The sequence below is a fragment of the Leclercia adecarboxylata genome, from assembly GCF_023639785.1.
Taxonomy (GTDB): Bacteria; Pseudomonadota; Gammaproteobacteria; order Enterobacterales; family Enterobacteriaceae; genus Enterobacter; species Enterobacter adecarboxylatus_D.
Window position 1 is genome coordinate 1,549,106 of the sequence record NZ_CP098325.1, and the last position, 228,683, is coordinate 1,777,788.

A 228,683-nucleotide genomic window follows, 5' to 3' on the forward strand; every position below is an offset into this window, starting at 1 on the left:
AATCGGCAAAGAAATAGTTGGTGGACAGACGCTCAAAATACTCACCCAGCGCAGAGGCCAGCGCCGCTTTTTTGGTCGCGCCTTTGCCGTTGGTAAAGCACAGCGCACACTCTTTATCGCGAATATGCACAGACCAGACGTGGGGAACCGGATTAAGCCAGGAGGCCTCTTCGATGTTAAAGCCCAAATCGGTCAGTTTTTGCTGGAAGCGAGCGATGGAATCTTCCAGAGCGGCGTCTTTGCCGGGGATAAACGTTTGAGTCATGGCGATCACTTATATCGTACGGAAAGCGCGCAATGATACGGGTTTTGCATGGCAGGCGCTATCTTCCGGGCGCTTTCGGCGAAAATAAATGGCTGAGCTATGCTTGTACTCAGTAACTCACTGTAAAGGAATATAAAAATGAAAGCATTCGATCTTCAACGAATGGCCTTCGATAAAGTACCCGTTGAGTTTTTAGGCGAGGTCGCGCTGCGAAGTCTCTACACCTTTATACTGGTTTTTCTGTTTCTTAAACTTACCGGGCGGCGCGGTGTGCGCCAGATGTCGCTCTTTGAAGTGTTAATCATTCTGACGCTGGGGTCGGCGGCCGGGGACGTGGCGTTTTATGACGATGTGCCGATGGTACCGGTGTTCGTCGTTTTTATTTCGCTGGCCGTGCTCTACCGGCTGGTCATGTGGCTCATGTCCAAAAGCGAAAAGCTGGAGGATTTGCTGGAAGGTAAGCCTGTCGTCATCATCGAAGAGGGCAAACTGGCCTGGGATAAGGTCAAAGGCGCCAATATGACCGAATTTGAGTTTTTTATGGAGCTTCGCAACAGCAGCGTTGAACATCTCGGGCAGATTCGGCTGGCCATTATGGAAACGAATGGCCAGATCAGTATTTATTACTATGCCAATGAAGACGTAAAGCCTGGATTATGTATCCTGCCGGCTGAATACGTTGAGCGGTACACCCATGTTCCTTCGTCACAGGAATACGCCTGCGTACGCTGTGGTCACATTGAGGCCATGGCCGCCGGAGATCATAAATTGTGCCCACGCTGCGCGAATCCAGAATGGTCGAAGGTTAGCCGGGCCAAACGCATTGCCTGACAGCCATTTTGTCGGTTTTGTGACAGCTCGCTGGCAGAATCTATTGTGTGACGGCGGGCACATTTCCTGGGTCATAAGTTTTAGACATTGCGGCGCGTGTCACTGAATGATAAAACCGATATCCACAGTTATAACTTATGGCTTTTAGCGTGGTGAGGGGAAATGGCTCAGGTCTATAATTTTAGTTCAGGTCCGGCAATGTTACCGGCGGATGTGCTCAAACAGGCTCAACAGGAGCTGTGTGACTGGAACGGTCTTGGCACGTCAGTGATGGAAGTCAGCCATCGTGGTAAAGAGTTTATTCAGGTAGCGGAAGAGGCTGAAGCAGATTTTCGTTTCCTGCTGAACATCCCCTCAAACTACAAAGTATTATTCTGCCATGGCGGTGGCCGCGGTCAGTTTGCGGGCATCCCGCTGAACCTGCTGGGCGACAAAACTACGGCGGACTATGTTGATGCCGGTTACTGGGCGGCGAGCGCGGTAAAAGAAGCGCATAAATACTGCACCCCGAACGTCATCGATGCCAAAGTCACCGTTGACGGTTTGCGTGCCGTGAAACCGATGAGCGAATGGCAGCTCTCCGGGGATGCGGCCTACCTGCACTACTGCCCGAATGAAACCATCGACGGTATTGCCATCCACGAAGAGCCAGCCTTTGGCGATGAAGTGGTTGTGACCGCGGACTTCTCCTCTACCATTCTCTCTTCCCCGCTGGATGTCAGCCGTTACGGCGTGATCTACGCAGGTGCACAGAAAAATATCGGCCCGGCCGGCCTGACGATTGTTATCGTACGTGAAGATTTACTGGGTAAAGCCCACAAAGCCTGTCCGTCGATTCTGGATTACAGCGTGCTGAACGATAACGACTCAATGTTCAACACCCCGCCAACCTTCGCATGGTATCTCTCTGGCCTGGTCTTCAAGTGGCTCAGAAACAACGGCGGTGTGGCGCAAATGGACAAGATCAACCAGCAGAAGTCTGAGCTACTCTACAGCGTGATCGACGGCAGCGACTTCTACCGCAATGACGTCGCCAAAGCGAACCGTTCCCGCATGAACGTGCCGTTCCAGCTGGCCGACAGCAATCTCGATAAGCTGTTCCTGGAAGAGTCTTTCGCTGCGGGTCTGCATGCCCTGAAGGGCCACCGTGTGGTCGGCGGAATGCGTGCGTCTATCTATAATGCCATGCCGTTCGAAGGCGTTAAGGCTCTGACCGACTTCATGACCGACTTCGAACGTCGTCACGGTTAATCGCGCCCGTGTTCACCCCCGCGGCCTGGCTGCGGGGTTTTTATTATGTTGAATTGAGAATTAAATTTCATGGAATCCCTGACGTTACAACCTATTGCGCGGGTGGATGGCACCATTAATCTGCCTGGTTCAAAAAGTGTCTCGAACCGCGCCTTGCTGCTGGCAGCGCTGGCAAACGGCACCACTGTTCTCACTAACCTGCTGGACAGCGATGACGTTCGCCATATGCTCAATGCGCTGAAAGCGTTGGGAGTCCACTATACCTTGTCCGCCGATCGTACCCGTTGCGAAGTCACCGGCAACGCCGGTGCGCTGCACTCCGCTGACGCGCTGGAGCTGTTCCTTGGCAATGCCGGTACGGCGATGCGCCCGCTGGCAGCGGCCCTGTGTCTGGGCAGCAATGACATCGTGCTGACCGGCGAACCGCGCATGAAAGAGCGCCCGATTGGCCATCTGGTGGATGCGCTGCGTCAGGGCGGCGCGCAGATCGATTATCTGGAACAGGAAAACTATCCGCCGCTGCGTCTGCGCGGTGGCTTTAGCGGCGGCGAAGTGGCGGTAGACGGCAGCGTATCCAGCCAGTTTCTGACCGCACTGCTGATGACCGCGCCGCTGGCACCTCAGGATACCATTATCACCATTAAGGGTGACCTGGTTTCCAGACCGTACATTGATATCACGCTGCACCTGATGAAAACCTTCGGCGTTGAGGTCGACAACCAGAACTACCAGCGTTTTGTGGTGCACGGGGGCCAGCAGTACCAGACGCCGGGTAATTACCTGGTAGAAGGTGATGCCTCATCGGCCTCCTACTTCCTGGCGGCGGGTGCCATTAAAGGCGGCACGGTAAAAGTGACCGGTATTGGCCGTAACAGCGTGCAGGGGGATATCCGCTTTGCCGATGTGCTCGAGAAAATGGGGGCCATCGTGACCTGGGGTGATGACTTTATCTCCTGTACTCACGGCGAGCTGAATGCCATTGATATGGACATGAACCATATCCCCGATGCGGCGATGACCATTGCCACCGCGGCGCTGTTTGCCAAAGGCACCACCACGCTGCGTAATATCTACAACTGGCGCGTGAAAGAGACCGATCGCCTGTTCGCTATGGCGACCGAGCTGCGTAAAGTCGGCGCCGAAGTGGAAGAGGGCGAAGATTACATTCGCGTAACCCCTCCGGCGAAACTGCAGGTTGCGGAGATTGGCACCTATAACGATCACCGCATGGCAATGTGCTTCTCGCTGGTGGCGCTGTCGGATACGCCGGTCACCATTCTGGATCCGAAATGTACCGCGAAAACCTTCCCGGACTATTTCGACCAGCTGGCGCGCATCAGTACCCTGGCCTGATAAACCCATGCCGCACCGCCCGGTGCGGCATTTACTTACGCTTCCTGACGTTGCCGTCGTCCATTTCTTCTACACTCAGCTTCAATCATTCCGTAATTTGCACGCAAAGGTAACAGTTGTGCACGTTGGCGCGTATAATGCGCGGCGTTCACACAACGGTATGCCTAATTTAAGGAGAAAAAGATGACGGCAATTGCCCCGGTTATCACCATTGACGGGCCAAGTGGCGCAGGTAAAGGCACGCTGTGCAAAGCGATGGCGGAAGCACTGCAATGGCATCTTTTAGATTCGGGCGCAATCTATCGTGTGCTGGCGCTGGCTGCATTGCACCATCATGTTGATGTCGCCTCTGAAGAGGCGCTGGTACCGCTGGCCGCCCATCTGGATGTGCGTTTTGTCTCCACCAACGGCAATCTGGAAGTGATCCTCGAAGGGGAAGATGTGAGCGGTGAGATCCGCACCCAGGAAGTGGCGAACGCCGCCTCTCAGGTTGCCGCTTTTCCGCGCGTTCGCGAGGCGCTTTTACGCCGCCAGCGCGCTTTCCGCGATGCACCCGGCCTGATCGCCGACGGACGCGACATGGGAACCGTAGTTTTCCCTGATGCGCCGGTGAAAATTTTCCTTGACGCTTCCTCGGAAGAGCGCGCGCAGCGCCGCATGCTACAGTTGCAGGAAAAGGGCTTTAGTGTTAACTTTGAACGTCTTTTGTCTGAGATAAAAGAGCGCGACGATCGCGACCGTAATCGCGCCGTTGCACCGCTTGTTCCCGCAGATGATGCATTAGTTCTGGATTCTACCAGTTTAACTATTGAGCAAGTGATTGAAAAAGCGCTACAATATGCGCGCCAAAAACTGGCAATCGCGTAACCGCGACAGATTTAGCAGTACCCCCGCTGCAATGGATTGACGGCGGGTATGTGAAACAACCCCATCCGGCACGGAGCCAGGTGGACGTTAATATTAACCTGAAGATTAAACATGACTGAATCTTTTGCTCAACTGTTTGAAGAATCCTTAAAAGAAATCGAAACCCGTCCGGGTTCCATCGTTCGTGGTGTTGTTGTTGCTATCGACAAAGATATTGTACTGGTTGACGCCGGTCTGAAATCTGAGTCTGCCATTCCGGCAGAGCAGTTCAAAAACGCCCAGGGCGAGCTGGAAATCCAGGTTGGTGACGAAGTTGACGTTGCTCTGGATGCAGTAGAAGACGGCTTCGGTGAAACCCTGCTGTCCCGTGAGAAAGCTAAACGTCACGAAGCTTGGATCACGCTGGAAAAAGCTTACGAAGAAGCTGAAACTGTGGTCGGTGTTATCAACGGCAAAGTTAAAGGCGGCTTCACTGTTGAGCTGAATGGTATTCGTGCGTTCCTGCCAGGTTCACTGGTAGACGTTCGTCCAGTTCGTGACACCCTGCACCTGGAAGGCAAAGAGCTTGAGTTCAAAGTAATCAAGCTGGACCAGAAGCGTAACAACGTTGTTGTTTCCCGTCGTGCCGTTATCGAATCCGAAAACAGCGCAGAACGCGATCAGCTGCTGGAAAACCTGCAGGAAGGCATGGAAGTCAAAGGTATCGTTAAAAACCTCACTGACTACGGCGCATTCGTTGACCTGGGCGGCGTTGATGGCCTGCTGCATATCACCGACATGGCGTGGAAACGCGTTAAGCACCCAAGCGAAATCGTGAACGTGGGCGACGAAATCACTGTTAAAGTGCTGAAGTTCGACCGCGAGCGTACTCGTGTATCCCTCGGCCTGAAACAGCTGGGCGAAGATCCATGGGTTGCTATCGCTAAACGTTACCCAGAAGGTACTAAACTGACTGGTCGCGTTACCAACCTGACCGACTACGGCTGCTTCGTTGAAATCGAAGAAGGCGTTGAAGGCCTGGTTCACGTTTCCGAAATGGACTGGACCAACAAAAACATCCACCCATCCAAAGTTGTTAACGTTGGTGATGTAGTGGAAGTTATGGTTCTGGATATCGACGAAGAACGTCGTCGTATCTCCCTGGGCCTGAAGCAGTGCAAAAACAACCCATGGCAGCAGTTCGCGGAAACCCACAACAAGGGCGACCGTGTTGAAGGTAAAATCAAGTCTATCACTGACTTCGGTATCTTCATCGGCCTGGACGGCGGCATCGACGGCCTGGTTCACCTGTCTGACATCTCCTGGAACGTTGCAGGCGAAGAAGCAGTACGTGAATACAAAAAAGGCGACGAAATCGCAGCAGTTGTTCTGCAGGTTGACGCAGAGCGTGAGCGTATCTCCCTGGGCGTTAAACAGCTCGCAGAAGATCCGTTCAACAACTGGGTTGCACTGAACAAGAAAGGCGCAATCGTAAACGGTAAAGTGACTGCAGTTGACGCGAAAGGCGCAACCGTAGAACTGGCTGACGGCGTTGAAGGTTACCTGCGCGCTTCTGAAGCTTCACGTGACCGCGTTGAAGATGCAACTCTGGTTCTGAGCGTAGGCGACGACGTTGAAGCTAAATTCACCGGCGTTGATCGTAAGAACCGTGCAATCAGCCTGTCTGTTCGTGCTAAAGACGAAGCTGATGAGAAAGATGCAATCGCAACTGTTAACAAACAGGAAGATGCAAACTTCTCTAACAACGCAATGGCTGAAGCTTTCAAAGCAGCTAAAGGCGAATAAGTTACTCGTAGAGTGACTTGACAGATTGCAGGATTCGTCCTGTAATCAATAACAAAGGGCGGCTACGGCCGCCCTTGTTTAAGCTGTTTAGCTAATTGGTTTGAAGGAACCGGAGGAATCATGACCAAGTCAGAATTGATTGAAAGACTTGCCAGCCAGCAATCGCATATACCTGCGAAAGCAGTGGAAGACGCTGTAAAAGAGATGCTGGAGCATATGGCTACCACTCTTGCACAGGGCGAGCGCATTGAAATCCGCGGTTTCGGTAGTTTTTCTCTGCACTATCGTGCACCACGCACCGGGCGTAACCCGAAGACTGGCGACAAAGTAGAGCTGGAAGGTAAATACGTTCCGCACTTCAAGCCAGGTAAAGAACTGCGCGATCGCGCCAATATTTACGGCAACTGAGTTTGGCCTGCGGGCGAAACTGAGTGACCATCAGAAAAGCACCTGCGGGTGCTTTTTTTGTTTCTCCACTTCTGCTCCGGAATCCGCGCCGCAAATTTCACGGCCTTTTGCTGCACGCCGTCGATTTATGCCAGCCTGCGTCGCAACCGCCTGATTTCACACCTGACAGACGTAACGTCTGACCGCACACTGCCCTGACACAGGGAGGTGTAAATGCGTTTAACGTCGTTAGCGACATGTCTGATCCTGGCTATCCTGCCGCTGCTCTGGCTACCCGCGCTGCCTGCACTGCCGGTTATCCAGGCCATAGTGGGTGCCGGATTTCTCCTCGCCTTCATTCGCCATAATATTGCCCGCTACAGCGGCTTCTGGCTGCTTTTCTTCGCCTGGGGAACGTTGGCTGCCCAAAGTGCGGTCTGGCCAATGCAGAATCTGACCCGAGGTCCGCAGAAAGCCGGGGTCGAAATCGTCGCGGTTGAGAACGATACGACGTATAGGGCCCGCATTATCGAGCTTGATGGGAGAGCGGTGGTGCCTGCTGTGGGCGTCGCGCTGTATGGCAACACGTTGCCGCAACCGGGTTGCGCCGGGCAGCGCTGGTCGATGACCTTATCGCTAAGGGCCGTTCACGGACAACTCAACGATGGCGGATTTGATTCCCAGCGCTATGCCCTGGCGCAGCATCAACCTCTGACCGGGCGGTTTACCCACGCCGAGGTGACGGATGCCCGCTGTAGCCTGCGCGCCCGCTATCTCGCCTCGCTGACAAGCACGCTCTCTGGTTATTCCTGGGGGCCGGTTCTGCTGGGACTGGGCATGGGGGAGCGGCTGGCAGTCACGGCAGACGTCAAAGATCTGATGCGGGAAACCGGTACCGCGCATCTCATGGCGATTTCGGGTCTGCACATTGCGCTGGCGGCGTCGGTTATCTGGCTCCTGGTGCGGGGCATACAATTTTTTATCCCGGGGCGTTGGGTGAGCTGGCGAGCCCCGCTGGTTGCGGGGTTCTGCTTCGCCGCCTTTTATGCCTGGCTTACCGGCATGCAGCCCCCCGCGTTGCGCACCGTCTTATCGCTGGGAGCCTGTCTGGCATTGCAACTGAGCGGCCGCCTCTGGTCCCCCTGGCAGATATGGCGAGTCTGCATCGCCGCCATTTTGCTGGCCGATCCGCTGGCCGTACTGTCGCACAGCCTGTTGCTGTCTGCCTTTGCGGTAGCGGCGCTGATTTTCTGGTATCAGTGGGTGCCCGCACCACGTTTGTCCGCTCCCCGGGCATTCAGAGCCGTGGTTAACCTGCTGCACCTGCAGCTCGGCATGCTTTTACTGTTGCTGCCGGTGCAGATTATTGTCTTTCATGGTTTTAGCCTGTCGTCGCTGGTCGCGAACCTGGTGGCGGTGCCGCTGGTGACCTTCATCTCTGTGCCGCTTATTTTGCTGGGGATGGGGCTGCATCTGCTGGCGTGGTCACTGGCAGAAAACAGGGTCTGGGCTCTGGCGGATGGCTCACTGTCGCTGCTATTTGGATTTTTAACCACGCTGCCCGACGGCTGGATCACGGTCGATAAACGCTGGATGTGGCTGACCCTGTTGCCCTGGGGAGCAATCATTGCCTGGCGGCTGCGCGGCGCGCGTGCCTGGCCGGTGGTCTGTGTAGTGATACTGGTGCTGGCAACCAGTCCGCTGTGGCGAGAAAACAAAACAGAGGGCTGGGCGGTGCATATGCTGGATGTCGGGCAGGGATTGGCAATGGCAATCGAGCGTCAGGGGAGGGTGATTCTCTATGACACCGGTCCGGCATGGCCAGGCGGAGACAGCGCGCAACAGCTGATTATTCCCTGGCTACGGTGGCACCATTTACGCCCGGAAGGGGTCATAGTCAGCCATGAGCACCTCGACCACATCGGAGGCCTGGTCTCGCTACGCAAGGCGTGGCCTGAAATGTGGATAAGAAGCCCGCTGGGCTGGGCCGGGCATGACCCCTGCGTGCGCGGGGAGCGCTGGCATTGGCGGGGCCTGACCTTCAGCGCGCATTGGCCTCTTGCCATTCCATCGCAACAGGGCAATAACGGTTCCTGCGTGGTTAAAATTGAGGACGGCAGCCATAGCGTGTTGTTAACAGGAGATATTGAGGCGCAGGGAGAAAAAGCGATGCTCAGTCGTCACTGGCAATATCTTGCGTCTACACTTATCCAGGTGCCGCACCATGGCAGTAATACTTCATCGTCACTTCCGCTGGTGCAGCGCGTGGGTGGGCGTATCGCCCTGGTGTCTGCATCCCGCTATAACGCGTGGCGACTGCCCTCGGTCAAAGTGGCTCGACGTTACACAAAGGAGGGGTATCTCTGGTTAACAACCCCCCGTTCTGGACAACTTACCGTCTCGTTTTCACAACATGGCTGGCAAATCCATAGCTTACGGGATCAAATTTTGCCCCGTTGGTATCATCAGTGGTTTGGCGCGCCCGTAGATAACGGGTAGAATATGCGGCTATTTCAACAAATGCTGGTTTTTTGAATGCATAACGACAAAGATCTCTCCACGTGGCAGACCTTCCGCCGACTCTGGCCGGTGATTGCACCCTTCAGAACGGGCCTTATCGTGGCGGGCGTAGCGTTAATCCTCAACGCAGCCAGCGATACCTTCATGTTATCGCTCCTCAAACCGTTACTGGACGACGGTTTTGGTAAAACGGATCGCTCAGTGTTGCTATGGATGCCGCTGGTGGTTATCGGCCTGATGATTTTACGCGGCATCACCAGCTATATTTCCAGCTACTGCCTCTCCTGGGTATCGGGCAAAGTGGTGATGACCATGCGTCGCCGCCTGTTCAGCCATATGATGGGCATGCCGGTCGCATTCTTTGACAAGCAGTCTACCGGTACCCTGCTGTCGCGTATCACCTACGACTCCGAGCAGGTGGCTTCCTCCTCCTCCAGCGCCCTGATTACCGTGGTGCGTGAAGGGGCGTCGATCATTGGCCTGTTCGCCCTGATGTTCTGGTACAGCTGGCAGCTGTCGCTGATCCTTATCGTGCTGGCGCCCATTGTGTCGATTGCCATCCGCGTCGTCTCGAAGCGTTTTCGCAGCATCAGTAAGAACATGCAAAACACGATGGGGCAGGTGACCACCAGCGCAGAGCAGATGCTGAAAGGTCATAAAGAAGTACTGATTTTTGGTGGCCAGGAAGTTGAAACCAAACGCTTTGATAAGGTCAGCAATAAGATGCGTCTGCAGGGGATGAAGATGGTGTCCGCCTCTTCCATTTCCGATCCGATCATTCAGCTGATTGCCTCCCTGGCGCTGGCGTTCGTACTGTATGCCGCCAGCTTCCCGAGCGTAATGGAAACCCTGACCGCCGGTACCATTACCGTGGTCTTCTCGTCGATGATTGCCCTGATGCGCCCGCTGAAATCGTTAACTAACGTTAACGCCCAGTTCCAGCGCGGGATGGCAGCCTGTCAGACGCTGTTCGCCATCCTCGATTCCGAACAGGAAAAAGACGAAGGCAAACGCGTGATCGAACGTTCAACCGGCGATGTGGAATTCCGCAACGTGACCTTTACCTATCCGGGTCGCGACACGCCTGCGCTGCGCAACATCAACCTGAAAATTCCGGCGGGCAAGACCGTGGCGCTGGTAGGCCGCTCTGGCTCGGGTAAATCAACCATCGCCAGCCTGATCACCCGTTTCTACGATATTGATGAAGGTGAGATCCTGATTGACGGCCACGATCTGCGCGAATACACCCTGCGGTCGCTACGTAATCAGGTGGCCCTGGTCTCGCAGAATGTGCATCTGTTCAACGACACCGTAGCCAATAACATCGCCTATGCCCGCAATGAAGAGTACAGCCGTGAGCAGATTGAAGCGGCAGCGCGGATGGCCTATGCCATGGACTTTATCAATAAGATGGATAACGGTCTGGATACCATTATCGGGGAAAACGGGGTGCTGCTCTCCGGCGGTCAGCGCCAGCGTATCGCCATTGCGCGCGCGCTGCTGCGTGACAGCCCGATCCTGATCCTTGATGAAGCCACCTCGGCGCTGGATACCGAGTCCGAACGCGCCATCCAGTCTGCGCTTGATGAGTTGCAGAAGAACCGTACCTCGCTGGTGATCGCCCATCGCCTGTCGACCATCGAAAAAGCCGATGAAATCGTGGTAGTGGAAGATGGCTACATCGTCGAGCGGGGCAGCCATGCCGACCTGCTGGCCCATCAGGGTGTGTATGCTCAGCTTCATAAGATGCAGTTTGGCGCATGATTGCCCGCATCTGGTCCGGTGAGTCCCGGCTCTGGCTGCTGTTGCTGCCGCTCTCCTGGCTGTATGGCCTGGTCAGCGGCCTCATCCGCCTGAGTTATAAAGTCGGGCTTAAACGGGCCTGGCGTGCGCCGGTGCCGGTAGTGGTGGTCGGTAATCTCACCGCCGGTGGCAACGGTAAAACGCCGGTAGTCATCTGGCTGGTGGAGCAGCTGTCAAAACGGGGTATTCGCGCGGGGGTTGTCTCCCGGGGATACGGCGGCAAGGCGGAGCGTTATCCGCTACTGCTTACTGCGCAAACCACCACGGCGCAAGCGGGCGATGAGCCGGTGCTGATCTTTCAGCGCACCGGCGCACCCGTGGCGGTCTCGCCGGTGCGCAGCGAAGCGGTGCAGGCGTTGCTTACCCATGAAAATATCCAGATTGTTATCACCGATGATGGTCTGCAGCACTACGCGCTGGCCCGGGATAAAGAGATTGTGGTGATCGATGGTGTTCGCCGCTTCGGTAACGGCTGGTGGTTGCCTGCCGGGCCGATGCGCGAGCGCGCGTCGCGTTTACACTCTGTGGATGCGGTTATCGTTAACGGCGGCTCGGCGCAGACGGGTGAGATACCCATGCAGCTGCGCCCTGGACTTGCCGTAAACCTGCTAACCGGCGAGCGGCGTGACGTCGCTGAGCTTATTAATCTGGTGGCAATGGCCGGTATCGGTCACCCCCCACGGTTTTTCTCAACCCTGGAAGCCTGTGGTGCAAAGCTTCAGAATACTGTGCCGCTGGCAGACCATCAGGCGCTGAGTCTGGAGCAGGTTGCGGCCTTTACCGCGCCCGGCCAGACGCTGATCATGACCGAAAAAGATGCGGTGAAATGCCGCGCTTTTGCCCGGGATAACTGGTGGTATCTACCGGTTGACGCGGAACTGCAGGGTGAACAGCCTGAACGACTGCTTCAGGAACTGATTGCCCTCGCAGGGCAGACAAATGAGGTTTCGTCCGCGCACTAACTGACAGGAAAAAGCATGACTTTACCGCAACTCACGCTTTCAGCCGCACGTCATCTCCACCTTGCCGCCCAGGGGCTTTTGAAAAAGCCCCGTCGCCGTGCCCGGCCCGCCGATATTCTTACTACCATTCAGCGCATGTCGCTGCTGCAAATTGACACGATCAATATCGTCGCCCGCAGCCCTTATCTGGTGCTGTTCAGCCGTCTCGGCCCTTATCAGCCAGACTGGCTGGATAACGCCCTGCGCCAGGGAGAGCTGATGGAGTACTGGGCGCATGAGGCGTGCTTTATGCCGCGCAGCGATTTTGCGCTGGTGCGTCACAGAATGCTCGCCCCCGATAAAATGGGCTGGAAATACCGCCAGGCCTGGATGCAGGAACATGCGGAAGAGATAGAGGACCTGATCGCGCATATTCAGGAGAAGGGCCCGGTCCGTTCTGCCGATTTTGAACATCCCCGCAAAGGAGCGAGTGGATGGTGGGAGTGGAAACCGCACAAGCGCCACCTGGAAGGGCTGTTTACTGCCGGAAAGGTGATGGTGGTCGAAAGGCGCAACTTCCAGCGCGTTTACGATCTCACGCACCGGGTGATGCCGCAGTGGGAGGACAGCCGGGATATGCTGACCCAGGCAGCGGCGGAAGCCGTGATGCTGGAAAACAGCGCCCGCAGCCTGGGTATCTTCCGCGCTCAGTGGTTAGCCGACTACTACCGCCTGCGCCAGCCGTTGCTGGCGCCGCTGCTTGAGCGCTGGCAGGCGCAGGAGCAGGCCGTTCGCGTCGAGGTTGAGACGCTGGGCGAGATGTGGCTGCATGCCGATCTGCTGCCGCTGCTTCCCCTCGCCCTGGAGGGGAAGCTCACCGCGACCCGCAGCGCTGTCCTGTCGCCTTTTGATCCGGTGGTCTGGGATCGCAAGCGCGCGGAGCAGCTCTTTAATTTCAGCTATCGGCTGGAGTGTTACACCCCGGCACCGAAACGTCAGTACGGCTATTTCGTCCTGCCGCTGCTGCATAAAGGGCAACTGGTGGGGCGGATGGATGCCAAAATGCACCGCAAAACCGGCGAGCTTGAGGTAATCGCGCTTTATCTGGAAGAGGGCGTCCGGATTAGCCCTGGGCTGGAAAAGGGACTCGCCACGGCAATCAGTGATTTTGCGGGCTGGCAGGGGGCGACACGCATCGTGACAGGCCATCTCCCTGACGGCCTCTTTCAGGCCTGTCGAAGTGGCTGGGAAATAGACAGGGTCTGAAAAAGGAATATGGTAAGCTTTACCGATTATTGATACGGAGGAACTATGGATCACCGTTTACTGGAAATTATTGCCTGCCCGGTGTGCAACGGCAAACTCTACTACAGCCAGGATAAGCAGGAGTTAATCTGCAAGCTGGATAGCCTGGCCTTCCCTCTGCGCGACGGCATTCCCGTCCTGCTGGAAACCGAAGCCCGTTCGCTGGCGGCGGAAGAGAGCAAACCATGAGTTTTGTTGTCATTATCCCGGCGCGTTTTGCCTCCACGCGTCTGCCGGGTAAACCGCTGGTCGATATCAACGGCAAGCCGATGATCGTGCATGTCCTGGAGCGTGCGCGAGAGTCCGGCGCTGAGCGGATCATCGTTGCCACCGATCATGAAGACGTAGCCCGTGCGGTTGAAGCCGCGGGCGGGGAAGTGTGTATGACCCGTGCCGATCACCAGTCCGGTACCGAGCGTCTGGCTGAAGTGGTTGAAAAATGCGGTTTCAGCGACGACACGGTGATTGTTAACGTGCAGGGCGATGAGCCGATGATCCCGGCGGTCATTATTCGTCAGGTGGCTGAAAACCTGGCCCAGCGTCAGGTGGGTATGGCGACGCTGGCCGTGCCGGTACACACCGCGGAAGAAGCATTTAACCCGAACGCCGTGAAGGTGGTGCTGGACGCCGAAGGCTATGCGCTCTATTTCTCCCGCGCGACCATTCCCTGGGATCGCGATCGCTTTGCTGAATCACGGGATAACATTGGCGACACTATCCTGCGTCATCTGGGCATTTATGGCTACCGCGCAGGCTTTATCCGCCGTTACGTGACCTGGCAACCGAGCCCGCTGGAAAACATCGAAATGCTCGAGCAGCTGCGTGTGCTGTGGTACGGCGAGAAGATCCATGTCGCTGTCGCGCATGAGGTTCCGGGCACTGGCGTTGATACGCCCGAGGATCTGGCCCGCGTTCGCGCTGAACTTCGTTAATTCCCGCCATCCCCTCTCCGGAGGGGATTTTTATGCCTCTTTTTTTTGATTATCTGCTACAGAATCATTCCATAAGGGTGACATCCGCCCGTCAGGCGCTCATTATAAAAGCAGTAGTCTTAATGGGGGTAATCTCAAATGGAACAGCTGCGAGCCGAACTCAGCCATCTGCTGGGTGAAAAACTGAGCCGTGTGGAATGCGTGCATGAAAAGGCGGATACCACGTTGTGGGCGTTGTACGACAGCCAGGGAAACCCCATGCCGCTTCTGGCGCGAAGCTTCTCTTCTCCGGACGTTGCCCGCCAGCTGGCATGGAAAATCTCCATGCTGGCCCGCAGCGGCACGGTAAGAATGCCTACCGTATATGGTGTGATGACCCATGATGAACATCCCGGTCCTGATGTCCTGCTGATTGAACGCCTGCGCGGCGTTCCGGTAGAAGCACCCGCGCGCACGCCGCAGCGCTGGGAACAGCTTAAAGATCAGATTGTCGAAGCGCTGCTTGCCTGGCACCGGATGGACAGCGGTGGGCTGGTGGGCGCGGTGGACAGTACCCAGGAAAACCTCTGGCCGCTCTGGTATCGCCAGCGGGTTGAGGTGCTGTGGGGAACGTTAAACCAGTACCCTAACACCGGCCTGACCATGCAGGATAAACGGATCCTGTTTCGCACCCGGGAGTGCCTGCCCGCCCTGTTTAAAGGGTTTAACGACAACGGCGTGCTGATTCACGGCAACTTTACCCTGCGCAGCATGCTCAAGGATCCGCGCAGCGATCAGCTGCTGGCGATGGTCGGCCCCGGCGTGATGCTGTGGGCGCCCCGGGAGTATGAGCTGTTTCGCCTGAGCGAGAGCGGGCAGGCGGAAGATTTACTCTGGCACTACCTGCAGCGCGCGCCGGTTTCCGAGGCGTTTGTCTGGCGGCGCTGGCTGTATATGCTGTGGGACGAAGTGGCGCAGCTGGTGAACACCGGACGCTTCAGCCGCGCCAACTTCGACCTGGCCTCCAAATCACTGCTCCCCTGGCTCGCCTGACGCGCCTTTCAGCCACTGCCAGACGCGTCCGAGAGTCTCATAGCCCACGCGATCGCTGTGCATCAACCATACCGGGGACGGAATAATCCGTTCCCACGGGTTAAGCGGGGCGCTAATGGCCAGCTGATTCGCGGGCGCGGGCAGCGGATGCAATCCCTGACGCTCAAAGAAGATCATCGCCCGCGGCAGATGGGAGGCCGACGTCACCAGCAGGAACGGGGCATCGCCTATCGCTTGCTTCACCGCCGCGGCCTCCTCTTCGGTATCTTTCGGGCTGTCGAGGGTGATAATCGCCTCGCGCGGCACGCCCAGCGACTGCGCCACGCGCGCTCCTGCTTCGGCGGTACTCACCGGGTTGCTCTGCGCCGCTGCCCCGGTGAAGATCATCTTCGACCCTGGATTAGCCAGCCACAGCCGCATCCCCTCGTTGAGGCGCGGCAGGCTGTTGTTGATAAGATTTGAGCTAGGGGCCCAGTCAGGATCCCAGGTATAGCCCCCGCCGAGCACCACAATGTACTCAACCTTTTGATTTCCCTGCCATGTAGGATACTTGTCTTCCACCGGGCGTAACAGCCCGTCAGCCACCGGCTGCAGGCTCAGCAGCGTCAGCACCAGCCAGCCTGCCGTAATCAAAATCTTGCCGGTTTTCTGAAAGCGGCTGAACCACAGCAACCCCAGGCCCAGCGCGATGCACAGCAGAAGAAGAGGGAGGGGAAGCATCATCCCGCCAATATATTTTTTTAGGGTAAAAAGCATCCTTTCTGGCTCCTTTTTTGACCATACAGCCGATGATTGTCAGCGATATTACACCAGAGAGGTTCATTCTCCGCCCGGCTGTGACAAAATAGCGGTTTTGCAGTTAGCGGGTGGAGCTCTCCCAATGCGGGATCGCAATTTTGATGACATCGCGGAAAAGTTTGCCCGCAATATTTACGGCACAACCAAAGGCCGGCTGCGGCAGACGATCCTCTGGCAGGATCTGGACATTCTGCTGGCCGGTTTCGGCGATAAAAAACTGCGTGTCCTCGACGCTGGCGGCGGTGAAGGCCAGACGGCAATCAAGATGGCTGAACGTGGACATCACGTCATCCTGTGCGATCTGTCGGCAGAGATGATCGCCCGCGCTGAAAGTGCCGCGGTGGAAAAAGGTGTGAGCGATAACATGCAATTTATACATTGCGCCGCTCAGGACATCGCACAACATTTGGAAAGCCCGGTTGATCTGATATTGTCTCATGCGGTGCTGGAATGGGTCGCCGATCCCCAGGCACTGCTGAAGACGCTGTGGTCGATACTGCGTCCCGGCGGCGCGCTGTCGCTGATGTTCTACAACGCTAACGGCCTGTTGATGCGTAACGTGCTGGTGGGTAATTTCGGTTATGTGCAGCAGGGCATGTACAAAAAGAAACGCCGCACGCTGTCACCGGACTTTCCGCGCGACCCGCAGCAGGTTTATAGCTGGCTGGAAACCGCCGGCTGGCAGATAACCGGCAAAACCGGCATAAGGGTGTTTCATGACTATCTTCGCGATAAACAGAAGCAGCATGACTGTTTTGACGCCCTGACAGAATTAGAGACGCGGTACTGTCGCCAGGAGCCATACATTAGCCTTGGCCGTTATATACATGTCACCGCGCACAAGCCGCAGAGCAAGGATAACTTATGAGTGAATTTTCCCAGACAGTCCCCGAACTGGTTGCCTGGGCCCGAAAAAACGATTTCTCCCTCTCGCTGCCGGTAGACAGACTCTCTTTTCTGCTGGCGGTCGCCACGCTGAACAGCGAACGGCTGGATGGAGAAATGAGCGAGGGCGAACTGGTGGATGCGTTCCGCCATGTCAGTGATGCGTTTGAGCAAACCAGCGAAACCATTAATGTGCGTGCCAATAACGCGATTAACGATATGGTGCGTCAACGTCTGCTGAACCGCTTTACCAGCGAACTGGCGGAAGGAAATGCCATCTATCGCCTGACGCCTCTGGGCATCGGCATTACCGACTACTACATTCGCCAGCGCGAATTCTCGACCCTGCGCCTCTCGATGCAGCTCTCCATTGTGGCGGGCGAGCTGAAGCGTGCGGCCGATGCCGCAGACGAAGATGGCGACGAGTTCCACTGGCACCGCAACGTCTACGCGCCGCTGAAATATTCGGTGGCCGAGATTTTCGACAGCATCGATCTGACCCAGCGCATCATGGACGAGCAGCAGCAGCTGGTGAAGGACGATATCGCCCAGTTGCTGAACAAAGACTGGCGCGCGGCGATCTCCAGCTGTGAAATGCTGCTGTCAGAAACCTCCGGCACCCTGCGTGAACTGCAGGATACGCTGGAGGCGGCAGGCGACAAGCTGCAGGCGAACCTGCTGCGTATCCAGGATGCCACCCTGGCCCATGACAACCTGCACTTTGTCGACCGCCTGGTCTTCGACCTGCAAAGTAAACTGGACCGCATCATCAGCTGGGGCCAGCAGGCGATTGACCTGTGGATCGGCTATGACCGTCACGTGCATAAATTTATCCGTACCGCTATCGATATGGATAAAAACCGCGTGTTCGCCCAGCGTCTGCGTCAGTCGGTTCAGACTTATTTCGATGCGCCGTGGGCATTGACCTACGCCAGCGCTGACCGTCTGCTCGATATGCGTGACGAAGAGATGAACCTGCGCGACGAAGAGGTCACCGGCGAGCTGCCAGCGGATCTGGAATATGAAGAGTTCAACGAAATTCGCGAACAGCTTGCATTGATGATCGAGGAGCAGCTGGCGATCTTTAAAGCCAAAAACACACCGCTGGATCTCGGTCTTGTCGTGCGTGATTACCTCGCACAATACCCGCGTGCGCGGCATTTCGATATTGCCCGCATCGTGGTCGATCAGGCGGTACGCCTGGGCGTCGCGCAAGCAGATTTCACCGGCCTGCCGCCGAAGTGGCAGCCGATTAACGATTACGGAGCCAAGGTACAGGCGCATGTCATTGACAAATATTGAACACGTGATGCCAGTTAAGCTGGCCCAGGCGCTGGCAAATCCGATCTTTCCGGCGCTGGACAGCCAGCTGCGTGCCGGTCGTCACATTGGTCTCGACGAGCTGGATAATCACGCTTTTTTAATGGATTTTCAGGAATACCTGGAAGAGTTTTATGCCCGCTATAACGTGGAGCTGATCCGCGCGCCGGAAGGGTTCTTCTATCTGCGCCCGCGCTCCACTACGCTCATCCCGCGCTCGGTGCTTTCCGAGCTGGACATGATGGTCGGGAAGATCCTCTGCTACCTCTATCTCAGCCCGGAGCGTCTGGCTAACGAAGGCATCTTCACCCAGCAGGAGCTCTATGACGAGCTGTTGACCCTGGCTGACGAAGGCAAGCTGCTGAAGCTGGTCAACAACCGTTCCACCGGCTCTGACGTCGACCGTCAGAAATTACAGGAAAAAGTACGCTCTTCCCTCAACCGTCTGCGCCGTCTGGGGATGGTGTGGTTTATGGGCCATGACAGCAGCAAATTCCGCATCACCGAATCGGTGTTCCGCTTCGGTGCTGACGTACGTGCAGGCGATGACGCCCGCGAAGCCCAGCTGCGCATGATCCGTGATGGCGAAGCGATGCCGGTGGAAAACCATCTGCAGCTCAATGACGAGCATGAAGACACTCAGCCGGATAGCGGGGAGGAAGAGTAATGATTGAACGCGGTAAATTTCGCTCACTGACGCTGGTTAACTGGAACGGTTTCTTTGCCCGCACTTTTGACCTTGATGAGCTAGTGACCACGCTCTCGGGCGGTAACGGCGCAGGGAAATCCACCACCATGGCGGCGTTCGTCACGGCGCTGATCCCGGACTTAACCCTGCTGCACTTCCGTAACACCACCGAAGCCGGCGCGACCAGCGGTTCCCGTGATAAAGGTCTGCACGGTAAGCTGAAGGCAGGGGTCTGTTATTCCGTGCTGGACGTGATCAACTCCCGTCATCAGCGCGTAGTCGTTGGCGTCCGCTTACAGCAGGTCGCCGGTCGCGACCGTAAGGTGGATATCAAACCCTTCGCCATTCAGGGGCTGCCAACCTCCGTCCAGCCAACCGCGCTGCTGACGGAAACGCTCAATGAGCGTCAGGCACGCGTGCTGACGCTCCAGGAGCTGAAAGACAAGCTGGAAGCCATCGAGGGCGTGCAGTTCAAGCAGTTCAACTCCATTACCGAATACCACTCCCTGATGTTCGATCTGGGCGTGGTCGCGCGTCGTCTGCGCTCCGCATCGGACCGCAGCAAGTATTATCGTCTGATTGAAGCCTCGCTGTACGGCGGGATCTCCAGCGCCATTACCCGCTCCCTGCGTGACTACCTGTTACCGGAAAACAGCGGCGTGCGTAAAGCGTTCCAGGACATGGAAGCGGCGCTGCGTGAGAACCGCATGACGCTGGAAGCGATCCGCGTGACCCAGTCGGACCGCGATCTCTTCAAGCACCTGATCAGCGAAGCCACCAACTATGTGGCCGCCGACTATATGCGTCACGCCAACGAACGCCGTATTCATCTCGATCAGGCCCTTGAGTATCGTCGTGAGCTGTTTACCTCACGTCAGCAGCTGGCGTCCGAGCAGTATAAACACGTCGAGATGGCCCGTGAGCTTTCCGAGCATAACGGCGCGGAAGGGGATCTGGAGGCGGATTACCAGGCCGCCAGCGATCACCTGAACCTGGTCCAGACCGCGCTGCGTCAGCAGGAAAAAATCGAGCGCTATGAAGCGGATCTCGATGAACTGCAGATTCGTCTCGAAGAGCAGAACGAAGTGGTGGCGGAAGCTGCCGACAAGCAGGAAGAGAACGAAGGCCGGGCTGAAGCCGCCGAGCTGGAAGTGGATGAGCTGAAAAGCCAGCTCGCCGACTATCAGCAGGCGCTGGACGTCCAGCAAACCCGCGCCATTCAGTACAATCAGGCGCTGCAGGCGCTGGAACGTGCGAAAGCGCTCTGTCATCTGCCGGATCTGACGCCTGAGAGCGCGGATCAGTGGCTCGAAACTTTCCAGGCCAAAGAGCAGGAAGCCACTGAAAAGCTGCTGAATCTCGAACAGAAAATGAGCGTGGCGCAAACCGCGCACAGCCAGTTTGAACAGGCATACCAGCTGGTGGCGGCGATTAACGGCCCGCTGGCGCGCGCTGAGGCATGGGAAGTGGCACGCGAGCTGCTGCGTGATGGCGTGAACCAGCGTCACCTGGCTGAGCAGGTTCAGCCGCTGCGTATGCGTCTGAATGAGCTGGAACAACGCCTGCGTGAACAGCAGGAGGCGGAACGCCTGCTGGCCGAGTTCTGCAAGCGTCATGGCAAACGGGTCGATATTGACGATCTGGAAAGCCTGCATCAGGAGCTGGAAGCCCGCATCGCGTCGCTGTCCGACAGCGTTTCCAGCGCCAGCGAACAACGCATGACCCTGCGTCAGGAGCTGGAGCAGCTGCAGTCGCGTATTCAGACGTTGATGCAGCGCGCCCCAGTCTGGCTGGCGGCCCAGAGCAGCCTCAGCCAGCTGAGCGAGCAGTGCGGCGAGGAGTTCGAGTCCAGCCAGGACGTGACGGAATATCTTCAGCAGCTGCTGGAGCGCGAGCGTGAAGCCATTGTTGAACGAGATGAAGTGGGCGCGCGTAAACGCGCAGTCGACGAAGAGATCGAACGTTTAAGCCAGCCGGGGGGGGCAGAAGACGCCCGCCTGAACACCCTGGCGGAACGCTTTGGCGGCGTGCTGCTGTCAGAAATTTATGACGACGTCAGCCTGGAAGATGCGCCGTATTACTCCGCGCTCTACGGTCCGTCCCGCCACGCTATTGTGGTGCCGGATCTGTCGCTGATCGCCGACCAGCTCGAAGGGCTGGAGGATTGCCCGGAAGATCTCTATCTGATCGAAGGGGATCCACAGTCGTTCGATGACAGCGTCTTTAGCGTCGATGAGCTGGAAAAAGCGGTGGTGGTGAAGGTTGCCGATCGCCAGTGGCGTTATTCGCGCTTCCCGTCGCTGCCGCTGTTTGGCCGCGCCGCGCGTGAAAGCCGCATTGAGAGCCTGCATACCGAGCGCGAAGCGCTGTCTGAACGCTTTGCGACGCTCTCCTTTGACGTGCAGAAAACCCAGCGTCTGCACCAGGCGTTCAGCCGCTTTATCGGCAGCCATCTGGCCGTGGCCTTTGAGGCCGATCCTGAGGCGGAGATCCGCAAGTTCACTGCGCGTCGTAGCGAGCTTGAACGCGCGATTTCAGCCCACGAAAACGACAACCAGCAGAGCCGCATCCAGTTCGAGCAGGCCAAAGAGGGCGTTGCTGCCCTGAACCGTATTCTGCCGCGCCTTAATCTGCTGGCAGACGACACCCTTGCCGATCGCGTGGATGAGATCCAGGAGCGCCTTGACGAAGCTCAGGAAGCCGCACGCTTTGTGCAGCAGTACGGCAATCAGCTGGCGAAGCTCGAGCCGATGGTCTCCGTTCTGCAGAGCGACCCGGAACAGTTCGAACAGCTCAAAGAAGATTATGCCTGGTCACAGCAGGTTCAGCGCGAAGCCCGTCAGCAGGCGTTTGCCCTGACCGAAGTTTCCCAGCGCCGGGCGCACTTCAGCTACTCCGACTCGGCTGAGATGCTCAACGGCAACAGCGATCTGAACGAGAAGCTGCGCCAGCGTCTGGAGCAGGCCGAAACAGAACGTACACGCGCCCGTGAGGCGATGCGTAGCCATGCGGCCCAGTTGAGCCAGTACAATCAGGTGCTGGCGTCGTTGAAAAGCTCTTATGACACCAAGAAAGAGCTGCTGACCGACCTGCATAAAGAGCTGCAGGATATCGGCGTGCGTGCCGACAGCGGGGCAGAGGAGCGGGCGCGCATTCGTCGCGATGAACTGCATGCCCAGCTCAGCAACAACCGGGCGCGCCGCAATCAGCTGGAAAAAGCGCTCACCTTCTGCGAAGCGGAGATGGACAACCTGACCCGTCGTCTGCGTAAGCTGGAACGTGATTACCACGAGAAGCGCGAGCAGGTGGTGACCGCCAAAGCGGGCTGGTGCGCCGTGATGCGCATGGTGAAAGACAACGGAGTTGAACGGCGTCTGCACCGCCGCGAGCTGGCTTATCTCTCGGGCGATGAGCTGCGCTCCATGTCGGATAAAGCGCTCGGTGCGCTGCGTCTGGCGGTAGCGGACAACGAGCACCTGCGCGACGTGCTGCGCATGTCTGAAGATCCGAAACGCCCTGAACGTAAAATCCAGTTCTTCGTGGCGGTATATCAGCATCTGCGCGAGCGTATTCGCCAGGATATCATCCGCACCGACGATCCGGTTGAAGCCATTGAACAGATGGAGATCGAGCTGGGCCGTCTGACGGAAGAGCTGACCTCCCGCGAGCAGAAGCTGGCCATCAGCTCCCGCAGCGTGGCCAACATCATCCGTAAGACGATCCAGCGCGAACAGAACCGTATTCGCCAGCTCAACCAGGGCCTGCAGAGCGTATCGTTTGGCCAGGTCAACAGCGTGCGGCTGAACGTGAACGTGCGTGAAGCCCACGCCACGCTGCTGGATGTGCTTGCCGAGCAGCACGAGCAGCATCAGGATCTGTTCAACAGCAACCGCCTGACCTTCTCCGAAGCACTGGCGAAGCTGTACCAGCGTCTGAATCCGCAGATCGACATGGGCCAGCGCACGCCGCAAACCATCGGTGAAGAGCTGCTGGACTACCGCAACTATCTTGAGATGGAAGTGGAAGTTAACCGTGGCTCCGACGGCTGGCTGCGCGCGGAATCCGGTGCCCTGTCCACCGGTGAAGCGATCGGGACCGGGATGTCGATTCTGGTGATGGTGGTGCAGAGCTGGGAAGATGAATCCCGTCGTCTGCGCGGCAAGGATATTTCGCCATGCCGCCTGCTGTTCCTGGATGAGGCGGCGCGTCTGGATGCCCGCTCTATCGCCACGCTGTTTGAGCTGTGCGATCGTCTGGATATGCAGCTGATTATCGCGGCGCCGGAAAACATTAGCCCGGAAAAAGGGACCACCTATAAACTGGTGCGTAAGGTCTATCAGAACAGCGAACACGTGCACGTTGTGGGTCTGCGCGGTTTTGCTCCTCAGCCGCCGGAATCCCTTCCCGGCACGGCTGACGCCGTTTGAGGATTCTGAAAGTTAACCATGGCGGCCTCCGGGCCGCCTTTTTTTATTCCTTGAGCTTGTACTGGCGGCTGCGTTAACTTTAAACTTCTTTACATAAGGTAAGGCTGGTACCGGTCTGCCTTCCTATAATGAAGCAAAGCCCCGGTGTTGAGGGCGTGACGTACAGCAAACAGGGGGCAAGGGATGTTGCTGAATAAAATGTATGGTCGTCAGCTGTCGGCGCTGAGTTTGTGCCTGACGGTTTTAATGGCTCCACTGTTTAATGCCCGGGCCGATGAGCCCGAACTGGTTCCTGTGGACAGTTCCGCAACCATGGGCGCACAACCTACGTCGCTGTCGCAGCCGCTGGAACAGTCGCCTGCAACGGCCATAATGGCCGGTATCCAGCCGTTACCTGCGGATATCAATGCCGAACAGCGCCGTCAGGAGCTTCTCGCGGCGCTGCCTGCCGGGTACACCCCGGCGTATCTTAATCAACTTACGCTGCTGTATGCAGCACGCGACATGAAGCCCATGTGGGACGACCGTGATGCCGTGCGGGCGTTCCAGCAGCAGCTTGCCGAAGTCGCCATCGCCGGTTTTCAGCCGCAGTTTACCGCCTGGGTTGAGTTGCTGACACAGCCTGCCGTCACCGGGATGGCGCGTGACGTGGTGCTCTCCGATGCGATGATGGGCTACCTGCAGTTTGTGGCGGGGATCCCGGTCAACGGCAACCGCTGGCTCTACAGCAATAAACCTTACAAGCTGGCGACGCCGCCGCTGTCGGTGATTAACCAGTGGCAGCTGGCGCTGGATAACGGCACGGTGCCGCATTTCATTGCCGGGCTTGCGCCGTCGCACCCGCAGTATGCGGTGATGCACCAGTCGCTGCTGCAGCTGGTGGCGGACACTCAGCCCTGGCCGCAGATACAGAGCACTGCCAAACTGAGCCCCGGGCAGTGGAGCAGCGACGTGCCCGCGTTGCGTGAAATCCTTAAACGCTCCGGCGTGATTGACGGCGGGCCAAAAATTGCCCTGCCGGGTGACGATCCCCAGAGCGTGGTCGTCAGTCCGTCTGCCCCGGCGGTGGAAAAGAAAAAGAAACCCGTCTCCAGCAAGCCAGCCTCCTATGACCGGAGTCTGGTTGAGGCGGTAAAAGCCTTCCAGACCAGCCAGGGGCTGGCTGCCGATGGCGTGATTGGCCAGGGAACGCGTGATGCGCTGAATATGACTCCTGCACAGCGTGCCGGGGTGCTGGCGCTGAATATCCAGCGCCTGCGTCTGCTGCCGGGAACCTTGTCTACCGGCATCATGGTCAATATTCCGGCTTTTTCGCTGGTCTATTATCAGAACGGCAGCGAGGTGCTGGCCTCACGGGTAATTGTGGGTCGCCCGGATCGTAAAACGCCGATGATGAGCAGCGCCCTGAACAACGTGGTGGTCAACCCGCCGTGGAACGTGCCGCCTACGCTGGCGCGCAAAGACATTCTGCCGAAGGTGTGGAACGACCCGGGTTATCTGGAACGCCACAACTATACGGTGCTGCGCGGCTGGAACAGTAAAGAGGCGATTGATCCCTGGCGCGTAGACTGGGCGACCATCACCCCTGCTAATTTACCCTTCCGCTTCCAGCAGGCGCCGGGAGCGCATAACTCCCTGGGCCGGTATAAGTTCAACATGCCCAGCTCGGATGCAATCTATCTGCACGATACGCCTAACCACAACCTGTTCCAGAGGGATGTTCGCGCGCTGAGTTCCGGTTGCGTACGCGTCAATAAGGCGTCAGAGCTGGCAAATATGTTGTTACAGGATGCGGGCTGGAACGACACACGTATTTCCGACGCTCTGAAGCAGGGCGACACGCGATATGTGAATATCCGCCAAAATATTCCGGTTAATCTGTACTATCTGACCGCCTTCGTCGGCAAGGATGGTCGGACCCAGTATCGTACAGATATTTACAATTATGATGAGACTGCCCGGTCTAACACCCAGATTCTGGCCAAAGCCGAGCAATTAATTAGGTAAATGAAGAAGTTCGGAAAATTCTGGTAGTCCGGATGAGAAAATAAACGGGGCATTGCGGCTGCAAGCCCCGTATTTCCTGGATTGTGGTGCCTTGACGATGACAGGTTTGCCCGGTAATGTGCCCTTCGTGCGCTGTAAAGCATCTATACGATAACATTGACCTGTAGACCTGATTACCATGGACAAATTCGACGCAAATCGCCGTAAGTTATTGGCGTTAGGTGGCCTTGCGCTGGGCGCTGCCATCTTACCCACGCCATCATTTGCCACACTCTCTACTCCTCGACCACGTATTTTGACGCTTAATAACCTGCACACAGGTGAGTCAATCAAAGCTGAATTTTTTGATGGTCGGGGCTATATTCAGGATGAACTGGCCAAGCTGAATCATTTCTTCCGTGATTTCCGCGCTAATAAAGTCAAAGCCATCGATCCGGGGTTATTCGATCAGCTTTACCGCCTGCAGGGTTTGCTGGGCACCCGCAAACCGGTTCAGCTCATTTCCGGTTATCGCTCTCTTGATACCAATAATGAATTACGCGCCCATAGCCGCGGTGTAGCGAAAAAAAGCTATCACACCAAAGGTCAGGCGATGGATTTTCATATTGAAGGCGTTTCGTTAGCCAATGTTCGCAAAGCTGCGTTATCTATGCGCGCAGGTGGTGTAGGATATTACCCACGTAGCAACTTTGTGCATATTGATACCGGGCCATTGCGGCACTGGTAATAACAAATCAGGAGCAGTATGAACTATCGTATTATTCCGGTCACCGCGTTCTCCCAGAACTGTTCGCTTATCTGGTGTGAACAAACCAAACTGGCAGCCCTGGTCGATCCCGGTGGCGATGCAGAGAAGATCAAACAGGAAGTCGCTGCCGCTGGCGTGACCTTAATGCAGATCCTGCTGACCCATGGCCATCTCGATCACGTGGGGGCCGCGGCTGAGCTGGCGCAGCATTATGGCGTGCCGGTGATTGGCCCGGAAAAAGAAGATGAGTTCTGGCTGCAGGGGTTACCGGCCCAAAGCCGCATGTTTGGTCTTGATGAATGTCTGCCGCTCACCCCGGATCGCTGGCTGAATGAAGGTGAGAGCGTCAGCGTGGGTAATGTGACGCTACAGGTCTTACATTGCCCGGGGCATACGCCAGGCCATATCGTCTTCTTTGATAATCAGTCGCGTCTGCTGATTTCCGGCGACGTGATCTTCAAAGGCGGCGTAGGGCGCAGTGACTTCCCGCGTGGGGATCATGGTCAGCTGATTCGCTCGATCAAAGAGAAATTATTACCGCTGGGCGATGATGTGACCTTTATTTCCGGTCACGGTCCGATGTCGACGCTGGGATACGAACGGCTGCACAACCCGTTCCTGCAGGATGAAATGCCTGTCTGGTAAATAAGAATTGAAAAAGCCTGCTCAAGCAGGCTTTTTTTTGCCCGGTGGCGTTAACGCTTGCCCGGGTCTGCGGTGATAATTTTGTCGGCCGGGCAAACGCAGTGCCGCCCGGCTCAGGGCTTACAGCACAGCCACAATCGCTTCGCACAGTGGTGCCATGTTATCTGGCGTCATACCCGCCACGTTCACACGACCCGATGCTACTGCATACACGCCAAACTCTTCGCGCAGACGCAGAACCTGCTCTTTAGTCAGGCCGCTGAATGAGAACATGCCGTTCTGCTTGATGATAAAGCTGAAGTCGCGATCCGCGCCTTTTTCCGCCAGGGTGTTCACGAACAGCTGACGCATGCGCTGGATGCGCTGACGCATATCGTTCAATTCCTGTTCCCAGATGGCGCGCAGGGCGTCATTGCTGAGAATGGTGGCAACCACAGACGCACCGTGAGCCGGTGGGTTAGAGTAGTTTGCACGAATAACGGATTTCATCTGGCTGAACGCACGTTCAACGGTCTGCTCATCGGAAGCCACCAGCGTACAGGCGCCTACGCGCTCATTGTACAGACCGAAGTTCTTGGAATAGGAACTGGCAACAATCAGCTCTTTATGCACTGCTGCGAAAGCGCGCAGACCCTCCGCATCCTCTTCCAGACCACGGGCAAAGCCCTGGTAAGCGAAGTCGAACAGCGGCAGCCAGCCTTTTTCAACGGAGAGTTTCGCCAGTTGTTCCCACTGTTCCAGCGTCGGATCGATGCCGGTTGGGTTATGGCAGCAGCCGTGGAACAGAACCACATCGCCCGCCTGGGCTTGGCTCAGGCTGGACAGCAGGCCGTCGAAGTCCAGGGTGTGGTTCGCCGCGTCGTAATAAGCATATTCACGCACTTCCAGACCCGCAGAGTTGAAAACGCTCTTGTGGTTCGGCCAGCTCGGGTTGCTCACCCACACGGTTTTAACGCGGGTATTTTTAGCGAGGAAATCCGCCGCCACGCGCAGCGCGCCAGTACCGCCAGGGGTCTGCGCCGTACGGGCACGTTTATCGCTGACAATCGCGCTGCCTTTGCCGAACAGCAGTTCCTGCGTGCAACGGCCAAATTCCGGAATACCGTCGATGCCGAGGTAGTTTTTAGTATTTTCATTTTCCAGCAGATACTGCTCAGCTTTTTTAACGCTGGTCAGCACCGGGGTCTTGCCGGTCTCATCTTTATAGACACCAATACCCAGGTTAATTTTTCCAGGGCGGTCATCGGCACGAAACAGATCGGCCAGGCCCAGAATAGGGTCGGCAGGGGCGGCGGTAATGTTCTCAAACATGACGAAGTTCCATTGTGGTTACGGAAGTGAAATCCGCTATCAGGTTAACGATAGTTCTACAAAATGCCAACCGTTTGCTACAAAAAGCGTGCGGCTTTTCAAAAGTCGCCATTTTTTGCTTTAAGGCATAAAAAAACAGGGCCGAAGCCCTGTTTTTCAGACATATAACAAAGTGGTGTACTGATTAGAACTGGTAAACGATACCAACAGCTGCCTGGTCGTCGGTCGCCTGACCGGTTGCCGCAGCGTAGTTGTTGTCGTCCAGCAGGTTAAATTTGTACGCAGCGTAGACGTTCATGTTCTTGTTGAAGTAGTACCATGAACCCACTTCTACGTATTTAACCAGGTCAGCATCGCCGCCCGAGAAGCCAGGACGTGCCAGCAGGTCTTTACCTTTAGACTGGACGTAGCCCACGGATGGACGCAGACCGAAGTCGAACTGGTACTGAACTACAGCTTCGAAGTTCTGAGTTTTGTTCGCGAAGTTGCTGTCTGGTTCGCGAGTCATGTTGTAAGTCTGAGCATAAGAAACTGCTGCATAGATGTTGTTCGCATCGTATTTAGCCGCAGTAGCCCATGCTTCAGCGTGGTCACCGCCAGCACTCGCGCTGCCGCCAACGATAGTCTGTGGGTTAGTCTGAGCATCGGTACGGTCAGCAGATTCATAACCTGCAGAAATTGCGAAGCCTTCGCCGAAATCATACTGGACAGCGGTGCTGAAGCCGTCGCCGTTTGCTTTAGCGCCGTTACCGGTCAGGTTAACGGATACTGGCTGGCCGTTGTCAGTAGTTTCAACGGTCAGTGGGCTGTTACGATCGTTTTTGCCCTGATACTGCAGCGCGAAGCTCAGGCCATCAACCAGGCCGAAGAAGTTGCTGTTACGGTAGGTCAGCAGGCCAGTAGAACGACCGTTCATGAAGTTGTCGGTAGCAACCCAGGAGTCGCCGCCCCACTCAACGAACATATCGGTGTAAGCGCCGACGTCATAGATTGCGCCGTAGTTACGACCGTAGTCGATAGAACCCGCATCACCGAAGTTCAGACCAGCGAACGCCAGACGTGTTCTGGTGCCCTGAGAACCTTCAGTGCTGGATGCATCCATGTTGTATTCCCAGTGACCGTAACCAGTGATCTGGTCGTTGATCTGGGTTTCACCTTTAAAGCCGATACGGGCATAGGTGGTGTCTTCGTTACCGGTGTCACCGTTGGTGGTCCAGATGTGCTCACCTACAGCCTTACCATAGAAGTCCAGCTTGTTAGCGTTTTTGTTATAGATTTCTGCTGCGTTAGCTGCACCGGCTGCCAGCAGGGCAGGGATAACCACTGCCAGGATATTGCGCTTCATCATTATTTATTACCCTCATTGGTTTTTTTATGACACTCGCCACTGCCGTCAATAAATTCTGTCAATAAATATTTCCGGAACTATTGATGAGAGTTTGGTGTCTTTATGTATCTGACAGGCATCTTTCCATTCAAATAACCGTTTCGCTACTCTGAAAGTGCTACAAACCTCAAGAATCGGTTACAATAAGAAAATATGTGTAACTAAATGTGAATTTTAAGGAACTTTGTGAGGTACCTCAAAGTTCAGAGTTGAATGGCGAAAATTAATGCTTCCCTAATTCTATCTATATGAATTGCTTATCTTAATTGTAGATAATGACTTTTTTTATGACCCGAAGCATTAGCGCACTATTTTTCTTATCTTTGGAAATAGACATCTGGATAGCCGGGAATTTGCACAGAAAATGTGCTAATGCTTGAGATTTGTATTAGGCGCAATAAGAATAGGGTTTATTTTGTGTTCAGAGATGTTTCGTGGAAATAAAGCGTAACACTGGAGAGGATCTGACGGGGTTGCACTTTAATAATGCTGACTTTCAACTGACGTAAGTTGACACTGCAGGATAAAATAATGGCCAGCATAAGCTGGCCATTGAGTAGGAAGGGATTAGAACGTTGCGCTGCGTGGAGTACGCGGGAATGGAATTACATCACGCACGTTCTGAACGCCGGTAACATAGGCAATCAGACGCTCAAAGCCGAGCCCGAAACCGGAGTGTGGCACAGTGCCATAACGACGTAAGTCGCGATACCACCAGTAGTCCTCTTTATTGAGGCCCATTTCAGCCATGCGTGCATCCAGTACGTCCAGACGCTCTTCACGCTGAGAACCACCGATGATTTCACCGATGCCCGGGGCAAGCACGTCCATTGCAGCAACGGTTTTGCCGTCTTCATTAAGGCGCATGTAGAAGGCCTTAATGTCTTTCGGATAGTTTTTCACAACCACCGGTGCCTTGAAGTGCTTCTCGGCCAGGTAGCGTTCGTGCTCGGAGGAGAGGTCAACGCCCCAGTAAACCGGGTTCTCAAATTGCTGACCGCAGTTTTCGAGGATCGTCACCGCATCGGTGTAATCCACCTGAGCAAAATCAGCAGAGACGAAACGCTCCAGACGGGCGATGGCATCACTGTCGACGCGCTCGGCGAAGAATTTCATGTCGTCAGCGCGTTCGGTCAGTACGGCGTTAAAGACGTACTTCAGCATCGCTTCTGCCAGGCCAGCAACGTCATCAAGGTTGGCAAAGGCGACTTCCGGCTCCAGCATCCAGAATTCCGCCAGGTGGCGGCTGGTGTTGGAGTTTTCGGCGCGGAATGTCGGGCCAAAGGTGTAGATTTTGGACAGTGCACAGGCGTAAGTTTCGCCGTTCAGCTGGCCAGATACGGTCAGGAAGGACTCTTTACCAAAGAAATCTTTGTCGTAGTCCACTTTGCCTTCCGGCGTGCGCGGCAGGTTTTCCAGGTCCAGGGTAGAGACGCGGAACATCTCGCCAGCGCCTTCAGTATCGGAGGCGGTGATCAGCGGCGTGGAAACCCAGAAGTAACCCTGCTCGTTAAAGAAACGGTGCAGCGCCTGCGCAAGCGTGTGGCGGACACGGGCCACGGCACCAATCATGTTGGTACGCGGGCGCAGGTGAGCCACTTCACGCAGATACTCGATACTGTGGCGTTTTGCCGCCATCGGGTAGGTGTCCGGATCTTCAACCCAGCCGGTCACTTCAATTGAGGTGGCCTGCAGTTCATAGCTCTGACCCTGGCCCTGGGAGGCCACGATTTTACCGGTGACGACAACGGAGCAACCCGTGGTCAGACGCAGCACTTCCTGATTGTAATTGGGCAGAGAATTATTAATAACGGCCTGTACAGGATCAAAGCAGGAACCGTCATAGACGGCGAGGAATGAAAAGCCAGCTTTTGAATCTCGGCGGGTACGCACCCATCCACGCACGGTGACTTCGCTGTCAACGGTAACGCGGCCCTGGAGTACGTCGGCTACAGGCACAACGCTCATAATAGTCTCTCTATGTTGTCCAAAAATAAAATCTGTATCCCCTTCAATGGGGGGATATCTATGTTACCTGGCATCCGCCATCAGACAAGCAGATTTCGCAATGATAAGAGAAGAAATAGGAAATAAATGAGGGAAGGGAGCACGGCGGGCTCCCTGATGAGATTAACTGGCGATTTTAACCTGCGGCAGGTCGAACGCTTTGCGCAGCGCCCGGACGAAGGCTTTGTCATGGCAGATGGTTTTGCCCGGGCTGTCGGAGAGTTTTGCCACCGGCTTGCCGTTACATTCCACCAGTTTAATGACGATATTCAGCGGTTTTACCTGAGGAATGTCGCAGGTCAGACGGGTGCCGATCCCAAAGGCCAGGTTTACGCGCGAGGAGAAGTGCCGGTACAAGCCTACCGCTTTTGGCAGGTCGAGATTATCGGAGAAAACCAGCACTTTGCTCATGGGGTCGATGCCCAGCTTTTGATAATGGGCGATAGCTTTCTCACCCCACTCCAGCGGATCCCCGGAGTCATGGCGCAGCCCCTGATAGACGGATGCGAACTCCGGCCCGAAATCGCGCAGGAAAGCGTCCATGGTAATACAGTCGGTTAAGGCAATGCCAAGCTGGGTAGGGTACTCCGTGAGCCAGGCCGCCAGCGCCGCACGTTGGCTGGTCGCCAGCTCCGGGCTGATCTGCTGATGCGCCTGGAACCACTCGTGCGCCTGGGTTCCCATTGGCGTCAGGTTCAGGCGGCGGGCCAAATCGTAATTGCTGGTGCCGACAAACCACGGCTCCTGACGCAGACGCTCAACGATAGCCTGCTGTACTTCCCGGGAGAAACGACGACGGGTGCCGAAATCCATCAAACGAAAACGTGACATATCCAGCGAGTCGGTGAGTTCAGAGAACCCAACCAGCTTCTGCTCCAGCGTTGCCAGAGCCTGCTCAACGCTGGCCTCTGGTGAGCGATAGCGATGCACCAGCTCGCTGATCACGGCCAGCAGCGGCACTTCCCACATGATCACTTCCCGCCATGGACCTTCAAGGCGAATATGCAGCTTGCCGTTATCGTTACGGATGTTGACCTGTTTCGGATCGTAGCGGAAATTGCGCAGCCACTGGAGATAATCGTCTTTAAAGAAGGGCAGGCCGGAAAGCCACTGGAATTCATCATCCTGCAGACGAAGATGCTGCATGGCGTCGACTTGCTCACGGATGGCGTCAGCATAGATCCCCAGCAAATCGTCACCGCGGCAGCGGAATTCAGCCGCGACCTGTACGTCGTAGTATTGGTGGAAAACGGCTTGCTGCATATGCAGTTTGTACGCGTCGGTATCCAGCAGCGTATGCAGAACAGGTGAAGCGAATTGAGTCATAGGTGCGCAGTAGCATCCTCTCACGGGAGCGTTTAGTACAATAAACGACGAATGAAACCGCTGGAGTATACCTTGTTTAGCGATTTATTGAACCCCGATCACACCATAAGCCTGGTTCGGGGTCGAGTGCATTTCGTGCCGCATGTTATATAAATGTAGCAAATAGAGTGTTTGTGACTGAAAAGATGAACATTCTGCATAGCGCGATTTCCACAACAGGAATAGACTGACTCGTTATTCGACAAACGATGCAAAAGGTTTTCTATGACACAACAGCCTCAAGCCAAATACCGCCACGACTACCGTGCGCCGGATTACCTGATTAGCGATATCGATCTGACTTTTGACCTGGATGCCACAAAAACCGTTGTAACGGCGGTAAGCCAGGTCACGCGCCATAACGCCACGGCGGTGCCGCTGCGTCTTGATGGCGAAGACCTGACCTTAGTCTCGGTGCATGTGAACGACACCCCCTGGACCGACTATAAAGAAGAAGAAAGCCAGCTGGTGCTGGATAACCTGCCGGAGCGTTTTACCTTACGCATCGTGAATGAGATCAGCCCGGCGTCCAATACCGCGCTGGAAGGGCTATACCAGTCGGGCGTGGCCCTCTGTACCCAGTGCGAAGCAGAAGGTTTCCGTCACATCACCTGGTATCTCGACCGCCCGGACGTGCTGGCCCGCTTCACCACTAAAATCATCGCCGATAAGGCTACCTATCCGTTCCTGCTCTCCAACGGCAACCGCGTGGGCGGGGGCGATCTGGAGAATGGCCGTCACTGGGTGCAGTGGCAGGATCCGTTCCCGAAACCTTGCTACCTGTTTGCGCTGGTGGCGGGTGATTTTGACGTTCTGCGCGACACCTTCACGACCCGTTCAGGCCGCGAAGTGGCGCTGGAACTGTTTGTCGACCGCGGCAACCTCGACCGTGCCCCGTGGGCGATGACTTCGCTTATCAACTCCATGAAGTGGGATGAAGAGCGTTTTGGTCTCGAGTACGACCTCGACATCTATATGATCGTCGCCGTCGACTTCTTTAATATGGGCGCGATGGAGAACAAAGGCCTCAACGTCTTTAACTCCAAATACGTGCTGGCGCGTACCGATACCGCCACCGATAAAGACTACCTCGATATCGAGCGCGTCATCGGTCACGAATATTTCCATAACTGGACCGGTAACCGCGTGACCTGCCGCGACTGGTTCCAGTTAAGCCTGAAAGAGGGCCTGACCGTGTTCCGCGATCAGGAGTTCAGCTCCGACCTCGGCTCACGGGCGGTTAACCGCATCAACAACGTGCGCACCATGCGCGGCCTGCAGTTTGCCGAAGACGCCAGCCCGATGGCGCACCCGATCCGTCCGGACAAAGTGATCGAGATGAACAACTTCTACACCCTGACGGTGTATGAGAAGGGTTCCGAAATCATCCGTATGATCCACACCCTGCTGGGCGAAGTGAATTTCCAGAAAGGGATGCAGCTCTATTTCGAACGTCATGACGGCAGCGCCGCCACCTGTGACGATTTTGTCCAGGCGATGGAAGATGCCTCGAATGTCGATCTGTCCCATTTCCGCCGCTGGTACAGCCAGGCCGGTACGCCGGTTGTTACCGTCAAAGACGACTACAACCCGGAAACCGAGCAGTACACCCTGACCATCAGCCAGCGCACGCCGCCGACGGCGGAGCAGGAAGAGAAGCACCCGCTGCATATTCCGTTCGCCATTGAGCTGTATGACAACGAAGGCAAGGTGATCCCGCTGAAGAAAGGCGGCCATCCGGTGCACAACGTGCTCAACGTGACGCAGGCCGAGCAGACGTTTGTTTTCGATAACGTCTACTTCCAGCCGGTACCGGCGCTGCTGTGCGAGTTCTCCGCGCCGGTCAAACTCGAGTACAAATGGAGCGATCAGCAGCTGACCTTCCTGATGCGTCACGCGCGCAATGATTTCTCCCGCTGGGATGCGGCCCAGAGCCTGCTGGCCACCTACATCAAGCTGAACGTGAACCGTCATCAGCAGGGGCAGCCGCTGTCGTTGCCTGCGCATGTTGCCGACGCCTTCCGCGCGATCCTGCTGGATGAGAAGATCGACCCGGCCCTGGCGGCTGAAATCCTGACCCTGCCGTCGTTAACCGAAATTGCCGAGCTGTTCGAGATCATCGATCCAGTCGCTATCGCAACGGTGCGTGAAGCGCTGACCCGTACTCTGGCAGCAGAACTGGCGGATGAGTTCCTGGCGGTTTACCACTACCACAAACTGGATGCGTACCGCGTTGAGCATGCCGATATCGGTAAGCGTTCGCTGCGTAATACCTGCCTGCGCTACCTGGCGTTTGGGGAGACGACTCTCGCCGACGAGCTGGTGAGCAAGCAGTATCACACTGCGGACAACATGACCGACGCGCTGGCTGCGCTGGCCGCCAGCGTGGCCGCTGAACTGCCTTGCCGTGATGCCCTGATGCAGGAGTACGACGACAAGTGGCATCAGGACGGTCTGGTGATGGACAAGTGGTTTATCCTGCAGGCTACCAGCCCGGCAGCCGATGTGGTGAACAAGGTGCGTAGCCTGCTCAACCACCGTTCATTCACCATGAGCAACCCGAACCGCGTCCGGTCCCTGATTGGCGCCTTTGCCAGCAGCAACCCGGCCGCCTTCCATGCGGAAGATGGCAGCGGCTACCAGTTTATGGTGGAGATGCTGACCGAGCTTAACAGCCGTAACCCGCAGGTGGCGTCGCGTCTGATTGAGCCGCTGATCCGTCTGAAACGCTATGACGCTGCGCGCCAGGCGAAGATGCGTGCCGCGCTGGAGCAACTGAAAGGGCTGGAGAACCTGTCCGGGGATCTGTACGAGAAAATCAGTAAGGCGCTGGCCTGATAGTAAACGCCGGGTGGCAAGGTAAAAGCGAAAAGGCAACGTAAGTTGCCTTTTTTAATGTTTGTACCCTCTCCCTGTGGGAGAGGGCCAGGGTGAGGGCATCAGGCATTAGCCATCGCTAAATGCCGCTCTGCGACACCACGCCTCATCACCCGATCCAGCACCTCTGCTTCCAGCTCTGCCAGTCGCGCCGAGCCTACCCGGCGAGGACGAGGCAGATCCACCGTCAGATCCAGCCCAATCTTGCCATCCTCGATCAGCAGTACCCGGTCGGCCATGGCGACAGCTTCGCTTACATCATGGGTCACCAGCAGTACCGTAAAGCCATGTTCCTGCCATAAGGAGACAATCAGATCCTGCATCTCAATCCGCGTCAGCGCATCCAGCGCCCCCAGCGGCTCATCCAGCAGCAACAGTCCCGGACGGTGGATCAACGCTCTGGCCAGCGCCACGCGCTGTTTCTGTCCGCCGGACAGGGCGGCAGGCCACTCGTCGGCGCGATTGTCCAGCCCGACGGCGGCCAGCGCCTGCTGGGCTGACCCTTTCCAGCTGCCTTTCAGCCCCAGCCCGACATTATCTAACACCGTCTTCCACGGCAGCAGTCGCGCGTCCTGGAACATCATTCGCGTGTCATCCTGAATCTCAGCCAGAGGGGTATTTCCGGCCAACAGCTTGCCGCCGTTCGGGGCTTCCAGCCCGGCCAGCAGGCGCAGCAGGGTGCTTTTCCCGCCTCCGCTGCGGCCCACCACCGCCACGAATTGCCCGGCAGGGATATGCAGTTCCAGTTCCTTCAGAATGGTGTTATTGCCGTAGCGTTTGGTGACGCCAGTTAGCAGCAGCGGTGTCCCCTGATTTAAGCGAGCCGTGTTCATGCGTGTGCCTCCTTTTTAACGTAGGCCGGATTCCAGCGCAGCCAGCTTCGTTCGAGCCACTGGGCGCTGACATCTGCAAGTTTACCGAGCAGGGCATAGAGAATAATGGCCACCACAACAACGTCGGTTTGCAGGAATTCGCGGGCGTTCATCGCCAGATAACCGATGCCGGAGTTGGCGGAGATGGTTTCCGCCACGATCAGCGTCAGCCACATCAAACCCAGGGCAAAGCGCACGCCTACCATGATTGAGGGCAGGGCACCCGGCAGGATGACGTGGATAAACAGCGCCAAGCCGGACAAGCCGTAGCTGCGCGCCATCTCCACCAGCCCGCGGTCGATATTACGGATCCCGTGCCAGGTATTGATATAGATTGGGAACAGGGTGCCGAGGGCGACGAGAAATATCTTCGCCGTCTCATCGATGCCAAACCACAGGATCACCAGCGGGATCAGCGCCAGATGCGGCACGTTACGCAGCATCTGAATCGAAGTGTCCAGCAGACGCTCGCCCCAGCGGGAGAGGCCGCTTACCAGGCCGAGTGTCAGGCCAATCGTCCCGCCGATGGAAAAGCCAATCACCGCGCGCCAGGAGCTGATCGCCAGATGTTGCCACAGCTCACCGCTTGAACTCAGCGACCAGAAAGCCTCCACAACGCCCTCGGGTGAGGGCAGTATGCGGCTCGAGAGCCAGCCCATGGAGGACGCCAGCTGCCAGACAAGCACAATACCGACAGGGAGCAGCCAGGGGGCAATGCGCAGCAACCATTTTTGGGAAGGATTAGCCATAAATTCTCCTTAACTCTGGGCGACTTTACGCGGGATAAATTCGTTAGCAACCGCCTCGCCCTGCTGCAACAGCTGCTGCGGCTGCGGGATTTGCGGAATGGTCACATCCAGATGCGGGAACAGCAGCTCGCCTACCCTCCAGGCCTCTTCCAGATGCGGATAGCCGGAAAGAATAAAGCTGTCGATACCGAGGTCTGCATATTCATTAATACGTGCCGCTACCGTCGGGCCATCCCCCACCAGCGCGGTCCCCGCGCCGCCGCGCACCAGCCCCACGCCCGCCCACAGGTTCGGGCTGATCTCCAGATTCTCGCGTTTACCGTTATGCAGGGAGGCCATCCGGTGCTGCCCGACGGAATCGGTGCGGGCAAAGGCGGCCTGCGCTTTGGCAATGGTCGCGTCGTCCAGATGGGAGATCAGACGATCTGCGGCCTGCCACGCCTCTTCATTGGTTTCGCGGACAATCACGTGCAGACGGATCCCGAAGCGGACCTTGCGACCGTGGGCTGCGGCTTTGGCGCGCACCTGCTCAATCTTCTCTTTGACCAGCGCTGGCGGCTCCCCCCAGGTGAGGTAGAGATCCACCTGTTCGGCAGCCAGGTCCTGGGCAACGTCGGATGAACCACCAAAATAGAGCGGTGGGCGCGGCTGCTGAACGGGCGGAAAGAAGAGTTGGGCATCACGCACATGGATATGCTTGCCCTCGAAGGTGACGTTCTCGCCCTCCAGCAGACGACGCCAGACGTGGGTGAACTCAGAAGAGGCTTCATACCGCTCGGTGTGATCCAGGAAAACGCCGTCTCCTGCCAGCTCCTGCGGATCGCTGCCGGTTACCAGGTTAAACAGGGCTCGCCCGTTCGACAGACGATCCAGGGTCGCGGCCTGACGTGCGGCCACCGTCGGGGAGGTCACGCTCGGACGCAGGGCCACCAGAAACTTCAGGCGCTGGGTCACCGGGATCATCGACGCCGCCACCAGCCACGCATCCTCGCAGGAGCGCCCGGTGGGGATCAGCACTCCGGTAAAGCCAATCCTGTCTGCAGCCTGGGCGATCTGCTGAAGATAAGCATGATCCACCGGACGGGCGCCCTCTTCGGTGCCAAGATAATGACCATCGCCGTGGGTAGGTAAAAACCAGAACAGATTCAGACTCATGACTTGTCTCCTTTAGATGCGGTGGGGTGCCAGATGCGGTCGCGAATATCGATTTTTTTCGGTACCAGGCGGTTGTCGTAGAAAAGATCGGCGGTTTGCTGCTGTAAGACGGTGGTACTGGCATCCACCGGTTTAATGGAGGTTGGCGGGCGGTGGTCAAGGTAGGTAGCAATAACCGGCTCCGGGAGCCCCATGGTTTTGGCCAGCAGGGTGATACTGGCCTGACGCTGGCTCCGGGTGAGGGCATCCGCCTCGCTAAAGGTATTCAGCACGCCCTGAATAAATTCACCGTTTTTCTCCGCATAAGGGCGAGCGGCAAGGTAGAAAGAGCCGGTCTGTTTCAGGGTTTCACCGTCCTTCAACACCTTCACGCCTCCCTGCAGCAGGGCGGCAGAGTAGTAGGGATCCCAGATAGCCCAGGCATCGACGTTGTTTTGCTGGAAGGCGGCGCGGGCATCCGCCGGTGAAAGATAAACCGGCTGAATATCTTTAAAGGTCAGTCCCGCCTGCTGCAGAGCGCGCAATAAAAGATTGTGCGAGCTGGAACCCTTCTGGAAAGCCACTTTATGACCTTTAAGGTCCGCCACGGTTTTGATCGGGCTGTTTTCAGGGACCAGGATCACTTCGGCTTTGGGTTTTGGTGGCTCGACGCCGACGTAGACCAGATCCGCGCCGGCAGCCTGGGCGAAGATAGGCGGAATATCGCCGGTACTGCCGAGATCGATACTGCCCACGTTCAGCGCCTCGAGCATCTGCGGGCCTGCCGGGAATTCCACCCATGAGAATTTGGTGTCCGGGTAGCGTTTTTCCAGCAGCTGATGGCTTTTCGCCAGCACCATGCTGATGCTGCCTTTCTGGTAACCGATGCGCAGACTTTCAGGCGCGGGCTCTGCGGCGTGCGCCAGACCGGATAGAGCCACCAGGCCTGCAAGGCTGACACGGACAAGAGATTTAAACATGGGCGACTCCTTTCTGAAGGCCAAAGCCAGGCACCGCTACGTCGCGGCGATGCAGCGCCTGCCAGAAGGTCTCCAGCGCGCTGTCGAGGCGGGTTTGCAGGTTCGGGGTAAAGTGCGGCTTGTGCTGGTAGTCGATCACCTGAGAATCATCGGCAAACACGCCGTGGAGGATCTCCTGCGCTTTCAGGGCGTTGAGCACCGGTTTCAGGGCGTAATCCACCGCCAGCAGGTGGGCCAGGGTACCGCCCGTTGCCAGCGGCAGCACGATTTTGCCTGCCAGCGCGCGCTCCGGGAGCAGGTCCAGCAGGGTTTTCAGCGCCCCGGAAAACGAGGCTTTATAAACCGGGGTGGCAACGATTAGCCCATCGGCATCGGCCAACTGTTCATTGAGGGTCTTCAGCGCCGGGCTGTCGAAGCGGGCATAGAGCAGATCTTCCGGGGCAAAGTTATGCAGATTCCAGTGGAACACCTCCACATCCAGAGAGGTAAGCTGCTCCCGGGCGTACTCCAGCAGGGCGCTGGAGCGGGAAGGGAATCGCGGACTGCCAGCTAACGTAATGACGCGCATAAAGGCTCCTTATAACCAACTGTTTGCTTTTATCTAACATTGATAACATTTGTTGGCAGTGTGGCACCGCTGGCTTATTCCACTAAATGATTTATCCGCAAGTGAAATGCCAAAAAATGAATAAAGGAGGGATGAAAAGTAAACGATTGCGCGGCAGGCGGCTTTTTTTGCCTCAGGTCAATTCCCTTTCCCGCTGCGATCGCAGATAATACGCCCCCGGTTTGCACACCGGGAATCCAGGAGAGTTCATGTACTACCCCTTCGTTCGTAAAGCCCTTTTCCAGCTCGATCCTGAGCGCGCTCATGAATTTACATTCCAGCAATTACGCCGTATTACGGGAACCCCGCTCGAAGCGCTGGTGCGCCAGAAAGTGATGGATAAGCCAGTCACCTGCATGGGGTTAACCTTTAAAAACCCTCTGGGTCTGGCGGCAGGTCTGGACAAAAATGGCGAGTGCATTGATGCACTGGGTGCGATGGGCTTCGGCTCCATTGAAATTGGCACCGTTACGCCGCGTCCACAGCCGGGCAACGACAAGCCGCGCCTGTTCCGACTGGTCGAGGCCGAAGGGCTGATCAACCGCATGGGGTTCAATAATCTCGGCGTCGATCACCTGGTCGAAAATGTGAAGAAAGCCCATTTCGACGGCGTATTAGGCATTAATATCGGCAAAAATAAAGACACGCCGGTAGAGCAGGGCAAAGATGACTATCTGATCTGCATGGAGAAAGTCTACGCTTACGCCGGGTATATTGCGGTTAACATCTCCTCGCCTAACACCCCTGGCCTGCGCACCCTGCAATACGGTGAAGCGCTGGATGATTTATTGGTTGCCATCAAAAATAAGCAAAATGAACTCCAGGCGAAGCACCATAAATATGTGCCGGTGGCCGTTAAAATTGCGCCCGATCTGACAGAAGAAGAGCTGATTCAGGTCGCCGACAGTTTGGTTCGCCATAATATTGATGGCGTTATTGCCACCAATACCACTCTCGATCGATCCCTGGTTCAGGGAATGAAACACTGCGACGAAATGGGTGGGTTGAGCGGTCGGCCGGTGCAGTTAAAAAGCACCGAAATTATCCGCCGTCTGTCGCAGGAATTACAGGGCCGCCTGCCGATTATTGGCGTGGGCGGGATTGATTCAGTGATGGCTGCCCGCGAAAAAATGGCGGCTGGCGCTTCGCTTGTTCAGATATATTCAGGCTTTATTTTTAAAGGCCCGCCGCTGATTAAAGAAATCGTTAATCATATCTAATCTTTTATCTCTACTGGCAACCAGGGCTTTATTTCCAGCTCTGGTTGTTTTATATTCCCGGACTGTTGCTTTATTAGACATTGTGGTCTTTCATTATTGAAGTTAAAAAAACGAAGCGGCAATAAGGACTTTCTTACAACAGGACGTTTCGGGAACGGGAGAGACAGATGCGAATTAAACCTGACGATAACTGGCGCTGGTATTTCTGCGATGAGCACGATCGTATGATGCTCGATCTGGCTAATGGTATGCTGTTCCGCTCGCGTTTTGCCCGCCGGATGTTAACCCCGGATGCCTTTGCCGATACCGGTTTTTGCGTTGACGATGCTGCACTCTATTTCTCCTTTGAAGAGAAATGTCGGGATCTGGACCTGTCTAAAGAACAACGCGCCGAACTGGTGCTTAATGCGCTGGTGGCAATCCGCTTTCTTAAACCTCAGATGCCGAAAAGCTGGCACTTTCTGGCCCACGGCGGGCGCTGGACGCCGGTCACCGGTGATGCCGCGTGCGTCAGCCTGAGCGAGAATGGCGAGCAGGTGAATTTGCTGGTGGTGGAGCCGGGCGAAAACGCCGCACTCTGTTTACTGGCACAGCCGGCAGTAACTATCGCGGGGCGCACCATGCAGCTGGGGGATCCGATTAAAGTGATGAACGACAGGCTGAAACCGCAACCGGTCAGCTTCAGCCTCGAGCAGGCCGTTTAAGCTTCGAGCTGTAACGACGTTTTGGGTACGCAGCTGCAGCACAGAATGGTGCCGTCGTTGCCAATGGCCGATTTCTTCAGCGCACTCACTTCACCTTCTACCAGCGTGATGCGACAGCACCCGCAAATCCCCGCACGACAGGAATAGGGCACGCGAATACCGGCCTGTTCAAGCTGCTCCAGTAAAACCTGCTGATTGTTGCCGCGAATGGTCTGCCCTTGCCACTGGATAGTCACCGCCGTTGCAGGCTGGGTCTCCACTTCAGTTGTCTCTTCCTCGGAACCCGCCCCATAGATGCGGCCCGGCCCGGTGGAGAGGATCTCCACCTCATCACCCACGCGGATCACCCCGCTGGAGCGTGGGATCAGGTTCTGACCAAAATCGACATCGCCGTTGTGCTGCGCGGTGCGGAAGGATTGCAGGGTTTTAAGCGGCTCACCGGCCGGGTGCTTCTGCCCCTTTTCCGGGCTGACGGTGGTAAAGATGCAGCGGCTGCAGGGTTTGACCACATCGAAAATCACGTCGCCGATGCGGATCGTTTTCCAGGTATCTTCTTCCCACGCGGCCGCGCCGGTCACTACCAGGTTCGGGCGAAACTGCTCCATCTGCACGCTGGCCGGGCAGCGCTGCTGCAGATCGCGCAGCGAGGCCTCGTTGGTCAGCAGGAAGGGGAACCCGTCGGCGAACGACAGCGGCACTGCGGCAAACTTCTCCACGCGGCGCGTCAGCTCAGGCCCCACCCAGCGGAGCTGAACCGGGCGGGAAAAGAATTCGCTCAGCCAGCGGTTAACCGCATCCGGGGCGATGCGTGCGGTAAAGTGGTTGCCCCAGACTTCGGTGGGGGCGTCTGCTGGCGCAAAGTCGCTGAAGCGGACGATACTACTGGAACCATCCGGCGCGGTGAGGTGCAGACCATCATGAACCGGCACCGGGGTGAAGCGAACCATTTGCGGGAACTGGCGTGCGGTAATGAACGTGCCATCCGGTTCGGTAACCATAAATATGCGGTCAAAGGCAAAACCGCTCATGTCTGCAAGGGCGTGAGTGAGCCCAATACCCCGCATGGATTTAACCGGATGAATGAAAAGCCTGGATAACGTGGCCACGGCACCGTCCCCTTAAATGAAAATAAGCCCTCAACTTTATGACATAGAGCCCAGATTGGCTATAATGCGCAGCAATTTTCTTAGAGTAAAAGTGACGATATGAATTCTCTGTTTGCCAGTACGGCCCGTGGGCTGGAAGAGCTGTTAAAAACTGAACTGGAAAGCCTGGGGGCGCAAGAGTGCCAGGTGGTTCAGGGTGGTGTCCATTTTCAGGGCGACACGCGGCTTATTTACCAGAGCCTGATGTGGAGTCGCCTGGCCTCACGCATCATGTTGCCGATGAGAGAGTGCAAGGTTTACAGCGATCTCGATCTTTACCTGGGCGTGCAGACGATCGACTGGACAGAGATTTTTGCCCCGGGCGCCACTTTTGCCGTCCACTTCAGCGGCCTGAATGACGAGATCCGCAACAGCCAGTACGGTGCGTTGAAGGTTAAAGATGCCATCGTCGACTGCTTCACCCGCAAAAATCTGGAACGTCCGAACGTCGATCGTGAAAACCCGGATCTGCGTATCAACGTCCGCCTCAATAAAGAGATCGCCAGCATTGCGCTGGATCTCTGTGGCGAAGGTCTGCACCAGCGCGGCTACCGCGATCGTGCCGGTATCGCGCCAATAAAAGAGAACCTCGCGGCGGCCATCGTGATGCGTTCCGGATGGCAGCCGGGCACGCCGCTGCTGGATCCCATGTGCGGTTCCGGTACGCTGCTGATCGAAGCGGCGATGCTGGCGACTGACCGTGCGCCGGGTCTGCACCGCGGCGCGTGGGGCTTCAAAGGCTGGGCACAGCACGACGAAGCTGTCTGGCAGGAGGTAAAAGCCGAAGCCCAGACTCGCGCCCGTGCCGGGCTGGCGGCCTATGAATCCCGTTTCTACGGCTCTGACAGCGACGCCCGCGTGATTGAACGCGCGCGCAGCAACGCCCGTCGCGCCGGGATCGGCGAGCTGATCGCCTTCGAGGTAAAAGACGTTTCTCAGCTCACCAACCCGCTGCCAAAAGGCCCCTACGGCACGGTGATCAGCAACCCGCCTTACGGCGAACGTCTGGACAGCGAGCCGGCGCTGATTGCCCTGCACAGCCTGCTGGGGCGCACCATGAAGGATCTGTTTGGCGGCTGGAACCTCTCCCTGTTCAGCGCCTCGCCAGAGTTGCTGAGCTGCCTGCAACTGCGCGCCGAGCGTCAGTTCAAAGCCAAAAACGGCCCCCTGGACTGCGTGCAGAAAAACTACCACCTGGCCGAGAAAGAGGCAGACAGCAAGCCATCCAGCATCGCGGAAGATTACGCTAACCGTCTGCGTAAAAACCTGAAGAAATTCGAAAAATGGGCGAAGCAGGAAGGCATTGAGTGCTATCGCCTCTATGATGCCGACCTGCCGGAGTACAACGTGGCGGTCGACCGTTACGGCGACTGGGTGGTGGTGCAGGAGTATGCGCCGCCAAAAACCGTCGATCCGCAGAAAGCCCGTCAGCGTATGCTGGATATTATCGCTGCGACCATCAGCGTGCTGAATATTGCTCCGAACAAGCTGATCCTCAAAACCCGTGAGCGTCAGAAAGGCAAAAACCAGTACGAGAAGATGAACAGCAAGGGCGAGTTTATCGAAGTGGGCGAATACAACGCCCGCCTGTGGGTGAACCTCACTGACTATCTCGATACCGGCCTGTTCCTCGACCACCGCATTGCCCGTCGTATGCTGGGCCAGATGAGCAAAGGTAAGGACTTCCTGAACCTCTTCTCCTATACCGGCAGCGCCAGCGTCCATGCCGGGCTGGGCGGCGCGCGTACCACCACCACCGTGGACATGTCCCGCACCTATCTGGAGTGGGCAGAGCGCAACCTGCGCCTGAACGGCCTGACCGGCCGCGCGCACCGTCTGCTGCAGGCCGACGTGCTGGGCTGGCTGCGTGAATCGGAGGAGCAGTTCGATCTGATCTTTATCGATCCGCCAACCTTCTCCAACTCCAAACGCATGGAAGAGTCTTTTGATGTTCAGCGCGACCACCTAGCGTTGATGAAAGATCTGAAACGTATGCTGCGTAAAGGCGGCACCATCATGTTCTCGAACAACAAACGCGGCTTCCGCATGGATCACGAAGGGCTGGAGAAACTGGGGCTGAAAGCACAAGAGATCAGTCAAAAAACCCTGTCCCAGGATTTTGCCCGTAACCGTCAGATCCACAACTGCTGGCTGATTACCGCGGCCTGAAAGGAAAAGTAAATGTCATTAATTAGTATGCATGGGGCGTGGCTGTCGTTCAGCGACGCGCCGCTTCTCGATAATGCCGAGCTGCATATCGAAGATAACGAACGTGTCTGTCTGGTCGGCCGTAACGGCGCCGGTAAATCGACGCTGATGAAGATCCTGAACCGCGAGCAGGGGCTGGATGACGGACGCATTATCTACGAACAGGATCTGATTGTGGCGCGTCTGCAACAGGATCCGCCGCGTAACGTCCAGGGCAGCGTCTACGATTTTGTTGCCGAAGGGATTGAAGAGCAGGCGGAGTACCTGAAGAGCTATCACGAGATCTCGCATCTGGTAATGACCGACCCGAGCACCAAAAACCTCAATGAGATGGCGCGCCTGCAGGAGCTGCTGGATCATCATGGCCTGTGGCAGCTGGAAAACCGCATCAATGAAGTGCTGGCCCAGTTAGGTCTGGAAGCGGACATGCCGCTGGCTTCATTGTCTGGCGGCTGGCTGCGTAAAGCCGCGCTGGGCCGGGCGCTGGTCAGCGGGCCGAAAGTGCTGCTGCTCGATGAGCCGACGAACCACCTGGATATCGAAACCATCGACTGGCTGGAAGGCTTCCTGAAAACCTTCAACGGCACCATCATCTTTATCTCCCACGACCGTTCGTTCATTCGCAACATGGCGACCCGCATTGTCGATCTCGATCGCGGCAAGCTGGTGACCTATCCCGGCGACTACGACACCTATCTGCTGGAGAAAGAGGAAAATCTGCGCGTTGAGGAGCTGCAAAACGCAGAGTTCGACCGCAAACTCGCCCAGGAGGAGGTGTGGATCCGCCAGGGCATTAAAGCGCGTCGTACCCGTAACGAAGGTCGCGTTCGCGCCCTGAAAGCGATGCGCCGCGAGCGTAGCGAACGCCGCGAGGTGATGGGCAGCGCGAAGATGCAGGTCGAGGAGGCGAGCCGTTCAGGCAAAATCGTCTTTGAGATGGAAAACGTCAACTACCAGGTCAATGGCAAAGTGCTGGTGAAGGACTTCTCCGCCCAGGTGCAGCGCGGGGACAAAATCGCCCTGATCGGACCGAACGGCTGCGGTAAAACCACGCTGCTGAAGCTGATGCTGGATCAGCTTAAGGCCGACAGCGGTCGTATACATTGCGGTACCAAGCTGGAAGTGGCCTACTTCGACCAGCACCGTGCGGAACTGGACCCGGATAAAACGGTGATGGACAACCTCGCCGAAGGTAAGCAGGAAGTGATGGTGAACGGCAAGCCGCGCCATGTACTGGGCTATCTGCAGGACTTCCTGTTCCATCCTAAACGCGCGATGACCCCGGTGCGCGCACTCTCCGGTGGGGAGCGTAACCGCCTGTTACTGGCGCGTTTATTCCTGAAACCCAGCAATCTTCTTATTCTTGATGAACCCACCAACGATCTTGATGTTGAAACGCTGGAACTTCTTGAAGAACTGATTGATAGTTATCAGGGTACCGTAATGCTGGTCAGCCACGATCGTCAGTTCGTGGATAACACCGTTACCGAATGCTGGATCTTTGAAGGTCAGGGCCGGATTGGTCAGTATGTGGGCGGCTACCATGATGCCCGCGGACAGCAGGCGCAATCGCTGGCGACAAAACAGTCAAAAGCAAAGGTTGAAGCGGAAGTTCCTGTTACAAAAGCAGAAAACATCAAACGCGGCAGCAATAAATTAAGCTATAACCTTCAGCGCGAACTGGAGGGCTTGCCGCAGCGTCTTGAAGAGCTCGAAGCCAGTCTGGAAAGTTTGCAGGCTCAGGTGGCCGACGCGTCATTCTTCAGCCAGCCGCATGACTATACTCAAAAAGTCCTGGCCGATATGGCCCAGGCTGAGCAGGCGCTGGAAGAAGCATTTGAACGCTGGGAATATCTTGAGGCTCTGAAAAACGGCGCATAAGTTAACCCTGGAGCCAGTATGTGTGAACATCACCATGCCGATCGGCATATTTTATGCTCACAGTGCGATATGCTCGTGGCGCTTCCGGTGCTCGAGCATGGACACAAAGCGGCATGCCCGCGCTGCGGGACAACGCTGACAACAGAGTGGGACGCGCCCCGGCAGCGTCCCACCGCGTATGCTTTTGCTGCGCTGTTCATGCTTTTACTCTCCAATCTCTTCCCCTTCATTTATATGAAGGTGGGGGGCATCACCAGCCAGGTCCATTTACTGGAAATACCTGGCGTCATGTTCTCAGAAAATTACGTCAGTCTGGGCACGTTCTTTATGCTTTTCGTCCAGATTGTGCCGGCGTTTTGTCTGGTGGTGATCCTGCTGCTTGTGAACCGCGTAATGATGCCCCTGGCGCTGAAAATCAGGCTGGCGCGGATCCTCTTTCAGTTAAAAAGCTGGGGCATGGCGGAGATCTTCCTCGCCGGTATCCTGGTGAGCTTTGTGAAGCTAATGGCCTACGGGGATGTGGGCATTGGCCTTAGCTTTATTCCCTGGTGCCTGTATTGCATCCTTCAGCTTCGTGCGTTTCAGTGTGTGGATCGCCGCTGGGCATGGGACGACATCGCCCCTGCACCCGCGCTGCCCCAGACGCTGAAAGCGGGCGTGCCGGGCATTAATCAAAATTTGCGCCTGTGTCCCTGCTGCACGGCTATTCTGCCCGCCGATCGGGAAATCTGCCCGCGTTGCGAAACCAAAGGTCACGTGCGGCGTAAAAACAGCCTGCAGTGGACAATGGCGCTGCTTATTACGTCAATCATTCTTTATCTTCCGGCCAACATACTGCCCATCATGATCACCGATCTGCTGGGGGACAAGATGCCCTCGACCATCATGGCCGGGGTGGTGTTGCTGTGGGGGGAAGGCTCCTACCCGGTGGCGCTGGTGATTTTCATCGCCAGTATTATGGTGCCGACGCTCAAAATGATTGCCATTGCCTGGCTCTGCTGGGATGCCAAAGGGCACGGCAAGCGTGACAGCGAGCGCATGCATCTGATTTACGAGGTGGTGGAGTTTGTCGGACGCTGGTCAATGATTGACGTGTTTGTGATTGCCGTACTCTCTGCGCTGGTGCGTATGGGAGGTTTAATGAGCATCTATCCCGCCATCGGAGCGGTGATGTTTGCATTGGTCGTTATTATGACCATGTTTGCGGCCATGACCTTCGATCCGCGTTTGTCGTGGGATCGTGAGTCAGAGTCGAGCCATGAGGATGAGTAAAAGCATGGAAAATAAGAGTGGAGAGGCGAAAGTGCAGAAGGTCAGAAACTGGTCGCCGGTGTGGATCTTCCCCATCGTGACCGCGCTGATTGGTGCATGGATCCTGTTTTATCATTACAGCCATCAGGGCCCGGAAGTCACGCTGATCACCACCAACGCCGAGGGCATTGAGGGCGGTAAAACGACCATCAAGAGCCGCAGCGTGGACGTGGGTGTGGTAGAGAGCGCGACCCTGACCGACGACCTGACGCACGTGGAAATTAAAGCCCGTCTCAACGCTGGCATGGAGAAGCTGCTCCATGGCGATTCGGTATTTTGGGTGGTTAAACCCCAGGTAGGCCGTGAAGGCATCAGTGGTCTGGGTACCCTGTTATCCGGGGCTTATATCGAACTGCAGCCGGGGAATAAGGGCTCGCAGCCGGCGCAGTACCAGCTGCTGGACTCTCCACCGCTGGCACCGCCGGATGCGAAGGGTATCCGGGTCATCCTCGACAGTAAAAAAGCGGGTCAGCTTAGCCCGGGCGACCCGGTGCTGTTCCGTGGCTACCGCGTCGGCTCGGTTGAAACCAGCACCTTTGACGCGCAAAAACGCACCATCAGCTATCAGCTGTTTATCAATGCGCCAAACGATCGCCTGGTTACCGGCAATGTGCGTTTCTGGAAAGACAGCGGCATTGCCGTCGACTTAACCTCGGCCGGTATGCGCGTCGAGATGGGCTCTCTTTCCACGCTGTTCGGCGGTGGGGTGAGCTTTGACGTGCCGGAAGGCATGGATCAGGGGCAGCCGGTGGCGCAGCATACGGCGTTCAGACTCTACAACGACCAGAAAAGCATTCAGGATTCACTCTATACCGACCATATCGACTACCTGATGTTCTTCAAGGATTCGGTTCGCGGCCTGCAGCCGGGCGCGCCGGTTGAATTCCGTGGCATCCGTCTCGGAACCGTTGGCAAAGTCCCGTTCTTTGCGCCGGGCATGCGTCAGGTGCTGGATGACGATTACCGTATTCCGGTGCTGATCCGTATTGAGCCAGAGCGACTGATAAATCAGGTGGGCGATACGCCGGATATCGCTGAGCATATCGACGGGTTGATGAAGCGTGGCCTGCGCGGCTCGCTCAAAACCGGTAACCTGGTGACCGGGGCGCTGTACGTGGATATGGACTTCTTCCCGAAAGAGCCACCGGTGAAAGAGATCCGCGAATTTGGCGGGTATAAAATTATCCCGACCGTCAGCGGGGGCCTGGCGCAGATCCAACAGCGCCTGATGGAAACTCTGGATAAGATCAACAACCTGCCGCTTACACCTATGGTTCAACAGGCGACGAACACGCTTCATGAGAGCCAGGCGACGATGCGCCGTCTGCAGACCACGCTGGATAACCTGAACAAGCTGACCGCCAGTCAGTCGGTGCAGCAGCTGCCGCAGGACATGCAGAAAACCCTGCGTGAGCTGAACCGCAGCATGCAGGGCTTCCAGCCGGGATCCGCAGCCTATAACAAGATGGTGGCGGATATGCAGCGCCTCGATCAGGTTCTGCGTGAACTCCAGCCGGTACTGAAAACGCTGAATACGAAGAGCAATGCACTGGTATTCGAAGCTAAAGACAAAAAGGACCCTGAGCCGAAGGGGGCTAAATAATGAAAAAATGGCTAATTATCACCGCCGTGGCGCTACTCTCTGCCTGTAGCTCGACCGAGAACAAGAGCTACTATCAGCTGCCGGTGGCAGCGCAGGGGGGCGGGCAGAGTACCGCCAGCCAGGGTAACCGCCTGCTGTGGGTAGAGCAGGTGGCCGTGCCTGACTACCTGGCCGGCAATGGCGTGGTCTATCAAACCAGCGATGTGCAGTATGTCATCGCCAACAACAACCTGTGGGCCAGTCCGCTGGATCAGCAGCTGCGCAACACCCTGGTCGCCAATCTGGGTAGCCAGTTACCGGGATGGGTGGTAGCGTCGCAGCCGCTGGGCAGCGACCAGGATACGCTCAACGTCAACGTGACCAATTTCCACGGCCGTTATGATGGCAGAGTTATCATCAGCGGGGAGTGGCTGCTGAATCATCAGGGGCAGCTGATCAAACGCCCTTTCCACCTGGAACTGGTACAGCAGAAAGATGGATATGATGAGATGGTGAAAGTTCTGGCACAGGGCTGGGCGCAGGAGTCCGCCAGTATTGCCAGGGAGATTTCCCGTCAGCCATAAGTAAAATTCATCGCAACGGGCCGCATTTAGCTTCCGCTAATTGCGGCTTTTTTTTCGTTTGAAGGTCAGGCGGTTACTTGTGCCGTATCACAAATTTTGTACAAATGAACTTTTGTGTAGCTCACATTTATGACACTGGCGTGAATTTTGCGCATTGACGCTAAGCGGGATTCGCGGTATTCGTTAGTCGTGATTGCATGTTTTGTAATCACTGTTTTCTTTTCCACCAGATCAAATAATGAGGGAAACGAGGCATGAAGAGACAGAAACGAGATCGCCTTGAAAGGGCTCATCAACGTGGTTATCAGGCTGGCATCGCCGGACGTTCAAAAGAAATGTGTCCCTATCAGACCATCAATCAAAGGTCGCAATGGTTAGGGGGCTGGCGAGAAGCCATCGGAGACAGGGCAGTACTTGCTTGATAGCGTCTCTTTAAAAAAGAAACCTCCGCAGTGCGGAGGTTTCGCCTTTTTATGCTTTGCTAAAAGCAAAAATCAGAATGCGGAAGTATCCTGGAACAGACCCACTTTCAGGTCAGTTGCGGAGTAGATGAGACGACCGTCAACCAGCACTTCGCCATCCGCCAGGCCCATGATCAGGCGACGGTTAACAATACGTTTGAAGTGAATGCGGTAGGTGACTTTCTTCGCGGTCGGCAGAACCTGACCGGTAAATTTCACTTCGCCCACGCCCAGCGCGCGGCCTTTGCCTTCGCCACCGAGCCAGCCGAGGTAGAAACCAACCAGCTGCCACATCGCGTCCAGACCCAGACATCCTGGCATCACGGGATCGCCAATAAAGTGGCAACCAAAGAACCACAGGTCCGGATTGATATCGAGCTCTGCTTCTACGTAACCCTTATCGAAGTTGCCGCCGGTTTCCGTCATCTTCACGACACGGTCCATCATCAGCATGTTCGGGGCCGGTAACTGTGGGCCTTTAGCGCCAAACAGTTCACCGCGACCAGAGGCAAGAAGATCTTCTTTTGTATAGGATTCGCGTTTATCTACCATGTTCTCAGTATGCCTTATTTTAGTGAAGGACGCAGGATAGCTAACACGTGTACGCTGAACAAGTCCGATCAGTTAGGGGTGAACCAGTTCAACCAGCGTAACGGCCAGGGATAACGATGGCGTGCTTCCTGTTGCGTGGCCTGCGCAATGCGTTCCTGGATAGTCTGCATCAGCGATGTCTGCCCTTCCGCATCCCACACCAGGTTTGTCAGTAAGGGTAGCGCATCCGCAATATCTTCGATGGCCCAGAGGCTGAATTGTTCCTCTTCTACCGCTTTCAGCAGCGCCTGACTCAGACTAAGGTGACGCACGTTCGCCAGTGGAATGATCACGCCCTGTTTTCCGCTCAGCCCACGCTGCTGGCAAATGTTAAAGAAGCCTTCGATCTTCTCATTCAGGCCGCCGACAGGCTGCGCGCGGCCAAACTGGTCTACAGAGCCGGTAATAGCAATACTCTGATTCACCGGTACATCAGCCAGCGCGCTGATGAGCGCGCACAGTTCCGCCATCGAGGCACTGTCGCCATCCACTTCGCTGTAAGACTGTTCAAAGGTCAGCGAGGCGGTGAAGGGGATCTGCTGCTCGAGCTGCAGCTCCGACATTAAGAAAGCCTGCATGATCATCATGCCCTTGGCGTGAATGTTTCCGCCCAGCTCCGCTTTACGTTCGACATCGATAAATTCACCGTCACCGATATGCACCACGCAGCTGATACGCGATGGCTCGCCAAAGGCACGCGGATGGCCAGGGAATTCAATCACCGAAAGGGCGTTAATCTGTCCGACACATTCGCCTTCGGTTTCGACCAGGATCTGCTCAAGCAGGATCTCATCCTGCATACGATCCGCGAGATAGCCTTCGCGCCACTCACGCTGCAGCAGCATCTGAGAGAGCTGCTCGCCGGTCACCGTATCGTCTTCTGTCATGGCTGCGGCTTCGCGCAGCTGCTTGCCAAGCCAGAGAGGGCAAAGCGGCAGTGTTTCCTGATCGCCGGTATAGCGGACCGCTTCGCGAATCAGTACAGGCCATGCATCAGCAGCAGGTGTTGGCAACTGAGCGCGTTGACAGACGGTGTAAACCCATTGCAGCCATTGCTGCATATCTTCGGCATCCGCAATCTGGGTGCTGTCTTCAAACTCGCTGTAGACCACCTGGCCGGCCAGCTCGGGTTCCATTTCCTGGAAATCGGCCAGGGCTTCGCGATCGCCCGTCAGGATGACTTTCAGGGAGAGTGGCATGGAGGGTACGGCGACCGGAAGCGGGCGCGACTCATCCCAGCCAACCCAGTCAAAGCGCTGCTGGCTAACGATATTTTTCAGGCGCATCCACAGCAAAGGCTGTGCCAGCAGCGTACGCAGGGAGACAATCAGCACGCCGCCGTTGGCCTGATGGACCAGACCCGGATGCAGGGTCAACTCCCCATTAAACTGGCGCAGGCAGCCAAAAAGCTGCTCTGCTTCAGTCCAGCCCGCCGGGATGACGTTGCCGGTGACCGCAAAACGGCCATCGGGTACGGTGGCGGATGCAAAGGTAACGGTGCGCCCGTTGATGCTGTATTCACCCCCAAAGACCGTTCCGGCTTCTGGTTGCAGCTGCCGTACGGCGTCCGTCAGAAGACTCAGATACTCCGCTTCGTCTGGCGCTTTCAACAACATGAATGGCGAGGTAGTCCATGGGCTTAGCACCTGCTCCAGCGCGTAATGCAAACGGGGCTGGGTGTCGCTGAGGATGTATTCGTGTTCTTTCGCGAGATCTGGCTGTGCAAAGAGTTCCTGATAGCTGTTTGTATCCGGAACAAGGTCACGCCATGCAAGTTTCGTAATGGTCAAAGTTGATGTTTTTTAGTCAGATGTAAAAGGATGGAGTATACCGTAAGGCGCAGGCTCTGCACATGAGGGAATGGGTGTTTCCGGGCATGAATGCGTTACCGCGCGTCACAGGATATGATTTCTTTTCAGCAGATTGCCAAAAAACTGATATTCTGAACAGAGTTACACGGTCACACTGAGATCGCAATGAAATACCAACAACTGGAAAATCTCGAAAGCGGCTGGAAATGGAAGTATCTGGTCAAAAAACACCGTGAAGGGGAGTTGATCACGTGCTACCTCGAAGCCAGTGCTGCAAAAGAAGCTGTAGATTTATTGCTGACCCTCGAAAATGAACCCATCCTGGTCAACGGCTGGATAGATAAACACATCAATCCGTCGCTGCTGAACCGCATGAAGCAGACCATTCGCGCGCGGCGAAAGCGGCATTTTAACGCCGAGCACCAGCATACCCGGAAGAAGTCCATCGATCTGGAGTTTATGGTCTGGCAACGTCTGGCTGGTCTTGCCCAGCGCCGCGGCAAAACGTTGTCAGAAACTATCGTGCAGCTGATAGAAGATGCCGAGCATAAAGAGAAGTACGCCAGTCAGATGTCGACCCTGAAAACCGATCTCCAGGCGCTGCTGGCCGGGAAGAAGTAGCGTTCTGTCTTTTTTCAGGCAATAAAAAACCCCGCAACATGGCGGGGTTTTTTGTCAGACGATAACTTATGCCGCTGGCTGAGTTACAACGTCTTTGATGCCTTTAACTTCGATCTCTACGCGACGATCTGGAGCCAGGCAGTCGATCAGTGCAGCGCGAGCTTTCACGTTGTCACAGGTAGAACCGGTAACTGGGTTAGATTCGCCCATACCACGTGGGGAGATCTTGTTAGCCGGGATACCTTTAGAGATCAGGTAATCAACAACGGACTGAGCACGTTTCTCAGACAGACCCTGGTTGTAAGCGTCAGAACCGATACGGTCGGTGAAGCCCAGAACCACTACGGAACCGTCTTTCGGATCCAGGTTGCTCAGCTGGGTGTACAGCTGATCCAGTGCCTGCTGGCCTTCTGGTTTCAGGGTTGCTTTGTTGAAGTTGAACAGAACGTCAGACTTCAGAGTGAAGTGCTTGGTCTGTACTTCTGGAGCCGGTGCTGGAGCTGGAGCAACTACTGGAGCTGGCTCTGCCTGACCGAAGCGGTAGGAAACACCTACGCTCAGCATGCCGTTGTCTGGACGAACACCAACGGTGTTGCCGTCGCCGATGTTGTTAACCCACTGGTATTCCAGACGAGTAGCGATGTCACGGGTCATAGCCCACTCAACACCACCTGCGAATACTGGGGATACGCCAGTGTCGTGGTCGTCGCCAGCGATGCTGTTGCTGGAGTCTGCACGCCATACCATGCCGCCCAGACGGGTGTAGATGTCTACAGCGTCATTTACTGGGTAGCCCAGTTTAGCAGTCAGCTGTACGCCTTGAGCTTTGAATGCGCCGTTAACGTTGTCGCCTTTGTAAGGCATACGGCCCAGCCAGTCGTAACCCATTTCGAAACCAACGTACGGGTTAACCTGATAACCACCGAACGCACCTGCGCCCAGCTGGCTTTCGTGAGTTGGACCGTCGTTGTTCAGGGTGTCGTTATACCAGCCGGTGTCGTGGAACTGAGACCAGCCCAGTTTACCACCTGCGTACCAGGTATTATCTTTTGGAGCGGCCTGCGCTACGGTAGCGAAACCTGCCAGTGCCACTGCAATCGCGATAGCTGTCTTTTTCATTTTTTGCGCCTCGTTATCATCCAAAAATCGCCATGAGAATCTCAATGAGAGTCACGGTTAAATCCTTCACCGGGGGGCGGGGACAAAGATTAAAACTTACCGATATCTTCGGTTTAGGCCGAGCACCCCTGGCGATGTAAAGTCTACAACGTACCTGAAAACTTACAAGTGTGAACTCCGTCAGGCATATGAAAAAAAAAGTTTTGTATACACAATATTTAACATTTATTGCGCAATTTGAGGCGTGCTAAAATGAAGAAAGCCGCGGCACACAAGACTTGTCGCGGCTTTTACAAGTGGAACCAACGGCGTACAGAACCGGCAAAAAAAATTCCAGGAAAACTCTTATTTTGACTTAATGATACAAATTTGAGTGAATTTTTAGCCCAGAAAGGTGTCCGTTGCCCAGAGCGTTCATGCGAATGGGACGCATAATGAAGCCGAGTGCATTCCCTTCTTCGGCAGCTTCAGCCAGACGGTGTTGTTCAGATTCCGTCAACTCGTGCGTAAACCAGCCAATCACTACGCTGTAATTTCCGGTACGCAGCGCCCTCGCCATTGAATCTACAGTATGGCAGGGATCCATCTGACTAATCTGCATCACTTTCGTCAGCGGCAAGCCTGCGGATTGCACCCATTCCCGACTTAATTTCTGCTGTGGCGTGAGCCACAACTGCCAGCGAGACTGCTGACCAAGCTGTTGTAACAGTGGCAGCAATAACAGCTGTGTCATCATGGGCTGGTCTTCACGGTAGAGCACTTCACTAATCAGCCCGGTGGACATATGCGCAGCGGAACTCATCGCGCTTTTGCCGGCGGAAGAAGAGAAAGTTGTTGAACGGTTTGCATAGCCTGAAGAGTACATAATCAATCCAGCCCTGTAGTTACTGTATGGATATACAGTAACCCCTGTGCGACTAAAGATCAACCTCATTTTCTGAAAGCGCCTCGCAAATTTGGTTGGTAATTCAGGCGTATTGAAAAATCATCTTGCCGTTAAATCATAAGTTACCTATTTTTTGGCTAACGGATCCGTTAACAAACAACGTCACCATTACCGCATGATTTAAAAGGGAAATATCATGAAAAAGCTATCCTACGAACGGATCTATCAATCAGCAAAATATCTTTCACCCCTCGGGGAAGTTCACTATCGCGCCCTGTTCGGCGGATACACCCTGGCGGTTGATGACACGGTGTTTGCCATGGTGTCGGAGGGGGAGCTGTATCTGCGCGCCTGCGAAGAGAGTGCGCCTTACTGTGTAAAGCATGCCTCTTCTTTCCTGTCGCTGGTCAAGCGGGGGCGGCCCGTGTTGTTGAATTACTATCGCGTCGATGAGGGGCTCTGGCAGGATCGCGAGAAACTGCTGCAACTCTCTTCGTTTGCGCTGGAAGCTGCGCGGCGGGAACGCTGTGAACGCTACAAGCGCGAGAGGCTAAAGGATTTACCTAATCTCACCTTTCAGCTCGAAATCCTGCTGTTTGAGGCGGGTATCACCACCGAGGAGGCATTACGCACGCTGGGGGCTGAGCAGTGCTGGCTGAAGATCAGGGCGCTGAACAAGCACCTTAGTTACAAGGTGCTGTTTGCACTGGAGGGGGCAATCACCGGGCTACACGTCGCGGCGCTCCCGGAGATCAGGCGCCGGGAGCTGGTGGAGTGGTACAAAAAGCTATCGGTGGAGAACAGCACTCACTCAGGAAGCTGATTAACGTGCTGCTGTAATCGACAAATTTCTGGCAGCAACGCGATAAGCAGACCAATTTGCTGCAGAACCAGAGGCGCTTTGCTCTCGGCTCCCGGCTCAATATGCGAAATGCGTTGCGCCAGTTCGGTTAATGCCTGCTGAACGCGAGGCTCATCCGCCGGACGTTGATGAAGCGCATCATCAACGTAACACACCGCATCGTCGAGCAATCCGAGGATTGCGGGGCTGGTGAGCCGCTCGCGGTGTGCACCCAGTGCCGCGATATAGCTGGTAAAAGTATGATTCAGGCACAGCAGACGGAACGCGACTTCACGGGTTTCCGCGGTTGCCCCCGGCTCCGTAGACATATTCGACACCACAGACGCCAGCTCCGCGTCGCGGTTATAGGCATCACGTCGGGCAATACGGTACGCCAGGCGGTTATCGCGCCCCTGATGATACTGCTCCAGGATGGCGTCAAGATAACGGCAGTTGGCGTTCATGGCCTGATCCAGCACACGGGGCAGGTTACGGAACCGCCAGTCCGGCCAGATGAAGCTCACCGCCGCCCAGGCGATAGCGCAGCCAATCAGGGTATCAATGATGCGCGGCAGGGCCACTTCAAAGCCTTCCCCGAGCAGATTGAAACAGAGCAGCACCAGCAGGGTAATAAACATCGTGGCGTGCGCATACTGAACGTTGCGAAAGGCAAAGAACAGCACGCCGGTGATCACAATCAGAATCAGCTGCCCTTCCAGCGAGGGGACGAAGTAAAGGATGGGTAACCCGATGGCGACCCCAACCAGAGTGCCAAGAATACGCAGCGCCAGACGGTGGCGAGTGGCGTTGTAGTTGGGCTGACAAACAAACAAGCTGGTAAGTAAGATCCAGTAGCCATGGTTAAGGCCGGTTATCTGAATAAAGGCGTAGCCAATACAGAGCACCACCGACATCCTCACCGCATGGCGAAACAGCGCCGATTCCGGTGAAAAGTTGCGGCTTAAACGCAGCCACATATCGCTGAAACCATGCAGGCTGTCGTCCGCAAGCTGGTTTTCCACATCATTGCCCGGCGTTGCCAGCGCCTGTTCGGATTCGATGGTGGCAAGCTGGGCATCAATAGCGCGTAAATTGCTTAATAAAAACCCCAGCGCTTTCATCTGATCGGCGGAGGTACCGCTGGCCTGAACGCGATCGAGGGCCGCATCAAGATGGGTAAATGCCCGTTCAAATCGCGGATCGTGCTGATAGGGGGTGCGCAGCAGGATCGATCGCGAGAGCTGCTGGCAGGCCTGCGACTGCATGGATAACAGGCGCTGGAAGCGGAACATCACGTCGCTGTAGCGAAACTTCTCGCGAAGAGCGGCGTACTGAATATGCGATGAGCTGGCGCGCTCATGGATATCCTGCGCCACAAAGTAATAGTGCAGGGTCCGACGGGTGCCGCGTTGACCGCGATCGCCGCGTAAACGGGTAAGCAACGAGGCCTTCGTCTGGTTTAATGTTGCTACCAGTTGCCCGTTCGCCAGCGCCAGTTCGTACAGCGGCGCCTGGCCATCATCTTCGATATCCGGGTCGAACAGCCGGGACTTTAACTCCAGATAGTGGGCCAGTTGCTCATAGCTGCGGGCCAGATTGTCCTGCAGCGGGCGAATAGGAAAAATAAGATGTCCGGCCAGCGTCAGCAGGTTATACCAGACCGCGCCCAGTAACAGCAGCACCGGCTGTTGATACCACTGATCGTACAGCGATACCCCCAGCATGGTGTAGATGGCAATTAGCAGCGCGCCAAAAGCGATGGTGGCGTAGCGCTGGCCCAGCCCGCCGAGCAGGATAAACACGCTGGTGGAGAGCGTCAGTCCAGCCGCAAAAAGCCATGGCCATGGGAAGAGGAGCTCCACCGACGCCGAGGCGATAAAAAAGCAGATCAGGGTGATGACCAGATTGCGCAGCCGACCGGTGAGACGATCGTCCAGGTCGGCCAGCGCTCCGGCAACCACCCCCAGCGTCAGCGGGATGGTCAGCTTCACGTCGCCCAACCACCAGGGCAGGGCGGTACTGCCACACAGGGCTATAAAAATCCTGGCATTGTAGAGCCAGGCGCTGTTAAGGGTGTAGCGGCGAAGCAGTGGACTTAGCATGTGCGCGCGAGGTCCTTGTTACGGAAAACGACGGCGGGCGTTAGCTTCCCGCGCGGCGCGGGCCACTTCCACCGGGACAACCCGGCGTCCGACAGGCCACAGAGCGATGGCGGCAATTTTAAAATTGGCGATCCCGACGGGGATGCCGATAAGGGTCAGGCACTGGGCGATCCCCGCCGCAATGTGCATCAGACACAGCCACCAGCCGAAAAAGATCAGCCACAGAATATTGAGCAGCGTGCCGCCGGTGTTCATCAGCGTGCTTTTACTGCCTGGCTCCAGTTCGTCGACGTGAACCGCTTCGTTGCCGTAGGGCACCAGCGAGAGTTTGGTGATTTCCCAGCAGGAGCGCGTCAGTGGAAGGGTGAAGATCAGGACCACGCTGATCAGTGTTGCCAGCAGCCAGGAGAGGGTTGTGGCAAAACCACCCAGCACAAAATTCAAAATATTCAGAACGGTACGCATAAAACCTCAATTCTTTCCGTAATGTTGAAGCCCTGGTGATTGTAACGTTTTTTTGCGCTGGAGCACCTGAAAACTGGCAGTTAAACTGTTATGCAATTATTCACGTCGTGGATCAGGCTGGACATGGAACTGAAAGCAACATCGTTAGGCAAACGCCTGGCACAACATCCGTACGACAAAGTCGTTCTGCTTAACGCCGGGGTTAAAGTCTCAGGCGAACGTCACGAATACCTTATTCCCTTCAACCAGTTGCTGGCGATTCACTGTAAGCGCGGCCTGGTCTGGGGCGAGCTGGAGTTTGTTCTGCCCGACGATAAAGTGGTGCGGCTGCACGGCACCGAGTGGGCAGAAACCCAGCGTTTTCATCGCCATCTGAACACGCTCTGGCAGCAATGGAGTGCTGAAATGAGTGAGGTTGCGGCGCAGGTGCTGCAAAACGCGCTGAATGAGATTGCCGCCACCAATGAGCAAAACAGCTGGCTGACGCGGGAAAAAACGCAGGGCCTTCAGCAAAAAATCCGCCAGGCGTTACAGGCCTTGCCCTTGTCCGTCTCGCGGCTCGACGAATTTGATAACTGCCGTGAAGCCTGGCGTCAGTGTCAGGCCTGGCTACAGGATATTGACCAGAGCAGGCTGGCGCACAATCAGGCATGGACTGACACCATGCTCAGCCAGTATGCCGATTTTTTTGCCGGAATTGAGTCATCCCCACTGAACCCGGCCCAGGCCCGGGCGGTGGTCAACGGCGAACAGTCGCTGCTGGTACTGGCGGGGGCCGGTAGCGGTAAAACCTCCGTGCTGGTGGCGCGGGCGGGCTGGCTGCTGACCCGCAATGAGGCCGCGGCCGATCAAATCTTGCTCCTGGCATTTGGGCGTAAGGCGGCGCAGGAGATGGATGAGCGAATCGAGACGCGACTGCACACCCGGGATATTACCGCCAGGACCTTCCACTCCCTGGCCCTGCATATTATCCAGCAGGGGAGCAAAAAAGTGCCGGTGGTGAGCGAGCTCGAAAACGACACCCTGGCGCGGCAGAAGATTTTCATTGAAGCCTGGCAGCAGCAGTGCAGCGAGAAAAAAGCCCAGGCCAAAGGCTGGCGGCAGTGGCTCGAAGAGGAGCTTAACTGGAGCGTGCCGGAGGGGAGTTTCTGGCAAAACGAGAAACTGACGCGCCGACTGGCGCCCCGGCTCGACCGCTGGGTAAGCCTGATGCGCATGCACGGCGGCGCTCAGGCCGAGATGATTGCCGGTGCGCCGGAAGAGGTGCGGGCGCTGTTCTCAAAGCGGGTGAAGTTAATGGCACCGCTGCTTAAGGCGTGGAAAGCCGCCCTCAAGGCGGAGAACGCCGTCGATTTTTCCGGGTTGATCCATCAGGCGATCGTGATCCTCGAGAAAGGTCGCTTTATCAGCCCGTGGAAACACATTCTGGTGGATGAGTTCCAGGATATCTCCCCCCAGCGCGCGGCGTTACTGGCGGCGCTGCGGGCGCAAAACAAATATACCGCTCTGTTTGCCGTAGGTGACGACTGGCAGGCGATCTACCGCTTCAGCGGGGCGCAGCTGTCGCTGACGACGGCCTTCCACCATTACTTTGGTGAAGGGGATCGCTGCGATCTGGACACCACCTACCGTTTCAATAACCGGATCGGCGAGAGCGCCAACCGGTTTATCCAGCAGAACCCGCATCAGCTGGCAAAACCGCTCAACAGCCTGTCGGCAGGGGACAAGAAAGCCGTCACGCTGCTGGCGGACGACCAGCTCGATGCCCTGCTGGATAAGCTGAGCGGTTACGTCCGGGCGGATGAACGCATTCTGGTGCTGGCGCGTTATCACCACCTCAAGCCCGCCAGCCTGGAGAAAGCCGCGACCCGCTGGCCGAAACTGCAGCTGGATTTTATGACCATCCACGCCAGTAAAGGCCAGCAGGCGGACTATGTCATCGTGGTGGGGTTGCAGGAAGGGAGCGATGGTTTCCCGGCGCCTGCGCGGGAATCGGTGATGGAACAGGCCCTGTTGCCTGTGGTGGAAGATTTTCCCGATGCCGAGGAGCGGCGTTTACTCTATGTGGCGATCACCCGCGCCCGCCACCGCGTCTGGTTGCTGTTCAACAAAGAGCAGCCGTCACGTTTTGTCGATATCCTCAAAGAGACAGGTGTGCCGGTAGCGCGCAAACCCTAGCGATGTTGTATCCGGCGGGCGCGGTTTCGGGTTTTGAAGGCCGGGCATGGCGAAGCCGCCACCCGGCGATACTCACCTTTACTTCAGGCGTTCAGCCAGATAGCGCTGATAATCCGGGATCAGGATCTCGACCGGGGAGTTGAACTGCGGGGATGCGATAATAAAGTCCGCCGTCGACAGGTTAGTCGCGACCGGAATATTCCACACCGTTGCCAGACGCAGCAGGGCTTTTACGTCCGGATCGTGCGGGACCGCATTCAGCGGATCCCAGAAGAAGATCAGCACATCAATCTTACCTTCCGAAATCTGCGCGCCCACCTGCTGATCGCCGCCCATCGGGCCGCTCAGCATGGCATTCACGTCAAGCCCGGTCTCGCGATGGATCAGGTTGCCGGTTGTGCCGGTGGCCGACAGCTGATGTTTTTCCAGCAGGGATTTATGACGCTGAACCCAGTTGAGCAGCATCTGTTTACAGTGATCGTGCGCCACCAGCGCGATATGTTTGCGTTCCGGCAGGGTGCGGGTTGTGAGTTCCATAATCTCTATCCGTTAGTTAACTGGTTACAGATTACTGGAAGCACCTGACGCTGCAAGAGAAAGGGATAAAAATTGCGGCTCAGGACGAGGGTTGCTGCTTCGCCCATTGCAGAAAACGGTTTCGGGTTTCGGGATCGGCCTGGGCAAACCAGTATTTGAGGCGCTGCTCCGTCATGCTCTGGGATTGCGGCGGCATATCCAGTTCAGACACGCCGGATAGCAGCGTACTGTCATCCGCCATAGTGGTGGAGAACTGCGGTAGCGAGGCGCTCTGTCCGGCTTTGTTATAGCGCTCGGTATCATATTCGTAATTCACGCCGTTCGGCGTATCGGTGATCGCCAGAATATCAAGCCTCACCGGAATAGGGGTCGCATCGCCATCCAGTAATTCGATTTGCGGTGATTTATCAAAAAGCTGTGACTCTTTTTCTGTTTCCAGCCGTGGAAGGCTAAAATTAACCTGACTGATCCGTTGGGTGTTAAAGCTGGCGACCAGGGGAGGGGAGATATAGACCCGTTCCTCGTGATTGCCAAGACGAATGGTTTTTTCTACCCGAAAGACGATTTGATGCGGGCCGTTGTCCAGTTCGATACTGTCCGCACCGCGCAGCAGGGAGCTGGAGACTTTTTTACCATCGAGCACCAGCAGGTCGATGTCTGTAGAGAGCCGCAGCGTTGTGGCAAAAACGCAAACCGGCATGAGCAGCGCAAACAGACTCCAGGCAATGCCGGTTTTCATAGAAGGCCCTCTTAAAAGACATGCGTCATGAAGAATGTATCAAAATTTTTCGACAATCATATTTACTAACATATAGACATATTATGGCAATTTGCCCTCATACAGACGTATGGGATGGCAGTTGCTGACACGGCCTTGATGCCCGGATTGAACGAGCCAGGAGAACACGAATGAAAGAGAACGATATCGCCGACATCCTTACCACCACCCGCACCATTGCCCTGGTCGGCGCAAGCGACAAGCCCGATCGCCCGAGCTACAGGGTGATGAAGTACCTGCTCGATCAGGGCTACCATGTGATCCCGGTTTCGCCAAAAGTGGCAGGTAAAACATTGCTGGGCCAGCAGGGATACGGCACCCTGGCGGAAGTGCCAGAAAAAATCGATATGGTGGACGTGTTCCGCAATTCCGAAGCGGCCTGGGGCGTGGCTCAGGAGGCGATTGCGGTCGGGGCGAAAACCCTGTGGTTACAGCTTGGGGTGATCAATGAACAGGCGGCGGTGCTGGCGCGCGATGCGGGCATGAATGTGGTGATGGATCGTTGTCCGGCAATTGAGATCCCCCGTCTGGGAATGGCCAGGTAATAAAAAACCCGGTCAGCCATGGGCTACCGGGTTTTCATTAGTTCCGCAGGCGCGGGGCCTGCAGCTGTTTGCGGATCGTTTGCGCCAGTTCATCCATCGATGGCTGTTCAGGATGTTCATCCTGCTGTTCGCTACTTAACTGGGCTTCGGCAAGATAGGTATGCACAGCCTGTCCATCGTCGTCTTCCATAACCACGTGGTACCAGGGCGCGGCGCGGAGTTCTGCGTTCACCGCCAGCTCATCCGCTGACGGTTCGTCGAGGGAATATTCCGGGTCGATATCCACGACCACGCCCAGATAACCTAACAGGGAGTGGCGGACCTGCTGGCCGATACCGAATTTGCTGGCAATCATAGTCACCTCCCGGGAAACGTTACTTACACTATAGGTGTGGGCAACCTTCCACTTTTCAAGTTACATGATGCGACAGGCAAATCCTTTCAGATACAGCCCTTCCGGATAGGTAGCGATCACCGGATGATCGGCCGCCTGACGGAACTGCTCTATAAATTGTACATCACGACCAGCATCTACAGCGGCATCTGCGATAATTTTCTGGAATAATTCGGTGGTCATCAGGCCGGAGCAGGAGAAGGTCAGCAGCACGCCACCTGGATTAAGCAGCTGGATCGCCAGCATATTAATGTCTTTATACCCACGGCAGGCACCCATCAGCTGGTTCTTGTTTTCCACGAACTTCGGCGGATCCATCACAATCACGTCAAACTTTTCGCCCTGGTCGCGGTATTTGCGCAGCAGCTTGAAGACGTCATCGCGAACAAATTCCGCTTTGCTCAGGTCCAGCTTGTTCAGCTCAACGTTCTGCTTCGCCACATCCAGTGCTTCCTGTGAGGTATCGACGCTCACCACCTGGCTGCAGCCGCCCATCAGGGCCGAAACCGCAAAGCCGCCGGTGTAGGAGAAGCAGTTCAGCACGCGTTTACCGGCAACGTACTGGCGGGTTGCCAGACGGCTGTCGCGCTGATCGAGGTAGTAACCGGTTTTATGGCCACCCTGAATATCCACCAGCAGCTTCATGCCGTGCTCTTCAATAGGCAGCAGGGCTGGCGGCAATTCGCCCGTTACCGGGCCCTGGGTCAGTTCCATACCCTCTTTTTTACGCACCGCAACGTCGCTGCGATCGTATATGGCGCATTCAGGGAACAGCGTCTGCAGGGCGCTGATCAATGCCGCACGCTGATATTCAGCGCCCGCGCTTAACAGCTGCAGCACCAGGAAGTTGCCGAAACGGTCGATAGTCACGCCCGGCAGGCCGTCGGATTCACCGGCGATCAGACGATAGCTGTCCAGCCCGTCGCGTTTTGCCAGCCAGTCGCGCCACTGCTGCGCCTGCTGCAGGCGGCGGACAAAGAAGTCGATATCGATGGATTCATCTTTATCAAACGTCCAGACGCGCGCCCGGATCTGCGAGGCAGGTGAGTACGCGCCGCGCGCTAACCATTTCCCCTGGTGGTCCACGATATCGATGGTTTCACCGAGGCTGGCTTTGCCTTCCATGCGGGCAACCGCACCAGAGAAGACCCAGGGATGGCGGCGCAGCAACGACTTCTCGCGCCCTTTGGCTAACACTAAACGTACACTCATAATTTTCTGTTCTGTCGATTCCAGGGAAATGGCGCGTAGAGTAGCACAGATGCCCAGGGGCAATCATCTGCGGACACTATTGAGCGTTTCGGCACATTTTAAAATCGATCGGGCACATTATGATTTCCCCGCGGGCTTTACAGTGTGGTTTCCGGTTCAGCAAAAGGAAACAACAATGAAAAATCATATTGCCATCCTCGTCAGCATCCTGGCGACAAGCCCTTTTACGGTTTCTGCGGCCCTGCCGTTTAGCCTCAGCAGCCAGGATATCGCCGACGGTCATCCCTTAACGCAACAGCAGGTCTTTGCCGGGTTCGGCTGCCAGGGGGGCAATACTTCGCCACAGTTGGCCTGGCAGCATCCGCCCGCAGGGACAAAAAGCTTCGCCATTACGGCGTACGATCCCGCCGCCCCCACCGGCAGCGGCTGGTGGCACTGGACGCTGGTCAATATTCCCGCTAAGACGCTGAGCCTGCCCGCCGGTGTCGGGAAAACCAACAGCGATAAATTACCGGCAGGCGCGGTGCAGGGGCGGAATGATTTCGGGTATGCTGGCTTTGGCGGGGCATGTCCGCCTGAAGGGGATAAACCGCACCCATATCAGTTCACCGTCTGGGCGCTGAATGTGGATAAACTGCCGCTCGACAGCAACGCCAGCGGCGCACTGGTTGGCTTTATGCTCAACAGCCACGTGCTGGCGAAAGCACAATTAACCGCAACATACTCACGATAAAGGTGGCCCGGTGCAGGAGTTTCATTTTCAACATAACCATCTGACAGCGGCTGAGGTCAATGCCAGTAAAATGCATCGCCTGCACCACGTTAAGCTCTTCTATCCGGCCATCTGCCACATTACGCGCGGCAGCAAGGTGATTATCCAGGATGAGAGGCGCTTAGTGGCAACGCCGGATGAGCTCATTATCATTCCGGCGAACACCCCGATGGAGATCATCAATCAGCCTGCGCAGGACGTGTTCCATTCGGATCTGCTGCTGTTATCGCCCGACCTCATCGCCGAGTTTAAAACGCGTTATCTCCAGTCCTGGCCGCGTTCAAAAACGGACTCACTGTGTGCCCCGCTCAGCGAAGGGCTCGCCTTTATGTGGGGCAACCTGCTGCACGCGGTGCGGCATAATTTTTCCGATGAGCTGCAAAAGCATCAGGCCTTCGGGCTCCTGCTGGCGTTGCTGCATGATGGAGTGGCCGGTCCGCTGCTGATTGAACGAAATATCCACCTTACCGAGCAGGTACGGCATTTCATTATGCAGGCGCCCGCGCGGGCATGGACGGCGCAGGACGTTGCCAGCCGTCTGGCTTTGAGCGTGCCGACCTTACGCCGACGCCTACGGGAAGAGTCGCAAAGCTTTCGCCAGATTGTGGAGGAGGTGCGTATGGCGGTGGCACTCTCACAGCTGCAGTCGACCCGCCTGCCCATTGGCGAGATCGCCATGCAGTGCGGGTATCTTTCCAGCTCCCGTTTTACGGCCCGTTTCCGTCAGCATTACGGCTGTTTACCCAAAACGCTGCGCTAATTCTCCGGCCATAATTTGCTATTCTTTGGGTTCAGAACCAGGCATGGATAAGGGGAGGGAGTATGGCACAGGTCTGCATTATCGCGTGGGTTCACGGCACGGTTCAGGGGGTCGGTTTTCGTTACAGCACGCAGCGTGAGGCCACAGAGCTGGGGCTGACGGGCTACGCACGCAATATGGATGACGGCAGCGTCGAGGTGGTGGCGTGCGGCGAGGCGGAGCAGGTTGATAAACTGCTCGACTGGCTTAAGGCGGGCGGGCCACGCATCGCGCGGGTTGAAAAGGTTCTGTCAGAACCGCATCAACCCGGCCGGGAATACGTGAATTTCGGTATTCGCTATTAAATGCACTTTACGGGCTTAGGCAGACCGGCGATTTTGGTCGCCTGTTTTGCCGGGCCTTTCGGGAACAGGCGGTACAGATAGCGGCTGTTGCCTTTCTCCTCGCCGTACTTATTAGCCATCGCTTTCACCAGCATGCGGATGGCGGGGGAGGTGTTGAATTCCAGATAGAAATCACGCACGAAGCGCACCACTTCCCAGTGCTCTGGCGTCAGGGCGATAGACTCTTTTTCGGCAATAACAGCCGCCAGCCCTTCGCTCCACTGGCCGGTCTCTTTCAGATAGCCTTCGCTATCGGTCTCAATCTCTTTACCTTCAAAGTTCAGCATAATCATCACGGGTATATCGAAAACCGCGGCAGTTTACCAAAAAAGAAAGCCCCGCATAAGCGGGGCTCGTTATACAGCACTGTCGGTTAATCGCGGCTGGCGAAGCCCAGGATGCTCAGCAGGCTGACGAAGATGTTGTACAGCGACACATACAGGCTCACGGTGGCGCGGATGTAATTGGTCTCGCCGCCATGAATGATGTTGCTGGTTTCCATCAGAATCGCCCCGGAGGAGATCAGGATGAACACTGCGCTGATAGCCAGATGCAGGGCCGGCAGCTGCAGGAAGATATTTGCAACCATACCGATCAGCACCACGACGATGCCTGCCATCAGCATACCGCCGAGGAAAGACATGTCTTTGCGGGTGGTCAGCACGTAGGCGGAACAGCAGAAGAACACCGCAGCCGTACCCCCCAGCGCCAGGCCGATCAGGTCACCCATACCGGCAGACAGATAGGTGTTAAGCATTGGCCCCAGAATGTAGCCCAGGAAACCGGTGAAAGCGAAGGCGGACAGAATACCGACCGGCTTATCAGCGGTTTTGTAGGTCAGGAACATCAGACCATACATGCCGACCAGAGTCAGGATAAGCCCCGGTGATGGCAGCATCAGCACGGTGCTGGCAGTTGCCGTCAGCGCGGAGAAGGCCAGCGTCAGGCTGAGCATAAAATACGTATTGCGCAGCACCTTGTGGGTGCTGAGTAGCGATGTGCGGTCGCGTGAAGAACTAATAATACGATCCATGAGTCACTCTCTTATGACAGATGTAATTAACGGCAAGAATAGAAAACGACGCGCCGGTTACAAAGTGGTTTTACCCATCTTTACTCAGCGTCTTAGGCCCCGGAATAGCATGATATGTTCCATAACGTCATGAACGCAGAACGAACCCCGGTTTGTCAGGATTAATCAGATCAAGCTCTTATAGGTCACTGAAATATATTGCCTTATTCCAGCCGCAGCGCTAAGAGTTATTTTGCATCGTCAAAACAACACTATAAGGCGAAGGAAATGAAACCCTCATCACAAGCAACATTTACCCTCTCTTTGCTGACAGCAGGCATCCTGTGCGCAAGCGCAACGGCGTTTGCGGCCAGCGTGCCGGCAGGAACGGAGCTGGCAGAGAAGCAGGAACTGGTCAGGAATAATGGCAATGAGCCGGCATCGCTCGATCCGCATAAAGTCGAAAGCGATGTCGAATTCAATATTATCAGCGATTTGTTCGATGGGCTGGTCAGCGTCTCGCCGCAAGGGGAGATCCAGCCGCGGCTGGCCGGGAAGTGGGACAACAAAGACAACACCGTCTGGACCTTCCATTTGCGTCCGGGCATTACCTGGAGTGACGGCACGGCCATTACCGCCCAGGACGTGGTCTGGAGCTGGCAGCGGCTGGTGGATCCGAAAACCGCCTCGCCGTACGCCAGCTATCCTGGCAACATGCACATCGTCAATGCCGCCGATATTGCCCAGGGCAAAAAAGCCCCCGATACCATGGGCGTAAAGGCGCTGAACGACACCACTCTCGAAGTGACGCTCAACCAGCCTAACGCGGCGTTCCTTGCCATGCTGGCGCACCCGTCGCTGGTGCCGGTGGATAAGGTGCTGATTGGCCGCTATGGCGATAAGTGGACCAAACCGGAGCACTTCGTCAGCAGCGGGGCTTACAGGCTCAGCCAGTGGGTGGTCAATGAGCGGATTATCGCCGAGCGCAACCCGCGCTACTGGGATAACGCCCATACCGTCATCAATAAAGTGACTTATCTGCCCATCACCTCGGAAGCCGCCGATGTGAACCGCTACAAGGCGGGCGAGATTGATATTGCCTACACTCTGCCAATCAACCAGTTCGCTCAGTTGCAAAAGACCCTGGGGAAAGAGGTGGATGTCTCTCCGCAGCTGGCGACCTACTACTACGAATTCAACACCACCCGTCCGCCGTTTAACGATCCGCGCGTGCGTAAGGCGCTGAACCTGGCGCTGGATAAGGACATTATCGCCGGGAAGGTGCTGGGGCAGGGGCAGCGTCCGGCGTGGGTCATCAGCCAGCCGGACATCGGCGGGGTCAAACTGAACAACCCGGATTACGCCAGCTGGCCAATGGATAAACGCATCGCTGAGGCGAAAAAGCTGCTGAACGAAGCAGGCTTCAACGAGGGACATCCGCTGAGCTTTAATCTGCTGTATAACACCTCGGAATCACACCAGCGTATTGCCATCGCCGTCAGCTCAATGTGGAAGAAAAACCTCGGGGTAGAGGCGAAGCTGCAAAACCAGGAGTGGAAGACGATGCTGGATACTATGCACACCCACAACTTTGATGCGGTGCGCTACGCCTGGATTGCCGATTACGACGATGCGGCGACCTTCCTGAACAACTTCCGTACCGGCGACAGCGAGAACACCAGCCAGTACAGTAATCCGGCCTATGACGAGGCGCTGGTCAACGCCGCGAAAGCCAAAACCACCGCCGAGCGTGGGGCATTCTACCAGCAGGCGGAAGATCTGCTGGCGCGGGATGTCCCGGCGATCCCGGTTTACCACTACGTGCGTACCCACCTGGTTAAGCCCTGGGTGGGCGGGTTTACGCCGGATAAGCTCGGGTACTATTTCACAAAGGATATGTACATCAAAAAGCACTGAAGGCCCTTGCTGAGAAAATAGCCAATACGTTGCCTATTCAACCGATTAAACCCGTTTTGGCTATTTTTAAGGCGAACGATTGTGTTCATACTTTACAGCGCACACGGAGGTGTTTATAGTTCGCCTCACTTAGGAAGCGTGGCCGAGCGGTTGAAGGCACCGGTCTTGAAAACCGGCGACCCGAAAGGGTTCTAGAGTTCGAATCTCTACGCTTCCGCCAAATCTGGAAAGCCCTGCGATAGCAATATCGCGGGGCTTTTTCTTTTATTGTTTTACCAAAAAATGACCTGACGTCAGTCAGATTCAGTCCCGCACTGAATAAATTAACCCCAGAAAACTCAGGAGCATAAAAACGTAACATTGCCATCATGAACTGCAAAAGCAGACTAATTTTGCTAACCTGAAAGAGATGATTCCTCTCATCCGGAGCGGTTTCAGTTTTAACGGAATAAATTACCTATGAGTGAAAATAATCCCATCCCAAAGCAGTCCAAAAGCAAGATTAACAAAGCGGTCTTCTATACATCTGCTTTGTTAATTTTCCTTCTCGTTGCATTTGCAGCGATTTTCCCCGACGTTGCCGACAAAAATTTTAAACTGCTGCAGCAGCAGATCTTCACCAACGCCAGCTGGTTCTATATCCTGGCGGTCGCGCTGATATTACTGAGCGTGACGTTTCTGGGTTTGTCTCGCTACGGCGATATCAAACTGGGCCCCGACCATGCCCAGCCCGATTTCAGTTACCACTCCTGGTTTGCCATGCTGTTTTCGGCAGGGATGGGGATCGGCCTGATGTTCTTCGGCGTAGCCGAGCCGGTCATGCACTATCTCTCTCCGCCGGTAGGCACCCCCGAGACCGTTGCCGCCGCCAAAGAAGCAATGCGGTTAACCTTCTTCCACTGGGGGCTTCACGCCTGGGCAATCTATGCCATTGTTGCGTTGATCCTTGCCTTTTTCAGCTACCGTCACGGTCTGCCGCTGACGTTGCGCTCGGCGCTCTATCCTATCATCGGTGACAAAATTTATGGGCCAATAGGACACGCCGTCGATATTTTTGCCGTTATCGGCACCGTGTTTGGGGTGGCGACCTCGCTGGGCTACGGCGTATTGCAGGTGAATGCCGGGCTTAATCATCTCTTCGGTGTGCCTATCAATGAAACGGTGCAGGTCATCCTGATAGTGGTGATCACCGGCCTGGCGACCATTTCCGTCGTCTCCGGCCTGGATAAAGGCATCCGCATTCTGTCCGAGCTTAATCTGGGGCTGGCCTTGCTGCTGCTGGTGCTGGTGCTGTGTCTGGGGCCTACCGTCCTGCTGCTGAAGTCTTTCGTTGAAAACACTGGCGGCTATCTCTCTGAACTGGTGAGTAAGACGTTCAACCTTTACGCCTACGAGCCAAAATCCAGCAACTGGCTGGGGGGCTGGACGCTGCTGTACTGGGGCTGGTGGCTCTCCTGGTCGCCTTTTGTCGGGATGTTCATCGCCCGCGTCTCACGCGGCAGAACCATTCGTGAATTCGTAACCGGTGTGCTCTTTGTCCCGGCCGGTTTCACCCTGATGTGGATGACCGTTTTCGGCAATAGCGCGATTTATCTCATTATGACCCAGGGGGCAACCGATCTGGCGAACACGGTACAGCAGGATGTGGCGCTGGCGCTGTTCAATTTCCTCGAGCATTTCCCGTTCTCATCCATACTGTCGTTTATTGCCATGGCGATGGTCATTGTCTTCTTTGTCACCTCAGCCGACTCGGGTGCCATGGTGGTGGACACGCTGGCATCCGGCGGCGAACCGAATACGCCGGTCTGGCAGCGCATTTTCTGGGCCGCGCTGATGGGGGTGGTAGCCATTGCGCTGCTTCTTGCCGGTGGGCTAAGCGCGCTGCAAACGGTCACTATTGCCAGCGCATTACCGTTTTCCGTCATCCTGCTTATCTCGATCTACGGCCTGCTGAAGGCGCTGCGTCGCGATTTAACCAAGCGCGAGAGCCTGAGCATGGCGACTATCGCCCCTACCGCGGCCCGCAATCCTATTCCGTGGCAGCGGCGTTTACGTAACATCGCCTATCTGCCGAAGCGCTCACTGGTGAAGCGCTTTATGGATGAGGTGATCCAGCCGGCGATGACGCTGGTTCAGGAGGAGCTGAGCAAACAGGGCACGGTGAGCCGAATCAGCGATGCGTCAGACGATCGACTTCGCTTTGAAGTTGACTTAGGCAATGAGCTGAACTTTCTCTATGAAGTCAGGCTGCGTGGCTATAACTCGCCGACTTTCGCCCTGGCGGCTATCGATAACGACGAACAGCAGGCGGAGCAGCACCGGTACTATCGTGCGGAAGTCTACCTCAAAGAGGGGGGACAGGATTACGACGTGATGAGCTGGACTCAGGAACAGCTTATCAACGACATTCTTGACCAGTACGAAAAGCATCTGCACTTCCTGCATCTGGTTCGTTAATCTCTCAATGCCGCCCTCTCTGGCGGCATTTTTTTATCCTGCAACTGACGAAAAGAGGTCCCTGATGATGTCGCGCTGGCGGTGGATACTGGCACAGGTCTTTAAAAAACTCTGGTTCAGGGCAACGCTGTTCGCCATTGCGGCCGTTATCACGGCGCTGATATCCATCTTTTTTAAATCGATGATCCCGGAGACCCTGTCGGTCAAGGTGGGGGCCGAAGCGGTCGACAACATCCTCAATATCCTCGCGTCAAGCATGCTGGCCGTGACCACCTTTTCCCTTAGCATCATGGTCTCCGCCTACGGCTCAGCGACGACGAACGTCACCCCCCGCGCCACGCGGCTGGTTGTGGAGGATGTCACCACCCAAAACGTGCTGGCCACCTTTATTGGCTCGTTTCTCTTTAGCCTGGTGGGGATCATCGCCCTGAATATGGGGGCATACGGGGAACGGGGACGGGTGATTTTATTTATCGTCACCCTGGTCGTCATTGCGCTGATTCTGTTTACGCTGCTGCGCTGGATCCAGCATCTGACCGCGCTCGGACGCGTCGGGGAGACCACCAGAAAAGTGGAGGATGCGGCGTTAGAAACCTTTCTTGAACGGGCTAAAAACCCTTACCTTGGCGGTTACCCCTGGCTTGAGAAGGGTGTTCAGCCAAAGGGAACAGTGGCGATCTATCCCCGCAGCATTGGCTATGTTGAGTATGTTGATATTGACAGGCTTCACGCCCTGCTATCCGGCAGTCCACTGCACGTTTACCTTGTGTCGCAGCCCGGCAGTTTCGTCCATCCTACCCAGCCTGTGATGTACGTAACGACCGGCGAAGCCAGCGCGTTGTATGAAGAGCTGTTGTCGACCATTCGCGTTTCTGACGTGCGTTCTTTTAATCAGGATCCCCGGTTTTGTCTCTGCGTGCTGGCTGAAATCGCCTGTCGCGCACTTTCGCCCGCCGTCAACGATCCCGGCACCGCGATTGATGTGATTGGCAGGGGGGTAAGGGTGTTGTCTGAGTATGCCTCGAAGATGAGCGACAACGCTGAAGTGCGATACCCTACCGTTCACGTGGCGCCTCTTCAGGCCAGCGACCTGATGGAAGATTTTTTTTCACCCATCGCGCGCGACGGTGCCGCGATGCGAGAAATACAGCTAAGAGTGCTGAAAAGCCTCAGCATGTTGAGCCGCGGCTGGCCCGCGGAGTTTGGCTTAGCCGCATCTACCCTGGCGGGTGAGGTTAAAGAGCATATTGAAAGCGCACACTATATCGATTCAGATAAGAGACGACTTCAGGCGGCCTGCACTGCTTTATTTCCGCAAAACGACGTGTCTCACACCGGGAAAGGCTGAAAGCGTGCTGCTTTCAGCCTGAGAGATCGTATAGCCTACAAAGGTTTGCACGCCCCCTTTAAATTCCTTCTTCTATACTCAGTTACGTTTAGTGAACTGTGTCGCTGTTTTACGCCCTGCTTCAGGCTTTATCAGCCGCACAAATCCACTGGTGTCTTGATTAATTTTATTTGATAGGGGACTTCCTGGTATGTTGCATTCTCATCCCTCTCGCACCGGCAGCATGTTGCTGTTGCTGGCTGCGGTCATTGGCTTTGCGGTGGCGTTATACGCCTGGCTGACGCCCCTTACCGGCGTCACCGGCACCATTGGTGCGCTGGGCGTTGCTATAGCCTGCGCCGTGCTGGCGGTACTGACCTTTATGCTACGGGGCGCGTCCGGTCGTGGCGCGCGTATCTTCCTGATTGTTGTCACGCTTGTGGTACTGGCGGGTATTGGTTTTGCGGCCGCCCTGCTGCACCAGTACATCATTACGGCAGCCATGGTGGTCGGCCTGATTGGTCTGATTATGCTGAGCAGCAATTCCGTTCATCACCATCCCCGCGTCAGAGCCTGAGGAGCCACCCGTGCATAACGATAAACACTACCCGTTAATAAAAGTCAGCATGACGGCTCTGGCACTGCTGGTTGCGCCACTCTCACTGCATGCGCAGGATAAAGCCGCTGAGGCCTCTCAGGGGACGCAGGAAGAGCTGAACGTGGATGCGGCCGACCAACAGGCGCCGGGCACCACCAAAACCACTGATGAAGCCTCAACCGGAAAAAGCGAGGGGCAGAAAGTGGCCACGGCAGCCCATCCGGGGACGCCGCTGGTGCCTTCCACCGCCACCTGGGACAGTTTTCACGGGCAACTTAATGCCCAGAAATACAGCCCGCTGACCCAGATCACCGCGGAGAACGTCGGGAAATTAAAAAAAGTCTGGGAGTTTCATACCGGCGATGTCTCGGATGGTAAGGGCGATACCCCGGCGACCGTCTGGTCAGCCACGCCCATCTTCGCCAACGACACGCTCTACATCGGCACCCCCTTCGATCGCCTGATTGCGATCGACCCGGGCACCGGGAAAGAGAAGTGGCACTACGACACCAAATCGCCGCGCAAGGCGCTGACCCAGCCGGTGCTGAAGAACCGCGGTGTCTCCTACTGGCAGGCCAAAAACCCGGTTGCCGGGGAAGCCTGCCAGAAGATCGTCTATATGGGCACGGTTGACGGCAAGCTCTACGCCCTTGACGCCGACTCCGGCAAGCCGTGCAGCAGCTTTGCCGACAACGGCGTGCTGAACGTAAACCAGTGGAACACGGTGAACGCCAAATTCCCGCTCTCCATTCTGCAGCCGCCAACGGTGGTGGGTAACCATCTGCTGATAGGCTGGGCCGGTAAAGACTGGGCCTACGCCGAAGCGCCTCCGGGCACCGTGTTTTCCATCAACGCCCAGACCGGCGAGCGGGAGTGGTCCTTCGAGGCGATTCCAGCCGACATCCGCCAACGCACGGGTACCGCTAACGTCTGGACGCACATGTCCGCCGACGAAGCCAACGGTCTGGTCTATCTCCCGGTCTCCTCCCCGTCGCCTAACTACTGGGGCGGGAACCGTGTCGACGCGATCCCGCTTGGCACCTCGACCACCGCGCTGGACATCAATACCGGTAAAGTGGTCTGGTCCCGCCAGTGGGTGCATCACGACGTGTGGGATTATGATATCAACTCCGCACCAACGCTGATGGATATCACCGTAGACGGCAAGCAGATCCCGGCGCTGATTCAGGCCACCAAGCAGGGCTTCCTGTTTGTGGTAAACCGCCTGACCGGGGAGGACGTCTGGCCTATCGAAGAGCGTCCGGTTCCGCAGGGCGACGGTTCGGTGCAGGGTGAAAAACTTTCCCCCACTCAGCCGTTCCCGACGAAGCCTGCGCCGCTGCTCGATCAGTCGAAAAAGCCGGAGATCTGGAAACTGGCCGATATGGTCGGGGCCGGCCAGTGCTCACGCCTGTGGGATAATCTGACCTATGAAGGCATGTACACGCCGCCAACCGCCAAAGGCGAGGGCGCGCTGACCTATCCGGACAGCGCCGGTGGCGTGCAGTGGGGCGGGGTAGCGTTCGATCCAAACAAGCAGATCGCTATCGTTAACACCTCACATATCGTGCAGTACGTGAAGCTCTACAGCCGCGAAGATTACGATAAAGCCGATAAAGACTCTGGCAACGAAAGCGGTTTTGCGCCGCAGGAAGGCGCGCCATACGGCATGCGTCTGCTGGTGGCCAATAACTGGCTGGGCATGCCGTGCTGGAAGCCACCGTTTGGTGAGATTGTCGCGCTGGATATGCATACCGGTGACGTGAAGTGGCGTCGTCCGGTGGGTGCTTCGCAGCAATACGGTTTCTTTATGCCGGAAAGCTGGGGCTCGCCAACCATTGGCGGCCCGGCCATCACTGCGGGTGGGGTGGTCTTTATCGGTGCCTCTATGGATGCCAAAGTTCGCGCCTACTCGGTGGAGAGCGGCGAAGAGCTGTGGTCCGATCAGGTTGAAGCGCCAGCGGTCGCCAACCCGTCGGTCTATGAATACAAAGGCCGTCAGTATGTGGCGTTTGTCGCGGGCGGGAACACTATCCTGAAGGATCAGGTGGGCGACCAGGTTGTGGTTTACGCGCTGCCTGAGTAATTTCCCGGCGTGCGATGTCAACAAAATGGGGCCCGCGGGCCCCATTTTATTTGCGAAAAACGGGCTTTAATTAAACCGCGACTCGCTTGCCTCCCGGCTATAGACGCCATTTGCAGTTAACCTGTCGCCAAGTTCCTGATAAACGAAATCATAAAAATCTGCGCTGGCATCGTAGCCCGAGTAATCGACAACCGCGAGGCCAACGAACGCGCCGGTAAAGAACCCGCCGTAGCTTTGCAGGACATAATCATCTGACAGGACCGCAGCATCCAGTTTGACAGGGATCTCTGTGAACGCGACACCATCAAAGCTGTATTCGTAGGAATAGGTTTCCTTCCGGACTTTCGTGCGGAACCAGACATACTCTGTTCCCTCCGGTATTTTGATGGCGTTATCTTTCAGGTAAGACGTATATTTCCCGCGGTTATTTTCACCTATTTCGATAACAGAACCCTTAACTTCATTCCAGGTAATGAAGACGAAGCTCCAGTGACGATCGTTGTAATAATTTGTCAGGCCCGCCATCTGTTGATAACTGAATGGATTGAATTTGATTTTAACCTGAGCATCAAAATAAAAGGCCTGCCAGCGGCGGGCAATTAGCGAAAGATCGTGGGTATTCGCTAAAGAACCTTGTCCCGTTAACGTCAACTTGCCGTCACCTGTGGTGCCCATTTTTTCGCTGAAGGGGACCCGAAGCGTATTCCAGTTAATATCGAGCGTCGCACTTTTGAAATCATCGCGCTGGCTGTGATCTTTTGCGCTTTCGGTGTCAATGGCGCCACTGGGGCCCTCGACAAAGGTTTTGCCACCATGGCCGCCTTCAATGCGCGGCCAGCCCTCTGCATCCCAGTACACTTTCTGGATAGCGGTTTCACGCCCCAGGGTTGACCAACCCCGGGGATCGTAGGCGGATTCACCCGGGCGGTTCCACGGACGTGCGCAGAGCGAGGCGTAATACCATTCGCCTTCAGGCGTCGATACTAACGCCCCATGCCCCTGTTTCTGAATATAGCTGTCCGGGGTATCGACGTTGGTCAGGAATACCTCGCCGGGCTGGGTTTCAAAGCTGTCGGCCTCTAAGGTTTTTGAGCGCGCAACAACCTCCTGATGGGTGAAAACTGTCCCGCCCTGGGCGGCGAAAAGATAGTAATAGCCGTTCAGTTTATACAGATGCGGCCCCTCAACAAGGGCGACGGCGGTGCCTCTGTAAATCGTACGCGCCGTCTCTGGTTTTAATTTTAATGTCTTTGTATCCAGCTCGGTTAAGGTAATGCCGTTGAAGGGATGATGGTATTCGCGATGGTCCCAGGTTTGTTGAACCAGATATTTACGCCCGTCTTCATCATGGAAGAGTGAGGCATCGAAACCAACGCCATTAAGCTTAATGGGATCGCTCCAGGGGCCACGAATATCTGTTGCGGTGGTCAGATAGTTTTTCATGTCCTTGAAGGCCCCTTCGGTGATTTTCACATCCGTGTAAACCAGCCAGAATTTGCCATCGGCGTAAGAGAGCGCAGGTGCCCAAATCCCGCCAGAAGAGGGATTTCCTTTCATATCTAAAAGCGCCGTTGTTGATAATGGGCTGGGCAGCAGAGTCCAGTTTTTCAGGTCTTTTGACTCATGCAGACGCACCCCCGGGAACCACTCAAACGTGGAGTTCGCGATGTAGTAGGTGTCGTCTACACGAATAATGCTGGGGTCCGGGTTAAAACCAGGGAGTACAGGGTTCTGGATAAGCCACATAACATTCTACCTTTTAACGTTTTTATGAATTTTTTATAAAGACTGTGGGTTCACATTTCAAATTAGACGCGGATCTCATCAAGCTGACGGTTAATATCGGTGACATGTTTATCGGAGATAGGATAAATATGAATCACGATCATTGAGATGACCGCTAACACTATAGGGATCCAGACTGCGGTGATAAGGATGCCGTCGATAGCACTCGCACTTTGCTGTGCCCCTGTTTCGCTAAATCCATAGGCTGCCAGTAACCACAGTGGGATCGCGCCGCCAATCGTAAAACCAATTTTGAAGAAGAGTCCCATAATGGCATTGATGATTGCAGCATTGCGCTTGCCAGATTTTAATTCCCCATAAGCAATCACTTCCGGCACCAGGGCCCACATAAATCCGGTCGCCGACGTTAATCCCCACTGCTTGATAAAGGTGGCGATATAAGCGAGCCAGAGTGCGTCATGCATCCCCTCGCGCGACCAAACGTATGTCAGTAATTCGCCAACAATAAACATGCCGAGGAAGACGTGGAAGAAGCCCTTTTTACCAAAAATTTTCTTCAGTCTGGGCCAGAAAACAGGGAACAGAATGCCGGGAACAGAGGCTACAAGGCCCACGGCGCCCATCCATTCGGAATGGCCGACAACAAACTGATTGAAAAAGCCGTTCACGGTGTTCATGAAGAACATAAAGGTAAAGGCGAGCATGAAAAATACCCCAAGAATAACCAGCGGGCGGTTATTTTTGAGTTCAAGGAAGAGGTCGGTCGTTTTAACGTTGGCCGTTTGCTCAGCTGAGGCAACAACCCGTTCTTTGGTAAATTTATAGCAAATGAACAGGGCAATCGCCCCGATAACCATATAGATCGAATATACGCCAAACCAGGCATAGTTTGCTGAGGGATCGGTATAGTTGCCCATATTGAGTTCAAGCCCAAAAAAACCGGTATCCTTGAGGCTCCGATCCTTAGGTGAGGCCATCTGGACAAACATAGGGAAGAGGGTATAGACCAGAAGGTTGGCGCTGTTGGCCAGCATCATTCGCGTGCTGGTCAATTTATCGATAGATTCAGGATCGCGGGTCAATGAGGCATTCAGCGAGCCATAGGGAATGTTTACAACGGAATAAACCAGATCAAGAGCCAAATAAACAATAAAGGCAAAGGGCACTGAACCTTTAACGCCAGGAATGGGCGCGAACAGTAACGCGGACAGAATAACCAGCGGGACGCCAGCCCTTAAAATCCACGGGCGATATTTCCCTGCTATTGAACTTCTTTTGTCAACATAGGTGCCTACCATCGGATCCCAAAAAACATTGATGATGCGCACGAACAGAAATATGAATCCCGCCGTGGCGGTACCGATTGTATTTACCGTCAACATGTGCAGCGCCAGAAAACCGCCAATCGTACCAAACACCAGGTTCTGCGCAAAGTCGCCCATCCCGTAGCCAATGCGCTCCCCGCGAGATAATTTATGATATTCATCATGCCGGCTTTGCATTATGTTTTTACTCATTCTAATCCGATCTCCGATTTGTTTTATGAATGTTAAGCTCTTTCTGACACAGGTGACCAGGGGGGATCCATTACGTTTTTAAATTAATTTATTATGTTTTTTTATTTCTGTGATCCTGGCGCGCAGGTTTATAAAGAACGGACAAATAGTTCAGGAAAAGAAGTTACAAGGTGCAGGGGATATAAAGGTTTTTTTGCGACGAGGTTCACGTTTGAGCATTATCTTAACCGGATAGTGAAATAACGTAATTGAGCATCAGGGCAGGAAAATAGAGGGTATGGCTCAGCCGGTTATTTGCCGCTTACTGCCAGCGATCACGTTTTAAAATCCAACGCACATAATAATTTCAGAGAAGGAGAAAGCCTTACGATAATTGTGTCAACCTCTGGCCCCATAAAATTTAAAATCAACTTGTTCTGATGATAGCGACATATTCTGTCAGTCCGGAACGGGGTGGTTATTGTCTGAATAAAATTTAACTATATATTGAGATAACCATGAATATGATTAAAAAGCTGCCATTAACAATGGCGGTTATCGCCGCGCTTTGCCCGATGTCTGTCCTCGCCCAGGAATTTACGCAGGAGCAAATCGACGCCATTGTGGCCAAAGCGGTGGATAAAGCCCTGGCCGAGCGCCAGGCAAAAATGGATGCCGCCGTGGCGAAAAAAGCCGACGTCATCAACGAGCCGCAAAGCGCGGCCCAGTCACCGGATATGGCGATCCCGTTCGGGATTAAGTTTACCGGTTATGCCCGCTACGGAGCGCACTTCCAGGCCGCGGATCAGAAATACGTCGCCGTGGACGGCTCCTACAACGGCGCCTCGGCGATTGGTCGTCTGGGTAACGAAAGCAACGGCGGCGAGTTCCAGCTCTCCAAAGCCTTTAAAGGCGAAAATGGCGCCATCTGGGACGTCAACGTGATGATTGACCACTGGGGCGACGAGGTTAACCTGAAAAAAGCCTACGCCGGAGTGACCAATATTCTGGCCTCCAACCCGAACGCTTATATCTGGGCGGGGCGTGACTTCCACCAGCGTCCGCAGCAGGGCATCAACGACTACTTCTGGATGAACCACGACGGCCAGGGCGCCGGGGTGAAGAACTTCGACATCGGCGGCGTGCAGTTTGACGTGGCCACCGTGGCGGCGGTCGAGTCCTGCAGCCCGGAAGTGATGGACGATGAGGCCAACCCGTCGCGCATCACCTGTACCGGCGGCTCCGGCACCGGCGACAAGGGCAACTACGCGGCCACCTCCAAAATTCACGGCATGAAGCTGGGGCCACTGGATCTGGAGATCTACGCCAACTACGGCTTTGACTCGAAGGCCATCGACACCGAAGAGCGCACCAACGCCTGGCAGGGCGGTGCGGTTATCAGCCACACCAACGACAGCGGCGTGAACAAGGTGATTGCCCGCTACTCTGATAACGCCGACAACAGCGTGTTCAACAAAACCGAGGATCTGACCACGGTGTACGCCAGCTTTGAAGGGCTGTACAAGTTCACCCAGGCGACGCAGGTGGAGTACATTCTGGCCTTCCACGACTATGACAACAGCCGTGACAACACCGACAACCGCAAGAACTACAACGCCATCGTGCGTCCGATGCACTGGTGGAACGACGTGCACTCCACCTGGCTGGAGGCGGGCTGGCAGCATGTTGATTACGACCAGGGCGGGGATAACAAGGGCTGGAAGCTGACCCTGTCGCAGAACATGTCCATCGCCATGGGGCCGGAATTCCGTCCGATGCTGCGCTTCTACGTCACCGGCGGCAAGGTGGATAACGAACGGACCGCCCGCGTGAACAACACGAAAGACGAAACCCTCGACGACTTCAACGTCGGTGCGATGTGGGAGGCGTGGTTCTGAGGTAAAAGCAAAACGGCAACGCGGGTTGCCGTTTTGAGTGCAGGCCCGCGCCGCCGGGCAATTGTATGCGGAACGCGCAAAAACCAGAACATTTTCAAATTCTTCAATTCACCCCCTTTACACAGGGCGCAGAGATGTTTATAGTGCGCCTCACTCTGGAAGCGTGGCCGAGCGGTTGAAGGCACCGGTCTTGAAAACCGGCGACCCGAAAGGGTTCTAGAGTTCGAATCTCTACGCTTCCGCCAAATTCTGCATAAAAGCCCGTGAAAACGGGCTTTTTTGTCTCTAAAATCTGTACCTTTCTCACTCAACATCTTTTCAGCTACTCATCTTTTCAGGTGAGGCCAAATCCCATCCAGGTTCTGCGAAGGAAGACTCTATGAGCAGAAAGCGTTTCACTGAGGAACACATTGCGGATTTTCTTCGGCAGGCTAAAGAAGGCACGCCTGATAACGCGTTGTGTGAGAAATATGGCTTCAGTATCAGCTCGTTCCGTCGCTGGAAAGCGCTGCACGAGGATGCCGTCAGAAACAAATTACGAAAAATGGAGTCGACCGCGGCAGTCGTCTATTTAGCTATCATCGCCGTTAGCGTGCTGCTTGCGCTTGTTTTTGATAAGAGGGTGGGCGTCCTGTTCTTATTCCTCATGCCGGGTTATTGCGTTTATTACATTGTTCAGTTTCGCAACGTCTCCAGGACCTTTATCTCAGACGAGAATATGTTTCTCTCCCGCAGAGGATTGGGGGCGAGTAATGCGTTTTATATGTTTAGCTGGATCGTTGTTATTTTATGTACCCTCTTCATCATTAGCTCGAGGGCAATGGCGGGAATGATGCCGCTCATCTATCCCGGGGGGAAGGCATAAAGAGTACCCGTGTACCACGGGTACTCTTCAGGGTCAGGACTTAAACAAATTCTTCAGCGTATGAGGCTGACAGCGCAGATACTGTTCCGGCGCATGCACCTGGGCCCCCAGTGCGGCAGCAGCATGCCATGGCCAGCGTGGGTTGTAGAGCGCACCCCGGGCGATAGCGATGATATCCGCATCCCCGCTCGCCACGATAGATTCCGCATGCTCGGGCTCGGTGATTAATCCCACCGCGACCACCGGAATGTTTACCGCTGCTTTAACCGCTCTCGCCAGCGGCACCTGATAGCCAGGATAAACATCAATTTTCTGAGCAGGGTGCAGGCCGCCGCTGGAGACGTGAATCACATCAACACCATGGGCTTCCAGCATCTCAGAGAAGGCTACCGCTTCCTCAAGGTTAAATCCGCCTTCCACCCAGTCTGTCGCAGAGATACGCACGCTGATGGCTTTATCCGCCGGGAAAGCTTCGCGCACCGCATCCACAATCTCCAGCGGGAAGCGGGCCCTGTTTTCCAGCGAACCGCCGTAGTTATCCGTACGCTGGTTAGAGAGCGGGGATAAAAATTGATGTAACAGGTAGCCGTGGGCGGCATGGATCTGAATCAGATCGAAATCCAGTCGGGCGGCACGCTTAGCGGACTCGACGAACTGGTTGCGGATTTCGGCTAAGCCATCGCTGTCGAGCGCGTCTGGCGGGACATAGCCCTCATTATAAGGCACTGCGGAAGGGGCTAAGGTTTGCCATCCCTTTGGCTGGTCGGGTGGGATCTGTTGACCTTTATTGTCCCAGGGTTTGTGCGTGGAGGCTTTTCTTCCCGCATGCGCCAGCTGGATCCCAACAGGAATATCTGACCACTTCCGAATAGTGTTAAGCACCTGGCCCATCGCTTCTTCGGTCTTGTCATCATAGAGACCGACGTCCGCGTAAGTAATGCGGCCTTCAGGGGAGACGGCTGCCGCCTCGATGGTCAGCAGGCCCGCGCCGGACAGCGCCAGTTGCCCCAGATGGAGAGTGTGCCAGTCATTCATACAGCCCTCTTCGGCGGAATACTGACACATGGGGGCGATCACGATGCGATTATCGAGTTCAAGATTGCGGATACGTAACGGTGTAAACAGCTTGGGTTGAGACATACATGTCACTCCAGATTGCAGCGTTAGAAACGGGGTGTTTAATGCTGGAATACTTAGCAATATAACGCACGGATACCGGCAGATGAATGTTCATTTTATGCTAAAAACCGGTCGGGTACCGACAACGACTTATCCGATACATACCAGAGTTAATAGGGACTTGATGCCCTGAGGCGTGAGCGACGATAAGGGTTTTCGGCAAATCAGTGAGTATTTACCGGGACAGCATCTGTCATGCAGATTAAGACCTGACGCCGTAGTCTCAGAGGAAAGCACCATCAGCATCACGCTGCTGGTGCTGGTTTTCAGACAGGGGTTATTTTTTTTCGTCAGCATAGCGACGGGCGTTGTCATACAGACCTGTACACATCTTTGACTCCTCATTTTAAATTACCCTCTGCCCGTCATGGGAAGAGGGTGACACAGCGCAAAATAGCCACTCAGCGCATTGGCTCTATCAATATCACATAATAATTTCGTAATCATTATACGGCGGGTGGATATTTTAATGTAAACATTAAAATGCCAGATTTATTTTAAATTGCCGCTTTAAGATTTGTCTTAATATTAATTTGGCTGCTATTTTTACTGTTGAGGATAATTTCTCAGGCAGCCATTTTCAGCACGTTAATGTTATATTTCTGTAGCCATGCCTCCCCATCATGGTGCAATCTGATACAAAAATAATAATACTCATCAATTAGATCAATGTTGACATGTATACATTAATTAGCGCGTGGTTTTAACTCACCGTGCAACGGTTGTAATTTATTGTTACGGGAAATATCATTTTTGCGTGCGTAAGCGTATTAAACGCATTTTATTGATTTCATAAAGGGCGATTAATCAGGGGAATAATGCACTCCGGTTAAGCAAAGAGGCATTTTAATTTAAAGGGAAACGCATAAGGGATGAATGTCACGACCGGAGGGCATCGGTCAACGTCATCATGAATAACAAATAACGTTGAGTGTAATAATGAAAAACCAATTTCGCGTCGCCGCAGCCCTGATGGGCATTCTGGCTTCTGGTGCGGCATTTTCTGGCAATGTAACCTTCAACCCGGGCGCTGCCGCAGGTACGCAAAGCGCCGGTGGGGTGGTTGAGTTCAGCGGGGAAATTGTCGATAACTCCTGCAATGTCACCGCCTCCAGTAAAGATGTGAAGGTGGATCTGGGTAAATGGGCCGCAAGCTATTTCACCGCAGCAAAAACCGAAACAACAAAAACCCCCTTCAAGATTCAGATAGATAGCTGTCCGACGTCGGTTAAGACGGTGGCCGTGCTGTTTGACGGGCAAAAAGATGCCACCGACGCCACGCTGCTGGCGGTAGCAGGCGGAGCGACCGGCGTAGGCATTAAATTGTATAACGGCGATGCATCCAACTCGCAGGTCAGCCTGGGGAGCGTGTCTGCCAGCGTTCCGGTGGCCGCGGGTAAAGCCACGGTGCCGTTTTTCGCTGACTACATCTCTACGGTGGCAACGGTCACCTCCGGGGCGGCCAACGGCGTGGCAAACTTCCTGATGGTTTACAACTGATCCCCGCATGAACAGGCTCCGCGCCTGTTCATCTCTTTGACTTCAATGGTAATTGCACGATGAAACAGCTTCTTGCCGCTGTCATGGCCTCTTTTCTGTTCTGCGCCAGCGCGCAGGCCGGCATCGTTATGGGGGGAACCCGCGTTATTTATCAGGAAGGTAAACGCGAAGCCGCCATTACGGTAACCAATATGGATACCAGCGTCCCGTACCTGGTGCAGTCATGGGTGGAGAACCTGACCGCAAAGGATAAGCGGCCGGTGCCTTTTGTGGTGACACCGCCGCTCTTTCGCCTCGATCCCGAGCAGGAGAACGTCCTGCGAATCGGCTTTACCGGCGGGACTCTGCCCGGTGACAGGGAATCCATCTTCTGGCTGTGCGTGAAAAATATCTCCCCGACGCAAAAAGGGGAGTCCAACAAGCTGCAGATCAACGTCAAATCCAAATTTAAGCTCTTCTGGCGCCCGAAAGGGCTGGGCGACTCAAAAGAGGCCTGGCAGAAGCTGACCTTCACCCGCAGCGGCAACCGGCTGGTGGCCCACAACCCGACACCCTTTTACGTCTCCTTTTACAGCCTGGCGGTGGGCGGAAAAGAGATCTTCGATCCGGGGATGATCGCCCCGATGAGCAGCCAGACGTGGACGGTTAACGGTACCGGGCAGGTGACATGGCGCGCCATTAATGATTCGGGCGGTATCACTGACACCGCGCGGCAGTAAACCGGGGAGCGAGGGTAAAAATGCACTCATCACGCCGTTACGGCGCGAACAGGGGAGCGTCCGGGGGCGCGTTGCTGCTGGCGACGGTTCCCACGGCGCTGTTTATGCTGTGCAAACCGGGAGTTGCCCGGGCTGAGGATTACTTCGATCCGGCGGCGCTGGAGCTGAGCTCTCCCCAGCAAAAAACCGCCGATCTGCACTATTTTGCCTCTGCGGGCGGGCAGCAGCCCGGCACCTGGCCGGTCAGCGTTTGGGTCAACGGCCAGCAGGTGAGCGAGAGCGACATCACCTTTGTGGAAGAGAATGACAAACTGACGCCGGTGCTGACGGTCTCGCAGCTGGCGGAATATGGCGTCAACGTCAGCGCGTTTTCGTCATTTGATCGACTGCATGAAGGTGAGCGCTTTACCCGCATCGGGCAATTCATCCCCGATGCCAGCAGCGAATTTGATTTTTCCACCCAGCGTCTGAATCTGAGCATTCCCCAGGCGGCAATGAACGTGCAGAGCCGCGGCTACGTCGATCCGGCCCGCTGGGATGAGGGGATTCCGGCCGCCTTTGTCGACTACACGCTCAGCGGATCGCAAACCGGGCAGTCCAGCCATGACGGGCGTTCAACCTTCCTGAGCCTGCGCAGCGGCGTGAACCTTGGGCCGTGGCGGTTACGCAATACCTCATCAATGCAGTATGACACCACCCGGCGCTGGCATTCGCTCAGCACCTGGCTGCAACGGGACGTCACGGCGCTGAAAAGCCAGCTGCGGATGGGGGATACCTGGACCAGCGGCGACGTATTCGACAGCGTGCAGTTTCGCGGGGTCCAGCTGATGTCGAATGAGGAGATGCTCCCGGACAGCCAGCGCGGTTTTGCCCCGGTGATCCGCGGCGTGGCCCACAGCAACGCCAAAGTCACCGTCTCCCAGCACGGCTATGTGATCTACGAAACCTATGTTTCACCCGGGGCGTTTGCCATCAAGGATCTCTACCCGACCGCGCAGAGCGGCGACCTCGAGGTCAACGTAAAAGAGAGCGACGGGTCAGAACGCACCTTCACCCAGCCGTTTTCCTCCGTGCCGTTCATGCTGCGCGAGGGCCGGGTTAAATACAGCTTTAGCGCAGGGCGCTTTCACGCCGGACAGGACGAGAGCCGCTCGCCGGTCTTTATCCAGGCCACGCTGTTCTACGGACTACCGGCCGCGTTCACGCTCTACGGCGGCACGCAGATGGCGGAAGATTATCACGCCCTGGCCCTCGGGTCAGGGCATGGCTTAGGCGAACTCGGATCCCTTGGCGCGGACGTGACGCTGGCAGGCGCCACCGCGCCGTCCGGCAAGCGCTACACCGGCCATTCCCTGCGGGCGCAGTATCAGAAAAGTTTCGCCGGGACCGGCACCACCTTCAGCCTTGCCAGCTACCGCTACTCCTCCAGCGGGTTTTATGATTTCAGTGAGGCGATGATGCTCGAACATCGTTACGGGCTGATTGACAACAAACGCAGCCGGGAAGAGATAGCCATCAGCCAGACCCTTGGCAATGTGGGTAATCTGTCGTTTTCCGCTTATTCCCAGGATTACTGGCACAGCCCGAACAGCGACAAAACGCTCCATGCCGGGTTTTACACCGCCTGGAAAGGCATCTCCTGGGGGCTCGGCTACTACTACACCCGGTCCACCGGTCACGATACTCCCGATCGCTCCTGGTCCTTTAACGTCAATATTCCGCTGGGCGGCGCGCTGGCCAACAGCGCCGTCAGCTACACATCCTCGTCGGATAACCGCGGTTACACCTCGCATCAGGTGGCGATGTACGGCTCGGTACCCAGGAACCCGAACCTTTACTACTCCGTGCAGCAGGGCTACGCCAGCCAGGGGCAGGGGAGTAACAGCGGCGCTTCGCTCGATTATCACGGCGGCTACGGCCAGGCGCAGCTCGGCTATCGACGCGACCGCGACAGCAGCCAGCTTACCTGGGGAGCGTCGGGCTCTATCGTTGCGCATCCGCACGGCATCACGCTGGGGCAAAATCTCGGCGACAGCTTTGCCATCGTGCGCGCGCCGGGGGCCGCTAACGTGGCAGTCCAGAACGGCAGCAACGTTCACACCGACTGGCGGGGCTACGCGGTGGTGCCCACCCTGACGGCGTATCACAAGAACGTTATCACCCTCGATACCGAATCGATGACCAGCGACACCGATGTCGATCAGTATGGCGCAACGGTGATCCCCGGCGGCGGGGCGGTGGTCGAGGCAAATTACCAGACCCATATCGGCCATCGCGTACTCTTTACCCTGCATGACAAGCAGGGCCCGGTGCCGTTTGGCGCCAGCGCGCGGCTGGCTGAGGATAACACCGCCGCCACCGGCATGGTCGCCGACGGCGGAGCGGTCTATCTGAGCGGCATGCCGGATAACGGCACCCTGGCGGTGAACTGGGATGACGACGGCGTGGCCCACCGCTGCACGCTGCCGTTCCACATTACCCCAGACCAACAGGAGGCGGTGACGCGTATTGATGCCGCCTGCTTATCACAATGAGGATTCTAATGATGCGCCTGAGACTCTGTTTTCTGCTGGCCATTGTCGGGCTGTTCAGCCCTGGCGCAGGGGCGGCTGCCTGCAATGGCGATACCGGCCAGATGACCATCAACTTCCAGAACATCAAATACCTGCCTTCGCTGCGCAATAACACCCAGATGACGAGCATCATGGCCGACAGCGGCAGCGGGTTTCGCTTTACCTGCGACCCGCAGGCGCAGCAGGCGAGTGCGATAGCCGTCCACTATGCCCAGACGCGCACTGAAAATGAGAGCTTCATCAACGGGCGGATGGTGTTTGAGTCGGCCATTCCCGGCATCGGTTACGCGCTGGGCTTTCAGTGTGACGGCGGGCCCATTCACTACCTGGACGGCTCAGGCGTGCATGACGAGGAAGTCTGTAACAGCAGCGAAAATCATGCCCTGTTGAAGCAGGAACATATCGTAGTGAAAGCGTTCATTACCTTCTATAAAACCGGCGACGTCCACCTGGCCAGCGGCAACCACACCAATGCGCTACCACTGGGGAACGTCGGCAAACTGTACGTTGAGATCCCCGGGGCAGGCACCACCAGCACACCCATTAGTGCCGACCTGACGGCAATGAACGTGGATATCGGCTCGGCGGGCAGCTGCAACGTGACCACCCCGAGCATTTTTGTCGATCTGGGCAAGGTTAACCGTGTCGATTTCAAAGGGGTGGGTCAAACGGCGGGCGCGGTGCAGACCCTGACCATACCGGTCTATTGCTCCCAGCCCGCGAATATCAAAATTGGCTTTTTCGGTAGCCCGGCCGCTACCGGGATGACCGATACCCTGGCCATCACGCAGAGCCCGTCGAGCGCCAGCGGCGTGGGGGTCAAACTGAGCTACGGCAATAATGGATCCAATGCCCCGGCAGCAGGCAGTAGCCTGCACATCAACGAAGCCGGAACCCTGCCGAGCCTCGGGCAGGTGACCGCGACGGATGCGGCCAACGCCCAGCCTTTCCACTTCGTTGCCCAACTGGTGCAAACCGAATCCACCGTGACGGCGGGCTGGGCAAACACCACCGCCACCTTTGCGCTGGAGTATAACTAGCTCTGTGGGCACGGGCGTCGATTCGCCCGCGCCCGTTTTACATCCTCCCGTCATGCCTGCAAAATAGCGCTCTCACTTTTTGCTGAAGATAATAACGATGAAAAAATCCCTGCTCTGTATGCTCCTCGCCTGCCTGTCCGGTTCCGCTCTGGCCGCCACCCCGGAGGAGGCGCAGGTCGCCGGGGCGGTTAAGCCCACCCTGACCGCGCTGATGAACGCCCAGGCGATCCCCGGGATGGCCGTCGCGGTTATCTATAAGGGTCAGACGTATTACTTTACGCAGGGGCTGGCGGATGTCGCCGGGAAAAAGCCCGTCACCCGGCAAACCCTGTTTGAGCTGGGCTCGGTGAGCAAAACCTTCACCGGGGTGCTCGGCGGCGATGCGGTGGCGAGGGGGGAGATTGCGCTGGACGATCCGGCCAGCAAATACTGGCCCGCGCTGTCAGGCAAGCAGTGGCAGGGCATCAGCCTTCTGCATCTGGCAACCTATACCGCAGGGGGGTTACCGCTGCAGGTGCCAGATGAGGTGACCGATGCCGCCTCGCTGCAAAAATACTACCAGACCTGGCAGCCGGAGTGGGCGCCGGGTACAAAACGCCTGTACGCCAACGCCAGCATCGGGCTGTTTGGCGCCCTGGCCGTTAAACCCTCGAAGATGAGCTTTGAGCAGGCGCTGACGAGTCGGGTGCTCAAACCCCTTAATCTTAACCACACCTGGGTAAAGGTTCCCGCCAGCGAGCAGGAGAACTATGCCTGGGGCTACCGGGACGGCAAGGCGGTACATGTTTCACCGGGCATGCTTGATGCCGAGGCCTACGGGGTGAAAACCTCCATCGTGGATATGGCGGGCTGGCTGCAGGCGAATCTGAAGCCGGAGAACATCAAGGACGCTTCGCTGCAAAAAGGGTTGGAAATCGCCCAGTCACGCTACTGGCAGGTAGGGGAGATGTATCAGGGGCTGGGCTGGGAGATGCTCAACTGGCCGGTCTCCTCAGTAACGCTGGAACAGGGCGCGGATAATAAATACGCCCTGGCCGCGCATAAGGCCACGGCAATTACCCCCGCCCGGGCTCCGGTGCAAGCCTCTTGGGTTCATAAAACCGGCTCTACCGGCGGGTTTGGCAGCTATATCGCCTTTATCCCTGAAAAGCAGCTTGGCATTGTGATGCTGGCGAATAAAAGTTATCCCAACCCCGAGCGGGTGAAAGCGGCGTACCGCATTCTGGAAGCGTTGCAGTAGATACGGGGTATTAGCAGGTAAACGCCTGCTCTTTTGCCAGCAGGAACGGACGCAGGTACGCCACGGTGTTTGACAGCGGGATCACCTCCTCCGCCAGCCTGATATTCAGCACCTCACGAATATAGGTCCGGCGGGTGGCGATCCGCGTCCACAGTTCCGGGTACATCGCCTGAATCTTCTCCTGCAACGCCCGGTCTGCCAGGGCAATGCTCTCCTCGGCGCTGACGCCGGTGTAGCCCGGCACTGAGGGGATAATATCGATTTGCAGGATCATCCCGCTTTTCAGCGTTTCGGCAGAACCCGGGTAAAGGGGGGAAGACATCCACTCTTCATCGGCGCTGAGGTGGCCCGGATTCAGATGCCAGCCATACTGCGCTTTATTCAGCACCTGTTCGATATGGGCATACATCTCGCCGCCCGGCATCCCGATGCGGATAGTCTCAAGCCAGCTGGCGACGGCGGCAAAGTAAGGTTTCGCTACCCGCTCGAGATATTCTTCCTGACCGTCCGGCAGCTCGCTCTCGTCGGCAATCACAAACCCGGTCCGGCTGGAAAGCCCGCCCTTAAACCCGGTGGTCATCGACAGCGGCTGACCGCGCTCCAGCTTTTTATACGTAGGGTAAAAGTTCGCTTTTTCAAAGCGCTGCCCGGCGGCGGCAATGGTCACCACCGTCGGATACTGACCCTCTGCCGCCAGCAGCGCTCCCAACTCGGTTTCGCGGATGCCCGGCGTCACCGCATCCATGGCTTTCAGGATGCAGGTCGAGGCCAGGTTGGCGCCATATTCATAGTGCGCAATTTCATTCGCGTTATTGGTGATACGCGCCCCGTTAGCGCCGCCGATAAACAGGTGGGTGGCGTTTTCCAGCGTTGCCGGAGTGCTGTTTTTCAGCGCCTCGACGATAAACCAGGGCAGATCGAAAAGCTGCTTATTGTCTGCCCCGGCGGCGGTAAACATCTTCCAGCCCACCACCCCGATTCGGTCATGCGCGGCCAGGCCTGCTTCGCCAAACAGCGTCTCCAGCGAGGCCTCATTGTCCATCGGCTGGTTTGGCAGCGAGAAAAACGGGCAGTGTTTAAGGCTAACCGGAATGCGCGAATGCCTGGCCATCTTCAGGTTTTCATTGCCCAGAATCACCGTCGCCGCGCCTGTTTTTTGCAGAATCAACAGCCCCTCCTCGAAGCGCGGCACAAACCCGGTCAGGTACTCAAAGTTGCTTCCGTGCTCCTTATCGGCATAAATCACCAGGGCGTCATAGCCCGCATCGTTGATGCGGGTCAGCAGCCTGTTTTTACGCTCAAGCATTGTGGCATCGGAGAGTAATACCGGGGGCACGTCGGGGAAGGTTTGGGGAGCAGGAATAGTCTGGAGCTGGATCATTATTTACCTCGTCGTCAGAGGGCGTGGGTGTCAGGATCGTTTTTGCGTATGTACCCGCACGGTGGAGGCAGGCGAGCTTACCAGCTTTGTCGCCGGGCGCACCGGGCGGCGCACCAGTTCTCCCTGGCAGTTGGGGCAACGGTGATTGAGATGCGTGTTGGCGCAGGCTGCGCAAAACGTGCACTCAAAGGAGCAGATCCGGGCGTCCAGGTCATCAGGAGGCAGGTCGCGGTCACACCGTTCGCAGTTCGGGCGAAGTTCGAGCATGGCTTTCATCCTGTTCAATGGGTATTAAATGGATAAAACACGAAACGTCGTTATTCACTTTTATTCAGCGACTGAAGCCTGCTGAAATCATCCGGCGTATCGATATCAAAAATGATTTCCGGGTGGTCAAGCGACACGCAGTGATGTTTACCCTGCATCAGCGCCTGGCGCATGCTGCGAATATCCGGCCGGGCGATAGCCTGCAGCAGGCTGCTTTTCTTCACCAGAACAGGGTGACCCGGCGTGCCGCGATAGTGCGGCAGGATCGCCCCCTCACTGCGTAACGCCCACAACTCGCGAAAGATACCCTCATGCAGGCAGGGCAGATCGCCCGGGGTAATAAAGCAGTAGTCGGTGTTCACCGCGCGGGCACCGGTAATCACCGAACCCGCCATCCCTTGCTGATAGTCGGCATTGTGTACCAGCGTGACGTTTTCCTGATGGCGATACCGTTCCTGTAACGCGTCTGCGTGATAACCGGTCACAACGATGGTGCGGGCGCAAAATTGCAGGGCGTTGTTAATGCTGGCATCCAGAATTGTCCCCTCTCGCCAGGGTAACATCATTTTCCACTTCCCCATCCGGGAGGAAAGCCCCGCGGCAGTAATAATACAGTCGACCGTCATTATCTGTCCTGTAATGAAAATGAGAGGGGAAGTAAAAATATACCGCAAATTTCAGCGCGTGAGATAGCGCGGCGCCGGCTCGCCGGTTCGGGCGCTGGTAAACAGCGCCAGCCGCGCCTCTTCATAGCGCGTCCACAGCGCCTCATCGTGCATCGGCGGAATGGTAATCAGCTCACCCCGATCGAGCCCCGCCAGGGCTGCATCCACCATGTTGTCAGTGGTCATCACCGACCCGGCGGGCAGATCGTCGGCGGTGATGCCGGACAGCGCCCAGATCTCCGTGGCCGTTGCCGCCGGTAATACCGCCTGAATGCGCACCTTGCTGTCGGCAAACTCCTCCTGCAATCCACGGGTAAAGTTCAGCACCCAGGCTTTGGTGGCGCTGTAGAGCGCGCTGCCCGCCCGGGCATGGATCGACAGCACCGAGGCGATGTTAATCAGCGTGCCGCGGTTATGTTGCGCCAGCCTCGGCAGCAGGGCATAGGTGAGGCGCATCAGGGCGGTGGTGTTGAGCATGTTAATGGCCTGATGCTGCGCCACGTCTCCCGCAAGGAAGGGAGCCATCTGCGCGGTACCGGCATTGTTAATCAGCGTGTCGATAGCGGTGTTGCTGCGCAGGACCTCCTCTACGGCGCGGATCCCGGTTTCATCGGTAAGATCCGCCGTCAGGGGGGCGACCTTCACCCCGTAGCGCTGCCCGAGCTGCTCCGCCAGCGCCAGCAGGCGCGCTTCCCGGCGGGCGACCAGCACCAGATCGTAACCGCGTGCGGCGAGACGATCGGCGTAGACCGCGCCGATCCCGGAAGATGCCCCTGTGATTAAAGCGGTGGAACCTTGCGTAGTCATCGTAATACCTCTGTGTTGAAGGATGATTGGTTTCAAAATGAAACTTAATTAAGGGTGAGGCAATTGGTTTTATAATGCAACCATCGTGCGCAGTTTTTTTGATCTTTGCGCGAGAGGGGGGAGACGAGGAAAAACGATCGGCCCGGTCGGTGCCCTCAGGAAATCGTCAGATAAAAAGTGAAACAGTCATTTGCGTGGTTTTGCATTACAGTAAATACAAAGATTAAACGCCAGTCGGCCAGGCTGGCGATCCTCTTCAGGAAGCGTATGAAAAAGCTGCTGCTGGTGCTTTTTGTATTAACTGCCTTTGCCGCAAACTCCATTCTCTGCCGCATCGCCCTGAAAAACGGCCACGCCGATCCGCAGACCTTCAGCATGCTGAGGCTGCTGGGTGGGGCGGGAGTGCTGTTTGCCTGGCATCTGGCGCGCGGGAAGCTGAAAGAGATACGCTGGAAAATCATCGACGCCGCGTTGCTGTGCGCCTACGTCCTCTTCTTCTCGTTGGCTTACGTTCAGCTCAATACGGCCACAGGTGCGTTGCTGCTGTTTGGCGCAGTCCAGGTCTGCATGATTGGCTGGGGCGTGGTAAAAGGCGAAAAGCTAAGCCGGTATAAGGCCTGCGGAATGCTTATTGCCGTGGGTGGGATCATCACCCTCCTGCTGCCTGGCGCCACTGCGCCTCCCCTGGTTGCGGCCATGACGATGGTGGCCTCAGGCCTGGCGTGGGGGGCGTATTCCGTGCGCGGAAAAAATATCATAGCCCCGGCAGGCACAACGGCGGGGAATTTTATCCTCGGTTTACCGGTCATTCTGGTCATCAGCCTGATAAGACAGGCACCTGTACAAACAGACGCCAGCGGCATTTTGCTTGCACTGCTGTCAGGCGGGCTGGCATCCGGCGTTGCCTATGTGCTGTGGTATGCCCTGGTCGTCACCCTCTCTTCAGCAACCGCCAGCACATTGCAACTGAGCGTGCCCTGTATTGCTGCCGCAGGCGGGGTGTTATTTCTTGGGGAAGTGCCGGATATAAGCATGCTGATGTGCTCGCTGGTGGTGCTGGCAGGAATAGCGATGGTAATTGCCGCCGATCGCAAACAACGGGAAAAATGATTCCGGAAAAGGCCGCCAGCCATCGACTCCCGCCACTACCCGGCAAAAATTAAACCTTTATATCGTTGTGTGTTTAATTGCATTAAATAAGCGGCTGGCTTATTTTTTGTACAGGGAGAATAAGATCTGGCATAACTCAAATAACATTACAGATTTTACTTAACCGTTTTAAAAAATATAAAAATTTAACCTATTGATTTTAATGGGTTATAATGTGAATGTTCTTAGTGCGTCAATAATAGCCAGAGCGCATATATAAATAGCATGTTAACTAAATTATAATTCCGTAAAATCCGGTAGAAAGGGGAGGTCAGTATGCGGTTAATTGTCATGTTGTTGAGCCTGGTGGTCGCCACCCAGGTCTGGGCGGGTGAACTTCCCAAACCTGAAGGTAAAGTCCTTTTAACCCTGTCCGGTAATATTCAGAATACGAATGCAGACGGGAAAGCCGTCTTTGATATCGCCAGCCTTGAGAAACTGGGCCTGGTCAGTTTCCAGACCACCTCTCCCTGGTACAATGGGCGTACAACCTTTACGGGTGTTCCCCTGCGAAAGCTCATGGAGTACGTTGGCGCCAAAGGTTCTATCGTTAAGGTTATTGCGCTCAATGACTACACGACCGTAATCCCTCTCAATGATTTTAATAAATACAATGTTATCCTTGCCTTAAAAGTTAACGGCGAATATATGCGTATTCGTGACAAAGGCCCGTTATTCATTGTGTATCCCTATGACAGCATGCCCGAGCTGAACAGTCAGATTTTTTATTCAAGATCCGCATGGCAGGTCAGCAAAATGAATATTGAGTAGGAGTTCAGACGCGCATCATGAACAGGATACTGGCGGGCATCATATTTTTCCTATTTATCTCTACTGGATACATATCTTTCCTTGTGCATGAAAGGCAGCAAGAGTTACAAAAACTGACTCACTATACGGACTCCTGGTCTGCGGCCCAGCTGGTATCGGAGTATTATCGTTTTGAATCAACGCTGGGCCTTTACGCAAATCAAAGCGAAGCATTGACGCTCGATGATGTGCGCCTGCGTCTCGACATTATGCTCAGCCAGAGCGATTTAATGAAAGAAGGGGATTTGGGGCGTTATATTAACAGCAATAAAGGGCACCACGAACTGGCTTTAAGTGTGGAAAACATACTCAAATATCTTGATGCAAATCTGGAGAGGATGGATCGTTCAGAGCTTATGGTCACTCTGGATAAAATGCATACGCTTGATGCCGCCCTTAGCCACCTGTCATCCAGTGCATTAGATAATGATATTAACTCCATTAACAGAGCTAATCTCAAAATCCAGACGCTGTACTATATATATTCGGCGGCTTCATTATTGCTGATAATATTAAGCGGCATCCTGGGCGTGATGATATTTTTCCAGAACCGGAATATTCTTAAAGCGCATCTTCAGGTCAAAAGCCTTGCTGAAGAGTTGCAGAAATCCAAAGAAAAACTGCAGATCCAGAATGCCCAGCTGGAATATGACGTCTACCATGACTCTCTGACGGGAATGAATAACCGCCAGCTTTTCTGGGAAAACATCAAAAAAGTTATCCAGACTGCCGAGAAAAACGATGAATCTGTGGCGGTGATGTTGTTCGACCTGGATCGCTTTAAAGAGATAAATGACACCTACGGTCATGATGTCGGCGATATGTTACTTCGTCAAATATCCGACCGACTGGTTTCAATGAGTCTGACCGCCGATACGCTCTATCGTTTAGGTGGGGATGAGTTTGCGTTTCTTTCAAGTGGCCTGACGGAGAGCAGTGCCGTTTCGCGGGCCCGACAAATCTGCGCCTCTATCAACCAGCCCTACACGATCTATAACACCATCATTAACATAGCTACCTGCGTGGGCGTTGTTGTCTCAGACACCGAGCGACGCTCCGATTATCTGTATAAATTTGCCGATCTGGCCCTTTATGAAGCCAAAAGTGAAGGCCCCGGTAAGATAAAAGTGTTCCGCCCCTATATGCTGCAAAAGCTGCAGGAAAGCCGAACCCTGGAGCACGATCTGGCTATGGCGTTAGCGAACAAAGAGTTCGTGGTTTACTACCAGCCTATCGTCGATTCGTTCACCCGGGAAATCTACAGCTATGAAGCCCTCATTCGCTGGATTCATCCCCTGAAAGGACTCCTGTCGCCGGATACTTTTGTTCCCGCGGCTGAAAAAACCGGGATGATTAACGAGATGGGGAAATATGTGCTTGAAATCGCCTGCCGGGAAGCGGCCACCTGGGCGGTTCCGGCCAAAATTTCAGTGAATGTCTCACCGATACAGCTCAGCAGTAAAGCCTTTGCCGGGATCGTGCTGTCTATTCTGGAAGAGAGTGGACTCCCGGCCAGTCGTCTTGAGCTGGAAGTGACGGAATCCTCTCTCTTTACCGAGAACGACACGCCGCTGAAGACGCTGAATAAGCTCAGAGCCCGCGGCGTGCAAATATCCATTGATGACTTTGGTACGGGATACTCTTCTCTTTCCCGGTTGAGTAAGCTGGCCTTCGATAAGATCAAAATAGACAAATCCTTCGTGCACTCGATATCGACCCAGGAGGATGCCCTGAATATCATCCGACTCATCACCGGCATGGCGAAGTCGCTCAATATGAAGGCGGTTGCAGAAGGGGTTGAAACGCAGGAGCAGCTGGAAAGGTTACAGGCTCTGGGGTGCGATCTCGCCCAGGGCTATCTGTTCGGTAAACCTCAGCCGGGTATCGCAGGAAGGATCAGAAACGGGTGAGCTTTGTTTTACACCTGAAAACATAAATGCCCTTGCGGGCATTTATGTTCAGGTTGTGGATATTAATGGAAGAACAGCGCAATCAGAATAATGATTGGGATAGGAACGCCTAAAAAGAACAGTAATAATGAGCGCATGTTAAACCTCCTGCTTAATTAAAAATTATAAGTCACGTTGACGGCCACCGAAGGTCGCACACAGGCTGGCGACGAAAGCACCTGCCAGCAGTGAAATGAATGTCCAGAGCATCAGGTAGCTCGTTGTTTTACGTGCAGTATCAGCAGCTTGCTGCGCTTTCTCCTTGGTTTCTTTTAATTTAGCCTGGGCTTTGTCATAGGTGGTCTGTACACGCTGTTCAGCCTCTTGCTGACTGATACCAGTCTTCTGCGCAATCAGTTGAGCGACATACTGACGATCTTCCGCAGGCAGAGCACCGGTGGTAATGCTGTTAGCAAAAATCCCGGTCACTTCGCTTACCTGGGCAGGGGTCAGGTCCTGGCCGGGAGCGGAAGGGGCTGCCGGAGCAGGAGCCGCCGCTGGCGCAGCAGGATCGGCTGTAGCCTCTGCCGGGGCAGCAGGGGCAGGAGCCGCATTCCCCCTGAACATCGAATTCACGAAATAGTCCATTGAGTTGCCGGGCATGCCAGACGATTCATTTGCCATGCCCGCCGCGCCAGCAGCCGTGGCTGTCGCAGCCCCTCCGGCAACGGTCCCCACAACTTTAGCCCCGCCGCCAATAATGGCACCCACGGTGCTGGTAAACAGCGCAGCCGAGACCAGCGCAGCCACAGCCCATGTCAAAAACCCGTGAGCGGTATCGCGGAAATAAACTTCATCGATATGGGTATCCACCCATTTGGTGCGCAGTCGTCCGGCTAAATATCCCCCCATGCCCGACGCCACGATCTGCGTAAACGTCAGCCAGGCGATGGCGGCGATACCCACCGTCCCGGCGTCTAGCCCGCGGCTCTCCCACGGGGAAATGGACGTCAGGCCCAAACCCGCGCCCAGCATAAGCAAAATCAGGGAAAGGGATGCGGCGGCTGCCGCCCCGGCGAAGATGGCACCCCATGATACGGCGCTGGTGCTCGCGGCAGGCACGGGCAGACGCGTATCAGGATACGTAGTGTTAACCGTAGCGTGTTCGTGAATGTGAGTCATAGCTGTTGCCCTTTAATTAATATGCGTTCGGAAACAGAAACGGATTGAAAAACAGGAAACATTATCAACTTCGACATTGAAGCCCTTTAAGAGCCAGATGATGTCTTTTTAACAAATTAGACTTTCATGCTTAAAGAAATAAAAAAACAAGAATCAACAATCTAATAATAGTTGATAATTATGCGCCGGACGGCTTTTGAACTTTTAAAATCCATTACCGCTTCGAATAATGGATTTTATAATAGGTTCTCAGGCCGTCAGGCAGATCATAAATAAGGACAACAGAATTACGCTACGCCGGTACCGCCGTCAGAGCACCAGACCTGGCCGGAGGCATAGGAACACTCTTCAGACGCCAGCAGAACATAAAGCGGCGCGATCTCCACGGGCTGACCGGGTCTGCCCAGCGGTGTGTCCTGACCGAACTGCTGCACCTTCTCCTGTGGCTGGCCACCGCTCGACTGCAGCGGAGTCCAGTAAGGGCCTGGCGCCACGGCGTTAACGCGAATGCCTTTCGGCCCAAGCTGTTTTGCCAGTGCTTTGGTAAAGGCCACGTTACAGGCTTTGGTCTGAGCGTAATCCAGCAGGATTTCGCTCGGCTTAAACGCCTGGACCGAGGAGGTATTGATAATGACAGCGCCTTCCGACAGATGACGCACGGCCGCGCGAGTGATCCAGAACGGCGCATACACATTGGTTTTGAAGGTCGCGTCGAAGGCGGCGGTCGTCAGATCTTCAATGGACTCGCAGAACTGCTGTCTGCCCGCGTTGTTGACTAAAATATCGAGGCCGCCCAGCTCACTGACCGCTCTTTCGACCAGCGTCTCACAGAAGGATTCCACGCGGATATCGCCCGGGATCGCCACGGCTTTGCGTCCTTCCGCCTGAATCAGCGCAATAACGGCTGCGGCGTCCGACTCTTCTTCCGGCAGATAGCCAATGGCTACATCAGCACCCTCGCGGGCATAGGCAATGGCAACAGCGCGGCCAATCCCGGAATCGCCACCGGTAATCAGTGCTTTCTTACCGGCAAGACGTCCCGAGCCGGTATAGCTTGTTTCGCCATGATCGGGAATTGGCTTCATCTCTGAGGCCAGTCCTGGCATTTGCTGGGGTTGTTCCACAAATGGGGGTTGTGGGTAGTTTTTTGAAGTGGTGTTTCCTGATGTCATCCCGACCTCCTTAGTCAATGAATTTAAAGCGTAGCCACTGTGACGCAACGCACCTTTCCACAGGACATAATTCGGAATATTCTTCTTCTGGATATATTTTTGCTTTTTTCTGAATATGTCATACGCACAGGCGCGATGTTATTTCCTCAAGGAGGACGCATAATCTGACCTGTAAAAAATGGTTATCCAATTTTCGGTTGTGGCTATTTCACGGGAGCTTCAGGATGAGCCTGTCCACCACAACAGGAAACCAAAATGAATTTCACTGAACTTCATCAGCAAAAAAGTCCTTTAATTATTGCGAATGTCTGGGATGCTGGTAGTGCGATTGCCGCGCAACAGGCGGGCTTTAAAGCGTTGGGAACGTCGAGCGCCGCGATTGCCGCGATGCTGGGTTATGAAGATGGCGAGGCGATCCCTTTTGATGAAATGTTTTATGTCATCACCCGGATTAAATCCGTCTGTCACGTCCCCTTAAGTGTCGATCTGGAAGCCGGATTTGGTAGCTCGGTAGACGAGGTGGCGACAAATCTCTCCCGCCTGGTGAGGCTGGGCATTAGCGGCATCAATCTGGAGGACAGTCGCGTCGTGAATGGCATCCGGCAGCTTCGTGATGCTGCGGCATTCGCCGACATGATAAAAGCGCTCCGCCAGGCGACGATCAGCGAAAGCCCGCTCTTTTTTAATATTCGTACCGATACCTATCTTCTGGGCCATGAGCAGGCGTTGCAGGAAACGCGCTTACGCGGACAACGGTATGCAGAGGCGGGCGCCGATGGATTTTTTGTTCCCTGCCTGACGCAGGAAAAGGAGATTGAAACCCTTGCCCGGGAGTGCACCTTGCCGCTGAACGTCATGTGCATGCCCGGTTTACCGTCATTCGACAGGCTGGAGGCGCTGGGTGTGAAACGCATTTCCATGGGTAACGTTGTCCATTCGGCAATGCAGGAGAAGCTGAAGGATGTACTCTGTACCATCCGGGCTCAACGGGCCTTTACTGGAGTTTTTACTGATGAACGTTCTTGATAAAACGCAGTGCGATATCTGGTATCAGGCCCTGATTGAGCGGGCTTCGGAGTATACGGGGGTCTTCTTCGTTGGCGTAAAAACGACCGGTGTGTTTTGCATTTCTGTCTGCAGGGCGCGAAAACCAAAGCGTGAAAACGTTGAGTTTTATAACGATTTTAAATCTGCGCTGGATGCAGGCTTCCGCCCCTGTAAAGTGTGCCGTCCCACGGAGAACGCCCACAGCGCACCGCCGTTGGTTGAGCAGGCGCTTGCCCTCGTGCGGGCTAATCCTAAAACGCGAATCAGCGATACGGAGTTGCGTCAACACAACATCAGCCCGGAGCGGGTTCGCCGGTGGTTTTTGCAAAACCATGGCATCACTTTTCAGGCCTTTCAGCGCATGCAACGGGTGAACGTCGCTTTGCAGGAACTGAAAGGGGGACGCAACGCCACCGATGTGGCGTTTGACAGCGGGTATGAATCATTAAGCGGCTTTGGCTATACCTGCAAACGGCTTACGGGCGGCAGTCCGACCGAACAGAGTCAGCTGATTATGATCCACCGCTTTACCACGCCCCTTGGACCTGTGTTTGTCTGCGCCACTGAGCGCGGCGTTTGTCTGCTGGAATTTACCGACCGGCGCATGCTGGAAACCGAATTTCGCGACCTTCAGCGTTTGTTCAGGGCACGCATTGTGGCCGGGGAAAACAGGCATACGCGACAGGCTGAAAAAGAGCTCACGGAGTATTTTTCAGGCACGCGTCAGCAGTTTGATATTGTGCTCGACACGCCCGGAAGTGAATTTCAGCGGAGCGTCTGGGAGGGGTTGCGGGCGGTGCCGTTTGGCGTCACTTCGCACTATCAGGCCGTCGCAGAGGGGATGGGTAAACCCAATGCCGTTCGCGCGGTCGCGGCAGCAAATGGCGCAAACCGCGTGGCTATCGTTATTCCCTGCCACCGAATCATCGGTAAAACGGGGGCGATGACCGGTTATGGCGGCGGCATCGCCCGTAAAGCCTGGCTTATTGCGCATGAACATAAATTTTCCACGAGTTAACCTGTGACCACACAAAAACAATTTAGCTTTGCTACCCGGCCGCTGGTGCCGTTTGCTCATGATTATACTCATGGTGCAACGGAACCGTGGCACAGCCACGACTGCGCGCAGCTTCTGCACACCCTGAGCGGCGTGGTGCGGGTGGAAACCGGGCAGGGGTTCTGGATAGTGCCGCCGGGGCGGGGCGTCTGGCTGCCTGCCGGAACCCGGCACCGTCTGCTTATCACCGGCAACGTGGCGGCGCGGACGCTGTTTATCGACCCCTTTGCCCGGGCAGACCTCCCTTCGGTGTGTCAGGTGGTGCAGATATCCACTCTGCTGCGTGAGCTGATCATCGCCTCGCTGCACCTGCCGGAGCGCTATGGCGCGGGCAGCAGGGCGGAGCGCATTTACGAGCTGATCCTCGATGAAATCAGGGGCATCAGCGTGCTGCCTTTTAACCTTCCGGAACCCCAGACCCCGGCGCTGGTCACGCTCTGCCGCCAGATCCAGGCGGAGCCGGGAACAAAGTGGACCACGATGCTGGCGGCAAAATCGCTTAACGTCAGCGAGCGCACCCTGCTGCGGCACTTTCGCCAGCAGACCGGCCTGGCGTTCAGCGAATGGTTGCGCAGGGCGCGGCTGATGGAGGCGCTGAACCGTCTGGCGCAGGGCCAGTCGGTTCTTCGGGTGGCACTGGACCTCGGTTACGAGAGCCACAGCGCCTTTAGCGCGATGTTCCGCCGCACGCTTGGCGTGGCGCCGAGCGACTACTTCCCGGCCGAGGCGCTCTCCGGTAACGCGTTTAACAGGGCCTGAAGCGACGCCCGGGAAACGTCATTGTCAATGCCCGTCCCCCAGCGGCTCGCCCCCTGCTTAAAGCTGCAGCGGATATAGGCCGCCGAGCGGCTTTCGCTGCACCTGCCGAGGGTGTGTTCGTGATAGTCCTCAATGGCGAAGGCCAGATTGAAACAGGTTTTGATCGCGCTGGCGGCGGCTGAGAGCAGGCCGTTGCCTTTCCCCTCCAGCGTCACAACGCCTTCCGCCGTCTGGACGCGGGCCCACAGCGCCAGCCCGCCGTCAGCCTGGCTCTCGGTGCGGTAATCCAGCAGCTGGCGCGGGGCAAGCTGATGCGGCCCATAAAGCTCGCGATACAGCTGCCACAGCGCGCTCAGCGTCATCTCGCTGCCCTCGCGATCGGTATGGGCCTGGACGTGGCGGCTAAAATCCTGCTGCAGGGCGCGAGGCAGCACCAGGCCATGATTTTGCTCCAGCATCCAGGCTGCACCGCTTTTACCGGACTGGCTGTTAACGCGGATCACCGCCTCATAGCTACAGCCGATATCCTCCGGGTCGACCGGAAGATAAGGCATCTCCCAGCGCGGAGACGTGGACTTTTCTCTGGCGTGAAAGCCCTTTTTGATGGCGTCCTGATGTGAGCCAGAGAAGGCGGTAAAAGCCAGCTTCCCGGCGTAAGGATGGCGGGGGTGCACCGGCAGCTGGTTGCACTGCTCCACCAGCTCCACCACCTGCTTCATGTCGCTGAAATCCAGCGCTGGCGGGACCCCCTGGCTGTAAAGGTTCATCGCCAGCGTCACCAGACAGACGTTCCCGGTGCGCTCGCCGTTGCCGAACAGGCAACCTTCCACCCGGTCAGCGCCTGCCAGCAGGGCCAGCTCGGCGCTGGCGACGCCGCTGCCGCGATCGTTATGGGGATGCACGCTGATGCAGACCTCTTCCCGGCGGGAAAAGTGACGGCAGAAATACTCGATCTGATCGGCATAAACGTTGGGGGTGTTGACCTCCACCGTGGCGGGCAGGTTGACGATCATCGGCCGTTCGGCACAGGGTTCCCAGACGTCCGCCACCGCTTCGCAGATTTGCAGGGCAAACTCCGGCTCGGTGAAGCAGAAGGTTTCCGGTGAGTATTCGTACGTCCAGCGCGTCTGCGGGTTGGCCTCGCACAGGGCGCGTATCTGGCGCGTGGCGCTGACCGCCAGCTGAACAATCTCCGCCTTGCTCTGACGAAAGACCAGCTCGCGGAACAGCGGTGCGGTGGCGTTATAGAGATGCACCGTGGCGCGTTTTACCCCGTCCAGCGAGGCAAAAGTGCGCTCGATCAGATCGCTGCGCGCCTGGGTGAGCACCTGAATGGTGACGTCATCCGGAATGCGTTGCTCCTCAATCAGCTGGCGCACAAACTGAAAATCCGTTTCGGAAGCGGAGGGGAAAGCCACCTCGATCTCCTTAAAGCCGCATATGAGCAGCTGCTCCCAGAAGCGCAGTTTGCGGGGAATATCCATCGGCTCGGCCAGCGCCTGGTTGCCATCGCGGAGATCGGTTGAAAGCCAGCGCGGGGCGTGGGTCAGGGTCTTATCCGGCCACTGGCGGTCGGGCAAGGACATCGGGGCGTACGCCGCATATTTTTGTGAGGGATTGCGCAACATAGGGTTTCTCCAGGTGATGTTGTGCTTTCATCCTGGCGAATAACGGGGGAGGGTACTGGCGCAAAACTGACAACCTGTGGCGAGGAACCGCCATTTACGCTACCCCGAGAAGAGACTGCTCCATCAACTGCGCCAGCAGCGTCTGCGCCCGCTGCGCTGACTCACTCCCGTGTTGCTGCTCAAGGGTAATGCCCAGTCTGCCCGGCGCGGGCAGCACGCTTCCCGCCACCTGCAGCCTGTCAGGCATCCCTATCCGGGTGCGTAGCGTTACGCCGAGCCCGGCCTGCACCGCCGCCCGGATCCCGCTCAGGCTGTGGCTGACAAACGCCACCCGCCAGGGAATGCCCGCCCGGTTCAGGCAGTCAATAGCATGGGAGCGCATCAGGCAGGGGCTGTCGAACATCACCAGCGGCAGAGGCTCGCCCCGGGCCAGCAGCGTACTGATATCCATCTCCGGGGGCTGGATCCACACCATCTGGCTCTGGCCGATGAGTCTGCCTTTGCGCGGTTCGCTCTCGTTCTGCCACAGCAGCACCATATCGAGGGCGTTGTCATCAAAGGCATTGAGCAGCGCCCGGTTACGATCCACCCGGGCGATGAGCCGCACCCCCGGATGGTGGCGTCTGAATTCTCCCAGGATCCCCGGCATCAGCGATTCGCCAAAATCCTCCTGCATGCCGATGCGGATCTCCTCCTGCAACAGTTCGCCCTTCAGCGCGAACTGCACCTCGTCATTCAGCGCCAGCATGCGGCGGGCGTACCCCATCACGATCTCGCCGTTACGGGTCAGTACCAGGCCGCGGCCTTTTTTCATCACCAGCGCTGCACCGCACTGCTGCTCCAGCTTTTTAAGCTGGGCGCTTACCGCCGAGGTGGAGCGGCAGAGGTGGATGGCGGCCAGCGCAAAGCTGCCGCACTCTATGCCAGTAACAAAACTGCGCAGCGCGTCGAGGTCGAGCGTCGGGGGAAGTTTGTCCATTATCGTCCTGAAATGCGGGATGATAGGCCGCATATAATTTGATTTTCAGGATCAAGATATGACGCCAGAATCGCCTTACTGTCAATACGGAGAGAACATGATGGCGAAATCACTCACTTCTGAAACCCTGACCCGCGTCGCGCCGAAACTGGCCGAGCTGAGCCAGACGGTGCTTTTCAATGATATCTGGAAACGTGACGCGCTCTCCCCGCGCGATCGCAGCCTGATAACGCTGGGTGCCCTGACGGCGCTGGGACGGGTGCAGCAGTTGCCCTGGCATATCAGCTTCGCCCAGCAAAATGGCCTGACCCGGGACGAAATCACCGAAGTCTTTACCCATCTGGCGTTCTACGCCGGCTGGCCTGCGGCGGTCTCCGCCCTCGGCTGCCTGGAGGAGGAGTAACCCCGATGCCTTTCACCCGTATTTCCCTGGGACCAGGGTATAGCGACGCGCAGATAGCGCAGATCTCCGATATCCTCCAGCAGAGCCTGGAGGCTGAATTCGCGGTTCCGCCGGGCGATCGCTTCCAGATTTTTGAGACCCTCCCGGCCACGCGCCACCTGTTTGACCGGCACTACAAAAGCGGCGGGCGCAGCGACAAATTTATTCAGTTTCACATACTGGCAGGCAAGCCCCGCTCGTCTGCGCAGAAGCAAAACCTCTGCCGCAGGCTGTGTGAAGAGCTGCGCCGGGCGCTGGATATTCATCCGGATGACGTGATGGTGATGATCCAGTTCAACACCGCCGACGAGTGGAGTTTCAGCCAGGGACGGATGCTGTCGGAGGAGGGGGGATGATTGTCATGCAGTGAAGCCGTTTTCACAGAGCCCGCCTGTTCCACGTCAAACAGCGCTTTAAACCGGTGCTATCTGAGGCACTGCGTTATTTTGACTGGTTCGGTAAGTCATTACACATCTCCTGTAACTCATTAAACAGTCTTGCCACATGGAAGCCGTCGCAGACGGCGTGGTGGATCTGAATGGCGAGGGGCAATAATACTTTTCCATCCTGGTTGTAATATTTTCCAAACGTAAACATGGGCGAGAAAAAGTTCTGCATTTTCGCAATGTTCATATTGAAGTTGGTAAAAGTTACCCAGGGAATAGAGGAGACAAAAAAGATATTTTCCGGAGACTCGCCCTTCGGCCAGTAAGCCAGGTTATCACCATAGCGGGCGACATCTTCTGAATAAGTCTCCTGGAAGTGCTGAAGGTTGCCATCATAGTGACTCCATAATGAGGAAAAGGTCTCCGTTTCATTATGGAAAATGGTATAGCTCGGATGAACCTCATTCCATGTGACCAGCTCGTTATTTTTCATCGCCATACGGAACTCCGCATGCCTGTTCACAATTTTAGCGAGGAGGGAAATAACGGTCGGGTAAAATTTCCAGCCAACCTCTTTGACATGTTTGAGCAGCGCGGTAATGTCCACCAGCACCGTCTGGTTAATTGAACATTCCGCAAACGACTGGAATACCGCAAAATGCTCCCTTCTTGCCCAGGCGGATAAATCAACAGGTGTATACTCTGGCGTTATTTTTTTCATTTTTAACCTTTGATCGGCAGTGATATAGCAGATGTTAGTCTGAGTGTTGTCGTGCTTTGGGCTGGTGTTTTCCGCAATATCTCACCTGCTCAGTGAGATCACTCCTTCAGCGCCGGATACTTCGCCACCACCTCATCTGGCGTCAGCTCCCGCCCGTCGCTCGCGATCATCCTGAGCCTTCGCAGGGGCTGACGATCCCGCGCGTCCACCAGCACGGTTCCCGTATCCCCCTCGGCGAACAGGTGCGCGTTGCCCCACTGGGAGAGCGCCAGCAGCACGGTTTGCAGATCGCGGCCTTTCGCGGTCAGTACATACTCCTGCCAGGCGCTGCCGTCGGAAGCGGGTTGCAGCACCAGGATGCCTTCGTCCACCAGCAGCTTCAGCCGGGTTGCCAGCATGTTCTTCGCAATGCCGAGGCTTTTCTGAAACTCGCCAAAACGCGTAATGCCGCTGAGGGCATCGCGCACAATCAGCAGGGACCACCAGTCGCCGATAATATCCAGCGAGCGGGCAACAGGGCAGGGACTCTCTTCCAGTCGGGTACGTTTCACGGTGTCTCCTTATCAGCGGTAAGTTTAATTATAAAACCAATATGCCCGCGCGTACAAAGCAAGCTGTCACTTTGCGGGCAGGCTCCAGGTAATTCGTCACAAATCTGTCACACTGTTTACAACAACAAACAGGTGAGGAATTAGGGATGAGAAAAGCACTACTCGCTGTCGCCGTGGCGGGCAGCATCGGATTGTCTTGTGGCGTTCAGGCGCAAACCGCGCCGGAAGGGTATCAGCTGGAACAGGTTCTGATCATGAGCCGCCATAACCTGCGTGCGCCGCTGGCGAATAACGGCAGCGTGCTTGAACAGTCGACCCCGGAAAAATGGCCGGAGTGGGATGTGCCTGGCGGGCAGCTCACCACCAAAGGGGGCGTACTGGAGGTCTATATGGGCCACTATATGCGCGAGTGGCTGGCAGAGCAGGGCCTGGTCACCGCCGGGGAGTGTCCGGCGGCGAACAGCGTTTATGCTTATGCCAACAGTCTCCAGCGTACGGTGGCGACCGCGCAGTTCTTCATTACCGGCGCCTTCCCGGGCTGCGATGTGCCGGTACACCATCAGGAACAGATGGGCACCATGGACCCAACCTTCAATCCGGTGATCACCGACAACTCTCCGGAATTCCGCGAGAAAGCCCTGCAGGCAATGAACAAAGAGCGTCAGGGGATGCAGCTGGATGAGAGCTACAAGCTGCTGGAGCAGATGACCGACTACGCTCAGTCCCCATCCTGCAAAGAGAAACAGGTCTGCTCCCTGACCGACGCGAAAGACACCTACAGCGCCGAATACCAGAAAGAGCCCGGCGTGTCCGGTCCACTGAAGGTGGGCAACTCGCTGGTGGATGCCTTCACGTTGCAGTATTACGAAGGCTTCCCGATGGATCAGGTGGCCTGGGGCGAGATCAAAACCGACCAGCAATGGCGGGTGCTCTCCCAGCTGAAAAACGGCTATCAGGATTCGCTGTTTACCTCCGCAGAGGTGGCGCGTAACGTGGCGAAACCGCTGGTGAAATACATCGACAACGCGCTGGTCACCGACCAGGCGAAAGCGCCGAAAATCACCGTGCTCGTCGGGCATGACTCCAACATCGCCTCCCTGCTGAAGGCGCTGGATTTTAAACCCTATCAGCTTCACGGCCAGTACGAGCGTACGCCGATTGGCGGCAAGATCGTCTTCCAGCGCTGGCACGACAAGACCGGCAACCGCGACTTGATGAAAATTGAGTACGTTTACCAGAGTAGCGAGCAGCTGCGAAATGCCCAGGTGCTGACCTTAGAAGCCCCGGCGCAGCGCGTCACGCTGGAGCTGAATGGCTGCCCGGTCGATGGGGATGGGTTCTGCCCGGTGGAGACGTTTAATACGGTGTTGAATACGGCGGCGAAGTAAGGGTATTTCCTCTCCCCCACGGGAGAGGAAACAAAGCGTCGGGTGGCGCGTCGCTTACCCGACCTAAAAGATCCCATCCTGTAGGCCTGATAAGCGTAGCGCCATCAGGCACCGCATGCTGTCAGACGTTTTTACGTTCGATGGTCTGCTCGCCCCAGAACAGCGAGTCTTTGTCGGTTTTTTCGAAGGCTAACATCAGCACCTCATCATTACCTTCTTCCCAGATTTTCTCTGCCAGTTTTTCGTCATATTTTGCGACTTCAAAAATCGCCTCGGCGATCTCCGGTGATGTATTACGTAAGCGCGCAAATTCCCCAACGCGATGTGCTTTAGCTTCTTGAGTTGGCATAGTAATCCTCCTGTTGAGCGTTAAGCTTTCAGTTTAGCAGCCAGACCGGCGACATATTCACCCTGATAGCGGGCGATGTTCAGTTCTGCTTCTGACGGCTGACGTGAGCCGTCGCCACCGGCAATAGTGGTCGCGCCGTAAGGTGTTCCGCCGCGAACCTGTGAAATATCAAACAGCTCCTGAGTACCGTAGCCAATAGGCACAATCACCATCCCATGGTGTGCAAGGGTGGTCCATGTGGAGGTAATGGTCTGCTCCTGTCCACCACCGGTGCCGGTGGAGCTGAACACGCTGGCAATCTTGCCGTGTAACGCATTCTTCGCCCACAGCCCGCCGGTCTGATCGAGGAAGGTACGCATCTGTCCGGCCATGTTGCCGAAGCGCGTCGGGGTGCCAAAGATGATCGCGTCATAATCGCCCAGCTCCTGGGGAGAGGCCTCCGGCGCGTCCTGCGCTTTGCCGCCTGCTCTGGCAAATGCTTCTGCCTGCATGGTTTCCGGCACGCGTTTGATCACCACCTCAACCCCCCCGACTTTCCTGGCGCCGTCCGCCACTGCATGAGCCATGGTTTCGATGTGTCCGTACATGGAATAGTAGAGCACCAGAATTCTCGTCATTTCTCCTCACTCCTCGCATGATTTTTTGGGCCAGCGGCATGCTGTCCTCTTTTAAAGATATGTCGTGACAGCGAGACTGCAAATCTGTAGGCCATTTATTTGATTTTAAACAATAAAGCGGGCGCACCTTTCTTCGTAGCAAAATGACACATTTTCATGATTGTGAATTTTCGGAATGATAAGAACGGCTTATGATTCCGTTTCGCCAGGCTTCATACAAAAGGCTGATATCCTATTGCAGAATATTACGATTGGCTGGCTGAATGCCCATGCTCCACTAAGCTTAGGTTCACGCGGCGCAGATAAAGCCACTTTTTTAGCGTCGTCAGGTGGAAGAAATCCCTTTCACTGAATGCAGAATGAAATCTTATGTGTCTAACTCTGGAGGTCCGACATGGCAAACCATCGTGGTGGGTCAGGTAATTTTGCAGAAGACCGTGAAAGAGCATCAGCAGCAGGACGTAAAGGTGGCCAGCAGAGCGGGGGTAATTTCAAGAATGACCCTCAGCGCGCATCCGAAGCTGGCAAAAAAGGGGGCAAAAATAGCCACGGCGGCAACAAGAGCAGTTAAGTTGCAGCCGCCTGCAGTAAAGGTCTCATGACCACAGGCACCCCCGCCGCCGGGATACCCGGCGGTTTTTTTATGCCTGTTATTGAAGTGTTACCAAATTCCTACCACACTAGCGGATTCATTTTTTACGCTGGTGCCTCATGTCCTCCTCTCGTTATGCCTTTTCGATCAAACCGCAGGAAGCGATCCTGATCCTTATCACCATGTTCTGGGGTGGGACCTTTCTTGCGGTGCAGTATGCCGTAACCCTCAGCGATCCCTTCTTTTTTGTCGGCCTGCGCTTCGCCACGGCGGCGCTGGCGGTGGCGCTTATCTCCCTGAAAACCCTGCGCGGGCTGACCCTGACCGAGCTGAAGGCGGGGCTGGCGATAGGCGTGGCAATTGCGATGGGCTACAGCCTGCAAACCTGGGGATTACAGACCATCCCCAGCAGCAAATCGGCCTTTATTACCGCCATGTATGTTCCGCTGGTGCCGCTGCTGCAGTGGCTCTGCCTGCGCCGCATGCCGGGAATGATGTCCTGCATCGGCATTGTGCTGGCCTTTATCGGGCTGATCCTGCTGGCAGGGCCGGAAGATAACCTCCTGGCGCTGGGGACAGGGGAGATAATCACGCTGGTGGGAGCGGTGGCGATTGCCGCGGAGATTATCCTCATCAGCGCCTGGGCCGGGAAGGTGGACGTCAAGCGCGTCACCGTTGTGCAGCTGGCCACCGCCTCGGTAGTGGCGTTTCTGACCATGATCCCCGCCGGAGAATCTGTTCCGCCGATGTCGACGGGGCTGTGGATCGTGGCGCTCGGGCTTGGGATTTTCAGCGCCATTATTCAGGTGACCATGAACTGGGCCCAGCGAAGCGTCTCTCCGACGCGGGCAACGGTTATCTATACCGGGGAGCCGGTGTGGGCGGGGATTTTTGGCCGTCTGGCCGGGGAGCGTCTGCCGCTACTGGCTCTGCTGGGGGCGGCCTTTATCATTGCGGGCGTGCTGGTGAGTGAGCTTAAGCTCAAAAGAAAGAACAAGGCGCTGGCGGAAGCCGACAGCGCCACGCTGGATCAGTCCTGAGGAACCACATCCCCCTGCGTCACCCCCGCCATCCGGCGGCTGAGCAGGGCGTTAAGGGCAATGGCGCCGAAGGTGGCCGTGCCGATCCCGCCCAGGGTGAAGCCGCCGAGCGAAAGGGCAAAATCACCCGCGCCCAGCACCAGGGTCACGGCGACCATAATCAGGTTGCCGTTCTGACTCAGATCGACATGGTTCTGCACCCAGATCCGCGCCCCGGCCACCGCGATTAACCCGAACACCACAATCGATGCCCCGCCAATCACCGGCGCGGGAATGGTGTGGATCAGCGCCCCAAACTTCGGTGAGAAGCCGAGCAGCACGGCAATCGCCGCCGCCGCCACGAACACCAGCGTCGAGTAGACTTTGGTCACCGCCATCACGCCGATATTCTCGGCATAGGTGGTAACCCCGCTGCCGCCCACCGAGCCCGACAGCATGGTCGCCAGCCCGTCGCCGACGAAGGCCCGGCCCATATACGGGTCCATATTGCGCCCGGTCATTCCGGCTACCGCCTTCAGGTGGCCAAGGTTTTCCGCCACCAGGATCACCGCTACCGGGGCAATCAGCATTATCGCCTGGCCATTAAAGGTGGGGGAGGTCAGCTGCGGCAGACCAAACCACGCCGCCTGCTGCACAAGAGCAAAATCCACCGGCTTGCCGAGCCCAAAAACGCTGGTCAGCAGGGCGTAGAGCAGGCAGGCGACGATCAGCCCCACCAGGATCAGCAGCCGCTGGACCATTCCCCGGGTAAACACCGCTACCAGACCGATGCACAGCACCGTCATCACCGCCATCCAGCTGTCAAAGGCCGAACCGGAGACGCCTTTCACGGCGATGGGGGCCAGGTTCAGGCCAATTGCCATCACCACCGCCCCGGTCACCACCGGCGGCATCAGCCGTTCGATCCAGCGGGTGCCCATCTTCATCACCACCAGGCCAATCGCGGTGTAGATCGCGCCGCAGGCGATGATCCCGCCCAGCGCCACGCTCAGCTGCGGGTTAACGCCCTGGCCGCTAAAGCCGGTGGCGGCGATCACCACCCCGACAAAGGCGGCGCTGGAGCCGAGGTAGCTCGGCACCCGTCCGCCAGTGATGAAAAAGAACAGCAGAGTGCCAATGCCCGACATCAGAATCGACAGGTTAGGATCCAGCCCCATCAGAATGGGCATCAGCACCGTGGCGCCAAACATCGCCACCGCGTGCTGCACCCCCATCACGGCGGTTTGCGCCAGCGGGAGACGTTCATCCGGCGCGACCACGCCGCTTTCTGAGGTCGATTTCAACTGCCAGTGAGGAAAACCGAATAGTGCCATCAGCTGCTCCTTAAGGAGGGTTAACAGGCGGGTCGCATCAGCGCGTGGTAGCCGCGGTCAAACCACACCAGGCCCTGGGGCACCGGGTGGCGGGTAATAGCAACGATCTCGCAAAACAGAATGTCGTGAGTGCCGACGCTCACCACCTGGCTAATCCGGCAGTCGAACGAGGCCAGCGCCTCGTCCAGCCGCGGGCAACCGGTGGCGCCCGTCTGCCAGCCGGCGGCGGCAAAGCGGTCGGCCATCGGGGTTTTTCCCCCGAACAGATTCGAGAGCGACTCCTGGCCCGCGCTCAGGGTATTGACGCACAGGGTGCGATTGTCGTTAAACACCGGCCACACCGACGCGCCGCGATTCAGGCACACCAGCAGGGTCGGCGGCGAGTCGGTCACGCTGCATACCGCGCTGGCGGTAAAGCCCGCCTGACCGGCCGGGCCGTCGGTGGTGATGATATTGACCGCCGCGCCAAGACAGGCCATGGCATCCCGAAACGTTTGTTTATCGATATTCATGGTGGCTCCTTATGCCAGCCCGCAGGCGTCTTCAAAGCTCAGGCGGGGCAGGCGCCCGTAGAGTTTGCTGGTGTCTCCGTAGCCGATATTGATCAGCAGGTTGCTTTTCAGGCTGCTGCCGGTGAAAAAGGTCGCGTCGACCTTCTCCCGGTCAAAGCCGGACATCGGCCCGGTATCCAGCCCCAGCGCCCGGCAGGCGACGATCAGGTAGGCCGCCTGCATCGTACTGTTGCGAAAGGCGGTCTCCTCGGCGAGCTGCGGGCTGGCGGTAAACCAGCTCCGGGCATCCCCGTGGGGGAACAGCTCCGGCAGACGCTCATAAAACACGCTGTCCCAGGCCACAATCGCTGTCACCGGGGCGGTGAGGGTCTTTTGCAGGTTGCCGCTGGAGAGCGCCGGGCGCAGCTTCTCTTTGCCTTCCGGGGTGCGGATAAACACCATCCGCGCCGGGGAGCAGTTGGCGGAGGTCGGGCCCCACTTCATCAGGTCGTAGATTTCCCGCAGCGTCTCGTCGCTGACCGGGCGATCCAGCCAGCCGTTATGGGTCCGCGCCTCGGTAAACAGCGCGTGCTGCGCCGTCGGGTTGATGGCTTCACTCATGACAACTCCTTCGATAAACGTTCGTGACGGTGCAGCAGGCTGGCAAGCCCGTTTTGCAGCAGGGCGTTAAATGCCTCCGGCTCGGTCACGTTGCAGGCGTGGCCGCCTCTGGGCATCAGGGTGAGGATGCTGTCGGGCAGGGCGGCATGTAGCTGCGACGAACAGACCGACGGCACCAGCAGATCGTCGGCTGAGCAGATAATCTGCACCGGGCAGCGGATATGAAGTACGAGGCGACTGTAGTCGGCCCGCTTCAGGGCGTTGAGCCTGCGCAGCAGAGTGGTTTTGCCCTGGAAGTGGGCGAGGGCCAGCGCCTCTTCGGCCTCCAGGCGCGGCTGGCGGGCTGCCATCCAGTCCGCCGGATAGAGAAACAGCGGCTGAGCTTCCACCCACGCCTGAGCGCCTCCGGCGTGCAGCAGCCGCTCGCGGATCTGAAAACAGCGCCGGGTGTGAGGATGCAGCGCCAGCCAGCCGTTGATGCATACCAGCGCGCTGAGTGCTGCGGGGTGATCCACCGCCAGATGCAGGCCGATCAGCGCCCCCAGGGCATGGCCCACCACGCTGAACTGCGCGATCCCTGCGCGCTCCAGGGCCTGCCACAGCTCGTCGGCCATCTGCGCCAGGCTGTACTCCTCCGGCAGCTCGCCGGGATTGTTGCCGGTGCCGCGCTGGTCATAGCAGACCACCTGATACCCCTGCTCCAGCTCGGCAAGCTGGGGCAGCCAGTAGCTGGCGCTGCCTCCTAATCCGGCAATCAGCACCACAACCGGCGCGCCGGGAAAGGGCGGCGGTGAAATGGACAGATTCATGGCAACCTCACGGCGTGATGTGGGCGATGGTGGCGATCTCCACCAGCGCGTCGGGTTTGACCAGCCCGCACTGAATGCAGAAGCGCGCCGGTTTATCGCCGGGGAAAAACTCGGCGTAGATTTCGTTAATCGCGGCGTAGTTTTTCCAGTCGGTGATAAAGATGCTGTTGAAGGTCACGTCCTCCATGGTGCCACCCGCCGTTTCGATTACGCGCTGGATGGTCTGCAGCACGTGGCGGGTTTGCGCCTTTGGGTCATCGGGGAAGACCACGTTGTTCTGCGCATCGAACGGCAGGGTGCCGGAGACGTAGACCACGCCGTCCGCCAGGGTGCCGGGAACGAAAGGGGCAATCGGGGTGCTGGTGCCCGGGGGAATAATCACAGATTTCGGCATTGGGTGGCTCCTCAGGCTATGCGGGCACAGGTGGCGGGAGAGAGGGCGTCGCAGAAGGTGGCGACATCGCTGACCCAGCCAAAAAAGGTTTCGATGTTGAACAGCGCGGCCTGCTGGGCAAATGCCGGCCCGGCCTGGTGGGTGGCGTCTTCCAGCACCACGCCGAAATACTCGAGGAAGAAGCCGTCGCGCAGGGTGGACTCCACGCAGACGTTGGTGGCAATGCCGGTGAAAATCAGATGGCGGATACCGCGGCTGCGCAGCAGGCTGTCCAGGGGCGTATTAAAGAAGCCGCTGTAGCGCGGTTTGGGCAGCACGATGTCGCCCGGCTCCGGCACCAGCTCGTTCACCAGCTGATAATCCCAGCCGCCTTTCGCCAGCAGCTTGCCCTGCAGCTCCGGGCGCTGGCGCATGGTTTTTAAGGCATTCGACTTATGGAAGTTGGGCGAGCCGGGGCCGCCTGCCTCCACGTACTGTTCATCCCAGCCGTTCTGGAACCAGATAATCAGTATCCCGGCGGCCCGCGCGGCAGCGACGGCGGTTTTGATGTTCTCAATCACCGGACGGGTGGCGGAGACGTCAAACCCGGCGAGATCGAGGTAACCGCCGGGGCTGGCGTAGGCGTTCTGCATATCCACCACGATCAGCGCGCTGTGGGCAGGATCAAAGCTAATGGCTTCCGGACGTGCGGGCAGGGTCGTCATTACGCCACCTCCTTCGTGATGGCTGGAATGTGGGTGCGGCACTGCATCAGCGGCTGGATGCGCTCGCCGAAGGCCTCAATCCCGGTGAGGAAATCATCAAAGGTCAGGAGCACGCCTTCCGCCCCCGGCACGCTGGCCACATCATCGAGCATCCGCGCCACGCTGGCGTAAGAGCCCACCAGCGTGCCCATGTTGATATTCACCGCCGAGGTCGGGTCGGCCATCTGGCGCACGTTGGTGTCCGAACCGGAGCGGGTATCTTTCTGGCTCTGCTCGCTGAGCCAGCTCAGGGCTTCCTCGTCGGCGCCGGCTTTGTAGTGCTCCCACTTCGCCCGCGCCGCCTCGTCGGTTTCGTCGGCGATCACCATAAACAGCACATAGGAGCCGACGTCGCGCCCGGTCTTTTCCGCAGCCGCCTTCATGCGGGCGGCAGTTGGCGCAAAGGCCGCCGGGGTGTTAACCCCTTTGCCGAAGCAGAAGTTGAAGTCGGCGTATTTCGCCGAAAAGTCCATTCCGGCATCGCTCTGCCCGGCGCAGATCACCTTCATCGGCACCGACGGCTGCGGGCTGACGCGGCAGTCGTCCATGGTGAAGAATTCGCCTTTGAAATCGCTCTTGCCGGTGCCCCACAGATCGCGCAGAACCTGGACATACTCGGTGAGGTAGTCGTAGCGCTTAGAGAAGTACTCATCCCCCGGCCAGAGTCCCATCTGCTCATACTCCGGTTTCTGCCAGCCGGTGACGAGGTTCACGCCAAAGCGTCCGCCGGAGATGGTGTCGATGGTCGAGGCCATCCGCGCCACGATGGCCGGAGGCAGGGTGAGGGTGGCGGCGGTCGCGTAGATCTGGATGCGGGAGGTGACCGCCGCCAGCCCCGCCATCAGGGTGAAGGACTCCAGGTTGTGATCCCAGAATTCGGTCTTACCGCCGAAGCCGCGGAGCTTAATCATCGACAGGGCAAAATCGAAGTGGTAGTGCTCTGCCTTTTGCACAATGGCTTTGTTCAGCTCAAAGGTCGGCATGTATTGCGGCGCGTGGGTAGAGATAAGCCAGCCGTTGTTGCCAATGGGAACGAATACGCCAATTTTCATCACGAACCTCTCTTCATCACAGATAAGTTGAAAGTCAGACGTGGCGCTGCATCCTGCATTTCCTGTTCAGCCGCGTATTTACGGTTTTGCAAAGGCGATGCCAGTTTTGAAATTGGTAGTGTTATTATGGTGTTAAAGAAAGGTTGATGATTTGCAGGCGTTAAAACTGGACTGTCTGGTCAAAATAGTTGCACACAAAGCAGGCAGTCGTGCGCGGTAGCGGTGCAGATTGTCGTGGCAGGCCTGGGGTTTTTGCTATGCTGGGGGCATATCAACAAGGAGCGAGCCCATGGCGCAAGGCGCAGTGAAAACAGGCGGTAAACGTTCGCAGGCAGTGAACGCGAAAAAACAGGCGATCCTCTCGGCGGCGCTGGAGACTTTCTCGCAGTTTGGCATTCACGGTACGCGCCTGGAGCAGGTGGCCGAGCTGGCGGGAGTGTCGAAAACCAATCTGCTCTACTACTTCCCCTCGAAAGAGGCGCTCTACATTGCCGTCCTGCAACAGATTCTGGATATCTGGCTGGCGCCGCTGAAGGCGTTTCGCGAGGAGCTCACTCCGCTGCTGGCGATCCAGCAGTACATCCGCCTGAAGCTGGAGGTCTCCCGGGACTATCCTCAGGCCTCAAGGCTGTTCTGTCTGGAGATGCTGCAGGGGGCTCCGCTGCTGAAGGCGGCGCTGAGCGGCGATCTGAAATCACTGGTGGATGAGAAGTCGGCGATCATTGCCGGTTGGGTCGCTACCGGTAAACTGGCACCGGTGGACCCGCACCATCTGATCTTTATGATCTGGGCGGCCACCCAGCACTACGCCGACTTTTCCGCCCAGGTGGAGGCGGTGACGGGCAAGACGCTCAAGGACGATGACTTCTTCCACAGCACGGTAGAAAACGTTGAGCGGATGATCATCGAAGGAGTCCGGGTGCGTTAATTTGCCGGGGGCAGCGGGCAGCTCAGGTCGCCCTCTTCACACTGCATCAGCGTGGCCAGCCAGGCTTCACGTTCGTTGGTTTTATCCGCCAGACACTGGTTCACAATCATCGGCTGAACGAAGCCGCCTTCGGTGCCGGAGCCGATAAAGGCGCAATCGGCATCACGCAGGGCGATCCACGCCTGCTGGGCCTTTTTTAGCAGCTCGCGCTGGGGCGCTTCGGCGCGTTTGATGGCTGCCTGGTAGGTCTGGTTCAGGGTTTTATCCGCGGTCTGATATTGTTGCGCGGTGCAGGTGTTCATCTCTGTCTGGGTGCTGGCGTTGGTGCACTCATCCGCCAGGACGCTGGCGCTCAGCAGTAGCGCGGCACCGGCAATAAAAGCTCGTTTCATGACTCCCTCCGAATAAAAAAGCCGGGTGGCGGCTTCGCCTTACCCGGCCTACAACATCAAAACCGTAGCCCCGGTAAGCGTAGCGCCACCGGGGAGAGATTGCACGCTTAACCGATGGTCATCAGGCTGGCGTTACCCCCTGCGGCGGCGGTGTTGACGCTGAGCGAACGCTCCACGTACAGGCGCTCCAGCTGCAGGTTGGTTTCACCCCGGGCGAAGCCCTGCACCGAGACAATCGCCCCGCTGCGGGCCGCGACCTGCTCGCACAGCTCGCGCAGCTGGTCAGAGTCGCCGTGATAGATCACCGCGTCAAACGGCTGGCTGGTCAGTACATCGGCTTTGGCAAAGCGAATGCGCGCGCTCACCGCCTTCGGCAGCTGTTTTGCCAGGTCGCGGTGCAGGCCATCGTCCGGCCACAGCACTTCGCACCCGGTTGCCAGCGCGGCCGCCAGCTGGATCAGCGCATCCTGCTCGTTATCCGCCACGCACAGTACGCGCTCGCGCGGCATCAGCGTCCAGGTGTTGCGCTCGCCCGTTGGGCCCGGCAGCACGCGCTGGGTACCGGCCTGCGCCAGCTCGCCATACTCCTGGCACAGCTCACGCAGTTCAGGGCGTTTTTCTGCCCAGGTTTTCAACGCTTCCAGCGGCTGGGTCAGCACCGTTTTCACCTGGGTGTCGACCGCGTATTGCGCATCCTGACGCGCCAGCGTCACGCCCAGCGCCTTCGCCGGACGGTTAGCCAGCAGGCGATAGAGGTACATTGGCCCCCCGGCTTTCGGACCGGTGCCCGACAGCCCTTCGCCGCCGAACGGCTGCACGCCCACCACGGCACCCACCATATTACGGTTCACGTACAGGTTGCCGACGTTGGCGCTGCCGGTCACCTGGGCGATGGTCTCGTCGATACGGGTGTGCACCCCCAGGGTCAGACCGTAGCCGGAGGCGTTGATCTGCTCGATAAGCTGGTCAAGATTGTTACGGTTGTAGCGCACCACGTGCAGGACCGGACCAAACACTTCCTTTTTCAGCTCGTCGAAGCTCGCCAGCTCAATCAGGGTTGGCGCCACGAAGGTGCCGCTGGTCCACTCACGGGCATCTTCGCTGTTCTCACGCACCGCCTGGTATACCGGACGGCCTTTGGCGCGCATCGCCTGGATGTGGTTTTCGATGTTGGCTTTCGCTTCTGCATCGATCACCGGGCCGATGTCGGTGGTCAGACGGCCAGGGTTGCCCATCCGGCATTCCGCCATCGCACCGCGCAGCATTTTCAGGGTGTGGTCGGCGACTTCATCCTGCACGCAGAGCACGCGCAGGGCAGAGCAGCGCTGTCCGGCGCTGTCGAAGGCCGAGGCGACCACGTCCACCACCACCTGTTCGGTCAGGGCGGAGGAGTCGACGATCATGGCGTTCATCCCGCCGGTCTCGGCGATCAGCGGCGTTGGACGGCCCTGCGCATCCAGACGGGTGGCGATGTTGCGTTGCAGCAGGGAGGCCACTTCGGTGGAGCCAGTGAACATCACGCCACGCACGCGGTTGTCGGCGGTGAGCTTCGCGCCAACGGTCTCGCCACGGCCCGGCAGCAGCTGCACCACGCCCGCCGGAACGCCCGCTTCCAGCAGGATATTGATCCCCTGGGCAGCAATCAGCGGCGTCTGCTCGGCCGGTTTGGCCAGCACGCTGTTACCGGCGGCAAGCGCGGCAGCAATCTGGCCGGTGAAGATGGCCAGCGGGAAGTTCCACGGGCTGATACAGACCACCGGACCCAGCGGGCGATGGGTTTCGTTGTCGAAATCGTCACGGACCTGGCCGGCATAGTAGTGCAGGAAGTCCACCGCCTCGCGCACTTCGGCGATGGCGTTGCTGAAGGTTTTACCCGCCTCGCGCACCAGAATGCCAATCAGCTGCTGCATCTGATCTTCCATCAGCACCGCGGCGCGTTCCAGAATGGCCGCGCGCTCCTGCGGTGGCGTGGCGAACCAGATCGGGGCGTTGTTCACCGCGCTGTCGAGGGCCAGGTCCACTTCCTGCTCGGTGGCTTCACGGACAAAACCAACGATGTCTTTTGGCTCGGCCGGGTTGACCACCGGCTGCATTTCACCTGCGCTGACCGGCTGCTCCAGAATCGGTTTCGCCTGCCATTTCTGCAGGGCGCTGTTGAGCAGCGACGAGGAGAGGGACGCCAGACGGTGTTCGTTCGCCAGATCGAGGCCTGCAGAGTTGATACGGCCGTTGCCGTACAGCTCGCGCGGCAGGGCAATCTTCGGATGCGGCAGACCGACCTGACCTTCCTGAACGGCCATCTTTTCCACCGCCTGCACCGGGTCTGCTACCAGCTCGTCCAGCGGCAGGGTGGCATCGGCGATGCGATTAACGAAGGAGGTGTTGGCGCCGTTTTCCAGCAGTCGACGCACCAGGTACGCCAGCAGCGTTTCGTGGGTGCCGACCGGGGCGTAAATACGGCACGGACGGTTCAGTTTGCCGTCCGCCACTTTGCCGGTGACCTGCTCGTACAGCGGTTCACCCATGCCGTGCAGGCACTGGAACTCGTACTGGCCCGGATAGTAGTTCTGCCCGGCCAGCTGGTAGATGGCCGCCAGGGTGTGGGCGTTGTGGGTGGCAAACTGCGGGTAGATCAGGTTCGGCACGCCGAGCAGCTTTTTGGCGCAGGCGAGGTAGGAGACGTCGGTGTAGACCTTGCGGGTGTAGACCGGATAGCCTTCCAGGCCGTCCATTTGGGCGCGTTTGATCTCGCTGTCCCAGTAGGCGCCCTTCACCAGACGGATCATCAGGCGGCGGCGGCTGCGGGTGGCGAGGTCAATCAGGTAATCAATCACGAACGGACAGCGCTTCTGGTAGGCCTGGATAACGAAGCCAATCCCGTTCCAGCCCGCCAGCTCTGGCTCGAAGCAGAGTTTTTCCAGCAGATCGAGGGAGATCTCCAGGCGGTCGGCCTCTTCGGCGTCGATGTTGATCCCGATGTCATACTGGCGCGCCAGCAGGGTCAGGGACTTCAGGCGCGGATAGAGCTCTTCCATCACGCGATCGTACTGGGCGCGGCTGTAGCGCGGGTGCAGGGCGGAGAGCTTGATGGAGATCCCCGGGCCTTCATAAATACCGCGACCGTTGGAGGCTTTACCGATGGCGTGGATCGCCTGCTGGTAGGAGACCAGGTAAGCCTGCGCGTCGGCGGCGGTCAGCGCCGCTTCGCCCAGCATGTCATAGGAGTAACGGAAGCCTTTGTCTTCCAGCTTGCGGGCGTTGGCCAGCGCTTCGGCGATGGTTTCCCCGGTCACGAACTGCTCGCCCATCAGGCGCATCGCCATGTCCACGCCTTTGCGGATCAGCGGCTCGCCGCTCTTGCCGATAATGCGGTTCAGGGAGCGGGAGAGGTTGGCTTCGTTATGGGTGGAGACCAACTTGCCGGTAAACAGCAGGCCCCAGGTGGCGGCGTTAACAAACAGCGACGGGCTGCGGCCAATGTGGGAGTGCCAGTTGCCGTTGCTGATCTTGTCGCGGATCAGGGCGTCGCGGGTGGCTTTATCCGGGATACGCAGCAGCGCCTCCGCCAGGCACATCAGGGCCACGCCCTCCTGAGAGGAGAGGGAGAACTCCTGCAGCAGGCTCTGCACCATCCCGGCGCGGCCTGAGGCGGTTTTCTGGTTACGCAGTTTTTCAGCAAGCTGATACGCCAGGCTGTGGGCCTGAGAGGCAACCGGCTCCGGCAGACGGGCCTGCTCCAGCAGCATCGGCACGGCATCGGTCTCTGCACGACGGTAAGCGGCGGTAATGGCCGCGCGGCTCACGGACTGCGGCAAAATCTGCTCGGCAAATTCGAGGAACGGCTGGTGGATCTCTTCGCTCGCCTCGGCGCTGTCGTCGCTCTCGTTGGCGGCACCGGCCAGCAGGGCAGGCAGTTCTGGCAGGGCGTCGTCGCTCTCCAGTTTTTCCAGATAGTTGAAGATTGCCTGCTTAATTAACCAGTGTGGCGTGCGGTCAATTCGGGTTGCGGCCGATTTAATCCGTTCGCGGGTCGCGTCATCCAGCTTAACCCCCATAGTGGTCATGCCCATGCCAAAAACTCCTGTGATTCAGTAGCGCTAGTGTAGTTAACGTGAAATATCCACTATGTTGCAACTTTGTGCAACCACGTTAAATGTGACCCGGTTTGCAAGCTGGAAAATGAATGGAATGTTACTGTGTGGTTAACCGTAAAATAAGTGTGGATTTTAAGGGTGAAGCCTGTTTTCATGCGGCGCTTAACACTTTTTAAAGGTGCAACCGCAAAAAACGTGAGCGAGTGCAACCTCCAGGAATCTGGTGTAAAACCGGGGATGAAATTGATGTAAATGCAGTGTTAAATCGTTTGTGTCATGGAGGCGCATACGGCAGGATACGCGCGGCCAACAGAAACACACATCATCACCCCCTCGTTCCGGGGGTGTAATAAAGACGGTCAGAAAGGCCGTCAAACATCTTTGCGGAGTATTTAAATGGCAATTAGCACACCGATGCTGGTGACATTTCTTATCTATATTTTTGGCATGATCCTGATAGGGTTCCTTGCATGGCGTTCTACCAAGAACTTTGACGACTACATTCTCGGCGGGCGTAGCCTTGGGCCGTTCGTAACCGCGCTCTCTGCGGGGGCATCGGATATGAGCGGCTGGCTGCTGATGGGGCTGCCGGGCGCCATCTTTATCTCCGGTATTTCAGAAAGCTGGATTGCCATCGGCCTGACGCTGGGAGCATGGGTTAACTGGAAGCTGGTGGCCGGGCGTCTGCGCGTTCACACCGAAGCCAACAATAACGCCCTGACCCTGCCGGACTACTTCACCGGCCGTTTCGAAGATAAGAGCCGCATACTGCGTATTATCTCGGCGGCGGTTATTCTGCTCTTCTTCACCATCTACTGTGCCTCCGGCATCGTTGCAGGGGCGCGTCTGTTCGAAAGCACCTTCGGCATGAGCTATGAAACCGCACTGTGGGCGGGCGCGGCAGCGACCATCCTCTACACCTTCGTGGGCGGATTCCTGGCGGTAAGCTGGACCGATACTGTGCAGGCCAGCCTGATGATTTTTGCCCTGATCCTGACCCCGGTCATTGTGATCCTCTCCGTGGGCGGCCTGGGTGATTCGCTGGCGGTTATCCAGCAGAAGAGCATCGAAAACGTCGATATGCTGAAAGGGCTGAACTTTGTTGCCATCGTGTCGCTGATGGGCTGGGGGCTGGGTTACTTCGGTCAGCCGCACATCCTGGCGCGCTTTATGGCGGCAGACTCTCACCACACCATCGTTCATGCCCGCCGTATCAGTATGGCGTGGATGATCCTCTGCCTGGGCGGCGCCTGTGCGGTAGGCTTCTTCGGTATCGCCTACTTCAATAACAATCCGTCGCTGGCGGGTGCGGTTAACCAGAACGCCGAGCGCGTGTTTATCGAGCTGGCGCAGGTGCTGTTTAACCCGTGGATCGCCGGTATTCTGCTCTCTGCCATCCTGGCGGCGGTAATGTCTACCCTGAGCTGCCAGCTGCTGGTCTGCTCCAGTGCTATCACAGAAGATCTCTACAAAGCCTTCCTGCGTAAAAACGCCAGCCAGAAAGAGCTGGTCTGGGTTGGTCGCCTGATGGTGCTGGTGGTGGCGCTGGTGGCTATCGCCCTGGCATCAAACCCGGAAAACCGCGTGCTGGGCCTGGTGAGCTACGCCTGGGCAGGCTTTGGTGCCGCCTTTGGTCCGGTGGTGCTGTTCTCGGTGATGTGGTCCCGCATGACCCGTAACGGTGCCCTGGCGGGGATGATTATCGGTGCGGTTACCGTAATCGTCTGGAAGCAGTTCGCCTGGCTGGGCCTGTACGAAATCATTCCGGGCTTTATCTTCGGCAGCATCGGGATTGTGGTCTTCAGCCTGCTGGGTAAAGCGCCATCTGCCACGATGCAAAAACGCTTTGCCGACGCCGATGCGCAGTACCACACCACAGCGCCGGTGAAGTTACAGGCTGAGTAAGTGACTGACACGCTATAAGCCGGGCTCGCCCGGCTTTTTTTATTGCTAATTTCCGTGATTTACGCTGATATCGCTGGGCAAATTACAATGAGGATAGCGAAGTATGACAATCAAAACAGGGCTGATGGCAGGCGCAATGCTACTGCTGGCAGGCTGCAACGCCCCCACCCACACCACTGCGGATAACCTCTGCCAGGCCGATAACCAGATGCAGCAGACCACGCTCTATTTCGGCCTGAACCGTCCGGCAGGGGAGGCGATTACCGGCCAGGAGTGGCAGCAGTTTGTCGATCAGGACGTCACCCCGCGTTTTCGCGATGGCTTGACGGTGTTTGATGCCCGCGGGCAGTGGCTGGGTAACGACGGGAAAGTAGCCCGCGAGTCGAGCAAGGCGCTGATGCTGATCCACGGTAAAGATGCCCGCAGCGAGAGCAATATCGAGGCGTTGCGTGGGATCTATAAACAGCGTTTCGCCCAGGAGTCGGTGATGCGCGTTGACCAGCCGGTGTGCGTGCAGTTTTAACCGTTTGTTCTGCCGGGTGGCGCTAACGCTTACCCGGCCTACGAAACACGTAGGCCCGTGCAAGCGCTAGCGCCGCCGGGCAACAACTACAACACTAATCCCGCAAAGCTCGCCGATAACAGACTCACCAGCGTTGCGCCATACACCAGACGCAAACCGAAGCGTGACACGACGTTACCCTGCTGCTCGTTCAGCCCCTTGATTGCCCCGGCCACAATGCCAATAGAGGCAAAGTTGGCGAAGGAGACGAGGAATACCGACAGAATACCCAGCCCGCGCGGCGTCATCTGGGCGGCAATTTTTTGCAGCTCAATCATCGCCACAAACTCGTTTGCCACCAGCTTGGTGGCCATAATACCGCCCGCGTGCAGGGCGTCGCTCAGCGGGATGCCTACCAGCCAGGCCAGCGGATAGAAAACATAGCCCAGGATCTGCTGGAAGCTCAGGCCAAACAGGCTGGAGAAGAGGGCATTGACCGCGCTTATCAGGGCGATAAAGCCAATCAGCATCGCCAGAATAATCATCGCCACTTTGAACCCGGCCAGAATATATTCCCCCAGCATCTCAAAGAAGCTCTGGGACTCATGCATCTTCTCCAGCTTAATTTCCGGCTCCGCTTCCGGGCGAGTCGGGTTAATCACCGTCAGGATGATAAAGGTGCTGAACATATTCAGGATCAGCGCCGCCACCACATATTTTGCCTCGAGCATCGTCATATAAGCGCCAACGATAGACAGCGACACGGTGGACATTGCGGTGGCCGCCATGGTGAACAGACGACGGGACGAAAGATCCCCCAGAACCCCTTTGTAAGCAATGAAGTTTTCAGACTGACCGAGCGTCAGGGAGCTGATGGCGTTGAAGGATTCCAGTTTGCCCATGCCGTTCACTTTCGACAGCAGGGTGCCAACTACGCGAATAATCACCGGCAGAATACGCCAGTGCTGCAGAATACCGATCAGCGCGGAAATAAAGATAATCGGGCACAGCACGCCGAGGAAAATAAACGCCAGCCCTTTATCGCCCATCCCGCCAAATACAAAGTTGGTCCCTTCAGCGGCATATTTCAGTAGCGACTCGAAGAAGCCTGAAACGTACTGAATAACAAACAGGCCGCTTTCGGCGTGGAGGAAAAAGAACGCCAGCGCAATCTCAATCACAATAAGTTGAATGACGTAGCGAATGCGGACGTTGCGGCGGTCGAAGCTGACCAGCCAGGCCAGCGCAAGGATGACCACCAGCGCCAGCAGGAAGTGCAGGAATTGATACATAGTTGATTTTCAGCAGATTAATGAGGCGCACATTTAGCCACAGCCTGTCGTAACCGTAAATGAACTTTTACGTCTTAACTTATAAACTTTTTAGTCACTTATGTGATTATTTTCCCGTTATGGTTTTACATCCTGTCATCAAAATGCAGCATATTTCGCTTGTATTTCTTATTGCCGTAATGATAATCACTATCACAAGAATTTACCTTTCTTTGCATCAGTTGACGGCGAAAAACATTCAGGGTGTCGCATGTTCGTTCCATTTCTCATTATGTTACGCGAAGGGCTCGAAGCGGCCTTAATTGTCAGCCTCATTGCCAGCTATCTGAAACGTACCCAGCGGGGCCGCTGGATCGGGGTAATGTGGATTGGCGTCTTCCTTGCCGCCGCGCTGTGCCTGGGGCTGGGCATTGCCATCAACGAAACCACCGGCGAATTCCCGCAAAAAGAGCAGGAGCTGTTCGAAGGGATCGTGGCGGTGATTGCGGTGGTGATCCTCACCTGGATGGTGTTCTGGATGCGTAAGGTGTCCCGTAACGTGAAGGTTCAGCTTGAACAGGCGGTGGACAGCGCCCTGGCGAAAGGCAACCACCACGGCTGGGCGCTGATTATGATGGTCTTTTTCGCCGTGGCGCGGGAAGGGCTGGAGTCGGTCTTCTTCCTGCTCGCCGCCTTCCAGCAGGATGTCGGGATCTGGCCGCCGCTGGGTGCGGTGCTGGGCCTGGCAACCGCGGTGGTGCTCGGCTTCCTGCTCTACTGGGGCGGCATCCGTCTTAACCTGAGCGTCTTCTTCAAATGGACCAGCCTGTTTATTCTGCTGGTGGCCGCCGGGCTGGCCGCTGGCGCGGTCCGCGCCTTCCACGAGGCGGGCCTGTGGAATCACTTCCAGGCGGTGGCGTTCGACCTCAGTAACGTTCTCTCTACCCATTCCCTGACCGGTACCCTGCTCGAAGGCATCTTCGGCTATCAGGAGACGCCGAGCGTCAGCGAAGTGGCGATGTATTTCATCTATCTCATTCCGGCGCTGGCGCTGTTCTTTATACCGTCGCGTGCTGGCACGCAGCCGTCGCAGTCTGCGCCCTGAAGGGCTCAATGTAGTTACAACATACTTTTTAAAGGGAAAGGTTATGGCTATTCAACTTCGTCGCACCGCTTTGCAGGTGGGTATTGCCGCGCTGCTTACCTCCGCGTGTTATGTTCAGGCGGCCGATGTTCCGCAGGTGAAAGTCACCGTCAATGATAAGCAGTGTGAGCCGATGACCATCACGGTCAACAGCGGTAAAACCCAGTTCATCATCCAGAACCACAGCCAGAAAGCGCTGGAGTGGGAGATCCTGAAGGGGGTAATGGTGGTGGAGGAGCGTGAAAACATCGCCCCGGGCTTTAGCCAGAAGATGACCGCCAACCTGCAGCCGGGCGAATATGACATGACCTGCGGTCTGCTCACCAACCCGAAAGGCAAGCTGATTGTTAAAGGTGCCGCCACCGCCGATGCCGCCAAAGGCGCGGGGCTGTTGAGCCTGGGCGACGCCATTACCGCTTATAATGCGTATGTAACCAAAGAGACCGCCGATCTGGTTGCGGGCACCAAAGCCTTTACCGACGCGGTAAAAGCTGGCGATATCGAAAAAGCTAAATCGCTGTATGCGCCAACCCGACAGCACTACGAGCGCATCGAGCCGATTGCCGAGCTGTTCTCCGACCTCGACGGCAGCATCGACGCCCGTGAAGATGACTACGAACAGAAAGCCGCCGATCCGAAATTCACCGGTTTCCACCGTCTGGAGAAAGCCCTGTTTGGCGACAACACCACTAAAGGCATGGAGCAGTATGCGGAGCAGCTGAACAGCGACGTGCTGGAGCTGCAAAAACGCATCAGCGAGCTGGCCTTCCCGCCGTCAAAAGTGGTGGGTGGCGCAGCTGGCCTGATTGAAGAAGTGGCCGCCAGCAAGATCAGCGGTGAAGAAGATCGCTACAGCCATACCGACCTGTGGGACTTCCAGGCCAACGTTGAAGGCGCCCAGAAGATTGTTGACCTGCTGCGTCCGCAGCTGCAGAAAGACAACGGCGAACTGCTGGCAAAAGTGGATGCGAACTTCAAGAAAGTGAACACCATTCTGGCGAAATATCGTACCAAAGATGGCTTTGAAACCTACGACAAACTGACCGATGCCGACCGTAATGCCCTGAAAGGGCCGATTACCACCCTGGCAGAAGATCTGGCTCAGCTGCGTGGCGTACTGGGCCTGGACTAAGTTGATGAACAAGTATGATGAGTACGACGTCGCTGAACCTTCACGGCGTCGGTTGTTAAAAGGGGTAGGGGCGCTTGGCGGCGCCCTGGCTCTGGCAGGTGGCTGTCCGGTGGCGCATGCGGCAAAACCGCAGAGCGCGCCGGGCACGCTCTCCCCGGATGCGCGGATGGAGACGCAGCCGTTTCATGGCCTGCATCAGGCCGGGATCTTAACCCCGCAGCAGGCATCAATGATGCTGGTGGCCTTTGACGTGCTGGCCAGCGATAAAAGCGAGCTGGAACGCCTGTTCCGCCTGCTGACCCAGCGCATCACCTTTCTGACCACCGGCGGCCCTGCCCCCGACACGCCAAACCCGCGCCTTCCGCCGATGGATTCCGGGATCCTTGGGGCCTTTATCGCCCCGGATAACCTCACCATGACGGTTTCGCTGGGCGCCTCGCTGTTTGACGATCGCTTCGGCCTGGCCGCGCTTAAACCCACATCGTTACAAAAAATGGTGCGTTTCCCGAATGATTCACTGGATGCGGCGCTGTGTCATGGCGATCTGCTGATCCAGATCTGCGCCAACACCCAGGACACGGTGATCCATGCCCTGCGTGACCTCATCAAGCACACCCCGGATCTGCTGAGCGTGCGCTGGAAACGGGAAGGATTTATCTCTGACCACGCCGCGCGCAGCAAAGGCAAAGAGACGCCGGTGAATCTGCTCGGCTTTAAGGATGGGACCGCCAATCCGAACAGCCAGGATGCGGCGTTAATGGACAGCGTGGTGTGGGTCACCGCCGATCAGGGCGAACCGGCCTGGGCGGTGGGCGGCAGCTATCAGGCGGTGCGCATTATCCAGTTCCGCGTGGAGTTCTGGGACCGGACGCCGCTCAAAGAGCAGCAGACCATTTTTGGTCGCGACAAGCAAAGCGGTGCGCCGCTGGGCATGAAGCACGAGCACGATGTACCGGATTATGCCAGCGACCCGGAGGGCAACGTTATCGCTCTCGACAGCCATATTCGTCTTGCGAACCCGCGTACAAAGGAGACTGAGCAAAACCTGATGATGCGCCGGGGATACAGCTACTCGCTGGGGGTGACCAACGCCGGCCAGCTGGATATGGGGCTGCTGTTTGTCTGCTTCCAGCACGATCTGGAGAAGGGGTTTTTGACCGTCCAGAAGCGCTTAAACGGCGAAGCGCTGGAGGAGTACGTTAAGCCGATTGGTGGCGGTTACTTCTTTGCCCTGCCGGGCGTGCAGGATAAAAATGGCTGGCTGGCTCAGGGGCTGCTCGAAGCCTGATTAGCGTCCCGCTTACCCCTTAAGCGGGATGATTTTTTTCCGTGCCTCTATCTCCTTGTTATAATTCTGTAATAGTCCCATAGCAGACTAAGTGAAACTGTAGGGCGAGTCTTAAAAGTTGCATTCAGGTAAAAATAATGTTGCATTCATGCTAAATCCTGATGTACTTACTTTAAGAAAGCGGTAAATCTTACAGTGAACATGAATCACTCTGGAGATCGCGGATGGTTGGGTCCTGTACTGGACAAGGTAAACGTAAAAACCGCAGCACCCGGCGCGGAGGCTCAAACTCCGGCAGCGATTTCTTCACCGAAAAATTCTCCCCCTCCACAGCAAATCCTGATTTTACCGACCCGTCGAACGGTGAGCATAGCGATCCGGCGGCGTCATTTAACCAAGCAAGCTATGGCTTAGAAGGAAGCCAACCCTCAGATGTTTGTTCGCCTAATCGCACTGATTCCAGTGCGAGTGATGAATACCAACAACTCAAGGTGCTATCCATGGGAAGACAAAAAGCAGTGATCAAAGCTCGTCGTGAAGCGAAACGTGTGCTGAGACGGGATTCACGCAGCCATAAACAGCGTGAAGAAGAGTCGGTCACCTCGCTTGTGCAGATGAGTGGCGTTGAAGCAATTGGCATGGCGCGGGACTGCCGTGATACAACCCCAATTGCAGCGCGCAATGACGCTCAGGCGCAGTACCTGAATGCTATTGAGAGTAAGTCGCTTATCTTCGCCACCGGCGAAGCCGGGTGTGGGAAAACGTGGATAAGTGCAGCCAAAGCGGCGGAGGCTCTGATTCATAAGGACGTTGACAAGATCATTGTTACCCGTCCGGTATTGCAGGCTGATGAAGATCTCGGCTTCTTGCCCGGCGATATTTCGGAGAAGTTTGCGCCTTATTTCCGGCCCGTGTATGACGTGCTGGTGAAGCGTCTGGGCGCATCTTTTATGCAGTACTGCCTGCGGCCAGAAATCGGTAAGGTAGAAATTGCGCCGTTCGCCTATATGCGCGGACGTACATTTGAAAATGCAGTTGTGATTCTCGACGAGGCTCAGAACGTAACTGCTGCGCAAATGAAGATGTTCTTAACGCGCCTCGGGGAAAACGTGACGGTAATCGTGAACGGTGACATCACCCAGTGCGATCTGCCGACCGGCGTCAAATCGGGTCTGAGCGATGCGCTGGCACGTTTCGAGGAAGATGAGATGGTGGGCATCGTACGTTTCGATAAAGACGACTGCGTGCGCTCGGCGCTGTGCCAGCGGACGCTGCAGGTCTACTCCCGGTCATAGCATAACCTTCTCGTTTTACTTGCTTCCTGTAACCTCTTCCCGGCGTAATGCCGGGAAGCTGCGTCTGACGCCTCGGTTGAAATGCACTTGCGGTTGTCTTTCACAAGATCATATTATGATGATGACATATTTATTTCATATACAAAATGCCGGGTATTACGCGGTGTTTTGCTGTATCTATAAGTCTTGTTGTTAACTCAATCGGTTTTTTAATAAAAATGGCAGAAGTGTGATATTAATTCGTAATACCCACAAAATATGTATGAAAACCATGATCAGGCTAATTATAAATAATCAATTAAACGTGAATGTTGTCACAATTCATTACTGCCAGGCGAATATTCAGTTGGTAACTTTCGGGCTATTATCTATGTTTCGTAGTCAATCAAACACAATTCTAAAAAGAAACTCCAGGGAAGACTTATCTCTGGACCATCACGCTGAGGGCCATACATGAACGAACTGGTTAGTGCAATTAATGGTGTTATCTGGAGCCCGGCGTTAATATTTTTATGCCTGGGTGTCGGTCTTTATTTCTCATTGCGTAGTCGCTTTTTACAATTACGCCATGTCAAACATATGGTGGCTCTGATGTTCCAGGGGCGTGCCACGGATGCAGGCGTATCGTCGTTTCAGGCACTGACAATGACGCTGGCGGGGCGCGTGGGGACCGGGAACATCGCGGGTGTGGCAACTGCCATTACCTTTGGCGGGCCAGGTGCGCTCTTCTGGATGTGGATGGTGGCGTTTTTGGGTGCCAGCTCCGCTTTTGTTGAATCCACTCTCGGTCAGGTTTATAAAGAAAAAATCAACGGCGAATATCGTGGCGGTCCTGCCTTCTATATTGAAAAAGGTTTGGGCGTGAAATGGTACGCATGGTTATTTGCTATTGTGACTATTTTCTCCTGCGGCTTATTACTTCCTGGTGTACAGGCAAACTCAATTGGCGCCAGCCTGGATATTGCCTTTGGTCTCGATCCAAATGTCACCGCCGCATTATTGGCTATATTATTAAGTTTTATTATTTTTGGTGGTGTGAAAAGGATCGCCAGCTTTAGCAGCATGGTGGTTCCTTTTATGGCGCTCGGCTATATTATTGTCGCCTGCGTTATTATCGCCATTAATATTGAGCAACTTCCTTCTGTTATTCTGCTGATCTGGAAAAGCGCATTTGGCCTTGAAGCAGGCTTTGGTGCTGTTCTGGGGCAGGCAATAATGTGGGGCGTTAAGCGCGGGGTTTATTCCAACGAAGCGGCGCAGGGTACAGGGCCACATGCTTCCTCAGCGGCCGAAGTGAGCCATCCGGCGAAACAGGGTCTGGTGCAGGCCTTCTCAGTCTATATCGATACGCTGTTCGTCTGCTCCGCGACCGGGTTCATGCTGTTGATTACCGGGTTGTATAACGTTCAGGGCGTCGACGGCGCGGCAATCTATACAGGGATTGCAGGCGTGGCGGCAGGCCCTGGTTATGTGCAGACCGCCATGGAAAGCATGATGCCTGGCTTTGGTAATTACTTTGTTGCCATTGCGCTGTTCTTCTTTGCTTTCACCACTATTATTGCCTACTACTATATTGCTGAAACAAATATTGCCTTTATTAACCGCAAAATTAACCGCCCATGGCTGACCTTTTTGCTGAAAATATTTCTGTTAACGTCCACGGTATATGGCACCGTGCGTACGGCGGATCTGGCATGGGGGTTGGGTGATATTGGGGTCGGCCTGATGGCATGGCTTAACATTATTGCAATTGTTCTTTTACATAAAAAAGCATTTGCCAGTCTTAAAGATTATGAAACCCAGAAGTCGCAAGGTATCGATCCGCAATTTGATCCGATTCGACTTGGGATTAAAAATGCCGATCACTGGGTTAAAGACCGTAAAGATGAAAACCTGGCGAACGCAGGTCAGACATCGCCTCTACCGGGAGGTCGTACAATAAGCTGATGGTGTGAAAATAGCCCGTACGAAAGTGCGGGCTTTTTTATATGGCGGAGAAAAGGTCAGGGTTTTGGATTGCGTGAACATGCCTGATGGCGCTTCGCTTATCAGGCCTACGGGATTGAAGCCGGTTGTGGGTCTGGTAGGTCGGGTAAGCGAAGCGCCACCCGACGCTTTGTTCCTGCATCCCTTTGGGAAAGGGGGGAGGGTTTTGGATTCGGTGCACATGCCTGATGGCGCTTCGCTTATCAGGCCTACGGGATTGAAGGCGGTTGTGGGTCTGGTAGGTCGGGTAAGCGAAGCGCCACCCGACGCTTTGTTCCCTCGCCCCTTTGGGGAGAGGGCTAGGGTGAAGGGCCTGGCGCGCACGGTGCCAAAACTGGCACCGGGGGGGATTGACTCGCTGGCGCTCGCCGTTACTCGGCCCATCCCTGGGCCTCGCCCCTTTGGGGCCAACGCAAGCGTTGTTCAAAAACGCTCCCGCCGTTTTTGTGCGGGCAGCCCACTCACTGCGTTCGCGGTCTGTCCAACTGGCTGCGCCAGTTGTCGAACCCCGGTCGGGGGTTCTCGTCCCCCCCGCAGGCGTGCAATAAGCGAAAAAAAAGCCCGCATTTTCATGCGAGCTCTTCTTTGAATATGGCGGTGAGGGGGGGATTGACTCGCTTCGCTCGCCCTGCGGGCAGCCTGTTCGCTGCACTCTCAGGCTGTCCAACTGGCTGCGCCAGTTGTCGAACCCCGGTCGGGGGTTCTCATCCCCCCCGCAGCGGAGAATATAAAAGAAAAAAGCCCGTACTTTCGTACGAGCTCTTATCTCGAAGATGGCGGTGAGGGGGGGATTCGAACCCCCGATACGTTGCCGTATACACACTTTCCAGGCGTGCTCCTTCAGCCACTCGGACACCTCACCATATTGTTTTGCTGCCTTTCCTCTCGGGGGCAACGGGGCGCTACTATAGGGAGTCAGGCTAAAACGGTCAAGCAGATTTTCTGCTTAACTGCGCATTCGGTTAAGCAATAAGCAGCTACACGGCTTTCAGGCCGTGTAGCTGGCATTTAGCGCTGTGAATCGAGGGCCTCACCGTTCTTCACCACCTCTTGCGCCTTCCCGTGACTTTCAATCAGCAACTGATAGGCCGGGAAAATGTGGGTGTAGACTTCCGCCCACGCTGCGGCATCCTCGCGATTCCAGGTGCGCTGGATCTCCGAGGCAACAGCGGCGGTATCCATCGGCACCACGCCAGCCTGTACGACACGCGCCAGGGTGATCTCCTGGGCCATTTTGCTGTAGGTGCCCGAGGCATCGATCACCGCAAACACTTTATAACCGTCGGCTACCGCGCTGATTGACGGAAAAGCCATGCAGAGGCTGGTGATCGTCCCGGCGATAATCAGTGTTTTGCGCCCGGTCGCCTTTACAGCGGCGACAAAATCCGGGTTATCCCAGGCGTTAATCTCTCCTTTACGCGCCACATACTGCGCATGCGGCGCATTGGCGTGGATCTCAGGGATCAGCGGCCCGTTTGGTCCTTGAGGCACGGAGGCCGTGGTGATCACCGGGATGTTCGCGAGGCTCGCGATTTTGGCCAGGGCTGCGGCGCGGGCGCGCAGCTCCGGCATCGGCATATCACCAACGGTCTGGAACAAGCCGCTCTGGTGATCGATAAGCAACATGACCGCGTCCTCGACATCAATAGCCGGACGTGCACCGTTAAAGTTAGCTGGGGTAGACATAGTTAACTCCTTTATTACATTCACATCTGACCGAAACGGCCGGAATTGAAATCGCGAATGGCTTCGGCGATTTCGCTTTTACTGTTCATCACAAACGGGCCATAGCCCACAATCGGCTCATTCAGGGGCTCTCCGGCCATCAGCAGCAATTTGGCATCGCTACTGGCTTCCAGATGCAGCTTCTCCCCCGCCTGACTCAGCACCACCATCTGGGCTTCACCTGCCTGTGCGGTACCGTTCACCGTCACATTACCCTCCAGCACCACCAGCGCGGTGCTCCAGCCTTCAGGCTGAGCGAGGGTGAGATGGCTGCCCTGACGCAGGGCAATATCCCAGACGTTCAGCGGCGAATATGTGTGCGCCGGACCGGTGGTCTCCTCGTAGCGACCGGCGATCACCCGCAGCGAACCGCTGTTGTCGGGCAGCGTTACTACCGGGATCTGATTTTTGGTGATGCTCTGATAGCCCGGCGTCGCCATCTTGTCCCTGGCGGGCAGGTTGACCCACAGCTGCATCATTTTTAGCTCGCCCCCTTTCTGCGCAAAGGCGCTGGAATGGAACTCCTCATGAAGAATGCCAGCGCCTGCCGTCATCCACTGCACGTCGCCCGGGCCAATCACGCCGCCTTTGCCGGTGGAGTCGCGATGTTCCACTTCGCCGGAATAGACGATGGTGACCGTTTCAAAGCCACGGTGGGGATGCTCGCCCACGCCGCGTTTTGCGCCATCCGCCGGGAAGGTATAAGGCCCGGCATAATCAAGCAGTAAAAACGGGCTCAGCGGTTCACCCTGTGTCTGGTAAGAAAACATCGAACGCACCGGGAAACCGTCGCCAACCCAGTGCTGACGGGGTGCGGTATAAATGCCTGTTACGTTTTTCATCGTGTTCTCCTGATGTTCGGTTGATGTAATTAGCTTATATTCAGGTTTAATACCCCGGTAGATAGTTAAAATGAGTTGCACTGTTCTGTTTATGGAACGATGAGGGCGTGATGCAGGATCTCAATGATTTCGTGTGGTTTGTTAAGGTGGTCGATCACGGTGGATTTGCGGCGGCAGGAAGGGCGCTGGATCTGCCAAAGTCCCGGCTAAGCCGACGGATTGCCCAGCTCGAGGCGCGTCTTGGCGTGCGTCTGATTCAGCGGACAACGCGGCAGTTTACGGTGACGGAGGTGGGGCAGACTTTTTATCAGCACTGCAAGGCGATGCTGGTGGAGGCCGAGGCGGCAGAAGAGGCGGTTGCCGCGTTGCAGGCTGAACCGCGCGGCATGGTGAGAGTTACCTGTCCGGTTACGCTGCTGCACGTTCATGTCGGACCGATGCTGGCAAAATTTATGGCGCGCTACCCCGGTATTAACCTGCAGCTTGAGGCAACAAACCGGCGGGTGGATCTGGTGGCGGAGGGCATTGACATCGCCATCCGGGTGCGTCCTCGCCCGTTTGATGACAGCGATCTGGTCCTGCGGGTGTTGGCCGACAGGGGGCATTGCCTGGTGGCGGCACCGCAGCTGATTCAGCGGCTGGGTGTGCCGACGATGCCATCGGAACTCAGTGCCTGGCCAGGCTTGAGTCTGGGGGAGGGCAGGCAGATCCATAGATGGACGTTAAGCGGGCCGGAAGGGGCAAAGGCGGAAGTCCATTTTCAGCCGCGCCTCATTACCACCGACATGCTGGCGCTGCGGGAAGCGGCAATGGCGGGAGTGGGGCTGGTGCAGTTACCCATTTTGATGGTTAAAGACCAACTGGCATCCGGGGAGTTAATAAAGATGCTGGAGGCATGGGAGCCACGACGAGAAGTGATCCATGCGGTTTATCCCTCCCGGCGCGGGCTGTTGCCCTCCGTCAGAACGCTGGTGGATTTTTTGACCGAGGAGTATGCGAGGATGGTGGAAGAATGATTGTGGGTATTATGTAGGTCGGGTAAGCGAAGCGCCACCCGACGCTTTGTTCCCTCGCCCCTTTGGGGAGAGGGTTAGGGTGAGGGGCCCGGCGTGCACGTTGCCAAAACTGGCACCGGGGGGGATTGACTCGCTGGCGCTCGCCGTTACTCGGCCCATCCCTGGGCCTCGCCCCTTCGGGGCCAACGCAAGCGTTGTTCAAAAACGCTCCCGGCGTTTTTGTGCGGGCAGCCCACTCACTGCGTTCGCGGTCTGTCCAACTGGCTGCGCCAGTTGTCGAACCCCGGTCGGGGGTTCTCATCCCCCCCGCAGCGAAGAATATAAAAGAAAAAAGCCCGTACTTTCGTACGAGCTCTTATCTCGAATATGGCGGTGAGGGGGGGATTGACTCGCTGGCGCTCGCCCTGCGGGCAGCCTGTTCGCTGCGCTCTCAGTCTGTCCAACTGGCTGCGCCAGTTGTCGAACCCCGGTCGGGGGTTCTCATCCCCCCCGCAGCGGAGAATATAAAAGAAAAAAGCCCGTACTTTCGTACGAGCTCTTATCTCGAATATGGCGGTGAGGGGGGGATTCGAACCCCCGATACGTTGCCGTATACACACTTTCCAGGCGTGCTCCTTCAGCCACTCGGACACCTCACCATATTGTTATCCCGTTGCTGCCGGGACGGGCGCTAATGTAAGGAAAAGCCTGACTGACGTCAATCAACTTTTTCAGTAAATTAGCGCGTTAAGACAAACTTCCACCAACCTGATTTTTAATTGCGCTGAAAGTGCCTTTTTTATCTACAACGACCCTGGCCGCAAATTTTGTTATGCTGCAATGCAGTTGAAAATGAACGTAAAACAGCGCAACAGAAGGCAATCGCAATGGACATTATTTTTTACCACCCAACATTTGATAACGCTTACTGGATAAAAACACTCTCGGCGGCGCTGCCGGGCGCGCGGGTGCGGGAGTGGAAGCGCGGCGATAACGAGCCGGCGGACTATGCCCTGGTGTGGCACCCGCCGGTTGAGATGCTGCAGGGCCGCAAGCTGAAAGCGGTATTTGCCCTCGGGGCAGGGGTGGACTCGATACTTAGCAAGCTCAAGGCACACCCGGAAATGCTGGCCGAGTCCATCCCGCTGTTTCGCCTCGAAGATACCGGCATGGGCCAGCAGATGCAGGAGTATGCGGTCAGCCAGGTGCTGCACTGGTTCCGCCGGTTCGACGACTACCAGGCGCTTAAACAGCAGGCCCGCTGGGAACCCCTGGCCGATTATCCGCGCGAAGAGTTTACCATTGGCATCCTCGGTGCCGGCGTATTGGGATCGAAAGTGGCCGAGGCGCTGGCACCCTGGGGCTTCCCGCTGCGCTGCTGGAGCCGTACCCGCAAGAGCTACCCTGGCGTCACCAGTTTTGCAGGGAAAGAGGAGCTGCCTCAGTTTTTACAGGGCACGCGAGTGCTGATTAACCTGCTGCCAAATACGGGTGAAACCGTTGGCATCATTAATAAGGACCTTATCAGCCAGCTGGCGGATAACAGCTATCTGATGAACCTGGCGCGCGGCGTACACGTGGTGGAAGCCGATCTGCTGGCGGCGCTTGAGAGCGGCAAGCTGAAAGGCGCGATGCTGGATGTCTACAGTAAAGAGCCGTTACCCGCTGACAACCCCCTGTGGGCGCACCCGCGCGTGGCCATGACGCCGCACATTGCGGCAGTGACCCGTCCGGCAGAAGCCATCGACTATATTGCCCGCACCATCTCCCAACTGGAGAAGGGCGAGCAGGTCACCGGGCAGGTCGACAGACAGCGCGGTTACTGAGTCAAACCCGGCGCTTGCCGGGTTTTTGCTAATAAACGCCCGTGATAACTGCTATCCTTTGGGAAACAAGAGAGGAGAGAACGATGTACCCCGTTGACCTGCATATGCACACCGTCGCCAGTACCCACGCCTACAGCAACCTTCATGACTACATCGCCCAGGCTAAACAAAAGAACATCAAGCTCTTTGCGATCACCGATCATGGCCCGGATATGGCAGATGCTCCACACTACTGGCACTTTGTGAATATGCGCATCTGGCCGCGGGTGGTGGACGGCGTCGGGATCCTGCGCGGGATTGAGGCCAATATCAAAAACACCCAGGGTGAAATTGACTGTACCGGCCCGATGCTTACCTCTCTTGATCTGATCCTCGCCGGTTTTCACGAGCCTGTTTTCGCCCCTCAGGATCGGGCGACCAACACCGAGGCGATGATCGCCACTATCGCCAGCGGTAACGTACATATCATCAGCCATCCGGGTAACCCGAAATACCCGATCGACATTCAGGCTGTCGCTCAGGCAGCGGCAGAGCATCGCGTGGCGCTGGAGATCAACAACTCCTCCTTTATTCACTCCCGCAAGGGCAGTGAAGCGAACTGCCTGGCAGTCGCGGCAGCGGTGAAGGAGGCCGGGGGCTACGTGGCGCTGGGCTCGGATTCTCACACTGCCTTCACCCTCGGCGATTTTAGCGAATGCCGCAAAATCCTCGACGAGGTGGACTTCCCGGAAGATCGCATCCTCAATGTCACTCCGCGCAGAATGCTGGATTTCCTCGAATCGCGCGGCATGGCGCCGATTACCGAATTTGCCGAATTTTAACTGTGTAATGGACTAAATAAATGAACGAGTTTTCCATCCTCTGTCGCGTACTGGGTTCTCTTTACTATCGCCAGCCGCAGGATCCGCTGCTGGTACCGCTGTTTACCTTGATCCGCGAAGGCAAGCTGGCCCAGAACTGGCCGCTTGAGCAGGATGAGCTGTTGCAGCGTCTGCAGAACAGCTGCGATATGCAGCAGGTGTCTGCCGATTACAATGCGCTGTTTGTGGGCGAAGAGTGTCGCGTATCGCCGTACCGCTCCGCCTGGGAAGAGGGCGCGACCGAAGCCGAAGTACGGGCGTTTCTCTCTGAACGCGGGATGCCGCTGACCGATACTCCAGCCGATCATCTCGGTACGCTGCTGCTGGCGGCTTCATGGATTGAAGATCACGCGGCGGAAGATGAAAACGAGGCGCTGGAAACCCTCTTCGGGGAGTTCATCCTGCCGTGGAGCGGGGCGTTTCTCGGCAAGGTTGAAGCCCATGCCACCTCCCCATTCTGGCGCACCATGGCCCCGTTGACCCGCGACGCCATTGCCGCCATGTGGGACGAACTGCAGGAAGAGAATGAAGAGTGATTTAGATCACTTTTTCAATGTAACAACAAATCTCTATTTGCATATTATGTGTTCCTGATCGCATTTCATGGCCGCGTATCTGCTAAGATGCGCGCCATGAACATACTACTCTCTATCGCAATCACGACAGGCATCCTCTCCGGGTTATGGGGCTGGGTTGCTGTCTCTCTCGGGCTGCTCAGCTGGGCGGGCTTTCTCGGCTGCACGGCCTATTTTGCCTGCCCACAGGGTGGCGTGAAGGGGCTGTTAATCTCGGCCTGTACCCTGATGAGCGGCGTGGCGTGGGCGATGATTATCATCCACGGCAGCGCGCTGGCACCTCAGCTGGACATCCTCGGCTACGTCATGACCGGCGTGGTGGCATTTCTGATGTGCATTCAGGCCAAACATCTGCTGCTGTCGTTTGTTCCTGGCACCTTTATGGGGGCCTGCGCCACCTTTGCAGGGCAGGGGGACTGGCGGCTGGTGGTGCCTTCGCTGTTACTGGGGCTGGTGTTTGGTTACGCAATGAAAAACAGCGGACTCTGGCTGGCGGCGCGACGAGAAAAAGCCCGCAACGTCACGGCGTTGAGCGAATAAAAAAGGCGAGACCCCGGTCTCGCCTTTTTAATGCGCTTTCTGTCAGGATTCCGGCGGCGAAGACATCTCGCGGTATTTCACCAGAACATCGTTTTTCACTTCGTTTTTGTTTTGCAGATCCCACAATCCGCGATCGATACCGTCGTTAATCAGGAAGATCACCCCGGTTTCGATTGCCGACATCAGGCAGAGCATGACCGGCTCATTAGAGGTATACCCGATTTCGCCTTCCAGCAGTCGCTGGTAGTCGATGAAGCGGAACACCCCGGCCTGCACTTCATACGAGAGAATAGTTTTGCTGGTGGTAACGGACGATAATATTTCGCCGGTACTGACGTTGACCACACGCAGGTTTACCGCAATCTGGTCAAGCTGGTACTGCGTATCGCCGCCGATACCGAAGTAACGGGCCCCCACACCGCCCGATTTCACATTACTTTCGTAGCCGATAATTGAACCTTCGACCATAACGTTTGCTGCCGTCAGCGAATGCAACGGAATGCGGTTGTTCATCGCAACCGTGCCGTTATCCTGCGCAGCACGAATGATCTTACGTTCGTTGAGCAGGTTTTGCAGCCCCTGACGTTCCAGAGGAATAAACCAGCGAGAATCTTTTAACGCAGTGACCAGCATGGCGGTGGCGCTTTGCGGGACAGCCGTTGAGAAGTTACTTGCCGGATACGGTTTAAACTGCCCGGTTTCATCCTGAATATTATAAACCGACACGTAGATCTTACCCGTTGGCAATGGCAATTTGGTTAAATCACGATAGCTCTGGGCGCGAGGCATTAATGTCGGTTTCGCCGCTTCTTTCGGAGGAGCAGTTAAACAACCGCTCAATAAGCACACTGCAACAAGGAGGAGAAAGCGCTGCATGATTATTGTCCTTATCTCGACATTTATTAAAAGTCGGTAGAATTGTTTTGCAAGCCCGCAACCTGAATGGTGGAGGTTCTCCCCGTTTTCCGGTCTGTCACGTTCAGCTGCATTTGACCGTCCGCGTTGGCGATGTCGACAATAAAGTCGCTGGTCACCATTCGGCCAGGTGTGCCGGTATTTATATTGGTCAGCAGTCCGCCCAGAACCTGGGCCTGGATCGCCTGGGTAAAGTTATCCAGCGCGCTCGGGGTTTCGATACCAAAATCATCCGAGTTTGGATCCGTATAGGAGTTTTGCGCCTGAGCCGAGTTTAAAAGGAATGAGCCGTTATTTGGGTTTCCACCGAAGTTTGGGTTGCGGAACTGGAAGGTCATATTTCCGGCCCAACTCAGAGATGGAATAAGCATTAAAGCAACAACTGCATGGACAACACGCATAAATGCCTCCGAATTAAAATTCGTCTTGCGCTAAATCGCCGGTACTCAGCAGAGCTTTATCAATCTGCAGACGATTTAATGCCTCTTCGGTTTGAGCCAGAGCAAAGACCACGTTTTTATCCAGGTCGGTTTTCGAGGGGTATAAGAAGGTCTGGAAAACAACGTCCTGATTAACAGTAATTGTGATCCAGCTCCCCCATCGTGCACTGGGTCGTTCATTGATCGTTAAGTTACCGGGATAGTCACTTTCCCATTTGTCGCTGAAGCCGCGATAAAAAGCGTGACCGACAGCCGAGACGGTGTGGTCAGTTAACAATCCCGGTATCTCTACTTCAACCGCATGCAGATTCCCGGCAGCAAGCCACAGGCCTGCTGCGGTTATCCAACTCATTGTGCGTTTCATACTGTTAACGCCTGAGGTTATCATTCGCCCATGAAACCGCCTGAGTCCGGTTTTTAACAGCTATCTTCTTGAAAAGGTTGTAAAGATGGGTCTTAACCGTATTTTCGCTGATAAATAACGAACGGGCGATTTCAATATTTGAAGCACCTATACGTAGTTTATTCAGAATCTCTTTTTCGCGATGGGTCAGCAAAGCGGACTCCGAACTGTTATAGCGATAATTTCCGGAATGCGTGATGAGGTAGCTGGCAAGTTTCTGCGAAAAATAGCATTCCCCACGCAGAACGCCCTGCAGGCCATCCACCACGCGCGCCTCGTCCTCGTTGACATAAAAGACACCGTTGATATGTGGCCAACTTTCAATATCCCTGAATGGGTATTCTTCGGGGGTATTTAACAACAACACACGGATATTGTTGTTTTTCCTGCTTAAAATATCTTGCCAGTATTGGATAAGTTTTTTATCCGCTTCCATCATATCGAAAAGAATAATAGTGCCAGGAGCAATGTCATCGAAAGAGCGTTGAATGCTATGCAATTTTCCGCTCAACGTTAAACTATGCTTTAAATGCTGTAGTAAAGCTGTCGCTTGTAAAGAAGGTTTGGTTACTAACAATAACGTCTGACCATGCAAGCTTTGGACTTCATTAAACATGATGAAACCCCTTTTTTGAAACATCTGGCAGCTGCCCCCAAAATATATTGGGGGCACCAGAAGTACTGACAGATGTTGCACTGCTGTGTGTAGAAGAAAGACCATATCCCTTACAAGGAAGGGAAAATAAATAAACAATGCCGAACTTCTGTTTTCAATCTAGCTATTACGATTTTTAAAGCAAGTGTTAAACGTGTAACAAGATGTAAAAATCAATATTACTTTGTAAAAATTGAGTTCATGAATTGCTTAGGAATCATCAAAAAGTTGTACATATTGATATTGGTGCACACATTTTAAAAATCATACAAATAACGCTATTGTTTTGATTTTTATAGGGTATTTTATTTTGTTAATATTAGCGACAAGGTATGAGCGTGTTCAAAACGCTAAGCCTATTTTTACAGTGTGTAAACGTCTTAAGAAATCACGGGGTTTGTCACGCAATCATGGATATATCCCGTTTTCCCTCTTCCGGGCCAGACGAAACGGCAAAACTTCCGCACCAACGTTTTTGAATACTGCAAACGTGAAATGGCGCTTTCTGAAGGCCTTTAAAATCGTTGTATCGCCACGGTATTTAATTTTATTTAATACTTTGGGGTGACCGAAAGAATAAAAATACAACTGGCGGGTGAGATATTAAAATTGTTTCGGCAGACATACTCTTCATCGTAACGCCGGGTTAACAAAATATTTGCTCTTGTTAACACAGTTATTATACCACCAGGTCCAGGGTGATAACATGAAGAACAAGTTGTTATTGATGTTGACATTACTGGGTGCACCTGGATTTGTTTTCGCGACGACTGATTTAGCAGCGTCAGAATATAATTTCGCGGTTAATGAGCTGAGTAAATCCTCATATAACCAGGCAGCTATCATTGGACAAACTGGCGTTAATAATAATGCCAACGTTCAACAGCACGGTCAGAAATTGTTGTCTGTCGTTTCTCAGGAGGGCGGAAATAATCGGGCGAACATTGATCAATCAGGCAGTTACAACTTTGCCTATATCGATCAAAAAGGGAACTCGAACAATGCGAGTATTAATCAAGGTGCATATGGTAATACCGCAATGATTATTCAGAAAGGTTCTGGTAATAAAGCGAATATTACGCAGTACGGTACGCAAAAAACGGCAGTTGTAGTGCAGAGACAGTCGCAGATGGCGATTCGCGTTATCCAACGCTAGCTATTGAGCGATAATTAATCAATCCGATGGGGGCTTTACAATGAAACTTTTAAAAGTGGCAGTAATTGCAGCAATCGTGGTTTCTGGCAGTGCTATGGCTGGTTCTATTCCACAGTGGGGTAATAACCATGGTGGTAATGGAAATAACAACGTCAGCCCAGAATCGCTGACCGTATATCAATATGGTGGCCGTAACAATGTAGACGCTTTGCAAAGCGATGCACGTGGGTCTGATATTACTGTTCGCCAGAATGGTTTCGGTAACGATGCTGACCTGTCTCAGGGCGCTGACAGCAGCGAAATCAGCCTGACCCAGCGTGGCCAGGGTAACGAAGCGACCATCAGCCAGTGGAGCGGTCGTGACCTCTCCGCGACTGTTAGCCAGTCTGGTGGCCGTAACGAAGTCGATCTTCGTCAAACTATGAACGGCGCTAACGCTAACATTACTCAGGTTGGCTTCGGCAACACCGTGACTGCTGGCCAGTACTAATACTGCCGCCGAACGTCGAAAAACAGGGCTGAGGCCCTGTTTTTTTTTGGGGAGATGATGATGAATACACTTTTATTACTTGCTGCGCTTACCAGCCAGATTACCTTTCAGACCTCCACCGAAGGTGAGATGGTCACTATTATTCCCCAGGTGACCCTCACGGAACCCTGCCTGTGCCAGGTGCAGATCTTAACCTCGCGCACCGGCCCCGGCGGGCAAAGCACCTCGCGTCAGCAAAACACCGTCTCGTTACCGGCCAACAAAACGGTCAACCTTTCCCGCATGACCCTCAATTCCGGGCCCAATGACAAGATTAATGTCGTTGTAACGGTGTCGGATGGTAAATCATTTCATTTATCGCAGCAGTGGCCGCCATCGAAGGCGTAATGCCAGAAACATTCATAAAATCAATGTATTGTTAAATGTGGCACCCTTGTTGTTTCGTTGTTATCCTTATGTTACTGGCATCTTCGATGCCAGTCGGCCGCTCCGCATAGGGCGTGTTGTTTAAGAATCAGGGACGATTGTCATTGAGGAGTATACCGATGGGCTCGTTCCGTAATACCTTTGCCGCAGCGTCTTTGTTTGCCGTAACGCTCGCGCCTGCGTTCGCCGGCAATGTCATTCATATCACCGGACGCATTGTTGAAGACCCCTGCAATATCTCCCCTGGCGCGCACAGGTTGTCTATTACCTGTCCGCAAAATAACACGATGGCTACCCAACAAGTGAGCTATCAGGATGTGCTCGCTGGCAATGTTCCCGCTTCAGACCGCGCGACCGTCAGCATGAAGTACATCAATCCGCAAAAGTCTCTCGCCATTGTTCAGGTTGATTACCGCTAAGGCGGGCCGTTTTCTGTCAACCTGGCTGCCACAACCCAACCTCTGCGATACACTTAAGAAAAAAGCGGTATCCAGAGGTTGATTATGTACTCCCGAATTGAAGTTTTTCATGGTGATATCACCACCCTGAATGTTGATGTGGTCGTCAATGCTGCCAATCCTTCCTTAATGGGCGGGGGCGGCGTCGATGGAGCCATTCACCGGGCGGCAGGGCCAGCATTGCTCGAGGCCTGCAAGCTGGTGCGCCAGCAGCAGGGCGAGTGCGCGCCGGGACACGCGGTGATTACCCTTGCCGGCGACCTGCCCGCTAAAGCGGTGATCCACACCGTTGGCCCCATCTGGCACGGTGGAGAGCAACATGAAGCGCGCATTCTGGAAGAGGCTTACCGCAACAGCCTGAATCTGGCCGCGGCCAACGGGTATCGTACCCTGGCTTTTCCGGCAATCAGCACCGGGATCTATGGTTATCCCCGTGCGGCAGCTGCAGAAATCGCCGTCAACACGGTTTCGGATTATCTCACCCGCAAGCCTCTACCGGAGCGGGTATACTTTGTCTGTTATGATGAAGAAAATGCCCGGCTATACCAGCGACTGCTTACCCAACGAGGACAGGAAACCGACACATAATACGCGACTGGGGCGTGCTATTGCGCCGGTCAGCTCGGCTCACCCTGGACTTTGCGGCCTTCTTCCCCTTGATAACAGTCTTGACGCCTTCGCCTGCCGCTACCGGCTGGCGGAGATGGCGGAAAAGACGTTAGATGTTCAGTACTACATCTGGGAAGACGACATGTCAGGACGGCTGTTGTTTTCCGTACTCTTGTCTGCCGCCATGCGCGGGGTACGCGTGCGCCTGTTGCTGGATGACAACAACACCCAGGGGCTGGACAGCATCCTGCGCCTGCTGGACGCGCACCCCAACTTCGATGTCCGCCTGTTCAATCCTTTCTCCTTTCGTTCCCTGCGCGCGCTGGGTTATCTCACCGATTTCGCCCGCCTCAACCGACGGATGCATAACAAGAGTTTTACCGTCGACGGTGAGGTCACGATTATTGGCGGGCGCAACATCGGCGATGCCTATTTCGGCGCTGGCGAAGAGCCGCTGTTCTCCGATCTGGACGTGATGGCGACCGGCCCGGTGGTGCAGGACGTGGCGGATGATTTTGAGCGTTACTGGAACTGCGCGTCGGTCTCAACGCTTCAGCAGGTTCTTGAACTCTCCGAGGCGGAAATCGAGGATAAAATTCATCCGCCTGAGGAGTGGTACCGGGACGATATCACCCGGCGCTATCTGGATAAACTGCAATCCAGCGACTTCATTACCAACCTGGAAGCAGGAAATTTACCCCTGATCTGGGCCAAAACCCGGCTGCTTAGCGACGATCCGCGCAAAGGGCAGGGCAGGGCGAAGCGCCACTCTCTGCTGCCGCAGCGCTTACTGGATGTGATGGGCTCACCGGTTGAGCAAATCACCATTATCTCAGCCTATTTCGTTCCGACCCGGGCCGGGGTCGCGCTGCTGCTGCAGATGGTACGCAAAGGGGTTAAGGTTGCCATCATGACCAATTCGCTGGCGGCCAACGACGTCTCAGTGGTTCATGCCGGCTACGCCCGCTGGCGCAAAAAATTACTGCGCCATGGCATCGAGCTCTTTGAGCTTAAGCCGACTCAGGATGGCGTCCCGCCAGCACACGATCGCGGGATTACCGGGAACTCCGGCTCCAGCCTGCATGCCAAAACGTTCAGCGTCGACGGCGAGAAAGTGTTTATTGGTTCGCTTAACTTTGATCCCCGCTCCACCATGCTCAATACCGAAATGGGTTTTGTCATCGAAAGCGAAAAGCTGGCGAGATTGATTCATACCCGGTTCGTGCGCAGCCAGTGTCACGAAGCCTGGCAAATTCGGCTGGATAAACGCGGGCGTCTGAACTGGATTGAGCGTAAGGACGGGGAGGAGATCGTTCATGCAAAGGAGCCAAAAACCCGCTTCTGGCAGCGGGTTTTAGTGCGTCTGGTTTACTGGCTGCCGGTGGAGTGGCTGCTGTGATGAAGCGCCGGTTCAGGGACTGGCGCACAACGGCTTAGCGGCTGGCCTGCGGGATGCTTTCCGCTTTCGCGGCCGGTTTGCCGGAAAACAGGAAGCGCAGCAGCGGAATACGCAGATGGATCTCATACAGCACTATCGCAATGCCCACCACAAAGACCAGACCACAGATAAAGCCAAGCAGGTTTGAGGCGATGTGCGGCGTGATGTACGCGCCAAAGAATAGCGTCAACGGATGGTGCACCAGATAAATGAACAGCGAGGCGTTAACGAAATAGGTAACGCGCGCGGATTTAAAGTTCAGCAGGCGATGACCCAGGGCAAAGACCACGTTCACCATCCACAGCCCCAGCAGCATGGTAATCACGCTTTCGGTTTCATACATCCACGCATCGCCGCTGCCATAACGCTGGTTGAGCAGATAGGCAATAAAGCCCAGAAGCGCTCCGAGCGTGCAGCCGCGGGACGGCGTCGTAAACAGGGCTTTGAGTTTAGGGTGCACAAAGGCCAGCGCGCCGATCAGAAAGAACGGCAGATAGAACAGGGTCTGCATCACCACAAAATTAAACAGGCCATCGCTGAGGATCGGCGAGCAGACGATTAACAGCGTCCGGCGCAGCGCGGCATAGGCGATACCCAGTACCAGAAACAGAATCGACAGTTTGCCCCAGGTGATATCCGCAAAAAACGCCTCCGAGCGGGTGCTCAGATGATGGCGCATACGGCTGAACAGCCACAGGCTGACGGTGGTCATTACCACCAGCACCAGCAGGAACCAGAGGTGCGAGATCAGTTCCCAGGCAAGGGTGTTGTACTTATCGTACAGCGACAGGGTGTGCCAGGTGTCCGCTTTGCCTTTGACGTATTGCAGCATGATAAATTGCGGCAGCGTCAGCAGGGGAATGGCGGTGAGCATCGGGATACCGACGCGCTCCACGCGCACTTTCCACCAGCGCTTAAGCGGATAGCGCAAAAAAAGCATATAAGAGAAGTAGCCCGAAATAACGAAAAAAACCTGCATCCGGAAGGAGTGGATAAAATCGTTAAAGAGCGTCAGCCACCACGACGATTCCGCACTATTGACGTGCCAGACGTGGCTCGAATAAATCAAGGAAATGTGAAACGGGATCCCCAGCAGCATGAGCCATGCCCGGATAGAATCAAGGAAATATTCGCGTTGTGCGGGTACGGTACTCATATAACGTTGCGCATTCTCAGACTTTTCGTCTTATCCCTAAGACCAATAGTGTTTACATTCGGTGCCAACCCTACACGAAGTCTGACACACTGTCTCCAGGATAAGCACGCAAAGTGAAAACGGGTTACTTTCACTTGCTTAATCCATGAGCCAGCACGCTGAACAAAGCGGTGATTATGTTGTCGGAATGCCTGATTTTCCATTAAAATGGATCGGATCGATATAAGCACACAAAGGGGGAAGTGCTTACTTATTATGAAACATAAACCACAAATGATGAAAATGCGTTGGTTAGGAGCGGCAGTCCTGTTGTCTCTGTATACCTCATCGGCCCTGGCCTTTACCATCGACGACGTCGCAAAACAGGCAAAATCGATGGCCGGTAAAGGGTACGAAGCGCCAAAAAGTAACTTACCCTCCGTTTTCCGCGATATGAAATATGCGGACTATCAGCAGATCCAGTTTAATCACGATAAAGCATACTGGAATAAAATTAAGACCCCATTCAAGCTCGAATTTTATCATCAGGGGATGTACTTCGACACGCCTGTCACCATTAATGAAGTGACGTCTAACGCGGTACGCAAAATCAAGTACAGCCCGGACTATTTTAATTTCGGCAACGTGCAACACGACAAAGACACCGTTAAAGATCTCGGCTTCGCGGGCTTTAAAGTGCTTTATCCCATCAACAGTAAAGATAAAAACGACGAAATTGTCAGCATGTTGGGGGCAAGCTATTTCCGTGTGATCGGCGGCGGCCAGGTTTATGGCCTCTCTGCGCGTGGTCTGGCCATTGATACCGCTCTGCCTTCCGGGGAAGAGTTCCCGCGTTTCCGCGAGTTCTGGATTGAGCGTCCAAAACCAACGGACAAACGCCTGACCATCTATGCGCTGCTGGACTCTCCGCGTGCAACCGGTGCCTATCGCTTTGTCATTATTCCGGGCCGCGATACCGTGGTCGACGTGCAGTCTAAAGTCTATCTGCGCGACAAGGTTGGTAAACTGGGCGTAGCGCCGCTGACCAGCATGTTCCTGTTCGGGCCAAACCAGCCGTCTTCTGTCAGCAACTTCCGTCCGGAACTGCACGATTCTAACGGTCTGTCGATCCTGGCCGGAAACGGCGAGTGGATCTGGCGTCCGCTGAACAACCCGAAACACCTGGCGGTAAGCAGCTTCAGCATGGAAAACCCGCAGGGGTTTGGTCTGCTGCAGCGCGGTCGTCAGTTCTCCCGCTTTGAAGATCTGGACGATCGGTACGATCTGCGCCCAAGCGCCTGGATCACCCCGAAAGGGGAGTGGGGCAAAGGTAAAGTTGAGCTGGTAGAGATCCCGACCAATGACGAAACCAACGATAACATCGTTGCGTACTGGACGCCGGACCAGCTGCCGGAAGCCGGCAAAGAGATGAACTTCAACTACAGCATCACCATGAGCCGCGATGAAGACAAGCTGCATGCGCCTGAAAGCGCGTATGTGTTGCAGACCCGCCGTTCAACAGGGGATGTGAAACAGTCCAATCTGATCCGCCAGCCTGATGGCACCATCGCATTTGTCGTCGATTTCACCGGACAGGATATGAAGAAACTGGCACCGGAAACCCCGGTCACCGCTCAGGCGAGCATTGGTGATAACGGCGAGATCGTTGAAAACAGCGTGCGTTATAACCCGGTCACCAAAGGCTGGCGTTTAACCCTGCGCATAAAAGTGAAAGATGCGAAACAGCCGACTGAGATGCGTGCCGCCCTGGTGAACGCAGACCAGCCGTTGAGTGAAACCTGGAGCTATCAGCTACCTGCCAATGAATAAGATAACTGAGTATATCGATGCCATGCCGCTGACCGATATCGAGAAGGCGGCACTGCCGAAGGGTGACATCAGCGCGGTTCACACCGCGCTGGATGCCGATCATCATACGTTTACCCGTGAAGATGATACCCCGCTTGGCTCGGTTAAAAGCCGTCTCGAGCAGGCCTGGCCCGACTCACTGGCCGAAGGCCAGCTGATTCGCGATGACGAAGGGCGCACCCAGCTTGAGGCGATGCCGAAAGCGACGCGTTCCTCGATGTTCCCGGATCCGTGGCGCACCAACCCGGTCGGCCGTTTCTGGGATCGCCTGCGTGGCCGCGACACCAATCCGCGCTACCTCTCTCGCCTCTCTAAAGAGCAGCAGGCCAGCGAAGAAAAATGGCGTACCGTCGGCAGCATTCGCCGCTACATCCTGCTGTTGCTGACCATCGCGCAGACCGTCGTCGCCACCTGGTACATGAAGACCATTCTGCCTTACCAGGGCTGGGCGCTGATCAATCCTGCCGATATGTTCGACCAGGATCTGCTGGTGTCCTTTATGCAGCTGCTGCCGTACATACTGCAAAGCGGCATCCTGCTGCTGTTCGCCGTTCTCTTCTGCTGGGTTTCAGCCGGTTTCTGGACCGCGCTGATGGGCTTCCTGCAGCTGCTGATAGGCCGGGATAAGTACAGCATTTCGCACTCGACGGTGGGGGATGAACCCCTCAATCCTGAACACCGTACCGCGCTTATCATGCCTATCTGTAACGAAGACGTGGATCGTGTCTTCGCCGGTCTGCGCGCCACCTGGGAGTCGGTGAAAGCCACCGGCAACGCCGAACACTTCGACGTTTACATCCTGAGTGACAGCTACAACCCGGACATCTGCGTGGCAGAACAGAAAGCGTGGATGGAGCTGATCGCCGAAGTGCAGGGCGAAGGGCAGATCTTCTACCGTCGCCGTCGCCGCCGCGTGAAGCGTAAAAGCGGCAACATCGATGACTTCTGCCGTCGCTGGGGCAATCAGTACAGCTACATGGTGGTGCTGGATGCCGACTCGGTGATGACCGGTGAATGTCTGACGGGCCTTGTGCGCCTGATGGAAGCTAACCCGAATGCCGGGATCATCCAGTCGTCGCCAAAAGCATCAGGCATGGACACGCTCTACGCGCGTTGCCAGCAGTTTGCTACCCGCGTGTACGGGCCGCTGTTTACCGCCGGCCTGCACTTCTGGCAGTTGGGTGAGTCGCACTACTGGGGTCATAACGCCATTATCCGCGTGCAGCCGTTCATTGAGCACTGTGCGCTGGCGCCGCTGCCGGGCGAAGGCTCCTTTGCGGGCTCGATCCTGTCTCATGACTTCGTGGAAGCAGCGCTGATGCGCCGTGCCGGTTGGGGCGTATGGATCGCCTATGACCTGCCGGGCTCCTATGAAGAGCTGCCGCCGAACCTGCTGGATGAACTCAAGCGTGACCGCCGCTGGTGTCACGGGAACCTGATGAACTTCCGTCTGTTCCTCGTGAAAGGGATGCACCCGGTACACCGCGCCGTGTTCCTGACCGGCGTGATGTCCTACCTCTCTGCGCCGCTGTGGTTTATGTTCCTGGCCCTGTCGACTGCTCTGCAGGTGGTTCACGCCCTGACCGAGCCACAGTACTTCCTGCAGCCGCGCCAGCTGTTCCCGGTGTGGCCGCAGTGGCGTCCTGAGCTGGCGATTGCGCTCTTTGCCTCGACGATGGTGCTGCTGTTCCTGCCGAAGCTGCTGAGTATTGTGCTCATCTGGTGCAAGGGGTCGAAAGAGTACGGCGGTTTCTTCCGCATAACGCTTTCCCTGCTGCTGGAAGTGCTGTTCTCCGTGCTGCTGGCGCCGGTGCGTATGCTGTTCCACACCGTCTTCGTGGTCAGCGCCTTCCTCGGCTGGGAAGTGGTGTGGAATTCGCCGCAGCGTGACGATGACTCCACCCCGTGGAGTGAAGCCTTTATGCGTCACGGCTCCCAGATGCTGCTGGGTCTGGTCTGGGCGGTAGGTATGGCGTGGCTGGATCTGCGCTTCCTGTTCTGGCTGGCGCCGATTGTCTTCTCGCTGATCCTGTCGCCGTTCGTGTCGGTGATCTCCAGCCGCTCGACGGTGGGTCTGCGCACCAAACGCTGGAAACTGTTCCTCATTCCGGAAGAGTATTCCCCGCCGCAGGTGCTGGTGGATACAGACCGTTATCTGGAGCTCAATCGCAGCCGTTCGCTGGAAGATGGTTTTATGCACGCGGTGTTTAACCCGTCATTCAACGCCCTGGCTATCGCGATGGCGACAGCCCGTCACCGTGCCAGCCGTATACTGGAGATCGCCCGCGATCGTCACGTTGAGCAGGCGCTGAACGAGACGCCTGAGAAGCTGAACCGCGATCGTCGCCTGGTGCTGCTGAGCGACCCTGTGACCATGGCGCGTATGCATCATCGCGTGTGGGCTGCCCCGGAGAAATACTCCTCCTGGGTGAACCATTACCAGACGCTGAAGCTGAATCCGCAGGCGTTGAAAGCGAAGTGATGCGCCTCCGGGCAAATAAATACCGGCTCAAGGGCCGGTATTTTTATCTTTAGAGGTAATGGATGAGAATTTTCATCGTCATCACAATGGCGCTGTTACTGAGCGGCTGCGGCAGTATTATCAGCCGGACGATCCCGGGACAGGGGCACGGCAATCAATATTACCCGGGCGTGCAATGGGATGTCCGCGACTCCGCATGGCGCTACCTGACGATACTGGATCTGCCGTTCTCGCTGGTCTTTGATACGTTACTGCTTCCCATCGACGCTCAGCATGGGCCTTATGAATAATTAACGCTCGTCCCACTCATCCGCTGCAGTTTGACCCTCTTCGGTGTCCAGCGGCGGCTCGAGCTGAAATTCACCCTCATCCCATTCATGGAGGGTGTTTTCTTCCAGCCACTCCTGACGCAGCTCAATCTCGTCATAATCGCCATCAAACACCGCCTGAGCCGCTTCGCCGCTCAGTACGGGCAGGCACTCGCCATCTTCACCGTCATCGGCAAAAAATTCGGCCTGCCACATAATGTCCCCATCCTGCATGACATATTTCTGGATATTGAGTTGCTCAATATTCGCGTCATCTTCCTCGATGCCTGGATTATCGGCGAGAAACTCTTCGCGCGCGGCATCAATCGCTTCCTCTAAAGTGGCGAACATAGTCATCGGCGTCTCCCTGTGAATTGACGTGGTATTCAGGGAAAGGATAGCTGATTCTCCATAATTGCAAGTATGAAAGCGGCAAAAGCCTTCACGCGGTTGTCTTATTCGGACAATGTGACCTTATCTGACTCAGAAATAACCGCTGGCCGACGCACCGCCCGCGACAAACTGAACCATGAGTACACCGCGTTAAACAACACCACGCAGGCGGTGGCGATAAACACCGCGCGGAAACCGTAGCTGGCAGCAATACCCGCCCCGAGCAGAGGGCCGGTGACGTTGCCGATATCGCGGAATGACTGGTTATAGCTGAAGATGCGGCCCGCAATCTGGTTGGTGGAGTTATAGACCAGCAGGGTCTGCACCGCAGGCAGCAGAGCGCCGTCGGCCGCCCCAAGTAAAAAGCGCAGCACGCCCAGCTGCCACGGTGAATGCACAAATGACATCGGAATCAGCAGCAGAACGGAGATCACCAGGGCGACAATCAGGATCCTTTCCGGGCCAATCCGATCCCCCAGTTTACCCAGGCGCGGGGCGCTGATCAGCGCCGCTACGCCGGGCACCGAGGCAATCATGCCGCTGATAAAGGCGATATTGCCGACGTGTCCGGCCAGGTCGCGCACGTAGAGCGTCAGGATCGGGGCGATAGAGCCGGTGGCCACCTGAATAATCATCGTGGTGACAAACAGGCTGATGACCAGACGGGGATTCTTCAGCGAGGCGAAGACCTGGCGGGCATGGAGCATCTCTTTTTTCGGCACCGGGGTGAAGTTCTCCCGGATGCAGAACAAAGTGACCAGGAAGCAGGCAAACAGCACGCCCGCGGTGATAAAGAATACCGGCCGCAGACCGTAGCTGTCCGCCAGTAATCCACCGGCCAGCGGGCCGAGCAGGGCGCCGCTCACCGCACCGGTGGAGAGGGTCCCCAGCGCCCAGCCGCTTTTATGGCGGGGGATTTGCGTGGCGATAAGCGCATTGGCATTGGGCACAAAGCCCCCCAGCAGCCCCAGCACCGCGCGCAAGATCAGAAACTGCCAGATATTTTGCGCCATCCCCATCAGCAGCATGATGATGGCCATCCCCAGCGCCGAGCGCAGCAGCATGATTTTGCGCCCTTTACGGTCGGCCAGCCCGCCCCAGAACGGTGAGGCGATGGCGGAGAAGAGAAACGTAATGCTGAACACCAGACCGGACCACATATTGAGCGCGCTGTGGCCGCTGACGCCGAGCTGCTCAACGTAGAGCGGCAGGAAAGGCATCACCAGGCTAAAGGCAGCACCCGTGAGAAAGCAGCCCAGCCAGGCAACCATGAGGTTCCGCTTCCAGTTTATTGGCGTTTCTGAGGGAGACATAGCTATCCGCGTTATAATGCGCGACGGCATCATTATAAAAGAAGGTAATAAGCCTGCTAATTATGCGCCTGGGTGATGATTGCCGCAATGGCGGAGAGCATTATAAGCTCAAAGGGGGACTGCGGCCGGGAAGGCCGCAGGGGGGATTAGTAGCGGGAAGGCACCCCTTCCGGGCGGGTTTTGAAGCGGCGATGCAGCCACATGTACTGTTCCGGGGCCAGCAGAATGCATTTTTCGACCACCTCATTCATCCACGCGGCCGTGGTTTTGGCATCGTCCAGCGGCGGATTGCACTCCGGCTCCAGCATCATCAGCTCATAACCTTTGCCGTTGGCTTTACGGCGCGGCACGAACGGCACAATCGCCGCGTTCGACAGACGGGCCAGGGTCCAGGTCCCGGTCGTGGTGGCCGCCTCGTCTACCGCAAAGAACGGCACAAAGACGCTGGCGGTTGGGCCGTAATCATGATCCGGGGCATACCAGATCACTTCCCCAGATTTGAGGGCGCGGATCATGCCCTTGAGATCTTTACGATCGATCATGCTCTTGTTAGAGCGCATCCGGCCCCAGGTTTGCAGCCAGTCGAGCACCGGGTTGTCGTTCGGACGATAGACGCCAATGCCGGGCGCCTGCATGCCAAACATTCGCGCGCCGATCTCAAGGGTCAGAAAATGGACGCCAATCAGCAGTACGCCGGTTTTTTGCGCCTGCAGCTGGTGCACGGGATCCATTCCGGTCCCGGTCACTTCCGTCCAGCGCGCCATGCGCTTATCAGACCAGAACCAGGCCATCCCGGTTTCCATCAGACCCATACCGACGGATTCAAAATTTTTGACTACCATGTTGTCACGCTCTTGCTCGCTCATTTCCGGAAAACAGAGTTCCAGATTACGGCGGGCAATACGGGCGCGGCGGGACATAAAGCGCATCGCCAGCCGACCCAGTCCGCAGCCAATGCGGTAGATCAGCGGGTAGGGCAACTGCACCAGTAACCACAATAAACCGATGCCAGCCCAGGTCAGCCAGTAACGAGGATGTAAAAGCGCACTGGAAAATTTAGGTAAATGAGTCATGTCGTTCCTGTATTTGATACGTCCTGATGCGCTAGTGTCGCATTTTTCCATAAATAACCAAAACTCATGCCAGTGGAGTGGTCATGATTACAGCAGATGTTACTTCCCGGATAATTTAACCTGAGAAATGTAGCGCAAAATGAAGGGATGTAAATTGCCAATGTTTGCTATATGATGCCGACCGATTTTCATTCTCAATACGATTGCAGGAACCGTACACCATGCCAGTGTTACACAACCTCATTTCGAACGAAGAGCTGAAAGCGCGCATGTTGGCTGAAACCGAGCCGCGCACGACGATCTCGTTCTACAAATATTTCACCATCGTTAACCCGCAGGCAACCCGCGACGCGCTCTACAAAGCCTTAACCGCGATGAATGTCTTTGGCCGAATCTATCTGGCCCATGAGGGTATCAACGCCCAAATCAGCGTTCCCGAAAGCAGGGTCGATGAGCTGCGTACCTTCCTGTACGGTTTCGATCCGGCGCTGGACGGCCTGCGCCTGAATATCGCCCTTGACGATGACGGCAAATCCTTCTGGGTGCTGCGTCTGAAAGTGCGCGAGCGCATTGTGGCGGACGGTATTGACGATCCAACCTTTGACGCCAGCAACGTGGGTGATTACCTGAAAGCGGCAGAAGTGAATGCGATGCTGGACGATCCTGACGCCGTCTTTATCGATATGCGTAACCACTACGAATATGAAGTGGGCCATTTTGAAAAGGCGCTTGAGATCCCGGCGGACACCTTCCGTGAACAGCTGCCGAAAGCCGTCGAGATGATGCAGGAGCACAAGGACAAGAAAATTGTCATGTACTGCACCGGCGGGATCCGCTGCGAGAAAGCCAGCGCATTTATGAAGCACAATGGCTTTAACAAAGTCTGGCATATCGAGGGTGGGATCATCGAATATGCCCGTCGCGCGCGCGAACAGGGGCTGCCGGTGCGCTTTATCGGCAAGAACTTTGTCTTTGACGAGCGCATGGGCGAGCGTATCTCTGATGACGTGATTGCCCATTGCCACCAGTGCGGCACCGCCTGCGACAGCCATACCAACTGCAAAAATGACGGTTGTCACCTGCTGTTTATTCAGTGTCCGGCCTGTGCTGAGAAGTTTAACGGCTGCTGTAGCGAGCTGTGCAGCGAGGAGAGCGTGTTGCCTGAAGAGGAGCAGCGCCGCCGTCGTGCCGGGCGCGAGAATGGCAATAAGATCTTTAACAAGTCGCGTGGCCGTCTGAACACCCGCCTGGGCATTCCCGACCCGGAATGAGCCTGAAACCTTGCCCGGTCGTCTGACCGGGCGAGGACATTACTTCTGCTGAACCCCTTCCACCGAAATGATCAGCTCAACGTCCTGCGACGCCGGGCCCAGATCGGTGGTGATATTGAAGTCTTTCAGGTGAATTTTGCCTGACGCCTCAAAACCTGCGCGTTTGCCGCCCCACGGATCGTCACCCTGACCAATCAGTTTTGCATCCAGCGTTACCGGCTTCGTCACGCCGTTCAGGGTCAGGTTGCCGGTAATATCCAGACCGTCGCCATCCTTTTTCACTTCGGTTGAGGTGAAGGTGGCCTGCGGGTATTTCGCCACGTTGAGGAAATCCGCGCTGCGCAGGTGTTTGTCGCGCTCGGCGTGGTTGGTATCAAGGCTGTTGGTGTTCAGGGTCACATTGACCTTGTCATTCGCCGGATTGCTCTCATCGAAAGTGAAAGAGCCATCGAAATCCTTAAAGGTGCCGTACAGCCAGCTGTAACCCAGATGCTGAATACGGAAGTTCACAAAGGCATGCTGACCTTGTTTATCAATTTTGTAGTCCGCTGCCACGGCGGTGCCGGTGGTGAACAGCAGAGACGCTAAGGTTAATCCCAGCAGGCTTTTCTTCATTTTACGCTCCAGAGTCAGGTGACGCTTTGCCCAACATACGTGTCAGGGTGGCATCTTTTTCGATAAAGTGATGTTTCATGGCGGCAAGGCCATGGAGTACGGAAAGGATCACGACGCCCCATGCCAGCCACAGGTGCACGGTGCCGGCCAGATCGGCCTGAGCGCCTGCATCGGCCAGCAGGGCAGGGACGTCAAACAGGCCAAAGACGCTGATCGGTTTTCCGTCGGCGGTGGAGATCAAGTAGCCGCTGATCAGAATGGCGAACAGTATTGCGTACAGCGCGATATGCGCGGCGGCAGCGCTAATACGCGTGAGGCGCGACTGGCTTTTCAGCGCAGGAGGAACAGGAGAGTAATGGCGCCACAACAGCCGCACCACCAGCGCCAGCATCAGCACAAACCCAATGCTTTTATGTAGCTCTGGTGCCTGGTGATACCAGCCGTCGTAATAGCTGAGGGTCACCATCCACAGGCCCAGGCCAAACATGCCATAAACCGCAATAGCCATCAGCCAGTGTAAACTCAGGGAAATAACGCCATAGCGTGTAGGGGAATTACGCACCTGCATTGTGAATACCGTTATTAATTAGCAAGCGCTAAAAATGGCGCGGTGGAAACATTAATGCAAATGATATTTACAGTTATTCATTATTAATTTTATTTGTTCAATTATTTTGATATAAATTAAGCTGTGATGGTCAGTAAGGTTGTAAATGAGTTGTGGTTCTGGCTGATATCTGGCGGGTTGTGACGATTTTATGATGTTCAAATAATTTATTGCGAAATTATAGTTATCTGTAGAAATGTCAATTTTTGTCAGTATTTTTCATCAGAAAAATACAATGTAAAGGATATCGAGGAGCGCCAGAAGCGACCAGAGCAAAATATAGAGCATCAGATGCTCACGAATATTATTGACCAGATAATTAACGATACGACGCATGAGAATACCGATTAGAGGATAGATAAAAGGCTTCGGAAATCCGAAGCCTGACAGCATTATCGGCTAAAGCGCGACAGGGAGAAAGGCGTGAGATCAAACGGCGGGTCGATCTGCAAAGAGAATTGCGCGGCAATCTCACCCAGCACGCTGGCGAATTTGAAGCCATGGCCGCTCAGGCCGGTGATCAGCAGGGTATTGTCATGGCCCGGCATCGTATCGATGATGAAATCTTCATCCGGGGTATTGTCATAGGTACAGGCTGCCCCGTGCAGCAGGCCGCCGATGCCGGGAAGGACGTTGCGCAGGAATTTAAAGGCTTCGGAGCCATCACCAGGGTAAGCGCCAAAGGGCTTGCGCTCTTCCGGCGCGTTGATGACCTGGCCGCCATTGTGTTTGCCAATCTTCAGGGCATCCTTCTCGGACGGGAAGCCGTAAAACTGATCCCCGTCCGGCAGTTCGCCGGTAAAGGCCGGGAAGCGGTTCTGGTGGCTGTAACGTCCGTCGGCCTGGAACCAGGAGAAGACTTTACGTACCGGCTGCACCGGCAGATCTGGCACCAGACGCGAAACCCAGGTTCCCGCGCTTACCAGCAGACGGCTTGCGCTATACGGGCCTTCAGGCGTTTCGACGTTGACACCGTCGTCATGATGGGTAATGGCGGTCACCGGGCAGTTAAACAGCTGGGCACAACCGGCGTCTTTCGCCAGCGCAATCCAGGTTTTAATCGCCAGCTCGCTGCGCAGTACGCCAGATTCGGCTTCAAACAAACCGATGTAGTCTGCAGGGACGTTAATTTCAGGCCAGCGCTTCATGATGGCGGCGGCGTCCAGGCGTTCGAGGTTGAGACTGAACTGACGGGCGCTCTGTTCCACTGTTGCCAGAAACTGGGAATCTGACGGCCCGAGGTTGACCACCCCCGTGCGTTCAAAGACCGGCTCACCGCTGATTTGCGCCAGTTCATTCCACAGCGCCTGGGCGCGTAAAACCAGCGGCACATAGCGCTCACCTTCACCGTACGCGTGGCGCATCAGACGGGTATCGCCGTGATGGCTGCCTTCGGTGTGGGGCGGCATATGGGCATCGATCATCAGCACCTTCTGGCCGGCCCGGGTTGCGTAATAACCTGCCGCTGAACCGACAGATCCGCTGCCAATAATAATAAGGTCGTATTTCATGGGGATCTCTTTACGCGTTTCGTTGGTTAGCAGGGTAATTAAGACGTGACGGTTATACAAGGGAGAAATAAATGAGGCACCGTCAGGTGCCTTTTGGGGTGAGGATCAACATTGTATTAATGCCGCTTATACTCATTTTCCTGGTAGTCGCTCGATTCTATTTTTGCAATACCGGCTTCTAAAATAGAAATAAACTGGCGTGCGACATCTGTGGTTAACCACAGCGTCTGCCCAACTTCCGCTTCTTCGGTGTCAGGGTGATTTGGGGTCTGGTAATGCAAACGCAGCATCAGCGCGTCGTAGCTATCTACAGTGCTAATATCCCAGCCAACAAGCGGATGGGTCTGGATGACTTCATTATTCTTTTCCATCATAACCCCCTGAATACGTGTTAAAAAGACAACGACTGTGAGGTTCAATGCGTGTTTTTCTGAAGCAATTTCAGTATATCAATAAATAAGGGTTCTGAAGGGAAAAAGAAACAGGGAGCACTACTTTTTTATCGCTTTTAGGATTGTTTGAACATTAAAACACCATCTTGCTGATGATTTTTGATGGACTCAAACAGATTATTTGCGTCTGGCTTGATGAGACGAAAAAAAGCCGGGGCGACCCGGCAAAAAAACACAATGAAGGAGAAAATTTAATCGGTAATAAACCAGTCGTCAGCGCTCTCCCAGGTCTCCTGTAAAATTTCGCTGATGCGCTCTTTATCTTCTTTTGCGCCGCCAATTACCGACAGATTGTTTGACCCCGCATAACGCACGGTGACAGCGCCATCGCGTTCGGGAAAGGAGTGGTTTATACGACGGGATAGTTCACCCGCCAGGGCGTCCAGCGCACCGGCAGGCAATGCAGTTGTTCTGGCAATGGTCACTTCGATACGCATAGTTGCCCCCTGTGTAATATACTGTTTATTTATACAGTTATATTGTGGAACTTACAACAGGGGACAAACAATTTTTAACGCTTCACCGTCCACTGAACGGTTTCACCTGCGAGGAACGGGATCAGCGTGTCGTCGGTCAGGGCGATCGACTCCATCACGTTGCTCTCTTCGCGCACCAGCTCAACGAAGGTTTCATTCACCGGCAGACCGTAGAAGCGCGGGCCGTTCAGGGAACAGAAGGCCTCAAAGTGCTGCAGGGCGTTCATCTCGTCGAACACCTGAGCATAGCTGGCAAGCGCCGTCGGGGCGTTAAAGCAGCCTGCACAGCCGCAGCTGGCCTCTTTACGATGACGGGCATGTGGCGCGGAGTCGGTACCGAGGAAAGCGCGCTCAAAGCCGCTGGCGACCAGCTCACGCAGTGCCTGCTGGTGGATGTTGCGCTTGAGGATAGGCAGACAATACAGGTGAGGGCGCACGCCGCCTACCAGCATGTGGTTGCGGTTAAACATCAGATGCTGCGGGGTGATGGTGGCCGCCAGCAACTCATTGCCATCGCGCACGTACTCCGCGGCATCTTTGGTGGTGATGTGCTCAAACACCACTTTCAGCCCCGGCAGACGCTGGCGCAGTGGCTCCATCACGGTGTCGATAAACCGCGCCTCACGGTCGAAAATGTCGATCTCGGCATGGGTCACTTCGCCGTGTACCAGCAGCGGCATCCCCAGTTTTTCCATACGCTCCAGTACCGGCATAATCGCATCAATGCTGGTCACACCGTGGCTGGAGTTGGTGGTGGCGTTGGCCGGGTAGAGTTTGGCGGCGGTAAAGACCCCTTCGTTAAAGCCGCGTTCAATCTCATTGGGATCGAGCGTATCGGTCAGATAACAGGTCATCAGCGGGGTAAAATCGTGGCCGGCTGGCACGGCATCAAGAATACGCTGGCGATAGGCCATCGCCGCGTCGACCGTGGTGACTGGCGGCACCAGGTTTGGCATGACAATCGCGCGGCCATAAATTTCACTGGTATACGGCACGACGGTTTTCAGCATATCGCCATCGCGAAGATGGATATGCCAGTCGTCTGGGCGGCGGATTTTCAAAACCTGGGATTGTACAGTCATGGATAGGCTCCGGCTGAGTGAGATGATTTTTGCCGGACACAAAGAATAGGGGGAAACGTTTTCGTTTGCACTCTTTTCCGTAAAAAAAAGGCGCCGAAGCGCCTCAGAGGTTAATCGACGAAGGGGATCACAATCTCCCCCGGCTTCACTTCGATGCCTTTTGCGTATTTTTTCGCCAGCGCTTCACCCTTGCTGTTATCTTCTTTCAGGACGTAAGCGGGCTGGTGATTAAAGTAGTTTTGCAGGGACTGGTTCAGGTACGGCATTAACGTCTGCAGGACAGGTTTCATTTTGTCCGGAGACACGACCGCGTCGGTGATCTCCATCTGCTGCAGATAGATAGCCCCCTGATCTTTATTGAAGACCGGCAGCGCTTTTAACTTCAGCTTGATATTGGCTTTCTGGCTGCCGAACAGGGAGGTCATGTCCAGACTGGCATCGCCGGAGAGCATCACTTTGTTCGGCTCTTCACGACCAATCTGGCTGGCAAGATTGGTCAGGACGATATGCGCATCGGCCACGCCCGGAACGCCAATATCTTTCGCAAAGTTATTGCGCTTCTGCAGGGCCTGGTTGATCTCCTGCTCACTGACCGTGTACTGGGTAAGCTGATTACAACCAACCAGCAGGCCGCTGATGATCAACGCAGTGGCAATAACAAATTTTTTCATGGTTTTCCTCGACATAATGTCAGCGCTTCAATCCTGACGCGCCAGTATGTCAGGGGACAGCCAGCCAGACCAGCAGAAAAAACTGATTACGCTGAAGAACAGGAATTATGCCTGAGGCTCAGTCAGGCTCCGGGCTCCAGCATTCCAGGGGCAGTGCGCCTGTGGCTGAACTGCCAGCCCAGCGCAAAGAAGGTCATCACCCCAATCAGAGCCAGCATTACCCAGGGTAACTCAGGCTGGTTGAAGGCCTTCCCGGCGTCGAATAACCAGCCGCCACCGGCATAGCCCAGCGCGCCGCCAATCGCCAGCCCGAGACGGCTAAAGCCCATATAGCTGCCTCGCGCACGGGCATCCGCCAGCTGCGCGCTCAGCGTTTCACGGGCGGGCTCTGCAATGACAGATCCAATGTAGAAGGTGCATATCAGGATAAACAGCTGCTGCAGCGAGCTGACCATCCCGATAGGCAGCATGCTCAGAGACATCACCAACAGACCGGCCATCAGGCGGTGTTCAAGGCGGAAGCGTTTTTCGCTCCAGCGGGCAATCGGGTAGAGCAGGGTGAGGGAGAGACAGGCCTCAATGGCGTACATCCACTTCACGGCCGTCGGCGAGCCAGCAACATCGTTGACCATGATCGGCAGCATCAGCATCACCTGGACTCCCAGCATGTAATAACCCGCCAGCGTCAGCACGTAGGTGATAAAGCGTTTGTCGCGCCAGACCCGGTCCAGCCCTTCCCGCACCGGCGCTTTGACGGTGGAGAGTTTCCAGGCGGGCAGGAGCCAGGCGTTAAAGGCCGCGCACAGGATAAACAGCACCGCGCCAGTGGCGCAGACCAGGCGGAAATCATACTGCAGCAGCCAGCTTCCCAGCAGCGCTCCCACCACCGCACCCGCACTGTCCTGCATCATCAGCAGCGAGAAAAAGCGCCCGCGATGCTGGGGGCGGATCAGTTTGACCACTAACGCCGTACGCGGCGGGTCGAAGAGGGTGCCGCCAAGCCCGGAGACAATACAGGAGACCCACAGCAGCCAGGGCTCGTGGGCGATCGCCATGGTGGCAAAACCCGCCGCCCGCAGCAGCATGCCGGTAACGATCATCGGTTTCGCGCCAAAGCGGTCGGCAATCGCGCCGCCGAACACCCCCAGCCCCTGCTGAACGAACTGGCGCAATCCCAGCGCAATGCCGACCATTAATGCCGCCCAGCCCATCTGATCGACAAAACGAATCGAAATGAGCGGGAAAACGACAAAAAAGCCGAGTACAACCAGCATGTTATCGACAAGCAGGAAATATTTACCCAGGCTCCGGGCCTGTGAGATATGGGACATTTCCCCTCCAGGGAAATAGACCCGTCATACTTCAGGTTGCCGGTGCGTTGGCATGACTCGGCCCATGGCCTCGCCCCTTTGGGGCCAGCGCAAGCGCTGTTCAAACTGGCTATGCCAGTTTGTCTGCGCTCACCCCTGTCACTTACCGGAGTAAGCTCCAGGGGATCCGCTGCGTCGCCGCCTTCCTGCAACTCGAATTATTTAGGGTATCAAGATAATGAGCGCGCTAATATTCTGCGATGTCGGCAGGTTTTTTCCCACCGCGCAGGCGACAATATTTTTTTATCAAAAGGGTACTTTGATAGAGGCTTTTCATCGAAAAATGTGAAAAGTCTTCAAAATGGTATGTCACTGTTTTCCCAGAAGGCAGCGGCGCAGGTATAGTAAAGCTAACGGGTCAAGGTTGTAACATGAAGGAGCTGTATCCATGTTTGGCTATCGCAGTAATGTGCCGAAAGTACGCCTGACGACCGACCGGCTGGTGGTTCGCCTCGTCCATGAGCGTGATGCCTGGCGTCTGGCGGACTACTACGCTGAAAATCGTCAGTTTTTAAAACCCTGGGAACCCGTGCGGGATGAGAGCCATTGCTATCCTTCCGGCTGGCAGGCCCGGCTGAGCATGATTGCCGAGTTTCACAAGCAGGGCTCGGCGTTCTATTTTGCCCTGCTGGATCCCGATGAAAAAGAGATCGTCGGCATCGCCAACTTCTCTAACGTGGTGCGGGGATCCTTTCACGCCTGCTATCTGGGGTACTCCATCGGACAAAAATGGCAGGGGCAGGGCCTGATGTTCGAGGCGCTGACCTCGGCGATCCGCTATATGCAGCGTACCCAACATATGCACCGCATTATGGCCAACTATATGCCGCACAACCAGCGCAGCGGCGACCTGCTGGCGCGCCTCGGATTTGAAAAAGAGGGCTACGCCAAAGACTACCTGCTGATTGACGGCGAATGGCGCGATCATGTCCTGACGGCGCTGACAACCAAAGAGTGGAGCGCGGCGCGCTAAGGAACAGAGATGAAATATCAATTAACCGCCACAGAAGCGCGCGTCATCGGCTGCCTGCTGGAAAAGCAGGTCACCACCCCGGAACAGTATCCGCTCTCGGTGAATGCCGTCACCCTGGCCTGCAACCAGAAAACCAACCGTGAACCGGTGATGAACCTTGCCGAACATGAGGTACAGGAGCAGCTTGATGCGCTCGTCAAACGCCACTACCTGCGCACCGTCAGCGGTTTCGGCAATCGGGTCACCAAATATGAGCAGCGTTTTTGCAACTCTGAGTTTGGTGCCCTGAAGCTGAGCGCCGCAGAAGTGGCCATCGTCGCTACCCTGCTGCTGCGGGGGGCACAGACGCCAGGCGAGCTGCGCACCCGTGCCGCGCGCATGCATGAGTTCGCCGATATGCAGGAAGTGGAGCAGACCCTTGAAGGGCTGGCCGCCCGGGAAGATGGTCCCTTTGTCCTGCGTCTGGCGCGCGAGCCCGGCAAGCGTGAAAGCCGCTATATGCATCTGTTCAGCGGTGAGGTTGAAACCGTTGTCGCTGCGGTGGAAGCCGTGGCGCCGGCGACGGACGAGACCTTACTGGCCCGCGTTGAAGCGCTGGAAAACGAAGTCGAAGAACTCAAGCAGCGCCTCGATTCGCTGCTGGCACATCTGGGGGATTAACGGTGACAAAATTACGTGTGGGCGTAGTAGGGCTGGGCGGTATTGCCCAGAAAGCCTGGCTGCCGGTACTGAGCGCCGCGTCAGACTGGACGTTGCAGGGCGCCTGGTCGCCGTCGCGGGATAAGGCGCTCAGGATCTGCGAGTCGGTACGCATGCCTTACTTCGAATCGTTGCAGGATCTGGCCCGCGCCTGTGATGCGGTCTTTGTCCACACCTCTACCGCCACCCACTATCAGGTGGTCAGCGAGCTGCTGCATGCCGGGGTGCATGTCTGTGTCGATAAACCCCTGGCGGACAATCTGGCCGACGCCGAGCGGCTGATTGACCTTGCCGCGCAGAAGAAACTGACCCTGATGGTTGGCTTTAACCGTCGCTTTGCGCCGCTCTATCAGCAGCTGAAAAGCGGGCTGGTGGGGGCGGCATCACTGCGGATGGACAAGCATCGCGCCGACAGTGTCGGGCCTGGCGATCTGCGTTTTACCCTGCTCGATGATTATCTGCATGTGGTGGACACTGCACTTTGGCTGGCCGGGGATGACGCCCAGCTGACCGGCGGCACGCTGCAGACCAATGAGCAGGGGGCGATGGTCTATGCCGAGCACCATTTCAGCGCGGGCACGCTGCAGGTGACCACCTCCATGCACCGTCGGGCGGGCAGCCAGCGGGAGTGGGTTCAGGCGGTCACTGACGGCGCGCTGCTGGATGTGACCGACATGCGCGAATGGCGCGAGGAGCGGGGGGCGGGTATTGTCACGCCAGCGATACCGGGCTGGCAAAGCACCCTGGAGCAGCGCGGTTTCGCGGGCTGCGCGCGTCACTTTATCGAATGCGTGCAAAATCAGACGGTTCCTGAAACCTCGGGCGAACAGGCGATCCGCGCCCAGCGCATCGTGGAAAAGCTCTGGCGCGATGCCATGAGTGAATAACCCGCTGTAACATCTGCCCATAGCAATTCCTGTTTTTACGAGTAGACTAGGCGCGTTTTGCGTTTTCCAGGCCGGGTAAGCACCGCGCTACCCGGCGAAATTACGCCTGCTTTGCAGGCGTTTTGTTTCAGGTAGTGGAAGCTCACGTTAATGAACCTATTAAAATCGCTGGCCGCCGTCAGCTCGATGACCATGTTTTCGCGCGTGCTGGGTTTTGCGCGCGACGCCATTGTGGCGCGGGTCTTTGGCGCAGGGATGGCGACTGACGCCTTTTTTGTTGCTTTTAAACTGCCCAACCTGCTGCGCCGAATTTTTGCCGAAGGCGCGTTTTCGCAGGCCTTTGTGCCGATCCTGGCGGAATACAAAAGCAAGCAGGGCGAAGACGCCACCAGAGTGTTTGTCGCCTATGTGTCGGGACTGCTGACCCTCGCGCTGGCGATCGTCACGGTGATCGGGATGCTGGCAGCGCCCTGGGTGATCATGGTCACCGCGCCAGGGTTTGCCGATACCGCCGACAAGTTTGCCCTGACCTCGCAGCTGCTGCGTATCACCTTTCCTTATATTCTGCTGATCTCGCTGGCGTCGCTGGTCGGGGCCATCCTCAATACCTGGAACCGTTTTTCGGTCCCGGCGTTTGCGCCAACGTTTCTGAACGTCAGCATGATCGGCTTTGCGCTCTTTGCCGCCCCGCACTTCCATCCGCCGGTACTGGCGCTGGCCTGGGCGGTGACGGTGGGGGGCGTGCTGCAGCTGGCGTATCAGCTGCCGCACCTGAAGAAGATCGGCATGCTGGTGCTGCCGCGCATTAACCTGCGCGATGCCGGGGCGATGCGGGTGGTTAAGCAGATGGGGCCCGCGATCCTCGGCGTCTCGGTAAGCCAGATTTCGCTGATCATCAATACCATTTTTGCCTCGTTCCTTGTCTCCGGGTCGGTCTCGTGGATGTACTACGCTGACCGCCTGATGGAGTTCCCGTCCGGGGTGCTGGGCGTGGCGCTGGGCACTATTTTGCTGCCTTCGCTCTCCCGCAGTTTCGCCAGCGGCAACCACGATGAGTACTGTCGCCTGATGGACTGGGGATTACGCCTTTGCTTCCTGCTGGCGCTGCCAAGCGCGGTGGCGCTGGGGATCCTTGCGAAACCGCTCACCGTCTCCCTGTTCCAGTACGGTAAATTTACCGCTTTTGATGCCGCCATGACCCAGCGGGCGCTGGTCGCCTACTCGGTGGGGCTGATGGGACTTATCGTGGTGAAAGTGCTGGCGCCGGGCTTCTACTCGCGTCAGGACATCAAGACACCGGTGAAAATCGCCATCGTGACGCTGATCATGACCCAGATAATGAACCTGGCTTTTATCGGCCCGCTGAAGCATGCCGGTCTGTCGTTGTCCATCGGTCTGGCGGCCTGTCTCAATGCCGGGCTGCTCTACTGGCAGCTGCGCAAACAGCAGATCTTTACCCCGCAGCCGGGCTGGTCGAGCTTCCTGTTGCGTCTGGTCATTGCCGTGCTGGTCATGGCGGCGGCGCTGGTGGGGATGCTGTACGTCATGCCGGAGTGGTCGCTGGGCACCATGCCATATCGTCTCCTGCGCCTGATGGCCGTGGTGCTGGTGGGTGTGGTGGCTTACTTCGCCACGCTGGCGGTGCTGGGCTTTAAGGTCAAAGAGTTCGCCCGCCGTACGGCATAAAAAAAGGGAGCGCCTGTCGGTGCTCCCTTTTTTATCGCTATCGCCTGATTAAATCGAAAATTTCTTCCCGCCAGGGCGTGAGCTGGCCGTCTGGCCATCGGCGCCATACAGTCCCGTCTCCTGATGCGGCTTAAGTACCTCAAGCGCCTGCTGGTTACGAAGGATTTGCCCCTCCAGTAACCACCCGTTGTGCTGATTCAGATCGCGCAGATGCTGCGTTTTTTCAGTAATAGTTTGCCAGCGATCGACGACATCATCATTTGCACTGTGGCGCGCGGATTGCTCGCTGCGTCGCTGCTGTTCAAGGTAGTCCAGCGTCGCCAGCAGGGAGCTTTTGTCTTCTGTAATGCGCTGCAGCGCGCTGCCGTGAACATTTCCGGCAGAGAGCTGCTGTTGTTCGGCGTCCATCACCGTTTTCAGGTCGTTCAGCACGACCGTCATTTGATCCATTATTTCCGTCAGACGACTCATACGGTGATTACTCTAAGAAACTTTGCGCATCCTGGATCAGCGCATCAGCGATTTTACTGGTATCCATTTTCAGCTCGCCATTGCGGATGGCGGTTTTCAGCGCTTCAACACGTTCCATGTTGATATCGTTACTGCCAGGCTGCATCAGTTTCGCCTGGGCATCGCTCAGCGTGACGCTGGTGCTGTTGGCGGTCGCCGATTTCTGCGAGCGAGTCTTTGCAGGGGCAGTGTCATTCAGCTCGCGCGGTTGTACAGGGCTAACCGGCTTAAGGGGCGATGTACGATCAATGCTCATTATGTTGTCCTCATCGAGGGTTCGCGGCGTTGGCGCCTGACATCATCATTTGTTACTTGTTTATCGGCAGCCGCCGCACAATCTTTAAAAAGATTACAGGTTAATCAGAATATTCCCATCCGTATCGACCGTTCCGCTCACCACTTGGCCCGATGTCATCCTGACCCGTGCATTCTGCGCAACCGCTGCGTTATTCAGTGCCTGGCCTTCACCGTTGACGCTAAAGCCGTCGCCGCTGGCGATCACCATTACCCGCTGCCCGGCTTTGATTCGCCAGGACTGGCGCAGCATCGACAGCTGCAGCGGCTGCCCCGGCACCAGATCCCGCAGGGTGACGGCATTTTGCACCTGGTTAATATCCAGAATAGCCCGCGGCGGAAGCTGATCCAGCCTGCCGCGCTTCAGCGTCACGCTCCCCGGCTGCAGGGCGGCGCCCCGGGGGATACTCCGGGACGCGACAACATAATCGCCCGTCGCCTGAACTGCAACCTGAATAAACCGTTTTTCATTACCACATTGTGCCCTGACGCTGACGTTGCCCCACAACCTGGTGTTGCCGAGGACGCTGAATGCAGGCATCTCGCAGGAAGGACGCATGTTGGCTGGCGTGCGGACCTGGACCGAAACCTCATCGCTGAATCCCGCCAGCCGCTGGGCAAAGAAGGCCGTCAGCTGGGCGTCGAGATCCTGTGCCTGTGAGAGTGTGCTCCACAGGAGCAGGGTTGCGGTCAAACCACGTTTAAGTGCCATATCGCCCGTTACCGTCGGTTGAATGATGAGCAGAATTCTACCTGTAGCGGTTTGGCATCAACGCAATAAATAGCGACGCATTTTGCGCTTATTCCGTCGATGAAGGAGATGGGGTGAGATTTAAGCTATCTACTGAAATTTTGCCATCAGCGGAGGAGACATGCTCGATAAACTCGACGCCGCGCTACGTTTTCAGCAGGAAGCGCTCAACTTACGCGCCCAGCGTCAGGAGATTCTGGCCGCCAATATCGCAAACGCTGATACCCCCGGGTTTCAGGCGCGTGATATCGATTTTTCCAGTGAATTAAAGAAAGTGATGGAGCGCGGACGGGCCGAAAATAGCGGTGTCGCCCTCGCGCTGACCTCTGCACGCCACATTCCCGCAGAGACCGTGACCACCCCGAATATCGATTTACTTTATCGCGTTCCCGATCAGCCATCCCTGGACGGCAACACCGTCGACATGGACCGGGAGCGTACCCAGTTCGCCGATAACAGCCTGAAGTACCAGATGGGACTGACCGTTCTCGGCGGGCAGATTAAAGGCATGATGAATGTTCTGCAAGGAGGCAACCAGTAATGGCTTTGCTCAATATCTTTGATATCGCGGGTTCAGCGCTGACCGCGCAATCCAAACGTCTGAACGTTGCCGCCAGTAACCTGGCGAACGCCGACAGCGTGGCCGGCCCGGACGGGCAACCCTATCGCGCTAAGCAGGTTGTGTTCCAGGTGGATGCTGCACCGGGTGCGCAAACCGGCGGGGTAAAAGTCGCCAATGTGATTGAGAGCCAGGCACCGGACAAACTGGTGTATGAGCCGGGCAATCCGCTGGCTGACGCCAATGGCTACGTCAAGATGCCGAACGTGGATGTGGTCGGCGAGATGGTAAATACCATGTCAGCGTCCCGCAGCTACCAGGCCAACGTAGAAGTGCTGAACACCGTGAAGAGCATGATGCTTAAAACGCTCACTCTGGGCCAGTAAAGGAGAGATCAATGTCCATTGCCGTTAATGTAAATGACAGGTCGGCGACCACGGGCGTTTCCGGCGCCACGGGCAGCAGCTCCCTGACCGGAAGTAATGCTTCCGATCTGCAGAGCAGCTTCCTGACGCTGCTGGTCGCGCAGCTGAAAAACCAGGATCCAACCAACCCGATGCAGAACAACGAACTGACCACGCAGCTTGCGCAGATCAGTACGGTGAGCGGCATCGAGAAGCTCAACACCACCCTGGGTTCCATTTCCGGGCAGATCGACAGCAGCCAGTCGATGCAGGCCAGCACCCTGATTGGTCATGGCGTGATGATCCCAGGCTCCACCGTTCTGGCGGGCAGCAGCACCACCGACGGCACCAGCACCACTTCCACCACGCCGTTTGGCGTTGAGCTGCAGCAGAGCGCCGACAAAGTGACCGCCACCATCACCGATAAAAACGGTGCGGTGGTTCGCACCATTGATATCGGCGAACTGAAAGCCGGGGTTCACACCTTTACCTGGGATGGCACGATGACCGATGGCAGCAGTGCGCCAAACGGCTCTTATAACGTTGCCATTTCCGCCAGCAGTGGCAGCACGCAGCTGGTGGCCCAGCCACTGCAGTTCGCGATGGTGCAGGGCGTGATCCGCAGCAGCAGCGGTAACACGCTGGATCTGGGGACTTACGGTACGACTACGCTCGACGAAGTTCGGCAGATTATTTAAGCCTTAACCTTTAATCAGGAGTAACAAATGGCCTTTTCACAAGCGGTCAGCGGCCTGAATGCTGCAGCCACTAACCTCGACGTCATTGGTAACAACATTGCCAACTCCGCGACCTATGGCTTTAAGTCCGGTAGCGCGTCGTTTGCAGATATGTTCGCCGGCTCCAAGGTGGGTCTGGGCGTAAAAGTCGCTGGCATCACCCAGGACTTCGCTGACGGTACCACCACCAACACCGGTCGTGGTCTGGACGTAGCGATCAGCCAGAACGGTTTCTTCCGTATGCTCGACAGCAACGGTTCGGTCTACTACAGCCGTAACGGCCAGTTCAGCCTGGACGAAAACCGCAACCTGGTGAACATGCAGGGCCTGCAGGTAACGGGCTATCCGGCAGGCGGCACCCCGCCAACGGTACAGACCGGTGCGAACCCACAGCCGATCACCATTCCAAACAACCTGATGGCGGCAAAAGCGACCACCACCGCGGCCCAGCAGATCAACCTGAACTCTACGGACAGCGTGCCGACCATTCCGTTTGACGTAACAAACGCCAACCCGGATTCAGACAGCTTCAATAAAAAAGGCACCATCACCGTTTATGACAACCAGGGTAACGCCCACAACATGTATGTCTACTACGTGAAAACGGCAGACAACAAGTGGGATGTCTATTCACAGGATGGCAGCGTGGCGAACGGCAAGATCACCAAATCTGCCCAGATGAGCTTCGACAGCAACGGTAACCTGGAAGGCGTGTATAACTACACCGCCCTGGGCACCACGCCGGAAACCTGGACGATGAGCGCCACGGCAAATGCCAACCCGGCCATCAACGTGACCACCGATCCCCTGAGCGGTGCGCTACCGGTGACTTTCTCCCTGAGCTTCCTGAACTCCATGCAGCAGAACACCGGGGCGAATAACATCGTGGCGACTAACCAGAACGGCTACAAGCCGGGCGACCTGGTGAGCTATCAGATCAACGATGACGGCACCGTGGTGGGTAACTACTCCAACGAACAAAATCAGGTTCTGGGTCAGATCGTGCTGGCTAACTTCGCCAACAACGAAGGCCTGCAGTCCGAAGGTAACAACGTCTGGTCTGCCACCCAGTCATCAGGCGTGGCGCTGCTGGGCACTGCGGGTTCCGGTAACTTCGGTACCCTGACCAACGGCGCGCTGGAAGCCTCCAACGTCGATCTGAGTAAAGAACTGGTCAATATGATCGTCGCGCAGCGTAACTACCAGTCTAACGCGCAGACCATCAAAACCCAGGATCAGATCCTCAACACGCTGGTTAACCTCCGCTAAGTGGCTGACGGGATAGCTTAATGGATCACGCAATATATACCGCGATGGGCGCGGCCAGTCAGACGCTCAACCAGCAGGCCGTGACCGCCAGTAACCTGGCGAACGCCTCCACGCCGGGTTTTCGTGCGCAGCTTAATGCAATGCGCGCCGTGCCGGTGGAAGGGCTCTCCCTGCCAACGCGTACCCTGGTCACCGCATCCACCCCGGGCGCCGATATGACGCCGGGGCAGATGGATTACACCTCGCGCCCGCTCGACGTGGCGCTGCAGCAGGACGGCTGGCTGACGGTTGAGACCGCCGACGGCGGCGAAGGCTACACCCGTAACGGGAACATCCAGGTGGATTCGGTCGGGCAACTGACCATCCAGGGACGTCCGGTTATCGGTGAAGGCGGCCCGATCGTCGTGCCGGAAGGCTCGGAGATCACCATCGCGGCAGACGGTACTATCTCCGCCCTGAACCCGGGCGATCCGCCGAACACCGTGGCCCCGGTTGGCCGCCTGAAGCTGGTAAAAGCTGAAGGCTTCGAAGTGCAGCGTGGCGACGACGGCATGTTCCGTCTGACCCAGGCGGCGCAGGCTACCCGTGGCGCGACGTTACAGGCAGACCCCACCATTCGCGTGATGTCTGGCGTGCTGGAAGGCAGTAACGTTAAGCCGGTGACCGCGATGACCGACATGATCGCCAGCGCACGCCGTTTTGAAATGCAGATGAAGGTGATTTCCAGCGTTGATGAAAACGCCGGTCGCGCCAACCAACTGCTGTCAATGAGTTAACAGGACTTCATATGATCAGTTCTTTATGGATCGCGAAAACGGGTCTCGACGCGCAGCAAACCAATATGGATGTCATCGCCAACAACCTGGCGAACGTCAGCACCAACGGGTTTAAGCGCCAGCGTGCCGTTTTCGAAGATTTGCTTTATCAAACCATCCGCCAGCCAGGGGCGCAGTCGTCTGAACAGACTACGCTGCCTTCCGGCCTGCAGATAGGTACCGGTGTTCGCCCGGTGGCAACCGAGCGTCTGCACAGCCAGGGCAACCTGTCCCAGACCAACAACAGCAAAGACGTGGCGATCAAAGGCCAGGGCTTCTTCCAGGTTCAGCTCCCGGACGGCACCTCTGGCTACACCCGTGACGGTTCGTTCCAGGTGGATCAGAACGGCCAGCTGGTGACCGCAGGCGGTTTCCAGGTGCAACCGGCGATCACCATTCCGGCGAACGCCCTGAGCATCACCATCGGACGTGACGGGATCGTGAGCGTGACCCAGCAGGGCCAGGCCGCGCCGGTGCAGGTCGGCCAGCTTAACCTGACCACCTTCATGAACGACACCGGTCTGGAAAGCATCGGTGAGAACCTGTACATCGAAACGCAGTCCTCCGGTGCGCCGAACGAGAGCACGCCGGGCCTGAACGGTTCAGGTCTGCTGTATCAGGGGTATGTGGAAACCTCAAACGTCAACGTCGCGGAAGAGCTGGTGAACATGATCCAGGTGCAACGCGCGTACGAAATTAACAGTAAAGCAGTGTCAACGACCGACCAGATGCTGCAGAAACTGACGCAACTTTAAGGTGTAGTCCGGTGCGGTTCGCGCCGCACCGGCTCCCTGTTTTCGAAGATGAAGGCAATGCAAAAACACGCGGCGATTCGTTATCCGATAGTGACACTCCTGGCCGTGACCCTCAGCGGTTGCGCCTGGGTTCCGTCTCAACCCCTGGTGCAGGGTGCGACCTCCGCCCAACCCATTCCTGGCCCGACGCCGGTAGTGAATGGCTCCATTTTCCAGACCGCGCAGCCGATTAACTACGGTTATCAGCCGCTGTTTGAAGACCGTCGCCCACGTAATATCGGCGATACCCTGACCATCCAGCTACAGGAAAACGTCAGCGCCAGTAAAAGCTCGTCGGCGAATGCCAGCCGCGACGGGAAAACCAATTTTGGCTTCGACACTGTGCCACGCTATCTCGAAGGCCTCTTCGGTAATGCGCGAGCCGATGCCGAGGCGTCTGGCGGCAACTCCTTTAACGGTAAAGGCGGCGCCAATGCCAGCAACACCTTTAGCGGCACCCTGACGGTCACCGTCGACCAGGTGCTGGCGAACGGCAATTTACATGTCGTGGGTGAAAAACAGATCGCCATCAACCAGGGCACTGAATTCATTCGCTTCTCCGGTGTGGTTAACCCTCGCACCATCAGCGGCTCCAACACCGTACCGTCCACCCAGGTGGCCGATGCGCGCATTGAGTACGTCGGCAACGGCTACATCAACGAAGCGCAGAATATGGGCTGGTTGCAGCGTTTCTTCCTTAACCTATCACCGATGTAATCGAGGTGACCTATGTTTAAATCCCTCTTCGGATTCCTGCTGGTGCTGGTGGCAACCTGTGCCCAGGCCGACCGTATTCGCGATCTCACAAGCGTACAGGGCGTGCGGGAAAACTCACTGATCGGTTACGGTCTGGTCGTGGGACTGGACGGTACGGGTGACCAGACCACCCAGACGCCGTTCACCACCCAGAGCCTGAACAACATGCTCTCCCAGCTCGGCATTACCGTGCCGGCAGGGACTAACATGCAGCTGAAAAACGTGGCGGCGGTTATGGTCACCGCCTCTTTCCCGGCCTTCGCGCGCCAGGGACAAACCATCGACGTGGTGGTCTCCTCCATGGGTAACGCGAAAAGCCTGCGCGGTGGTACGCTGCTGATGACTCCGTTGAAAGGGGTCGACAGCCAGGTGTATGCCCTGGCGCAAGGGAACATCCTCGTCGGCGGGGCGGGTGCCTCCGCAGGCGGCAGCAGCGTGCAGGTTAACCAGCTTAACGGCGGGCGTATAACTAACGGGGCCGTCATCGAACGTGAGCTGCCGACCCAGTTTGGCACCGGCAACACCATCAACCTGCAGCTGAACCAGGACGACTTCACCATGGCGCAGCAGATTGCGGACACCATCAACCGCGGCCGCGGCTTTGGCAGCGCCACCGCGCTGGACGCCCGTACCGTGCAGATCCGCGTCTCCAGCGGTGGCAGCAACCAGGTGCGTCTGCTGGCGGACATCCAGAATATGGAAGTGAACGTCACGCCGCAGGACGCCAAAGTGATTATCAACTCCCGTACCGGCTCGGTGGTCATGAACCGTGAGGTGACCCTGGACAGCTGTGCCGTGGCGCAGGGCAACCTCTCTGTTACCGTCAACCGCTCGGCTAACGTCAGCCAGCCGGATACGCCGTTTGGCGGCGGTGAAACGGTGGTCACGCCGCAGACCCAGATTGATTTACGTCAGAGCGGCGGCTCGCTGCAGAGCGTGCGCTCCAGCGCCAACCTGAACAACGTGGTCCGTGCCCTCAATGCGCTGGGCGCCACCCCGATGGATCTGATGTCGATTCTGCAGTCCATGCAGAGCGCGGGCTGTCTGCGCGCCAAAGTGGAAATTATCTGATGCTGACCGATAGCAAACTGCTGAGCAGCGCGGCCTGGGATACCCAGTCGCTCAACGAACTGAAGTCTAAAGCGGGCAAAGATCCGGCGGGGAATATCCGCCCGGTGGCCCGCCAGGTGGAGGGGATGTTTGTCCAGATGATGCTGAAAAGCATGCGTGAAGCCCTGCCGAAAGACGGCATCTTCAGCAGCGACTCCACGCGTCTGTACACCAGCATGTATGACCAGCAGATTGCGCAGCAGATGACCGCCGGTAAAGGGCTGGGACTGGCGGATGTGATCGTTAAGCAGATGGCGGCCGCCCAGGGCGTGCCGCCGGAAGAGGCACCGCAGCAGGTACCGATGAAGTTCGATCTGGAAAGGGTGACCAGCTATCAAAACCAGGCCCTGACCCAGATGGTGCGTAAAGCGGTACCGAAGGTGCCTGAAAGTAACGATGAACCCCTCACCGGGGACAGCAAGGACTTCCTGGCGCAGCTTTCACTGCCGGCGCGTCTTGCCAGCCAGCAGAGCGGGGTTCCCCATCACCTGATCCTCGCCCAGGCGGCGCTGGAGTCGGGCTGGGGGCAACGTCAGATCCGCCGCGAGAACGGCGAGCCGAGCTTCAACATCTTCGGTGTTAAGGCATCGGGAAGCTGGAAAGGGCCAACCACCGAGATCACCACTACCGAATATGAAAATGGCGAGGCGAAAAAGGTCAAAGCCAAATTCCGCGTGTACAGCTCGTATCTGGAGGCGCTTTCAGACTATGTCGGCCTGCTGAGTCGTAACCCGCGCTATGCGGCAGTGACCCAGGCTGCGACGGCAGAGCAGGGGGCGCAGGCGTTGCAGAATGCCGGCTACGCCACCGACCCGCAGTATGCCCGCAAGCTGACCAGCATGATCCAGCAGCTGAAATCGATGGGTGAGAAAGTCAGCAAAGCCTACAGCAGCGATATCGAAAATCTGTTCTGAAAGTTCTCAAGTCCGGCTGGAGCCTGCCGATAATCTCCAGCAGGACTCGTGTCTGAAAGTATAAAAGGAACCCCCATGTCCAGTTTGATCAACAGCGCCATGAGTGGCCTCAGTGCGGCACAGGCTGCACTGAATACCGCCAGTAATAACATTTCAAGCTACAACGTGACGGGCTATACCCGTCAGACGACGGTGCTGAGTGCCTCAAACAGTACGCTGACGGGCGGCGGTTGGGTTGGCAACGGCGTGTATGTCTCCGGGGTCCAGCGCGAATATGATGCATTCATTACTAACCAGCTGCGCGCCGCGCAGAACCAGAGCAGCGCCCTGACCACCCGCTACCAGCAGATGTCCAAAATTGACGACATTCTGTCGGGCAGCACCAACAGCCTGGCGACCACCATGCAGGACTTCTTCAGCAGCCTGCAGACGCTGGTCAGCAATGCCGAAGATCCGGCCGCGCGCCAGACGGTACTGGGCAAAGCTGATGGCCTGGTGAATCAGTTCAAAGTGAACGATCAGTATCTGCGCGATCAGGATAAGCAGATCAACACCGCGATCGGCACCAGCGTTGAGCAGATCAACAACTACGCCAAACAAATTGCTAACCTGAACGATCAGATTTCCCGTCTGACCGGCGTGGGCGCGGGCGCGTCTCCGAACAACCTGCTCGATCAGCGTGACCAGCTGGTGAGCGAGCTGAACCAGATCGTGGGCGTTGAAGTCGCCGTTCAGGACAGCGGCACCTATAACGTCTCCTTCGGTAACGGCTACAACCTGGTTCAGGGCAGCACTGCCAACCAGCTGGCGGCGGTAAAATCCAGCGCCGATCCTTCCCGCACTACGGTGGCCTTTGTTGACGGCACCTCGGGCCCGGTTGAGATCCCGGAAAAACTGCTGACCAGCGGTTCCCTGGGCGGCATGTTGTCCTTCCGTACCGAAGAGCTCGATGCGGCACGCAACACCCTCAACCAGCTGGCGCTCACCTTCGCGAATGCGATGAATACCCAGCATGAAAAGGGCTATGACGTAGAAGGTAAACCCGGCGGTGAGTTATTTGATATCGGCGCGCCTGCAGTGTTGGCTAACAGCAAAAATACCGGTACGGCTGCCGTGTCAGCGACGGTTGATATGGACAACTTTGCCAAAGTGCAGGCGACGGATTACAAGATGGAGTTTGATGGCTCCAGCTGGAAAATCACCCGCCTGTCCGATAAAACGACGGTCACTGCCACCGATGACGGTAATGGAAATCTCTCCTTCGATGGCCTGAAGGTTAACGTCTCCGGCGCGGCAAAAAACAAAGACAGCTTTACCATCAAACCCGTCGCTAATGCCATCGTAAATATGGACGTGGCGATCAGCGAAGAGGGAAAACTGGCCCTGGCTTCTGACCCTGATGGCGGTGAAAGTGATAACCGCAACGGCCAGGCGCTGCTGGATCTACAGAACAGCAAAGTGGTCGGCGGCAACAAAAGCTTCAACGATGCCTATGCCTCGCTGGTCAGCACCGTCGGTAGCAAAACCGCGACGCTGAAATCCAGCAGCACTACCCAGGCAAACGTGACGACGCAGCTGAGCAACCAGCAGCAGTCGATCTCCGGCGTTAACCTCGACGAAGAGTACGGCAACCTGCAGCGCTTCCAGCAGTACTATCTGGCCAATGCCCAGGTGCTGCAAACCGCCAGCACGCTCTTCGACGCGTTAATTAACATTCGCTAAGGCTGAGGTGAACGATGCGTATTAGCACCCAGATGATGTACCAGCAGAACATGCGCGGGATCACCGATTCCCAGAGCAAGTGGATGGAGTACGGGGAACAGATGTCCACCGGCAAACGTGTAAACCGTCCTTCTGACGATCCGATTGCCGCTTCGCAGGCCGTGGTGGTGTCGCAGGCCCAGGCGCAGAACAGCCAGTACACGCTGGCCCGCTCTTTTGCCACACAGAAAGTATCGCTGGAAGAGAATATTTTGGGGCAGGTGACCACAGCGTTGCAGTCTGCCCAGGAAAAGATCGTCTATGCAGGTAACGGCACCCTGAGTGATAGCGATCGTAACTCTCTTGCCACCGATCTGCAGGGTATTCGCGATCAGCTGATGAACCTGGCAAATAGTACTGACGGTAACGGACGCTACATTTTTGCAGGTTATAAAACTGACGCCGCTGCATTTGATCAGGCTAGCGGGACATATACTGGGGGTTCCACGCCAATCAGTCAGCAGGTCGATTCCGCACGTACCATGCAGATCAGCCACACAGGCACCGAAGTGTTCGCCTCTTTCACCAGCAATGCGACGCCGGAACCTGCAGGCAGCACGCAGGAAAAGAATCTGTTCAAAATTTTCGATAGTGCGATTGCAGCCCTTAAAGTTCCTGTTGAAGGCGATCAGGCGAAAGCTGACCAGTTTGCTGCTGATATTGATAAAGCAAACCGGGGCTTACGTAACTCCCTTGATAACGTGCTTACCGTGCGCGCCGATCTGGGGACAAAACTGAAGGAACTCGAATCACTTGATACGCTGGGAAGCGATCGCGCCTTAGGACTGTCGACGCAAATGAGCGATCTTGTAGAAGTTGACTGGAACGCGGCGATTTCGTCCTACACCATGCAGCAGGCGGCGTTGCAGGCATCCTATAAAGCGTTCAGCGACATGCAGGGTATGTCTCTTTTCCAGCTTAATAAGTAACAGTCTTGACCTTTGGACATGACTTGAAACTGGTTATGTTCTGTGTGCCCAATCCGTTTTGCGGATTGGGCATTTTTTTCAGGAATTCTGCACGGCTGAGGATGTAGGGCGTGCGTTTTCGGTCATGCGGATAACCAGCGCCACGCCAGCTGTCATTGTCGCCAGTGCAATCACCCCTGGCCAACCGGCCATCGTATAAAGCTGACTCCCCAGGGCTGAACCCAGCGCCATCCCGATAAACACGCCGGTGAAGAGCAGGGCGTTCAGGCGCCCACGGGCCTGTGGCTCAAGGCTGTAAACCAGGTTCTGGTGGGCCACCAGGCTTGATTGCAGACCGAGATCAAAGCCGACGGCGGCGACGGCAATCAGGATCAGCTGGCCATGTACGCCCAAAGCAGGCATCAAAAACATCAGCGCGAAGGAGACGGTCACCAGTGCGGCACCCAGCTGGGTGACTTTACCCGCCCCCAGTTTATCGGCCAGACCACCCGCCAGCGGGGCTGCCAGGGCACCTGCGGCACCGGCAATACCGTATCCTCCGGCGACTGCGCTGCCAAGCCCGTAATGCTCCATCAGCATGACCGCCAGGGTCGACCAGAAGGCGCTAAAGGCAATGGAGAGGAAACCCTGCGCCAGCGCGGCGCGGCGCAGGGCCGGGTAGCGGCGCCACAGATGCGCCATGGAACGCATCAGCTCCGGATAACGCAGGTTCGACGGTACCGCGAAGCGGGGCAGAATGTACCACATCACGGCGGCGAGGATCGCAATGCTGCCTGCCGCCAGCTGATACATTACACGCCAGCCAAAGGCTTCCCCTACCACGCCGCTCACCGTACGGGAGAGCAGGATCCCCAGTAACAGGCCGGTCATCACTGTACCGACGGTTTTCCCCTGCTTGCCCTGAGGCGCAAGAATAGCCGCAGCGGGGACGATATCCTGTGCCATGGTGGCGGTCATACCAATCAGCAGGCTTACCAGCAACAGGGTGTGGATCTGCGCCGTCAGGCTACAGGCCAGAAGCAGCGACGCCAGGGCGACGCTTTTTACTACTATCAGGGTGCGACGGTCGTAGCGATCGCCCAGTGGCAGCAGGAACAGGATCCCCAGCGCATAACCTGCCTGGGTGAGGGTTGGCACCATTCCCATCCCTTCAACACTGAGATGCAAATCTGAGCCCATCAGCGGCAGCAGCGGCTGAGCATAGTAGATGGCGGCGACGCTAAATCCTGCGCCGATGGCGAGGATAAAAATGATCCAGCGGCTGACGGCTGGGGTTAAGGTGCTGGTGTTCATATGCGATTCCTCATTTCGGGTGTGTCGCTATTCTTAATCACCCCAGCTTGCGGTGGTAGCCAGCGCAGTGATAAAACACTTATACGCGTAACGTATAACAGGAATAAAAATGAAGCGCTCGGAACGTATAGACAGGGTGGAGTTAATGCGTACTTTTGTGCGCATCGTGGAGACCGGCTCGCTTTCCGCTGCCGCCGTACAGATGACAACCAGCCAGGCGACCGTCAGCCGCCGCTTGCAGTCTCTGGAGACGCTGCTCGGCGTGCGCCTGATCCTGCGAACAACCCATGCCATGAAGCTGACCGATGACGGCGAAAGGTGCTATCAACATGCCCGGCGGGTGATCGACAGCTGGTATGCGCTGGAAGATGAAGTGGGGCAGACGGAAGATGAACCTGTGGGGGTGCTGCGCGTACGTGCGCCGCATGCTTTCGGTCAGGAGCAGCTACTGGAGCCGCTAACGCAATTTCTGTTGCGCTATCCGCGGCTGAACGTGGAGTGGATGCTTAACGACCGCTCGGCTGATTTTTTGAGTGACAACATCGACTGCGCCATCCGGGTCGGCGCGGAGATCGACCCGGCGACGGTGTCGGTGCTGCTGGCCGAGGTGCCGCGCTGCGTCGTGGCATCCCCGGCACTGCTTGCGCGCTTCGCCCCTGTTGAGAAGCCCGAAGATCTCTCCGCGCTGCCCTGGGTGGCCCTCAATACGTTTTATCGTCAGCATGTTGAGTTGTTCCGCGAGGAGTTATCCCAACCGCAGCGGGTGGCTATCTCGCCGCGATTAAGTACGGATAGCCTGTACGTGGCCCGTAAAAGCGCACTTACGGGGCTCGGCGTTGCCGTGGTGTCAAGCTGGACGGTCGAGGCGGATATTCGCGAGGGAAGGCTGGTGCATCTCCTGCCTGACTGGCAGCCAGCCGCGTTGCCGGTTCATCTGGTCTACCCGTGGTCGCGCTATTATCCGGCGAGACTACGTCGTTTTCTGGAGATGATGAGAGAAGTGATGCCTGAAATTACGGGGATGCGCAGACCCGGGCAGATGCAATAAAAAAGCCGACCCGAGGGTCGGCTTTTACGCTTAAGCGGGCTTATTCAGCCGGCTGTGGGCGTGTGGCTGGCGCAGTGGCCTGATGCGTGGCGCTATGACCGCCTGCAGCGCCTTTACCGTCGAACTCAAATGCCGGACGTACCCAGTCGCTGTGGCGCGGCGCTTCTGCAACATATTCCGGTGCCGGAGCACGGGTCATTGGGGCAGTGGCGTGATGCGCTTCAGCGTGAGCTTTGACGGCTGGGGCTGGTTTCACCTCAGGTGCTGGCGTCACTTCAGGTGCTGGCTTCACTTCTGGCGCGTTGACGTCCACGGCGTCAGTGACTTCAGGTTCCGCTTCAGCAACCTCAACCGGTTCAACATCAATTTCGATTTCAGGTTGAACTTCAGTTTCCACTTCAACGTTCACGACCGGCTGCGGCTCGGCTGCAACGTCGGTGGTTTCAGCCGGTTCAGCAGCGACAGCTTCTTCCACGACCTGTTCTGCGACAACGGCGTCTTCAGGGGTGACGATCTGCGGTTGTTCAGCCACAGGTGCAGCAATCACTTCCGGATGTGAAGTTTCAACTTCAGCAACCTGCGGTTCAGGGATCACAACGGCAGCTGCCTCAGTGATAACCTCAGCGGCGGCTGGCGCAACAGGCGCTACAGGTTCAGCAGCAACGTTCTGCTCTTCAAACTGTGGCTCCTGAGGACGGGCAACCGGATAACGGATCCAGGCCTTACCTGATGCCATCTCTGGTGACGCACAGGCAATAGCCAGCGGCATTGGAGACTGCAGCGGATAACGCTCGTCACGATAGCGACGACGACGCTGACCGCTCACACGCAGGTGACGTGGGGAGCGACGTGAACGACGCGGCATGCCAGCGTTTTCACGGCCTTCCGCGTTCTCTTCCTGCTCAGGTGCGTTTTCGATAACGGCAGGCAGATCGACTTTAGCCACTTCGGTGCTCTGGGCTGGCGCAGCCTGAGGCGCGACTGCTTCAACCGCTGCCTCTTCGGTCTGAGACTCGAAGCGCACCTTCTGGCTTAGCTGACGCTGCTTACGGCGTGGCATAACCTGAACGCGCTCTTCCTGCTCAGCATCCTGCGCGGTCTCTTCTTCGCGATTCAGCGCTTTAACTTCCTGCTGTGCCTGGCGCTTGTCATCATTACGACGACGGTTACGCTCGCGGCGCGGCTGCTGCTCATCACGCTGTCTGCCTTTGTCAGACTCTTCGGTGACCGGCTGGCGAATTTCACGATCTTCTGCGTTCTGCTGCGGCTTTTCGCGGCGGTTGCGACGGTTATCGTCACGCCCTTCGCGGCGCTCACGACCCTCACGGTTGTCGCGATTGTCACGGCTATCGCTGCCCTCACGACCTTCGCTGCTGTCTGAACGGTTATCGCGGCGCTCGTTGCGGTCACGACGATTGTTCTGACGTTTACGACGATCCGGTGAACGCTCCTGTTTCTCTTCTTTCTTCTCAACCGGCGCCGGGGCTGGCTGCGGCTCTTCGCCTGCAAACATTTTCTTCAGCGCGCTGAAGAAGCGGCTCAGCAGGCCATGCTGCTCAGTCGGTTGGCTGGCTTCTGCTGCTGGTTTAGCCGCAACGGTCTCCTGCGCGGGGGCAGGTGGCGCTTCAGGCATTACGAACGCGGCGAGGGCAGGTTGCTCAGGCAGTTTACGCTCTGAGTACTCTTCCTCTGACGGCAGCGCCATCGCTTCTTCATGCAGCTTAGGCAGCATGTAGCTCAGGGTAGATGTCTCTTCACCTTTGCGCACGCGCAGCACGGAGTAGTGCGGGGTCTGCATCTGGTCGTTTGGCACGATCACGCAGCGTACGCCGCTCAGACGGGATTCAATTGCGCTTACCGCAGCACGTTTTTCGTTCAGCAGGTAGGAGGCAACCGGAACAGGTACAATGGCATGGACTTCTTTGGTGTTCTCTTTCAGCGCTTCTTCTTCGATGAGACGCAGAATAGAGAGCGACAGCGATTCATTGTCACGCACGGTGCCGGTGCCGCTACAGCGTGGGCAGACGTGGTGGCTGGATTCGCCCAGGGACGGGCTCAGACGCTGACGGGACATCTCCAGCAGGCCAAAACGGGAGATATGGCTGATCTGAATGCGCGCACGATCCTGACGCACCGCTTCACGCAGGCGGTTTTCCACCGCGCGCTGGTGACGTACTGGGGTCATGTCGATGAAGTCGATAACAATCAGGCCACCGAGGTCACGCAGACGCAGCTGACGTGCAATCTCGTCTGCCGCTTCCAGGTTGGTGTTGAACGCCGTCTCTTCGATATCGCCGCCGCGGGTTGCTCGGGCGGAGTTGATGTCGATGGCGGTCAGCGCTTCGGTGCTGTCGATAACGATCGACCCACCGGATGGCAGACGGACTTCACGCTGGAAGGCAGATTCAATCTGCGATTCAATCTGGTAGTGGCTGAACAGCGGGATCTCACCGGTGTACAGTTTAATTTTACTGGTGAAATCAGGACGCCCCAGGGCAGCGATGTGCTGGCGAGCCAGCTCAAGCACTTTCGGGTTATCAATCAGAATTTCGCCGATGTCCTGACGCAGATAGTCACGGAAGGCACGTACGATAACATTACTTTCCTGGTGGATCAGGAATGGAGCAGGGCGGCTTTCAGCAGCTTTCTGAATCGCTTCCCAGTGCTTCAGACGGAAGCTCAGGTCCCACTGCAGCGCTTCGGCGGATTTGCCAACGCCTGCGGTACGGACAATCAGCCCCATGCCGTCCGGCAGCTCAAGGCTTGCCAGCGCTTCTTTCAGCTCGGTACGGTCGTCGCCTTCGATGCGGCGAGAGATGCCACCCGCACGCGGGTTGTTTGGCATCAGAACGAGGTAGCTGCCAGCCAGGCTAATAAAGGTTGTCAGTGCCGCGCCTTTGTTGCCGCGCTCTTCTTTATCAATCTGGACAATAACTTCCTGACCTTCACGCAGAACATCTTTGATGTTTGGACGGCCATGGGCGTTATAGTTGGAAGGGAAGTACTCGCGAGCGATCTCTTTTAGCGGGAGGAAACCATGACGCTCGGCACCGTAATCGACAAATGCGGCTTCAAGGCTGGGTTCAATGCGGGTGATTTTGCCTTTGTAAATGTTCGCTTTTTTCTGTTCGTGTCCAGGACTTTCGATATCCAGATCGTACAGACGCTGCCCATCCACAAGGGCGACACGCAACTCTTCTTGCTGAGTTGCGTTGATTAACATTCTTTTCATCGTAACTTACTCATTATTCTTACATTGACGACTAAGCTGCGGGCAAGGTGACGCTTTCCGGGGTATGAACCGATGGCCTCGTGTCTATTCACGTCGCCAACCTCACGGTTGTCGCTCGCTTAAGAGGCGCAAAGTGTCGGTTGCCTGTATTTCATACGGAAATACAGCGCGATTATCAGGGGAATAGCCTAGGTAAAACTCTCCAGAGAAGATTCCATTTACCGGTAAGTACTGCAACCCGCAGCCCGCTAACTGTCTGAAAGATCAATACGTCTTACGCCATTGCTGCGTGGATGATCGGTCAGACAAAATTGGTCATTCCGTCGATATCCTTACTAAACCCGGATTTAACGCGGAAAACAGCAGCATTATTCCATTGCTGGCCGGGTTATAGCAAGATGACTTTTACCATTTATCACCCGGTTACTCACAGTTTCTTCACTTCTGTGATGTGATTGGTTTAATAACCACCAAATCGATTGCGTGAACGAAACACTGACCGGGTAAAGGTAAATATAAGCATAGAAAAATGAGTGGCGCTATTGGCTGGCGATAATTAGAATCGCCCCCCATGAAAACAGAGACTCCAGCCGTAAAAATGGTTGCCATTACCGATGATGAAGCGGGGCAACGCATCGACAACTTTTTGCGCACCCAGTTGAAGGGTGTGCCAAAGAGCATGATTTATCGCATCCTGCGTAAGGGTGAAGTGCGTGTGAATAAGAAACGCATCAAACCTGAATACAAACTTGAAGCGGGTGATGAAGTGCGCATTCCGCCCGTGCGCGTAGCCGAGCGGGAAGAAGAGGCGGTATCGCCGCATCTCAATAAAGTCGCCGCGCTGGCGGATGTGATTTTATATGAAGACGACCATATCCTGGTGCTTAACAAACCGTCCGGCACCGCCGTACACGGCGGCAGCGGATTGAGCTTCGGCGTCATTGAAGGCCTGCGTGCACTGCGTCCGGAAGCCCGCTTCCTTGAGCTGGTTCATCGCCTTGACCGCGATACCTCTGGCGTATTGCTGGTGGCGAAAAAGCGTTCGGCGCTGCGTTCACTGCATGAACAGCTGCGTGAGAAAGGGATGCAAAAGGACTACCTCGCGCTGGTACGCGGCCAGTGGCAATCGCATGTTAAAGTGGTGCAGGCGCCGTTACTGAAAAATATCCTGCAAAGCGGTGAACGTATTGTCCGCGTGAGTCAGGAAGGCAAACCGTCTGAAACGCGATTCAAAGTTGAAGAGCGTTATGAATTCGCTACCCTGGTACGCTGCAGCCCGGTGACCGGCCGTACTCACCAGATCCGTGTTCATACTCTGCATGCGGGGCACCCTATCGCCTTTGACGATCGCTATGGAGACCGTGAGTTTGATAAGCAGCTGGCCGGTACGGGCTTATCGCGTCTGTTCCTGCACGCCGCCGCGCTGAAGTTTACCCATCCGGGTACCGGCGAGGTAATACGTATTGAAGCCCCGATGGACGAACAGCTGAAACGCTGTCTTAAAGTTCTGCGCGGTTGATTGCCCGGCGGCGCTGCGCTTGCATGTCCTGCGGTTTTGCAGGCCGGGTAACGCAGCGCCACCCGGCGTAGCTCACGCCACCAGGGGATTAGAATGTTCGCGGCGGAGCATCTGGCACAGCGCAATCAGCGGTAATCCCACTAACGTGTTCGGGTCACGCCCGTCCAGCCTGTCGAACAACGCAATTCCCAATCCTTCACTCTTAAAGCTGCCCGCGCAGTTTAACGGACGCTCTTTGCGAACATAGTCCTCAATCTCCTGTTCGCTGAGATGGCGGAAGTGAACATCAAAGGGCTCGCATTCCGTCTGCAGATGACCCGTAGCGCTGTTATAGAGGGCGAGGCCGGTATAGAAGGTCACGATATTGCCGCGGGCTTTCAGCAGCTGCTGGCGCGCATTCTCTTCGGTGTGCGGTTTACCGGTGATGATTCCATCAAGGACGCAAACCTGATCGGAACCTATAATGAGATGGTCAGGAAATCGCGCTGCCAGACTTTTCGCTTTTTCCTGCGCCAGACGTACCACCAGATGCCGTGGCGACTCACCGGGGAGCGGACTTTCATCCACGTCCGGCGCGGCGCATTCTAAAGGTACGCCAAGTTTTTCCAGCAGCACGCGGCGGTAGGGCGAAGTCGAGGCGAGAATAAGATTTGGCATATTTTTTTCACCAGATATAGCGTATCGATGCCAGCCATTTTAAACTAGAGGCCGCAATGTGTGCGAATAATTGGCAAAAGGCAGCCTGAGGTTGCCTTTTTCTTTGACTCTATGACGTTACAAAGTTAATATGCGCGCCCTATGCAAAAGGTAAAATTACCCCTGACTCTTGATCCGGTTCGTACGGCTCAAAAACGCCTTGATTACGAAGGTATCTATACTCGTGACCAGGCTGAGCGTATCGCCGAATCCGTAGTCAGTGTGGACAGTGATGTGGAATGCTCCATGTCGTTCGAAATCGATCCCCAGCGCCTTGCCGTTATTACCGGTGATGCGAAGGTGTCGGTCACGCTCGAATGTCAGCGTTGCGGGAAACCGTTCCCACTTCATGTTCACACAACATATTGTTTTAGTCCGGTTCGTTCAGACGAACAGGCTGAAGCACTCCCGGAAGCGTATGAGCCGATTGAGGTTAACGAATTCGGTGAAATCGATCTGCTGGCGTTAGTTGAAGATGAAATCATCCTCACTTTGCCTGTAGTTCCGGTGCATGATTCTGAACACTGTGAAGTGTCCGAGGCGGACATGGTCTTTGGGGAACTGCCTGATGAAGCGCAAAAACCAAACCCATTTGCCGTATTAGCCAGCTTAAAGCGTAAGTAATTAAGGAGTAAGGTCCATGGCCGTACAACAGAATAAACCAACCCGTTCCAAACGTGGCATGCGTCGTTCCCATGACGCACTGACTGCAGTTACCAGCCTGTCTGTAGACAAGACTTCTGGTGAGAAACACCTGCGTCACCACATCACTGCTGACGGTTTCTACCGCGGCCGCAAGGTTATCACTAAGTAATCACGCATTTGCGTGATTAGGCTTAGTGAGGGTTTCCCCGTGCAAACGGGGATATACCGAACCAGGCTGCGACGATACCTTGACACGTCTAACCCTGGCGTTAGATGTCATGGGGGGCGATTTTGGCCCTTCCGTGACAGTGCCTGCAGCATTGCAGGCACTGAACTCTAATTCGCAACTCACTCTTCTTTTAGTCGGCAATCCCGACGCTATCACGCCATTACTCGCAAAAGCTGACTTCGAACAACGTTCACGTCTGCAGATTATTCCTGCCCAGTCAGTTATTGCCAGTGATGTCCGGGTCTCACAGGCGATCCGCAGCAGTCGCGGCAGCTCAATGCGCATCGCGCTGGAGCTGGTTAAAGAGGGACGCGCGCAGGCGTGCGTCAGCGCCGGAAATACCGGCGCGCTGATGGGACTGGCAAAATTACTGCTCAAACCGATTGAGGGTATTGAGCGCCCGGCGCTGGTAACCGTTCTGCCCCATCAGCAAAAGGGCAAAACGGTGGTGCTGGATTTAGGTGCCAACGTCGACTGCGACAGTGTTATGCTGGCGCAGTTTGCCGTCATGGGGTCAGTGCTGGCAGAAGAAGTGGTTGGGATTTCACATCCCCGTGTCGCCTTGCTGAATATTGGCGAGGAGGAGACTAAAGGTCTCGACAGCATCCGTGACGCTGCCGAGCGGCTAAAACACGAGCCATCCATCAACTATATTGGATATCTCGAAGCCAACGAATTATTGACCGGAAAAACGGATGTACTGGTGTGTGACGGGTTTACAGGAAACGTTACATTAAAAACCATGGAAGGGGTGGTGAGAATGTTTCTTTCTCTGCTTAAATCGCAGGGAGAGGGTAAAAAACGGTCATGGTGGCTGATTATATTGAAGCGTTGGTTACAAAAGAGCCTGGCGCGGCGATTCAGTCACCTCAACCCCGACCAGTATAATGGCGCCTGTCTGTTAGGATTGCGCGGCATTGTGATTAAGAGTCACGGTGCGGCCAATCAGCGAGCCTTTACCGTCGCGATTGAACAGGCAGTGCAGGCGGTGCAGCGACAAGTCCCACAGCGGATTGCCGCTCGCCTGGGATCTGTATTAGCAAAAAGTGACTGAGCGTACATGTATACGAAGATTTTAGGTACCGGCAGCTATCTGCCAAAGCAAGTGCGAACCAACGCCGATCTGGAAAAAATGGTCGATACGTCTGATGAGTGGATCGTCACACGTACAGGTATTCGCGAACGTCGTATTGCCGCGCCAGATGAAACAGTTTCCACCATGGGCTATGAAGCCGCCCAGCGCGCACTGGAAATGGCGGGTGTCGATAAAGACGACATTGGCCTGATTATCGTTGCGACCACCTCAGCCACGCATGCTTTCCCAAGCGCGGCGTGCCAGGTTCAGAACATGCTGGGGATCAAAGGTTGCCCGGCGTTTGACGTTGCAGCCGCGTGCGCAGGCTTTACCTATGCCCTGAGCATTGCCGATCAATACGTGAAATCGGGTGCCGTGAAGCATGCGCTGGTTATCGGTGCTGACGTGCTGGCTCGCACCTGCGATCCAAACGATCGCGGAACGATCATTATTTTTGGCGATGGTGCTGGAGCCGTCCTGTTAGGCCAATCTGAAGAGCCGGGCATCATTTCGACGCATCTGCATGCAGATGGCCGTTACGGGGAACTGTTAACGCTGCCAAACGCCGATCGTGTCAATCCGGACAGCGCAATCTACCTGACCATGGCCGGTAACGAAGTCTTTAAAGTGGCCGTGACCGAGCTGGCGCACATCGTTGACGAGACGCTGGAAGCCAATAATCTGGAGCGTTCAGCTCTCGACTGGCTGGTGCCGCATCAGGCTAACCTGCGCATTATCAGCGCCACAGCTAAGAAGCTCGGCATGTCTATGGATAACGTTGTGGTGACGCTGGACCGTCATGGCAATACGTCTGCAGCATCAGTACCCTGCGCGTTTGACGAAGCGGTGCGCGATGGACGAATTCAACGAGGCCAGCTGGTCTTGCTCGAAGCCTTCGGTGGCGGTTTCACCTGGGGTTCTGCACTGGTTCGTTTCTAGTAAAAGGATAAGAAAATGACCCAATTTGCTTTTGTGTTTCCCGGTCAGGGTTCTCAGGCTGTTGGAATGTTGTCTGGATTAGCGGAGCAGTATCCGGTCATCGAAGAGACATTTCGTGAAGCTTCTGATGCGCTGGGCTACGATCTTTGGGCGCTGACCCAGCAAGGGCCAGCTGAAGAGCTGAATAAAACCTGGCAGACGCAGCCGGCACTGCTGACCGCATCGGTCGCACTGTGGCGCGTATGGCAGCAGCAGGGCGGTAAAGCACCTGCGCTGTTGGCCGGTCACAGCCTGGGTGAATACTCTGCCCTGGTTTGCGCGGGCGTGATTGCGTTTGCTGATGCTGTACGTCTGGTTGAACTGCGCGGCAAATTCATGCAGGAAGCGGTGCCGGAAGGTACCGGCGGCATGTCAGCGATTATTGGTCTGGATGATGCTTCCATTGCAAAAGCCTGTGAAGAGTCCGCAGAAGGCCAGGTCGTTTCTCCGGTGAACTTCAACTCGCCGGGCCAGGTGGTTATCGCTGGCCATAAAGAAGCGGTTGAACGTGCGGGCGCAGCCTGTAAAGCCGCAGGCGCTAAACGCGCCCTGCCGCTGCCGGTGAGCGTTCCTTCTCACTGCGCGCTGATGAAACCGGCTGCAGACAAGCTCGCCGTTGAGCTGGATAAAATTACCTTCAGCGCACCGACCATTCCGGTCGTGAACAACGTTGATGTGCAGTGCGAAACCGCACCTGAGGCTATCCGCCATGCGCTGGTTCGCCAGCTGTACAGCCCGGTTCAGTGGACCAAAACCGTTGAATTTATGGCGGCGCAGGGCGTTGAGCACCTGTATGAAGTGGGCCCGGGTAAAGTCCTCACCGGTCTGACCAAACGTATTGTTGATACCCTGACCGCATCGGCGATTAACGAGCCTGAAGCCCTGTCAGCGGCACTTGCGCAGTAAGAAGAGGAATATCATGAGTTTTGAAGGAAAAATCGCACTGGTCACTGGCGCAAGTCGTGGTATTGGCCGTGCTATCGCTGAAACCCTCGTCGCGCGCGGCGCGACCGTAATCGGTACTGCCACCAGCGAAAACGGTGCGCAGGCCATCAGTGATTATCTGGGTGCGAACGGTAAGGGTCTGATGTTGAATGTGACCGATCCTGCATCTATCGAATCTGTTCTGGGAAATATTCGCGCAGAATTTGGCGAAGTGGATATTCTGGTCAATAATGCCGGAATCACTCGCGACAACTTACTGATGCGAATGAAAGATGATGAGTGGAACGATATTATCGAAACCAATCTGTCATCTGTGTTCCGTCTGTCAAAAGCGGTAATGCGAGCTATGATGAAGAAGCGTCATGGCCGTATTATCACTGTCGGTTCTGTGGTTGGTACCATGGGAAATGCTGGTCAGGCAAACTACGCTGCGGCGAAAGCAGGTCTGATCGGTTTCAGTAAGTCGCTGGCACGTGAAGTTGCGTCCCGCGGTATTACTGTAAACGTTGTTGCTCCGGGCTTTATTGAAACGGACATGACGCGTGCGCTGACCGATGAGCAGCGTGCGGGTACGCTGGCGGCAGTTCCAGCGGGTCGTTTAGGCGACCCTAAAGAAATCGCCAGCGCGGTTGCATTTTTAGCCTCTGACGAAGCGAGTTACATCACTGGTGAGACTCTCCACGTCAATGGCGGGATGTATATGGTTTAACCACGATAGAAAATATTTGCGTTATTAGGGCGAATGGCCTCAAAATAACGTAAAATCGTGGTAAGACCTGCCGGGATTTAGTTGCAAATTTTTCAACATTTTATACACTACGAAAACCATCGCGAAAGCGAGTTTTGATAGGAAATTTAAGAGTATGAGCACTATCGAAGAACGCGTTAAGAAAATTATCGGCGAACAGCTGGGCGTTAAGCAGGAAGAAGTGACCAACAATGCTTCTTTCGTTGAAGACCTGGGCGCAGATTCTCTTGACACCGTTGAGCTGGTAATGGCTCTGGAAGAAGAGTTTGATACTGAGATTCCGGACGAAGAAGCTGAGAAAATCACCACCGTTCAGGCTGCCATTGATTACATCAACGGTCACCAGGCGTAAGTGAACATCTCCAGGCGGTCATTCGACCGCCTGAGTTTTTTCTTTTGTAGTCCCTCGTTTTTCTATTTTTTTTATCCCTCCCTGGAGGACAAGCGTGTCTAAGCGTCGTGTAGTTGTGACCGGACTTGGCATGTTATCTCCTGTCGGCAATACCGTAGAGTCCACCTGGAAAGCTCTCCTTGCCGGTCAGAGTGGCATTAGCCTAATCGACCATTTCGATACTAGCGCCTATGCAACGAAATTTGCTGGCTTAGTAAAGGATTTTAACTGTGAAGAGATCATCTCGCGTAAAGAACAGCGCAAGATGGATGCCTTCATTCAATATGGAATTGTCGCTGGCGTTCAGGCCATGCAGGATTCTGGCCTTGAAATTACGGAAGAGAACGCAACCCGTATTGGCGCCGCTATTGGCTCCGGGATTGGCGGTCTTGGCTTAATCGAGGAAAACCATAGCTCTTTAGTGAATGGTGGCCCGCGTAAGATTAGCCCGTTCTTCGTTCCGTCAACGATTGTTAACATGGTGGCGGGTCATCTCACCATCATGTATGGCCTGCGTGGTCCAAGCATCTCCATCGCCACAGCCTGTACGTCTGGTGTGCACAACATCGGCCAGGCAGCGCGTATGATTGCCTATGGCGATGCTGACGCCATGGTTGCCGGTGGCGCTGAGAAAGCCAGCACCCCGTTGGGCGTAGGCGGTTTCGGCGCAGCGCGTGCCCTGTCTACTCGCAACGATAATCCTCAGGCGGCGAGCCGTCCGTGGGATAAAGACCGTGATGGTTTTGTGCTGGGTGACGGTGCAGGTATGGTCGTACTGGAAGAGTACGAACATGCGAAGAAACGCGGCGCGAAAATTTATGCTGAAGTCGTTGGCTTCGGTATGAGCAGCGATGCCTATCACATGACGTCTCCGCCGGAAAACGGCGCAGGTGCTGCGCTGGCGATGGTTAATGCTATCCGTGACGCGGGCATTGAGCCGGGTCAGATCGGCTATGTGAATGCGCACGGTACTTCTACCCCTGCGGGCGATATCGCAGAAGCGCAGGCCGTTAAGTCTGTGTTTGGCGATGCAGCCAGCCGTATCATGGTCAGCTCCACCAAATCCATGACCGGCCACCTGCTGGGTGCGGCGGGTGCAGTAGAGTCTATCTACTCCATCCTGGCACTGCGCGACCAGGCCGTTCCGCCAACCATCAACCTGGATAACCCGGATGAAGGTTGCGATCTGGACTTCGTTCCACACGAAGCACGTCAGGTCAGCGGAATGGAGTATACCCTGTGTAACTCCTTCGGCTTTGGCGGCACCAACGGCTCTCTGATCTTCAAAAAGGTCTGAGGCTAACGCCGGGGCGATACTCTTGCTTCCCGGCACACTGATAAAAAAGGTCCGCTTGTCGGGCCTTTTTTATTCGGTTTTCTTCCCTTGTCCCGGGCTCACCTTCCTGCCAGACTATTTGACCATCTTAAAGGAGCCACCATGTTCTTGATAAATGGCATAAAGCAGGCACAGCTTCCGGCTAATGACCGGGCTATCCAGTTTGGTGACGGATGCTTTACAACGGCCCGCATTGACGAAGGCAAAGTATGTTTGCTCCATGCGCATCTGCAACGTCTGAAGATGGCCTGTGAAAAACTGTTCATTCCCTTTGCCCAGTGGGCAGAGCTGGAAAATGAAATGACAGAGCTGGCGGTTGGCGTCGATCGCGGTGTGCTGAAAGTGATTATCAGCCGGGGAAGCGGCGGCAGGGGTTACAGCGCTGCGGGCTGTCTGCATCCGGCGCGTATTCTGTCGGTGTCAGCGTATCCGGCCCACTACGATTGCTGGCGGACTGAGGGGATCGCCCTGGCGTTAAGTCCGGTGCGTCTTGGCCGTAACCCACAGCTGGCAGGGATAAAACACCTTAACCGGCTTGAACAGGTGTTGATCCGCTCCCATCTTGAACAGACGGACGCCGACGAGGCTCTGGTTCTTGACAGCGAAGGGTTCATTACGGAATGCTGTGCGGCGAATTTATTCTGGCGGCAGGGTAAGGATGTGTTTACCCCCCGTCTGGATCAGGCGGGCGTCAATGGCCTGATGCGCCAGTTTTGTCTGCAACAACTGGCACACTCCGGCTTTTGCGTGGTTGAAGTGCAGTCCCACGAGGCTGCGCTGAAGGACGCCGACGAAATCGTCGTCTGCAATGCGCTGATGCCTGTGGTACCGGTGCGTAAGTATGGTTCTCACCTTTTTTCATCGCGTGAGTTGTACCTGTTTTTAGCCCCTCTGTGTGAGCAAACCAGATAGTCATGAAGAAAATGTTGCGCTTTATTCTCCTCGTTGTTGTCGTCCTGGGCATTGCCGCTGGCGTGGGGATGTGGAAGGTTCGCCAGCTGGCGGACAGCAAAATCCTCATCGCTGATGAGACGATCTTCACCCTGAAGCCAGGTACCGGACGGCTGGCGCTGGGCGAGCAGCTGTATGGCGATAAGATCATTAACCGCCCGCGCGTGTTCCAGTGGTTATTGCGCGTGCAGCCAGAGCTGTCGCATTTCAAAGCCGGTACTTACCGTTTTACGCCAGGCATGACCGTTAAGGAGATGCTGGAGCTGCTTGAGAGCGGTAAAGAGGCCCAGTTCCCGCTGCGTTTTGTTGAAGGGATGCGCCTGAGCGATTACCTGAAACAGTTGCGCGATGCGCCATACATCAAACACACCCTGCCGGACGACAGCTATGCCGCCGTCGCTGAAGCCCTGAAGTTTGAGCATCCTGAATGGGTGGAAGGCTGGTTCTGGCCGGACACCTGGATGTACACGGCGGGCACCACCGATGTGGCGCTGCTGCAGCGTGCCCATAAAAAGATGGTCGAGGCGGTGCAGAAAGCCTGGGAAGGGCGGATGGAGAACCTGCCGTACAAGGATCAAAACCAGTTCGTGACCATGGCGTCAATTGTCGAGAAAGAGACGGCGGTGGCCAGCGAGCGCGATCAGGTGGCGTCGGTATTCATTAACCGCCTGCGTATCGGCATGCGCCTGCAGACTGACCCGACGGTGATCTACGGGATGGGTGAAAACTACAAGGGCAAGATTTCGCGTAAAGACCTCGAAACCCCAACCGATTATAATACTTACGTCATTAGCGGATTACCCCCGGGGCCGATTGCCACGCCGGGCCAGGCATCGCTGAATGCCGCCGCGCATCCGGCAAAAACGCCGTATCTCTATTTCGTCGCTGACGGAAAGGGTGGACATACTTTTAACACCAATCTTGCCAGTCATAATCGTTCGGTTCAGGACTATCTGAAGGCACTTAAGGAAAAAAATGCGCAGTAACTACATCGTCATTGAGGGGCTGGAAGGCGCCGGGAAAACCACCGCACGCAATGCAGTGGTTGAGACGCTGAAACAGTGTGGCATCGAAGAGATGATCTTCACCCGTGAACCGGGCGGTACACAGCTGGCGGAAAAACTGCGCAGCCTGGTGCTGGACATTAAATCGGTTGGCGACGAAGTGATAACCGACAAAGCCGAAGTCATGATGTTTTACGCCGCTCGCGTCCAGCTGGTCGAAACCGTGATCAAACCTGCGCTGGCGCGCGGATGCTGGGTCATCGGCGACCGCCACGATCTCTCGACTCAGGCTTATCAGGGCGGTGGCCGCGGTATTGACCCGAATATGCTCGCCACGCTGCGCGATGCGGTGCTGGGTGATTTCCGCCCGAACCTGACCCTCTATTTAGACGTAACGCCGGAAGTGGGCCTGAAACGCGCTCGCGCCCGTGGGGAACTGGATCGTATTGAGCAGGAGTCGCTGGACTTTTTCAACCGTACCCGCGCCCGTTACTTAGAGCTGGCGGCTCAGGACAGTTCAATTCGCACCATTGATGCGACGCAGCCTCTGGAAACGGTGATGGAGGCTATTCGTGCCGCCGTCACTGGCTGGCTGAAGGAACAACAGGCATGAAATGGTATCCATGGTTGCGCCCGCACTTCGAACAGCTGGTGAACGGCTATCAGTCCGGTCGGGGGCATCATGCGTTACTCATCCAGTCGCTGCCGGGGATGGGTGATGATGCACTCATCTACGCTATCAGTCGTTATCTGATGTGCCAGCAGCCGCAGGGGCATAAAAGCTGCGGCCAGTGCCGTAGCTGTCAGCTGATGCAGGCGCAGACGCATCCCGATTATTACGCGCTGGAGCCCGAGAAGGGCAAAACGACGCTCGGCATTGATGCGGTGCGCGGGGTCAGCGAAAAGCTGTACGAGCACGCGCGGCTTGGCGGGGCAAAGGTTGTCTGGCTGAAAGATGCTGCCCAGCTGACTGAAGCCGCCGCCAACGCGCTGTTAAAAACGCTGGAAGAGCCGCCGGAAAACACCTGGTTTCTGATGGCCTGCCGTGAGCCTGGGCGACTGCTGCCGACGTTGCGCAGCCGCTGTCGTTTGCATCATCTCAGCGTTCCGCAGGAAAGCTGGGCTGTCAGCTGGCTTGCAAGAGAAGTGACAACGTCACAAGAGGCGGCGCTGAGTGCGCTGCGTCTGTGCGGCGGGGCACCCGCCGCGGCGCTGGCCTTATTACAGCCCAACGTCTGGGGACAGCGAGAACAGCTTTGCCAGTCTCTCGGCGCTGTGCTTGACAGCGCCGACTGGGTGAGCCTGCTCCCGGTGCTCAATCACGAGCAGGCGACCGATCGCCTGCACTGGCTGGCAACGCTGTTGCTGGATGCGCTTAAAATTCAGCAGGGGGCAACCCTGCTGAGCAATGCCGATGCCTGGCAACTCGTGAATAATCTCGCCCGCCGTCTGCCAGGCGTGGCGCTGCGGGCTATTCTTCATGACGTGTGCCAGTGTCGCGAACGATTACTCAGCGTAACGGGACTGAACCGGGAGCTTGTGCTGACCGACCTGTTACTCACTATCGAGCATTACCTGCAACCGGGCACAACGCTGCCTGTATCCCATCTCTGAGAGAGACATTATGTTTTTAGTCGACTCACACTGCCATCTCGATGGCCTGGATTATCAATCCCTGCATAAAAACGTCGATGACGTGCTGGAAAAAGCCGCCGCCCGCGATGTGAAATTTTGCCTGGCGGTCGCCACCACCTTACCCGGCTACCGCACCATGCGCGAGCTGGTGGGCGTGCGCGACAACGTGGTTTTCTCCTGCGGCGTGCATCCCCTGAACCAGGATGAAGCCTATGACGTTGAAGATTTACGCCGTCTGGCGGCAGAAGAGGGCGTGGTGGCGATGGGCGAAACCGGGCTGGATTATTTTTACACCCCGGAAACGAAAGCCCGCCAGCAGGCGTCCTTCCGCGACCATATCCGCATTGGGCGGGAGCTGAACAAGCCGGTGATCGTTCACACCCGTGATGCCCGGGCCGATACGCTGGCGATCCTGCAAGAAGAAAAGGTGACGGATTGTGGTGGCGTACTACACTGTTTCACAGAAGACAGAGAAACAGCGGGCAAGCTGCTGGATTTGGGTTTTTATATCTCGTTTTCCGGGATCGTGACGTTCCGTAACGCAGAGCAGCTTCGTGATGCTGCGCGATACGTTCCGCTCGATCGCCTGCTGGTGGAAACAGATTCCCCGTATCTGGCACCGGTACCGCATCGCGGTAAAGAAAACCAGCCCGCGATGGTACGGGATGTGGCCGAGTACATGGCCGTGTTGAAAGGCGTCGACGTTGAAGAACTGGCACGCATTACCACCCACAATTTCGCCAGTCTGTTTCACATCGATCCCTCCCGCCTGCAATCTGCATGATTAATCAGTTTTTTTTTGGCTCGTAATTAATAGCCAAAACGAGTACAGTTCACCGCCCAAACGGGGGCGGTGAATGCGTTTCTGGAAACATTTGGCAAACTATTTTGTAAAAATCTGAAAGTTTTTCAGCTGCTGAACGCTGAAACGTGATAGCCGTCAAACAAAGATCCGCAGATTTATTTTACTCTGCGTAATAAATAAAGGGCGCTTAGATGTCCTGTCCACGGCACGGTTCTCCCCCCGGGCCAATGCGTGAAAACGTAAAAAAAGCACAAATACTCAGGAGCACTCTCAATTATGTTTAAGAATGCATTTGCTAACCTGCAGAAGGTCGGTAAATCGCTGATGCTGCCGGTATCCGTACTGCCTATCGCAGGTATCCTGCTGGGCGTCGGTTCTGCAAACTTCAGCTGGCTGCCAGCCGTAGTTTCCCACGTGATGGCCGAAGCAGGCGGTTCTGTTTTCGGTAACATGCCACTGATCTTCGCTATCGGCGTTGCGCTTGGCTTCACCAATAACGACGGCGTATCTGCGCTGGCCTCTGTAGTTGCCTACGGCATCATGGTTAAAACCATGGCTGTGGTTGCACCTCTGGTGCTGCATTTACCACCGGAAGAGATCGCAGCAAAACACCTGGCTGACACCGGGGTTCTGGGCGGTATCATCTCGGGTGCTATTGCGGCGTATATGTTTAACCGCTTCTATCGCATCAAGCTCCCTGAGTATCTGGGCTTCTTCGCTGGTAAGCGTTTTGTTCCAATCATCTCTGGTCTGGCGGCGATCTTCACGGGTGTGATCCTCTCCTTCATCTGGCCACCGATTGGTTCCGCTATCCAGACCTTCTCTCAGTGGGCTGCTTACCAGAACCCGGTACTGGCGTTCGGTATCTATGGCTTCATCGAGCGTTGCCTGGTGCCGTTTGGTCTGCACCATATCTGGAACGTTCCTTTCCAGATGCAGATCGGCGAATTCACCAACGCTGCTGGCCAGGTATTCCACGGCGATATCCCACGTTACATGGCAGGCGACCCAACTGCAGGCAAACTGTCTGGCGGCTTCCTGTTCAAAATGTACGGTCTGCCGGCTGCTGCGATTGCCATCTGGCACTCTGCTAAACCAGAGAACCGTGCAAAAGTGGGCGGTATCATGATCTCCGCAGCGCTGACCTCGTTCCTGACCGGTATCACCGAGCCGATCGAGTTCTCCTTCATGTTCGTTGCGCCGATCCTGTACATTATCCACGCGATTCTGGCTGGCCTGGCGTTCCCAATCTGTATCCTGCTGGGTATGCGTGACGGTACGTCCTTCTCACACGGTCTGATCGACTTTATCGTTCTGTCCGGTAACAGCAGCAAGCTGTGGCTGTTCCCAATCGTGGGTGCGTGCTACGCCGTTGTTTACTACACCATCTTCCGCGTGCTGATCAAAGCACTGGACCTGAAAACACCTGGTCGTGAAGATGCAACAGAAGACAGCAAAGCGGGTGCGACCAGCGAAATGGCTCCAGCACTGGTTGCAGCCTTCGGCGGTAAAGAGAACATCACTAACCTGGACGCCTGTATCACTCGTCTGCGTGTTAGCGTTGCCGATGTCGCGAAAGTTGACCAGCCAGGTCTGAAAAAACTGGGCGCAGCTGGCGTAGTTGTCGCAGGTTCCGGTGTACAGGCAATCTTCGGTACTAAATCCGATAACCTGAAAACCGAAATGGATGAGTACATCCGCGCCAACTAAGTTGTGACCTGGGGAGACTAAGGCAGCCGAATGGCTGCCTTTTTTATTGGATGCGGTTTAGGACGCCGGGTGGCGGGTACGCCTTGCCAGGTAAATAGTGCGCACAAAAAAAGGAGCCATTCGGCTCCTTTATCACAACAGATTGCTTAGAAACTATAGGTTCCGCTTACCGAGAAATTACGCGGAGCGCCGTAAACGCCGTAAGTGCCCAGATAGTCATAATACTCTTCGTCAAAGACGTTATTCAGGTTGCCCTGTACCGCAAAGTTTTTGGTCACCTGATAGCGGGCAAAGAGATCGACAACAGTGTAACCATCCTGCGTGATCTTCGTGACGCCCTGAGGACCAGGTGTTTCAAAGTCATACCAGGTTTTGTTCTGCCAGCGTGCACCACCGCCCACTGCCAGTTCAGGCAACATTGGCAACTGATAGCGGGTAAACAGCTTGAGCGTGGTACGCGCCTGCTGTGGGTTTACCGCGTTACCGTCTTCATCTTCAGCAATGTAACGACTGCCGCCGAAGGTAAGCTGCCAGTTGTCGGTCAGCGCACCGTTCAGCTCGAACTCAATCCCTTTACTTACCGTGCCGTCAACCGACTTATACGCCGTCTGTCCACCCGAGCCTGGGATAGTGGTGCCTGTTGAGACTGCCACGTTGTCTTGTTCCAGGCGGAATACCGCGACGGAGGCGGTGAGTCGGGTATTGAACCAGTCGCCTTTCACACCCGCTTCATAGCTCTTACCGGTTGTCGGATCGATGAACTTGCTGTTCACATCACGCTGACCGCTTGGCTGGAAGATGGAGGTGTAGCTGGTGTAGACGGACCAGGTATCGTCAATATCGTAGATCAGCCCTGCGTACGGGGTCACATCGTGGAACTTGGCGTTACGGATTTCATCCGGCTTACGTTCAAGGTTATATTTCGCGCTCCATTCCGTGTAACGCGCGCCCAGAATCAGGTGCAGTGGATCGGCAAGAGAGAGTCGGGTCGCTGCATAAACTGATTTCTGGCGAATAACGTCGCGCTGGTAAAGTGCAAAATCAGACCAGGTTGGATCGGCCAGTTTACCGTTGTAATCGTAGATATTGCCTACGTCCATCAGGCCGTAATTATCATTGACCGGGTAAGAGTTGTCGTAGTTGTTACGCTGACGACTGTAACTTCCGCCCAGCATCAGCTCATGCTGGCGTCCGAGAAGATCGTACCCGCCGCGCACAAAGGCATCCACGGAGTCCTGCTTACGCTCCCCCCGGTTCCAGCCGCCCCATGCGCCCTGGAAGAGAGAGGCATCGTACAGGCCGGTTGTTTTGTCAGGATAACCATCGATGTACATGAGCTTGCTGTCGAAGTTCGTTTCAGCATGCATGGCATTCACTTTTGCTTCCCAGCCGTTATCAAAACGCTGCGTCAGGTTGGCAAAGACTTTCGTTGAGTCCTGGTTCGAGTATGTCCAGTCGGCAGCGGTGTTGAAGCCACGGCGGAAGTGAGTTTTGCTGGCGTCGCTAAACAGGGAAGGGAAGCCGCCCCAGGTTGGGCTGTCCTCTTCGCTTTCCTGATAGTCATAGCCCAGGGAAAGCGTGGTGGAGTCGGTCAGATCGGCATCGACAACGCCGTAAACGAATTTTTTGCGGTAGTGGTTACGCTCAACCCAGGAATCTTTATCTTCATAACCGGCGATTGCGCGACCGCGAACGTTGCCGGATTCAGTTAGCGGAGCCTGAACGTCCAGTACGTAGCGCTGCTTGTCCCAGCTACCGTAAGTGGCGGACACTGCACCTTTAAACTCTTTGCTGTCAGCGTGTTTACGCACCATGTTGACATAGGCAGATGGGTTGCCTGTACCGCTCATCAGCCCGGCTGCCCCACGCACCACTTCAATCTTATCGAAGATAGCCGTATCCCCTGCGGTATCACCAAAGTTCCAGCGGTTATCGAGGAAGGTCGGCATATCTTCATAAGCAAAATTGCTGATAAAGAAGCCGCGCGCATAGTAGTTGGTGCGGCTGGTATCGATGTGGGACGCGCTCACCCCAACCGTGTTATCCAGCACCTGGCCGATGGTGTTCAGCTCCTGATCCTGCATACGCTGCTGGCTGATCACGCTGACGGACTGCGGAATATCGCGCGGGACTAAAAGCAGCTTGGTCCCGGTGGTGGTGGTTTTAACGCTGTAGTCCTGCGCCTGGCCCTGCAGCGGATCTTGTGCGTTATCAAACCCGCCGTCAACGACAACGGTGTCTTCTGTTGAGGCAGTCTCGGCAAAACTTACGGTAGGCATCAGTGCCATAGCAATGCAGGCTGCCAGCAACGAAGGTGTTGCCACAGACTGAGATTGCCCTTCCCTGGATTGAATGGTGAAAGACATCATCAAACCCTTAATGAACGGTGAATGGTGTGCATCAGTCTCTTAATCGAGCTGAAATCATTTTCTAGGTATAAATTGCGCATGAAAATGCAAATGCGAAATATACGCATTCGAATTACCCATGTAAACAGATGTTGCAACGGTAACTGAAATAATGTTTCAGACCAGGTGGGGAAGAGATGGTCATTCAGCGAGCAGATCGGGGCATTCCAGCAAAGAAATCGTGGGATAAGGTTGAAAGGACTGGAGAAAGTCGCTCATACTCTTGAGTCGTATCACAAAATAATGTGCCCGCACCGGCAGGTTGTCTCCGGTTACGTCGCCAGATTAAATGAACAAGGAAAACCTCATGGCTGAAGAAACCATTTTCAGTAAAATTATCCGCCGCGAGATCCCGGCAGATATCATCTATCAGGATGAACTGGTTACCGCTTTTCGTGACATTTCCCCGCAGGCGCCTACCCATATCCTTATTATCCCCAATATTCTGATTCCTACGGTTAATGACGTGAAAACTGAGCATGAACTGGCATTAGGCCGTATGCTGACAGTAGCAGCGAAAATCGCTGAGCAGGAAGGGATTGCCGAGGAGGGTTACCGTTTGATCATGAACTGCAACCGCCACGGTGGGCAGGAAGTTTATCACATTCATATGCATCTGCTGGGCGGACGTCCGCTGGGCCCGATGCTGGCGCATAAAGGTCTTTAAGATGCAAAGAGGATGGATGGTGGCTCTGGTCGTGGCGATGGTGTTAGCGGGATGCAGCTCGCAACCCTCAATACCCGTTAATGACGATCAGACGCTGGTAATGGAGTCATCGGTACTGGCGGCAGGTATTACCGCCGATCAGCCTTCGCTTACCACTAGCGAAATTCAACCGTCCGCCTCCTCTGTGTTGTTTAATGAAAGAGATGAGCCGGTTACCGTTCACTACCGCTTTTTCTGGTATGACAACCGTGGCCTGGAGATGCATCCACTGGAAGCGCCGCGCAGCGTAACCATTCCGGCAAAATCGTCGGTTAAGCTTTACGGCAGCGCAAACTATCTGGGTGCGCATAAGGTCAGACTTTATTTATATCTCTGAGGGGTGAATTTTGATTAATAACATCAGTCGTTACGCGCTTGTCACGGCTTTTGCACTGTTCCTGTCGGGCTGTATTAGCCGCACTGAGCAACCGCCAGCACCGGTGGAAGAGGCCAAACCGGGCACCGGGCAGCCGGTTCAGCCAACCCAGCCCGTTCCAACCGTTCCAACCGTGCCGTCCGTACCGGAGCAGCCAGGCCCGATTGAACATCAGGAACAGCCCGCTCAGCCTACACCGCGTGAACGTCATTACGACTGGAACGGCGCAATGCAGCCGATGGTCGGCAAGATGCTGCAGGCGCAGGGCGTGACTGCGGGCAGCGTGCTGCTGGTGGACAGCGTCAACAACCGTACTAACGGCAGCCTGAATGCCAGTGAAGCCACCGAAACGCTGCGTAATGCCCTGGCGAACAACGGCAAGTTCACGCTGGTATCCGCGCAGCAGCTCGCAGTGGCCAAACAGCAACTGGGCCTCTCTCCGCAGGACAGCCTGGGCTCGCGCAGTAAAGCCATCGGCATTGCCCGTAACGTGGGTGCGCAGTACGTGCTGTATTCCAGCGCGACCGGTAACGTCAACTCCCCGGCGCTGCAGATGCAGCTGATGCTGGTTCAGACAGGTGAAATTATCTGGTCGGGTAAAGGTGCAGTTCAGCAACAGTAACCTGACGCGCGACACCCTGCTGTCGCGCTATTTCCCGCAGTATCGCATCATCGCGCCGCCAGCCCACGCCGGGTTGAGCGGCGCGAGCTGCATAATTGAGCATGCAGGGCACCGTCTGGTGCTGCGCCATAGCCATGATGCGCTGGCCACGCCCGCCCATTTTCGCCGTCAGTACCATGCCCTGCGCCATCTTCCCGCTGATATAGCCCCCCAGCCACGCTTTTACAGTCCTGGATGGATGGCGGTGGATTATCTGGCGGGGGATATCAAAACCGCGCTGCCCGCCGCACCTGCGCTTGCCGCAATGCTGTATCATCTCCATCAGCAGCCGACGTTTGGCTGGCGCATCACCCTGATGCCGCTACTGGAACAGTACTGGCTACAGGCTTCGCCCTCTCGCCGCACGACGTTATGGCTGCGATGGCACAAACGCCTGCTAAAACGGGGCGAGCCGCGCCCGCTGCGCCTGGCACCGCTGCATATGGACGTTCATGCGGGTAATATCGTGCATACGGACGTCGGCAGTCGATTGCTGGACTGGGAATACGCCGGTGACGGCGACGTGGCGCTGGAGCTTGCCAGCGTCTGGACCGACGATGACGCAGAGCGTCAGGCATTGCTCGCCGCTTATGCCCGGGTAGCACAGCTTAACCTGACGCAGCTACGGCGTCAGGTTAAGCGCTGGCGCCCCTGGGTGCTGATGCTGATGGCCGGCTGGTTTGAGCTGCGCTGGCAGCAATCACAAGACAAACAATTTATCACCCTGGCCGATGAAGTCTGGCGCCAGTTAGAAACGAGAGAATAAGAGAGGTTCGTGTGGGTCCGGTCATGTTGGATGTGGAAGGTTATGAGCTGGATGCGGAGGAGCGCGAGATTCTGGCGCATCCGCTGGTGGGTGGCCTGATCCTGTTTGCGCGTAATTATCACGATCCGGCGCAGCTTCGCGAGCTGGTACGCCAGATCCGCGACGCTTCCCATCACCGGCTGGTGGTGGCGGTGGATCAGGAGGGGGGCCGCGTACAGCGTTTTCGTGACGGGTTTACCCGTCTGCCTGCTGCCCAGTCGTTTGCGGCACTGCTCGGGCTGGAAGAGGGCGGCAAGCTGGCGCAGGAGGCGGGCTGGCTGATGGCCAGCGAGATGATCGCTATGGATATTGATATCAGCTTCGCCCCGGTGCTGGACGTGGGCCATATCAGCGCCGCCATCGGCGAGCGTTCTTATCATGATGAACCGCAAAAAGCGCTGCAGGTGGCGACCCGCTTTATCGACGGGATGCACGAAGCCGGGATGAAAACCACGGGTAAACACTTCCCGGGTCATGGTGCCGTCACGGCGGACTCTCATAAAGAGACCCCGCGCGACCTGCGGCCGCAGGCGGAGATCCGCGCCCGGGATATGTCGATTTTCAAATCACTTATCAGCGACAACAAGCTCGACGCCATCATGCCCGCACATGTCATCTACCCTGATGTCGATGACCGTCCGGCCAGCGGCTCTCCGCACTGGCTGAAAACCGTCCTGCGTCAGGAACTGGGGTTTAACGGGGTGATTTTTTCCGACGATCTGTCGATGGAAGGGGCGGCGATCATGGGCAGTTACGCCGAGCGGGGTCAGGCCTCGCTGGACGCAGGTTGCGATATGATCCTGGTCTGCAATAATCGTAAAGGCGCGGTGAGCGTGTTAGATAACCTGTCGCCGATCAAGGCTGAACGTGTTACACAATTGTATCATAAAGGTTCTTTTAGCCGTCAGGAGCTGAGGAGTTCCGCACGCTGGAAAACCGTGAACGCGCAGCTGGAAGCGCTTCATGAGCGCTGGGAAGCGCATAAAGCGGGGCAGTAATCCCTCCTGACAAGCGTAGTGTGGCGAGGATACGATGATCATCTATTTGCACGGTTTTGATTCGAACAGTCCCGGTAATCACGAGAAAGTACTGCAATTGCAGTTTATCGATCCGGATGTGCGTCTGATTAGTTACAGCACGCGCCATCCGAAGCATGATATGCAGCATCTGCTGAAAGAAGTGGACAAAATGCTGCAGCTGAATATTGACGACCGTCCGTTGATTTGTGGCGTCGGCCTGGGAGGTTACTGGGCCGAGCGCATTGGGTTCCTGTGTGATATTCGCCAGGTGGTGTTCAATCCTAACCTGTTTCCCAACGAGAACATGGAAGGCAAAATCGACAGGCCGGAAGAGTATGTTGATATCGCCACCAAGTGCGTGAGCAATTTCCGTGAGAAAAACCGCGATCGCTGTCTGGTGATCCTCTCCCGCAACGATGAGGCGCTGAACAGCCCCCGCACAGCGGAGTTGCTGCACCACTACTACGAAATTGTCTGGGACGAAGAGCAGACGCACAAGTTCAAAAATATTGCCCCCCATCTGCAGCGTATCAAAGCGTTCAAGACCTTAGGATAAGGCTCATTTTTTCCCCTAAGCCCGGCCACTTTCGTGAGCCGGGCTTTCTTTTTGCTAAGCTTGGGTGAATTTCAAGCGGCAAAACTTGATGCACATCAATTTTGGTATGACCAATGCACCGAACATGTTATTCTCATGACGGTTGAATGGTTTCAGTGCTGTAACCTGTTGTTAATTAAAGGTTATTTTAATAACTTTTAGTTAACAATTGGTTAATAATTTAGGGGGTCACGTTGACTACACCATTGAAAAAGATAGTGATTGTGGGCGGCGGCGCAGGCGGGCTCGAGCTGGCTACGCAGCTGGGTAAGAAGCTTGGCCGTGGCAAAAAAGCGAAAGTTACGCTCGTCGATCGCAACCACAGCCATCTCTGGAAACCGCTGCTGCACGAAGTCGCCACCGGCTCTCTGGACGAGGGCGTGGACGCGCTGAGCTATCTGGCGCATGCGCGCAACCACGGGTTCCAGTTCCAGCTGGGTTCAGTGGTCGATATCAACCGTGAAAGCAAAACCATTACGCTGGCAGAGCTGCGTGACGAGAAGGGCGAGCTACTGGTGCCGGAGCGCAAGCTGGCGTATGACACCCTGGTGATGGCCCTGGGCAGTACCTCTAACGACTTCAATACGCCGGGCGTGAAAGAGAACTGCATCTTCCTTGATAACCCGCACCAGGCGCGTCGTTTCCATCAGGAGATGCTGAACCTGTTCCTGAAGTATTCCAATAACCTCGGCGCAAGCGGCAAGGTGAATATCGCTATCGTCGGCGGTGGCGCAACGGGTGTTGAGCTCTCTGCTGAGCTGCACAATGCGGTTAAACAGCTGCACAGCTACGGCTACAAAGGCCTGACCAACGACGCGCTGAACGTGACGCTGGTGGAAGCGGGCGAACGCATCCTCCCTGCGCTGCCGCCGCGTATCTCCAGCGCCGCACACAGCGAACTGACCAAGCTGGGCGTGCGTGTTCTGACCCAGACGATGGTGACCAGTGCCGATGAGTATGGCCTGAACACCAAAGATGGCGAGCACATCAAAGCCGATCTGATGGTCTGGGCGGCAGGGATCAAAGCGCCTGATTTCATGAAAGAGATCGGCGGGCTGGAAACCAACCGTATCAACCAGCTGGTGGTTGAGCCAACGCTGCAAACCACCCGTGACCCGGACATTTACGCTATCGGTGACTGCGCATCCTGCGCCCGTCCGGAAGGCGGGTTTGTACCACCGCGTGCTCAGGCCGCCCACCAGATGGCCAGCCTGGCGCTGCATAACATCCTGGCCCAGGCGAAGGGCAAAACCCTGAAGAACTACGTCTATAAAGATCACGGTTCACTGGTCTCGCTCTCGAACTTCTCCACCGTGGGCAGCCTGATGGGGAACCTGATGCGCGGCTCAATGATGGTCGAGGGGCGTATCGCCCGCTTCGTCTACATCTCCCTGTACCGTATGCACCAGGTCGCGCTGCACGGCTACTTCAAAACCGGGCTGATGATGGTCGTTGGCAGCATCAACCGTGTGATCCGTCCGCGACTGAAACTGCACTAAGTCCTTTGCCCCTCCGCACCCGGCGGAGGGGCTTTTCAGCATATCGTTCTGTGAAATGCGCCCTGAGGGTCTAAGAGTTCTCCTAAACCCGCTTTTTTTGCGCTTGCCCCCACATTTTTAATCCTTTCTCTGATTTGCCTGCGCACACCTTTCGTTGCAAAATTGTTACTAATAGCAATAAGAAGGAGAACGTCACATGAATAAATCCATGATGGCAGGTATAGGGATTGGCGTGGTTGCCGCATTAGGTGTGGCGGCTGTTGCCAGTCTTAATGTATTCGAACGTGGCCCACAATATGCGCAGGTGGTTTCGGCTACACCTATTAAAGAGACGGTGAAAACACCGCGCCAGGAGTGCCGCAACGTCACTGTAACCCACCGCCGCCCTGTACAGGATGAAAACCGCATCGCCGGTTCTGTTCTCGGTGCAGTCGCCGGTGGGGTGATTGGACACCAGTTCGGTGGCGGCCGCGGTAAAGATGTGGCAACGGTCGTGGGGGCGTTAGGTGGCGGTTACGCCGGCAACCAGGCCCAGGGAGCCCTGCAGGAGCGCGATACCTATACCACGACGCAGCAGCGTTGTAAGACGGTCTATGACAAATCAGAAAAAATGCTCGGCTATGATGTGACCTACAAAATTGGCGATCAGCAGGGCAAGATCCGCATGGATAAAGATCCTGGCACCCAGATACCGCTTAACAGCGATGGCCAGCTGGTACTGAATAACAAAGCATAAAAAAATCTGTTCTCTGCATTTAGCTCCCCATTCGCTCAGGCTGGGGAGCTTTTTTTGCGCATAAAAAAGACCTTAACACCCGGCCAGTCACGCCAGGACTAAGGTCTTTCTCAGGGAGACAGCAGGGTAGCAGTGGTTAAAGGTCGAATTCGTGATACTGGCGTAGCAACAAAAATCCCGTTATCAGTACGGAAAGAAAGGCAAATAACACTGACCCACCACATAAAACCCAGAGACCGAATAACAATGTAATCACTATTAACACCTTGAACAAAGGTAATAGCAAAATCATTTATATTCTCCTTCTGAATGTGTATAGCCAGAACATCTTCGCTATAACGCATGCGCCTAATCATTAGCACATCAATAATCACACACTTAAGGATAGCAAACAGCAGAGCCAGGGGTGGAGTTTTTACCAGGCTTTGAAGAAGTATAGTGGAAGCAGCAGGGAGAAGAGGTGGGATCAGGGCGGCATGCCGCCCTGAAGTGGTCAGGCTTTCAGTAGTTCAGGCCACAGGCGCAGGGTAAGTTGTGTAATGGTCTGCAATTTTTCCAGGCTGGCGCCTTCCCGGGCGCTGATCGACATCCCCTGTAAAATGCAGCTCAGGTACTGGGCAAGCTTGTGGGGATCGCACCGGGCCGGGATCTCACCGCGCTGCTGACGCTGCTGTAAAAACCGGCTCAGCGTCTCCTCCTGCATGGCATGGCGCGACTTCACCGTGTGGGCAATCTCTTCTGAAGAGGCCGCAAGCGTCGCCGAGGTGTTAATCATAAAACAGCCCGCAGGCGTATCTTTGCTGGTAAAGCAGGTCGCCACCGCGGTGAAATAGTCTTCCAGCGCCTGTTCGACGCGCTTCTCTTCGCAAAACAGCTGCGCTTCATGGCGCGCGGCGAAACGGCTGATATAGCGATCCAGTACCGCGCGGAACAGCCCCTCTTTATTGGTAAATTCTGCATACAGCGTAGGCGCTTTCGCCCCCGTCGCGGCAACCAGGTCTGCCAGCGATGTGGCTTCATACCCATGCTGCCAGAACAGCGTCATGGCCTTATCCAGCGCCGCTTCCCTGTCGAACACTTTTGGTCGGCCACGGCTTTTCTTTTCGCAACGCGTGTCATCGGTTGTCATGAGCCGTTGTACCTCTGTTGGTTTGTTGAACGACCATTATAAAAATAATCCCTTTCTGCGACCAGCGCTGAATGGATAAAAATTTATTTACCATATCAATATGAATTTTAACGCTTTTAAAATTATTTTAATGATCGTTATAAAAATGCATTGACGTGTGATGCAGATCACATCTATCATTTTGTTATCGATCGTTAAGTTAATGCTTACGACATCCCGTTCACTTGCAAAAGGTCTCTATTATGAAAAACGTAAAAACACTGATCGCCGCCGCCGTACTAAGCTCACTCTCATTTGCCAGCGTTGCAGCAGTACAGGTCCAGTCTACCCCTGCCGATCAACATAAAGTGGGCACAATCGCCGCGAATGGTGGGACTAACCTGGGCTCTCTGGAAAGCCAGTTAGCGCAAAAAGCGGATGAAATGGGTGCAAAATCCTACCGTATTACTTCCGTCACCGGCCCGAACAACCTGCACGGTACTGCAGTAATCTACAAATAAGCATGGCTTAACCCTCATTAATGCCACTGCGAAAAAAAACGCTCTGCCTGTGCAGAGCGTTTTTGTTTATCCAGGTTACATTGCCTGGGCGGCGGGATGTGGCGTTACGTCCACGGGCATTCCCGAACGCGCTTCCATCGCGCGCTCCATCACCCCTTTATCGGCGCTGGCTTTAAAGCCCTGCTGGGCGGCATTGAGGACAATCGGCAGGGTCTGCGGATCGTCATTCAACTGCTTCGACAGCGGCTGATGCACCTCGACCAGACGCACGCCGCCAGGCTCTTCTGACACCTTAATCGGCGTATTCATAATATTGACCTTAGTGCCTGGCTGGATAACACGGAACAGCGTCTCGATGTCATTGTCCCGCAGGCGAATACAGCCGGAGCTCACGCGCATGCCGATACCAAAATCGGCATTCGTCCCGTGCAGTAAATACACCCCACCATAGGCCGCAAGGCGAATGGCATGATGCCCCATCGGGTTTTCCGGCCCGGCAGGCACCACCGCAGGCAGGTCGATGCCCTGAGCTTTATAGCGGGCGCGAATGTTGGCGGTCGGGGTCCAGGTGGGATTGGCGCGTTTGTCCGACACCGTGGTCACCATCGTTGGGGTCAGGGTATCGCCCCCTAGTTGCCCAATGCCGATAGGGTAAACCGTTACCTCATTTTTACCCGGCGGGTAATAGTAGAGCCGCAGTTCGGCAAGGTTGATCACGATCCCTTCCCGCGGCGCGTCGGGGAGCAGGGTTTGCAGTGGGATTGTCAGAACGCTGCCCGCGCGCGGAACGTAGGGATCAACGCCCGGATTTGCCTGCAGCAGGGCAAGGAAACCGACGTTATATTTTTTGGCAATGGCTTCCAGCGAGCCGCCATCGTCCTCCACCACGTGAAAACGATTTTCGCCCACCAGCCGACTCCCCGCCGGGGGCAGGGGCCAGGTATTCGCCCGGGCGGGCAGGGCAAGAGCCACAGTTGCGAGGAGCGCAACCAGCGATATCCAACGGGTAAAACGCGACGTTTTCATCATCACCAGAATCCATAGCAATAAAGATTATTATTATCTAAACGTTAATAGATAATTATGGCGAATGAGTCTGTCGGGAAGTCCAGGTGGATTGCAAAGAGTTGTAAATTGCAGGGGCGAATGAGGCCGGGCGATGCGCTCGCCCGGCCCTGGGTCAGGCTACGGCGTTCTCTTCAAGCTGGCGCATAAAGTTGCATACCCATTCCATACGGGTTTTCCGTTCCGCCAGATCCTGAGTGAACTTCAGGCGCGTCGGGCCATCAAGCCGGAAGTGCTGAGGCTGTTTCTGCAGCAGACCGATGAGCCACATCGGATCGACATGGTTCTTCTCGGCAAACTCAATTGTGCCACCTTTTTCATTCCCTTCCAGCTTGCGGATCCCCAGCTTCTGCGCCTGCTGGCGTAAACGGGCGATATCCAGCAGGTTACGCGCCGCATCCGGCAGCAGGCCAAAGCGGTCGATCAGCTCCACCTTAATTTCATCCAGGCTGGCTTCGTCTTTGGCGCTGGCTATACGCTTGTAGAACGACAGACGGGTATTGACGTCGGGAATAAAATCATCCGGCAGCAGGGCAGGCATGCGCAGCTCCACCTCCGTCTGCTGGCTGGTGAGATCTTCCAGCGACGGCTCGCGCCCCGCCTTCAGTGCATCGACGGCGTTTTCCAGCAGCTCCATGTAAAGTGAGAAACCGATGGTCTCCATCGAGCCGCTCTGATCTTCCCCGAGCAGCTCACCCGCGCCGCGTATCTCCAGGTCGTGGGTTGCCAGCGCAAAACCGGCGCCCAGATCTTCCAGCGAGGCGATCGCTTCGAGGCGCTTCTGCGCGTCGGTGGTCATCGCTTTCGGATGCGGCGTCATCAGCCAGGCATAGGCCTGGTGGTGGGAGCGTCCGACGCGACCGCGCAGCTGGTGGAGCTGCGCCAGACCGAAGTGATCTGCCCGCTCAATGATGATGGTGTTGGCGGTAGGGATGTCGATACCGGTTTCGATGATAGTGGTACAGACCAGCACGTTAAAACGCTGGTGGTGGAAGTCGTTCATCACCCGCTCCAGCTCGCGCTCGCGCATCTGACCGTGGCCGATAGCGATCCGCGCTTCCGGTACCAGTTCCGCCAGGCGGTCGGCCGCTTTCTGGATGTTTTCCACATCGTTGTAGAGATAGTAGACCTGGCCGCCGCGCAGCACTTCACGCAGAATGGCCTCCCGCACCACCAGATTGTCATATTCGCGGACAAAGGTTTTCACCGCCAGTCGACGGGCTGGCGGGGTGGCGATAATCGACAGATCGCGCATGCCGCTCATCGCCATGTTCAGCGTACGTGGGATCGGCGTGGCGGTGAGGGTCAGGATGTCCACGTCGGCGCGCATCGCTTTGATGCGCTCCTTGTGGCGCACGCCGAAGCGGTGCTCCTCATCGACAATCAGCAGGCCCAGATCTTTCCACTTCACATCACTTTGCAGCAGCTTATGGGTGCCGATCAGAATATCGATCTTGCCTTCGCTTGCCTGCTCCAGGATCTGCGCCTGCTCTTTGGCGCTGCGAAAACGTGACATCATCTCGATGCGCACCGGCCAGTTGGCGAAGCGATCGCGGAAGTTGTCGTAGTGCTGCTGCGCCAGCAGGGTGGTCGGTACCAGCACCGCGACCTGCTTGTTGTTTTCGACTGCCAGGAAGGTGGCGCGCATCGCCACTTCGGTTTTACCGAAGCCCACGTCGCCACAGACCAGGCGGTCCATTGCCAGGGGTTGACACATGTCGCTAAGCACGGCGTTAATCGCCTGAGCCTGGTCCGGGGTGGTTTCAAACGGGAAGCTGTCGCAGAACAGCTGATACTGCTCTTTATCGTGCTTAAAGGCGTAGCCTGCCTTCGCGGCACGCTGGGCGTAGATATCCAGCAGCTCCGCCGCCACGTCGCGCACTTTTTCCGCCGCTTTCTGCCGCGCTCTTGCCCACGCGTCTCCGCCCAGTTTATGCAGCGGGGCATTCTCTTCCGCGCCTCCCGCATAGCGGCTGATCAGGTGCAGGGAGGAGACTGGCACGTAAAGTTTGGCGTCGTTGGCATACAGCAGCATCAGGTATTCACCCTTGATGCCGCCCGCCTCCAGGGTGGTCATCCCCGCATAACGGCCTACGCCATGCTCCAGATGGACAATCGGCTGGCCGGTATGCAGCTCCGCCAGGTTGCGGATCAGGGTGTCCGGGTTGATGGTGCGGCGGCTGTCCTGACGGCGCCGCGCCACGCGCTCACCCAGCAGATCGCTTTCGCAAATCAGCGCCAGATTGTTGATGGTATCAATAAAGCCATGCTCGGCGGCGCCGATCATCAGATACCGCCCGTTGCCGCTGGCTTCGTCCAGACGCAGGATCCGCTTTGGCGCCACCTTAATGCGGCCGAGCAGCTCGCCCAGCGCCTCGCGACGGCCTTCGCTTTCAACAGAGAAGATCACCGGGCCGGTAAAGGACTCGAGGAATTTACGCAGGTTATCCAGCGGGGATTTGTTCTGCGCCTGCACCGCCAGATCCGGCAGTGCCTGGTAGGCCAGGTTGGTGTTGGCGGCTTTGTCCGGCAGGCTTTCGGTTTTGAGCTGCACGCGCGGCCAGCGTTTCAGCTCGCTGAACAGTTCGTCAGTGCGCAGCCACAGCAGTTCTGGCTCCAGCAGCGGACGCATTGGATCGACCCCGCGATTCTCAAAGCGGGCGCGGGTTTCGCTCTCAAAGCGGTTGGCGCTGGCCTCCAGATCGCCGGTGTTCAGTACCAGGGTATTCGCCGGGAAATAGCTGAACAGGGCGGGCAGCGGCTCGCTGAAGAACAGCGGCTGCCAGTATTCGATCCCCGACGGCAAAGTGCCTTTGCTCACCTGCTGGTAGATATGCTCGGCGTCACGCTTGACGTCAAACTTGTCCCGCCACTGGCTGCGGAACAGCTCAATAGCGGTTTTGTCAGTCGGGAATTCATGGGCCGGGAGCAGGTTGATGGATTCCACTTCCTCCAGCGTACGCTGGGTGTCGGCATCAAACAGACGCAGGCTGTCGATTTCATCATCGAAGAAGTCCAGACGGTAAGGCTGTGCGCTGCCCATCGGGTAGAGGTCGAGCAGCGCGCCGCGGGTGGCGTACTCCCCGTGCTCCATCACCTGGTCGACATGGCGATAGCCCGCGCTGTCGAGCTGCACCCGCAGGCCGTCCCGTGAGAGGCGCTGGCCTTTTTTCATCACCAGGGCGTGACCGTGCAGATAGCTGTGCGGACAGACGCGCTGCATCAGGGTATTGACTGGCACAATCAATACGCCCCGTTGCATGGTGGGCAGCTGATAAAGCGTGGAGAGGCGCGAGGAGATGATCTCCTGGTGCGGCGAGAAGCTGTCGTAAGGCAGGGTCTCCCAGTCGGCAAGGCTGGTGACCAGCTGATCGGTGAACTGGCGGATCTCATCATGCAGGCGCAGGGCATTTTGCATGTCCGGCGCGACCAGCACCACCGGGCCCTGATGACGCTCTGCGATTTCCGCAACCAGCGTGGCGCAGGCTGCCCCGGTCAGTTCACCCAACTGGCGTTGGTCGCCCGCTTTGCCGGGCAGGGAAAAACGATTTTGTTCAGGCATGGCTTTGTCAGGATCTCTTATGGGCATATCACTGATACACAATGTCTTTATTATCCTTGATCGTTTTACATTAGCAAACCGTAACCGCACACAGGAACAAGACGCCCCCTGAGGGGCGTTAGCGTGCAGCCTGAACCGGCGTCAGGCGGGCAGGCGGCGTAAAGAAAATATCTCCGGCCACCGCGCTGGAGAGCTTGCGGGCGGCGAGGCCCACCAGTGTACAGAGCAGCAGGCTGGCAAACGGGTAGAACAGCACCAGCGTTAGCTCCGCCCATACCGGCCAGGCGCCACCGTTCAGCGCGTGAATCAAAAACAGGCTCATCCCTTCGATCAGAATGCGGTGGGTGGTGTAGATCGCAATGGTATTTGAGCCAATCACGTTCAGCAGATTGTCAGGCCCCACGCGAAAGCGCTGCTCAAGGCGGGAGAACAGGGTCATGATCAGCAAAATTGACAGCAGCGACAGCGGCAGGGGAACGTTCGCGAACCAGAGCACAACGGAGACCACCCCAAAAGCCGTCACCGCCAGCCAGTCGCGCCGCCACACCCTGGCCTGCATCCAGGCCATCAGCTGCACGCCGTACCATGCGCCCAGGCTGTAATAGATCATATTGCGCACCACGCTGTTCATCCCCCACCACGGCAGCGGCATAAAGTTAATGGCGATGCTCGCCAGCGCCAGCAGCCCGACCAGCGGCAATTTCCAGCGGCTCAGCAGCTTGCAGAGGGTGAAATAGACCACCAGGGCGTAGAGATACCACAGGCTGGTGCTGGCGGTGAGCATGCCGGTGATAAAGCCGGTCAGCGAGTCCGCGTAGGCGGCGTTAGAGGTGGTGTTAAGTTCGCGCTCCGGTGCCAGCCAGGCGTTGAGATGGGTCAGCGCCTGCCACTGCAACACGCCCCATAGCATCAGAACCCAGACAATGCTCCAGAGTCGTTTATCGAGGCTGTTTTTCCAGTCCACTTCGTCGATATAGCGGCGGATTAAATAGCCTGAAATAAAGAAGAACACCGGCATGCGAAACGGGGCGAGATAGAGATTGAAATAGACCCAGCATTTGGCAAGCAGCGCCGAAAGCGGCGAGTGCAGCGCGTTCAGATGGGGATAAAAGGTGATCACCGAGTGGTATATCACCACCAGGCAGATGCACAGCCCCTTAATCTGGTTAATCCATAATGTTTTTTGTTTCATCGCTTACCGGGTCCTGTTGTTACCTTGTTCGAACGGGTAAGTGTGTTGGGCGGCGGGCAGGATGTAATGGGTAAGAGTCTGTATCCGTACGATTTTCAGAAAAGCTGCAAACAACCCCGGGCGCCAGGGGACATGGCAGATGCGGTTATTACGCTGATTTATCGTGCTTTTTCAGACAAATGGTAAGCAAAGCTTAGGGTTTCAGTCATTTACCCTTTGCGGATTCGCTTATATACTCGTGGGTCTGCTATCAGCAAACAGACGGATTTCATGTATCAACCTGTCGCACTATTCATAGGCCTGCGTTATATGCGCGGGCGCGCCGCGGACCGCTTCGGTCGCTTTGTCTCCTGGCTTTCAACCATTGGCATTACGCTTGGCGTGATGGCGCTGGTGACGGTTCTCTCCGTCATGAACGGCTTCGAGCGTGAGCTGCAAAATAACATCCTGGGGCTGATGCCGCAGGCAATCCTCTCATCCAGCAGCGGGTCGGTGAATCCCCAACAGCTGCCCGAAAGCGCCGTCAGGCTGCAGGGCGTAAGCCGCGTGGCGCCGATCACCTCCGGTGACGTGGTGCTGCAAAGTGCGCGCAGCGTGGCGGTAGGGGTAATGCTGGGCATCGATCCGGCGCAAAAAGATCCCCTGACACCCTGGCTGGTTAACGTCAAACAGTCCGATCTGGCTCCCGGCCAGTACAATGTGATCCTCGGCGAACAGCTTGCCGGGCAGTTGGGCGTTAATCGCGGCGATCAGCTCCGCGTGATGGTGCCGTCTGCCAGCCAGTTCACCCCGATGGGGCGTCTGCCGAGCCAGCGCCTGTTTAACGTGATCGGCACCTTCGCCGCCAACAGCGAAGTGGACGGCTATCAAATGCTGGTCAATATCCAGGACGCGTCGCGCCTGATGCGCTATCCGCTGGGCAATATCACCGGCTGGCGTCTGTGGCTTAACGAGCCGCTGAAGGTGGATGTGTTAAGCCAGCAGACGCTGCCGGAAGGGACCAAATGGCAGGACTGGCGCGAACGCAAGGGCGAGCTGTTCCAGGCCGTGCGGATGGAAAAAAACATGATGGGTCTCCTGCTGAGCCTGATCGTCGCGGTCGCCGCCTTTAACATCATTACCTCCCTTGGCCTGATGGTGATGGAGAAGCAGGGCGAAGTGGCGATCCTGCAAACTCAGGGGCTGACGCCGCGGCAGATCATGGCGGTCTTTATGGTGCAGGGCGCCAGCGCCGGTATCGTCGGGGCGCTGCTGGGCGCAGTGCTCGGCACGCTGCTTGCCAGCCAGCTGAACAATTTAATGCCGATTATCGGCGCGCTGCTCGACGGCGCGGCGCTGCCGGTGGCCATTGAGCCGCTGCAGGTAGTGGGCATTGCGCTGGCCGCGATGGCCATTGCCTTACTCTCCACGCTCTATCCTTCATGGCGCGCTGCCGCCACCCAACCCGCTGAGGCTTTACGTTATGAATAAGATCCTGTTGCAATGCGACAACCTGTGCAAACGCTATCAGGAAGGCACGGTGCAGACGGATGTCCTGCACAATGTCAGCTTCAACGTAGGCGTTGGGGAGATGATGGCGATCGTCGGCACCTCCGGCTCCGGGAAAAGTACGCTGCTGCACCTGCTCGGGGGGCTGGATACCCCCACCTCCGGCGACGTGATCTTCTCCGGTACGCCGCTGAGCACCATGTCCTCGAGCGCTAAAGCCGACCTGCGTAACCGCGAGCTGGGCTTTATCTACCAGTTCCACCACCTGCTGCCCGATTTCACGGCGCTGGAAAACGTGGCGATGCCGCTGCTGATCGGCAAAAAGAAACCGGCGGAAATTAACGCCCGCGCCAGCGATATGCTCAAAGCGGTCGGGCTGGGCCATCGCGGCAATCACCGTCCTTCCGAGCTTTCCGGCGGCGAGCGCCAGCGTGTGGCAATTGCCCGTGCGCTGGTCAACAACCCGCGCCTGGTGCTGGCAGATGAACCCACCGGTAACCTGGACGCCCGCAACGCCGACAGCATTTTCCAGCTTCTCGGCGAACTGAATGCCTCTCAGGGTACCGCGTTTCTGGTGGTGACCCACGATCTGCAGCTGGCGAAACGCATGTCCCGTCAGCTGGAGATGCGTGACGGGCATCTGAATACCGAGCTGACCCTGATGGGGGCTGATTGATGGCTTCACCATTATCGTTACTCATCGGTCTGCGCTTCAGCCGTGGCCGTCGCCGCAGCGGCATGGTGTCGCTGATCTCTGTTATCTCCACCATCGGCATTGCGCTGGGTGTGGCGGTGCTGATCGTTGGCCTCAGCGCCATGAATGGCTTCGAGCGTGAGCTGAACAACCGTATTCTGGCGGTGGTGCCGCACGGTGAAATCGAGCCGGTTAACCAGCCGTGGAACAACTGGAACGACGCCCTGAATAAGGTGGAAAAAGTGCCGGGCATTGCCGCGGCCGCCCCCTATATCAACTTCACCGGGCTGGTGGAGAGCGGCGCAAACCTGCGCGCCATCCAGGTGAAAGGGGTCAACCCGCGCCAGGAAGAGAAGCTCAGCGCGCTACCGCAGTTTATTCAGAAGGATGCCTGGGCGAACTTTAAGGCTGGCGACCAGCAGATCATTATCGGTAAAGGCGTGGCCGATGCGCTGAAGGTGAAGCAGGGCGACTGGGTGTCGATCATGATCCCGAACGCCAGCGCCGATCATAAGCTGCAGCAGCCGAAGCGCGTACGTCTGCATGTGACCGGCATTTTGCAGCTGAGCGGTCAGCTGGATCACAGCTTCGCCATGGTGCCGCTGGAGGATGCCCGCCAGTATCTGGATATGGGCAGCAGCGTCACCGGCATCGCCATCAAGGTGAACGACGTCTTTAACGCTAACAAACTGGTGCGCGACGCCGGAGAAGTGACCGACAGCTACGTCTACATCAAAAGCTGGATCGGCACTTACGTTTATATGTATCGTGATATCCAGATGATCCGCGCCATTATGTACCTGGCGATGGTGCTGGTGATTGGCGTGGCCTGCTTTAACATCGTCTCCACGCTGGTGATGGCGGTCAAAGACAAAAGCGGCGACATTGCGGTGCTGCGCACCCTTGGGGCAAAAGACGGTCTTATTCGTGCCATCTTCGTCTGGTATGGTCTGCTGGCGGGGCTGCTGGGCAGCCTGTGCGGTGTGGTCATCGGCGTGGTGGTTTCGCTGCAGCTGACGCCGATCATCAATGGTATTGAGGCCCTGATTGGCCATCAGTTCCTGTCGGGTGATATCTATTTTATTGACTTCCTGCCGTCTGAATTGCACTGGCTGGACGTTTTTTATGTGCTGGTAACGGCACTTTTACTGAGTCTGCTGGCAAGCTGGTATCCGGCGCGTCGCGCAAGCCGAATTGATCCGGCGAGGGTATTAAGTGGCCAGTAATTACGTCATGATCCGGTGAGCGTTGCTGCCGGGTCAAAAGAGGAATGCACTATGTATTACGGATTTGATATTGGCGGCACTAAAATCGCGCTGGGTGTATTTGATACCAACCTGAAGCTGCAGTGGGAAACCCGTGTTCCCACTCCCCGCGACAGCTACAATGAATTTTTAACTGCCATTGCCGCGCTGGTGGCCCAGGCCGATGAACGCTTCGGCGTGAAGGGCTCGGTGGGGATTGGGATTCCGGGGATGCCGGAAACCGACGACGGTACGCTGTATGCCGCCAACGTTCCTGCTGCCAGCGGCAGGCCGCTGCGCGCCGACCTGACCCGCCTTCTTGAGCGCGACGTACGCCTCGACAACGATGCCAACTGTTTTGCCCTCTCCGAAGCCTGGGACGATGAGTTCCAGCAGTATCCGCTGGTGATGGGCCTGATCCTCGGCACCGGTGTGGGCGGGGGGATTGTCGTCGACGGCAAACCGGTGACCGGACGCAGCTATATCACCGGCGAGTTTGGTCATATTCGTCTGCCGGTGGACGCCCTGGAGGTGGTCGGGCGCGATTTCCCGTTAATCCGCTGCGGCTGCGGCCAGCACGGCTGCATCGAAAATTACCTCTCCGGCCGTGGATTTGCATGGCTTTATGAACACTTCTATCATCAAAAACGTGAGGCACCGGAGATCATTGCGCTGTGGGAGCAGGGTGATGAACAGGCCCTTGAGCACGTCGAGCGCTATCTCGATCTGCTGGCCGTGTGTCTGGGGAACATCCTGACCATTGTCGATCCTGACCTGCTGGTGATCGGCGGGGGATTGTCGAACTTCACGGCTATCGCCGAGCGGTTGTCCGGCCGGTTGCCGCGTCATCTGTTGCCGGTTGCCCGCGTCCCGCGCATTGAGCGCGCGCGACATGGCGATGCCGGGGGAATGCGCGGCGCCGCGTTCCTCCATCTCACCCGTTAGCCATACGAGGTTTTTATGTTGTCGCGTCGGTCACTTCGACTCAGCCGTTTTCGCAAAAACAAACGCCGCTTGCGTGAGCGCTTACGCCAGCGAATCTTCTTCCAGGATGTGGCCATGCCAGAACTGATGGAAAAACCAAGAGTGTTGGTCCTGACCGGGGCGGGGATCTCCGCCGAGTCGGGCATTCGAACTTTTCGCGCGACGGATGGGTTGTGGGAAGAGCATCGGGTTGAAGACGTGGCGACGCCGGAAGGCTTTGCCCGCGATCCTGAGCTGGTGCAGGCGTTCTACAACGCCCGCCGGCGTCAGCTACAGTCGCCGGAGATCGCGCCTAACGCGGCGCATCTGGCGCTGGCGAAGCTGGAAGAGGCCCTGGGTGACCGCTTTCTGCTGGTAACGCAGAACATCGATAACCTGCATGAACGCGCGGGCAACCGCAACGTGATCCATATGCATGGCGAACTGCTTAAGGTGCGTTGTTCCAGCAGCGGCCAGGTCTTTAACTGGACCGGCGATGTGACCAGCGACGACAAATGCCACTGCTGCCAGTTCCCGTCCGCGCTGCGCCCGCACGTGGTCTGGTTTGGTGAAATGCCGCTGGGGATGGACGAAATCTACAGCGCGCTGGCGATGGCGGACGTGTTTATCGCCATCGGCACCTCCGGGCATGTCTATCCGGCGGCGGGATTTGTTCACGAAGCGAAGCTGCACGGTGCGCACACGGTGGAGCTGAACCTTGAGCCGAGCCAGGTTGGCAGCGAGTTTGAAGAGAAAACCTACGGTCTGGCAAGCGAAGTGGTGCCGGCGTTCGTGGATAAATTATTGAAGGGATTGTAACGCGGTGATATGCCGGGTGGCGCTTCGCTTACCCGGCCTGGGGTTTACGCCGTTGCAGGCCCGGTAAGCGAAGCGCCACCGGGCGTTGTTGCCGGACTTAACGCCCCGCCTTTAACTTCTGGTAATACTCTTCATACAGGCGGCTCGCGTCGCCTACATCGTTCTGCCATTCGCCTTTACTGATGGTTTGCGCATCCGGGTAGAGCGACTTGTCATTCGCCACTTCTGGACTCAGCAGCTTGCGGGCGGCGAGGTTTGGGGTTGGATAGCCGATAGTCTCTGCCACCTGTTTCGCCACTTCCGGGCGCAGCAGGAAGTTAATCAGCTTGAGCGCTCCGTCCACGTTTTTGGCATTGGCGGGAATTGCCAGGCTGTCCATCCAGAAGATCCCACCCTCGGCAGGCCACACTACGTCCAGCGGCGTGCCGGCCTGACGCGCCACCCAGGCCGAACCGTTCCACACCATTCCCAGGTTCACTTCCCCTTCCATATACGGGTTGGCCGGGTTATCAGAGTTGAAGGCGGCGACGTTAGGCATCAGTTTTTGCAGCTCGTGGTAAGCCGCTTCAATCTCTTTTGGATCGGTGGTGTTACCGGAGTACCCCAGCTTACGCAGCGCAATCTGGAACACTTCCCGGGCATCGTCGGTCAGCAGCAGTCCGCCTTTGTACTCCGGTTTCCACAGGTCGGCCCAGCTCGTTACCGATTTCGGATCCATCGCTTCGCTGTTGACCCCGATTGCCGTCGCACCCCAGATATAGGGAATGGAGTAATCATTATTCGGGTCAAACGGCTTGTTGAGCATCTCCGGATCGAGGTTTGAGAAATTGGTCAGCTTCGTTTTATCGATCTTCTGGATCATGCCCTCTTTGCGCATCTTGTCGACGAAATAGGTCGACGGGACCACCAGATCGTAGGCGCCATCTTTATAGGTTTTAAGCTTGGCATACATGGTTTCATTCGACTCGTAGGTTGAATAAATCACCTTGATGCCGGTCTCTTTGGTGAACTGCTCCAGCAGGCCTGGCGGCACATACTCGGTCCAGTTATAGAAGTAGAGCGTTTTACTGTCGTCCGCGTGCGCAGCGCTCATACCCATTGCCAGAGCGCCTGCCGCGAGCAGGTGGCGTGACCATTTTTTCATTTTAACGTCCCCTGAGATTTTGTTTTATCACGAGCAATAAGCTGGCTGGCGATAACCAGAACCAGCGATAACATCAACAGAATGGTCGCCAGCGCGTTCACCTCCGGTGAGACGCCGACTTTCACCATTGAATAGATCTTCAACGGCAGAATTTCATAGCTCGGCCCGGTGACAAACGACGAAACCACTACGTCATCCATCGACAGGGTAAAGCTGAGCAGCCATCCTGCCGCCACGGCGGGCATCGCCAGCGGCAGAATAATTTTGCGCAGGATGGTCATCTCGCTGGCACCCAGATCCTTTGCCGCCTCCAGCATCCGCACGTCAAAGCCCTTCAGACGGGAGTAGACCGTCACTACCACAAAAGGCAGGCAGAAGGTGATATGCGAGAAGAGCAGGGACCAGAAGCCCAGTTGCACCCCCAGCAGCATAAACAGCACCAGCAGCGAGATGGCCATCACGATGTCCGGAGACATCATCACCACGAAGAGCATGCCGCTGACGAAGGGCTTGCCGCGAAAACGGTAGCGGTAGAGCGCCACCGCGGTCAGCGAGCCAATCAGGGTGGCGAGGGTAGCCGAGAAGATCGCCATCGTCAGGGAGTGTTGCGCCGCCTGCAGCAGGCTGTCGTTGTTTACCAGCAGGCTGTACCACTGGGTGGTAAAACCCTGCCAGTTGATGCCAAAGCGCGAGCTGTTAAATGAATTCACGATCAAAATAATGATCGGAATGTAGAGATACGCATAAATGGCGGTCATAAAACCGCCGCGAAGCAGTCGACCGATCATTCAAGGTCACCTTTACTGTTAAGCAGGCGAGACGCGCGCCAGTAGATCAGCAGCATCAGGCCCATCACCAGCGTGAGGGTGATGCTGGTGGCGGAGCCGAACGGCCAGTCGCGAATATTCAGGAACTGACTCTTGATGACGTTGCCGATGAGCAGGTTTTTGGCGCCGCCCATCAGGTCGGAGACGTAGAACAACCCCATCGCCGGCAGCATCACCAGCAGGCAGCCAGCAATGATCCCCGGCATGGTCAGCGGGATGATGATACGGATAAAGGTCTGCATTTTGCTGGCACCCAGATCTCTTGCCGCCTCCAGCAGAGGCTTGTCCAGCTTCTCAATGCTGGAGTAGAGCGGCATCACCATAAAGGGCAGCAGGATATAGACCAGCCCTACGATCACCGCGCCGGGGGTGAACATAATGCGGATTGGGGTCTCAATGATTCCGAGCCACAGCAGGAATTCGTTCAGGTAGCCTTTGGTACTGAGGAAGATCTTCAGGCCGTAGATGCGGATCAGCGAGTTGGTCCAGAACGGCACTATCAGCAGGAACAGCAGCAGCGGGCGCACCTTCGTGGGCAGTTTCGCCAGAAACCAGGCGAAGGGATAGCCCAGTACCAGGCAGGCCAGGGTGGCCATCAGCGCCATATTAAGGGAATGCAGCAACACCTGGAAATAGAGCGGATCGAGCAGGCGCGCGTAGTTTTCCAGCGTAAAGACCAGCGAGACGAAATGCGCATCGTCACGGGTCAGGAAGCTGGTCGCGATAATCATCAGGTTGGGTAAAAAGACAAACAACACAAGCCAACCGACGATAGTGGCGATCACCACATTCTGGAATTTACTTGTGTTCTTCATCAGCCAGCACAACCTCCCAGCTCTCTACCCAGTTAATGACCATTTTTTGATTGAGCGAGTGGTCAAAATCAGGATCGTCTTCGTTAAAGAATTCACTGACCATCACCATCTTGCCGTTTTCCAGCTCAACGACCGACTCCAGCGTCATCCCTTTGTAGTTGCGCTCACGAATGTAGCCGATTAAACCTTCGACTTCGGTTTCGTCGTGGATCTCGTCGACGCGCAGATCTTCCGGACGCAGCAGGACGTTCAGCTGCTGTCCCGGCGCTACGGCAAAATTGACGAAGATATTGCAGGCGCGGCCTTCGACGTTGGCCAGTACCCGCTGGTCGTCAAGGCGTTCAATAACGGTAGCACTGAAGATGTTGATTTCGCCAATAAAGCTGGCAACAAACAGGTTTTTGGGCTCTTCGTAGATCTCGCGCGGCGTGCCGTCCTGCTCGATTTTGCCGTCGCGCATCACCACGATGCGATCGGACATGGTCAGGGCCTCTTCCTGGTCATGGGTGACAAAGACAAAGGTGATCCCGAGCTTACGCTGCAGCGCTTTTAATTCGTTCTGCATCTGCTTACGCAGCTTGTAGTCCAGCGCGGAGAGGGACTCATCCAGCAGCAGCAGGCGCGGCTTATTGACCACCGCGCGGGCGATGGCAACACGCTGTTGCTGTCCGCCCGACAGCTGGTGCGGTTTACGCTGGGTAAACGCTTCCAGCTGCACCATGCGCAGGGCATCAGTGACGCGTGGGGTGATTTCACTGATAGGGGTTTTTTGCATCCGCAGGCCAAAGGCGACGTTTTCAAAAACCGTCATGTGCGGAAAAAGAGCGTAACTTTGAAAGACGGTATTAACGTGGCGGTGTTCCGCAGGAACTTGGGTAATGTCCTGATTTTCCAGATGGATATGACCGCGGTCGACGTTTTCCAGCCCGGCGATAAGGCGAAGCACTGTCGTTTTACCACAGCCCGACGGGCCAAGTAGCGTAAGAAATTCGCCGTTGTTGATCGTTAAATCGAGGTCGGAAATGACGGTTTTTCCGTCAAAGCTCTTACGAATTCCGGCCAGTTGCACCAACGGTGACAGTGAAGCTGGTTGTGTATTCAATTTTTGATTCAGTCCCATATAGACGCTGCAAATACTTATCGCAGCGGGGTTTGTGGTTAACCACCTTGGTGAAACGTAATGAGGGCGGACATTCTACGGGAAACCTCTGCGATCGCCAATCCCTGTTACCCATTGATAAGCTACATTTATTAGCAAAGAGTGAGATAAACGGAAATATTCTCGTTTACGGGATAATAGTGACCTGACGCAATATTTGGGTTTTGATGCTTATTGATAATGTTGTCACAAAAAGTGAGGGTGACTGCATGGATAAATTACTTGAGCGTTTTTTACAGTACGTAGCGATGGATACCCAATCTAAGCCGGGTGTCCGCCAGGTGCCAAGCACCGAAGGCCAGTGGAAACTGTTACAGCTGTTAAAAAACCAGCTGGAGGAGATGGGGCTCATCAACGTGACCTTGAGCGAAAAGGGGACGGTAATGGGCACGCTACCTGCGAATGTCAGCGGAGATATTCCTGCCATCGGTTTTATTTCCCATGTCGATACCTCACCGGATTTTAGCGGTAAAAACGTCAATCCGCAGATTGTTGAGAATTATCGGGGCGGTGACATCGCTCTCGGCATCGGCGATGAAGTGCTTTCGCCGGTGATGTTCCCGGTTTTACACCAGCTGCTCGGCCAGACCCTGATCACCACCGACGGCAAAACGCTGCTGGGTGCCGATGATAAAGCGGGCGTGGCGGAGATCATGACCGCGCTGGCGGTGCTGAAAAATAATAACGTTCCCCACGGCGATATTCGCGTCGCCTTTACCCCTGATGAAGAGGTGGGCAAAGGGGCGAAGCATTTCGACGTCGAGGCATTTGATGCCCGCTGGGCCTATACCGTCGACGGCGGCGGCGTGGGCGAACTGGAGTTTGAAAATTTCAATGCCGCGTCGGTGAATATCCGTATCGTCGGCAATAACGTTCACCCGGGTACCGCGAAAGGGGTGATGGTCAACGCGTTGTCGCTGGCAGCCCGCATTCATGCCGACGTCCCGGCGGAGGAGAGCCCCGAGAAAACCGAAGGCTATGAAGGCTTTTACCATCTCACCAGCATCAAAGGAACGGTGGATCGCGCGGACATGCACTACATCATCCGTGACTTTACCCGCGAAGGCTTTGAAGCGCGTAAACGGAAGATGATGGACATTGCCAAAAAGGTGGGTAAAGGGCTACACCCGGACTGCTACATTGAGCTGGTCATTGAAGACAGCTATTACAATATGCATGAAAAGGTGATCGAGCATCCCTATATCCTCGAGGTGGCGCAGCAGGCGATGCGCGACTGCGACGTCGAACCCATTCTCAAACCGATCCGGGGCGGCACCGATGGCGCCCAGCTTTCGTTTATGGGCCTGCCGTGCCCGAACCTGTTTACCGGCGGCTATAACTATCACGGCAAGCATGAGTTTGTGACGCTTGAAGGAATGGAAAAAGCCGTGCAGGTAATAGTGCGGATTGCCGAGCTAACGGCGAAGCAGCAGTAGTCGTTTGAGGCCGGGTGGCGGCTGCTCGATCATTGTAGGCCGGGCAAACAACGTGCCGCCCGGCGTTTCCACAAATGAGGAAGGAACCTCACATGTCAAACTACCGACGTCACTACGTGCCGGGCGGGGCCTGGTTTTTCACCGTTAATCTGCAAAACCGTCACAGCGATCTGCTGACGCGCCATATCGATACGCTCCGTTTGGTCACGCAATGCGTTAAACGTGCAAAGCCTTTTCTGATCAATGCCTGGGTGGTTTTGCCCGAACACATGCACTGCATCTGGACGTTACCAGAAAACGACAGCGACTACTCAGGCCGCTGGCGGGACATAAAGAAAAACTTCACCCGAAAGCTGGGGATGTCAGGCATCTGGCAACCACGGTTCTGGGAACATACTATCCGGAATGAAAACGACCTGCGCAGACACACCGATTACATCTATATCAATCCGTTAAAGCATGGCTATGTGACGCGCGTTAAGGACTGGCCATATTCCACCTTTCATCGCGATGTGCGTGAAGGGATTTACCCGGAAGACTGGGGGGGAGAGGTGGAGGATTTTGACGCCGGAGAGCGCCGTTAAAAAAGCCGGGTGGCGGCTGCGCCTTACCCGGCCTACTCGAACGTTGTAGCTTTTGTAGGCCCGGTAAGCGAAGCGCCACCGGGCGTTGGGAATCAGTCCTCGAAGAACCAGTACCCGCTGTTGACCAGCGCTGCGAGCATGGCGAGGAAGGAGGGATCTTCCAGGGCATCACCGAAATGCCCGGCGTTCAGCACCATATGGCTGGCAAGGGCGTCCAACGCCGGGCGGTGCGGGGAATCCAGCTGTTCACCATTGACGAAAACAGCGTCGCCAATGCGCAACACGCGTAATCCGCCCAGACGCGCCAGCTTATCGCCCTGCTGCAACGCATCGTATATCTCATCCGGCTGATAAGGCGGCTCTGGCAGAGAGACGTCTAGTTCGTGGCGGGACTGGCTAATAAACTCCCCGAACCACTGGTTGAAATGCTCAGGCTTGTTAATCATATCCAGCATCATCCCGCGCAGCTGATCCAGCTCCTGGGGCAGAATATCGGCCGGATGTTCCCGGGCAGGAACCGCCGGATCGCTGAAACGATGGCTGCCCAGCTCGCGCTGCAGAACGTAATCGGCAAACCCGCTGATCATCTCGCGGCCGCTTGGCGCGCGGAAGCCCACCGAATAGTTCATCGAGTTCTCAAGGGAGTAACCCTCGTGCGGGAAGCCCGGCGGAATGTAGAGAATGTCGCCCGGCTCCAGCTCTTCGTCGATGATGCCGACAAAAGGATCGACCTGCAGCAGGTCAGGGTGCGGGCAGTGCTGTTTCATTGGCACCTTCTCACCCACGCGCCAGCGGCGGCGGCCGGTACCCTGGATAATGAAAACGTCGTACTGATCCAGATGCGGACCAACGCCGCCGCCGGGCACGGAGAAGGAGATCATCAGATCGTCCATCCGCCAGTCGGGCAGGGCACGGAACGGCAGCATCAGGGCTGCGGCGGGCTGATGCCAGTGGTTAACCGCCTGCACGAGTAATGACCAGTTGCTCTCGCCCAGATGGTCGTAGCTTTCAAACGGACCGTGGCTGACCTGCCATTTCCCGTCCTGATGGCTGACGAGACGGCTGTCAACTTCACTCTCCATGGCCAGACCGGCCAGTTCATCCGGAGAGATGGGATCGACGAAATT

General features: G+C 56.2%; 213 protein-coding genes, 4 tRNA genes and 2 other RNA genes (2 of these 219 running past the window's edge). 131 read left to right on the forward strand and 88 right to left on the reverse strand.

The genetic code is table 11. The features are described 5' to 3' along the window. Positions 1–265 carry the 5' end (the start) of a 30S ribosomal protein S12 methylthiotransferase accessory factor YcaO gene (gene ycaO / locus NB069_RS07230; RefSeq protein WP_250588735.1) on the reverse strand. Its footprint begins 1,496 nt before the window's first position, so the window shows 265 of its 1,761 coding nt (coding positions 1–265); it begins with the start codon at positions 263–265; its stop codon lies beyond the left edge, outside the window. A gap of 138 nt (positions 266–403) precedes the next feature. On the opposite strand from ycaO, the gene NB069_RS07235 reads away from it, so the two are divergent. The 13 genes from NB069_RS07235 (at position 404) to NB069_RS07295 (ending at position 15,272) form a co-directional block, all read left to right on the forward strand. Next, the gene (locus tag NB069_RS07235; protein WP_250588736.1) at positions 404–1,096 is read left to right on the forward strand and encodes a YetF domain-containing protein; all 693 of its coding nucleotides are present in this window, start codon (positions 404–406) and stop codon (positions 1,094–1,096) included. 162 nt (positions 1,097–1,258) lie between these two features. Next, complete coding sequence (gene serC, locus NB069_RS07240) at positions 1,259–2,347, forward strand: 3-phosphoserine/phosphohydroxythreonine transaminase (protein ID WP_250588737.1); 1,089 nt, start codon at positions 1,259–1,261, stop codon at positions 2,345–2,347. A gap of 69 nt (positions 2,348–2,416) precedes the next feature. Beyond that, positions 2,417–3,700, forward strand: a complete 1,284-nt coding sequence (aroA, locus tag NB069_RS07245) for a 3-phosphoshikimate 1-carboxyvinyltransferase (protein WP_250588738.1) — start codon at positions 2,417–2,419, stop codon at positions 3,698–3,700. Positions 3,701–3,883: 183 nt separating this feature from the next. Beyond that, a complete protein-coding gene (gene cmk, locus NB069_RS07250; protein ID WP_039029485.1) occupies positions 3,884–4,567 on the forward strand; it encodes a (d)CMP kinase in 684 nt (227 codons plus the stop codon). Between the two features lie 111 nt (positions 4,568–4,678). Continuing rightward, a complete protein-coding gene (gene rpsA, locus NB069_RS07255; RefSeq protein ID WP_032617357.1) occupies positions 4,679–6,352 on the forward strand; it encodes a 30S ribosomal protein S1 in 1,674 nt (557 codons plus the stop codon). Positions 6,353–6,472: 120 nt separating this feature from the next. After that, a complete protein-coding gene (ihfB, locus tag NB069_RS07260) occupies positions 6,473–6,760 on the forward strand; it encodes an integration host factor subunit beta (RefSeq protein WP_039029484.1) in 288 nt (95 codons plus the stop codon). Positions 6,761–6,973: 213 nt separating this feature from the next. After that, positions 6,974–9,238, forward strand: a complete 2,265-nt coding sequence (locus NB069_RS07265) for a ComEC family protein (RefSeq protein ID WP_250588739.1) — start codon at positions 6,974–6,976, stop codon at positions 9,236–9,238. A gap of 36 nt (positions 9,239–9,274) precedes the next feature. Continuing rightward, complete coding sequence (gene msbA, locus NB069_RS07270) at positions 9,275–11,023, forward strand: lipid A ABC transporter ATP-binding protein/permease MsbA (protein WP_250588740.1); 1,749 nt, start codon at positions 9,275–9,277, stop codon at positions 11,021–11,023. After that, a complete protein-coding gene (gene lpxK, locus NB069_RS07275) occupies positions 11,020–12,024 on the forward strand; it encodes a tetraacyldisaccharide 4'-kinase (RefSeq protein ID WP_250588741.1) in 1,005 nt (334 codons plus the stop codon). Before msbA ends, lpxK begins: the two co-directional genes overlap by 4 nt. Before the next feature lie 15 nt (positions 12,025–12,039). Beyond that, complete coding sequence (locus NB069_RS07280; protein ID WP_250588742.1) at positions 12,040–13,269, forward strand: winged helix-turn-helix domain-containing protein; 1,230 nt, start codon at positions 12,040–12,042, stop codon at positions 13,267–13,269. A gap of 45 nt (positions 13,270–13,314) precedes the next feature. Beyond that, the gene (gene ycaR, locus NB069_RS07285; RefSeq protein WP_039029479.1) at positions 13,315–13,497 is read left to right on the forward strand and encodes a protein YcaR; all 183 of its coding nucleotides are present in this window, start codon (positions 13,315–13,317) and stop codon (positions 13,495–13,497) included. Then, a complete protein-coding gene (gene kdsB, locus NB069_RS07290) occupies positions 13,494–14,240 on the forward strand; it encodes a 3-deoxy-manno-octulosonate cytidylyltransferase (protein ID WP_250588743.1) in 747 nt (248 codons plus the stop codon). The genes ycaR and kdsB overlap by 4 nt, the downstream gene beginning before the upstream one ends. Positions 14,241–14,378: 138 nt before the next feature. Next, positions 14,379–15,272, forward strand: a complete 894-nt coding sequence (locus NB069_RS07295) for a YcbJ family phosphotransferase (protein WP_250588744.1) — start codon at positions 14,379–14,381, stop codon at positions 15,270–15,272. On the opposite strand, the gene elyC is transcribed toward NB069_RS07295, so the two are convergent. Continuing rightward, on the reverse strand, positions 15,249–16,028 hold the full coding sequence (gene elyC / locus NB069_RS07300) for an envelope biogenesis factor ElyC (RefSeq protein ID WP_250588745.1): 780 nt from the start codon (positions 16,026–16,028) through the stop codon (positions 15,249–15,251). The genes NB069_RS07295 and elyC overlap by 24 nt on opposite strands. 124 nt (positions 16,029–16,152) lie before the next feature. On the opposite strand from elyC, the gene cmoM reads away from it, so the two are divergent. The 7 genes from cmoM to NB069_RS07335 all read left to right on the forward strand — a co-directional run bounded on the left by cmoM (position 16,153) and on the right by NB069_RS07335 (position 26,790). Then, a complete protein-coding gene (gene cmoM, locus NB069_RS07305; RefSeq protein ID WP_250588746.1) occupies positions 16,153–16,938 on the forward strand; it encodes a tRNA uridine 5-oxyacetic acid(34) methyltransferase CmoM in 786 nt (261 codons plus the stop codon). After that, complete coding sequence (gene mukF / locus NB069_RS07310; protein ID WP_250588747.1) at positions 16,935–18,257, forward strand: chromosome partition protein MukF; 1,323 nt, start codon at positions 16,935–16,937, stop codon at positions 18,255–18,257. Before cmoM ends, mukF begins: the two co-directional genes overlap by 4 nt. Further along, positions 18,238–18,942 carry a chromosome partition protein MukE gene (gene mukE / locus NB069_RS07315; protein WP_039029473.1) on the forward strand — a complete coding sequence of 235 codons (705 nt, stop codon included), beginning with the start codon at positions 18,238–18,240 and terminating at the stop codon, positions 18,940–18,942. The genes mukF and mukE overlap by 20 nt, the downstream gene beginning before the upstream one ends. Beyond that, on the forward strand, positions 18,942–23,390 hold the full coding sequence (gene mukB / locus NB069_RS07320; RefSeq protein ID WP_250588748.1) for a chromosome partition protein MukB: 4,449 nt from the start codon (positions 18,942–18,944) through the stop codon (positions 23,388–23,390). Before mukE ends, mukB begins: the two co-directional genes overlap by 1 nt. Before the next feature lie 183 nt (positions 23,391–23,573). Next, complete coding sequence (gene ldtD / locus NB069_RS07325) at positions 23,574–25,397, forward strand: L,D-transpeptidase (RefSeq protein ID WP_250588749.1); 1,824 nt, start codon at positions 23,574–23,576, stop codon at positions 25,395–25,397. A 178-nt stretch (positions 25,398–25,575) separates the two neighbouring features. Then, positions 25,576–26,124, forward strand: a complete 549-nt coding sequence (locus tag NB069_RS07330) for a YcbK family protein (RefSeq protein ID WP_039029470.1) — start codon at positions 25,576–25,578, stop codon at positions 26,122–26,124. An 18-nt stretch (positions 26,125–26,142) separates the two neighbouring features. Next, positions 26,143–26,790 carry an MBL fold metallo-hydrolase gene (locus NB069_RS07335; protein ID WP_250588750.1) on the forward strand — a complete coding sequence of 216 codons (648 nt, stop codon included), beginning with the start codon at positions 26,143–26,145 and terminating at the stop codon, positions 26,788–26,790. A gap of 120 nt (positions 26,791–26,910) precedes the next feature. On the opposite strand, the gene NB069_RS07340 is transcribed toward NB069_RS07335, so the two are convergent. The 4 genes from NB069_RS07340 to pncB all read right to left on the reverse strand — a co-directional run bounded on the left by NB069_RS07340 (position 26,911) and on the right by pncB (position 32,821). After that, on the reverse strand, positions 26,911–28,101 hold the full coding sequence (locus tag NB069_RS07340; RefSeq protein ID WP_250588751.1) for an amino acid aminotransferase: 1,191 nt from the start codon (positions 28,099–28,101) through the stop codon (positions 26,911–26,913). Positions 28,102–28,285: 184 nt separating this feature from the next. Then, positions 28,286–29,449 (reverse strand): porin, encoded by a 1,164-nt coding sequence (locus tag NB069_RS07345; protein ID WP_284677027.1) that lies wholly within the window; start codon positions 29,447–29,449, stop codon positions 28,286–28,288. 606 nt (positions 29,450–30,055) lie between these two features. Next, positions 30,056–31,456: an asparagine--tRNA ligase gene (gene asnS / locus NB069_RS07350; protein ID WP_250588752.1), complete on the reverse strand. Its 1,401-nt coding sequence runs from the start codon at positions 31,454–31,456 to the stop codon at positions 30,056–30,058. A 162-nt stretch (positions 31,457–31,618) separates the two neighbouring features. After that, the gene (gene pncB, locus NB069_RS07355; protein ID WP_250588753.1) at positions 31,619–32,821 is read right to left on the reverse strand and encodes a nicotinate phosphoribosyltransferase; all 1,203 of its coding nucleotides are present in this window, start codon (positions 32,819–32,821) and stop codon (positions 31,619–31,621) included. 264 nt (positions 32,822–33,085) lie between these two features. On the opposite strand from pncB, the gene pepN reads away from it, so the two are divergent. Further along, positions 33,086–35,698: an aminopeptidase N gene (pepN, locus tag NB069_RS07360; protein WP_250588754.1), complete on the forward strand. Its 2,613-nt coding sequence runs from the start codon at positions 33,086–33,088 to the stop codon at positions 35,696–35,698. Positions 35,699–35,799: 101 nt separating this feature from the next. On the opposite strand, the gene ssuB is transcribed toward pepN, so the two are convergent. Genes ssuB through ssuE form a run of 5 tightly spaced genes read right to left on the reverse strand, consistent with a single transcriptional unit; the run spans position 35,800 to position 40,040 of the window. Continuing rightward, a complete protein-coding gene (gene ssuB, locus NB069_RS07365; RefSeq protein WP_250588755.1) occupies positions 35,800–36,570 on the reverse strand; it encodes an aliphatic sulfonates ABC transporter ATP-binding protein in 771 nt (256 codons plus the stop codon). After that, complete coding sequence (gene ssuC, locus NB069_RS07370; RefSeq protein ID WP_250588756.1) at positions 36,567–37,358, reverse strand: aliphatic sulfonate ABC transporter permease SsuC; 792 nt, start codon at positions 37,356–37,358, stop codon at positions 36,567–36,569. The genes ssuB and ssuC overlap by 4 nt, the downstream gene beginning before the upstream one ends. Before the next feature lie 9 nt (positions 37,359–37,367). Further along, entirely contained in the window at positions 37,368–38,513 is a 1,146-nt protein-coding gene (gene ssuD / locus NB069_RS07375) for an FMNH2-dependent alkanesulfonate monooxygenase (protein ID WP_250588757.1), read from the reverse strand. After that, positions 38,510–39,472, reverse strand: coding sequence for a sulfonate ABC transporter substrate-binding protein (locus NB069_RS07380; RefSeq protein ID WP_250588758.1), 963 nt, complete (start codon positions 39,470–39,472; stop codon positions 38,510–38,512). The genes ssuD and NB069_RS07380 overlap by 4 nt, the downstream gene beginning before the upstream one ends. Beyond that, positions 39,465–40,040, reverse strand: a complete 576-nt coding sequence (gene ssuE / locus NB069_RS07385) for an NADPH-dependent FMN reductase (RefSeq protein ID WP_250588759.1) — start codon at positions 40,038–40,040, stop codon at positions 39,465–39,467. The genes NB069_RS07380 and ssuE overlap by 8 nt, the downstream gene beginning before the upstream one ends. Before the next feature lie 248 nt (positions 40,041–40,288). On the opposite strand from ssuE, the gene pyrD reads away from it, so the two are divergent. Both pyrD and zapC read left to right on the forward strand, forming a co-directional pair. Then, positions 40,289–41,299 carry a quinone-dependent dihydroorotate dehydrogenase gene (pyrD, locus tag NB069_RS07390; protein WP_250588760.1) on the forward strand — a complete coding sequence of 337 codons (1,011 nt, stop codon included), beginning with the start codon at positions 40,289–40,291 and terminating at the stop codon, positions 41,297–41,299. Positions 41,300–41,466: 167 nt separating this feature from the next. After that, a complete protein-coding gene (zapC, locus tag NB069_RS07395; protein ID WP_250588761.1) occupies positions 41,467–42,003 on the forward strand; it encodes a cell division protein ZapC in 537 nt (178 codons plus the stop codon). Here zapC and NB069_RS07400 read toward each other — a convergent pair. Next, positions 42,000–43,109: a YcbX family protein gene (locus NB069_RS07400; protein ID WP_250588762.1), complete on the reverse strand. Its 1,110-nt coding sequence runs from the start codon at positions 43,107–43,109 to the stop codon at positions 42,000–42,002. The two genes, zapC and NB069_RS07400, sit on opposite strands and share 4 nt — an antisense overlap. A gap of 99 nt (positions 43,110–43,208) precedes the next feature. Here NB069_RS07400 and rlmKL point away from each other — a divergent pair, with 99 nt between their 5' ends. The 6 genes from rlmKL (at position 43,209) to rmf (ending at position 51,136) form a co-directional block, all read left to right on the forward strand. Beyond that, complete coding sequence (rlmKL, locus tag NB069_RS07405) at positions 43,209–45,317, forward strand: bifunctional 23S rRNA (guanine(2069)-N(7))-methyltransferase RlmK/23S rRNA (guanine(2445)-N(2))-methyltransferase RlmL (protein ID WP_250588763.1); 2,109 nt, start codon at positions 43,209–43,211, stop codon at positions 45,315–45,317. Between the two features lie 12 nt (positions 45,318–45,329). Further along, positions 45,330–47,237 carry an ABC transporter ATP-binding protein gene (locus NB069_RS07410; RefSeq protein WP_250588764.1) on the forward strand — a complete coding sequence of 636 codons (1,908 nt, stop codon included), beginning with the start codon at positions 45,330–45,332 and terminating at the stop codon, positions 47,235–47,237. 18 nt (positions 47,238–47,255) lie between these two features. Next, complete coding sequence (gene pqiA, locus NB069_RS07415; protein WP_250588765.1) at positions 47,256–48,509, forward strand: membrane integrity-associated transporter subunit PqiA; 1,254 nt, start codon at positions 47,256–47,258, stop codon at positions 48,507–48,509. 4 nt (positions 48,510–48,513) lie between these two features. Beyond that, the gene (gene pqiB, locus NB069_RS07420; RefSeq protein WP_250588766.1) at positions 48,514–50,151 is read left to right on the forward strand and encodes an intermembrane transport protein PqiB; all 1,638 of its coding nucleotides are present in this window, start codon (positions 48,514–48,516) and stop codon (positions 50,149–50,151) included. Then, positions 50,151–50,714 carry a membrane integrity-associated transporter subunit PqiC gene (gene pqiC, locus NB069_RS07425; RefSeq protein WP_250588767.1) on the forward strand — a complete coding sequence of 188 codons (564 nt, stop codon included), beginning with the start codon at positions 50,151–50,153 and terminating at the stop codon, positions 50,712–50,714. Before pqiB ends, pqiC begins: the two co-directional genes overlap by 1 nt. Before the next feature lie 254 nt (positions 50,715–50,968). Further along, the gene (gene rmf, locus NB069_RS07430) at positions 50,969–51,136 is read left to right on the forward strand and encodes a ribosome modulation factor (RefSeq protein ID WP_032617397.1); all 168 of its coding nucleotides are present in this window, start codon (positions 50,969–50,971) and stop codon (positions 51,134–51,136) included. Between the two features lie 72 nt (positions 51,137–51,208). On the opposite strand, the gene fabA is transcribed toward rmf, so the two are convergent. Together fabA and NB069_RS07440 are read right to left on the reverse strand one after the other, a co-directional pair. Next, a complete protein-coding gene (gene fabA / locus NB069_RS07435) occupies positions 51,209–51,727 on the reverse strand; it encodes a bifunctional 3-hydroxydecanoyl-ACP dehydratase/trans-2-decenoyl-ACP isomerase (protein ID WP_039029445.1) in 519 nt (172 codons plus the stop codon). Positions 51,728–51,795: 68 nt separating this feature from the next. Continuing rightward, complete coding sequence (locus NB069_RS07440) at positions 51,796–53,556, reverse strand: AAA family ATPase (RefSeq protein ID WP_250588768.1); 1,761 nt, start codon at positions 53,554–53,556, stop codon at positions 51,796–51,798. Positions 53,557–53,742: 186 nt separating this feature from the next. Between NB069_RS07440 and matP the strand changes: the two genes are divergently transcribed. After that, on the forward strand, positions 53,743–54,198 hold the full coding sequence (matP, locus tag NB069_RS07445; protein WP_250588769.1) for a macrodomain Ter protein MatP: 456 nt from the start codon (positions 53,743–53,745) through the stop codon (positions 54,196–54,198). A 66-nt stretch (positions 54,199–54,264) separates the two neighbouring features. Here the strand turns inward: matP and ompA are convergent, their stop codons facing one another. Both ompA and sulA read right to left on the reverse strand, forming a co-directional pair. Beyond that, complete coding sequence (gene ompA / locus NB069_RS07450) at positions 54,265–55,317, reverse strand: porin OmpA (RefSeq protein ID WP_250588770.1); 1,053 nt, start codon at positions 55,315–55,317, stop codon at positions 54,265–54,267. A 355-nt stretch (positions 55,318–55,672) separates the two neighbouring features. Continuing rightward, complete coding sequence (gene sulA, locus NB069_RS07455) at positions 55,673–56,182, reverse strand: SOS-induced cell division inhibitor SulA (RefSeq protein WP_250588771.1); 510 nt, start codon at positions 56,180–56,182, stop codon at positions 55,673–55,675. 217 nt (positions 56,183–56,399) lie between these two features. Here sulA and NB069_RS07460 point away from each other — a divergent pair, with 217 nt between their 5' ends. Further along, complete coding sequence (locus tag NB069_RS07460) at positions 56,400–57,026, forward strand: TfoX/Sxy family DNA transformation protein (protein WP_250588772.1); 627 nt, start codon at positions 56,400–56,402, stop codon at positions 57,024–57,026. Here NB069_RS07460 and yccS read toward each other — a convergent pair. Next, a complete protein-coding gene (yccS, locus tag NB069_RS07465; protein ID WP_250588773.1) occupies positions 57,011–59,146 on the reverse strand; it encodes a YccS family putative transporter in 2,136 nt (711 codons plus the stop codon). The genes NB069_RS07460 and yccS overlap by 16 nt on opposite strands. An 18-nt stretch (positions 59,147–59,164) precedes the next feature. After that, positions 59,165–59,611 (reverse strand): YccF domain-containing protein, encoded by a 447-nt coding sequence (locus NB069_RS07470; protein WP_250588774.1) that lies wholly within the window; start codon positions 59,609–59,611, stop codon positions 59,165–59,167. A gap of 123 nt (positions 59,612–59,734) precedes the next feature. Between NB069_RS07470 and helD the strand changes: the two genes are divergently transcribed. Further along, positions 59,735–61,789 (forward strand): DNA helicase IV, encoded by a 2,055-nt coding sequence (helD, locus tag NB069_RS07475; RefSeq protein WP_250588775.1) that lies wholly within the window; start codon positions 59,735–59,737, stop codon positions 61,787–61,789. A gap of 78 nt (positions 61,790–61,867) precedes the next feature. Here helD and mgsA read toward each other — a convergent pair whose 3' ends face one another. Together mgsA and csgI are read right to left on the reverse strand one after the other, a co-directional pair. After that, positions 61,868–62,326 carry a methylglyoxal synthase gene (gene mgsA / locus NB069_RS07480; RefSeq protein WP_250588776.1) on the reverse strand — a complete coding sequence of 153 codons (459 nt, stop codon included), beginning with the start codon at positions 62,324–62,326 and terminating at the stop codon, positions 61,868–61,870. 79 nt (positions 62,327–62,405) lie between these two features. After that, positions 62,406–63,065, reverse strand: coding sequence for a curli synthesis inhibitor (gene csgI, locus NB069_RS07485; protein WP_250588777.1), 660 nt, complete (start codon positions 63,063–63,065; stop codon positions 62,406–62,408). 170 nt (positions 63,066–63,235) lie between these two features. Between csgI and NB069_RS07490 the strand changes: the two genes are divergently transcribed. Next, positions 63,236–63,649, forward strand: coding sequence for a CoA-binding protein (locus tag NB069_RS07490; protein WP_250588778.1), 414 nt, complete (start codon positions 63,236–63,238; stop codon positions 63,647–63,649). Between the two features lie 37 nt (positions 63,650–63,686). Here NB069_RS07490 and hspQ read toward each other — a convergent pair whose 3' ends face one another. After that, positions 63,687–64,004 carry a heat shock protein HspQ gene (gene hspQ / locus NB069_RS07495; protein WP_250588779.1) on the reverse strand — a complete coding sequence of 106 codons (318 nt, stop codon included), beginning with the start codon at positions 64,002–64,004 and terminating at the stop codon, positions 63,687–63,689. 60 nt (positions 64,005–64,064) lie between these two features. Then, positions 64,065–65,255, reverse strand: coding sequence for a 23S rRNA (cytosine(1962)-C(5))-methyltransferase RlmI (gene rlmI, locus NB069_RS07500; protein WP_250588780.1), 1,191 nt, complete (start codon positions 65,253–65,255; stop codon positions 64,065–64,067). Between the two features lie 175 nt (positions 65,256–65,430). On the opposite strand from rlmI, the gene NB069_RS07505 reads away from it, so the two are divergent. The 3 genes from NB069_RS07505 (at position 65,431) to yccX (ending at position 67,131) form a co-directional block, all read left to right on the forward strand. Next, positions 65,431–65,988, forward strand: a complete 558-nt coding sequence (locus NB069_RS07505) for a kinase inhibitor (RefSeq protein WP_250588781.1) — start codon at positions 65,431–65,433, stop codon at positions 65,986–65,988. Positions 65,989–65,998: 10 nt separating this feature from the next. Further along, a complete protein-coding gene (locus tag NB069_RS07510; RefSeq protein WP_250588782.1) occupies positions 65,999–66,787 on the forward strand; it encodes a helix-turn-helix transcriptional regulator in 789 nt (262 codons plus the stop codon). 62 nt (positions 66,788–66,849) lie between these two features. Beyond that, the gene (gene yccX / locus NB069_RS07515) at positions 66,850–67,131 is read left to right on the forward strand and encodes an acylphosphatase (protein ID WP_250588783.1); all 282 of its coding nucleotides are present in this window, start codon (positions 66,850–66,852) and stop codon (positions 67,129–67,131) included. On the opposite strand, the gene tusE is transcribed toward yccX, so the two are convergent. Together tusE and yccA are read right to left on the reverse strand one after the other, a co-directional pair. Beyond that, on the reverse strand, positions 67,128–67,457 hold the full coding sequence (gene tusE, locus NB069_RS07520; RefSeq protein ID WP_250588784.1) for a sulfurtransferase TusE: 330 nt from the start codon (positions 67,455–67,457) through the stop codon (positions 67,128–67,130). The genes yccX and tusE overlap by 4 nt on opposite strands. An 86-nt stretch (positions 67,458–67,543) precedes the next feature. Next, complete coding sequence (yccA, locus tag NB069_RS07525; protein ID WP_039029428.1) at positions 67,544–68,203, reverse strand: FtsH protease modulator YccA; 660 nt, start codon at positions 68,201–68,203, stop codon at positions 67,544–67,546. 267 nt (positions 68,204–68,470) lie between these two features. Here yccA and NB069_RS07530 point away from each other — a divergent pair, with 267 nt between their 5' ends. From NB069_RS07530 to NB069_RS07555, 6 genes are all read left to right on the forward strand, one after another. After that, entirely contained in the window at positions 68,471–70,099 is a 1,629-nt protein-coding gene (locus tag NB069_RS07530; RefSeq protein ID WP_250588785.1) for an ABC transporter substrate-binding protein, read from the forward strand. 132 nt (positions 70,100–70,231) lie between these two features. Next, positions 70,232–70,319, forward strand: a tRNA-Ser gene (locus NB069_RS07535). A 239-nt stretch (positions 70,320–70,558) separates the two neighbouring features. Beyond that, a complete protein-coding gene (locus tag NB069_RS07540; protein WP_250588786.1) occupies positions 70,559–72,556 on the forward strand; it encodes a BCCT family transporter in 1,998 nt (665 codons plus the stop codon). A 64-nt stretch (positions 72,557–72,620) separates the two neighbouring features. Further along, positions 72,621–73,904 carry a DUF2254 domain-containing protein gene (locus tag NB069_RS07545; RefSeq protein WP_250588787.1) on the forward strand — a complete coding sequence of 428 codons (1,284 nt, stop codon included), beginning with the start codon at positions 72,621–72,623 and terminating at the stop codon, positions 73,902–73,904. Positions 73,905–74,094: 190 nt separating this feature from the next. Next, complete coding sequence (locus NB069_RS07550) at positions 74,095–74,460, forward strand: hypothetical protein (protein WP_250588788.1); 366 nt, start codon at positions 74,095–74,097, stop codon at positions 74,458–74,460. A gap of 10 nt (positions 74,461–74,470) precedes the next feature. Further along, positions 74,471–76,567 (forward strand): pyrroloquinoline quinone-dependent dehydrogenase, encoded by a 2,097-nt coding sequence (locus tag NB069_RS07555; RefSeq protein WP_250588789.1) that lies wholly within the window; start codon positions 74,471–74,473, stop codon positions 76,565–76,567. A 66-nt stretch (positions 76,568–76,633) separates the two neighbouring features. Here the strand turns inward: NB069_RS07555 and NB069_RS07560 are convergent, their stop codons facing one another. Together NB069_RS07560 and NB069_RS07565 are read right to left on the reverse strand one after the other, a co-directional pair. Continuing rightward, positions 76,634–78,313, reverse strand: coding sequence for a glycoside hydrolase family 43 protein (locus tag NB069_RS07560; protein ID WP_250588790.1), 1,680 nt, complete (start codon positions 78,311–78,313; stop codon positions 76,634–76,636). A 62-nt stretch (positions 78,314–78,375) separates the two neighbouring features. Then, complete coding sequence (locus tag NB069_RS07565; RefSeq protein ID WP_250589471.1) at positions 78,376–79,815, reverse strand: MFS transporter; 1,440 nt, start codon at positions 79,813–79,815, stop codon at positions 78,376–78,378. 512 nt (positions 79,816–80,327) lie between these two features. On the opposite strand from NB069_RS07565, the gene NB069_RS07570 reads away from it, so the two are divergent. From NB069_RS07570 to NB069_RS07580, 3 genes are all read left to right on the forward strand, one after another. Beyond that, positions 80,328–81,707 (forward strand): carbohydrate porin, encoded by a 1,380-nt coding sequence (locus tag NB069_RS07570; RefSeq protein ID WP_250586808.1) that lies wholly within the window; start codon positions 80,328–80,330, stop codon positions 81,705–81,707. A gap of 157 nt (positions 81,708–81,864) precedes the next feature. After that, positions 81,865–81,952, forward strand: a tRNA-Ser gene (locus tag NB069_RS07575). Between the two features lie 134 nt (positions 81,953–82,086). Continuing rightward, entirely contained in the window at positions 82,087–82,572 is a 486-nt protein-coding gene (locus tag NB069_RS07580) for a transposase (protein WP_250588791.1), read from the forward strand. A 33-nt stretch (positions 82,573–82,605) separates the two neighbouring features. Here NB069_RS07580 and NB069_RS07585 read toward each other — a convergent pair whose 3' ends face one another. Further along, a complete protein-coding gene (locus NB069_RS07585) occupies positions 82,606–83,712 on the reverse strand; it encodes an NADH:flavin oxidoreductase/NADH oxidase (RefSeq protein WP_250588792.1) in 1,107 nt (368 codons plus the stop codon). 978 nt (positions 83,713–84,690) lie between these two features. Between NB069_RS07585 and NB069_RS07590 the strand changes: the two genes are divergently transcribed. From NB069_RS07590 to ampC, 5 genes are all read left to right on the forward strand, one after another. Further along, the gene (locus NB069_RS07590) at positions 84,691–85,251 is read left to right on the forward strand and encodes a fimbrial protein (RefSeq protein WP_250588793.1); all 561 of its coding nucleotides are present in this window, start codon (positions 84,691–84,693) and stop codon (positions 85,249–85,251) included. A 59-nt stretch (positions 85,252–85,310) separates the two neighbouring features. Continuing rightward, positions 85,311–85,970, forward strand: a complete 660-nt coding sequence (locus NB069_RS07595) for a fimbrial biogenesis chaperone (RefSeq protein ID WP_250588794.1) — start codon at positions 85,311–85,313, stop codon at positions 85,968–85,970. A gap of 20 nt (positions 85,971–85,990) precedes the next feature. Continuing rightward, complete coding sequence (locus NB069_RS07600) at positions 85,991–88,504, forward strand: fimbria/pilus outer membrane usher protein (RefSeq protein ID WP_250588795.1); 2,514 nt, start codon at positions 85,991–85,993, stop codon at positions 88,502–88,504. Next, entirely contained in the window at positions 88,501–89,583 is a 1,083-nt protein-coding gene (locus NB069_RS07605) for a fimbrial protein (RefSeq protein WP_434543609.1), read from the forward strand. Before NB069_RS07600 ends, NB069_RS07605 begins: the two co-directional genes overlap by 4 nt. A gap of 97 nt (positions 89,584–89,680) precedes the next feature. Next, positions 89,681–90,823 (forward strand): CMY2/MIR/ACT/EC family class C beta-lactamase, encoded by a 1,143-nt coding sequence (gene ampC / locus NB069_RS07610; protein ID WP_250588797.1) that lies wholly within the window; start codon positions 89,681–89,683, stop codon positions 90,821–90,823. 10 nt (positions 90,824–90,833) lie between these two features. On the opposite strand, the gene NB069_RS07615 is transcribed toward ampC, so the two are convergent. The 4 genes from NB069_RS07615 to NB069_RS07630 are packed head-to-tail and all read right to left on the reverse strand — an operon-like array spanning position 90,834 to position 93,943. Then, entirely contained in the window at positions 90,834–92,204 is a 1,371-nt protein-coding gene (locus tag NB069_RS07615) for a M24 family metallopeptidase (RefSeq protein WP_250588798.1), read from the reverse strand. A gap of 30 nt (positions 92,205–92,234) precedes the next feature. Continuing rightward, positions 92,235–92,471 (reverse strand): DUF1272 domain-containing protein, encoded by a 237-nt coding sequence (locus NB069_RS07620; RefSeq protein WP_250588799.1) that lies wholly within the window; start codon positions 92,469–92,471, stop codon positions 92,235–92,237. A 50-nt stretch (positions 92,472–92,521) separates the two neighbouring features. After that, positions 92,522–93,100, reverse strand: a complete 579-nt coding sequence (locus tag NB069_RS07625) for an NTP transferase domain-containing protein (RefSeq protein ID WP_250589472.1) — start codon at positions 93,098–93,100, stop codon at positions 92,522–92,524. A gap of 48 nt (positions 93,101–93,148) precedes the next feature. Beyond that, positions 93,149–93,943, reverse strand: a complete 795-nt coding sequence (locus NB069_RS07630; RefSeq protein ID WP_250588800.1) for an SDR family NAD(P)-dependent oxidoreductase — start codon at positions 93,941–93,943, stop codon at positions 93,149–93,151. 267 nt (positions 93,944–94,210) lie between these two features. On the opposite strand from NB069_RS07630, the gene NB069_RS07635 reads away from it, so the two are divergent. From NB069_RS07635 to NB069_RS07645, 3 genes are all read left to right on the forward strand, one after another. After that, positions 94,211–95,053 (forward strand): DMT family transporter, encoded by an 843-nt coding sequence (locus NB069_RS07635; protein WP_250588801.1) that lies wholly within the window; start codon positions 94,211–94,213, stop codon positions 95,051–95,053. A gap of 315 nt (positions 95,054–95,368) precedes the next feature. Then, positions 95,369–95,863: a molybdopterin-dependent oxidoreductase gene (locus NB069_RS07640; RefSeq protein ID WP_138368582.1), complete on the forward strand. Its 495-nt coding sequence runs from the start codon at positions 95,369–95,371 to the stop codon at positions 95,861–95,863. A gap of 17 nt (positions 95,864–95,880) precedes the next feature. Then, positions 95,881–97,812, forward strand: coding sequence for a putative bifunctional diguanylate cyclase/phosphodiesterase (locus tag NB069_RS07645; RefSeq protein WP_250588802.1), 1,932 nt, complete (start codon positions 95,881–95,883; stop codon positions 97,810–97,812). Positions 97,813–97,974: 162 nt separating this feature from the next. Here the strand turns inward: NB069_RS07645 and NB069_RS07650 are convergent, their stop codons facing one another. Next, positions 97,975–98,973, reverse strand: a complete 999-nt coding sequence (locus tag NB069_RS07650) for a hypothetical protein (protein ID WP_250588803.1) — start codon at positions 98,971–98,973, stop codon at positions 97,975–97,977. 287 nt (positions 98,974–99,260) lie between these two features. Beyond that, entirely contained in the window at positions 99,261–100,145 is an 885-nt protein-coding gene (locus NB069_RS07655; RefSeq protein ID WP_250588804.1) for an SDR family oxidoreductase, read from the reverse strand. Between the two features lie 255 nt (positions 100,146–100,400). Here NB069_RS07655 and NB069_RS07660 point away from each other — a divergent pair, with 255 nt between their 5' ends. The 3 genes from NB069_RS07660 to NB069_RS07670 are packed head-to-tail and all read left to right on the forward strand — an operon-like array spanning position 100,401 to position 103,008. Further along, a complete protein-coding gene (locus NB069_RS07660; protein ID WP_250588805.1) occupies positions 100,401–101,171 on the forward strand; it encodes an isocitrate lyase/PEP mutase family protein in 771 nt (256 codons plus the stop codon). Beyond that, entirely contained in the window at positions 101,158–102,210 is a 1,053-nt protein-coding gene (locus NB069_RS07665) for a bifunctional transcriptional activator/DNA repair enzyme AdaA (protein WP_250588806.1), read from the forward strand. The genes NB069_RS07660 and NB069_RS07665 overlap by 14 nt, the downstream gene beginning before the upstream one ends. A gap of 3 nt (positions 102,211–102,213) precedes the next feature. Next, positions 102,214–103,008, forward strand: coding sequence for an AraC family transcriptional regulator (locus tag NB069_RS07670; protein ID WP_250588807.1), 795 nt, complete (start codon positions 102,214–102,216; stop codon positions 103,006–103,008). Here NB069_RS07670 and leuA read toward each other — a convergent pair. Continuing rightward, the gene (gene leuA, locus NB069_RS07675) at positions 102,960–104,636 is read right to left on the reverse strand and encodes a 2-isopropylmalate synthase (protein ID WP_250588808.1); all 1,677 of its coding nucleotides are present in this window, start codon (positions 104,634–104,636) and stop codon (positions 102,960–102,962) included. The two genes, NB069_RS07670 and leuA, sit on opposite strands and share 49 nt — an antisense overlap. 94 nt (positions 104,637–104,730) lie before the next feature. Then, the gene (locus tag NB069_RS07680; protein WP_250588809.1) at positions 104,731–105,615 is read right to left on the reverse strand and encodes a LysR substrate-binding domain-containing protein; all 885 of its coding nucleotides are present in this window, start codon (positions 105,613–105,615) and stop codon (positions 104,731–104,733) included. A 100-nt stretch (positions 105,616–105,715) separates the two neighbouring features. Here NB069_RS07680 and NB069_RS07685 point away from each other — a divergent pair, with 100 nt between their 5' ends. After that, positions 105,716–106,018 carry a carboxymuconolactone decarboxylase family protein gene (locus tag NB069_RS07685; RefSeq protein WP_250589473.1) on the forward strand — a complete coding sequence of 101 codons (303 nt, stop codon included), beginning with the start codon at positions 105,716–105,718 and terminating at the stop codon, positions 106,016–106,018. Positions 106,019–106,023: 5 nt separating this feature from the next. Continuing rightward, the gene (locus NB069_RS07690; RefSeq protein ID WP_250588810.1) at positions 106,024–106,413 is read left to right on the forward strand and encodes a tautomerase family protein; all 390 of its coding nucleotides are present in this window, start codon (positions 106,024–106,026) and stop codon (positions 106,411–106,413) included. 85 nt (positions 106,414–106,498) lie between these two features. Here NB069_RS07690 and catA read toward each other — a convergent pair whose 3' ends face one another. Further along, the gene (gene catA / locus NB069_RS07695; RefSeq protein ID WP_250588811.1) at positions 106,499–107,164 is read right to left on the reverse strand and encodes a type A chloramphenicol O-acetyltransferase; all 666 of its coding nucleotides are present in this window, start codon (positions 107,162–107,164) and stop codon (positions 106,499–106,501) included. Between the two features lie 98 nt (positions 107,165–107,262). Beyond that, the gene (locus NB069_RS07700) at positions 107,263–107,715 is read right to left on the reverse strand and encodes a winged helix-turn-helix transcriptional regulator (protein ID WP_250588812.1); all 453 of its coding nucleotides are present in this window, start codon (positions 107,713–107,715) and stop codon (positions 107,263–107,265) included. 146 nt (positions 107,716–107,861) lie between these two features. On the opposite strand from NB069_RS07700, the gene agp reads away from it, so the two are divergent. Further along, entirely contained in the window at positions 107,862–109,103 is a 1,242-nt protein-coding gene (agp, locus tag NB069_RS07705; protein ID WP_250588813.1) for a bifunctional glucose-1-phosphatase/inositol phosphatase, read from the forward strand. Positions 109,104–109,224: 121 nt separating this feature from the next. Here the strand turns inward: agp and NB069_RS07710 are convergent, their stop codons facing one another. Next, positions 109,225–109,452, reverse strand: coding sequence for a YccJ family protein (locus NB069_RS07710; protein ID WP_039032294.1), 228 nt, complete (start codon positions 109,450–109,452; stop codon positions 109,225–109,227). 20 nt (positions 109,453–109,472) lie between these two features. Further along, positions 109,473–110,069, reverse strand: a complete 597-nt coding sequence (wrbA, locus tag NB069_RS07715) for an NAD(P)H:quinone oxidoreductase (protein ID WP_250588814.1) — start codon at positions 110,067–110,069, stop codon at positions 109,473–109,475. 394 nt (positions 110,070–110,463) lie between these two features. Between wrbA and NB069_RS07720 the strand changes: the two genes are divergently transcribed. Both NB069_RS07720 and NB069_RS07725 read left to right on the forward strand, forming a co-directional pair. After that, positions 110,464–110,640, forward strand: coding sequence for a general stress protein (locus NB069_RS07720; RefSeq protein ID WP_250588815.1), 177 nt, complete (start codon positions 110,464–110,466; stop codon positions 110,638–110,640). Positions 110,641–110,780: 140 nt separating this feature from the next. Beyond that, a complete protein-coding gene (locus NB069_RS07725; RefSeq protein WP_250588816.1) occupies positions 110,781–111,701 on the forward strand; it encodes a DMT family transporter in 921 nt (306 codons plus the stop codon). Here the strand turns inward: NB069_RS07725 and rutG are convergent. Genes rutG through rutA form a run of 7 tightly spaced genes read right to left on the reverse strand, consistent with a single transcriptional unit; the run spans position 111,692 to position 117,124 of the window. Next, positions 111,692–113,014 carry a pyrimidine utilization transport protein G gene (gene rutG / locus NB069_RS07730; protein WP_250588817.1) on the reverse strand — a complete coding sequence of 441 codons (1,323 nt, stop codon included), beginning with the start codon at positions 113,012–113,014 and terminating at the stop codon, positions 111,692–111,694. The two genes, NB069_RS07725 and rutG, sit on opposite strands and share 10 nt — an antisense overlap. Before the next feature lie 20 nt (positions 113,015–113,034). After that, complete coding sequence (gene rutF / locus NB069_RS07735) at positions 113,035–113,526, reverse strand: NADH-dependent FMN reductase RutF (protein ID WP_250588818.1); 492 nt, start codon at positions 113,524–113,526, stop codon at positions 113,035–113,037. A 9-nt stretch (positions 113,527–113,535) separates the two neighbouring features. Beyond that, positions 113,536–114,126: a malonic semialdehyde reductase gene (locus NB069_RS07740; protein ID WP_250588819.1), complete on the reverse strand. Its 591-nt coding sequence runs from the start codon at positions 114,124–114,126 to the stop codon at positions 113,536–113,538. Further along, positions 114,123–114,935 (reverse strand): pyrimidine utilization protein D, encoded by an 813-nt coding sequence (gene rutD, locus NB069_RS07745; protein WP_250588820.1) that lies wholly within the window; start codon positions 114,933–114,935, stop codon positions 114,123–114,125. Before rutD ends, NB069_RS07740 begins: the two co-directional genes overlap by 4 nt. 7 nt (positions 114,936–114,942) lie before the next feature. After that, positions 114,943–115,329 carry a pyrimidine utilization protein C gene (rutC, locus tag NB069_RS07750; protein WP_250588821.1) on the reverse strand — a complete coding sequence of 129 codons (387 nt, stop codon included), beginning with the start codon at positions 115,327–115,329 and terminating at the stop codon, positions 114,943–114,945. Positions 115,330–115,340: 11 nt separating this feature from the next. Beyond that, a complete protein-coding gene (rutB, locus tag NB069_RS07755; protein ID WP_250588822.1) occupies positions 115,341–116,033 on the reverse strand; it encodes a pyrimidine utilization protein B in 693 nt (230 codons plus the stop codon). Further along, complete coding sequence (gene rutA, locus NB069_RS07760) at positions 116,033–117,124, reverse strand: pyrimidine utilization protein A (protein ID WP_250588823.1); 1,092 nt, start codon at positions 117,122–117,124, stop codon at positions 116,033–116,035. Before rutA ends, rutB begins: the two co-directional genes overlap by 1 nt. 289 nt (positions 117,125–117,413) lie before the next feature. Here rutA and rutR point away from each other — a divergent pair, with 289 nt between their 5' ends. Beyond that, complete coding sequence (gene rutR, locus NB069_RS07765; RefSeq protein ID WP_250588824.1) at positions 117,414–118,052, forward strand: HTH-type transcriptional regulator RutR; 639 nt, start codon at positions 117,414–117,416, stop codon at positions 118,050–118,052. Here the strand turns inward: rutR and NB069_RS07770 are convergent. Then, positions 118,049–118,444 (reverse strand): lysozyme inhibitor LprI family protein, encoded by a 396-nt coding sequence (locus tag NB069_RS07770; RefSeq protein ID WP_250588825.1) that lies wholly within the window; start codon positions 118,442–118,444, stop codon positions 118,049–118,051. The two genes, rutR and NB069_RS07770, sit on opposite strands and share 4 nt — an antisense overlap. A 107-nt stretch (positions 118,445–118,551) precedes the next feature. Then, positions 118,552–122,514 (reverse strand): trifunctional transcriptional regulator/proline dehydrogenase/L-glutamate gamma-semialdehyde dehydrogenase, encoded by a 3,963-nt coding sequence (gene putA / locus NB069_RS07775; RefSeq protein ID WP_250588826.1) that lies wholly within the window; start codon positions 122,512–122,514, stop codon positions 118,552–118,554. A gap of 420 nt (positions 122,515–122,934) precedes the next feature. Between putA and putP the strand changes: the two genes are divergently transcribed. Together putP and NB069_RS07785 are read left to right on the forward strand one after the other, a co-directional pair. Then, the gene (gene putP, locus NB069_RS07780) at positions 122,935–124,443 is read left to right on the forward strand and encodes a sodium/proline symporter PutP (RefSeq protein WP_250588827.1); all 1,509 of its coding nucleotides are present in this window, start codon (positions 122,935–122,937) and stop codon (positions 124,441–124,443) included. Positions 124,444–124,546: 103 nt separating this feature from the next. Further along, a complete protein-coding gene (locus NB069_RS07785) occupies positions 124,547–124,966 on the forward strand; it encodes a DUF3574 domain-containing protein (protein ID WP_250588828.1) in 420 nt (139 codons plus the stop codon). An 86-nt stretch (positions 124,967–125,052) separates the two neighbouring features. Here NB069_RS07785 and NB069_RS07790 read toward each other — a convergent pair whose 3' ends face one another. Further along, entirely contained in the window at positions 125,053–126,237 is a 1,185-nt protein-coding gene (locus NB069_RS07790; protein ID WP_250588829.1) for a NupC/NupG family nucleoside CNT transporter, read from the reverse strand. A gap of 250 nt (positions 126,238–126,487) precedes the next feature. On the opposite strand from NB069_RS07790, the gene efeU reads away from it, so the two are divergent. From efeU to NB069_RS07815, 5 genes are all read left to right on the forward strand, one after another. Further along, on the forward strand, positions 126,488–127,321 hold the full coding sequence (efeU, locus tag NB069_RS07795; protein WP_250588830.1) for an iron uptake transporter permease EfeU: 834 nt from the start codon (positions 126,488–126,490) through the stop codon (positions 127,319–127,321). A 43-nt stretch (positions 127,322–127,364) separates the two neighbouring features. Beyond that, on the forward strand, positions 127,365–128,492 hold the full coding sequence (gene efeO, locus NB069_RS07800; protein WP_250588831.1) for an iron uptake system protein EfeO: 1,128 nt from the start codon (positions 127,365–127,367) through the stop codon (positions 128,490–128,492). 4 nt (positions 128,493–128,496) lie between these two features. Further along, positions 128,497–129,780, forward strand: coding sequence for an iron uptake transporter deferrochelatase/peroxidase subunit (gene efeB / locus NB069_RS07805; RefSeq protein ID WP_250588832.1), 1,284 nt, complete (start codon positions 128,497–128,499; stop codon positions 129,778–129,780). Positions 129,781–130,280: 500 nt separating this feature from the next. Continuing rightward, positions 130,281–131,075 (forward strand): phosphate starvation-inducible protein PhoH, encoded by a 795-nt coding sequence (gene phoH, locus NB069_RS07810; RefSeq protein ID WP_250588833.1) that lies wholly within the window; start codon positions 130,281–130,283, stop codon positions 131,073–131,075. Positions 131,076–131,528: 453 nt separating this feature from the next. After that, on the forward strand, positions 131,529–133,022 hold the full coding sequence (locus NB069_RS07815; RefSeq protein ID WP_250588834.1) for an alanine/glycine:cation symporter family protein: 1,494 nt from the start codon (positions 131,529–131,531) through the stop codon (positions 133,020–133,022). 631 nt (positions 133,023–133,653) lie between these two features. On the opposite strand, the gene NB069_RS07820 is transcribed toward NB069_RS07815, so the two are convergent. The 4 genes from NB069_RS07820 to NB069_RS07835 form a co-directional block, all read right to left on the reverse strand. Further along, positions 133,654–133,790: non-coding RNA, RtT sRNA (locus tag NB069_RS07820), on the reverse strand. A gap of 45 nt (positions 133,791–133,835) precedes the next feature. Beyond that, positions 133,836–133,923: transfer RNA gene (locus tag NB069_RS07825), tRNA-Ser, on the reverse strand. A gap of 146 nt (positions 133,924–134,069) precedes the next feature. After that, the gene (locus tag NB069_RS07830; RefSeq protein WP_250588835.1) at positions 134,070–134,747 is read right to left on the reverse strand and encodes an isochorismatase family protein; all 678 of its coding nucleotides are present in this window, start codon (positions 134,745–134,747) and stop codon (positions 134,070–134,072) included. Between the two features lie 20 nt (positions 134,748–134,767). Continuing rightward, on the reverse strand, positions 134,768–135,628 hold the full coding sequence (locus NB069_RS07835) for a pirin family protein (RefSeq protein WP_250588836.1): 861 nt from the start codon (positions 135,626–135,628) through the stop codon (positions 134,768–134,770). A 110-nt stretch (positions 135,629–135,738) separates the two neighbouring features. On the opposite strand from NB069_RS07835, the gene NB069_RS07840 reads away from it, so the two are divergent. Then, on the forward strand, positions 135,739–136,644 hold the full coding sequence (locus NB069_RS07840) for a LysR family transcriptional regulator (protein ID WP_250588837.1): 906 nt from the start codon (positions 135,739–135,741) through the stop codon (positions 136,642–136,644). 367 nt (positions 136,645–137,011) lie between these two features. Here NB069_RS07840 and NB069_RS07845 read toward each other — a convergent pair. Together NB069_RS07845 and NB069_RS07850 are read right to left on the reverse strand one after the other, a co-directional pair. Then, a non-coding RNA gene (locus NB069_RS07845) (RtT sRNA) lies at positions 137,012–137,149 on the reverse strand. 45 nt (positions 137,150–137,194) lie between these two features. Beyond that, positions 137,195–137,282, reverse strand: a tRNA-Ser gene (locus NB069_RS07850). A gap of 228 nt (positions 137,283–137,510) precedes the next feature. Between NB069_RS07850 and ghrA the strand changes: the two genes are divergently transcribed. The 4 genes from ghrA to NB069_RS07870 all read left to right on the forward strand — a co-directional run bounded on the left by ghrA (position 137,511) and on the right by NB069_RS07870 (position 140,424). Beyond that, entirely contained in the window at positions 137,511–138,449 is a 939-nt protein-coding gene (ghrA, locus tag NB069_RS07855; RefSeq protein WP_250588838.1) for a glyoxylate/hydroxypyruvate reductase GhrA, read from the forward strand. An 83-nt stretch (positions 138,450–138,532) separates the two neighbouring features. Further along, positions 138,533–139,270 (forward strand): phosphatase, encoded by a 738-nt coding sequence (locus tag NB069_RS07860; protein ID WP_250588839.1) that lies wholly within the window; start codon positions 138,533–138,535, stop codon positions 139,268–139,270. Between the two features lie 20 nt (positions 139,271–139,290). Next, entirely contained in the window at positions 139,291–139,845 is a 555-nt protein-coding gene (locus tag NB069_RS07865; RefSeq protein WP_250588840.1) for a TorD/DmsD family molecular chaperone, read from the forward strand. 96 nt (positions 139,846–139,941) lie between these two features. Further along, the gene (locus NB069_RS07870; RefSeq protein ID WP_250588841.1) at positions 139,942–140,424 is read left to right on the forward strand and encodes a DUF1097 domain-containing protein; all 483 of its coding nucleotides are present in this window, start codon (positions 139,942–139,944) and stop codon (positions 140,422–140,424) included. A 42-nt stretch (positions 140,425–140,466) separates the two neighbouring features. On the opposite strand, the gene csgG is transcribed toward NB069_RS07870, so the two are convergent. The 4 genes from csgG to csgD are packed head-to-tail and all read right to left on the reverse strand — an operon-like array spanning position 140,467 to position 142,798. After that, entirely contained in the window at positions 140,467–141,300 is an 834-nt protein-coding gene (gene csgG / locus NB069_RS07875; RefSeq protein WP_250588842.1) for a curli production assembly/transport protein CsgG, read from the reverse strand. Positions 141,301–141,326: 26 nt separating this feature from the next. Next, positions 141,327–141,740, reverse strand: coding sequence for a curli production assembly/transport protein CsgF (gene csgF, locus NB069_RS07880; protein WP_250588843.1), 414 nt, complete (start codon positions 141,738–141,740; stop codon positions 141,327–141,329). 13 nt (positions 141,741–141,753) lie between these two features. Continuing rightward, a complete protein-coding gene (gene csgE, locus NB069_RS07885; RefSeq protein WP_250588844.1) occupies positions 141,754–142,143 on the reverse strand; it encodes a curli production assembly/transport protein CsgE in 390 nt (129 codons plus the stop codon). Between the two features lie 4 nt (positions 142,144–142,147). After that, on the reverse strand, positions 142,148–142,798 hold the full coding sequence (gene csgD, locus NB069_RS07890; protein ID WP_250588845.1) for a biofilm master transcriptional regulator CsgD: 651 nt from the start codon (positions 142,796–142,798) through the stop codon (positions 142,148–142,150). Positions 142,799–143,543: 745 nt separating this feature from the next. Between csgD and csgB the strand changes: the two genes are divergently transcribed. The 6 genes from csgB (at position 143,544) to NB069_RS07920 (ending at position 147,375) form a co-directional block, all read left to right on the forward strand. Then, positions 143,544–143,993, forward strand: coding sequence for a curli minor subunit CsgB (gene csgB, locus NB069_RS07895; RefSeq protein ID WP_250588846.1), 450 nt, complete (start codon positions 143,544–143,546; stop codon positions 143,991–143,993). Positions 143,994–144,033: 40 nt separating this feature from the next. Further along, on the forward strand, positions 144,034–144,483 hold the full coding sequence (csgA, locus tag NB069_RS07900; RefSeq protein ID WP_250588847.1) for a curli major subunit CsgA: 450 nt from the start codon (positions 144,034–144,036) through the stop codon (positions 144,481–144,483). A 60-nt stretch (positions 144,484–144,543) separates the two neighbouring features. Continuing rightward, the gene (gene csgC / locus NB069_RS07905; RefSeq protein WP_250588848.1) at positions 144,544–144,870 is read left to right on the forward strand and encodes a curli assembly chaperone CsgC; all 327 of its coding nucleotides are present in this window, start codon (positions 144,544–144,546) and stop codon (positions 144,868–144,870) included. A 158-nt stretch (positions 144,871–145,028) separates the two neighbouring features. Continuing rightward, positions 145,029–145,328 carry a type 1 fimbrial protein gene (locus NB069_RS07910; RefSeq protein ID WP_250588849.1) on the forward strand — a complete coding sequence of 100 codons (300 nt, stop codon included), beginning with the start codon at positions 145,029–145,031 and terminating at the stop codon, positions 145,326–145,328. A gap of 84 nt (positions 145,329–145,412) precedes the next feature. Beyond that, positions 145,413–145,955: an O-acetyl-ADP-ribose deacetylase gene (ymdB, locus tag NB069_RS07915; RefSeq protein WP_250588850.1), complete on the forward strand. Its 543-nt coding sequence runs from the start codon at positions 145,413–145,415 to the stop codon at positions 145,953–145,955. Next, a complete protein-coding gene (locus tag NB069_RS07920) occupies positions 145,891–147,375 on the forward strand; it encodes a phospholipase D family protein (RefSeq protein ID WP_250589474.1) in 1,485 nt (494 codons plus the stop codon). Before ymdB ends, NB069_RS07920 begins: the two co-directional genes overlap by 65 nt. Positions 147,376–147,409: 34 nt before the next feature. Here the strand turns inward: NB069_RS07920 and mdoC are convergent, their stop codons facing one another. After that, positions 147,410–148,570, reverse strand: coding sequence for a glucans biosynthesis protein MdoC (mdoC, locus tag NB069_RS07925; protein ID WP_250588851.1), 1,161 nt, complete (start codon positions 148,568–148,570; stop codon positions 147,410–147,412). 255 nt (positions 148,571–148,825) lie between these two features. On the opposite strand from mdoC, the gene mdoG reads away from it, so the two are divergent. The 3 genes from mdoG (at position 148,826) to NB069_RS07940 (ending at position 153,190) form a co-directional block, all read left to right on the forward strand. Beyond that, positions 148,826–150,379 (forward strand): glucans biosynthesis protein MdoG, encoded by a 1,554-nt coding sequence (gene mdoG, locus NB069_RS07930; RefSeq protein WP_250588852.1) that lies wholly within the window; start codon positions 148,826–148,828, stop codon positions 150,377–150,379. Then, positions 150,372–152,900, forward strand: coding sequence for a glucans biosynthesis glucosyltransferase MdoH (mdoH, locus tag NB069_RS07935; RefSeq protein WP_250588853.1), 2,529 nt, complete (start codon positions 150,372–150,374; stop codon positions 152,898–152,900). The genes mdoG and mdoH overlap by 8 nt, the downstream gene beginning before the upstream one ends. A gap of 62 nt (positions 152,901–152,962) precedes the next feature. Then, positions 152,963–153,190, forward strand: a complete 228-nt coding sequence (locus tag NB069_RS07940) for a YceK/YidQ family lipoprotein (RefSeq protein ID WP_250588854.1) — start codon at positions 152,963–152,965, stop codon at positions 153,188–153,190. Here the strand turns inward: NB069_RS07940 and NB069_RS07945 are convergent, their stop codons facing one another. From NB069_RS07945 to NB069_RS07955, 3 genes are all read right to left on the reverse strand, one after another. Further along, entirely contained in the window at positions 153,191–153,565 is a 375-nt protein-coding gene (locus NB069_RS07945; protein WP_039032335.1) for a MysB family protein, read from the reverse strand. It abuts the gene before it with no gap. A gap of 98 nt (positions 153,566–153,663) precedes the next feature. Further along, positions 153,664–154,914: a multidrug efflux MFS transporter MdtG gene (gene mdtG, locus NB069_RS07950; protein ID WP_250588855.1), complete on the reverse strand. Its 1,251-nt coding sequence runs from the start codon at positions 154,912–154,914 to the stop codon at positions 153,664–153,666. Between the two features lie 146 nt (positions 154,915–155,060). After that, positions 155,061–155,987 carry a Kdo(2)-lipid IV(A) acyltransferase gene (locus NB069_RS07955; RefSeq protein ID WP_250588856.1) on the reverse strand — a complete coding sequence of 309 codons (927 nt, stop codon included), beginning with the start codon at positions 155,985–155,987 and terminating at the stop codon, positions 155,061–155,063. Between the two features lie 221 nt (positions 155,988–156,208). Here NB069_RS07955 and NB069_RS07960 point away from each other — a divergent pair, with 221 nt between their 5' ends. After that, the gene (locus NB069_RS07960) at positions 156,209–157,258 is read left to right on the forward strand and encodes a rhodanese-related sulfurtransferase (RefSeq protein ID WP_250588857.1); all 1,050 of its coding nucleotides are present in this window, start codon (positions 156,209–156,211) and stop codon (positions 157,256–157,258) included. A 39-nt stretch (positions 157,259–157,297) separates the two neighbouring features. Here the strand turns inward: NB069_RS07960 and NB069_RS07965 are convergent, their stop codons facing one another. The 9 genes from NB069_RS07965 to mdtH all read right to left on the reverse strand — a co-directional run bounded on the left by NB069_RS07965 (position 157,298) and on the right by mdtH (position 164,003). Continuing rightward, the gene (locus tag NB069_RS07965; RefSeq protein ID WP_039032338.1) at positions 157,298–157,873 is read right to left on the reverse strand and encodes a YceI family protein; all 576 of its coding nucleotides are present in this window, start codon (positions 157,871–157,873) and stop codon (positions 157,298–157,300) included. Between the two features lies 1 nt (position 157,874). Next, positions 157,875–158,441: a cytochrome b gene (locus tag NB069_RS07970; RefSeq protein WP_250588858.1), complete on the reverse strand. Its 567-nt coding sequence runs from the start codon at positions 158,439–158,441 to the stop codon at positions 157,875–157,877. Positions 158,442–158,702: 261 nt separating this feature from the next. Beyond that, positions 158,703–158,816 (reverse strand): DUF2770 family protein, encoded by a 114-nt coding sequence (locus NB069_RS07975; RefSeq protein WP_072036751.1) that lies wholly within the window; start codon positions 158,814–158,816, stop codon positions 158,703–158,705. 56 nt (positions 158,817–158,872) lie between these two features. Further along, positions 158,873–159,991 carry an N-methyl-L-tryptophan oxidase gene (solA, locus tag NB069_RS07980; protein WP_250588859.1) on the reverse strand — a complete coding sequence of 373 codons (1,119 nt, stop codon included), beginning with the start codon at positions 159,989–159,991 and terminating at the stop codon, positions 158,873–158,875. 116 nt (positions 159,992–160,107) lie between these two features. Next, positions 160,108–160,362, reverse strand: a complete 255-nt coding sequence (gene bssS / locus NB069_RS07985; RefSeq protein ID WP_039032340.1) for a biofilm formation regulator BssS — start codon at positions 160,360–160,362, stop codon at positions 160,108–160,110. A gap of 272 nt (positions 160,363–160,634) precedes the next feature. Continuing rightward, the gene (gene dinI, locus NB069_RS07990) at positions 160,635–160,880 is read right to left on the reverse strand and encodes a DNA damage-inducible protein I (protein ID WP_138368624.1); all 246 of its coding nucleotides are present in this window, start codon (positions 160,878–160,880) and stop codon (positions 160,635–160,637) included. A gap of 74 nt (positions 160,881–160,954) precedes the next feature. Then, complete coding sequence (pyrC, locus tag NB069_RS07995) at positions 160,955–162,001, reverse strand: dihydroorotase (RefSeq protein WP_250588860.1); 1,047 nt, start codon at positions 161,999–162,001, stop codon at positions 160,955–160,957. A gap of 110 nt (positions 162,002–162,111) precedes the next feature. Beyond that, positions 162,112–162,672, reverse strand: coding sequence for a lipoprotein (locus NB069_RS08000; protein WP_250588861.1), 561 nt, complete (start codon positions 162,670–162,672; stop codon positions 162,112–162,114). 122 nt (positions 162,673–162,794) lie between these two features. After that, positions 162,795–164,003, reverse strand: coding sequence for a multidrug efflux MFS transporter MdtH (gene mdtH, locus NB069_RS08005; protein WP_250588862.1), 1,209 nt, complete (start codon positions 164,001–164,003; stop codon positions 162,795–162,797). 427 nt (positions 164,004–164,430) lie between these two features. On the opposite strand from mdtH, the gene rimJ reads away from it, so the two are divergent. The 4 genes from rimJ to murJ all read left to right on the forward strand — a co-directional run bounded on the left by rimJ (position 164,431) and on the right by murJ (position 168,287). Continuing rightward, positions 164,431–165,015 (forward strand): ribosomal protein S5-alanine N-acetyltransferase, encoded by a 585-nt coding sequence (gene rimJ / locus NB069_RS08010; protein WP_250588863.1) that lies wholly within the window; start codon positions 164,431–164,433, stop codon positions 165,013–165,015. A gap of 9 nt (positions 165,016–165,024) precedes the next feature. Next, the gene (locus NB069_RS08015) at positions 165,025–165,675 is read left to right on the forward strand and encodes a YceH family protein (RefSeq protein WP_250588864.1); all 651 of its coding nucleotides are present in this window, start codon (positions 165,025–165,027) and stop codon (positions 165,673–165,675) included. 2 nt (positions 165,676–165,677) lie between these two features. After that, positions 165,678–166,601, forward strand: a complete 924-nt coding sequence (locus NB069_RS08020) for a Gfo/Idh/MocA family protein (protein WP_250588865.1) — start codon at positions 165,678–165,680, stop codon at positions 166,599–166,601. 150 nt (positions 166,602–166,751) lie between these two features. After that, positions 166,752–168,287, forward strand: coding sequence for a murein biosynthesis integral membrane protein MurJ (gene murJ, locus NB069_RS08025; protein WP_250588866.1), 1,536 nt, complete (start codon positions 166,752–166,754; stop codon positions 168,285–168,287). A 48-nt stretch (positions 168,288–168,335) separates the two neighbouring features. Here murJ and flgN read toward each other — a convergent pair whose 3' ends face one another. The 3 genes from flgN to flgA form a co-directional block, all read right to left on the reverse strand. Further along, positions 168,336–168,758 carry a flagella biosynthesis chaperone FlgN gene (gene flgN / locus NB069_RS08030; RefSeq protein WP_250588867.1) on the reverse strand — a complete coding sequence of 141 codons (423 nt, stop codon included), beginning with the start codon at positions 168,756–168,758 and terminating at the stop codon, positions 168,336–168,338. A gap of 7 nt (positions 168,759–168,765) precedes the next feature. Then, complete coding sequence (flgM, locus tag NB069_RS08035; protein WP_250588868.1) at positions 168,766–169,053, reverse strand: flagellar biosynthesis anti-sigma factor FlgM; 288 nt, start codon at positions 169,051–169,053, stop codon at positions 168,766–168,768. Positions 169,054–169,146: 93 nt separating this feature from the next. Beyond that, complete coding sequence (gene flgA, locus NB069_RS08040) at positions 169,147–169,803, reverse strand: flagellar basal body P-ring formation chaperone FlgA (RefSeq protein WP_250588869.1); 657 nt, start codon at positions 169,801–169,803, stop codon at positions 169,147–169,149. A gap of 160 nt (positions 169,804–169,963) precedes the next feature. On the opposite strand from flgA, the gene flgB reads away from it, so the two are divergent. From flgB to flgL, 11 genes are all read left to right on the forward strand, one after another. Beyond that, complete coding sequence (flgB, locus tag NB069_RS08045; RefSeq protein ID WP_250588870.1) at positions 169,964–170,383, forward strand: flagellar basal body rod protein FlgB; 420 nt, start codon at positions 169,964–169,966, stop codon at positions 170,381–170,383. Next, a complete protein-coding gene (flgC, locus tag NB069_RS08050; RefSeq protein WP_250588871.1) occupies positions 170,383–170,787 on the forward strand; it encodes a flagellar basal body rod protein FlgC in 405 nt (134 codons plus the stop codon). Before flgB ends, flgC begins: the two co-directional genes overlap by 1 nt. Positions 170,788–170,798: 11 nt before the next feature. After that, the gene (gene flgD / locus NB069_RS08055; RefSeq protein WP_250588872.1) at positions 170,799–171,503 is read left to right on the forward strand and encodes a flagellar hook assembly protein FlgD; all 705 of its coding nucleotides are present in this window, start codon (positions 170,799–170,801) and stop codon (positions 171,501–171,503) included. Between the two features lie 27 nt (positions 171,504–171,530). Beyond that, positions 171,531–172,811: a flagellar hook protein FlgE gene (gene flgE, locus NB069_RS08060; RefSeq protein ID WP_250588873.1), complete on the forward strand. Its 1,281-nt coding sequence runs from the start codon at positions 171,531–171,533 to the stop codon at positions 172,809–172,811. Positions 172,812–172,831: 20 nt separating this feature from the next. Further along, a complete protein-coding gene (locus NB069_RS08065) occupies positions 172,832–173,587 on the forward strand; it encodes a flagellar basal body rod protein FlgF (protein WP_250588874.1) in 756 nt (251 codons plus the stop codon). Positions 173,588–173,598: 11 nt separating this feature from the next. After that, positions 173,599–174,381 carry a flagellar basal-body rod protein FlgG gene (gene flgG / locus NB069_RS08070; protein WP_039028916.1) on the forward strand — a complete coding sequence of 261 codons (783 nt, stop codon included), beginning with the start codon at positions 173,599–173,601 and terminating at the stop codon, positions 174,379–174,381. 57 nt (positions 174,382–174,438) lie between these two features. Continuing rightward, positions 174,439–175,137, forward strand: a complete 699-nt coding sequence (gene flgH / locus NB069_RS08075; protein ID WP_039028917.1) for a flagellar basal body L-ring protein FlgH — start codon at positions 174,439–174,441, stop codon at positions 175,135–175,137. A 12-nt stretch (positions 175,138–175,149) separates the two neighbouring features. Further along, positions 175,150–176,247, forward strand: coding sequence for a flagellar basal body P-ring protein FlgI (locus NB069_RS08080; protein ID WP_250588875.1), 1,098 nt, complete (start codon positions 175,150–175,152; stop codon positions 176,245–176,247). After that, positions 176,247–177,200 carry a flagellar assembly peptidoglycan hydrolase FlgJ gene (flgJ, locus tag NB069_RS08085; protein WP_250588876.1) on the forward strand — a complete coding sequence of 318 codons (954 nt, stop codon included), beginning with the start codon at positions 176,247–176,249 and terminating at the stop codon, positions 177,198–177,200. The genes NB069_RS08080 and flgJ overlap by 1 nt, the downstream gene beginning before the upstream one ends. Before the next feature lie 75 nt (positions 177,201–177,275). Beyond that, positions 177,276–178,922 (forward strand): flagellar hook-associated protein FlgK, encoded by a 1,647-nt coding sequence (gene flgK / locus NB069_RS08090; protein ID WP_250588877.1) that lies wholly within the window; start codon positions 177,276–177,278, stop codon positions 178,920–178,922. 14 nt (positions 178,923–178,936) lie between these two features. After that, positions 178,937–179,890, forward strand: coding sequence for a flagellar hook-associated protein FlgL (flgL, locus tag NB069_RS08095; protein WP_250588878.1), 954 nt, complete (start codon positions 178,937–178,939; stop codon positions 179,888–179,890). Positions 179,891–179,968: 78 nt separating this feature from the next. On the opposite strand, the gene NB069_RS08100 is transcribed toward flgL, so the two are convergent. Next, the gene (locus NB069_RS08100; RefSeq protein WP_250588879.1) at positions 179,969–181,183 is read right to left on the reverse strand and encodes an MFS transporter; all 1,215 of its coding nucleotides are present in this window, start codon (positions 181,181–181,183) and stop codon (positions 179,969–179,971) included. Between the two features lie 109 nt (positions 181,184–181,292). Here NB069_RS08100 and NB069_RS08105 point away from each other — a divergent pair, with 109 nt between their 5' ends. After that, positions 181,293–182,231, forward strand: coding sequence for a LysR family transcriptional regulator (locus tag NB069_RS08105; RefSeq protein WP_250588880.1), 939 nt, complete (start codon positions 181,293–181,295; stop codon positions 182,229–182,231). 40 nt (positions 182,232–182,271) lie between these two features. Here NB069_RS08105 and rne read toward each other — a convergent pair whose 3' ends face one another. Beyond that, positions 182,272–185,463 (reverse strand): ribonuclease E, encoded by a 3,192-nt coding sequence (gene rne / locus NB069_RS08110; protein WP_250588881.1) that lies wholly within the window; start codon positions 185,461–185,463, stop codon positions 182,272–182,274. Positions 185,464–186,034: 571 nt separating this feature from the next. Here rne and rluC point away from each other — a divergent pair. After that, entirely contained in the window at positions 186,035–186,982 is a 948-nt protein-coding gene (rluC, locus tag NB069_RS08115) for a 23S rRNA pseudouridine(955/2504/2580) synthase RluC (RefSeq protein ID WP_039028925.1), read from the forward strand. A gap of 72 nt (positions 186,983–187,054) precedes the next feature. On the opposite strand, the gene NB069_RS08120 is transcribed toward rluC, so the two are convergent. Then, a complete protein-coding gene (locus NB069_RS08120) occupies positions 187,055–187,639 on the reverse strand; it encodes a Maf family protein (protein ID WP_250588882.1) in 585 nt (194 codons plus the stop codon). A gap of 141 nt (positions 187,640–187,780) precedes the next feature. Between NB069_RS08120 and yceD the strand changes: the two genes are divergently transcribed. From yceD to ptsG, 14 genes are all read left to right on the forward strand, one after another. Beyond that, positions 187,781–188,302 (forward strand): 23S rRNA accumulation protein YceD, encoded by a 522-nt coding sequence (gene yceD, locus NB069_RS08125; RefSeq protein ID WP_032617547.1) that lies wholly within the window; start codon positions 187,781–187,783, stop codon positions 188,300–188,302. A 16-nt stretch (positions 188,303–188,318) separates the two neighbouring features. After that, entirely contained in the window at positions 188,319–188,492 is a 174-nt protein-coding gene (rpmF, locus tag NB069_RS08130; protein WP_003857964.1) for a 50S ribosomal protein L32, read from the forward strand. A gap of 79 nt (positions 188,493–188,571) precedes the next feature. After that, positions 188,572–189,606 carry a phosphate acyltransferase PlsX gene (gene plsX / locus NB069_RS08135; RefSeq protein ID WP_250588883.1) on the forward strand — a complete coding sequence of 345 codons (1,035 nt, stop codon included), beginning with the start codon at positions 188,572–188,574 and terminating at the stop codon, positions 189,604–189,606. A 6-nt stretch (positions 189,607–189,612) separates the two neighbouring features. Beyond that, positions 189,613–190,566 carry a beta-ketoacyl-ACP synthase III gene (locus tag NB069_RS08140; protein WP_250588884.1) on the forward strand — a complete coding sequence of 318 codons (954 nt, stop codon included), beginning with the start codon at positions 189,613–189,615 and terminating at the stop codon, positions 190,564–190,566. Positions 190,567–190,581: 15 nt separating this feature from the next. Then, on the forward strand, positions 190,582–191,511 hold the full coding sequence (fabD, locus tag NB069_RS08145; RefSeq protein ID WP_250588885.1) for an ACP S-malonyltransferase: 930 nt from the start codon (positions 190,582–190,584) through the stop codon (positions 191,509–191,511). Positions 191,512–191,524: 13 nt separating this feature from the next. Continuing rightward, entirely contained in the window at positions 191,525–192,259 is a 735-nt protein-coding gene (gene fabG / locus NB069_RS08150; protein ID WP_103179093.1) for a 3-oxoacyl-ACP reductase FabG, read from the forward strand. 154 nt (positions 192,260–192,413) lie between these two features. Then, entirely contained in the window at positions 192,414–192,650 is a 237-nt protein-coding gene (gene acpP / locus NB069_RS08155) for an acyl carrier protein (protein ID WP_000103754.1), read from the forward strand. A 94-nt stretch (positions 192,651–192,744) separates the two neighbouring features. After that, the gene (gene fabF / locus NB069_RS08160; protein WP_250588886.1) at positions 192,745–193,986 is read left to right on the forward strand and encodes a beta-ketoacyl-ACP synthase II; all 1,242 of its coding nucleotides are present in this window, start codon (positions 192,745–192,747) and stop codon (positions 193,984–193,986) included. A gap of 141 nt (positions 193,987–194,127) precedes the next feature. Continuing rightward, complete coding sequence (gene pabC / locus NB069_RS08165; RefSeq protein WP_250588887.1) at positions 194,128–194,937, forward strand: aminodeoxychorismate lyase; 810 nt, start codon at positions 194,128–194,130, stop codon at positions 194,935–194,937. Positions 194,938–194,939: 2 nt separating this feature from the next. Continuing rightward, a complete protein-coding gene (gene yceG, locus NB069_RS08170) occupies positions 194,940–195,962 on the forward strand; it encodes a cell division protein YceG (protein ID WP_250588888.1) in 1,023 nt (340 codons plus the stop codon). Next, positions 195,952–196,593, forward strand: coding sequence for a dTMP kinase (gene tmk / locus NB069_RS08175; RefSeq protein WP_250588889.1), 642 nt, complete (start codon positions 195,952–195,954; stop codon positions 196,591–196,593). Before yceG ends, tmk begins: the two co-directional genes overlap by 11 nt. Continuing rightward, positions 196,590–197,594 carry a DNA polymerase III subunit delta' gene (gene holB, locus NB069_RS08180; protein WP_250588890.1) on the forward strand — a complete coding sequence of 335 codons (1,005 nt, stop codon included), beginning with the start codon at positions 196,590–196,592 and terminating at the stop codon, positions 197,592–197,594. The genes tmk and holB overlap by 4 nt, the downstream gene beginning before the upstream one ends. 10 nt (positions 197,595–197,604) lie before the next feature. Then, positions 197,605–198,399 (forward strand): metal-dependent hydrolase, encoded by a 795-nt coding sequence (locus tag NB069_RS08185; RefSeq protein WP_250588891.1) that lies wholly within the window; start codon positions 197,605–197,607, stop codon positions 198,397–198,399. A 297-nt stretch (positions 198,400–198,696) separates the two neighbouring features. Next, the gene (ptsG, locus tag NB069_RS08190) at positions 198,697–200,130 is read left to right on the forward strand and encodes a PTS glucose transporter subunit IIBC (protein WP_250588892.1); all 1,434 of its coding nucleotides are present in this window, start codon (positions 198,697–198,699) and stop codon (positions 200,128–200,130) included. A 146-nt stretch (positions 200,131–200,276) separates the two neighbouring features. Here the strand turns inward: ptsG and fhuE are convergent, their stop codons facing one another. Then, complete coding sequence (gene fhuE, locus NB069_RS08195; protein ID WP_250588893.1) at positions 200,277–202,496, reverse strand: ferric-rhodotorulic acid/ferric-coprogen receptor FhuE; 2,220 nt, start codon at positions 202,494–202,496, stop codon at positions 200,277–200,279. A 349-nt stretch (positions 202,497–202,845) separates the two neighbouring features. Here fhuE and hinT point away from each other — a divergent pair, with 349 nt between their 5' ends. The 8 genes from hinT to NB069_RS08235 all read left to right on the forward strand — a co-directional run bounded on the left by hinT (position 202,846) and on the right by NB069_RS08235 (position 208,935). Beyond that, positions 202,846–203,205 carry a purine nucleoside phosphoramidase gene (hinT, locus tag NB069_RS08200; RefSeq protein ID WP_138368681.1) on the forward strand — a complete coding sequence of 120 codons (360 nt, stop codon included), beginning with the start codon at positions 202,846–202,848 and terminating at the stop codon, positions 203,203–203,205. Between the two features lies 1 nt (position 203,206). Next, on the forward strand, positions 203,207–203,581 hold the full coding sequence (locus NB069_RS08205; protein ID WP_250588894.1) for a YcfL family protein: 375 nt from the start codon (positions 203,207–203,209) through the stop codon (positions 203,579–203,581). A gap of 10 nt (positions 203,582–203,591) precedes the next feature. Further along, positions 203,592–204,242: a penicillin-binding protein activator LpoB gene (lpoB, locus tag NB069_RS08210; RefSeq protein ID WP_250588895.1), complete on the forward strand. Its 651-nt coding sequence runs from the start codon at positions 203,592–203,594 to the stop codon at positions 204,240–204,242. After that, the gene (thiK, locus tag NB069_RS08215) at positions 204,223–205,047 is read left to right on the forward strand and encodes a thiamine kinase (RefSeq protein ID WP_250589475.1); all 825 of its coding nucleotides are present in this window, start codon (positions 204,223–204,225) and stop codon (positions 205,045–205,047) included. The genes lpoB and thiK overlap by 20 nt, the downstream gene beginning before the upstream one ends. An 11-nt stretch (positions 205,048–205,058) precedes the next feature. Further along, the gene (nagZ, locus tag NB069_RS08220) at positions 205,059–206,084 is read left to right on the forward strand and encodes a beta-N-acetylhexosaminidase (RefSeq protein WP_250588896.1); all 1,026 of its coding nucleotides are present in this window, start codon (positions 205,059–205,061) and stop codon (positions 206,082–206,084) included. Positions 206,085–206,118: 34 nt separating this feature from the next. Beyond that, complete coding sequence (gene ycfP, locus NB069_RS08225) at positions 206,119–206,661, forward strand: alpha/beta hydrolase YcfP (protein WP_250588897.1); 543 nt, start codon at positions 206,119–206,121, stop codon at positions 206,659–206,661. Positions 206,662–206,894: 233 nt separating this feature from the next. After that, the gene (locus NB069_RS08230; RefSeq protein WP_250588898.1) at positions 206,895–208,199 is read left to right on the forward strand and encodes an NAD(P)/FAD-dependent oxidoreductase; all 1,305 of its coding nucleotides are present in this window, start codon (positions 206,895–206,897) and stop codon (positions 208,197–208,199) included. Positions 208,200–208,395: 196 nt separating this feature from the next. Beyond that, positions 208,396–208,935: a glycine zipper 2TM domain-containing protein gene (locus NB069_RS08235; protein WP_250588899.1), complete on the forward strand. Its 540-nt coding sequence runs from the start codon at positions 208,396–208,398 to the stop codon at positions 208,933–208,935. 493 nt (positions 208,936–209,428) lie between these two features. On the opposite strand, the gene NB069_RS08240 is transcribed toward NB069_RS08235, so the two are convergent. Continuing rightward, a complete protein-coding gene (locus NB069_RS08240; protein WP_250588900.1) occupies positions 209,429–210,064 on the reverse strand; it encodes a TetR/AcrR family transcriptional regulator in 636 nt (211 codons plus the stop codon). 242 nt (positions 210,065–210,306) lie between these two features. Here NB069_RS08240 and bhsA point away from each other — a divergent pair, with 242 nt between their 5' ends. Next, positions 210,307–210,564, forward strand: a complete 258-nt coding sequence (gene bhsA, locus NB069_RS08245) for a multiple stress resistance protein BhsA (RefSeq protein ID WP_250588901.1) — start codon at positions 210,307–210,309, stop codon at positions 210,562–210,564. Between the two features lie 75 nt (positions 210,565–210,639). Here bhsA and ldtC read toward each other — a convergent pair whose 3' ends face one another. The 3 genes from ldtC to NB069_RS08260 form a co-directional block, all read right to left on the reverse strand. Continuing rightward, positions 210,640–211,593, reverse strand: coding sequence for a L,D-transpeptidase LdtC (ldtC, locus tag NB069_RS08250; RefSeq protein ID WP_250588902.1), 954 nt, complete (start codon positions 211,591–211,593; stop codon positions 210,640–210,642). A gap of 151 nt (positions 211,594–211,744) precedes the next feature. Further along, positions 211,745–215,191 carry a transcription-repair coupling factor gene (gene mfd / locus NB069_RS08255; RefSeq protein WP_250588903.1) on the reverse strand — a complete coding sequence of 1,149 codons (3,447 nt, stop codon included), beginning with the start codon at positions 215,189–215,191 and terminating at the stop codon, positions 211,745–211,747. A gap of 118 nt (positions 215,192–215,309) precedes the next feature. Then, positions 215,310–216,383, reverse strand: a complete 1,074-nt coding sequence (locus tag NB069_RS08260) for an acyltransferase family protein (RefSeq protein ID WP_250588904.1) — start codon at positions 216,381–216,383, stop codon at positions 215,310–215,312. 270 nt (positions 216,384–216,653) lie between these two features. Here NB069_RS08260 and lolC point away from each other — a divergent pair, with 270 nt between their 5' ends. From lolC to cobB, 5 genes are read left to right on the forward strand one after another with little or no spacing between them, the layout of a single operon-like run. Further along, positions 216,654–217,853, forward strand: a complete 1,200-nt coding sequence (lolC, locus tag NB069_RS08265; RefSeq protein WP_250588905.1) for a lipoprotein-releasing ABC transporter permease subunit LolC — start codon at positions 216,654–216,656, stop codon at positions 217,851–217,853. Further along, positions 217,846–218,547, forward strand: coding sequence for a lipoprotein-releasing ABC transporter ATP-binding protein LolD (lolD, locus tag NB069_RS08270; protein ID WP_250588906.1), 702 nt, complete (start codon positions 217,846–217,848; stop codon positions 218,545–218,547). Before lolC ends, lolD begins: the two co-directional genes overlap by 8 nt. Continuing rightward, positions 218,547–219,791, forward strand: coding sequence for a lipoprotein-releasing ABC transporter permease subunit LolE (lolE, locus tag NB069_RS08275; RefSeq protein ID WP_250588907.1), 1,245 nt, complete (start codon positions 218,547–218,549; stop codon positions 219,789–219,791). The genes lolD and lolE overlap by 1 nt, the downstream gene beginning before the upstream one ends. A gap of 51 nt (positions 219,792–219,842) precedes the next feature. Beyond that, positions 219,843–220,754 (forward strand): N-acetylglucosamine kinase, encoded by a 912-nt coding sequence (gene nagK, locus NB069_RS08280; RefSeq protein WP_250588908.1) that lies wholly within the window; start codon positions 219,843–219,845, stop codon positions 220,752–220,754. 15 nt (positions 220,755–220,769) lie between these two features. Next, positions 220,770–221,591 (forward strand): Sir2 family NAD+-dependent deacetylase, encoded by an 822-nt coding sequence (gene cobB / locus NB069_RS08285; protein ID WP_250588909.1) that lies wholly within the window; start codon positions 220,770–220,772, stop codon positions 221,589–221,591. Positions 221,592–221,688: 97 nt separating this feature from the next. On the opposite strand, the gene potD is transcribed toward cobB, so the two are convergent. From potD to potA, 4 genes are read right to left on the reverse strand one after another with little or no spacing between them, the layout of a single operon-like run. Then, the gene (potD, locus tag NB069_RS08290; RefSeq protein WP_250588910.1) at positions 221,689–222,735 is read right to left on the reverse strand and encodes a spermidine/putrescine ABC transporter substrate-binding protein PotD; all 1,047 of its coding nucleotides are present in this window, start codon (positions 222,733–222,735) and stop codon (positions 221,689–221,691) included. Beyond that, complete coding sequence (gene potC, locus NB069_RS08295) at positions 222,732–223,523, reverse strand: spermidine/putrescine ABC transporter permease PotC (RefSeq protein ID WP_250588911.1); 792 nt, start codon at positions 223,521–223,523, stop codon at positions 222,732–222,734. Before potC ends, potD begins: the two co-directional genes overlap by 4 nt. Further along, positions 223,520–224,377 carry a spermidine/putrescine ABC transporter permease PotB gene (gene potB, locus NB069_RS08300; RefSeq protein ID WP_250588912.1) on the reverse strand — a complete coding sequence of 286 codons (858 nt, stop codon included), beginning with the start codon at positions 224,375–224,377 and terminating at the stop codon, positions 223,520–223,522. Before potB ends, potC begins: the two co-directional genes overlap by 4 nt. Next, positions 224,361–225,497 (reverse strand): spermidine/putrescine ABC transporter ATP-binding protein PotA, encoded by a 1,137-nt coding sequence (gene potA / locus NB069_RS08305; RefSeq protein ID WP_250588913.1) that lies wholly within the window; start codon positions 225,495–225,497, stop codon positions 224,361–224,363. Before potA ends, potB begins: the two co-directional genes overlap by 17 nt. Before the next feature lie 248 nt (positions 225,498–225,745). Here potA and pepT point away from each other — a divergent pair, with 248 nt between their 5' ends. Together pepT and NB069_RS08315 are read left to right on the forward strand one after the other, a co-directional pair. Beyond that, the gene (pepT, locus tag NB069_RS08310) at positions 225,746–226,972 is read left to right on the forward strand and encodes a peptidase T (protein WP_250588914.1); all 1,227 of its coding nucleotides are present in this window, start codon (positions 225,746–225,748) and stop codon (positions 226,970–226,972) included. A 92-nt stretch (positions 226,973–227,064) separates the two neighbouring features. Next, the gene (locus tag NB069_RS08315; protein WP_250588915.1) at positions 227,065–227,556 is read left to right on the forward strand and encodes an REP-associated tyrosine transposase; all 492 of its coding nucleotides are present in this window, start codon (positions 227,065–227,067) and stop codon (positions 227,554–227,556) included. Positions 227,557–227,648: 92 nt separating this feature from the next. On the opposite strand, the gene NB069_RS08320 is transcribed toward NB069_RS08315, so the two are convergent. Further along, on the reverse strand, positions 227,649–228,683 hold the 3' portion of the coding sequence (locus NB069_RS08320) for a cupin domain-containing protein (RefSeq protein ID WP_250588916.1). It continues 87 nt past the right edge of the window; only the last 1,035 of its 1,122 coding nucleotides appear in the window; the start codon falls outside the window, past its right edge; its stop codon occupies positions 227,649–227,651.

What these genes read in the sequence shown, in the direction of transcription:
- NB069_RS07235 (WP_250588736.1), top strand. Translation starts at nt 404, where the DNA reads ATGAAAGCATTCGATCTTCAACGAATGGCCTTCGATAAAGTACCCGTT.
- serC (WP_250588737.1), top strand. Translation starts at nt 1,259, where the DNA reads ATGGCTCAGGTCTATAATTTTAGTTCAGGTCCGGCAATGTTACCGGCG.
- aroA (WP_250588738.1), top strand. Translation starts at nt 2,417, where the DNA reads ATGGAATCCCTGACGTTACAACCTATTGCGCGGGTGGATGGCACCATT.
- cmk (WP_039029485.1), top strand. Translation starts at nt 3,884, where the DNA reads ATGACGGCAATTGCCCCGGTTATCACCATTGACGGGCCAAGTGGCGCA.
- rpsA (WP_032617357.1), top strand. Translation starts at nt 4,679, where the DNA reads ATGACTGAATCTTTTGCTCAACTGTTTGAAGAATCCTTAAAAGAAATC.
- ihfB (WP_039029484.1), top strand. Translation starts at nt 6,473, where the DNA reads ATGACCAAGTCAGAATTGATTGAAAGACTTGCCAGCCAGCAATCGCAT.
- NB069_RS07265 (WP_250588739.1), top strand. Translation starts at nt 6,974, where the DNA reads ATGCGTTTAACGTCGTTAGCGACATGTCTGATCCTGGCTATCCTGCCG.
- msbA (WP_250588740.1), top strand. Translation starts at nt 9,275, where the DNA reads ATGCATAACGACAAAGATCTCTCCACGTGGCAGACCTTCCGCCGACTC.
- lpxK (WP_250588741.1), top strand. Translation starts at nt 11,020, where the DNA reads ATGATTGCCCGCATCTGGTCCGGTGAGTCCCGGCTCTGGCTGCTGTTG.
- NB069_RS07280 (WP_250588742.1), top strand. Translation starts at nt 12,040, where the DNA reads ATGACTTTACCGCAACTCACGCTTTCAGCCGCACGTCATCTCCACCTT.
- ycaR (WP_039029479.1), top strand. Translation starts at nt 13,315, where the DNA reads ATGGATCACCGTTTACTGGAAATTATTGCCTGCCCGGTGTGCAACGGC.
- kdsB (WP_250588743.1), top strand. Translation starts at nt 13,494, where the DNA reads ATGAGTTTTGTTGTCATTATCCCGGCGCGTTTTGCCTCCACGCGTCTG.
- NB069_RS07295 (WP_250588744.1), top strand. Translation starts at nt 14,379, where the DNA reads ATGGAACAGCTGCGAGCCGAACTCAGCCATCTGCTGGGTGAAAAACTG.
- elyC (WP_250588745.1), bottom strand. Translation starts at nt 16,028, where the DNA reads ATGCTTTTTACCCTAAAAAAATATATTGGCGGGATGATGCTTCCCCTC.
- cmoM (WP_250588746.1), top strand. Translation starts at nt 16,153, where the DNA reads ATGCGGGATCGCAATTTTGATGACATCGCGGAAAAGTTTGCCCGCAAT.
- mukF (WP_250588747.1), top strand. Translation starts at nt 16,935, where the DNA reads ATGAGTGAATTTTCCCAGACAGTCCCCGAACTGGTTGCCTGGGCCCGA.
- mukE (WP_039029473.1), top strand. Translation starts at nt 18,238, where the DNA reads ATGTCATTGACAAATATTGAACACGTGATGCCAGTTAAGCTGGCCCAG.
- mukB (WP_250588748.1), top strand. Translation starts at nt 18,942, where the DNA reads ATGATTGAACGCGGTAAATTTCGCTCACTGACGCTGGTTAACTGGAAC.
- ldtD (WP_250588749.1), top strand. Translation starts at nt 23,574, where the DNA reads ATGTTGCTGAATAAAATGTATGGTCGTCAGCTGTCGGCGCTGAGTTTG.
- NB069_RS07330 (WP_039029470.1), top strand. Translation starts at nt 25,576, where the DNA reads ATGGACAAATTCGACGCAAATCGCCGTAAGTTATTGGCGTTAGGTGGC.
- NB069_RS07335 (WP_250588750.1), top strand. Translation starts at nt 26,143, where the DNA reads ATGAACTATCGTATTATTCCGGTCACCGCGTTCTCCCAGAACTGTTCG.
- NB069_RS07340 (WP_250588751.1), bottom strand. Translation starts at nt 28,101, where the DNA reads ATGTTTGAGAACATTACCGCCGCCCCTGCCGACCCTATTCTGGGCCTG.
- NB069_RS07345 (WP_284677027.1), bottom strand. Translation starts at nt 29,449, where the DNA reads ATGATGAAGCGCAATATCCTGGCAGTGGTTATCCCTGCCCTGCTGGCA.
- asnS (WP_250588752.1), bottom strand. Translation starts at nt 31,456, where the DNA reads ATGAGCGTTGTGCCTGTAGCCGACGTACTCCAGGGCCGCGTTACCGTT.
- pncB (WP_250588753.1), bottom strand. Translation starts at nt 32,821, where the DNA reads ATGACTCAATTCGCTTCACCTGTTCTGCATACGCTGCTGGATACCGAC.
- pepN (WP_250588754.1), top strand. Translation starts at nt 33,086, where the DNA reads ATGACACAACAGCCTCAAGCCAAATACCGCCACGACTACCGTGCGCCG.
- ssuB (WP_250588755.1), bottom strand. Translation starts at nt 36,570, where the DNA reads ATGAACACGGCTCGCTTAAATCAGGGGACACCGCTGCTGCTAACTGGC.
- ssuC (WP_250588756.1), bottom strand. Translation starts at nt 37,358, where the DNA reads ATGGCTAATCCTTCCCAAAAATGGTTGCTGCGCATTGCCCCCTGGCTG.
- ssuD (WP_250588757.1), bottom strand. Translation starts at nt 38,513, where the DNA reads ATGAGTCTGAATCTGTTCTGGTTTTTACCTACCCACGGCGATGGTCAT.
- NB069_RS07380 (WP_250588758.1), bottom strand. Translation starts at nt 39,472, where the DNA reads ATGTTTAAATCTCTTGTCCGTGTCAGCCTTGCAGGCCTGGTGGCTCTA.
- ssuE (WP_250588759.1), bottom strand. Translation starts at nt 40,040, where the DNA reads ATGCGCGTCATTACGTTAGCTGGCAGTCCGCGATTCCCTTCCCGCTCC.
- pyrD (WP_250588760.1), top strand. Translation starts at nt 40,289, where the DNA reads ATGTACTACCCCTTCGTTCGTAAAGCCCTTTTCCAGCTCGATCCTGAG.
- zapC (WP_250588761.1), top strand. Translation starts at nt 41,467, where the DNA reads ATGCGAATTAAACCTGACGATAACTGGCGCTGGTATTTCTGCGATGAG.
- rlmKL (WP_250588763.1), top strand. Translation starts at nt 43,209, where the DNA reads ATGAATTCTCTGTTTGCCAGTACGGCCCGTGGGCTGGAAGAGCTGTTA.
- NB069_RS07410 (WP_250588764.1), top strand. Translation starts at nt 45,330, where the DNA reads ATGTCATTAATTAGTATGCATGGGGCGTGGCTGTCGTTCAGCGACGCG.
- pqiA (WP_250588765.1), top strand. Translation starts at nt 47,256, where the DNA reads ATGTGTGAACATCACCATGCCGATCGGCATATTTTATGCTCACAGTGC.
- pqiB (WP_250588766.1), top strand. Translation starts at nt 48,514, where the DNA reads ATGGAAAATAAGAGTGGAGAGGCGAAAGTGCAGAAGGTCAGAAACTGG.
- pqiC (WP_250588767.1), top strand. Translation starts at nt 50,151, where the DNA reads ATGAAAAAATGGCTAATTATCACCGCCGTGGCGCTACTCTCTGCCTGT.
- rmf (WP_032617397.1), top strand. Translation starts at nt 50,969, where the DNA reads ATGAAGAGACAGAAACGAGATCGCCTTGAAAGGGCTCATCAACGTGGT.
- fabA (WP_039029445.1), bottom strand. Translation starts at nt 51,727, where the DNA reads ATGGTAGATAAACGCGAATCCTATACAAAAGAAGATCTTCTTGCCTCT.
- matP (WP_250588769.1), top strand. Translation starts at nt 53,743, where the DNA reads ATGAAATACCAACAACTGGAAAATCTCGAAAGCGGCTGGAAATGGAAG.
- ompA (WP_250588770.1), bottom strand. Translation starts at nt 55,317, where the DNA reads ATGAAAAAGACAGCTATCGCGATTGCAGTGGCACTGGCAGGTTTCGCT.
- sulA (WP_250588771.1), bottom strand. Translation starts at nt 56,182, where the DNA reads ATGTACTCTTCAGGCTATGCAAACCGTTCAACAACTTTCTCTTCTTCC.
- NB069_RS07460 (WP_250588772.1), top strand. Translation starts at nt 56,400, where the DNA reads ATGAAAAAGCTATCCTACGAACGGATCTATCAATCAGCAAAATATCTT.
- yccS (WP_250588773.1), bottom strand. Translation starts at nt 59,146, where the DNA reads ATGCTAAGTCCACTGCTTCGCCGCTACACCCTTAACAGCGCCTGGCTC.
- NB069_RS07470 (WP_250588774.1), bottom strand. Translation starts at nt 59,611, where the DNA reads ATGCGTACCGTTCTGAATATTTTGAATTTTGTGCTGGGTGGTTTTGCC.
- helD (WP_250588775.1), top strand. Translation starts at nt 59,735, where the DNA reads ATGGAACTGAAAGCAACATCGTTAGGCAAACGCCTGGCACAACATCCG.
- mgsA (WP_250588776.1), bottom strand. Translation starts at nt 62,326, where the DNA reads ATGGAACTCACAACCCGCACCCTGCCGGAACGCAAACATATCGCGCTG.
- csgI (WP_250588777.1), bottom strand. Translation starts at nt 63,065, where the DNA reads ATGAAAACCGGCATTGCCTGGAGTCTGTTTGCGCTGCTCATGCCGGTT.
- NB069_RS07490 (WP_250588778.1), top strand. Translation starts at nt 63,236, where the DNA reads ATGAAAGAGAACGATATCGCCGACATCCTTACCACCACCCGCACCATT.
- hspQ (WP_250588779.1), bottom strand. Translation starts at nt 64,004, where the DNA reads ATGATTGCCAGCAAATTCGGTATCGGCCAGCAGGTCCGCCACTCCCTG.
- rlmI (WP_250588780.1), bottom strand. Translation starts at nt 65,255, where the DNA reads ATGAGTGTACGTTTAGTGTTAGCCAAAGGGCGCGAGAAGTCGTTGCTG.
- NB069_RS07505 (WP_250588781.1), top strand. Translation starts at nt 65,431, where the DNA reads ATGAAAAATCATATTGCCATCCTCGTCAGCATCCTGGCGACAAGCCCT.
- yccX (WP_250588783.1), top strand. Translation starts at nt 66,850, where the DNA reads ATGGCACAGGTCTGCATTATCGCGTGGGTTCACGGCACGGTTCAGGGG.
- tusE (WP_250588784.1), bottom strand. Translation starts at nt 67,457, where the DNA reads ATGCTGAACTTTGAAGGTAAAGAGATTGAGACCGATAGCGAAGGCTAT.
- yccA (WP_039029428.1), bottom strand. Translation starts at nt 68,203, where the DNA reads ATGGATCGTATTATTAGTTCTTCACGCGACCGCACATCGCTACTCAGC.
- NB069_RS07530 (WP_250588785.1), top strand. Translation starts at nt 68,471, where the DNA reads ATGAAACCCTCATCACAAGCAACATTTACCCTCTCTTTGCTGACAGCA.
- NB069_RS07540 (WP_250588786.1), top strand. Translation starts at nt 70,559, where the DNA reads ATGAGTGAAAATAATCCCATCCCAAAGCAGTCCAAAAGCAAGATTAAC.
- NB069_RS07545 (WP_250588787.1), top strand. Translation starts at nt 72,621, where the DNA reads ATGATGTCGCGCTGGCGGTGGATACTGGCACAGGTCTTTAAAAAACTC.
- NB069_RS07550 (WP_250588788.1), top strand. Translation starts at nt 74,095, where the DNA reads ATGTTGCATTCTCATCCCTCTCGCACCGGCAGCATGTTGCTGTTGCTG.
- NB069_RS07560 (WP_250588790.1), bottom strand. Translation starts at nt 78,313, where the DNA reads ATGTGGCTTATCCAGAACCCTGTACTCCCTGGTTTTAACCCGGACCCC.
- NB069_RS07565 (WP_250589471.1), bottom strand. Translation starts at nt 79,815, where the DNA reads ATGCAAAGCCGGCATGATGAATATCATAAATTATCTCGCGGGGAGCGC.
- NB069_RS07570 (WP_250586808.1), top strand. Translation starts at nt 80,328, where the DNA reads ATGAATATGATTAAAAAGCTGCCATTAACAATGGCGGTTATCGCCGCG.
- NB069_RS07580 (WP_250588791.1), top strand. Translation starts at nt 82,087, where the DNA reads ATGAGCAGAAAGCGTTTCACTGAGGAACACATTGCGGATTTTCTTCGG.
- NB069_RS07585 (WP_250588792.1), bottom strand. Translation starts at nt 83,712, where the DNA reads ATGTCTCAACCCAAGCTGTTTACACCGTTACGTATCCGCAATCTTGAA.
- NB069_RS07590 (WP_250588793.1), top strand. Translation starts at nt 84,691, where the DNA reads ATGAAAAACCAATTTCGCGTCGCCGCAGCCCTGATGGGCATTCTGGCT.
- NB069_RS07595 (WP_250588794.1), top strand. Translation starts at nt 85,311, where the DNA reads ATGAAACAGCTTCTTGCCGCTGTCATGGCCTCTTTTCTGTTCTGCGCC.
- NB069_RS07600 (WP_250588795.1), top strand. Translation starts at nt 85,991, where the DNA reads ATGCACTCATCACGCCGTTACGGCGCGAACAGGGGAGCGTCCGGGGGC.
- NB069_RS07605 (WP_434543609.1), top strand. Translation starts at nt 88,501, where the DNA reads ATGAGGATTCTAATGATGCGCCTGAGACTCTGTTTTCTGCTGGCCATT.
- ampC (WP_250588797.1), top strand. Translation starts at nt 89,681, where the DNA reads ATGAAAAAATCCCTGCTCTGTATGCTCCTCGCCTGCCTGTCCGGTTCC.
- NB069_RS07615 (WP_250588798.1), bottom strand. Translation starts at nt 92,204, where the DNA reads ATGATCCAGCTCCAGACTATTCCTGCTCCCCAAACCTTCCCCGACGTG.
- NB069_RS07620 (WP_250588799.1), bottom strand. Translation starts at nt 92,471, where the DNA reads ATGCTCGAACTTCGCCCGAACTGCGAACGGTGTGACCGCGACCTGCCT.
- NB069_RS07630 (WP_250588800.1), bottom strand. Translation starts at nt 93,943, where the DNA reads ATGACTACGCAAGGTTCCACCGCTTTAATCACAGGGGCATCTTCCGGG.
- NB069_RS07635 (WP_250588801.1), top strand. Translation starts at nt 94,211, where the DNA reads ATGAAAAAGCTGCTGCTGGTGCTTTTTGTATTAACTGCCTTTGCCGCA.
- NB069_RS07640 (WP_138368582.1), top strand. Translation starts at nt 95,369, where the DNA reads ATGCGGTTAATTGTCATGTTGTTGAGCCTGGTGGTCGCCACCCAGGTC.
- NB069_RS07645 (WP_250588802.1), top strand. Translation starts at nt 95,881, where the DNA reads ATGAACAGGATACTGGCGGGCATCATATTTTTCCTATTTATCTCTACT.
- NB069_RS07650 (WP_250588803.1), bottom strand. Translation starts at nt 98,973, where the DNA reads ATGACTCACATTCACGAACACGCTACGGTTAACACTACGTATCCTGAT.
- NB069_RS07655 (WP_250588804.1), bottom strand. Translation starts at nt 100,145, where the DNA reads ATGACATCAGGAAACACCACTTCAAAAAACTACCCACAACCCCCATTT.
- NB069_RS07660 (WP_250588805.1), top strand. Translation starts at nt 100,401, where the DNA reads ATGAATTTCACTGAACTTCATCAGCAAAAAAGTCCTTTAATTATTGCG.
- NB069_RS07665 (WP_250588806.1), top strand. Translation starts at nt 101,158, where the DNA reads ATGAACGTTCTTGATAAAACGCAGTGCGATATCTGGTATCAGGCCCTG.
- leuA (WP_250588808.1), bottom strand. Translation starts at nt 104,636, where the DNA reads ATGTTGCGCAATCCCTCACAAAAATATGCGGCGTACGCCCCGATGTCC.
- NB069_RS07680 (WP_250588809.1), bottom strand. Translation starts at nt 105,615, where the DNA reads ATGGACAAACTTCCCCCGACGCTCGACCTCGACGCGCTGCGCAGTTTT.
- NB069_RS07685 (WP_250589473.1), top strand. Translation starts at nt 105,716, where the DNA reads ATGGCGAAATCACTCACTTCTGAAACCCTGACCCGCGTCGCGCCGAAA.
- NB069_RS07690 (WP_250588810.1), top strand. Translation starts at nt 106,024, where the DNA reads ATGCCTTTCACCCGTATTTCCCTGGGACCAGGGTATAGCGACGCGCAG.
- catA (WP_250588811.1), bottom strand. Translation starts at nt 107,164, where the DNA reads ATGAAAAAAATAACGCCAGAGTATACACCTGTTGATTTATCCGCCTGG.
- agp (WP_250588813.1), top strand. Translation starts at nt 107,862, where the DNA reads ATGAGAAAAGCACTACTCGCTGTCGCCGTGGCGGGCAGCATCGGATTG.
- NB069_RS07710 (WP_039032294.1), bottom strand. Translation starts at nt 109,452, where the DNA reads ATGCCAACTCAAGAAGCTAAAGCACATCGCGTTGGGGAATTTGCGCGC.
- wrbA (WP_250588814.1), bottom strand. Translation starts at nt 110,069, where the DNA reads ATGACGAGAATTCTGGTGCTCTACTATTCCATGTACGGACACATCGAA.
- NB069_RS07720 (WP_250588815.1), top strand. Translation starts at nt 110,464, where the DNA reads ATGGCAAACCATCGTGGTGGGTCAGGTAATTTTGCAGAAGACCGTGAA.
- NB069_RS07725 (WP_250588816.1), top strand. Translation starts at nt 110,781, where the DNA reads ATGTCCTCCTCTCGTTATGCCTTTTCGATCAAACCGCAGGAAGCGATC.
- rutG (WP_250588817.1), bottom strand. Translation starts at nt 113,014, where the DNA reads ATGGCACTATTCGGTTTTCCTCACTGGCAGTTGAAATCGACCTCAGAA.
- rutF (WP_250588818.1), bottom strand. Translation starts at nt 113,526, where the DNA reads ATGAATATCGATAAACAAACGTTTCGGGATGCCATGGCCTGTCTTGGC.
- NB069_RS07740 (WP_250588819.1), bottom strand. Translation starts at nt 114,126, where the DNA reads ATGAGTGAAGCCATCAACCCGACGGCGCAGCACGCGCTGTTTACCGAG.
- rutD (WP_250588820.1), bottom strand. Translation starts at nt 114,935, where the DNA reads ATGAATCTGTCCATTTCACCGCCGCCCTTTCCCGGCGCGCCGGTTGTG.
- rutC (WP_250588821.1), bottom strand. Translation starts at nt 115,329, where the DNA reads ATGCCGAAATCTGTGATTATTCCCCCGGGCACCAGCACCCCGATTGCC.
- rutB (WP_250588822.1), bottom strand. Translation starts at nt 116,033, where the DNA reads ATGACGACCCTGCCCGCACGTCCGGAAGCCATTAGCTTTGATCCTGCC.
- rutA (WP_250588823.1), bottom strand. Translation starts at nt 117,124, where the DNA reads ATGAAAATTGGCGTATTCGTTCCCATTGGCAACAACGGCTGGCTTATC.
- rutR (WP_250588824.1), top strand. Translation starts at nt 117,414, where the DNA reads ATGGCGCAAGGCGCAGTGAAAACAGGCGGTAAACGTTCGCAGGCAGTG.
- NB069_RS07770 (WP_250588825.1), bottom strand. Translation starts at nt 118,444, where the DNA reads ATGAAACGAGCTTTTATTGCCGGTGCCGCGCTACTGCTGAGCGCCAGC.
- putA (WP_250588826.1), bottom strand. Translation starts at nt 122,514, where the DNA reads ATGGGCATGACCACTATGGGGGTTAAGCTGGATGACGCGACCCGCGAA.
- putP (WP_250588827.1), top strand. Translation starts at nt 122,935, where the DNA reads ATGGCAATTAGCACACCGATGCTGGTGACATTTCTTATCTATATTTTT.
- NB069_RS07785 (WP_250588828.1), top strand. Translation starts at nt 124,547, where the DNA reads ATGACAATCAAAACAGGGCTGATGGCAGGCGCAATGCTACTGCTGGCA.
- NB069_RS07790 (WP_250588829.1), bottom strand. Translation starts at nt 126,237, where the DNA reads ATGTATCAATTCCTGCACTTCCTGCTGGCGCTGGTGGTCATCCTTGCG.
- efeU (WP_250588830.1), top strand. Translation starts at nt 126,488, where the DNA reads ATGTTCGTTCCATTTCTCATTATGTTACGCGAAGGGCTCGAAGCGGCC.
- efeO (WP_250588831.1), top strand. Translation starts at nt 127,365, where the DNA reads ATGGCTATTCAACTTCGTCGCACCGCTTTGCAGGTGGGTATTGCCGCG.
- efeB (WP_250588832.1), top strand. Translation starts at nt 128,497, where the DNA reads ATGAACAAGTATGATGAGTACGACGTCGCTGAACCTTCACGGCGTCGG.
- phoH (WP_250588833.1), top strand. Translation starts at nt 130,281, where the DNA reads ATGGGAAGACAAAAAGCAGTGATCAAAGCTCGTCGTGAAGCGAAACGT.
- NB069_RS07815 (WP_250588834.1), top strand. Translation starts at nt 131,529, where the DNA reads ATGAACGAACTGGTTAGTGCAATTAATGGTGTTATCTGGAGCCCGGCG.
- NB069_RS07830 (WP_250588835.1), bottom strand. Translation starts at nt 134,747, where the DNA reads ATGTCTACCCCAGCTAACTTTAACGGTGCACGTCCGGCTATTGATGTC.
- NB069_RS07835 (WP_250588836.1), bottom strand. Translation starts at nt 135,628, where the DNA reads ATGAAAAACGTAACAGGCATTTATACCGCACCCCGTCAGCACTGGGTT.
- NB069_RS07840 (WP_250588837.1), top strand. Translation starts at nt 135,739, where the DNA reads ATGCAGGATCTCAATGATTTCGTGTGGTTTGTTAAGGTGGTCGATCAC.
- ghrA (WP_250588838.1), top strand. Translation starts at nt 137,511, where the DNA reads ATGGACATTATTTTTTACCACCCAACATTTGATAACGCTTACTGGATA.
- NB069_RS07860 (WP_250588839.1), top strand. Translation starts at nt 138,533, where the DNA reads ATGTACCCCGTTGACCTGCATATGCACACCGTCGCCAGTACCCACGCC.
- NB069_RS07865 (WP_250588840.1), top strand. Translation starts at nt 139,291, where the DNA reads ATGAACGAGTTTTCCATCCTCTGTCGCGTACTGGGTTCTCTTTACTAT.
- NB069_RS07870 (WP_250588841.1), top strand. Translation starts at nt 139,942, where the DNA reads ATGAACATACTACTCTCTATCGCAATCACGACAGGCATCCTCTCCGGG.
- csgG (WP_250588842.1), bottom strand. Translation starts at nt 141,300, where the DNA reads ATGCAGCGCTTTCTCCTCCTTGTTGCAGTGTGCTTATTGAGCGGTTGT.
- csgF (WP_250588843.1), bottom strand. Translation starts at nt 141,740, where the DNA reads ATGCGTGTTGTCCATGCAGTTGTTGCTTTAATGCTTATTCCATCTCTG.
- csgE (WP_250588844.1), bottom strand. Translation starts at nt 142,143, where the DNA reads ATGAAACGCACAATGAGTTGGATAACCGCAGCAGGCCTGTGGCTTGCT.
- csgD (WP_250588845.1), bottom strand. Translation starts at nt 142,798, where the DNA reads ATGTTTAATGAAGTCCAAAGCTTGCATGGTCAGACGTTATTGTTAGTA.
- csgB (WP_250588846.1), top strand. Translation starts at nt 143,544, where the DNA reads ATGAAGAACAAGTTGTTATTGATGTTGACATTACTGGGTGCACCTGGA.
- csgA (WP_250588847.1), top strand. Translation starts at nt 144,034, where the DNA reads ATGAAACTTTTAAAAGTGGCAGTAATTGCAGCAATCGTGGTTTCTGGC.
- csgC (WP_250588848.1), top strand. Translation starts at nt 144,544, where the DNA reads ATGAATACACTTTTATTACTTGCTGCGCTTACCAGCCAGATTACCTTT.
- NB069_RS07910 (WP_250588849.1), top strand. Translation starts at nt 145,029, where the DNA reads ATGGGCTCGTTCCGTAATACCTTTGCCGCAGCGTCTTTGTTTGCCGTA.
- ymdB (WP_250588850.1), top strand. Translation starts at nt 145,413, where the DNA reads ATGTACTCCCGAATTGAAGTTTTTCATGGTGATATCACCACCCTGAAT.
- NB069_RS07920 (WP_250589474.1), top strand. Translation starts at nt 145,891, where the DNA reads ATGAAGAAAATGCCCGGCTATACCAGCGACTGCTTACCCAACGAGGAC.
- mdoC (WP_250588851.1), bottom strand. Translation starts at nt 148,570, where the DNA reads ATGAGTACCGTACCCGCACAACGCGAATATTTCCTTGATTCTATCCGG.
- mdoG (WP_250588852.1), top strand. Translation starts at nt 148,826, where the DNA reads ATGAAACATAAACCACAAATGATGAAAATGCGTTGGTTAGGAGCGGCA.
- mdoH (WP_250588853.1), top strand. Translation starts at nt 150,372, where the DNA reads ATGAATAAGATAACTGAGTATATCGATGCCATGCCGCTGACCGATATC.
- NB069_RS07940 (WP_250588854.1), top strand. Translation starts at nt 152,963, where the DNA reads ATGAGAATTTTCATCGTCATCACAATGGCGCTGTTACTGAGCGGCTGC.
- NB069_RS07945 (WP_039032335.1), bottom strand. Translation starts at nt 153,565, where the DNA reads ATGACTATGTTCGCCACTTTAGAGGAAGCGATTGATGCCGCGCGCGAA.
- mdtG (WP_250588855.1), bottom strand. Translation starts at nt 154,914, where the DNA reads ATGTCTCCCTCAGAAACGCCAATAAACTGGAAGCGGAACCTCATGGTT.
- NB069_RS07955 (WP_250588856.1), bottom strand. Translation starts at nt 155,987, where the DNA reads ATGACTCATTTACCTAAATTTTCCAGTGCGCTTTTACATCCTCGTTAC.
- NB069_RS07960 (WP_250588857.1), top strand. Translation starts at nt 156,209, where the DNA reads ATGCCAGTGTTACACAACCTCATTTCGAACGAAGAGCTGAAAGCGCGC.
- NB069_RS07965 (WP_039032338.1), bottom strand. Translation starts at nt 157,873, where the DNA reads ATGAAGAAAAGCCTGCTGGGATTAACCTTAGCGTCTCTGCTGTTCACC.
- NB069_RS07970 (WP_250588858.1), bottom strand. Translation starts at nt 158,441, where the DNA reads ATGCAGGTGCGTAATTCCCCTACACGCTATGGCGTTATTTCCCTGAGT.
- NB069_RS07975 (WP_072036751.1), bottom strand. Translation starts at nt 158,816, where the DNA reads ATGCGTCGTATCGTTAATTATCTGGTCAATAATATTCGTGAGCATCTG.
- solA (WP_250588859.1), bottom strand. Translation starts at nt 159,991, where the DNA reads ATGAAATACGACCTTATTATTATTGGCAGCGGATCTGTCGGTTCAGCG.
- bssS (WP_039032340.1), bottom strand. Translation starts at nt 160,362, where the DNA reads ATGGAAAAGAATAATGAAGTCATCCAGACCCATCCGCTTGTTGGCTGG.
- dinI (WP_138368624.1), bottom strand. Translation starts at nt 160,880, where the DNA reads ATGCGTATCGAAGTGACCATTGCCAGAACAACTGCATTGCCTGCCGGT.
- pyrC (WP_250588860.1), bottom strand. Translation starts at nt 162,001, where the DNA reads ATGACTGTACAATCCCAGGTTTTGAAAATCCGCCGCCCAGACGACTGG.
- NB069_RS08000 (WP_250588861.1), bottom strand. Translation starts at nt 162,672, where the DNA reads ATGAAAAAATTTGTTATTGCCACTGCGTTGATCATCAGCGGCCTGCTG.
- mdtH (WP_250588862.1), bottom strand. Translation starts at nt 164,003, where the DNA reads ATGTCCCATATCTCACAGGCCCGGAGCCTGGGTAAATATTTCCTGCTT.
- rimJ (WP_250588863.1), top strand. Translation starts at nt 164,431, where the DNA reads ATGTTTGGCTATCGCAGTAATGTGCCGAAAGTACGCCTGACGACCGAC.
- NB069_RS08015 (WP_250588864.1), top strand. Translation starts at nt 165,025, where the DNA reads ATGAAATATCAATTAACCGCCACAGAAGCGCGCGTCATCGGCTGCCTG.
- murJ (WP_250588866.1), top strand. Translation starts at nt 166,752, where the DNA reads ATGAACCTATTAAAATCGCTGGCCGCCGTCAGCTCGATGACCATGTTT.
- flgN (WP_250588867.1), bottom strand. Translation starts at nt 168,758, where the DNA reads ATGAGTCGTCTGACGGAAATAATGGATCAAATGACGGTCGTGCTGAAC.
- flgM (WP_250588868.1), bottom strand. Translation starts at nt 169,053, where the DNA reads ATGAGCATTGATCGTACATCGCCCCTTAAGCCGGTTAGCCCTGTACAA.
- flgA (WP_250588869.1), bottom strand. Translation starts at nt 169,803, where the DNA reads ATGGCACTTAAACGTGGTTTGACCGCAACCCTGCTCCTGTGGAGCACA.
- flgB (WP_250588870.1), top strand. Translation starts at nt 169,964, where the DNA reads ATGCTCGATAAACTCGACGCCGCGCTACGTTTTCAGCAGGAAGCGCTC.
- flgC (WP_250588871.1), top strand. Translation starts at nt 170,383, where the DNA reads ATGGCTTTGCTCAATATCTTTGATATCGCGGGTTCAGCGCTGACCGCG.
- flgD (WP_250588872.1), top strand. Translation starts at nt 170,799, where the DNA reads ATGTCCATTGCCGTTAATGTAAATGACAGGTCGGCGACCACGGGCGTT.
- flgE (WP_250588873.1), top strand. Translation starts at nt 171,531, where the DNA reads ATGGCCTTTTCACAAGCGGTCAGCGGCCTGAATGCTGCAGCCACTAAC.
- NB069_RS08065 (WP_250588874.1), top strand. Translation starts at nt 172,832, where the DNA reads ATGGATCACGCAATATATACCGCGATGGGCGCGGCCAGTCAGACGCTC.
- flgG (WP_039028916.1), top strand. Translation starts at nt 173,599, where the DNA reads ATGATCAGTTCTTTATGGATCGCGAAAACGGGTCTCGACGCGCAGCAA.
- flgH (WP_039028917.1), top strand. Translation starts at nt 174,439, where the DNA reads ATGCAAAAACACGCGGCGATTCGTTATCCGATAGTGACACTCCTGGCC.
- NB069_RS08080 (WP_250588875.1), top strand. Translation starts at nt 175,150, where the DNA reads ATGTTTAAATCCCTCTTCGGATTCCTGCTGGTGCTGGTGGCAACCTGT.
- flgJ (WP_250588876.1), top strand. Translation starts at nt 176,247, where the DNA reads ATGCTGACCGATAGCAAACTGCTGAGCAGCGCGGCCTGGGATACCCAG.
- flgK (WP_250588877.1), top strand. Translation starts at nt 177,276, where the DNA reads ATGTCCAGTTTGATCAACAGCGCCATGAGTGGCCTCAGTGCGGCACAG.
- flgL (WP_250588878.1), top strand. Translation starts at nt 178,937, where the DNA reads ATGCGTATTAGCACCCAGATGATGTACCAGCAGAACATGCGCGGGATC.
- NB069_RS08100 (WP_250588879.1), bottom strand. Translation starts at nt 181,183, where the DNA reads ATGAACACCAGCACCTTAACCCCAGCCGTCAGCCGCTGGATCATTTTT.
- NB069_RS08105 (WP_250588880.1), top strand. Translation starts at nt 181,293, where the DNA reads ATGAAGCGCTCGGAACGTATAGACAGGGTGGAGTTAATGCGTACTTTT.
- rne (WP_250588881.1), bottom strand. Translation starts at nt 185,463, where the DNA reads ATGAAAAGAATGTTAATCAACGCAACTCAGCAAGAAGAGTTGCGTGTC.
- rluC (WP_039028925.1), top strand. Translation starts at nt 186,035, where the DNA reads ATGAAAACAGAGACTCCAGCCGTAAAAATGGTTGCCATTACCGATGAT.
- NB069_RS08120 (WP_250588882.1), bottom strand. Translation starts at nt 187,639, where the DNA reads ATGCCAAATCTTATTCTCGCCTCGACTTCGCCCTACCGCCGCGTGCTG.
- yceD (WP_032617547.1), top strand. Translation starts at nt 187,781, where the DNA reads ATGCAAAAGGTAAAATTACCCCTGACTCTTGATCCGGTTCGTACGGCT.
- rpmF (WP_003857964.1), top strand. Translation starts at nt 188,319, where the DNA reads ATGGCCGTACAACAGAATAAACCAACCCGTTCCAAACGTGGCATGCGT.
- NB069_RS08140 (WP_250588884.1), top strand. Translation starts at nt 189,613, where the DNA reads ATGTATACGAAGATTTTAGGTACCGGCAGCTATCTGCCAAAGCAAGTG.
- fabD (WP_250588885.1), top strand. Translation starts at nt 190,582, where the DNA reads ATGACCCAATTTGCTTTTGTGTTTCCCGGTCAGGGTTCTCAGGCTGTT.
- fabG (WP_103179093.1), top strand. Translation starts at nt 191,525, where the DNA reads ATGAGTTTTGAAGGAAAAATCGCACTGGTCACTGGCGCAAGTCGTGGT.
- acpP (WP_000103754.1), top strand. Translation starts at nt 192,414, where the DNA reads ATGAGCACTATCGAAGAACGCGTTAAGAAAATTATCGGCGAACAGCTG.
- pabC (WP_250588887.1), top strand. Translation starts at nt 194,128, where the DNA reads ATGTTCTTGATAAATGGCATAAAGCAGGCACAGCTTCCGGCTAATGAC.
- yceG (WP_250588888.1), top strand. Translation starts at nt 194,940, where the DNA reads ATGAAGAAAATGTTGCGCTTTATTCTCCTCGTTGTTGTCGTCCTGGGC.
- tmk (WP_250588889.1), top strand. Translation starts at nt 195,952, where the DNA reads ATGCGCAGTAACTACATCGTCATTGAGGGGCTGGAAGGCGCCGGGAAA.
- holB (WP_250588890.1), top strand. Translation starts at nt 196,590, where the DNA reads ATGAAATGGTATCCATGGTTGCGCCCGCACTTCGAACAGCTGGTGAAC.
- NB069_RS08185 (WP_250588891.1), top strand. Translation starts at nt 197,605, where the DNA reads ATGTTTTTAGTCGACTCACACTGCCATCTCGATGGCCTGGATTATCAA.
- ptsG (WP_250588892.1), top strand. Translation starts at nt 198,697, where the DNA reads ATGTTTAAGAATGCATTTGCTAACCTGCAGAAGGTCGGTAAATCGCTG.
- fhuE (WP_250588893.1), bottom strand. Translation starts at nt 202,496, where the DNA reads ATGTCTTTCACCATTCAATCCAGGGAAGGGCAATCTCAGTCTGTGGCA.
- hinT (WP_138368681.1), top strand. Translation starts at nt 202,846, where the DNA reads ATGGCTGAAGAAACCATTTTCAGTAAAATTATCCGCCGCGAGATCCCG.
- NB069_RS08205 (WP_250588894.1), top strand. Translation starts at nt 203,207, where the DNA reads ATGCAAAGAGGATGGATGGTGGCTCTGGTCGTGGCGATGGTGTTAGCG.
- ycfP (WP_250588897.1), top strand. Translation starts at nt 206,119, where the DNA reads ATGATCATCTATTTGCACGGTTTTGATTCGAACAGTCCCGGTAATCAC.
- NB069_RS08235 (WP_250588899.1), top strand. Translation starts at nt 208,396, where the DNA reads ATGAATAAATCCATGATGGCAGGTATAGGGATTGGCGTGGTTGCCGCA.
- NB069_RS08240 (WP_250588900.1), bottom strand. Translation starts at nt 210,064, where the DNA reads ATGACAACCGATGACACGCGTTGCGAAAAGAAAAGCCGTGGCCGACCA.
- bhsA (WP_250588901.1), top strand. Translation starts at nt 210,307, where the DNA reads ATGAAAAACGTAAAAACACTGATCGCCGCCGCCGTACTAAGCTCACTC.
- ldtC (WP_250588902.1), bottom strand. Translation starts at nt 211,593, where the DNA reads ATGATGAAAACGTCGCGTTTTACCCGTTGGATATCGCTGGTTGCGCTC.
- mfd (WP_250588903.1), bottom strand. Translation starts at nt 215,191, where the DNA reads ATGCCTGAACAAAATCGTTTTTCCCTGCCCGGCAAAGCGGGCGACCAA.
- NB069_RS08260 (WP_250588904.1), bottom strand. Translation starts at nt 216,383, where the DNA reads ATGAAACAAAAAACATTATGGATTAACCAGATTAAGGGGCTGTGCATC.
- lolC (WP_250588905.1), top strand. Translation starts at nt 216,654, where the DNA reads ATGTATCAACCTGTCGCACTATTCATAGGCCTGCGTTATATGCGCGGG.
- lolD (WP_250588906.1), top strand. Translation starts at nt 217,846, where the DNA reads ATGAATAAGATCCTGTTGCAATGCGACAACCTGTGCAAACGCTATCAG.
- lolE (WP_250588907.1), top strand. Translation starts at nt 218,547, where the DNA reads ATGGCTTCACCATTATCGTTACTCATCGGTCTGCGCTTCAGCCGTGGC.
- nagK (WP_250588908.1), top strand. Translation starts at nt 219,843, where the DNA reads ATGTATTACGGATTTGATATTGGCGGCACTAAAATCGCGCTGGGTGTA.
- cobB (WP_250588909.1), top strand. Translation starts at nt 220,770, where the DNA reads ATGTTGTCGCGTCGGTCACTTCGACTCAGCCGTTTTCGCAAAAACAAA.
- potD (WP_250588910.1), bottom strand. Translation starts at nt 222,735, where the DNA reads ATGAAAAAATGGTCACGCCACCTGCTCGCGGCAGGCGCTCTGGCAATG.
- potC (WP_250588911.1), bottom strand. Translation starts at nt 223,523, where the DNA reads ATGATCGGTCGACTGCTTCGCGGCGGTTTTATGACCGCCATTTATGCG.
- potB (WP_250588912.1), bottom strand. Translation starts at nt 224,377, where the DNA reads ATGAAGAACACAAGTAAATTCCAGAATGTGGTGATCGCCACTATCGTC.
- potA (WP_250588913.1), bottom strand. Translation starts at nt 225,497, where the DNA reads ATGGGACTGAATCAAAAATTGAATACACAACCAGCTTCACTGTCACCG.
- pepT (WP_250588914.1), top strand. Translation starts at nt 225,746, where the DNA reads ATGGATAAATTACTTGAGCGTTTTTTACAGTACGTAGCGATGGATACC.
- NB069_RS08315 (WP_250588915.1), top strand. Translation starts at nt 227,065, where the DNA reads ATGTCAAACTACCGACGTCACTACGTGCCGGGCGGGGCCTGGTTTTTC.